The organism is Amycolatopsis sp. NBC_00438, assembly GCF_036026695.1.
GTDB lineage: Bacteria > Actinomycetota > Actinomycetes > Mycobacteriales > Pseudonocardiaceae > Amycolatopsis.
Map to the genome: position 1 here is coordinate 4728591 of NZ_CP107923.1, position 230686 is coordinate 4959276.

Annotated in this window: 179 protein-coding genes and 3 pseudogenes (2 of these 182 only partly in view); 70 read left to right on the forward strand and 112 right to left on the reverse strand. The window is 71.3% G+C overall.

The features are described 5' to 3' along the window. From OG494_RS20800 to OG494_RS20885, 18 genes are all read right to left on the reverse strand, one after another. Positions 1-151: the start of a cytochrome P450 gene (locus OG494_RS20800; protein WP_328458178.1), read on the reverse strand. It extends 1058 nt beyond the left edge of the window; the window shows 151 of its 1209 coding nt (coding positions 1-151); the start codon lies at positions 149-151; its stop codon lies beyond the left edge, outside the window. A 1-nt stretch (position 152) separates the two neighbouring features. Beyond that, positions 153-6899 carry an SDR family NAD(P)-dependent oxidoreductase gene (locus OG494_RS20805; protein WP_328458180.1) on the reverse strand — a complete coding sequence of 2249 codons (6747 nt, stop codon included), beginning with the start codon at positions 6897-6899 and terminating at the stop codon, positions 153-155. Positions 6900-7002: 103 nt separating this feature from the next. Continuing rightward, entirely contained in the window at positions 7003-8214 is a 1212-nt protein-coding gene (locus OG494_RS20810; protein ID WP_328458182.1) for a cytochrome P450, read from the reverse strand. Beyond that, complete coding sequence (fabD, locus tag OG494_RS20815; RefSeq protein ID WP_328458184.1) at positions 8211-10424, reverse strand: ACP S-malonyltransferase; 2214 nt, start codon at positions 10422-10424, stop codon at positions 8211-8213. The genes OG494_RS20810 and fabD overlap by 4 nt, the downstream gene beginning before the upstream one ends. Beyond that, positions 10421-32899 (reverse strand): SDR family NAD(P)-dependent oxidoreductase, encoded by a 22479-nt coding sequence (locus tag OG494_RS20820; RefSeq protein ID WP_328458186.1) that lies wholly within the window; start codon positions 32897-32899, stop codon positions 10421-10423. Before OG494_RS20820 ends, fabD begins: the two co-directional genes overlap by 4 nt. After that, complete coding sequence (locus tag OG494_RS20825) at positions 32896-41961, reverse strand: SDR family NAD(P)-dependent oxidoreductase (protein ID WP_328458188.1); 9066 nt, start codon at positions 41959-41961, stop codon at positions 32896-32898. The genes OG494_RS20820 and OG494_RS20825 overlap by 4 nt, the downstream gene beginning before the upstream one ends. Positions 41962-41985: 24 nt before the next feature. Continuing rightward, on the reverse strand, positions 41986-43956 hold the full coding sequence (gene asnB / locus OG494_RS20830; protein ID WP_328458190.1) for an asparagine synthase (glutamine-hydrolyzing): 1971 nt from the start codon (positions 43954-43956) through the stop codon (positions 41986-41988). Between the two features lie 5 nt (positions 43957-43961). Continuing rightward, the gene (locus tag OG494_RS20835; protein ID WP_247051087.1) at positions 43962-44228 is read right to left on the reverse strand and encodes an acyl carrier protein; all 267 of its coding nucleotides are present in this window, start codon (positions 44226-44228) and stop codon (positions 43962-43964) included. Then, complete coding sequence (locus OG494_RS20840) at positions 44221-45786, reverse strand: alpha/beta fold hydrolase (RefSeq protein ID WP_328458195.1); 1566 nt, start codon at positions 45784-45786, stop codon at positions 44221-44223. The genes OG494_RS20835 and OG494_RS20840 overlap by 8 nt, the downstream gene beginning before the upstream one ends. 33 nt (positions 45787-45819) lie before the next feature. Continuing rightward, complete coding sequence (locus OG494_RS20845) at positions 45820-46479, reverse strand: nitroreductase family protein (protein WP_328458197.1); 660 nt, start codon at positions 46477-46479, stop codon at positions 45820-45822. Further along, entirely contained in the window at positions 46476-47252 is a 777-nt protein-coding gene (locus OG494_RS20850; protein ID WP_328458199.1) for an AfsR/SARP family transcriptional regulator, read from the reverse strand. The genes OG494_RS20845 and OG494_RS20850 overlap by 4 nt, the downstream gene beginning before the upstream one ends. 28 nt (positions 47253-47280) lie before the next feature. Further along, complete coding sequence (locus tag OG494_RS20855) at positions 47281-47487, reverse strand: acyl-CoA carboxylase epsilon subunit (protein WP_328458201.1); 207 nt, start codon at positions 47485-47487, stop codon at positions 47281-47283. Next, positions 47484-49076, reverse strand: coding sequence for an acyl-CoA carboxylase subunit beta (locus OG494_RS20860; protein ID WP_328458203.1), 1593 nt, complete (start codon positions 49074-49076; stop codon positions 47484-47486). Before OG494_RS20860 ends, OG494_RS20855 begins: the two co-directional genes overlap by 4 nt. Positions 49077-49296: 220 nt before the next feature. Next, positions 49297-49494 carry a hypothetical protein gene (locus OG494_RS20865; protein WP_328458204.1) on the reverse strand — a complete coding sequence of 66 codons (198 nt, stop codon included), beginning with the start codon at positions 49492-49494 and terminating at the stop codon, positions 49297-49299. Positions 49495-49553: 59 nt separating this feature from the next. After that, on the reverse strand, positions 49554-50651 hold the full coding sequence (locus OG494_RS20870; RefSeq protein WP_328458206.1) for a hypothetical protein: 1098 nt from the start codon (positions 50649-50651) through the stop codon (positions 49554-49556). A 195-nt stretch (positions 50652-50846) separates the two neighbouring features. Further along, positions 50847-53888 (reverse strand): AfsR/SARP family transcriptional regulator, encoded by a 3042-nt coding sequence (locus tag OG494_RS20875; protein ID WP_328458208.1) that lies wholly within the window; start codon positions 53886-53888, stop codon positions 50847-50849. A gap of 331 nt (positions 53889-54219) precedes the next feature. Further along, positions 54220-54681 carry a hypothetical protein gene (locus tag OG494_RS20880; protein ID WP_328458210.1) on the reverse strand — a complete coding sequence of 154 codons (462 nt, stop codon included), beginning with the start codon at positions 54679-54681 and terminating at the stop codon, positions 54220-54222. 112 nt (positions 54682-54793) lie between these two features. Continuing rightward, entirely contained in the window at positions 54794-55384 is a 591-nt protein-coding gene (locus OG494_RS20885; RefSeq protein ID WP_328458212.1) for a TetR/AcrR family transcriptional regulator, read from the reverse strand. 88 nt (positions 55385-55472) lie between these two features. Between OG494_RS20885 and OG494_RS20890 the strand changes: the two genes are divergently transcribed. Both OG494_RS20890 and OG494_RS48405 read left to right on the forward strand, forming a co-directional pair. Continuing rightward, positions 55473-56150, forward strand: coding sequence for a nitroreductase (locus tag OG494_RS20890; RefSeq protein ID WP_328458214.1), 678 nt, complete (start codon positions 55473-55475; stop codon positions 56148-56150). A 119-nt stretch (positions 56151-56269) separates the two neighbouring features. Continuing rightward, entirely contained in the window at positions 56270-56398 is a 129-nt protein-coding gene (locus OG494_RS48405) for an effector-associated constant component EACC1 (protein WP_442874444.1), read from the forward strand. Between the two features lie 4 nt (positions 56399-56402). Here OG494_RS48405 and OG494_RS20895 read toward each other — a convergent pair whose 3' ends face one another. Further along, positions 56403-57362, reverse strand: coding sequence for a helix-turn-helix transcriptional regulator (locus tag OG494_RS20895; RefSeq protein ID WP_328458216.1), 960 nt, complete (start codon positions 57360-57362; stop codon positions 56403-56405). Between the two features lie 63 nt (positions 57363-57425). On the opposite strand from OG494_RS20895, the gene OG494_RS20900 reads away from it, so the two are divergent. Continuing rightward, a complete protein-coding gene (locus OG494_RS20900) occupies positions 57426-58568 on the forward strand; it encodes an epoxide hydrolase family protein (RefSeq protein WP_328458217.1) in 1143 nt (380 codons plus the stop codon). 152 nt (positions 58569-58720) lie between these two features. Here OG494_RS20900 and OG494_RS20905 read toward each other — a convergent pair whose 3' ends face one another. Continuing rightward, the gene (locus OG494_RS20905) at positions 58721-59056 is read right to left on the reverse strand and encodes an IS3 family transposase (RefSeq protein WP_328458219.1); all 336 of its coding nucleotides are present in this window, start codon (positions 59054-59056) and stop codon (positions 58721-58723) included. 379 nt (positions 59057-59435) lie between these two features. Between OG494_RS20905 and OG494_RS20910 the strand changes: the two genes are divergently transcribed. The 3 genes from OG494_RS20910 to OG494_RS20920 are packed head-to-tail and all read left to right on the forward strand — an operon-like array spanning position 59436 to position 62112. After that, positions 59436-60053 (forward strand): TetR/AcrR family transcriptional regulator, encoded by a 618-nt coding sequence (locus OG494_RS20910; RefSeq protein WP_328458221.1) that lies wholly within the window; start codon positions 59436-59438, stop codon positions 60051-60053. A gap of 13 nt (positions 60054-60066) precedes the next feature. Continuing rightward, positions 60067-61125, forward strand: coding sequence for an SDR family oxidoreductase (locus OG494_RS20915; protein ID WP_328458223.1), 1059 nt, complete (start codon positions 60067-60069; stop codon positions 61123-61125). 51 nt (positions 61126-61176) lie between these two features. Continuing rightward, positions 61177-62112, forward strand: a complete 936-nt coding sequence (locus tag OG494_RS20920) for an NADP-dependent oxidoreductase (protein WP_328458982.1) — start codon at positions 61177-61179, stop codon at positions 62110-62112. A 729-nt stretch (positions 62113-62841) separates the two neighbouring features. Here the strand turns inward: OG494_RS20920 and OG494_RS20925 are convergent. Beyond that, complete coding sequence (locus OG494_RS20925; protein ID WP_328458225.1) at positions 62842-63312, reverse strand: MarR family winged helix-turn-helix transcriptional regulator; 471 nt, start codon at positions 63310-63312, stop codon at positions 62842-62844. Positions 63313-63390: 78 nt separating this feature from the next. Here OG494_RS20925 and OG494_RS20930 point away from each other — a divergent pair, with 78 nt between their 5' ends. Next, a complete protein-coding gene (locus OG494_RS20930) occupies positions 63391-63942 on the forward strand; it encodes an NADPH-dependent FMN reductase (RefSeq protein WP_328458227.1) in 552 nt (183 codons plus the stop codon). After that, the gene (locus tag OG494_RS20935; RefSeq protein ID WP_328458228.1) at positions 63939-64922 is read left to right on the forward strand and encodes an amidohydrolase family protein; all 984 of its coding nucleotides are present in this window, start codon (positions 63939-63941) and stop codon (positions 64920-64922) included. Before OG494_RS20930 ends, OG494_RS20935 begins: the two co-directional genes overlap by 4 nt. A gap of 27 nt (positions 64923-64949) precedes the next feature. Here the strand turns inward: OG494_RS20935 and OG494_RS20940 are convergent. Both OG494_RS20940 and OG494_RS20945 read right to left on the reverse strand, forming a co-directional pair. Continuing rightward, a pseudogene (locus OG494_RS20940) lies at positions 64950-65066 on the reverse strand (NADP-dependent oxidoreductase); the annotation flags it as partial. A 485-nt stretch (positions 65067-65551) separates the two neighbouring features. Next, positions 65552-69148, reverse strand: a complete 3597-nt coding sequence (locus tag OG494_RS20945; RefSeq protein WP_328458230.1) for an NACHT and WD repeat domain-containing protein — start codon at positions 69146-69148, stop codon at positions 65552-65554. A 964-nt stretch (positions 69149-70112) separates the two neighbouring features. Here OG494_RS20945 and OG494_RS20950 point away from each other — a divergent pair. From OG494_RS20950 to OG494_RS20960, 3 genes are all read left to right on the forward strand, one after another. Continuing rightward, positions 70113-71060 (forward strand): DUF3592 domain-containing protein, encoded by a 948-nt coding sequence (locus OG494_RS20950; RefSeq protein WP_328458232.1) that lies wholly within the window; start codon positions 70113-70115, stop codon positions 71058-71060. Positions 71061-72039: 979 nt separating this feature from the next. Next, the gene (locus tag OG494_RS20955) at positions 72040-72585 is read left to right on the forward strand and encodes a hypothetical protein (RefSeq protein ID WP_328458233.1); all 546 of its coding nucleotides are present in this window, start codon (positions 72040-72042) and stop codon (positions 72583-72585) included. A 577-nt stretch (positions 72586-73162) separates the two neighbouring features. Beyond that, positions 73163-73777: a TetR/AcrR family transcriptional regulator gene (locus OG494_RS20960; RefSeq protein ID WP_328458235.1), complete on the forward strand. Its 615-nt coding sequence runs from the start codon at positions 73163-73165 to the stop codon at positions 73775-73777. Here the strand turns inward: OG494_RS20960 and OG494_RS20965 are convergent. Together OG494_RS20965 and OG494_RS20970 are read right to left on the reverse strand one after the other, a co-directional pair. Further along, complete coding sequence (locus tag OG494_RS20965) at positions 73774-74115, reverse strand: UBP-type zinc finger domain-containing protein (protein WP_328458237.1); 342 nt, start codon at positions 74113-74115, stop codon at positions 73774-73776. The genes OG494_RS20960 and OG494_RS20965 overlap by 4 nt on opposite strands. 66 nt (positions 74116-74181) lie before the next feature. Beyond that, complete coding sequence (locus OG494_RS20970; RefSeq protein ID WP_328458239.1) at positions 74182-75138, reverse strand: helix-turn-helix transcriptional regulator; 957 nt, start codon at positions 75136-75138, stop codon at positions 74182-74184. Positions 75139-75249: 111 nt separating this feature from the next. On the opposite strand from OG494_RS20970, the gene OG494_RS20975 reads away from it, so the two are divergent. Continuing rightward, on the forward strand, positions 75250-75708 hold the full coding sequence (locus tag OG494_RS20975) for a nucleoside deaminase (RefSeq protein ID WP_328458240.1): 459 nt from the start codon (positions 75250-75252) through the stop codon (positions 75706-75708). Between the two features lie 23 nt (positions 75709-75731). Further along, positions 75732-76694, forward strand: coding sequence for an isopenicillin N synthase family dioxygenase (locus OG494_RS20980; protein ID WP_328458241.1), 963 nt, complete (start codon positions 75732-75734; stop codon positions 76692-76694). On the opposite strand, the gene OG494_RS20985 is transcribed toward OG494_RS20980, so the two are convergent. The 3 genes from OG494_RS20985 to OG494_RS20995 all read right to left on the reverse strand — a co-directional run bounded on the left by OG494_RS20985 (position 76691) and on the right by OG494_RS20995 (position 78581). Continuing rightward, a complete protein-coding gene (locus OG494_RS20985; protein WP_328458243.1) occupies positions 76691-77095 on the reverse strand; it encodes a dihydrofolate reductase family protein in 405 nt (134 codons plus the stop codon). The genes OG494_RS20980 and OG494_RS20985 overlap by 4 nt on opposite strands. Next, positions 77095-77244: a hypothetical protein gene (locus OG494_RS20990; RefSeq protein ID WP_328458245.1), complete on the reverse strand. Its 150-nt coding sequence runs from the start codon at positions 77242-77244 to the stop codon at positions 77095-77097. The genes OG494_RS20985 and OG494_RS20990 overlap by 1 nt, the downstream gene beginning before the upstream one ends. Before the next feature lie 65 nt (positions 77245-77309). Then, positions 77310-78581 (reverse strand): GGDEF domain-containing protein, encoded by a 1272-nt coding sequence (locus OG494_RS20995; protein ID WP_328458247.1) that lies wholly within the window; start codon positions 78579-78581, stop codon positions 77310-77312. 239 nt (positions 78582-78820) lie between these two features. Here OG494_RS20995 and OG494_RS21000 point away from each other — a divergent pair, with 239 nt between their 5' ends. Further along, entirely contained in the window at positions 78821-79780 is a 960-nt protein-coding gene (locus OG494_RS21000) for a chitinase (RefSeq protein WP_328458249.1), read from the forward strand. A gap of 168 nt (positions 79781-79948) precedes the next feature. Here the strand turns inward: OG494_RS21000 and OG494_RS21005 are convergent, their stop codons facing one another. The 11 genes from OG494_RS21005 to OG494_RS21055 all read right to left on the reverse strand — a co-directional run bounded on the left by OG494_RS21005 (position 79949) and on the right by OG494_RS21055 (position 92798). After that, positions 79949-80449 (reverse strand): hypothetical protein, encoded by a 501-nt coding sequence (locus OG494_RS21005; RefSeq protein WP_328458251.1) that lies wholly within the window; start codon positions 80447-80449, stop codon positions 79949-79951. Between the two features lie 138 nt (positions 80450-80587). Continuing rightward, complete coding sequence (murJ, locus tag OG494_RS21010) at positions 80588-82369, reverse strand: murein biosynthesis integral membrane protein MurJ (protein ID WP_328458253.1); 1782 nt, start codon at positions 82367-82369, stop codon at positions 80588-80590. 96 nt (positions 82370-82465) lie between these two features. Further along, positions 82466-82723, reverse strand: a complete 258-nt coding sequence (locus OG494_RS21015) for a hypothetical protein (RefSeq protein ID WP_442874445.1) — start codon at positions 82721-82723, stop codon at positions 82466-82468. Positions 82724-82905: 182 nt separating this feature from the next. Continuing rightward, positions 82906-83508 carry a TetR/AcrR family transcriptional regulator gene (locus OG494_RS21020; protein ID WP_328458255.1) on the reverse strand — a complete coding sequence of 201 codons (603 nt, stop codon included), beginning with the start codon at positions 83506-83508 and terminating at the stop codon, positions 82906-82908. A gap of 2 nt (positions 83509-83510) precedes the next feature. Further along, on the reverse strand, positions 83511-84344 hold the full coding sequence (locus tag OG494_RS21025) for an SDR family oxidoreductase (RefSeq protein WP_328458257.1): 834 nt from the start codon (positions 84342-84344) through the stop codon (positions 83511-83513). 60 nt (positions 84345-84404) lie between these two features. Further along, positions 84405-85571: an acyl-CoA dehydrogenase family protein gene (locus tag OG494_RS21030; RefSeq protein WP_328458259.1), complete on the reverse strand. Its 1167-nt coding sequence runs from the start codon at positions 85569-85571 to the stop codon at positions 84405-84407. Then, positions 85568-87532 carry an ATP-binding protein gene (locus tag OG494_RS21035; protein WP_328458261.1) on the reverse strand — a complete coding sequence of 655 codons (1965 nt, stop codon included), beginning with the start codon at positions 87530-87532 and terminating at the stop codon, positions 85568-85570. The genes OG494_RS21030 and OG494_RS21035 overlap by 4 nt, the downstream gene beginning before the upstream one ends. Before the next feature lie 7 nt (positions 87533-87539). Next, positions 87540-89138, reverse strand: a complete 1599-nt coding sequence (locus OG494_RS21040; protein ID WP_328458263.1) for an acyl-CoA carboxylase subunit beta — start codon at positions 89136-89138, stop codon at positions 87540-87542. Continuing rightward, positions 89135-90283 carry an acyl-CoA dehydrogenase family protein gene (locus OG494_RS21045; protein ID WP_328458265.1) on the reverse strand — a complete coding sequence of 383 codons (1149 nt, stop codon included), beginning with the start codon at positions 90281-90283 and terminating at the stop codon, positions 89135-89137. The genes OG494_RS21040 and OG494_RS21045 overlap by 4 nt, the downstream gene beginning before the upstream one ends. Next, complete coding sequence (locus tag OG494_RS21050; RefSeq protein ID WP_328458267.1) at positions 90280-91977, reverse strand: acyclic terpene utilization AtuA family protein; 1698 nt, start codon at positions 91975-91977, stop codon at positions 90280-90282. The genes OG494_RS21045 and OG494_RS21050 overlap by 4 nt, the downstream gene beginning before the upstream one ends. Beyond that, positions 91974-92798 (reverse strand): TIGR03084 family metal-binding protein, encoded by an 825-nt coding sequence (locus OG494_RS21055; RefSeq protein WP_328458269.1) that lies wholly within the window; start codon positions 92796-92798, stop codon positions 91974-91976. The genes OG494_RS21050 and OG494_RS21055 overlap by 4 nt, the downstream gene beginning before the upstream one ends. 140 nt (positions 92799-92938) lie before the next feature. Between OG494_RS21055 and OG494_RS21060 the strand changes: the two genes are divergently transcribed. From OG494_RS21060 to OG494_RS21090, 7 genes are all read left to right on the forward strand, one after another. Then, on the forward strand, positions 92939-93769 hold the full coding sequence (locus OG494_RS21060; RefSeq protein WP_328458271.1) for an enoyl-CoA hydratase-related protein: 831 nt from the start codon (positions 92939-92941) through the stop codon (positions 93767-93769). Next, positions 93766-94365, forward strand: a complete 600-nt coding sequence (locus OG494_RS21065; protein ID WP_328458272.1) for an acetoacetate decarboxylase family protein — start codon at positions 93766-93768, stop codon at positions 94363-94365. The genes OG494_RS21060 and OG494_RS21065 overlap by 4 nt, the downstream gene beginning before the upstream one ends. Before the next feature lie 289 nt (positions 94366-94654). Next, positions 94655-97642, forward strand: coding sequence for a ribonucleoside-diphosphate reductase subunit alpha (locus OG494_RS21070; protein WP_328458274.1), 2988 nt, complete (start codon positions 94655-94657; stop codon positions 97640-97642). A 79-nt stretch (positions 97643-97721) separates the two neighbouring features. Further along, positions 97722-98795 carry a ribonucleotide-diphosphate reductase subunit beta gene (locus OG494_RS21075; RefSeq protein ID WP_328458276.1) on the forward strand — a complete coding sequence of 358 codons (1074 nt, stop codon included), beginning with the start codon at positions 97722-97724 and terminating at the stop codon, positions 98793-98795. Positions 98796-98943: 148 nt separating this feature from the next. Continuing rightward, on the forward strand, positions 98944-100404 hold the full coding sequence (locus OG494_RS21080) for a cytochrome P450 (RefSeq protein WP_328458984.1): 1461 nt from the start codon (positions 98944-98946) through the stop codon (positions 100402-100404). Between the two features lie 238 nt (positions 100405-100642). Then, on the forward strand, positions 100643-102460 hold the full coding sequence (locus OG494_RS21085; RefSeq protein WP_328458278.1) for a diguanylate cyclase domain-containing protein: 1818 nt from the start codon (positions 100643-100645) through the stop codon (positions 102458-102460). Positions 102461-102597: 137 nt separating this feature from the next. Then, positions 102598-103059, forward strand: coding sequence for a peroxiredoxin (locus OG494_RS21090; protein ID WP_328458280.1), 462 nt, complete (start codon positions 102598-102600; stop codon positions 103057-103059). A gap of 319 nt (positions 103060-103378) precedes the next feature. Here the strand turns inward: OG494_RS21090 and OG494_RS21095 are convergent, their stop codons facing one another. The 5 genes from OG494_RS21095 to OG494_RS21115 form a co-directional block, all read right to left on the reverse strand. Beyond that, on the reverse strand, positions 103379-103912 hold the full coding sequence (locus OG494_RS21095) for a GNAT family N-acetyltransferase (protein WP_328458281.1): 534 nt from the start codon (positions 103910-103912) through the stop codon (positions 103379-103381). Then, on the reverse strand, positions 103873-104505 hold the full coding sequence (locus OG494_RS21100; RefSeq protein ID WP_328458985.1) for a GNAT family N-acetyltransferase: 633 nt from the start codon (positions 104503-104505) through the stop codon (positions 103873-103875). The genes OG494_RS21095 and OG494_RS21100 overlap by 40 nt, the downstream gene beginning before the upstream one ends. Next, positions 104501-105670 carry an LCP family protein gene (locus tag OG494_RS21105; protein WP_442874446.1) on the reverse strand — a complete coding sequence of 390 codons (1170 nt, stop codon included), beginning with the start codon at positions 105668-105670 and terminating at the stop codon, positions 104501-104503. The genes OG494_RS21100 and OG494_RS21105 overlap by 5 nt, the downstream gene beginning before the upstream one ends. 135 nt (positions 105671-105805) lie before the next feature. Beyond that, positions 105806-107059, reverse strand: coding sequence for a cyclopropane-fatty-acyl-phospholipid synthase family protein (locus tag OG494_RS21110; protein ID WP_328458284.1), 1254 nt, complete (start codon positions 107057-107059; stop codon positions 105806-105808). Positions 107060-107154: 95 nt separating this feature from the next. Then, on the reverse strand, positions 107155-107847 hold the full coding sequence (locus OG494_RS21115) for an alpha/beta hydrolase (protein WP_328458286.1): 693 nt from the start codon (positions 107845-107847) through the stop codon (positions 107155-107157). A gap of 130 nt (positions 107848-107977) precedes the next feature. Between OG494_RS21115 and OG494_RS21120 the strand changes: the two genes are divergently transcribed. After that, entirely contained in the window at positions 107978-108706 is a 729-nt protein-coding gene (locus OG494_RS21120) for an SIS domain-containing protein (protein WP_328458288.1), read from the forward strand. Positions 108707-108877: 171 nt separating this feature from the next. On the opposite strand, the gene OG494_RS21125 is transcribed toward OG494_RS21120, so the two are convergent. Together OG494_RS21125 and OG494_RS21130 are read right to left on the reverse strand one after the other, a co-directional pair. After that, the gene (locus tag OG494_RS21125; RefSeq protein WP_328458290.1) at positions 108878-110749 is read right to left on the reverse strand and encodes an ABC transporter ATP-binding protein; all 1872 of its coding nucleotides are present in this window, start codon (positions 110747-110749) and stop codon (positions 108878-108880) included. A gap of 97 nt (positions 110750-110846) precedes the next feature. Further along, positions 110847-111290 (reverse strand): MarR family winged helix-turn-helix transcriptional regulator, encoded by a 444-nt coding sequence (locus OG494_RS21130; RefSeq protein WP_328458292.1) that lies wholly within the window; start codon positions 111288-111290, stop codon positions 110847-110849. A 72-nt stretch (positions 111291-111362) separates the two neighbouring features. On the opposite strand from OG494_RS21130, the gene OG494_RS21135 reads away from it, so the two are divergent. Together OG494_RS21135 and OG494_RS21140 are read left to right on the forward strand one after the other, a co-directional pair. Then, on the forward strand, positions 111363-112214 hold the full coding sequence (locus tag OG494_RS21135; RefSeq protein WP_328458294.1) for an LLM class flavin-dependent oxidoreductase: 852 nt from the start codon (positions 111363-111365) through the stop codon (positions 112212-112214). Positions 112215-112286: 72 nt separating this feature from the next. Continuing rightward, positions 112287-113612 carry a glycosyltransferase 87 family protein gene (locus OG494_RS21140; protein WP_328458986.1) on the forward strand — a complete coding sequence of 442 codons (1326 nt, stop codon included), beginning with the start codon at positions 112287-112289 and terminating at the stop codon, positions 113610-113612. Here the strand turns inward: OG494_RS21140 and OG494_RS21145 are convergent. The 5 genes from OG494_RS21145 to OG494_RS21165 form a co-directional block, all read right to left on the reverse strand. Further along, complete coding sequence (locus OG494_RS21145) at positions 113599-113808, reverse strand: helix-turn-helix domain-containing protein (RefSeq protein WP_003071237.1); 210 nt, start codon at positions 113806-113808, stop codon at positions 113599-113601. The two genes, OG494_RS21140 and OG494_RS21145, sit on opposite strands and share 14 nt — an antisense overlap. 178 nt (positions 113809-113986) lie before the next feature. Then, positions 113987-115615 (reverse strand): ABC-F family ATP-binding cassette domain-containing protein, encoded by a 1629-nt coding sequence (locus OG494_RS21150; RefSeq protein ID WP_328458296.1) that lies wholly within the window; start codon positions 115613-115615, stop codon positions 113987-113989. 147 nt (positions 115616-115762) lie between these two features. After that, positions 115763-116413 carry an acVLRF1 family peptidyl-tRNA hydrolase gene (locus OG494_RS21155; RefSeq protein WP_328458298.1) on the reverse strand — a complete coding sequence of 217 codons (651 nt, stop codon included), beginning with the start codon at positions 116411-116413 and terminating at the stop codon, positions 115763-115765. Positions 116414-116500: 87 nt separating this feature from the next. Continuing rightward, positions 116501-119380, reverse strand: a complete 2880-nt coding sequence (locus tag OG494_RS21160) for a S8 family serine peptidase (protein ID WP_328458300.1) — start codon at positions 119378-119380, stop codon at positions 116501-116503. Positions 119381-119731: 351 nt separating this feature from the next. Further along, the gene (locus OG494_RS21165; RefSeq protein WP_328458302.1) at positions 119732-121300 is read right to left on the reverse strand and encodes a deoxyguanosinetriphosphate triphosphohydrolase family protein; all 1569 of its coding nucleotides are present in this window, start codon (positions 121298-121300) and stop codon (positions 119732-119734) included. Between the two features lie 101 nt (positions 121301-121401). Here OG494_RS21165 and OG494_RS21170 point away from each other — a divergent pair, with 101 nt between their 5' ends. Continuing rightward, positions 121402-121770 carry a PASTA domain-containing protein gene (locus OG494_RS21170; RefSeq protein WP_328458303.1) on the forward strand — a complete coding sequence of 123 codons (369 nt, stop codon included), beginning with the start codon at positions 121402-121404 and terminating at the stop codon, positions 121768-121770. 131 nt (positions 121771-121901) lie between these two features. On the opposite strand, the gene OG494_RS21175 is transcribed toward OG494_RS21170, so the two are convergent. Together OG494_RS21175 and OG494_RS21180 are read right to left on the reverse strand one after the other, a co-directional pair. Next, complete coding sequence (locus OG494_RS21175; protein ID WP_328458305.1) at positions 121902-122537, reverse strand: SRPBCC family protein; 636 nt, start codon at positions 122535-122537, stop codon at positions 121902-121904. Continuing rightward, complete coding sequence (locus tag OG494_RS21180; RefSeq protein WP_328458307.1) at positions 122534-122887, reverse strand: ArsR/SmtB family transcription factor; 354 nt, start codon at positions 122885-122887, stop codon at positions 122534-122536. The genes OG494_RS21175 and OG494_RS21180 overlap by 4 nt, the downstream gene beginning before the upstream one ends. Positions 122888-123025: 138 nt before the next feature. Between OG494_RS21180 and OG494_RS21185 the strand changes: the two genes are divergently transcribed. Continuing rightward, positions 123026-124687, forward strand: coding sequence for a GGDEF domain-containing protein (locus tag OG494_RS21185; protein WP_328458309.1), 1662 nt, complete (start codon positions 123026-123028; stop codon positions 124685-124687). Positions 124688-124689: 2 nt separating this feature from the next. Here OG494_RS21185 and OG494_RS21190 read toward each other — a convergent pair whose 3' ends face one another. The 5 genes from OG494_RS21190 to OG494_RS21210 are packed head-to-tail and all read right to left on the reverse strand — an operon-like array spanning position 124690 to position 128813. Continuing rightward, the gene (locus OG494_RS21190) at positions 124690-125175 is read right to left on the reverse strand and encodes a hypothetical protein (protein WP_328458311.1); all 486 of its coding nucleotides are present in this window, start codon (positions 125173-125175) and stop codon (positions 124690-124692) included. 17 nt (positions 125176-125192) lie between these two features. Then, positions 125193-126353: a sulfotransferase family protein gene (locus OG494_RS21195; protein WP_328458313.1), complete on the reverse strand. Its 1161-nt coding sequence runs from the start codon at positions 126351-126353 to the stop codon at positions 125193-125195. Positions 126354-126361: 8 nt separating this feature from the next. Then, positions 126362-127144, reverse strand: coding sequence for an SDR family oxidoreductase (locus tag OG494_RS21200; protein WP_328458315.1), 783 nt, complete (start codon positions 127142-127144; stop codon positions 126362-126364). A gap of 2 nt (positions 127145-127146) precedes the next feature. Further along, entirely contained in the window at positions 127147-128337 is a 1191-nt protein-coding gene (locus OG494_RS21205; protein ID WP_328458316.1) for a hypothetical protein, read from the reverse strand. Continuing rightward, positions 128334-128813 carry a nuclear transport factor 2 family protein gene (locus OG494_RS21210; protein WP_328458319.1) on the reverse strand — a complete coding sequence of 160 codons (480 nt, stop codon included), beginning with the start codon at positions 128811-128813 and terminating at the stop codon, positions 128334-128336. Before OG494_RS21210 ends, OG494_RS21205 begins: the two co-directional genes overlap by 4 nt. Before the next feature lie 39 nt (positions 128814-128852). Here OG494_RS21210 and cysD point away from each other — a divergent pair, with 39 nt between their 5' ends. Continuing rightward, on the forward strand, positions 128853-129785 hold the full coding sequence (gene cysD / locus OG494_RS21215; protein ID WP_328458321.1) for a sulfate adenylyltransferase subunit CysD: 933 nt from the start codon (positions 128853-128855) through the stop codon (positions 129783-129785). Next, complete coding sequence (gene cysC / locus OG494_RS21220; RefSeq protein ID WP_328458323.1) at positions 129785-131596, forward strand: adenylyl-sulfate kinase; 1812 nt, start codon at positions 129785-129787, stop codon at positions 131594-131596. The genes cysD and cysC overlap by 1 nt, the downstream gene beginning before the upstream one ends. 37 nt (positions 131597-131633) lie before the next feature. On the opposite strand, the gene OG494_RS21225 is transcribed toward cysC, so the two are convergent. The 3 genes from OG494_RS21225 to OG494_RS21235 form a co-directional block, all read right to left on the reverse strand. After that, complete coding sequence (locus OG494_RS21225) at positions 131634-132287, reverse strand: response regulator transcription factor (protein WP_328458325.1); 654 nt, start codon at positions 132285-132287, stop codon at positions 131634-131636. Then, a complete protein-coding gene (locus OG494_RS21230) occupies positions 132284-133501 on the reverse strand; it encodes a sensor histidine kinase (RefSeq protein ID WP_328458327.1) in 1218 nt (405 codons plus the stop codon). The genes OG494_RS21225 and OG494_RS21230 overlap by 4 nt, the downstream gene beginning before the upstream one ends. 124 nt (positions 133502-133625) lie before the next feature. Beyond that, the gene (locus OG494_RS21235; RefSeq protein WP_328458329.1) at positions 133626-134165 is read right to left on the reverse strand and encodes a snapalysin family zinc-dependent metalloprotease; all 540 of its coding nucleotides are present in this window, start codon (positions 134163-134165) and stop codon (positions 133626-133628) included. Between the two features lie 184 nt (positions 134166-134349). Here OG494_RS21235 and OG494_RS21240 point away from each other — a divergent pair, with 184 nt between their 5' ends. Continuing rightward, entirely contained in the window at positions 134350-136293 is a 1944-nt protein-coding gene (locus tag OG494_RS21240; RefSeq protein WP_328458330.1) for an ABC1 kinase family protein, read from the forward strand. Here OG494_RS21240 and lepB read toward each other — a convergent pair. Beyond that, entirely contained in the window at positions 136217-136999 is a 783-nt protein-coding gene (lepB, locus tag OG494_RS21245; RefSeq protein ID WP_328458332.1) for a signal peptidase I, read from the reverse strand. The two genes, OG494_RS21240 and lepB, sit on opposite strands and share 77 nt — an antisense overlap. Before the next feature lie 29 nt (positions 137000-137028). After that, entirely contained in the window at positions 137029-137361 is a 333-nt protein-coding gene (locus OG494_RS21250; RefSeq protein WP_328458334.1) for a YnfA family protein, read from the reverse strand. Positions 137362-137379: 18 nt separating this feature from the next. On the opposite strand from OG494_RS21250, the gene OG494_RS21255 reads away from it, so the two are divergent. Continuing rightward, complete coding sequence (locus OG494_RS21255) at positions 137380-138204, forward strand: DUF4184 family protein (protein ID WP_328458336.1); 825 nt, start codon at positions 137380-137382, stop codon at positions 138202-138204. Here the strand turns inward: OG494_RS21255 and OG494_RS21260 are convergent. From OG494_RS21260 to OG494_RS21290, 7 genes are read right to left on the reverse strand one after another with little or no spacing between them, the layout of a single operon-like run. Further along, the gene (locus OG494_RS21260; protein WP_328458338.1) at positions 138194-138589 is read right to left on the reverse strand and encodes a metal-sulfur cluster assembly factor; all 396 of its coding nucleotides are present in this window, start codon (positions 138587-138589) and stop codon (positions 138194-138196) included. The two genes, OG494_RS21255 and OG494_RS21260, sit on opposite strands and share 11 nt — an antisense overlap. Continuing rightward, the gene (gene sufU / locus OG494_RS21265) at positions 138586-139035 is read right to left on the reverse strand and encodes a Fe-S cluster assembly sulfur transfer protein SufU (protein WP_328458340.1); all 450 of its coding nucleotides are present in this window, start codon (positions 139033-139035) and stop codon (positions 138586-138588) included. The genes OG494_RS21260 and sufU overlap by 4 nt, the downstream gene beginning before the upstream one ends. Then, positions 139032-140333, reverse strand: a complete 1302-nt coding sequence (locus tag OG494_RS21270; RefSeq protein WP_328458342.1) for a cysteine desulfurase — start codon at positions 140331-140333, stop codon at positions 139032-139034. Before OG494_RS21270 ends, sufU begins: the two co-directional genes overlap by 4 nt. 50 nt (positions 140334-140383) lie before the next feature. Further along, a complete protein-coding gene (sufC, locus tag OG494_RS21275; RefSeq protein WP_247049213.1) occupies positions 140384-141154 on the reverse strand; it encodes a Fe-S cluster assembly ATPase SufC in 771 nt (256 codons plus the stop codon). Positions 141155-141187: 33 nt separating this feature from the next. Further along, the gene (gene sufD / locus OG494_RS21280) at positions 141188-142360 is read right to left on the reverse strand and encodes a Fe-S cluster assembly protein SufD (protein ID WP_326954674.1); all 1173 of its coding nucleotides are present in this window, start codon (positions 142358-142360) and stop codon (positions 141188-141190) included. A 2-nt stretch (positions 142361-142362) separates the two neighbouring features. After that, positions 142363-143811 carry a Fe-S cluster assembly protein SufB gene (sufB, locus tag OG494_RS21285; RefSeq protein WP_247049211.1) on the reverse strand — a complete coding sequence of 483 codons (1449 nt, stop codon included), beginning with the start codon at positions 143809-143811 and terminating at the stop codon, positions 142363-142365. Then, complete coding sequence (locus OG494_RS21290) at positions 143808-144644, reverse strand: helix-turn-helix transcriptional regulator (protein WP_442874447.1); 837 nt, start codon at positions 144642-144644, stop codon at positions 143808-143810. Before OG494_RS21290 ends, sufB begins: the two co-directional genes overlap by 4 nt. Positions 144645-144787: 143 nt before the next feature. Between OG494_RS21290 and mptB the strand changes: the two genes are divergently transcribed. The 5 genes from mptB to OG494_RS21315 all read left to right on the forward strand — a co-directional run bounded on the left by mptB (position 144788) and on the right by OG494_RS21315 (position 150300). Beyond that, positions 144788-146419 carry a polyprenol phosphomannose-dependent alpha 1,6 mannosyltransferase MptB gene (mptB, locus tag OG494_RS21295; RefSeq protein ID WP_328458349.1) on the forward strand — a complete coding sequence of 544 codons (1632 nt, stop codon included), beginning with the start codon at positions 144788-144790 and terminating at the stop codon, positions 146417-146419. Positions 146420-146425: 6 nt separating this feature from the next. Next, positions 146426-147352, forward strand: a complete 927-nt coding sequence (locus OG494_RS21300) for an ABC transporter ATP-binding protein (protein WP_328458351.1) — start codon at positions 146426-146428, stop codon at positions 147350-147352. Between the two features lie 53 nt (positions 147353-147405). Next, on the forward strand, positions 147406-148131 hold the full coding sequence (locus OG494_RS21305; RefSeq protein WP_328458988.1) for an ABC transporter permease: 726 nt from the start codon (positions 147406-147408) through the stop codon (positions 148129-148131). A 230-nt stretch (positions 148132-148361) separates the two neighbouring features. Further along, positions 148362-149333, forward strand: a complete 972-nt coding sequence (locus OG494_RS21310) for a COX15/CtaA family protein (protein ID WP_328458353.1) — start codon at positions 148362-148364, stop codon at positions 149331-149333. Positions 149334-149382: 49 nt separating this feature from the next. Further along, positions 149383-150300 (forward strand): acyl-CoA desaturase, encoded by a 918-nt coding sequence (locus OG494_RS21315; protein WP_328458355.1) that lies wholly within the window; start codon positions 149383-149385, stop codon positions 150298-150300. Between the two features lie 228 nt (positions 150301-150528). On the opposite strand, the gene OG494_RS21320 is transcribed toward OG494_RS21315, so the two are convergent. Together OG494_RS21320 and OG494_RS21325 are read right to left on the reverse strand one after the other, a co-directional pair. Then, complete coding sequence (locus tag OG494_RS21320; protein WP_328458357.1) at positions 150529-150906, reverse strand: hypothetical protein; 378 nt, start codon at positions 150904-150906, stop codon at positions 150529-150531. A gap of 59 nt (positions 150907-150965) precedes the next feature. Continuing rightward, complete coding sequence (locus OG494_RS21325) at positions 150966-151700, reverse strand: hypothetical protein (protein ID WP_328458359.1); 735 nt, start codon at positions 151698-151700, stop codon at positions 150966-150968. 193 nt (positions 151701-151893) lie between these two features. On the opposite strand from OG494_RS21325, the gene OG494_RS21330 reads away from it, so the two are divergent. Then, positions 151894-152079, forward strand: coding sequence for a hypothetical protein (locus OG494_RS21330; protein ID WP_328458360.1), 186 nt, complete (start codon positions 151894-151896; stop codon positions 152077-152079). 15 nt (positions 152080-152094) lie between these two features. Here the strand turns inward: OG494_RS21330 and OG494_RS21335 are convergent, their stop codons facing one another. Then, a complete protein-coding gene (locus OG494_RS21335; RefSeq protein WP_328458362.1) occupies positions 152095-152958 on the reverse strand; it encodes an ATP-grasp domain-containing protein in 864 nt (287 codons plus the stop codon). Continuing rightward, positions 152955-153260: a hypothetical protein gene (locus OG494_RS21340; RefSeq protein ID WP_328458364.1), complete on the reverse strand. Its 306-nt coding sequence runs from the start codon at positions 153258-153260 to the stop codon at positions 152955-152957. Before OG494_RS21340 ends, OG494_RS21335 begins: the two co-directional genes overlap by 4 nt. A 95-nt stretch (positions 153261-153355) precedes the next feature. On the opposite strand from OG494_RS21340, the gene OG494_RS21345 reads away from it, so the two are divergent. Beyond that, entirely contained in the window at positions 153356-154327 is a 972-nt protein-coding gene (locus tag OG494_RS21345; RefSeq protein ID WP_328458366.1) for a quinone oxidoreductase family protein, read from the forward strand. A gap of 93 nt (positions 154328-154420) precedes the next feature. Here the strand turns inward: OG494_RS21345 and OG494_RS21350 are convergent, their stop codons facing one another. From OG494_RS21350 to OG494_RS21385, 8 genes are all read right to left on the reverse strand, one after another. Further along, the gene (locus tag OG494_RS21350; RefSeq protein ID WP_328458368.1) at positions 154421-154984 is read right to left on the reverse strand and encodes an FKBP-type peptidyl-prolyl cis-trans isomerase; all 564 of its coding nucleotides are present in this window, start codon (positions 154982-154984) and stop codon (positions 154421-154423) included. Positions 154985-154994: 10 nt separating this feature from the next. Then, positions 154995-157247 carry a HelD family protein gene (locus tag OG494_RS21355; RefSeq protein ID WP_328458370.1) on the reverse strand — a complete coding sequence of 751 codons (2253 nt, stop codon included), beginning with the start codon at positions 157245-157247 and terminating at the stop codon, positions 154995-154997. A 56-nt stretch (positions 157248-157303) separates the two neighbouring features. Continuing rightward, positions 157304-158140 (reverse strand): hypothetical protein, encoded by an 837-nt coding sequence (locus tag OG494_RS21360; protein WP_328458371.1) that lies wholly within the window; start codon positions 158138-158140, stop codon positions 157304-157306. After that, entirely contained in the window at positions 158137-158625 is a 489-nt protein-coding gene (locus tag OG494_RS21365; RefSeq protein ID WP_328458373.1) for a hypothetical protein, read from the reverse strand. The genes OG494_RS21360 and OG494_RS21365 overlap by 4 nt, the downstream gene beginning before the upstream one ends. Before the next feature lie 11 nt (positions 158626-158636). Then, positions 158637-159356 carry a hypothetical protein gene (locus tag OG494_RS21370; protein ID WP_328458375.1) on the reverse strand — a complete coding sequence of 240 codons (720 nt, stop codon included), beginning with the start codon at positions 159354-159356 and terminating at the stop codon, positions 158637-158639. A 200-nt stretch (positions 159357-159556) separates the two neighbouring features. Continuing rightward, positions 159557-159928 (reverse strand): hypothetical protein, encoded by a 372-nt coding sequence (locus tag OG494_RS21375; protein WP_328458377.1) that lies wholly within the window; start codon positions 159926-159928, stop codon positions 159557-159559. Positions 159929-160016: 88 nt separating this feature from the next. Next, complete coding sequence (locus OG494_RS21380) at positions 160017-160610, reverse strand: hypothetical protein (protein ID WP_328458379.1); 594 nt, start codon at positions 160608-160610, stop codon at positions 160017-160019. A gap of 5 nt (positions 160611-160615) precedes the next feature. Then, positions 160616-161596: a heme o synthase gene (locus tag OG494_RS21385; RefSeq protein WP_328458381.1), complete on the reverse strand. Its 981-nt coding sequence runs from the start codon at positions 161594-161596 to the stop codon at positions 160616-160618. A 293-nt stretch (positions 161597-161889) separates the two neighbouring features. Between OG494_RS21385 and tkt the strand changes: the two genes are divergently transcribed. The 6 genes from tkt to pgl are packed head-to-tail and all read left to right on the forward strand — an operon-like array spanning position 161890 to position 170131. After that, positions 161890-163989, forward strand: coding sequence for a transketolase (tkt, locus tag OG494_RS21390; RefSeq protein ID WP_328458383.1), 2100 nt, complete (start codon positions 161890-161892; stop codon positions 163987-163989). Between the two features lie 11 nt (positions 163990-164000). Beyond that, on the forward strand, positions 164001-165113 hold the full coding sequence (tal, locus tag OG494_RS21395) for a transaldolase (protein WP_328458385.1): 1113 nt from the start codon (positions 164001-164003) through the stop codon (positions 165111-165113). A gap of 8 nt (positions 165114-165121) precedes the next feature. After that, positions 165122-166759 (forward strand): glucose-6-phosphate isomerase, encoded by a 1638-nt coding sequence (locus tag OG494_RS21400; RefSeq protein ID WP_328458386.1) that lies wholly within the window; start codon positions 165122-165124, stop codon positions 166757-166759. After that, entirely contained in the window at positions 166756-168279 is a 1524-nt protein-coding gene (gene zwf / locus OG494_RS21405; protein ID WP_328458387.1) for a glucose-6-phosphate dehydrogenase, read from the forward strand. Before OG494_RS21400 ends, zwf begins: the two co-directional genes overlap by 4 nt. Next, positions 168276-169355 (forward strand): glucose-6-phosphate dehydrogenase assembly protein OpcA, encoded by a 1080-nt coding sequence (gene opcA / locus OG494_RS21410; RefSeq protein ID WP_328458389.1) that lies wholly within the window; start codon positions 168276-168278, stop codon positions 169353-169355. Before zwf ends, opcA begins: the two co-directional genes overlap by 4 nt. Further along, a complete protein-coding gene (pgl, locus tag OG494_RS21415) occupies positions 169352-170131 on the forward strand; it encodes a 6-phosphogluconolactonase (protein WP_328458391.1) in 780 nt (259 codons plus the stop codon). The genes opcA and pgl overlap by 4 nt, the downstream gene beginning before the upstream one ends. Before the next feature lie 78 nt (positions 170132-170209). On the opposite strand, the gene OG494_RS21420 is transcribed toward pgl, so the two are convergent. Next, on the reverse strand, positions 170210-170998 hold the full coding sequence (locus OG494_RS21420; protein ID WP_328458393.1) for a hypothetical protein: 789 nt from the start codon (positions 170996-170998) through the stop codon (positions 170210-170212). A gap of 136 nt (positions 170999-171134) precedes the next feature. Between OG494_RS21420 and OG494_RS21425 the strand changes: the two genes are divergently transcribed. Further along, positions 171135-174173, forward strand: a complete 3039-nt coding sequence (locus tag OG494_RS21425) for an AfsR/SARP family transcriptional regulator (RefSeq protein WP_328458395.1) — start codon at positions 171135-171137, stop codon at positions 174171-174173. Between the two features lie 49 nt (positions 174174-174222). Here OG494_RS21425 and OG494_RS21430 read toward each other — a convergent pair whose 3' ends face one another. Then, complete coding sequence (locus tag OG494_RS21430) at positions 174223-174918, reverse strand: NUDIX hydrolase (RefSeq protein ID WP_328458397.1); 696 nt, start codon at positions 174916-174918, stop codon at positions 174223-174225. Positions 174919-175187: 269 nt separating this feature from the next. Between OG494_RS21430 and OG494_RS21435 the strand changes: the two genes are divergently transcribed. From OG494_RS21435 to OG494_RS21465, 7 genes are all read left to right on the forward strand, one after another. Next, positions 175188-175346 (forward strand): hypothetical protein, encoded by a 159-nt coding sequence (locus OG494_RS21435; protein ID WP_328458399.1) that lies wholly within the window; start codon positions 175188-175190, stop codon positions 175344-175346. 130 nt (positions 175347-175476) lie between these two features. After that, on the forward strand, positions 175477-176301 hold the full coding sequence (locus tag OG494_RS21440; protein ID WP_328458401.1) for a hypothetical protein: 825 nt from the start codon (positions 175477-175479) through the stop codon (positions 176299-176301). 19 nt (positions 176302-176320) lie between these two features. After that, entirely contained in the window at positions 176321-177085 is a 765-nt protein-coding gene (locus OG494_RS21445) for a hypothetical protein (protein WP_328458404.1), read from the forward strand. Then, positions 177085-177789 (forward strand): hypothetical protein, encoded by a 705-nt coding sequence (locus OG494_RS21450; RefSeq protein WP_328458406.1) that lies wholly within the window; start codon positions 177085-177087, stop codon positions 177787-177789. The genes OG494_RS21445 and OG494_RS21450 overlap by 1 nt, the downstream gene beginning before the upstream one ends. Beyond that, entirely contained in the window at positions 177786-178610 is an 825-nt protein-coding gene (locus OG494_RS21455) for a hypothetical protein (protein ID WP_328458408.1), read from the forward strand. The genes OG494_RS21450 and OG494_RS21455 overlap by 4 nt, the downstream gene beginning before the upstream one ends. Positions 178611-178612: 2 nt before the next feature. Beyond that, complete coding sequence (locus OG494_RS21460) at positions 178613-179782, forward strand: OmpA family protein (RefSeq protein ID WP_328458410.1); 1170 nt, start codon at positions 178613-178615, stop codon at positions 179780-179782. A 194-nt stretch (positions 179783-179976) separates the two neighbouring features. Continuing rightward, a complete protein-coding gene (locus OG494_RS21465; RefSeq protein WP_328458412.1) occupies positions 179977-181725 on the forward strand; it encodes a 5'-methylthioadenosine/S-adenosylhomocysteine nucleosidase family protein in 1749 nt (582 codons plus the stop codon). Between the two features lie 229 nt (positions 181726-181954). On the opposite strand, the gene OG494_RS21470 is transcribed toward OG494_RS21465, so the two are convergent. Further along, a complete protein-coding gene (locus OG494_RS21470) occupies positions 181955-182515 on the reverse strand; it encodes a TetR/AcrR family transcriptional regulator (RefSeq protein ID WP_328458414.1) in 561 nt (186 codons plus the stop codon). Positions 182516-182640: 125 nt separating this feature from the next. Between OG494_RS21470 and OG494_RS21475 the strand changes: the two genes are divergently transcribed. Both OG494_RS21475 and OG494_RS21480 read left to right on the forward strand, forming a co-directional pair. Continuing rightward, entirely contained in the window at positions 182641-183750 is a 1110-nt protein-coding gene (locus OG494_RS21475; RefSeq protein ID WP_328458415.1) for an FAD-dependent oxidoreductase, read from the forward strand. Between the two features lie 290 nt (positions 183751-184040). Beyond that, on the forward strand, positions 184041-185240 hold the full coding sequence (locus OG494_RS21480; protein WP_328458417.1) for a sensor histidine kinase: 1200 nt from the start codon (positions 184041-184043) through the stop codon (positions 185238-185240). Positions 185241-185873: 633 nt separating this feature from the next. Here the strand turns inward: OG494_RS21480 and OG494_RS21485 are convergent. The 6 genes from OG494_RS21485 to OG494_RS21510 form a co-directional block, all read right to left on the reverse strand. Continuing rightward, a complete protein-coding gene (locus tag OG494_RS21485; protein ID WP_323330437.1) occupies positions 185874-186218 on the reverse strand; it encodes an RNA polymerase-binding protein RbpA in 345 nt (114 codons plus the stop codon). Between the two features lie 109 nt (positions 186219-186327). Next, the gene (gene secG, locus OG494_RS21490) at positions 186328-186558 is read right to left on the reverse strand and encodes a preprotein translocase subunit SecG (protein ID WP_323330438.1); all 231 of its coding nucleotides are present in this window, start codon (positions 186556-186558) and stop codon (positions 186328-186330) included. A gap of 126 nt (positions 186559-186684) precedes the next feature. Then, positions 186685-187470: a triose-phosphate isomerase gene (gene tpiA / locus OG494_RS21495; RefSeq protein ID WP_328458418.1), complete on the reverse strand. Its 786-nt coding sequence runs from the start codon at positions 187468-187470 to the stop codon at positions 186685-186687. Further along, complete coding sequence (locus OG494_RS21500; RefSeq protein WP_328458419.1) at positions 187470-188684, reverse strand: phosphoglycerate kinase; 1215 nt, start codon at positions 188682-188684, stop codon at positions 187470-187472. Before OG494_RS21500 ends, tpiA begins: the two co-directional genes overlap by 1 nt. A gap of 5 nt (positions 188685-188689) precedes the next feature. Beyond that, on the reverse strand, positions 188690-189691 hold the full coding sequence (gene gap, locus OG494_RS21505) for a type I glyceraldehyde-3-phosphate dehydrogenase (RefSeq protein WP_328458421.1): 1002 nt from the start codon (positions 189689-189691) through the stop codon (positions 188690-188692). 383 nt (positions 189692-190074) lie between these two features. Beyond that, positions 190075-191256: a winged helix DNA-binding domain-containing protein gene (locus OG494_RS21510; RefSeq protein ID WP_328458422.1), complete on the reverse strand. Its 1182-nt coding sequence runs from the start codon at positions 191254-191256 to the stop codon at positions 190075-190077. Between the two features lie 73 nt (positions 191257-191329). On the opposite strand from OG494_RS21510, the gene OG494_RS21515 reads away from it, so the two are divergent. Continuing rightward, a complete protein-coding gene (locus OG494_RS21515) occupies positions 191330-191974 on the forward strand; it encodes a LysE family translocator (protein ID WP_328458424.1) in 645 nt (214 codons plus the stop codon). Between the two features lie 54 nt (positions 191975-192028). Here OG494_RS21515 and OG494_RS21520 read toward each other — a convergent pair whose 3' ends face one another. Genes OG494_RS21520 through OG494_RS21540 form a run of 5 tightly spaced genes read right to left on the reverse strand, consistent with a single transcriptional unit; the run spans position 192029 to position 199932 of the window. Next, entirely contained in the window at positions 192029-192358 is a 330-nt protein-coding gene (locus tag OG494_RS21520; protein ID WP_328458426.1) for an ArsR/SmtB family transcription factor, read from the reverse strand. After that, positions 192355-193146, reverse strand: a complete 792-nt coding sequence (locus OG494_RS21525) for a TIGR03620 family F420-dependent LLM class oxidoreductase (protein ID WP_328458428.1) — start codon at positions 193144-193146, stop codon at positions 192355-192357. The genes OG494_RS21520 and OG494_RS21525 overlap by 4 nt, the downstream gene beginning before the upstream one ends. A gap of 37 nt (positions 193147-193183) precedes the next feature. Further along, entirely contained in the window at positions 193184-197647 is a 4464-nt protein-coding gene (locus OG494_RS21530) for a hypothetical protein (RefSeq protein ID WP_328458430.1), read from the reverse strand. A gap of 9 nt (positions 197648-197656) precedes the next feature. After that, a complete protein-coding gene (locus tag OG494_RS21535; RefSeq protein WP_247049175.1) occupies positions 197657-198457 on the reverse strand; it encodes a hypothetical protein in 801 nt (266 codons plus the stop codon). After that, entirely contained in the window at positions 198457-199932 is a 1476-nt protein-coding gene (locus tag OG494_RS21540) for a hypothetical protein (RefSeq protein ID WP_328458432.1), read from the reverse strand. Before OG494_RS21540 ends, OG494_RS21535 begins: the two co-directional genes overlap by 1 nt. A gap of 62 nt (positions 199933-199994) precedes the next feature. On the opposite strand from OG494_RS21540, the gene OG494_RS21545 reads away from it, so the two are divergent. The 3 genes and pseudogenes from OG494_RS21545 to OG494_RS21555 form a co-directional block, all read left to right on the forward strand. Then, a complete protein-coding gene (locus OG494_RS21545) occupies positions 199995-200429 on the forward strand; it encodes a PPOX class F420-dependent oxidoreductase (RefSeq protein WP_328458434.1) in 435 nt (144 codons plus the stop codon). A gap of 53 nt (positions 200430-200482) precedes the next feature. Beyond that, on the forward strand, positions 200483-201427 hold the full coding sequence (hemF, locus tag OG494_RS21550) for an oxygen-dependent coproporphyrinogen oxidase (protein ID WP_328458436.1): 945 nt from the start codon (positions 200483-200485) through the stop codon (positions 201425-201427). Between the two features lie 268 nt (positions 201428-201695). Then, positions 201696-203759 (forward strand): annotated as a pseudogene (locus tag OG494_RS21555) (PQQ-dependent sugar dehydrogenase); the annotation flags it as partial. 58 nt (positions 203760-203817) lie between these two features. On the opposite strand, the gene OG494_RS21560 reads toward OG494_RS21555, so the two are convergent. Further along, positions 203818-204192 carry a hypothetical protein gene (locus tag OG494_RS21560; protein WP_328458440.1) on the reverse strand — a complete coding sequence of 125 codons (375 nt, stop codon included), beginning with the start codon at positions 204190-204192 and terminating at the stop codon, positions 203818-203820. Between the two features lie 104 nt (positions 204193-204296). Here OG494_RS21560 and OG494_RS21565 point away from each other — a divergent pair, with 104 nt between their 5' ends. Continuing rightward, on the forward strand, positions 204297-205424 hold the full coding sequence (locus OG494_RS21565; protein WP_328458442.1) for a hypothetical protein: 1128 nt from the start codon (positions 204297-204299) through the stop codon (positions 205422-205424). Here the strand turns inward: OG494_RS21565 and OG494_RS21570 are convergent. Continuing rightward, the gene (locus OG494_RS21570) at positions 205399-206007 is read right to left on the reverse strand and encodes a TetR/AcrR family transcriptional regulator (protein ID WP_328458444.1); all 609 of its coding nucleotides are present in this window, start codon (positions 206005-206007) and stop codon (positions 205399-205401) included. The genes OG494_RS21565 and OG494_RS21570 overlap by 26 nt on opposite strands. 82 nt (positions 206008-206089) lie before the next feature. Here OG494_RS21570 and OG494_RS21575 point away from each other — a divergent pair, with 82 nt between their 5' ends. Next, positions 206090-206977: a sterol desaturase family protein gene (locus OG494_RS21575; RefSeq protein ID WP_328458446.1), complete on the forward strand. Its 888-nt coding sequence runs from the start codon at positions 206090-206092 to the stop codon at positions 206975-206977. On the opposite strand, the gene OG494_RS21580 is transcribed toward OG494_RS21575, so the two are convergent. Continuing rightward, entirely contained in the window at positions 206971-207894 is a 924-nt protein-coding gene (locus OG494_RS21580) for a helix-turn-helix transcriptional regulator (protein ID WP_328458448.1), read from the reverse strand. The two genes, OG494_RS21575 and OG494_RS21580, sit on opposite strands and share 7 nt — an antisense overlap. Before the next feature lie 177 nt (positions 207895-208071). Here OG494_RS21580 and OG494_RS21585 point away from each other — a divergent pair, with 177 nt between their 5' ends. Continuing rightward, positions 208072-209502, forward strand: a complete 1431-nt coding sequence (locus OG494_RS21585; RefSeq protein ID WP_328458450.1) for an MFS transporter — start codon at positions 208072-208074, stop codon at positions 209500-209502. Positions 209503-209573: 71 nt separating this feature from the next. Here the strand turns inward: OG494_RS21585 and OG494_RS21590 are convergent, their stop codons facing one another. Further along, positions 209574-210617 (reverse strand): glucosyl-3-phosphoglycerate synthase, encoded by a 1044-nt coding sequence (locus OG494_RS21590; RefSeq protein ID WP_328458452.1) that lies wholly within the window; start codon positions 210615-210617, stop codon positions 209574-209576. Between the two features lie 183 nt (positions 210618-210800). On the opposite strand from OG494_RS21590, the gene OG494_RS21595 reads away from it, so the two are divergent. Then, positions 210801-211007: a hypothetical protein gene (locus tag OG494_RS21595; protein WP_328458454.1), complete on the forward strand. Its 207-nt coding sequence runs from the start codon at positions 210801-210803 to the stop codon at positions 211005-211007. Beyond that, a complete protein-coding gene (locus tag OG494_RS21600; RefSeq protein WP_328458456.1) occupies positions 211004-211861 on the forward strand; it encodes a hypothetical protein in 858 nt (285 codons plus the stop codon). Before OG494_RS21595 ends, OG494_RS21600 begins: the two co-directional genes overlap by 4 nt. On the opposite strand, the gene whiA is transcribed toward OG494_RS21600, so the two are convergent. The 4 genes from whiA to uvrC are packed head-to-tail and all read right to left on the reverse strand — an operon-like array spanning position 211824 to position 216685. After that, entirely contained in the window at positions 211824-212819 is a 996-nt protein-coding gene (whiA, locus tag OG494_RS21605) for a DNA-binding protein WhiA (protein ID WP_247049167.1), read from the reverse strand. The two genes, OG494_RS21600 and whiA, sit on opposite strands and share 38 nt — an antisense overlap. Then, positions 212819-213811 (reverse strand): gluconeogenesis factor YvcK family protein, encoded by a 993-nt coding sequence (locus OG494_RS21610; RefSeq protein ID WP_328458459.1) that lies wholly within the window; start codon positions 213809-213811, stop codon positions 212819-212821. The genes whiA and OG494_RS21610 overlap by 1 nt, the downstream gene beginning before the upstream one ends. A 1-nt stretch (position 213812) precedes the next feature. After that, complete coding sequence (rapZ, locus tag OG494_RS21615; RefSeq protein WP_003101350.1) at positions 213813-214670, reverse strand: RNase adapter RapZ; 858 nt, start codon at positions 214668-214670, stop codon at positions 213813-213815. A 41-nt stretch (positions 214671-214711) separates the two neighbouring features. Continuing rightward, positions 214712-216685, reverse strand: a complete 1974-nt coding sequence (uvrC, locus tag OG494_RS21620; RefSeq protein ID WP_328458461.1) for an excinuclease ABC subunit UvrC — start codon at positions 216683-216685, stop codon at positions 214712-214714. A gap of 166 nt (positions 216686-216851) precedes the next feature. On the opposite strand from uvrC, the gene OG494_RS21625 reads away from it, so the two are divergent. The 3 genes and pseudogenes from OG494_RS21625 to OG494_RS48410 form a co-directional block, all read left to right on the forward strand. Continuing rightward, complete coding sequence (locus OG494_RS21625; protein WP_328458463.1) at positions 216852-217574, forward strand: S1 family peptidase; 723 nt, start codon at positions 216852-216854, stop codon at positions 217572-217574. A 73-nt stretch (positions 217575-217647) separates the two neighbouring features. Next, positions 217648-218424 carry an exodeoxyribonuclease III gene (locus tag OG494_RS21630; RefSeq protein ID WP_328458465.1) on the forward strand — a complete coding sequence of 259 codons (777 nt, stop codon included), beginning with the start codon at positions 217648-217650 and terminating at the stop codon, positions 218422-218424. A gap of 67 nt (positions 218425-218491) precedes the next feature. After that, a pseudogene (locus OG494_RS48410) lies at positions 218492-218815 on the forward strand (SecDF P1 head subdomain-containing protein); the annotation flags it as partial. A gap of 17 nt (positions 218816-218832) precedes the next feature. On the opposite strand, the gene OG494_RS21635 reads toward OG494_RS48410, so the two are convergent. The 5 genes from OG494_RS21635 to rpe form a co-directional block, all read right to left on the reverse strand. Continuing rightward, entirely contained in the window at positions 218833-219228 is a 396-nt protein-coding gene (locus OG494_RS21635) for a PH domain-containing protein (protein WP_328458989.1), read from the reverse strand. 53 nt (positions 219229-219281) lie between these two features. Next, complete coding sequence (gene ribH, locus OG494_RS21640) at positions 219282-219788, reverse strand: 6,7-dimethyl-8-ribityllumazine synthase (RefSeq protein WP_328458467.1); 507 nt, start codon at positions 219786-219788, stop codon at positions 219282-219284. After that, positions 219785-221113 carry a bifunctional 3,4-dihydroxy-2-butanone-4-phosphate synthase/GTP cyclohydrolase II gene (locus tag OG494_RS21645; RefSeq protein ID WP_328458469.1) on the reverse strand — a complete coding sequence of 443 codons (1329 nt, stop codon included), beginning with the start codon at positions 221111-221113 and terminating at the stop codon, positions 219785-219787. The genes ribH and OG494_RS21645 overlap by 4 nt, the downstream gene beginning before the upstream one ends. Beyond that, positions 221110-221742, reverse strand: a complete 633-nt coding sequence (locus OG494_RS21650) for a riboflavin synthase (protein WP_328458471.1) — start codon at positions 221740-221742, stop codon at positions 221110-221112. The genes OG494_RS21645 and OG494_RS21650 overlap by 4 nt, the downstream gene beginning before the upstream one ends. A gap of 88 nt (positions 221743-221830) precedes the next feature. After that, positions 221831-222502 carry a ribulose-phosphate 3-epimerase gene (gene rpe, locus OG494_RS21655; RefSeq protein ID WP_328458990.1) on the reverse strand — a complete coding sequence of 224 codons (672 nt, stop codon included), beginning with the start codon at positions 222500-222502 and terminating at the stop codon, positions 221831-221833. 121 nt (positions 222503-222623) lie between these two features. Here rpe and OG494_RS21660 point away from each other — a divergent pair, with 121 nt between their 5' ends. The 5 genes from OG494_RS21660 to OG494_RS21680 all read left to right on the forward strand — a co-directional run bounded on the left by OG494_RS21660 (position 222624) and on the right by OG494_RS21680 (position 228473). Further along, on the forward strand, positions 222624-223823 hold the full coding sequence (locus OG494_RS21660) for a sensor histidine kinase (protein WP_328458473.1): 1200 nt from the start codon (positions 222624-222626) through the stop codon (positions 223821-223823). Continuing rightward, positions 223820-224479, forward strand: coding sequence for a response regulator transcription factor (locus tag OG494_RS21665; protein ID WP_328458475.1), 660 nt, complete (start codon positions 223820-223822; stop codon positions 224477-224479). The genes OG494_RS21660 and OG494_RS21665 overlap by 4 nt, the downstream gene beginning before the upstream one ends. A 156-nt stretch (positions 224480-224635) precedes the next feature. After that, on the forward strand, positions 224636-226027 hold the full coding sequence (gene phoA / locus OG494_RS21670) for an alkaline phosphatase (protein ID WP_328458477.1): 1392 nt from the start codon (positions 224636-224638) through the stop codon (positions 226025-226027). Positions 226028-226204: 177 nt separating this feature from the next. Beyond that, positions 226205-227314, forward strand: coding sequence for a serine hydrolase domain-containing protein (locus OG494_RS21675; protein WP_328458479.1), 1110 nt, complete (start codon positions 226205-226207; stop codon positions 227312-227314). 34 nt (positions 227315-227348) lie between these two features. After that, on the forward strand, positions 227349-228473 hold the full coding sequence (locus OG494_RS21680; protein WP_328458481.1) for a serine hydrolase domain-containing protein: 1125 nt from the start codon (positions 227349-227351) through the stop codon (positions 228471-228473). A gap of 93 nt (positions 228474-228566) precedes the next feature. On the opposite strand, the gene OG494_RS21685 is transcribed toward OG494_RS21680, so the two are convergent. The 3 genes in view from OG494_RS21685 to fmt are tightly spaced (each overlapping or abutting the next) and all read right to left on the reverse strand, a layout consistent with a single transcriptional unit that may run on beyond the window. After that, the gene (locus tag OG494_RS21685) at positions 228567-229064 is read right to left on the reverse strand and encodes a flavoprotein (protein ID WP_328458483.1); all 498 of its coding nucleotides are present in this window, start codon (positions 229062-229064) and stop codon (positions 228567-228569) included. Beyond that, entirely contained in the window at positions 229061-230485 is a 1425-nt protein-coding gene (locus tag OG494_RS21690; protein WP_328458485.1) for an RsmB/NOP family class I SAM-dependent RNA methyltransferase, read from the reverse strand. Before OG494_RS21690 ends, OG494_RS21685 begins: the two co-directional genes overlap by 4 nt. Next, positions 230482-230686, reverse strand: the 3' portion of a protein-coding gene (gene fmt / locus OG494_RS21695; protein ID WP_328458487.1) for a methionyl-tRNA formyltransferase. 722 nt of this gene lie beyond the right edge of the window; 205 of the gene's 927 nt are visible here — the last part of the coding sequence; the start codon falls outside the window, past its right edge; its stop codon occupies positions 230482-230484. Before fmt ends, OG494_RS21690 begins: the two co-directional genes overlap by 4 nt.

Genomic DNA, 230686 nt, shown 5'->3' on the forward strand with positions numbered 1-230686 from the left:
TCGGCTTGCTCAGCAGCTGCACGTTCTCGGGGTGGCCGTACACGTGCCACATCCGGGTCTCGGGGTCGTAGCCGACGGCCTTCTCGGGCTCGATGCCGCGCAGCCAGTACTGGCGCTCGTCGACCCCCCACTCGTCGAATCGGGTGATCACGTCAGGCTTCCTTTCCGTAGAGGGTGTCGCACAGCCGCAGCACCTTCTCCAGCGACTCGGGTGCCGTCATCACGTCGGTGTGGTTGGTGGTGGCGACCTCGGTGACGAAGAAGTCGTCGATCTGCTCCTCCCACTCGCGCCAGTACTCGACGCCGTCCAGCCCCGGCAGGTCCGGGTTGGCGAAGAGCACCATGTACTCCTCGAAGTCGCCGAAGAACCGGCCACCGCGGTTGCGGACGTAGTAGCAGCGCACGGCATCCCGCCGCGGGAGCGGATCGACGACGTGGTCGCCGGTGTGCAGCACCTCGAAGAACCGCGCCAGCTGGGTGACCTGGGTGCGCAGCTGCGTCTCGGTCTTGGTGATCCCGGTGGCCAAGGCGGCCTTCAGCAGCGAGTCGAGGAACTCCGGGTACTCCAGGCCGGGGTCCACCTCGTCGCGGTGCAGGATCGGGGTGCGGCCGTCGTTGGCGTCCAGGCGGTTGTTGCCGAGGACGATGTTGACCGCGCGGAAGGCGCAGACCTTGGCGATGACGTCCGGTTCGGCCCGGCCGCCCTGCATGATCGTGTTGACGCGGTTGGTCGCGGCGGCGTCCAGGGTGTCGAGCATGACGAGCGTGGTCACTTCGGCGCCCTGCAGCTGGAGCTGCCGGACGACCTCGTACGCCAGCAGGCCGCCCAGGGAGAACCCGCCGACGTCGTAGGGTCCGTCCGGTTGCACCGCGCGGATGAGGGCCGCGTAGTGCTCGGCCATCGGCACCTGGCCGCTGAGGATCTCGCCGTCGCCGAGCCAGCCCTTCGGCTGGATGCCGTAGAACGGCCGGCCGCTGTGCTCGGCCAGGGCCCGGTAGGACTCGACTCCCCCGTTGCCGTGGTGGATCCAGAAGACCGGCCGGCCCTCGCCGCCGCGGTTCATCCGGATCAGCTCGGGGACCTCCGCCGTCGTGGCGGGTGCGGCCGACGCGCCGACGCGGCCGATGATGTCGTTCAACGTCTCGCACTCGGCGATGACGTCCAGGGTCATCGTGTCGTCGAGGTGCTTTTTCACCGAGGACAGGAACTGGGCCATGAAGATCGAGTCGAAGCCGTAGCGCCGCAAGGGCACGTCCGGGTCGAGCTGTGCGGGGTCGATCTCCAGGACCTCGGCCATCAGCTCGGCGACGCGGCCGGCGCTGTTCCCCGCGACCTTGTCCACAGTGGACTTCACGGCGGGCGGGGTGTCCCGCCGCGGTTGGCGGACGGCGCCGTCGCTCTCGGCGACGATCACCTGCTGGCCGAGGTCGTTGGCCCCGTCGGCGGCGGGGAACGCGCCGCGGAAGCCCGTTTCGGTGAGCAGCCGCTGCCAGGCGGCCGGGGCCAGCGTGGGCGTGCCGGGCACGCGCGGTGCCGGGTCGTCGTAACGCCACCAGCCGTCGAGGAGGCCGAAGGTGAGGTGGCTGAACAGGCTGCCACCGCTCAGTTCGTTGAGCAGCAGGATTCCGTTGGCGCGCAAGGTCGCCTTCGTGTTCCGCAGCGTGGTGCGGATGTCGCGGGTGGCGTGCAGGACGTTGGTGGCGATGGCGACGTCGAAGCCGCCGGCCGGGATCGGCTGTCCCGCCAGGGGTGCCTCGACGTCGAAGAGCCGGGTGTCGAGGAAGGGCGCGGCGAACTCGCGCCGGGCGTGCAGCAGGAACGCCTTGGAGATGTCGGTGTAGCAGTAGGTTTCGAGGTGGTCGGCCCACGGCTCGAGGTGCCGGAAGACCGTTTCGGTGGTGCCCCCGGTGCCCGCGCCGATCTCCAGGACACGCAGCTTCGCCCCGGGGTCGTCGGCGACGCGGCGTCGCACGTAGTCGACGAGCGTCCCGGCCAGGACCTCGTTGAAGTGGTCGGCGACCGGGTTGGCCTTGTAGACGCCTTCGACGAGGTCCATCGACGACGCCGGGAACAGCACGTCGGTGGCCGGGCGGCGGCCGGTGAGGATGTCGGCCAGTGCGCGCAGCGTGGTGTCGACGAGCGTCGTCTGGGCCCGGGTGGACGCCTCGGCCAGCCAGCCGTCGCGGTGCCGGTCCCAGTCGGCGGTGTCGGTATGCGCGGCCGGTGCGGCCGAGTAGCGGCCGTCGTCGTGGTGCAGGTGGCCGGTGCCGGTCAGCACGTCGAGGGTGTGCCGGAACCAGCGGTCGTACTCGTCGGTGATCTTCCCGTGCACCCGCCATTCTTCGGCGGTAGCCGCGCGGTCGTCGTCGAACAGGCCGAGTGAGCGCAGCACGCGCCACAGGACCGGCACCAGGGCGGCGTCCAGCTTCTTGTCGTGCCCGTCGATCTTCTCGCGGAGCCGGGCGACCTCGTCCGTGCGATCCGGCCGGCTGGCACGCAGGGCCGTGATCAACGCCGGGGTCCGGGCTTCGAGCTGCTCGACCACGTCGTCGTCGGACGCCTGGGTCGCCTTCAGCAGCGCCAGCTGGGAATGCCGGGAACCCAGGAGCGTGTCGTAGGTGGCCATGCCTTCGGCCGGTTCGATCGACTCCACGCCGGCCCGGGCCATCCGCTCGCGGTGGGCGTCGTCGGCGACCACACCCACCCCGCCCCAGTAACCCCAGTTGACGACCTTCACCGGGCAGTCGAGCCGGGTGCCGAGGTGCTCGGCGTAAGCGTCGGCGAAGGTGCAGCCGGCGGCGTAGTTGGCCTGGCCGGGCGAGGTGAGGAACGACTGCAGCGAGGAGAAGAACACGACGAAGTCGAGCGGCTCGCCGGCGAAGGCGTCGGCGAGGTTGACGGCGACGTCGGCCTTCGCCGCGTAGGTGGCGGTGAAGCGCTCTTCGTCCATGCGGGCCAGGCTCTGGTCGCCGAGCACGATGGCGGAGTGCAGCACGCCGCGGACCGGGCCGTGGCGGCGGACGATCTCGTCGCGGGCGCGGCGCAACGCCGCCGGGTCGGTGGCGTCGGCCTGGATGTAGTCGGGCTTGGGACCGTGCGCCGCGAGCCGGTCGCGGCGGGCTTCGATGTCGGCGTCCAAGGGGCGCCGGCCGATCCACACCACGCGCACCTTGTGGCGGCGCAGCAGGTGCTCGGTCCAGACGGTGCCGATGCCGCCGGCCCCGCCGATGGCCACGACGACGTCGTCGGGCTGCAGGTTCGCGTGCGCGGGCTCCGCCGGGACGGGCGCCGCCAGCTCCAGCAGGCGCTGCCGGTACCACTCGCCGTCGCGGTACGCGAGCAGCGCGCCCTGCGGGTCGGGCGGCAGGGTCAGGACGTCGTCCCACGGCACGGGTGCGCCGGCGGGGACGTCCACGACACGCACGGGCCAGTGCGGGTATTCCTGGGCCAGCGAGCCGAAGAGGCCGTGCAGCCCGGCGGCGGCCGGGTCGACGTCGGGGTCGCCGGGCAGCAGGCGGGCCTGCCGGGTGACGACGGTCCAGCCGGTCTCGCCGGTGGCCGCCTTGATCAGCCGGAACGCCGTCCGGACCTCGGGCGCCAGCAGCACGACGTGGTCGAACCCGGCGGGCGAATCGCCGGCGTCCAGCACCGTGGCGTCCGGGTAGTGGCGGCGGAACCCGTCCTGGTCGTCCGAGGTTCCGCCGACGAGGGCGACGCGGGCGGCGGGCCACTGCGGCACGCACTCGACGGCCACCGCGTCCCACACCGGCGTCATCAGGCGGGTTTCGGCGTTCGCGGCCGGCGGCAGGGTTCGTGTGCTGAACCCCAGCAGGCGCACGCAGACGCGGCCTTCGGCGTCGCACACGTCGACGTCCAGCCGGCGTACGTCGCCGCCGCGGTCGTCGGGGTGGCTGCGGATGACGACCCAGCCGTCCGCGGGGGTCGGGGCGTGCACCTGGACCTCGCGCACCGCGAAGGGCAGTGCGAGCCGGGCCGCCGGGCCGTCGTCTTCGCCCAGCCAGACGCCCAGGACGGCCTGGAGCGCGCCGTCGAGCAGGCTGGGGTTGAGCACGAGCGGCGACTCGGCCTCGCGCGGCAGGCTCAGCCGGGCCACGGCGATGCCGTCGTCGTAGTGCAGGGAGCGGACCGCGCGCAGGGCCGGGCCGTAGTCCATGCCGATGTTTTCGTACGTCCGGTAGAACTCGGCCACGTCCAGGCTGTTCCGGCAACCATCGCGGAGTTGTTCCACCGCAACGGTTTCCGCGGTCAGCGCGGCGACCTCACCGGTGCCTTGGGCGTAGACCGCCGCGTCGCCGTCGACGTGCACCGCGAACGCGCGTCGCCCGGCCGGGTCCTTCGGGTCGAGCCGGACCTCGACGCGGCGCGGTTCGGTGACCTCGATCGGCCGCAGCCAGCGGACGTCGCTGATCCGGACGCCGGTCTCGGCGCCGAGCGCGTCGCGCGCCAGTTCCAGGTAGGCGACGGCGGGCAGCACCGGGACGCCGCGCAGGCAGTGGTCGCGCAGGTAGTACTCGCTGCCGTCCAGGACCCGCTCGCGGGGAGGGGCGGGGGTGCGGGCGGCTCGGTCGGCGATCCAGAAGCGGCGCAGGTTGAACGGGTACGTCGGCAGCGGGATGCGCCGCGGCGGGGTGTCGCCGTGCAGGCGCCGCCAGTCGAAGTCGAACCCGGCGGCCCACAGCTCCAGCAGGCGCGGCAGCTTGCCCTTGGCGACCCAGGTGTCCATCGCGGCGGCGATGTCCTCGTCGCCGGCGAGCACCCGCCACAGCGCGTTCGGCTGCGGGCGGCCGCGGTGCAGGTCGCCGCGCGGCTCCCCGGCGACGAACGCCCGCAGCGCGACGCGCAGGTCGTCCATCGTCCCGACGGTGAACGCCAGCCGTTCCGGCATCGCGACCCGGCCGACCTGCAGCGTGTAGGCCACGCTCGCCAGGTCGTCGTCGCCGCGGCCGTCGGCCCAGGCGAGCAGCTGCCGCGCGCGGGTCACCAGCGTCTCGGGTTCGCGCGCCGACAGCACGATGGCGAACGGCCCCGCCGCCTCGGCGGCCGGTGCGGGCGGGCGGTACTCCTCCAGCACGACGTGCGCGTTCGCGCCACCGAAGCCGAACGAGCTGACGCCGGCCCGCCGGGGCAGCTCCGCGCCGTCGGCGGCGACCGGCGCGGCCCAGGGCTGCCGTTCGCGGACCAGGAAGAACGGGCTGCCGGTCAGCTCGAGGTACGGGTTGACGGTGTCGCAGTGCAGGCTCTCGACCAGCGTGCGGTGACGCAGCTGCAGCAGCACCTTGAGCACGCCGGCCACCCCGGCCGACAGCTCGGTGTGCCCGATGTTGGTCTTGACCGAGCCGATCCCGCAGTGGGCGCCGGTGACGTCGGCGCCGTCGTAGAGGTCGTGGAAGGCGTCCTTGAGGCCGTTGACCTCGACGGGGTCGCCGAGTTTCGTGCCGGTGCCGTGCGTCTCGATGTAGCCGACCGTGCGCGGGTCGACGCCGGCGCGGCGGTAGGCGTCGCGGATCACCGACGCCTGGGCCTTCGGGTTCGGCGCGGTCAGCGAGTTCGCGCGGCCGCCGTGATTGACGGCGGTCGCGCGGATGACGCCGTGGATGTGGTCGCCGTCGCGTTCGGCCGCCGAGAGCTTCTTCAGCACCAGCATGCCGACGCCCTCACCGCGGGCGTAGCCGTCGGCGTCGGCGGAGAACGTCTTGCTCCGGCCGTCCTCGCTGAGCATGCCGGCCCGGCCGAAGCTGATGTGGCCGTCCGGGACCAGCACGGTGTTGACGCCGCCCGCGACGGCGAGCGAGCACTCCTCCCGGTCCAGCGCGGACACCGCCCGGTGCAGCGCGACCAGGGAGCTGGAGCAGGCCGTCTCGACCGGTTCGCTCGGGCCGTGGACGTCGAGGAAGAAGCTCATCCGGTTCGGGCCGATGGACGGCACCGTGGCGGTGGCCGCGACGCCGTCGCCGCCACGGGCGTGGGCGTCGATCAGGCGGTGGTAGCCGGTGGTCGCGGTGCCCACGATGATGCCGAGATCGGTGCCGGCCAGGGCGTCCGCCGCGTACCCGGCGTCCTCCAGGGCTTTCCACGTGTGGAGCATCAGCAGCCGGTGCTGGGGGTCCATCAGCTGCGCTTCGCGGGGGGCGATGCCGAAGAACTCGGGGTCGAAGTCGGCGACGCCGTCCATGAACCCGCCCCACTTGACGGTGGTGCGGCCGGCCTCGTCGAACGGGTCGCCGTACAGCGCGCGCCAGTCCCAGCGATCGGCCGGCACTTCGCTGACGCAGTCGCGCCCGTCGGAGAGGTTGCGCCAGAACGCGTCGAGGTCGTCGGCCTGCGGGAACCGGCCGCTCATCCCGATGATCGCGACCGGGTCCCCGGTCCGCGGCCGCTCGACCGGGACCGGAACGACCGGCTCGGGGTCCTTGCGCACGACCGGCGCCGGAGCCACGGGACGCACGCCGAGGCGGTCCGCGAGGCCCGCTTCGTGGTCGACGGCGATGTGGCCGGCCAGCGCGCGCAGGGTGGGGTGCTCGAACACCACCGTGGGCTTGAGGTCGAGGCCCAGCGCGTCGTTGACCATGCTCACGAGGTGGCTGATGACGACCGAGTCGAGCCCGTACTCGCTCAGCTCGACGTCGGCGTCCAGGTCGTCGGCGCTCACCTTGAGCAGCTGCCGGACCTGGTCCGCGAGCACGTCGCAGACCCGGTCCCGCAGCACGTCCCGGTCGATCCCGGCCGGCTGCCCGGCGGGCTCGGCCGGCTTCCCGGCCGGCGCGGCGCGCTTGGCCGTCTTCAGCTGCTTGGCCAGGCGCACCGCCTCGGCCTTGTCGATCTCTCCCCGGCTGACCAGCTCGTACAGCTCGGTCACCGAACCGACGCGGTGGCTCATGTCAGGCTCCGTTCGCGTTCGTCGCGCTATCGATGGTCACGAATGCCGTTCCCACTCCGGTCCCGCACGCGCGAGCCGGGCGGTAATCCGGACAAATCACCACTCACGACGAGACGGCGAGGGGCAGCGTGAAGGCGTTGAGCATCTGCGAGCTGCGGATGAACCGCGGCGGCTCGTCCGGGATGGTGGTGATCGTCGGGAACCGGTCGAAGAGGATGTCCAGCGCGATCCGGCCCTCGAGCCGGGCCAGGCCGGCCCCGATGCAGTAGTGGATGCCACGAGAGAACGTCAGGTGCGGGTTCGGGTCGCGGCCCGGGCGGAACTCCGTGGGGTCGTCGAAGACCAGCGGGTCGCGGTTGGCGGCGCCGAGCCAGACCATCACGAGCTGGTCGGCCGGGATCGTCACGCCGCCGACCTCGGCCTCGGCCGTGGTCGCCCGGGACGTCACGGCGAACGGAGGGAGGTAGCGCAGCGACTCCTCCATCACGTCGGGCAGGCGCGAGCGGTCCGCGCGGACGCGGGCGAACTCGTCCGGGTGCGCGTCCAGGCAGAGGATCGTGTTGCCGAGCAGCATGGTCGTGGTCACGTGCCCGGCCAGCAGCAGGACGTCGGCCAGCGTCGCGATCTCCTTGTCGCTGAGCTGCTCCCCCTCGACCTCGGCGTGCACCAGCCCGCTCAGCAGGTCCTCGCGCGGGTGCTTGCGGCGGTCCTCGATGTGCTCGGCCAGGTACTCGCCGAACTCCTTGCGCTGCTGCAGGGTCGTCTCGGTGACCTCTTCCTGGCCCTCGAACCGGCCGACGATCGAGACGTCCTCGGTGGACGTCGACGGGATCAGCGACTCGGCCCAGCGGCGGAACAGGTCGCGGTCGCCCGCCGGGATGCCGAGCAGCTCGGCGATCACGATGACCGGCAGCGGGTAGGCCAGCGCGCTGACCAGCTCCAGCCGGTCGGTCACCTTCGCCTCGTCGAGCAGGTCGTGGGTCAAGCCGGCGATCCGCGGTTCGAGGTCGGCGAGGACCTTGGGGGTGAAGGCGTGGTTGACGAGCCGGCGCAGCCGGGTGTGGCGCGGCGGGTCGAGGTAGAGCAGCTCCCCGGCCGACGCCTCCTCGATGTCGGCGCCGATCTCCGCGGCCATCAGCCGCATCATGTTGGAGGAGAACAGTTTCGGGTTGCTCAGCACCTTCGACGCCTCGGCGTGGCCGTAGACGTTCCACATGCCGCTTTCGGCGTCGAAGGTGACCGGCTGGTCCGCCGTGGTGCCGCGCAGCCAGAACTGCTGTTCGTGGACGCCCCAGGTGTCGAACTCGGTGATCATGTCGTCTGTCCTTTCGCTACTCGTGAGAACGCCGCGAGGTGCTGGGCGGCACCGTCCAGCAGCAGCAGGCCGATCTCGTCGACGTGCCGGTTCCGCCAGGACTCGTGCGGGGTGCCTTTCACCCACTGGTTGAAGGAACCCAGGGCCGGTCCGGTGTGGACCTGGTAGTTGACCTTGTCTTCGCGGCTGCCTTCCAGCGCGATCCGCGCGCTGTAACCGAAGTAGCGCCGGAAGATCAGCGCCATCTTCTGCTTCGGCTGCTTTTCCGCGCGCTCCACCAGTTCCGCGCGGCCGCTCGCGCGCAGGTGCGCCACGACGTCGGCCCAGACGTCGTCCAGGGGCTTGCGGAAGTAGGTGCGCTCCAGCTGCGCCCGGGTCTTCGCGGGCAGGTCGTCGATGCCGTCGTGGTGGCTGTAGAGCGCGTGGAGCTTGTTGCCGCGCGACGGGAAGAACACGCCCTTGCGCAGCACCTGGACCCGGCTGCCGAGCTCGAACATGTCACCGGCCGGCGCGTAATCGGTGTCCTGCACGTCGATGTCCTGCAGCATGTCCTTGACCGTGTCGCTGGTCGCGGCCTCGACGGTGCACTGGTTGACCGAGCCGGTGAGGACGTAGTCGGCGCCGAGCACGAACGCGGCCGCGACGGCGGCGGGCGTGCCGATCCCGCCGGCCAGGCCCATGCAGATCGGCTCGGCGTAGCCGTGTTCGGCCTGCGCCCGGCGGCGCAGTTCGAGCAGCGAGGGCAGCAGCACGGTCGGGATGCCACCGTCGGTGTGCCCGCCGGAGTCGGCCTCGACGGTGACGTCGTGGCTCATCGGCACCCGCCGGGCCAGCTCGGCCTGCTCGGCCGTGATCGCGCCGTCCGCGCGGAGCCGATCCAGGACCGCGTCCGGCGGCGGGGCCAGGAACGCCGCCGCGACCTCGGGACGGGACACCTTCGCCAGCACCCGGTGCCCGCACACCGGCTCGCCACCGGGTCCGCGTCGCAGGCCGGTGACGCGGTAGCGCACGAGCGCGGGCGTCATCTGGATGAACGCCGACGCCTCGACCAGCCGGACGCCGTGCCGCAGCAGGACGTCGACGACGGCCTCCTCGGCGGCGGGGTCGTCGTGGTTCGCGATGAAGTTGACGCCGTAGGGCTGATCCTCGGCCAGGGCGGCCTGGATCTCCTTGATCCCGCGCTCGATTTCGGCCGGTTCGCTGCCGCCGGTGCCGAGGAAGCCGAGCATCCCGGCGCGCCCCAGCCGGGTGACCAGGTCCGGCGACGCGATCCCGCGGTACATCCCGCCGGCGACGTAGGCGAAACGGAGGCCGTGCCGCGCGCGGAAGGCGGCGCTGCCGAGGTCCTGGGGCCGGAGCACCGACGTCCGGGACGCGGCCCGCGTCTGCTCGACGAGCTTGGTCAGCACCGTGCCGCCCAGCTCGACGAAGTCCGTGACGCCCGCGTCGAGCAGGTGCCGCACGGTTTCGGTCCAGCGCACCGGCTGCACGATCTGGTCGGCCAGCACCCCGGCCGTGGTCCCGGGCGCGTACGGCCGCGCCGTGGCGTTGGCGATCACCGGCACGTCCGGCGTGCCGAGGTCGAAGGCGTCGAGGAAGCGGCGGAACTCCTGCTGGGCCGGGCGCATCAGCGCGGAGTGGAAGCCGCCGGACACGCGCAGCCGGACCCAGCGGACGCCGCGGTCCTGCAGGAATGTGCCGAGCTCGTCGATCGACTCGGCGTCGCCCGAGACGACGCACTGCTGCGGTGAGTTGTCGTTCGCCACGGACAGGGTGCAGAACTCGCCTTCGCGCACCAGCGCCGTGACCTGGTCGCGGTCGAGGCCGGTGACGGCGATCATCCCGCCGCCGTCGGCGCGGGCCATCAGCTCGCCCCGGCGCCGGACGAGCCGCAGGCCCGTCGCGAAGTCGAACGCGCCGGCCGCGTGCAGCGCGCAGTACTCACCGAGGCTGTGCCCGGCGTAGAACGCGGGCACTTCGGGATGCTGCTCGCGCCACTGTCGGTGAGCCAGCGCCCCGACGACGAACAGCGCCGGCTGGGTGAACTCCGTGCGGTTCAGCTCGCGCCGGGGGTCCTCGAGGCACAGCTCGCGGATCGAGTAGCCGAGCAGGTCCGAGGCCTGGTCGGCCTGCTCCGGGTAGGCGTCGAACAGCTCGCGGCCCATGCCCTTCACCTGGGCGCCCTGGCCGGGGAAGATCACCGCTTTCACGTCAGGCTCCGTTCGAAGTCGGCCAGGCTGATAGCGCCGTCACCGGCCGCCTCCATCAGCTGGGCCAGGAACTCGTCACCGGGATCGACCGGCTCGGGATCGAGGGACCGGACGCGGAACCCGCGCAGCCGCGCGCAGATCTCGCCGTCGTCGTCGCACAGGTCGACGTCGAGGACGTACTCGCCGGGCACCGCGCCGCCTTCGCTGAACCGGACCACGGCCCACGCCGAGGCGGGCAACGGCCGCAGCACGCGGACCTCGTCGACCGACCGCGGCAGCGTGGCGGGCACGGCTTCGGCGCCGTCGGCGGCGAACAGGCCCAGGGTGGCCTGGAACGCCGCGTCGAGCAGGCTCGGGTGCAGCACGAACGTCTCCGCGCCGGCCTCGGCGGGCAGCCGCAGCCGCGCCACCGCGAGCCGCGCGCCGCTGTGCAGCCGCTCGACCGTCCGCAGCGCGGGGCCGTACCCGAGGTCGAGCCGCTCGAACCGCGCGTAACACTCCGCCGCGTCGAGCACGCTCCCACCGGTTTCTTCGAGCAGCGCCTGGATGTCGTGCCGCGGCGGCGATTCCCCGTCTCCGTCGGTCAGCTCGCCGTGGCCGTGGACGACGGGTTCGCCGTCCGGGCCGGTGGTGAACACCCGGTAGGACAAGGTGCTGCCATCGGCCGACAGTCCGATGTGGACTTCGGTGGCGCGCTCAACCGGCAGCGGCCGGTCCCAGGTGGCGCTGACGACCGGCCGGGCGCCGACCGCCAGGTCCGCCGCGGCCCGGGCCATCTCCAGGTACGCCGCGCCCGGCAGCACCGGGACGCCGCGGACCCGGTGGTCGGCGAGGAAGAACTCGCGGCCGGTGAAGCGGGTGGTGTAGCGCGGGCCGGTCAGGTCCGAGGTGTTGGTGTGCACGAGCGGGTGCAGCTTCGGGGAACCTCCCGCCACCGGGGTGCTCGTGTCGAGCCAGTAGCGCTTCAGCCGGAACGGGTAGGTCGGCAGCGGGATCCGCCGCGGCGCGTCCGGGTGCCACCGGCTCCAGTCGACGTCGGCGCCGCGCACCCAGGCCCGGACCGTGGCCGTCGCCTCGGTGCTCTCGGGTGCCGCCGGGACGTCGTCGCGGACGACGCGGCCGGTGACGATCGAGCGGTCCGGTTCGCCGCGCAGCCAGGACTCCAGCCCGGTCGCGAGGTCCTCGACGGTGGCCGCGACGCAGCCGAGCCGCTCGGCGTGCGGCGTGCGCCCGATCTGCGACGTGTAGGCGATCGAGGTGAGGTCGGCGTCGGTGTAGGTGCCCTCGCGCAGGGCCTTGACCCAGTCCGCCACCAGGGTGCGCAGCACCTCCGGGTGGGTCGCGGACAGCACGACCGGCAGCGGCGCCGCGGGCGTCCGGTCCACGGGGGCCGGGACGTACTCCTCGAGCACGATGTGCGCGTTGGCGCCGCCGAAGGCGAACGAACTCACGCCGGCGCGGCGCGGCAGCTCGGCCCCGGCGTCGTCGACCGGCGCCTGCCACGGCTGCTGCTCGCGGACCAGGTAGAACGGCGTCCCGTCGAGCTTGACGTACGGGTTGACCGTGTCGCAGTGCAGGCTCCGCACCAGGGTCCTGTGCTTCATCTGCAGCAGCACCTTGATCATGCCCGCGACGCCGGCCGCGACCTCGAGGTGCCCGATGTTGGTCTTCACCGAGCCGATCCCGCAGTGCGCTCCGGCGACGTCCGCCCCGTCTGTGCCGTCTGTGCTGTCGTAGAGGTCGCGGAAGGCTTCCTTGAGGCCGTTGATCTCGACGGGGTCGCCGAGCTTCGTGCCGGTGCCGTGCGCCTCGATGTAGCCGACGGTGCGCGGGTCGACGCCGGCCTTGCGGTAGGCCGTGCGGATGACCGCGGCCTGGGCCTTCGGGTTCGGCGCGGTCAGCGAGTTCGCGCGGCCGCCGTGGTTTTCGGCGGTGCCGCGGATCAGGCCGTAGACGTGGTCGCCGTCCCGCTCGGCCGCCGAAAGCCGCTTCAGGACCAGCATCCCGACACCCTCGCCGCGGGCGTATCCGTCGGCGTCGGCGGAGAACGTCTTGCTCCGGCCGTCTTCGGCGAGCATGCCGGCCTTGCTCATGCTGATGTGCAGATCCTTGCTGAGCACGGTGTTGACGCCGCCGACGATGGCCATGTCGGACGTGCCGTCCTGCAGCGCGCCGACCGCGCGGTGGGTGGCGATGAGCGCGCTGGAGCAGGCGGTGTCGACCGGCTCGCTCGGGCCGTGGACGCCGAGGAAGTAGCTCATCCGGTTGGGCCCGAGGCAGGGCGCCGCCCCGGTGGCGTCGTACGGTTCGACGACCGGCGAGTACTTCGCGACCATCGTCGGGTAACCGGTGCTGGCGGTGCCGACGACAATGGCCATGTCACTGCCTTCGACGGACTCCGCCGCATAACCGGCGTCTTCGAGGGCCTTCCAGGCGTAGAGCAGCATCAGCCGCTGCTGCGGGTCCATCAGTTCGGCCTCGCGCGGCGAGATGTCGAAGAACAGCGGGTCGAAGTCGCCGACGCCGTCCATGAACCCGCCGAACTTGACGTTGCTGGTGTTGGGTTCGGTGATCGGGTCGCCGAAGCACTCGCGCCAGTCCCAGCGGTCGGCCGGGATCTCGCCGATGCAGTCCCGGCCTTCGGCGAGGTTGCGCCAGAACTCGGCGATGTCGTGGGCCATCGGGAACCGGCCGCTCATCCCGATCACGGCGATCGGCTCGGGGCCTTCCTGCGGCTTGATCTTCGGGACGGCGGGTGCCTTGACGACCGGCTCGGGCTTCGGCCCGGGTTCGGGCGCGACCCGCTCGGCGTGGTGCTCCCGGAGGTAGCCGGCCAGGCCGTTGAGCGTCGGGTACTCGAACAGCAGCGTCGGGTCGAGCGCCAGGCCGTACCGCGCGTTGATCTCCGAGATCAGCTCGGTGAGCGACAGGGAGTCGACGCCGTACTTGCTCAGCTCGCGGCCGCCCTCGATCCGCCCGGCCGGCAGGCGGAGGACGTTCGCCGTCAGCTCCGTCAGCTCGGCCAGCAGGTCCGGCCGCTCTTCCGGTTCGGGCGCGGGTTCGGGCGCGGGTTCCGGCTCTGGTGTCGGTGTCGCGCCGAAGACGTCGCCGTGGTTCTGCGTCAGGTACCCGGCCAGGCCGTCGAGGGTGGGGTACTCGATGAGCAGCGTCGGGACGAGGGTGAGGTCGAACTCCTCGTTGAGCAGGCCGACGTAGTCGACGAGGGAGATCGAGTCGAAGCCGTACTCGCTCAGGTCGACCCCGCCCTCGATCTCGTCGGCGGGGACGTCGAGCAGGCGCGACACGCGGTCGGCCAGCAGCGTCACCAGGCTGTCGGGCATGGTGGTCACCTCCGTTTCGTGGCGCAGCAGGGTCTGTCCGATCCGCGCCCGGTCGCCGTACATCACGAGGACGTGGGGTTCGCCGCTGCCGTAGGCCCGGTGCAGGGCCTCGACCCCGGCCGCCGCGGGCATCGGCAGGATGCCGACGGTCTCCCGCATCGACCGCTCGGTAGCGGCGTCGACGCGCATCCCGCCGTCGGCCCACAGCGGCCAGCCGACGCTGAGCGTCCGCCCGCGCCGCTCCCCCGCGGCGACCAGCGCTTCACGGTGCGCCGCGTACTCGTCGAGGAAGGCGTTGGCCGCGGCGTAGTCGGCCTGGCCCGGGTTCCCGGACGCCGACAGCGACGAGAAGCCGATGAAGAAGTCGAGGTCCAGCCCGGCGGTCGCCTCGTCGAGGTTGACGAACCCCGCGACCTTCGCGGCGAGGACGGCCCGCAGGTCGGCGGCGTCCTTCTTGACGAGGTAGCCGTCCCGCAGCACGCCGGCGCTGTGCAGGACACCGTCGAGGCGCCCGTACTCGGCCACGACGTCCTGGACGCACCGCTCGACGGCGGCCCGGTCCGTGACGTCCAGCTGCCGGTAGTTCCCGGGCCCGTGCGCCGAACGTCCACAAAGGATGATCGTGGGATCGGCCACGCTGTCGGCGATCTCCTGGGCGAACACCCGCCCGAGACCGCCGGCGCCGCCGGTGATCAGGTAGACGCCGCCGTCACGCCAGGGCCGGTTTGCGGAGGCCTCGGCAAGCTGCGTCCACTCCGGGATCTCACGCCGCCCGGCCACCTCGCGGGTGACGACCTCGTCGGCCTGGGCCTCCCGGCGCAGCCGGTCGGCAAGCCCATCCGGCCCGGCGACCACCAGCTGGGTGACGAGCTTCGGGTGCTCGTAGCGAGCGGTCCGCAGCAACCCGGCGAGCGCTTGGTCCACCGCGCCCTCCGGCACGACGACCTGGACCAGCACCCGCCCCTCCCGGCTCGCGACGGCGGCGTCCTGGAGGTGCGCGAGCAGCTGTTCGGCGCGCTGGCTGAACGCGGCGGCGAGATCGCCGCCACCGGGCAGGACGGTGCAGGTCGCCCCGAGATCACCCAGGTCGACGGGGTCGAGCCCGGCGAACAGCACGTCATGCCGCACGAACTCCGGCGCGGCGGCGATCGTCGCGGCCGGGAACCAAGCGGAACGGGCCAGCACCAGCTCCCCGGCCTCGATGGCCGGCTCATCCCCCACGACCTGGTCGTCGACGGGTGCGGGCTCCTTCTTCTCCGGCGCGGGCAGCTCGCGGAACGTGAAGCCCAGCAGCCGCACGCACACCTCGCCCGCCTCGTCGCACAGGTCGATGTCCAGCCGCCGGACGGTGCCCGGGCGGTCGTTGGCCGACGGGCGGATCACCGCCCAGCCCGCCACCGGGGTCGCGGCGTGCACGCGGACCTCCGTCAGCGCGAACGGCAGCGCCGCCGTCACCTCGTCCGCGCCCTCCGCCAGCGCGAGGCCGAGCGTCGACTGCAGCGCGGAGTCGAGCATCGCCGGATTGACGGTGAAGCCGTCGCCGGCCGCGGCGGGGCGCCGCAACCGCGCGACGATCAGGCCGTCGCCGATCTCCAGCCGCTCGATGCCGCGCATCGCCGGGCCGAGGCCCATCTCCGTGCCCTCGTACAGCGCGTAGCAGGCGGCCCGGTCGAGCGTGCGGCGCGTGCACTTCGCCCGCAGCGCGGCGATGTCCACCTTCGGCGGCGGCGCCGCGACGGTCGGTTCGACCCGCCCCTGGCCGTGCGTCTGCGTCTCACCGCCGGTGGTCGTCGTGATCCGGTACCCCAACCCGCCGTCCTGCGGGTCGAGGACGACCTCGGCGGTCGTCGGACCGGTGATCCGCGCCGGCCGCGTCCAGACGACGTTGCGCAACGCCACCCCGGTCCGGCCGAACCCTTCGGCCTCCGCGGCGGCTCGCGCCAGCTCCAGGTACGCGACGCCCGGCAGCACCGGCGTCCCGGACACCCGGTGGTGGTCCAGGAAGAACTCGCGCCCGGTCAGCTCGACGGCGTGACCGTCAAATCCCTTGTGGACGGTCGCGGGAGCATCGTCGATCCAGTACCGCTCCCCGCCGAACGGGTAGCCCGGCAGCGGCACCACCCGGAACCCGGCGCCGAACCACGCACCCAGCGACGAGACCTCGCCCCGCACGTACCGCGCGGCCACCTCGGCCGGCGTCAGACCGTCCACAGCGGACACTGCGGGCCGGTCGTCGGGCACCGAGCCGGTGACGACCGTGTCCGCCCGGCCGTCGCGCAGCCAGGCCCGCATGGCGTCGAGCCACGCGGCCCGGTCCGGCGCGACGCACGCCCAGCGCACGTTCTCCGGCCGGCGTCCGACGGCGAGGGTGTAGGCGGCATCGCCGAGGTCGAAGTCGTGCGATTCGGCGTGGGCCAGCACGCGTTCGACGTGGCTGCGCAACGCCGTCTCGTCCTGCGCGGACAGCACGACCAGCCACTCGTCCCTCGCCTCGTGCGTCGCCGCGGAACCCGGCGCCTCCTCGACGACGAGGTGCGCGTTGGTCCCGCTGGCGCCGAACGAACTCACGCCCGCACGGCGCGGCCCGGCCTCCGGCGACGGCCACTCGCGCAGCGACGTGGGCACGTAGAACGCGCTGTCCGCCAAGGGGATCGCCGGGTTGGCCCGGCCGAAGTGCAGCGACGGCGGCACCTGCCGGTGGTGCAGTGCGAGCAGCGCCTTGATCGTGCCGGCGACCCCCGCCGTGAACTGCGTGTGCCCGACGTTCGTCTTGATCGAACCCAGCGCGCACCCACCCGCGGGCGCGCCGGTGAACGCCTCCGAGAGCGCCCCGAACTCGATCGGGTCGCCGAGCGGGGTGCCGGTGCCGTGGGCCTCGATCAACTGGACGCCGCCGGGGCGCACACGCGCGTCGCGGTGGACCTGGCGGACCAGGTCCTCCTGGGCCTGGGCGCTCGGTGCGGTGATGCCGTTGGTGGCGCCGTCCTGGTTGACGCCGGAGGCGCTGATCACGCCGTAGACGTGGTCGCCGTCGCGGACCGCGTCGGACAGCCGCTTCAGGACCAGGACACCGGCGCCCTCGCCGGGCACCATGCCGTCGGCGGACGCGTCGAAGGTACGGCAGCGCCCGGTCGGCGAGAGCATCTTCGCGGTCGACGAGTACTCGTAGAGCCGCGGTGTCGCCTGGACGAACACGCCGCCGGCCAGGGCCATCGACACCGTGCCGAGCCGCAGGCTGTCGCACGCCAGGTGGATGGCGACGAGCGAGCTGGAGCACGCCGAGTCGACGGCGATCGCGGGCCCGGACAGGTCGAGCAGGTACGAGATCCGCGACGCGATGACCGAGGCCATGTTGCCCCACATGGTCTGCGGGGGCTTCTCGCCGCCGATCAGCTGGTGGTAGTCGCCCGGGTAGGCGCCGACGTAGACGCCGCAGGCGCGGTCGGTGAGCCGCTCCCCCGCGTACCCGGCGTCCTCCAGGGCGTGCCAGCACTCTTCGAGGAAGACGCGCTGCTGCGGGTCGGTGTGCACCGCCTCGGTGCCGGAGACGCTGAAGAACAGCGCGTCGAACCGGGCCGGGTCGTCGAGGAAACTGCCGTACTGGCGGCCCGCCTTCGGGCCCAGCTTCCCGGCGAGGTCCCAGCGGGTGACGTCGCCGACCAGGTCGTCGCCGGCGGCGAGGTGGTTCCACAGGCTCTCGGCGTCCGGGCTGTCGGCGAACCGGGCGGCCAGCCCGACGACGGCGATCGGCTCGTGGGCCTTCGGTCCGGCGGGCAGGGCGCTCTCCGGCGTCACGCCGCCGGCCCAGGCCGCGCGGCGCTGGAACGGGTACGTCGGCAACGGCGTCCGGCGGCCCGTGAACTCGGTGCCGAGCTTCCCGCCTTCGCTCCACCGCGCCCGGATGTCCTCGAGTTCGGAGGCGGCGGGGACGGTCCCGTCCGCCAGCCAGTTTTCCAGCTGCCGCACCAGAGTCTCGCAGTCGGTGGCCGCGAAGGCGACGCGCTGGGCGAAGTGGGCCCGGCCGTGCGCCAGGGTGTAGGCGACGTCGGCGAGCACCGCGTCCGGGTGCGCGGTCAGGTGCTCGGCCAGGTCTTCGACCAGCTGCCGGAGGGCTTCCGGCCGGGGCGCGGACAGCAGGAACAGCCGCTCACGGCCGTCGTCGTCGCGCGGTGTGGTCGCGGGCGGCTCCTCGACGACGAGGTGCGCGTTGGTGCCGCTGAAGCCGAACGAACTCGTCGCGGCGACCAGCTTGCCCCGGCCGTTCGGCTCCCACGGCGTCAGCTCGGTGGTGACGTGGAAGGGGCTGCCGTCGAGGCGGATCGCCGGGTTGGTCTCGTCGTGGTGCAGCGACGGCGGGAGCGTCCGGTGCCGCATGGCCAGGACGATCTTGAGCAGGCCCGCGACGCCCGCGGCCGACATGGTGTGGCCGATGTTCGTCTTCACCGTGCCGAGCGCGCAGCCGCGGGACCCTTCGGCCGCGCCGAACGCGCCGACCAGCGCCGCGGTCTCGATCGGGTCGCCCAGCTTGGTGCCGGTGCCGTGCGCCTCGACCAGGCCGATCTCGGCCGGGTCGATGCCGAACCGCTCGTGCACCTCGCGGATGAGCCGTTCCTGCGACGCCGCGCTGGGCGCGGTGATCCCGTTGGTCGCGCCGTCCTGGTTGATGCCGGAACCGCGGATGACGGCGTGGACGTGGTCGCCGTCGGCGAGCGCGTCGGAAAGCCGCCGGAGCACGACGACACCGACGCCCTCACCGGGGACGAAGCCGTCGGCGGCCGCGTCGAAGGTGTGGCAGCGGCCGGTCGGGGACAGCATCCCCGCGCGGCCGGCCGTCAGGTAGGTCTTCGGCGTGGTCTGCACGGCGACACCGCCGGCGACCGCGAGGTCCGTCTCGCCGCTCCACAGTCCCTGGCAGGCGAGGTGGATGGCGACCATCGAGCTGGAGCAGGCCGTGTCGACGGCGATCGCGGGCCCGCGCAGGTTCAGGTGGTAGGCGACCCGGGCGGGCACGATCGACGGCGCGTTGCCCCAGGCCGCCTGCGCGGGCGGGCGCTCGTCGAACCAGGCGGTGTAGTCGCCGCCGGTGCAGCCGACGTAGACGCCCGCGCGCTTGCCGTCGAGCGCGGCGCCGACGTAGCCGGCGTTCTCCAGCGCCGTCCACGCTTCTTCCAGGAACAGGCGTTGCTGGGGGTCGGTGTAGGCGGCCTCGCGGCCGGACATCTTGAAGAAGCGGGCGTCGAACTCGTCGATGCCGTCGAGGAAGCTGCCTTCCCGGCAGGCGACGTCCGTCCACTCGGGACCGGAGACGTCCCAGCGTTCGATCGGGCCGACCAGGTCGTCGCCGTCGGCGAGGTGCCGCCAGAGCGCGTCGAGGTCGGGTGACCGCGCGAACCGGCCGCTGATGCCGACGATGGCGATCGGGTCGTTCTCTTGTGCTTCCGGTTCCGGTTCCGGTTCCGGGCCGGACAGGGTGGGCCGGTGGCTTTCGGCGATGTGCGCGGCGAGCAGCTCGACGCTGCGGTGGTCGAAGATCACCGTGGTGAGCAGGTCGAGGCCGAGGGACTCGTTGAGCTGCTGGACGAACCCCGCGCCGACGATCGAGTCGAGGCCGTAGTCGGCGAACGCCCGGGCCGGGTCGATCGCGGTCTCGGCCATCCGCAGCGCGTCGGCGAGCTTCTCGAGGACCACGGTGGCGATCGACGTGCTTTCCCGCACCGGCGCCGGTTCTTCCGTCGGCGCGGGCGCCTCGACCACGCGCGGCCCGCGGGCGACGCCGTCGCTGTGGGCGACGACGAGCTGCTGCCCGAGCGGCTCGGCGTCGGCTGCCGGGTTCGCGACGCCGGTGAAGCCCTCCTGCGTCAGCACCGCGTCCCAGCCGGCCGGGGACAGCGCCGGGCTGCCGGGGACGCGCAGTTCGGCGTCGGTGTGCGTCCACCAGCCGTCGAGCAGGCCGAACGTCAGGTGGTTGACGAGGTAGAACCCGCTGATCTCGTTGAGCGCCAGCAGGCCGTTGCCGCGCAGCAGGGCCTTGACGCTGCGCAGCGTCGCGCGGACGTCGGCGGTGGTGTGCAGGACGTTGGCCGCGATGACGACGTCGAACGCGCCGGTGTCGAGGCCCTGCCCGTGCGGCGGCTCGGCGACGTCGAAGACCTGGTAGGTCAGGAAGTCGTGGTCGAAGGCGTCCTCGGCGCGGTGCAGGAAGGCACGCGAGACATCGGTGAAGCAGTACTCGGCGAGCGGCAGCCCGGCGCGGGTGAGCCGGTCGAGGACCACGCGGGTGGTCCCGCCGGTGCCGGCGCCGACCTCGAGCACGCGCAGCCGCGCACCGGGCTCGGCGGCGAGGCGCGCCCGCAGGAAGCCGGCGACGTGTTCGGCCAGGACGGCGTTGAAGTGATCGGCGACCCGGTTGTCCCGGTAGACGCCCTCGACCAGCGCGAAGGAGCCGTTCGGGAAGAGGACGTCGGTGGCGAGGACGTCGCCGCGCAGCACGGCGGGCAGGGCGGGCACGGTCCGGCCGAGCAGGTCGAGGGGCGTGCGCAGGTCGGGGTTGGCCGCGGCCCAGCGTTCCGCGTCGCGCCGCCACCCGGCGCGGCAGGTCTCGGCGTCCGGTCCCGGGATCCACTGTCCGGAGTCGTCGACCAGGCCGTGGTCGGTGAGCACCCGCAGCATCGGCGGCAGCCAGCCGGCGAACCGCTCGTCGGCGCCGGTGAGGGCGGCTTCCCGCAGCTCGGCGGCGACCCAGCGGGCCAGGGCGGCGTCGATCTCGGCGGGCACCGGACCGGCCTGGTAGGTGGCGAGCGCGTCGGGCAGCTCCGGCGCGGCGGGTTCGGCCGGGGTGGCCACCGCGTGCGGCTCGATCACCGCGGTCTCCCCGGTGAGCACACCTTCGACCGGCAGGGGCCGGCCGAGCCGCAGGAACCCGATCTGGTCGAGCGGCCCGGCGAGCAGCCCTTCGACGGCGGCCATCGCGGTCGCGGGCTCGATCGGCGCGAGACCGAGGGCGGCCATGCCGTCGAGGAGGTCGTCGGTGACGTTGCCCCAGTAACCCCAGTTGACGGTCTTCACGCGGCAGCCGAGGGCGTCGCGCAGGCCGTCGGCCGCCGCGTCCACGTAGGCGCAGGCCGCGGCGTAGTGCGCCTGCTCGGCGTTGCGGATGAAGCTGACCAGCGACGACACCAGCAGCACGAAGTCGAGGTCGTCCCCGGCGAAGACGTCGGCGAAGTGCACGCACGGGTCCACTTTGGACTTGAGCGTCGCTTCGAGAGCCGGCTCGCTCAGCTGCGCCAGCGGGGTGTGGCTGAACGTCATGGCCAGGTGGACGACGCCGTCGATCCGGCCGTGGCGACGGAGGACTTCGGCACGGACGTCGCGCAGCTCGGCCGGATCGGCGACGTCGGCCCGCAGGTACTCCGCGTTGCTCCCCTGGCGCCGAGCGCGGATCCCGTCGTCCTCGGGACGACGGCCGACCCAGACGAGCCGGGCGTCGTAGGTGCGGGCCAGGTATTCGCTGAGCACGACGCCGAGGTCCCCGGCGCCACCGGTGAGGACGTACACCCCGCCGCGGCGGAACGCGGCGGTCGTGGCGGCCTGCTCGACCGGCACCAGCCGACGACGCAGCCACTGGCCGCCGGTGCGCCGGAAGGGATGGGCGCGGCGGTCGGCGGGCAGCCCGAACACCTCCGCCGCCGGGAACGGCTCGTCCGCCGCGAGGTCGACGGCCCTGACGCGCCACCGCGGCTGCTCCTTGGCGAGCCCGCCGACGAGCCCGTGCAGCCCGGCCTGGGCGGGGTCCCGGGTGAACGCGTCGTGGGTGACGAGGGTCAGCTCGAAGTCGCGGTCGCCGTGGGTCGCTTGCAGCTGATTGAGGACGCGGAACAGCTGCCGGGTCGCGCGGCGGTGTTCTTCGATGCGCTCGGCCGCGGTACCTCCGGCACGGCTCGGCACCTTCACGACGACCCGGTCGATCCCGCCGTCGTCCTCGGTGGACACTGCGGTCCCGGACGCCCGGATCGCCTCGGCGTCGGCGGCGGACAGCCCGATCGCGAGCACGGCGCCCCCGGCGGAGACATCGGCGGGCCGGTGCGGCTCCCAGACCGGGCAGACGGTGAGGTCCCCGGCGGGAAGGTCACCACCCGCGGCGGAAACAGCGGCGGGCGATGCCGGAACGGCAGGCGCGGCGGCAGCCTTGCGCACCACAGGAACCGATGCCCCGGCAGGTACAGCCCGCCTCGCTTGCGCCGCGACCGGCCCCGCCGCTGCGAAGGGCGAAGCAACCTCCGCCTGGGTCGCAGAACCTGCCGGCCCAGCCTGCGCAGCAACCGTCGCCGACCCAGTGCGCCCGGTCCGCACCGCAGGCGCGGCCCCGGTGCGCTTCCCGTTCCCCGGCAGCACATCCGTGTACCAGTACCGCTCCCGGGCGAACGGGTACGTCGGCAACCCGACCCGGCGCGGGCGCGGACCGCCGGTGTGCAGGCGGGACCAGTCCACGTCCACGCCGCCCACCCAGGCCTCGACGAGCGGGGCCAGCTTGCCGCGCGCGCCCCAGCGGACCAGGGTTTCCTGGAAGTCGTCGTCCTCGGCCAGCGCCGCCAGCGTGCCCGACAATCCCGTGCCCGCGAACGTGTCCCGGGGCAGTTCCACGCCGCGGACGTAAGCGTCCAAAGCGGACACCAGCGCCTCGACCGAATCCGTCACCGTGGCGAAGCGGGCCGGCATCGGCTCGCGGCCGACCTGGAGGGTGTAGGCGATGTCGGCCAGGTCGGCGTCGGTCTGTGAAGCCAGGTCGTCGCGCAGGCGGGCCGCGGACTCGCGCAGCCGGTCCTCGTCCAGCGCCGACAGCACCACGGCCTGCGCCGCGGCCGGTTCTTGCGCGCGTTCGGGCACGATGTACTCCTCCACGAGCAGGTGGGCGTTGGCGCCGCCGGCGCCGAACGCCGAGACCACCCCGGCGCGCGGCACACCGCCGTCGCGGGGCCACGGCGCGGCGTCGCGCTGCAGCACGAACGGCGTGGCGCCGAAGTCGATCTCCGGGTTGACCTGCCCGGCGTGCAGCGACGGCGCGAACGTGCCGTGCCGCATCTGCAGCAGCACCTTGCTCAGCCCGGCGATCCCGGCCGCCGCTTCCAGGTGGCCGATGTTCGACTTGACCGAGCCGAGCGCGCAGAACTCTCGGGCGTCGGTGAACTCGCCGAACGCCGAGGTCAGGCCGGCGATCTCGATCGGGTCGCCGAGCGGGGTGCCGGTGCCGTGCGCCTCGACGTAGCCGATGCGCCGCGGGTCCACCCCGGACTTGCGGTAGACCTGCCGGATCACCGCGCCCTGCGCCCGCGGGTTCGGCACGGTGAAGCCGTGGGTGTGGCCGCCGTGGTTGACGGCGCTGCCCCGGATGACACCGAGGATGCGGTCGCCGTCGGCCTCCGCGTCGGCGAGCGGGCGCAGCAGCACGGTGCCGACGCCTTCGCCGGGCACGTAGCCGTCGCCGCCCTCGCCGAAGCTGCGGCACCGGCCGTCGCTCGACGCGAACTGGGTCTGCCCGATCATCAGGTACTTGCTCGGGTGCAGCGACAGGTTGACGCCGCCGGCCAGCGCGACGCCGCATTCGCCGCGCCGCAGCGCGGCACAGGCGAGGTGGATCGCGGACAGCGCGGAGGCGCACATGGTGTCGACAGCGATGCTCGGGCCACTCGCGTCGAAGAAGTACGAGACGCGGTTCGCGATCGACGAGAGACTCCCCGGCACCACGATCGGTTCCCCGCGCACCGCTTGTTCGGCGCCGAAGAGCTGGTACTCGGTGTACATCGCGCCGGCGAACACCCCGACGTCACCCGCGTCTTCGCCGACGCGCGCCCGAGCGGCGGCCCGCAGGGAATCCCGCGTGTGGCCGGCGTCCTGCAGCGTCTCGTAGGCGGACTCCAGGAACAGCCGTTCCTGGGGGTCCATTGTGGACGCGGCGCCGGGCGAGATGCCGAAGAACAGCGGATCGAACTCGTCGACGCCGTCGAGGAAGCCGCCCCACTTGGCGTAGGTCTTGCCGGGGGCGCCGCGGCGCGGGTCGTAGTAGCGGTCGTGGTCCCAGCGGTCGCCGGGGATCTCGGTGACGGAGTCGGTGCCGGCCAGGAGGTTGGCCCAGAACTCGCTCAGGTCCCGCGCGCCCGGATAGCGCCCGGCCATGCCGATGATGGCGATGGGCGGTTCTTCGTCCGGCCGGGCCGCGGGCACGGGTTCGGCGACCGGGGCCGGTGCCGATTCCACGACCTGCGTCGAGGCGACTTCCGGCCCCTCGGACTCCTGCGCCGCGGCGAAGCCGACCAGGGCGGCGAGCGCGTCCGGCTGGGTCTCGGCGAAGTGCCGCGCCAGCCCGTCGATCGTGCGGACCTCGAAGAACAGCGTGCTGCCGACGTTGTCGAGGTCCTTGCGCACCGCCTCGGTCAGCTGGACCACCAGGATCGAGTCGATGCCGTACCGGTCGAACGTCACGTCGGCGCGCACCGAGGCGACCGGCAGCTGGAGCACGTCCGCGACGAGCGCGCGGAAGTGGTCACGCGCCCGCTCCAGCAGTTCGGTCTCCCGGTCCGGGCTCGCCGTGGCAGGAGCGGGAGCGGGAGCAGGTGTGACGGCGACCGGGACGGGTTCGTCGGCGACCGGCGAGAAGGCGGGCCCACCAACCGGGACCGGCTGCCGCACCACACCATCGCTCTCGGCCACGAACACCTGCTGCCCGAGATCGTCCGCGCCCTCCGCGGCGATGAACGCCGGATGGAAGCCCGTCTCCTCCAGGGCGCGCAACCAGTCGCGCGGGGTCAGGCCGGGCGAGCCGGAGATGCGCAGCGCCGGGTCGTTGTAACGCCACCAGCCGTCCAGCAAGCCGAACGTGAGGTGGCTGAAGAACACGTTGTCGCTCAGTTCGTTGAGCAGCAGGACGCCGTTCGCGCGCAGGGCCGCCTTCGTGTTCGTCAGCGTGGCGCGGATGTTGCGCGTCGCGTGCAGCACGTTCGTCGCGACCGCGACGTCGAAGCCGCCGAACCCCTCTTCCAGGGGCTTCTCGATGTCGACGATCCGCGGGTCGAGATAAGGCGCGATCGACCCGTACGCCCGGCGCGCGTGCAGCAGGAACGCCTTGGAAAGGTCGGTGTAGCAATAGGTTTCGATGTTGTCCCGCCACGGCGCCAGCCGCCGGAACAGGACCGCGCTCGTGCCGCCCGTGCCCGCGCCGATCTCCAGGATCCGCAGCCGCGCCGCGGGATCCGCCGCCACCCGGGCGCGGACGTGCTCGACCAGCGTGTCCGCGAGGACGTCGTTGAAGTAGTCCGCCACCGGGTTGTTCCGGTAGACGGCCTCGACCAGTTCGAGGGAGGACTTCGGGAACATGACGTCGGTCGCGGGACGGCGGCCGGTCAGGATGTCGGGCAGCGCGCGCACGGTCGTGTCGACCAGCACCGCCTGGGGACGCTTGCCCTCGCTCGCCAGCCACGGCGCCCGGTCGGCGTCCCAGCGGCGCCACGCCTCGGCGAGATCGACCGGGGCCGGGGAGGCGGCCTCGTAGCGGCCCTCGGCCGAGCGCAGCAGGCCGGTGCGGACGAAGACGTCCAGGGTGTGCGACAGCCAGCGCGAGTACCGCGGCTCGATCCCGCCGGCCGCGAGCAGCTCGGCGGCCGTGCCCGGACGGCCGAACAGGCCCAGGTCACGCAGCAGCGCCCAGGTGATCCGGACGAGCGCGGCCTCCATGGACCGCCCGTGGCCGTCGGCGGCGACGCGCACGCGCTCGATGTCCGCGCTCCGGTCGGGCCGCGCCGCGAGCAGATCGGCGACCGGCGAGGCGGAACCACCCGGCAACGCCGTGAGCGCGCTGTCCTCGTAGAACGCGGCGATGCTGCGGGCGTCGGCCGCCTTCAGCAGCGCCAGCCGGTCGAACGGCGACGTCAGCAGGCGGTCGAACGCGGCCATGCCCTCCGCCGGTTCGATCGAGCCGAGGCCGAGGCGCGCCATCCGCTGCCGGTAGCCGTCTTCGGCGACGATGCCGACGCCGCCCCAGTAACCCCAGTTCATCACCTTCACCGGGCAGCCGAGCCGCTCGGTGAGCTGGTCGGCGTAGGCGTCGGCGAAGGCGCAGCCCGCCGCGTAGTTGGCCTGACCGGGCGCGGTGAAGAACGCCTGCATCGACGAGAAGAACGCGACGAACTCCAGGGGCTGGTCCGCGAAGACCGCGGCCAGGTTGACGGCGATGTCCGCCTTGGCCGCGTAGGTCGTGCGGAAGCGCTCCTCGTCCATCCGCGCGACGCTCTGGTCGCCCAGCACGATCGCGGTGTGCAGCACGCCGTGCACCGGCCCGTGCCGCTCGACGATCTGCGCGCACGCCCGGCGCAGATCGTCCACATCGGACGCGTCGGCGCGGACGTAGTCCGGCTTCGGCCCGAACGCGGCGAGCCGCTCCTGGTTCGCGGCGATCTCCGCGTCGAGCGGACGGCGGCCGACCCAGACGACCTGGGTGCCGTGGCGGCGCAGCAGGTGCTCGGTCCACACGGTGCCGATGCCGCCCGCACCACCGATGGCGACGACAACGCCACCGGGCGCCGGCGGTGTGTCGTACGGCGTGTCGGCGACTTCCAGCAGCCGCGGCCGGAACCACTCGCCGTGCCGCCGGGCGACGACGACGCCGTGCGGGCCGGCGGGCGGGTTCGCCACCGCGTCCCACGGCACCGGCTCGCCCGCGGCGACGTCGACGATCCGCACCTGCCAGTGCGGGTACTCCTTCGCGACGGAGCCGAGCAGGCCGTGCACGCCGGCGTGCGTGGCGTCGAGGGTCCGGTCGCCCGGCACCCGGCACGCCTGCCGGGTGACCGCGGTGAAGCCGATCTCGCGGCCGTCCGCACCGCCGTCGAGGAGGGCCTTGACCAGCCGGAACACGCTCAGGACGCCGTCGCCGGACGGCAGCCAGAAGACGTGGTCGACGTCGGCGGGGAGGTCTCCGTCGAGCAGGGTCGCGCCGGGGAACGCGGCCAGGAACGTCTCGCGGTCGGCCGCGCCGCCCCCGGCGAGGACCAGGCGGGAGCCGACTGCGGGCTCTCCGGCACCGGAGACCGCGTCCCACACCGGGGCGAGCAGCGCCGTGCGCAGCGACGACGTCTCGGCGACGCGGCGGAAGGCGAGCCCACGCAGGCGGACCGCGACTCTGCCGGCGTCGTCGCAGACGTCGATGTCCACTGTGGTCACTTCGGCGCCGTCGGTGGCGCGCCGGACGTGGGCCCACATCGTCTCGGCGGTGGGTGTGAGGATGTCGACGGCGTCGACCGCGAACGGCAGCGCGGGCCGGCCGTCGCGCTCGGCCAGCGCACCGGTCGGGTCGCCGAACAGGCCGACGACCGCTTGGACCGCGCTGTCGAGCAACGCCGGGTGCACGGCCAGGTCGGCGCCACGGGCGGCGGCGGGCACGACGAGCTTGGCCAGCACTTCGCCGTCGCCGACGGCGAGCCCGTCGAGGGCCCGCAACCGGGCGCCGTGGCGGATGCCGACGGCGTCGAGCGCGGCGCGGCACTGCTCCGCGGTGAGCGACCGGGCGGTGCACCGCGCGCGAACGGCGTCGAGCGGTACGGTGCCGGCGGGTTCCGGCTCGGTGTAGCGGCCCTGGGCGTGGACGTCGGTGGCGTCACGCCGGATGCGGAAGGTGTCACCGGCACGCTCGACGGTGAGATCGGCGCCGGCGACGTCCACGGGGAAGGGTGCGCTCCAGACGAGATCGCGCAGACCGGCCGGGGTGAACGCGGCGCCCGGCGTCACGGCGCGCCGCGCGAACTCCAGGGAGAGGACAGCGGGGAGAACGGCTTGGCCGTTGACGTGGTGGTCGGCGAGGAAGAACTCCTCCCCGGTGAGCCGGACCCGGTACGCCGAGGGCACGAGGTCCGCCGGGGGTCGTGGCCGAGCCTCGGACGGCACGGCTGCAGGCCAGTAGCTCTGGCGCTCGTAGGGGTACGTCGGTGCCGGGACCACGTGACGCGCGGCTACCGGGAAGGCCTCGGTGACCTGGGCGATCGCACCGCGGACGAACGCCGTGGCCAGGTCGCGGGGCGTCGACGGGCTCACCGCGTCCGGCCGGGCGTCGGCGGGCACCTCGCCCGTGAGCGCGTCGGTGGCCGTCCCGGCCAGCCAGGCGCGCAGGCGGTCCGCGAGCGCCGCGGTGCCGTCGGCGACCACCGCGAGCCGGTGCGGCAGGGCGGCGCGGCCGGCGGCGAGGCTGTACGCCAGTTCCGCCGCGGCGACGCCCGGCTCGCGGTCCAGGTGTGCGACCAGCCGCTCGGCCACCGTCCGGAGGGCCTCCGGCGACCGTGCGGACAGCAGGAAGGCCTGCTCCCCCGGCACGTCGGCAACCGGCGTGCGCGGGTACTCCTCCAGCACGACGTGGGCGTTGGTGCCGCTCGCGCCGAAGGAGCTGACGGCCGCGCGTCGCGGTCCGTGTGCGGGCGCGGGCGCGGGCCACGACGTCGTAGCGGTCGGGACCGTGAAAGCGCTGCCCGCCAAGGGGGTCCGCGTGTTGGCGGCGTCGAAGTGCAGTGACGCCGGGATCGTGCGGTGGCGCAGGGAAAGGACCGTCTTCACCACCCCCGCGACGCCCGCGGCGAACTGGGTGTGCCCGATGTTCGTCTTGATCGAGCCGAGCGCGATGCTGCCCGGACGCGCGTCGGCGAACACGCGGGACAGCGCGCGGAACTCGATCGGGTCGCCCAGCTGGGTGCCGGTGCCGTGCGCCTCGACGAGCTGGACGCCGTCGAGGCCCGCGTGGACCTCGCGCAGCAGCCGTTCCTGGGACGCCGCGCTCGGGGCGGTGATGCCGTTGGTCGTGCCGTCCTGGTTGACGCCCGACGCGCGGACGAGCGCGTGGATGTGGTCGCCGTCGCGCTCGGCGTCGGCCAGCCGCTTGAGCACCAGCGCGCCCGCGCCTTCACCCGGGACGAACCCGTCGGCACCGGCGTCGAAGCTGCGGCAGCGGCCCGACGGTGACAGCATGCCGGCGCGCGTCGCGGAGGCGTACAGCCGCGGCGTCGTCTGCACGAACACGCCGCCGGCGATGGCGACGTCGGCCGTGCCCGCCTTCAGGTCGCGGCAGGCCAGGTCCAGCGCGACGAGCGAGCTGGAGCACGACGTGTCGACGGTGAGCGCCGGGCCGGTGAAGTCGAGCAGGTACGCGATCCGCGACGCGACGACCGAGCCCATCGTGCCCCACAGCGCCTGCGCCGGGGCGGTCTGATCGAGGTGCTCGCCGTAGTCCCCGGCGTAACACCCGACGTACACGCCGGTGCGGCCGCCGAGCCGGCGCTCCCCCGTGTAACCGGCGTCTTCCAGGGCGTTCCAGCACTGTTCGAGGAAGATCCGCTGCTGCGGGTCCATCGCCGTCGCCTCGACGCCGGAGATGCCGAAGAACGCCGGGTCGAAGCGGTCGATGTCGCGCAGGAAGCTGCCGGTGCGGCAGGTGACGTCGTCGGCGAGCGGCCAGCGCGTGACGGGCTCGACGAGGTCGGTGCCCGCGGTGAGGTGGTCCCACAGCGCCTCGGGGGTTTCCGCGTCGCCGTAGCGCGCGGCGAGGCCGACGATGGCGATCGCGTCGTCGTCCCGCGCCGCCGCCGCGGCGGGTTTCGCGACGGGGCGGGCACCGGCGAGGAACGCGCCGAGGCGGTCGGCCGTGCCGTGGTCGAAGAGGTCCGTGGTGTCGAGGTCGGTGCCGAGGGTCTCGTTGAGCCGGTGCACGAGGCTGACGCCGAGGATCGAGTCGAGGCCGTAGTCGGCGAACGGCCGGTGCCGCTCGATGTCGGCTGCCGGCATCTGCAGGATGTCGGCGAGTTCGGCCAGCAGGACGCTCTCGGCGTCGACGTGCTCCTCGCGCGGGGTCGCCACCACCTCGGCGGGCTCGAACCAGAACTCCGGCCCGGCGAACGGGTAACCGGGCAGGTGCACCAGAGCCGCGGCACTGTCCATTTCGGACCAGTCGAGGGGGGTGCCCTTGGTCCAGAACGCGGCCAGCTCGCCCCAGGCGCCGTCGGCGACCCACTGCTCGACCAGCGCGCGCACCTCGGGCTTGCCGGCCAGCGCGGCCAGGGTTTCCTTGCTCGCCCGGACTTTCCCGCGCCACCACGGGCCGTCCGCGAGCTCGGACAGGTACGCGCCCAGTTGCTCGCGCCACTCGGCCGCGTTTCGGGCCACGAAGCAGAGACGCTCGTCCATGGCCTCGCGGCCGTGCTGCAGTGTCGCCGCGATGGCGGCGAGGTCCGGCGTCTCCTGCGCGTCGAGCCAGGCGGCCAGGTCGGCGGCGCGGGCGCGCAGGTCGGCGTCGGTCCGCGCGGACAGCGGGAGCAGCACCGGGTTGCGCAACGGCGTCGGCGTCGCGGCGCGCGGGTACTCGGCGACGAGCACGTGCGCGTTCGCGCCACCCGCGCCGAACGACGAGATCCCGGCGACCCGGCGGCCGGTGGAGGGCCAGGCGCCGCCCTCGCGGGCCAGCGTGAACGGCGTCGCGGCGAAGTCGATGTCCGGGTTGGTCCGCTCGGCGTGCAGGGTGGGCGCCAGCTCGCCGTGTTCCAGCTGCAGCACCACCTTGGTCAGCCCGGCGATGCCGGCCGCCGCCTCCAGGTGGCCGATGTTGGACTTGACCGAGCCGAGGGCGCAGTCCGCCGGGGTGTCCGCGAACGCCTCGGTCAGGCCGTCGACCTCGACGGGGTCACCGAGGCGGGTGCCGGTGCCGTGGGCCTCGATGTAGCCGACGTCGGCCGGCGTCAGCCCGGCGTTGTCGAGGGCTTCACGGACGACGGCGGCCTGGGCGCGCGGGTTGGGGACGGTGTAGCCGTTGGTGCGGCCGCCGTGGTTGACGGCCGAGCCGACGATGACGGCGTGGATCGGGTCGCCGTCGGCTTCGGCCGCGGCGAGGGGTTTGAGCAGCACCGCGCCGACGCCTTCGCCGGGGACGAAGCCCTCACCGCCGTCGCCGAAGCTGCGGCAGCGGCCGTCGGCGGCGAGCATCCGCGCCCGGGACAGCTCGACGTAGGTCGACGGGTGCAGGTACAGGTTCACGCCGCCGGCGATGGCGAGCTCGCACGCGCCGTGGCGCAGCTGCTCGCAGGCCTGGTGGATCGCGGTCAGCGAGGCCGAGCACATCGTGTCGACGGGCAGGCTCGGGCCGCGCAGGTCCAGCAGGTAGGAAACGCGGTTGGCGAGCGAGGCGAACGACGTCCGCGGCGCGCGGCGGGGCCCGCTCACGGCGGGCGGGTCGTTGCGGTCGAAGCCGGTCTTGGTGACGCCGGCGAAGACCCCGACGCGGCCCTGGTGCCGGCCGGCGAGCCGCTCCCGGGTGTAGCCGGCGTCCTCGAGCGCGGACCAGACGGTCTCGAGGAAGAGCCGTTCCTGCGGATCGATGTCGGCGGCGTCGCGCGGGGCGATGCCGAAGAAGGCCGCGTCGAAGCGGGCGAAGCCGTCGAGGAAGCCGCCCCACTTGCTGTAGCTGGCGCCCTCTTCGACGGCGCGTTGCCGGTCGGGCTCGAAGAAGCCGTCGAGGGGCCAGCGGTCGATCTCGCGGACGCTGTCGCGGCCGGTGCGGAGGTTCTGCCAGAAGGCGTCGAGGGTGGGCGCGTCGGGGTAGCGGCCGCTGATCCCGATGATGGCGATGGGTTCGCCCGCCGCCTCCGGTCGTGAGTGGTAAGTAGGGTTAGAACCCGACTTACCACTCACGACAAGCCGCGGCAGAGCGCCCGTCTCGCTCGCCGGGGCGGCTGGCACGGGGGCGTCGTCGAGCCAGCGGGTGCAGCCCTCCGGGTAGCGCTCCGCCAGGTGGCCGGCCAGGGCCGCGAGGGTCGGGTACTGGTACAGCAGCGTCTTCGGCAGCGCGCCGAACCACTCGGTGAAGCGGCGGTTCAACCGGGTCACCGTGAGGGAGTCGATGCCGTAGCCGTCCAGCGGCGCTTCGGCGTCCAGGCGAGCTGCGTCGAGGCGCATCGTCTCGGCGATCAGGTCCTTCAGCCGCGTGAGGACGCGGGCTCGGAGGTCGTCCTGGCCGGTCATGTGGTTCCCTTCCCCGGTGATCACGACGTGGGCGGCACCGAGCGCGAGCGCTCCGTGCAGCGCGGTGAGCGCGGCCCCGGTCTCCAGCGGCGGGCCGAAACGCTCGGCCAGCTCGGGCAGTTCCTCTTCCGGCACGCGCATCCCGCCGTCGCGCCACAGCGGCCAGCCCAGCGACACGCCGACGCCGGGCCCGGCACGCCGCGCCAGGTAGGCGTCGAGGAAGCCGTTGGCCGCCGCGTAGCCGGCCTGGCCGGCGTTGCCGAGCGTCCCGGCCGCCGCGGAGAACGCCGCGAAGAAGTCCAGCGGCAGGTCGCGGGTCGCCTCGTCCAGGGCGACCAGGCCCGCGACCTTCGGCGCCAGCACCGCCTGGAAGTCCTGGTAGGAGCCCTGGATCAGGTAGCCGTCACGCAGGACGCCCGCCGCGTGCACGACGCCGTCGAGCCGCCCGTACGTCCGCACGACGTCCTCGACGACCGCGCGCACCGCGGCCGCGTCCGTGACGTCCACGCTGCGGTACTCCCCCGGCCCGGCCGGCGACCGTCCACATCGGACCAGGACGGCGTCCGGCGGGAGGTCCGCGGCGAGCAGCCGGCCGATTCCGCCCGCGCCGCCGGTCATCAGGTAGACCCCGCCGGGCTTCCAGGCGCGGCCGGCACCCGGCGCGACGGACTCCCAGTCCGCGACGAAGCGCCCTTCGGAGGTGACCCGCACGTGCTCCCCCGGACCGGCCAAGGCGCTCAGGTCCGGCGGCTCGTCCGTGAACTCGACCAGCTGCACGCGCAGCGCCGGATCCTCCTGGACGGCGGTGCGCAGCAAGCCGATCAGGCCCGGGAACACCGAACCCGCACGGCAGGCGACCTGGACGACGCACGGTCGTCCGTCCCCTGTGGACAGCAGCCGTTTCAGCTCACCGAACAGCCGGATCGCCGCTCGCTCGTAGGCGACGGCCGGGCTGTCGCCGTCGCTTTCCACGGCGGCGATCGACACACCCGGAAGCCGAACGGGCAGGTCGCACGTCATGACGAGCCGTCGTGCGCCGGCGGGCAGCGCGGTCGGGCCGGCCGGTTCGCGGCGCCAGGTGGGCACGCGCAGGGTCATGAGGTCGCTCCCTTCACGAGACGCGGGGCATCGAGCACATCGGGGCTCTCCTGGTCGGCCAGCACGGCTTCCAGCAACGCGGCGCGCGCGTCGACGTCGAAAGCGGCGCGCGGTCCGGGCTGTTCCGGCGCACCGGGCACCCAGTAGCGCTCACGCGCGAACGGGTAGGTGGGCAGCCGCAGGATCCGCCGTCCGGCCGGGTGCAGGTCCTCCCAGACGACCGTCCGGCCTTCGCACCACAACGCGGTGACGCGGTCGAGGCCGGCTCCCGTGACCTCCGGGTCCGGCGTGCGGTCGCGGCGCACCGCGGCCCCGCGGGCCCGGCGCAGGCTGCCGGTGTGCGGCCCGGGCCGTCCGGCGAGGAAGGCGTCGAGCCCGGCGACGACGTCTTCGGCGCTCGAGGCGGCGAAGCCCAGCCGGTGTTCCATCTCCTCCCGGCCCACCTGCAGCGTGAAGGCCAGGTCCGCCAGGGAAGGCTCGTGGCCGGCGACGAAGTCGCGCAACGCGATCACGCGCTCCCGCAACCGGTCGGCGTCCCGGGCGGACACCACGATCGCCTGCGGACCGGCAGCCGGAGCCGGCTCGGGACGCGCCGGCGGGGCTTCCACGACGACGTGCGCGTTGACGCCGCCGAAGCCGAAGCTGCTCACCCCGGCGCGCAACGGCAGTTCCCGCCCGGCGGCGTCGGTGACGGGCTCCCAGCGGCGCAGCTCGCGCACCACCTCGAAACCGTCGAGCGCGAGGTGCGGGTTCAGCTCGGCGCAGTGCAGCACCGGCAGCAGTTCGCGGTGCCGCAGCTGCTGCAGCACCTTCAGCAGGCCCGCCAGGCCGGCCGCCGCCTCCGCGTGGCCCATGTTCGCCTTCACCGAGCCCAGCGCGCGGGTCCGGCCGGGCGACGCACCGAGGTTCCGGTAGGCCCGGGCGAGCGCGTCGACCTCGACGGGGTCGCCCAGCGCGGTGCCGGTGCCGTGCGCTTCGACGTAGCCGACGCTGTCCGGGTCGACGCCTCGCATGGCCGCCTGGACGACGTCGGCCTGCGCGGCGGCGTTCGGCGCGGTGAGCGACGCGGCGTGACCGCCGTGGTTCTCCGCGCTGCCGAGGATCACGCCGTGGACGACGTCGCCGTCGCGGAGCGCGGCGGACAGCGGCTTCAGCAACACCGCCGCGGCGCCTTCGGAACGGACGTAGCCGTCGGCATCGGCCGAGAAGGACTTGCAGCGGCCGTCGGGGCTGAGCATCCCGGCGGTCTGCGTGGCGGCGAACGTGTCCACGCTCAGCAGGAGGTTCACGCCACCCGCGATGGCCATCTCGCAGCGCCCGGACCGCAGGTTCTCCACCGCGCGGTGCACGGCGACGAGCGAGCTGGAGCAGGCGGTGTCGATCGGCTCGCTCGGGCCGTGGACGTCGAGCAGGAACGAGACGCGGTTGGCGAGCACGGCGTGCGAGTTGCCGGTGGCGGTGTAGCCCTCGGGCGCGACGCCGCCGGCGTTGAGCAGGTGGTGGTAGTCGTGGCCGGAGACGCCGAGGAAGACGCCGGTGCTGCCGGGGAGCCGGACCGGCGGGTAGCCGCCGTCTTCGAGAGCGGTCCAGACGGTCTCCAAGGCCAGCCGCTGCTGCGGGTCCATCAGCTCGGCTTCCAGCCGCGAGACGGCGAAGAAGTCCGCGTCGAACCGGTCGACGCCGTCGAGGAGGCCGGCGAACTTCGGGAAGTCCGCGGCCGCGACGACCTCGGCGTAGCGGTTGTCGAAGCGGTCACCCGGGTAGCGCGAGACCAGGTCGGTGCCGGCTCGCAGCCGGTCCCAGAAGGTGTCGGGGTCGTCGGCGCCGGGGAAGCGGCCGGCGATGCCGATGATCGCGACGGCATCGGCGGGCGCGGCTGCGGGCGGCGAACCGGGTGCGGCGGGGGCGGCCGGCTGGGCAGGCGCGGCCGGGGCGGGCGCGGTGGCGGGTGCCGCGATCTCCGCGGGAACGGGCGCGGCGAGCGGCAAAATCGCGGGCGCCGTTGTCGTGGCGGGGGCGGCGGCCGTGAACTCCGCCGGTTCCCCGACCTGCTCGGCCAGCGCCTCGACAAGGCCGCGGATGTTGGGGAACTCGAAGAACACCGACGGGCGCAGGTCGATCCCGAGCCGGCCGCCCAGCTCCGTGGCCAGCGCGGCGAGCGTGATCGACTCGAAGCCGAAGGCCGGGAAGTGCGTGTCGAGGTCGATCTCGGCCGGGTCCGCCTTGAGCAGCTCGGCGACGGTGTCCCGGACCGTGCCGGTCAGGCCCGGCTGCCCGGCGGCCGGGGCGTCGTCCGGGCCGGTGCCGAAGTCGGCGCCGGTGAGGCGGCCCAGCCCGCGGCCGGTCTCGTCGAGCAGGCGGACGTCGAAGACGGCGTCCCCGGTGCGCTCCAGCAGCACCGCGCGGGTGCGGTCGAGGTCCCGGCCGGTCAGCGAGCCGAGGCGCCGGATGGTGACGTCGGCGTCGGCGGACAGGTGCTGCACACCCTGGACGAGCCCGGCGAACACCCAGGCCGGGATCCGGACCCGCCGCTTCCCCGGGTCCTGGCAGGTCTCGGGCGCCGCGACCCGGACAAGGAGCTTGCCGTCGATCTCGGCGACGCCCTCGACCGCCTTCGCGTACGGCCGAGGGTCGACGCCGAGTTCGGCGAGCCGCGCGTAGAAGCCGTCCTGGTCGAGCGAAAGTGGCGCGGTCACCGCGGATTCGTCGACCTCGGCAGCGGGGACGAGGTCGGCGCTGAACACCAACACGCCCGCCGAAGTACGGAGTTCCGCGCGGTGTCCGGCGCCCAGCCGCCAGTCGAGCCGCTCCTCGGCCGACGGCGCGGGCACTTCGCCCCAGCGGGCGTCCCGGATCGCCCACTCGCCGTCGAGGCCGGCCACCTCGGCGAAGGCGAGCACGCCGTCCAGCAGCGCGACGGTGGCGTAGCGGCGGTCGCGCCGGACCGAGTAGGTGTAGTCGAGGAGTTCGTCGCCGCGCAGCGCCAGCCGGTAGCGGATGCCGGACAGATCGGACCGGTTCACCCCGACCCACGGGTGCTCCCGCCGCGCGAAGGCGAGAGGGTTCAGCACGCTCGGCGCGTCGTCGAAGGCCGGGTACCAGCAGCGCACCTTGTCGAACGGGTACCCGGGCAGCGACAGCTTGGCCGGGCGCGCGGGCCAGAGGACGTCCCAGTCGACGTCCGCCCCGGCGGCCCAGGCCGCGGCGAGCACCGGCAGGTCGGCGTCGGCGAGGGCGCGCGTCACGACGTCCGGGTCCGGGGTCTCGGACACGGCCATCGTGCTGGGGGTGAACCAGAGGCCGGCGGGCACGGTGCCGGTCCAGTCCACTTCGGACAGTTCGGCGAGCCGGGTCTCCGCGTCCTCGGCGACGAACGCGAGGCGGCACGGCAGCTCGTTCTTGCCCGTCTGCAAGGTGAACGCGAGCGCGTCCAGGCCGGGGCGCTCGGCGCGGACGTAGGCGTGCGCGTCGCGCAGCACCCGGCCCAGGGCCTGCGGGGTGGTCGCGGAGAACACGAGCAGCCGAGGCCGGCCCGTGTCCGGCACCGGGGCCACGCCGTCGTGTTCCTCGACGACGAGGTGCACGTTCGCACCGCCGGCGCCGATCGACGTGACCCCCGCGCGGCGCGGCACGGACTGGCCGTTCAGCACTGGGCGCGACCACTCGGCGCGCTCGCGCTGGACGACGAACGGCGTGTCGTCGAAGTCGATCGCCGGGCTGAGCGTCTCGGAGTGCAGCGACTCGACGATCGTGCGGTGCTTCAGCTGCAACAGCACCTTCGTCAGGCCGGCGATCCCCGAGCCGGACAGCAGGTGCGCGACGTTCGACTTGACCGAGCCCAGCGCGCAGAACCCGCGGTCGGCGGTGTCGCGGCGGAACGCGCTCGTCGCGCCGCGGATCTCGATCGGGTCGCCCAGCGACGTCGCCGAGCCGTGGCCTTCGAGGTAGCTGATCGTGCGGGCGTCGACACCCGCGTCGTCCAGGGCCTTCTCGATGGCGCGGCCCTGCTGGGTGGGGCTGGGCACGGTGAAGCCGTTGCGGACGCCCGCGTTGGTCATGCCGCTGCCGCGGATGACGCCGTAGACGTGGTCGCCGTCGGTGACCGCCTCCGGCAGCGGCTTGAGCACGACCATGCCGACGCCCTCGCCGAGGACGGTGCCGTCGGTGCCGATGCCGTAGCTGCGCAGGAGGTCGGCGGACTTGCTGGTGAAGTGCGCCTGCGACGTCGCGATCAGGTCGTAGGGGTGCAGCATCAGGTTGACGCCGCCGACGACGGCCATCCGGCAGTCGCCCGCGCGCAGCATCCGCACGGCCTGGTGCACGCAGGTCGACGACGACGCGCACATGGTGTCCAGGAACATCGACGGGCCGGTGAAGCCGTAGAAGTAGGACAGCATGTTGGCGAAGACGCCGAGCTCGCTGCCGCTCGTGGCGGTGCCGCGGGTGAGCATGTTTTCGAAGCCGTAGAGCGAGTAGCTGTTGTTCATCGAGCCGACGAGCACGCCGACGTCACCCTGGTAGCGGCGCTGGATCGTCTCGCGGGAGTAGCCGGCGTCCTCCAGCGCGGTGACGCCGGACTGCAGCAGCAGCCGGACTTCCGGGGACAGCAGTTCGGCCTGGCGCTGGGAGATCGAGAAGTAGCGGGGGTCGAAGGCGTCGATGTCGCGCAGGAACGTCCCGGCCTTGACGACGGTCTTGCCGGGGACGTCGCGCTCGTCGAAGTAGAGGTCGCGGTGGCGCCAGCGGTCGGCGGGGACGGGCTCGAAGCTGTGGCGTCCTTCGCTGAGCAGGTCCCAGAACTCGGCCAGGGTGTCGGCGCCCGGGTAGCGGCCGGCCATGCCGATCACGGCGATGTCGTGGGTGTCCTCGCGGGGTCGCTCGACGATGCGCACGGGAGCCGGCGCCTCGGACGTTTCGACGACCGCCGGGGTTTCCGGCTCCGCGGTCTCCGGGGTGCCGAACATTTCCCGGAGGCGGTCGCGGTGCTCGCCGATCAGGTAGCCGGCGACGCCGCGGAGGTCGACGTACTCGAAGAAGAGCGTCTTGGGCAGCGAGCCGAAGTCGTCTTCCAGGCGGCTGGTGACGTCGACGACGATGAGCGAGTCGATGCCGTAGCGCTCCAGCTTCTGATCGGCCCGGATGTGGTCCAGTTCCTGCCCGGTCAGCTCGGCGAAGAGCCGGCGGAGGTGGTCCTCGGTCTTCGCGGTCAAGGTGCGGTCGTCGATTTCGGCGGCCTTCTTCCGGAAGGTCGGACGCTCGTCGCGGGTCAGGCCCGCGTAGCGGCGGAGCTTGCCGGCGTCGCCGTAGAGGACGGCGCGCTGCGGCGGGGCGTCGACCTGCAGCGCGCGGTCCAGCGCGGCCAGCCCGGCGGCGGTCGGCAGCGGGACGGTGCCGGTCGTCTTCCGCAGGTACGCCTCGGTCGCTTTGTCGACGCTCATGCCGCCCTCGGCCCACAGCGGCCAGTCGACGACGCGGACCGCGTAGTCCTCGGCTCGGGCGGCGAAGGCGTCGAGGAAGGCGTTCGCCGCGCCGTAGGCCGTCTGGGCCGCGCTGCCGAAGGCGCCGGCGACCGAGCCGAAGAGGGCCAGGACGCCGGCACCGTGCTCGCGGCACACGGCGTCGAGGTGCACGGTCCCGGCGAGTTTGGGCGCGAGCACGGGCGTGGTGGCTTCGAGCGACGTCGCGACGAGGTAACCGTCGGCGAGGACGCCGGCGGCGTGGAAGACGCCGTCGATCCGGCCGTGCTCGGACTCTATGGCCGCGGCGGCCCGGCGTACGTCGGCGGCGTCGGTGACGTCGACCTGCCGGTAGTCCGGCAGTTCGGGCCGCGCGCGGCGGCCGCTGAGTACGACGGTCGCGTTGTAGCGTTCGCGCAGGTGTTTGGCGAGCAGTGTCCCGACGCCGCCCGCGCCGCCGGTGATCCAGTAGACGCCTTGGTCGCGCAGCAACGACTCACCCGCGGTGGCGGCCAGTTCGACGGTCTCCCGCACGAGCCGCCGGCCGGACCGGTCGTAAGCGACCTCGATGTCGGGGGTGGCGGCTTCGGTGCGGACGATCGTCTCGAACCGCGCGGCGTCGGCGGGCCCGTCGACGAGGACGAGCTTGCCGCGAATGGCGGGGTTCTCCTTGTGCACCGACTTGAGGACCGCGCCGAGCGGGGCGTACACCGGGTCCTCAGGCGCACCGGGGGCGATGACGAGCACGGTCCGGGTGGCGCTGCCGGGCCGGTCCAGGAGGTCGCGGAGGTGCTGGTAGCAGGAGTCGAACACCGCTTGCGCGGCCTCGGCCTGGTTCCGCGTGGTGCTGCCGGCCAGCGGGAGGATCTCCGCGTCCAGTCGCCGCGCGGCGGCTCCGCTGTCGGCGAGCACCGCGTCGAGCACGACGAGCGGACCTGTCCGGCCGGTCTCGACCGGCGGCGCGGGCTGCCACACCTGTCGCACTTCGATGAGGTCGCCTTCGGTGGCCGAGGCGGCATCAGCGACCGCGGGGGCCGTCGAGCCGGCCAGAGGGCGAGGCGTGTAGCCGCGCAAGCGGGCGCACTGCACGCCGTCCTCGTTGTACACATCCACGTCCACTTTGGACTCCGTGCCGCGCAGGACCGCCTGCGTGGTGCGACCGACCGGCCCGAGCAGGGTCAGCTCCGTCAGGGCGAACGGCACACTCGCCGCCGCGGGGGTGCGCCAGTCCGATGACCCCAGGGCCAGGGCCGCCTGCAGGGCGCTGTCCAGCACCACCGGGTGCAGCAACCAGCCCGACGCCGCCTGGGCGGGCACCCGGATCCGGGCCAGGACGCCATCGGCGCCACCGGACACCGACTCGAGACCGCGCAACGCCGGTCCGTGCTCGACGCCGCTCGCGCGCAACGCCGCGTAACCGCGGTCGACGTCCAGATCCGCGGGGAACCGGGCGGCCAGGTCACCGGCCGGAGCGCCGCCGGGGGTCCCCGGAACGAGGCGGCCGGAGACGTACCGCTCCCCGGCCTCGTCGAGCACCGCGAAGTCGAAGCCGTCGCCGGCAGGCATCAGCCGCAGCCGGACGTCCAGGCGTGCGCCCGTCACCGCCAGCGGACGGATCCAGCCCACGTTGCGCACGCTGGGGACCTCGACCGGCGAGGCCGCCAGCACCAGCCCGAGGACGGCCACGCCCGGCACCACCGGAACGCCGTTGACCACGTGGTCGCGGATGACGTCCTGACCGGCGTGGAACGTCAGCGGGTAGGTCCACCCGCCGTCCTCCTCGACGCCCCCGCCCAGCGACGGGTGGCCTGCCTCCAGGGGCCGGAACCAGAACGGCGTGCGCGCGAAGGCGTACCCCGGCAGGTGCACCCGGCGGCCGGTCGCGGGCCACGCCGACCAGTCGACCGGCAGGCCGTGCGCCCAGGCGCGGGCGAACTTCTCCAGCCGGCCCTGCGCGAGCCAAGCCGCCGCCAGCTCGGTCACGTCGGACTCGTCGAGACCACCGGTCAGCTCCGCGGCCGAGCCGCCGAGAACGCAGTCGTCCGGCACGGACCCCGCCGCGACGCTCTCCAGCTGCCCGGCCCAGGTTTCGAGGTCGTGAGCGCGGAACACCACCCGGGCGGGCATCGGCACCCGGCCGTGCCGGAGGGTGTGGGCGATGTCGGCCACCGACGTGACGTCACCCGACGCCAGCCGCGCCCGGGCCCACGCCGCGAGTCCGGCGCACGTCTCGCGCAGCCGTTCGCCGTCCATCGCCGACACCGGGAGCCATTCGTCCTCTTCGGACAGAGGGGCCGGCTCGACAGGCGGCGGAGACTCCAGCAGCGCGTGCGCATTGGTGCCGGCGAAGCCGAACGAACTGACGCCCGCCCGCAACGGCGACCCGTCGGGCGTCGTCCACTCCGACAGCTCGTCGACGACGTGGAACGGGCTGCCCGTCAGCGTGATCAGGGGGTTCAGGCGCTCGAAGCCGACCGTCGCGGGCAGGGCCCGGTGCCGCATCGCGGCGATCACCTTGAGGATCCCGGCGACGCCCGCGGCGCCTTCGAGGTGCCCGATGTTCGTCTTGACCGAACCGATGCCGCAGTGCTGGTCGGAGCTCGTGTCCCCCAGTTCCGCAAACGCTTTCTTCAGGCCGCGGACCTCGATCGGGTCACCGACAGGGGTACCCGTGCCGTGCGCCTCGACGTAGCTCACCGACGCCGGCTCGATCCCGGCGCGGCGGTAGGTGTCGGCGATCAGCTGGGCCTGCGCGTCCGGGTTGGTCACCGTCAGCGAGCTGGTGCGGCCGCCGTGGTTGGTGCCGACGCCCTTGATGATCGCGTGCACCGCGTCGCCGTCGCGCAGCGCGTCCTCGGCACGCTTCAGCAGCAGGACGCCGCCGCCCTCGCCGCGCACGTAGCCGTTCGCACCGGCGTCGAACGCCTTGGCCCGGCCGGCCGGGGAGAGCATGCCCGCCTTGCTGAACGCGATGAAGTGCCGCGGTGACCAGATCAGGTTGACCCCGCCGGCGAGCGCCTGGTCGCAGTCGCCCGACGTCAGCGCCTGCACCGCCTGCTGCACCGACACCAGCGAACTCGCGCAGGCCGTGTCGTTGACGACGCTCGGGCCGCGGAAGTCGAAGTGGTGCGAGACGCGGTTGGCGATCACCGCGTAGGCCGCGCCGGTCGGGTAGTAGGCGTCGATAGTGTCGAGCTCCTGCTCGATCAGCTCGGCGTAGTCCCAGTGGCACACGCCCATGAAGACGCCGGTGCGCGAGCCGGCGAGCCGGTCGGCGCGGTAGCCGGCGTCCTCGACGGCGTGCCAGCTCAGCTCCAGGGCCATCCGCTGCTGCGGGTCCATCAGCCGGGCCTCGCGCGGCGACACCTGGAAGAAGTCCGCGTCGAAGCACTCGGCGTCGGTGATGAACCCGCCCCAGACGCTGCTGGTCTTGTCGCCGTCGCGGCGCGGGTCGCCCGCGTGGTCGGCGGCGCGCCAGCGCTGTTCGGGCACCTCGCTGATCAGCGAGCGCCCTTGCGCGAGGTTCGCCCAGAACTCGTCGCTCGTGCGGGCGCCCGGCAGGCGCAGCGCCTGGCCGACGACGGCGATGTCCGTGCTGTGTGCCATGGGATTCCTCGTCTTCCGTGCCGGTCAGGCCGGCAGAACGCTGGTCCGGCGGTCGACCACGCGCAGTCCGGCGCGCAGCGGCCCGCGCTCCAGGGCCTGCCCGCGGACGAACCAGTGGTGCAGCCAGAACAGCGACGCCAGCAGGGTGAACGCCTGGTTCTCCTTGGTCCCGATGCGTTCGGCGGGGCCGTCGAAGACCCGGTCGACGAGCGCGCGGGCGAACCGCGTGTCGAGGACGCCGATCGCGTCGAGCGTGGCCTGGTCGGTCAGGGTGTCGCGGTAGTCCGGCCAGGCGCGCACGAACGCGGCGCTGTCGGTGGCGCGGTAGGGGAACTTGCCCTTGGCGACGACCCGTTCCGGCAGCACGTCCGCGTAGGCGCGCTTGAGGAGGTACTTCTCGTCGAACGGGTCGCCGAAGCGGTGGTTGACCGACGCGGCCAGCCGCACGACCGCCGGGTCGAGGAACGGGCAGCGGTTCTCGACGCCGTGCCCGAGCGTCATCCGGTCGCCCTGGGTGGAGAGCAGGTAGCCGGCCAGCAGGGTGCGGAACTCCAGCCACTGCGCCTTCTGCACCGCGCCGAGATCCGCGTAGCCCGGCTCGTCGGCGACCAGCCGCTGGGCCGCGTCGAACGGCGCGCTCGCGTCACGCAGCAGCCGCGCGGCGAAGCGCCCGTTCTGGAAGCGCATCTGGTGGGAGAACAGGCCGGGCAGGTGTTCCTCGGTGAACTGCCGGTACAGCCCCAGCATCCGCTTCGGCGCGCCCTCGCCGGAAAAGTGCGGCAGGTACGGGTAGATCCGCGCGATCCGCTCGAGCCGGGTCTGCTCGTCGAGGTCGTGCCACGCGTCCAGCAGCAGCGCGTCCTTGAAGATGCCGTAGCCGAGGAACGCCTCGTCGGCGCCCTCGCCGCTGAGCACCACCTTGATCCCGGCCGCCTGCACCTGCTCGGCCAGCAGGTACATCGGGACGAACGCGGTGCGGAACGCGGGCACCTCGGCGTGCTTCACCGCGGCCGGGAACGCCTGGACGACGTCCTCGTCGCGGACGCGCACGGCGTGGTGGCGGGTGCCCAGCTCGCCGGTGAGCGCGGCCTGCTCGGCCGACTCGTCGACGACGGCGTCCTCGAACTCCAGGGAGAACGTCCGCAGCGGCGCGGCCTGCCGGCCCGCGGCGAGGTGCGCGATGATCGAGGAGTCGAGCCCGCCCGAGACGTAGACGCCGACCTCGACGTCGCTGCGCAGCCGGACGTCGACCGCGGCCGCCAGCTCGGCGCGGACCAGCTCGATCGCGTCCTCTTCGGACTCCGGCGCCGGCCCGGGCTCCAGGTCGAGGGTGGCCCAGCGGCCGCGTTCGACGTCGTCGCCGCGCAGGCACAGGTACTCCCCCATCGGCACCTGCTCGATGTCGCGGTAGCCGCTCTGCGCGGGCAGCGGCGTCCAGGTGGCGAAGATCGACGCGAGGTGCTCGGGGTCGAAGGAGAACCGGAACCCGGGGTAGGCCAGGAACGCCTTCATCTCGGAGGCGAACAGCCACGCGCCTTCGTGACGCGCCACGAACAGCGGCCGCTTGCCGTAGCGGTCACGCACCAGGGTGAGTTCGTCGGCCACCGAGTCGTAGACGGCGAAGGCGAAGGCGCCGTTGAAGCGCGACAGGCAGTCGCGACCCCAGGTCAGCCAGGCCTGCAGCACGACCTCGGTGTCGGAGTCGGTGCGGAACCGCGCGCCGAGCCGCTGCAGCTCGCGGCGCAGTTCGCGGTAGTTGTAAAGCTCGCCGTTGTAGCAGAGCCACCAGCGGCCGTCGGCGCTGCCGACGGGCTGGGAGCCGCTCGCGAGGTCGATGATGCTCAGCCGGACCGTGCCCATCACGAGCCGGTCGTCGAGGTAGCAGCCGGCCTCGTCCGGGCCGCGGTGCTCGATCTGGCGGAGCAGGCCCGCGATCAGGGCACGGTCGTCCCCGGGCGGGCGCTCGCCGCCGTAGACACCAGCGATTCCGCACATGCCGGTTACCGGCCGTCCGCGCTCGGGACGGCGCTCGCCTCGACGAACTCGACGATCGCGCGCAGCGACACGAGCACCGAGTCGAGCATGTCCTCGCCCAGTTCGACGCCGTAGCGCTCGTGGACGTGGTTCATCAGCGAGATGTAGCCGAACGAGTCGAGCACCCCGGCCTTGAAGAGATCGGTGTCCCCGGTGATCTCGTCGCCGAACCGGAACAGCGCCTCGTCCTCCAGGTAGCTCTGCAGCTCGGCGGTCAACGTCGCGTCAGGCATGGGGTGCTCCCTCGATCAGATCGGCCAGTTCGGCCCAGTGCTCGCGGATGAAGAAGTGGTCGCCGGGCAGCCGGTGGCGCTCCAGCGGCTCGGTGGTTTCGCGCTGCCACGCGCCGATCTCGGCGTCGCTGAACGGCTCGCGGTCGCCGGTGACCACGGTGATCGGCACGTCCAGCGGCGGCTCGTCGTCGTGGACGTACCGGCCGAGGACGGTGAAGTCCGCGCGCAGCACGCGCTCGTAGTGCGCCATCAGGTCCTCGAACTGCCGCAGCTGCGCGGGCACGCCGCCGAGCTCGTCGAGGTGCGCCCAGAACGCGTCGCCGGTGAGGCGCCAGGTGTCGCGTTCGCGGCTCGGCACCGCCGGCCCGCACTCCCCCGACACGACGAGCCGCACCGGCTCGGGCAGGCCCTCGGCCCGCAGCCGCCGGCACAGCCGGAACGCCAGCCGCGCGCCGAGGCTGTGGCCGTAGAGCGCGTACGGCTCGCCGACGTTGTCCCGCAGCTGGTCCATCAGGTCGGCGACAACGGCGTCGGCGTCGGCCAGCAGCGGCTGCGCCACCCGCCGGCCGCGGCCCGGCCGTTCGAGCGCCACGACGTCCAGGTCGCGGGTGTGCTCAGCCAGCGCGCGGTAGGCGTTTTCGTCGCCCCCGGCGTAGGCCACGGTGAACACGCGACGCGGTTTCTCCGGCGCCGCGACGGGTGTGTCGATCTGCCGGACCATCCGGGTCAGCACTCCTTCCCCGCCGATTTCGCGGAAGTTCCCGGCCGGAAGCCGGCGCAGCACCGCGCGGACGCTGTCCGCCCAGCGCACGGTCCCGGCGATCTGGTCGCTGAGCGTCCGGGCGACGTCGCCGTCGCGGTACGGGCGCGCGGTCACGTTGGCGATCACCGTCTTGGCCAGCGGCGCGAACCGGAACCCGCGCAGGAAGGCGGCGAACTCGTCCCGGGCCGCACGCATGTACCGCGAGTGGAACGCGGCCGAGACACGCAGCGCCGCCACCCGGAACCCGCGCCCCGACAGCGTTTCCCGCGCCCGGTCGATGTCCGCCGCCGGTCCGGACAGGACGTTCTGCGCCGGGGTGTTGCGGTTCGCGACGTCCAATGTGGACAGGTTTTCCAACACGAGCACCTCGGTGAGGTCCGCCTCGGACGGCCCGACCACGGCCAGCATCGCGCCGTCGCGTTCGGTGGCCATCAGCGCCGCCCGCTGGGCGACGAGCTTCAGGCCCGTCTCGAAGTCGAACGCGCCCGCGGCGAGCAGGGCGTTGTACTCGCCGAGGCTGTGCCCGAGCAGGACGTCGGCCGCCTGTTCGCCGCGGTCCACACTGTCCCAATAGGACAGTGCGTTGACGACGTAGAGCGCGGGCTGGGTGTAGCGGGTGTCGTCGAGGCGGCCGTCGGGGTCGTCGAGGCACAGCCGGGCGATGTCGTAACCGAGGACGTCGCGGGCCAGGGCGACGTGCTCGGGGTAGCGGTCGAACAAGCCCGCTCCCATCCCCTTGGCCTGGGTTCCCTGGCCGGGGAAGAGCGCGACGCTCGTGCGGTGGGCGACCGGCATGACTGCGTCCTCCTGCTCGGATCAGGACAGGGCTCAGGAGAGGGGGTTGCCCCAGGTGTCGAGGAACGCGACCGACTCCAGGGGCTGGCGGGCCGGCCGCCGGAAGTCCGTGGTGGTCGTGTACGCGACGGGCAGCAGGCCGACCTGGGTGACGTCCGCCGGCAGGCCGAGGATCTCCGCGGCTTCGGCTTCGCGCTGCAGGTGCAACGTCGTCAGCACCGTCCCGAGGCCCCGCGAGCGCAGCGCGAGCTGGAAGCTCCACACCGCGGGGTAGATGCCGCCGTAGAACGACGTCGCCTCGACGTGCCCCGACGGCCGATCGCCCTGCACGCACGGAACGACGAACACCGGGACCCGGTCGATCACGTCGATCAGGTGCTGCACCGAGCCGACCATCCGGCGCACGGCCGGCACCGCGGCCGCCGCGCCGAGCTGGGCGCGGACCCCGGCCAGGTAGTCGCGGCCGACGTCGCGGAACAGCCCGCCCAGCCGCGCGCGCCGCTCGGCGTCCCGGACGACCAGCCAGCGCCAGGACTGCTGGTTGCCCGGCGACGGCGCGTACGTACTGAGCCGCAGGCACGTCTCCAGCACGGCCGGCTCGACCGGCCGGTCCAGGTCGAGCTTGCGGCGGACCGCGCGAGTGGTGCTCAGGACGTGGTCGACACTCGCGGTGTCGACGGTCGCCGTGGTCATCGGCCCTCCAGCGCGGGGGTGCGGGTCTGGCCGGTCAGCACGATCTGGTGCAGCCGGCGCAGCTCGTCCGACGGGTCGAGCCCGAGCTCCTCGTTCAGCACGCGGCAGGTGTGCCGGTACGCGCTGAGCGCGTCGGCGCGGCGGCCGGCCCGGTTGAGCGCGGAGACGAGCTGGTGGTGGAAGCGCTCGCGCAGCGGGTAGCGGCGGATCAGGGCCTGCAACTCCGGGATCACCTCGGGCAGGTGCTCCTGCTCGAGGTCGGCCTGCACGCGCAGCTCCAGCGCGGCTTCGCGCAGGCCCTCCAGCCGGACGGCCTCGGCGTCCAGCGACGGTCCCTGGCGCACGTCGGCGAGCGCGGCCCCGTGCCACATGGCGAGGGCCTCGTCCATCTTGCGCGACGCCTCGGCGGCGTGACCGGCGTCGAGCACCGCGCGGCCGTCCCGCACGACCTGCTCGAAGCGGCGGGCGTCGATGGACCCGGGGTCGAGGGCCAGCAGGTAGCCGTTGTTGACCGTGGCGAGCACCTTGGTGCCGCAGCCGACGTGCTCGGCCAGCTGCTTGCGCAGGTGGTAGACGTAGGTCTGGATGGTCCCCACGGCCGACTTCGGCGGCCGCAGCGGCCAGAGCTCGTGGATGATGCGGTCGATGCCGACGGCGCTCGGGCTCTCCAGCGCCAGCAGGGCGAGGACCTGCCTGATCTTGGTGGACGTCGTGCGGACCTCCCCGCGCGGGCTTTCCACGCGCAGGGGTCCGAGCAAGCTGAGTTCCAGCATGGGAATCTCCTCGGTCTCCTCGGCCGGGCTACCGGCGCGAAACGGGGCGGCGGGGTGCTCGTCCCGAGCTCCACATGCCCGGCGGCCGGTACGCACGGTCGTCGGGTCCCCAGGGCGCGGCGGCCCGCACCGGGGGCGGCGGCGGTTCCCGGCGCAGCGCCGTGAGCACCGCGACCAGGGCCGCCAGCTCCGCGTCGTCGGGCGCGCCCCGCGTGACCACCACGGGCGGGGTCACGTCGGCGGGTTCCCGTGCTTGCGCTGCGGCAGCTGCGCGTGTTTCGAGCGCAGCGTCCCCAGCGCGTCGATCAGGATCCGCCGGGTGTCGGCCGGGTCGATCACGTCGTCGACCAGTCCGCGCTCGGCCGCGTAGTAGCCGTGCATCAGGTTCGTCCGGTACTCCTCGATCAGCTTGGCCCGCACCGCGTCCGGGTCCAGGGCCGCGTTGATCTCCTTGCGGAACACCACGTTCGCCGCACCTTCGGCGCCCATCACCGCGATTTCGTTGGTGGGCCAGGCGAAGGACAGGTCGCAGCCGATCGAGCGGGAGTCCATCACGATGTAGGCCCCGCCGTACGCCTTGCGCAGGACGACCTGCACGCGGGGCACCGAGGCGTTGCAGTAGGCGTAGAGCAGCTTCGCGCCGTGCCGGATGATGCCGCCGTGCTCCTGGTCGCTGCCGGGCAGGAACCCCGGCACGTCGACCAAGGTGACGAGCGGGATGCTGAAGGCGTCGCACATCTGCACGAACCGCGCGGCCTTCTCCGACGCCGGGATGTCCAGCACCCCGGCCAGCACCGCGGGCTGGTTGGCGACGACGCCGACCACGTGCCCGTCCAGCCGGGCCAGGCCGCAGAGCACGTTGCGCGCCCAGGACGCGTGCACCTCGAACAGCTCGCCGTCGTCCACGACCTCTTCGACGACCGCGCGCATGTCGTAGGCCTGCGCGACGTCGGCGGGCACGAGGTCCAGCAGCCGCTCGCAGCGCCGGTCGGGCGCGTCGGACGGCTCGACCGACGGTGCCAGCTCGCGGTTGTTGGCCGGCAGCAACGAGATCAGGTAACGGACGTCTTCGAGGCACTCTTCCTCGGTGTCGTGGACGAACCCGCTCGCGCCGGACACGGTCGCGTGCACCGCGGCCCCGCCGAGCTGCTCGTGGGTGATCTCCTCGCCGGTCACCGAGCGCACGACGTCCGGGCCGGTGATGTACATCTGCGCGATGCCGCGCACCATGAACACGAAGTCCGTCAACGCCGGCGAGTAGGTCGCGCCGCCCGCGCACGGGCCGAGCATCACGCTGATCTGCGGGATCACCCCGGAGAACCGGACGTTGCGCTCGAAGATCCCGCCGTACCCGGCCAGCGCCGTGACGCCTTCCTGGATGCGGGCGCCGGCGCCGTCGGACAGCGAGACCAGCGGGGCGCCCGCCGCACCGGCCATGTCCATCAGCTTCTGGATCTTCGCCGCGTGCGCCTCCCCCAGCGAGCCGCCGAAGATCCGGAAGTCGTGGGCGTAGGCGAAGACCGTGCGGCCGAACACCGTGCCCCAGCCGGTGACCACGCCGTCGGTCGCGGGGCGGCGGTGCTCGAGCCCGAACCCGGACGAGCGGTGGTGCCGGAACCGCTCGATCTCGTGGAACGAGCCGGCGTCGAACAGCAGCGCCAGCCGGTCCCGCACGGTCAGCTTGCCCTTGGCGCGCTGGACGCGGGTCGCGTCCGGGGACGGGCCGTCCTCGGCGCGCCGCCGGGCGGTGTTCAGCTCGCCGACCAGGGCGCGCAAGTCCCGGGGTACCGCCGGAGGTGTCGTGGGTCCGTCGATCGTCGTCATCGGCGAGCCCCCGGGAAAACGCTTTCCCAACCCCTCGGGACTGCACCCGTTCGCGAGCACCGCATCGCGGTCACTTGGTCGTCCACCGTCGTTCTCCTCGGCCGGAAGAAACACCCCGCACCGGACACAGCTCACCTGCACCGGCAATTCGGAAAATGGGAAATTCGGAATTGTTCTGCGCGCGGCCGGCTGTCCGCCGGCGCGCGAGGTCACCCGGGACCTAGCGGTTCGGCCCCTCGCCGGACCCGCCGCCGGCCGACACCACCGCGTCGGTCACGGAGTGCCCGGCGGGCGCATTTCCCGGGTGCGCCTGGCTCACACCGAAGCCCGCCGCGACGATGGCGAGCGCCAGGAGAACCGTCCGGGGCCCCCGTGCCTTCGTGTCCCCCGACGTCGCGTCATCCGATCCGTTCCGCATGGTCACCACTCCTTCTTGTCATCCACAAGCCGTTCACGAGCCATCGACAAGAATGACGATCACAGGTCCGGTTCCCGATTCCGTCCGTCCTCGATACCGCTCGCCTCCCCTGCCTCGGTATTCCGGACATAGCGGGCGGGAACGGCGGTATCGCCGCAGGTCAGCTCGCGCCGGCGAGCGGCGTCGAGGCGCTCTTCGACGATCTCGGGCGTCGCCCCCTCGGCCAGCACGCGCACTCCGGCGCTCGGCGGGCGGAGGTACTCCGCGCCGGCGAACCACCTCGGCTCCGGCGGGCGGACCGGCACCCCGGCCAGCGCGCGGCACAGCTCGGTCTGCACGTCGAACCCGGTCGTCACCTCGATCAGCCGGGCGATCCCGCGGGTCCCGAAGCCCGGGCGCGCGCGCACGATCCGCGGGCCGCGCCCGGACAGCACGACCGACGTCTCGGCGGGCCCGAACTCGTAGCCGACCAGGTCGAGCATGGCCGTGACGGTGGCCCGGACCTCCCTCGCCTCGGCTTCGCCGACCGTCGCCGGGAACAGGTACCGCACGCCGTGCGCCACGGCCCGCTGCGCGGTGACGCCCACGACGCGGTGCATGCCGTCGTGCGTCAACGTCGTCACCACGACCTCGGGCCCGGGCACGAACTCCCCCACGGCGAACGGCCCGGGGTGATCGTGGCGACGCGCCCACCCGGCCAGCGCCGCACCGGAGCGGACCACGGTCTCCTCGTCGCCCGAGCGGAGCACCGCGGGCAGGCCGGTCTCCGCGACCGCCCCGGGCACCTCGTCCGCGGTGGCGACCACCCGGGTCCGCACCATCGGGTGCCGGCTCGGCGCGAGCACCGCTTCCAGCCGGCGGTCGTCGGCCAGGACGTGCGCGGCCTCGGCGAACTCGGGGCACACGCGGGTGGCCGGGAAGCCGTCGCCGTCCAGCACGTGGGTGATGCCGCACCGCAGCACCACCTGGGCGACGGCACCGGCCACGGCGGTCTCGTCCCGCGCGTCCACCAGCGTCAGCCGGTCGGCGGCGAAGGGCGCGAACAGGGCGCGCTGGCCGACGTCGACGACCAGCCGGAGGTCGAGACCGCTGCGCACGGCCTTCCGCGCGAACGCGAGCGAGGGGAAGCAGAGCAGCAACCGCGAGGCCGGGCTCATGGCCCCACGTCCTCGTCACGGCCCGGAGCACCGACCTGACCGTCCACCCACCGCCGTCTCATCGCGACTCCCCGCACTTCGATGACCTGCGGTCCGCCGAAGTCGTCCCGCGGCCACGACACCTCGTGACATGGCTGTACCTCCTGCCACACTGCCCGCGCCGGATACCGATTCGTTCCCGCCGGCGCGCGGACGTCAGGAGCGGGCTCTGGGCGGGACCCCGGCGGTCCGGAAGATCTCGCCGGCCCGCTCGAGGCAGTCCGTGGCCTGGTCCGCGGCGCCTCGCGCGGCGTGGACGTCGGACAGGCCGACCAGCGCGCGGGCCTCTTCGATCCGGTAGCCGATCCCGGCGGCCAGCGCGTGGGCGCGCTCGTGCAGCACGAGCGCCTCGGCGTAGTCGCCTTCGAGCCGGCGCAGGCGGCCGATCAGGTTGTCGATGACGACCCGCCGGATCGGCGTCCAGTGCGCCTTCTGGTGCGCCAGCCCGAGGTCGACGAACCGCCGGGCCTGCTCGACCCGGCCGAGCCGGTACCCGGCCAGGGCCGACAGCGCGTACACCAGTGCGACATCGCCGGGCGCGCCGAAGTCCTCGCCCAGTTCACGAGCGACCCGCAGCTGCTCGTCGGCCTCTTCGACCGCACCCGTCCCGAGGTGGGCGAGCGACAGGTCGATGAGCGCGACGAGCTCGTTCTCCCGGGCCCCGAGCTCGCGGTTCAGCGTCAGGGCCCGCTTCGCCGTGTCGACCGCTTCGGCGTAGCGGCCCCACTGTTCGTACAGGGAGCTGAGGTTGACCAGCGACTCCGCCTCGGCCCGGCCGGCGCCGAGCTCCCGCTTGATCCGGATGGACTCCTGCAGCAGCGGGAGCGCCTCGTCGAACCGGCCGCAGGTGCACAGCAGCAGGCCGAGCATGCCGGTGTCCTTCGCGACACCACGCCGGTCGCCCAGGTCCGACGCGATGGCCAGCGCCTCCGACGCCGCTTCGATCCCTTCGGCGAACTTGCCGAGCTTCCAGTTCGCCACCGCGGAGTTCGACAGGCTCAGGCGCAGCAGTTCGGCGTCGCCGAGCCGGCGCGAGGAGACCACGGACACCTGCGCCATTTCGACGAACTCCGCGAACAGCCCGTCCGCGTCCAGCTGGAAGACGACGTTGCGGGCGAGCCGGGCGACGTGCCGGTCGAACCCCCGGCCGTGCGCGAGCGCGACGGCTTCCCGCAGGGTCGCCTGCTCCCGGTCGAGCCACTTGCGCGCCGCTTCGCGGGTCGGCAGGTGCGGCAGCGCGGGATCGCTTTCCCCGGTACCGGCCGGCAACCGCGCGCGACCGGGGAACAGCAGGTCGCAGACGTGGTCGGTGACGTCGACGAAGTAGTCGAGCAGCCGCTCGTAGCCGGCCGCGACCTGGCCGGCGTCGGTGCCCGCGCACTCGACCTGGTCGAGCTGGTTGACGAAGCTGCGCACCAGGTCGTGGAAGGTGTAGTAGCCGATCTCGTGCTGCTGCAGCATGTGCGCGTCCAGCAGCACCTCGAGCACGGCCTCCGCGGTGTGGGGGGACAGGCCCAGCAGCGCCGCCGACGAATAGACATCGATGTCACGTCCGGGGTGCACCCCCAGCATGCGGAACGCGGTGCGGTGGCGCGGCCCGAGCCCTTCGTAGGAGATCCGCAACGTGAGGTCCACCCCGCGCTCGCCGGACTTGAGCTCGTCCAGGCGGCGCGACTCGTCGCTCATCCGGTCCACGAGGTAGCCGATCGGCCACCGCGGGCGGTTGCCGAGCCTGCTCAGCGCGATCCGCATCGCCAGCGGCAGGTGCCCGCACAGCGCGACGAGCTCGGCCGCCGCGTCGGCCTCGGCTTCCACGCGCCGGGTGCCCAGCACCCGGGCGGCCATCGCGACGCCGTCCTCGGTCGTCATCGTGCCGAGCGAGAGCCAGTGCGCGCCGTCCAGGTCGATCAGCCGCGTCCGGCTCGTGACGAGCACGAGCGAGCCGGGGCCGAGCGGCAGCAGCGGCCAGACCTGGGCGACGTCGAAAGCGTTGTCCAGCAGGACGATCAGCCGGCTCTCCGCGGTCATCGTGCGCCAGAGCCTGGCCCGCGCCTCGGCGTCGTCGGGCAGCTGGTCGGCCTCCACGCCGAGCATGCCCAGCAGGGCCTCGGCGGCGTTGCGGGGCGACAGCGGCTGCCCGCCGGAGGTGTACCCGCGGAGGTTGACGTACAGCTGCCCGTCCGGGTAGCGCTCGGCGAGCAGGTGCGCGGCGCGCACGGCCAGCGACGTCTTCCCGACGCCGCCCATGCCGTCGATCGCGACGATCCGCGGCCCGCGGTCGGCGGGCGCGTCGAGCCGGCTCAGCAGGCCGTCCAGCTCGGGCTTGCGGCCGGTGAAGTCCGCGAGGTCGTAGGGCAGCGTCCGGGCGACAACGGCGGCCGGCGGCTCCGCGGCTCGCGCGGGCTCGGGCGCTTCCCGGGGTGGTTCGAGGGCGGGATCGTTGCGCAGCAGGCGTTCGTACAGGTCCGACAGGTCGCTGCCCGGGTAGATCCCCAGCTCCTCCGACAGCAGCGCGCCGACCTTCCGGTACTCCTCCAGCGCGTCCGCCTGCCGGCCCGAGCGGTACAGGGCGAGCATCAGCTGGGCCCGCAGCTTCTCCCGCAGCGGGTGGGCCGCGACGTGCTCCCGCAGCTCGCTGACCAGCTCCCGGGACTCACCGCGCGAGAGGCGCAGGTCGGTCAGCTGCTCGACGGCGTCCAGGTACCGTTCCTGCAGCGCGACGTCCGCGGCCTTGATCGCGGGCCCGCCGCTGCCGGCGAGCACGGACCCGCGCCGCAGCGCGAGCGCGCCCTGCAGGTGCGTGGCGGCTTCGTCCCAATTGCGGTCCGACGACGCCCGCCGGGCCTTCTCCAGCAGGTTCAGGAAGACGTTCAGGTCGACCTGCTCCGCGGGCAGGACGGCGCGGTAGCCCGGGCCCTCGGTCACGATGACCTCGCCGCCGGCCGGGATGACCTGGCGCAGCCGGGCGACGGCCTTGCGCACCTGGTGCGTCGCGGTGGCGGGCGGGTCGTCGTCCCAGACGGAGTCGACCAGCTGGGAGATGCTGAGCACCTGCCCGGACTCGAGCAGCAGGGCGACCATCACGCGCTCCTGGACGGCCCCGCCGAGGTGGATCCGGCGCGTGCCGGACCAGCACTCCAGCGAGCCCAGGACGTTGATGCGCAGCCCCGTCTCCTGGCGCGAAGGCGAGCCGCCCATCAGAAGTCGACACCTGTCGCCACGCAGCCACCTCTCCCATCCGGTCACCCCGAGCGGCCGCGGACGGGCATGTGGTGCGCCCACGCGCGAATCCCCATCGCCGCGACACCGGCTCCGGGTGAGAAAGAGGCCGCTCCCGCCAAGCCGCAGTCCTCGTACCCGGACGAACGTACCCGAATTCTCGCACGCCGGTCCCTGCGCAAAACCCGAGACTTCGTCTCCCCTTGTGGATCATCTTCCCACAGGGAATCGCGAAAAAGGAGGCAGTGAACACGAGACTGACGGGCAACCCGCGCGAGCACGCCCGCCGGTCGGCCGCACGGTCAGGACGTCATTCGCAGGCACCGCTTCCCCGGCCCGGCAGCACCTTCACGCCCACCACACGGGCGGTGGGTTTCGCAACCGTCGCGAGTATGGTCGCCGCCGGACTGTCCGAACGGACAACGCGGATCGTGCTTCCCGCCGCGGAGGCCCGTGCGCGACTCCGGCAGAAAATCGACAGGTTCACGCGGCGGCCGTGCGGGCTTTCGGTTTCCCTGTTGCGGCCGCAGACCCAGCACCGTGCAGCGAATATCGGGCCCATCCCGCTCTCGTTGCACAGCACCGAACCGGGCGCGCGACGCACCTCCTCCGGGCTCGGCCGCCGAGCGAAGAGACTGTAGGACTTCAGCTCGTCCGGTTCCAAAGCCGGGTACGTCAGCCGTCCCGAAACGTGAGCCGGTCGCCGGAAGAGGTGCTGCGCGGTGGATTCGATCGCCTGGGGACCATCGGACGTGCCGGACGTGATCGGCAAGGTCTTCGCGCGGTCTCCTGTGGCCGGGCCGTGTGGGCGAACGACCGGTCAGCGGCATGAGCGAATGCCGGGCAGGCCCGCCTGACACCGCCGGGCAGCCCCGTAGCGCGGTCTACTTTCCGGGGCGACGCGGCGCGTGGTCGAGCAGTGTTTCGGCGGCCTTGCGGGCGTGACGGCCGTAGTCGGGGTCGTTGAGCACCATCGCGCGGCTGGCGGCGCCGTCGGAGAGGGTGACGAGCTGCTCGGCCAGCGGTTCCGGCTCGGCGATGCCGAGTTCGTCCAGCAGGCCGGTCACCAGGGTGAGCATGAGGAGTTTCTGCTTGCGTGCGAAGGCGTGCACGCGGTCGGCGGGGTCTGGGTGCTCGACCGCGGCGTGGATGAACGGGCAGCCGTGGACGGTTCCGTCCGGCCACGGTCGCACCGCGAACATCGCGAGGAGCCGGTCGCGCGGGGGCAGGTCGTCGCGGCTGAGGGTTTCGAGCAGCGAGTAGCCGGACCGCAGGAGGTGGTCCAGCTGGGCCAGGACGAGGTCCTGCTTGGTGGGGAAGTGGGCGTACAGGGTCCGCTTGGACACCGGGGCGTGGGCGGCGATGTCCTCCATCGTGGTCGCGGTGATGCCGCGCGCCGCGAACAGGCTGATCGCGGCGGTCACCACGCGATCCCGGCCGCCCCGGCCGGCTCGGCGTGCAGGTTCCTCGCTCATGCCACCAAGTATACGGCAGCGTTTACATGACGCGGGGTGTCCGCTACGGTCATCCAGGTAAACGGCTGCGTTTACTTGAGGAGGAAGTATGGGCACAGTGACGAGCGGGATGGCGGAGCAGCTCATCCGCGCCCGGCGTGCGACCCGGGCGTTCCTGCCCGACCCCGTCCCGGACGAGACGATCGAAGCCGTCTTCCACCTGGCCGGCGCCGCGCCGTCGAACTCCAACGCGCAGCCCTGGCAGGTCGAGGTGGTCAGCGGAGCCGCGCGGGACAACCTCGCCGGAGCACTCGTGGCCGCGGGCCGGGCGGGCCGGCAAACCGTCGATTTCCCCTACAGCGACGACATTTACTCGCCGGTGCACCAAGGGCGGCGCGCTGCGTTCGGTGCCGCGGTCTACGACGCGCTCGGTATCGGCCGCGACGACCGCGAGCTACGTGCCGCGTACGACACCAAGAGCCTCAGCTTCTACGACGCGCCCCACGTCGCCCTGCTGTACGCGCCGGAGTCCGGCGACGCGCGGTTGACCGCCGACGTCGGCATGTACGCGCAGACGCTGCTGCTGGCCATGGCTGCCTACGGGGTGGCCAGTTGCCCTCAGGCACTGCTGAGTTTCTACGCCGACACGGTGCGCGAGACGCTCGGCGTCACCGGCGGGAAGCTGTTGTTCGGTATCGCGTTCGGCTACGCCGACCCGACGGCGTCGATCAACTCCGTCACCGTCGGCCGCGAGCCGTTGGAGAAGACGACACGCTTCCACCGCTGAGGGAGACTGCCGCGGTCACAGGGGTCGACGCATTCGCTCGCCGTGTGGGTGACCCGCACCGGGCCGACGCCCTGGATGCACGTCTCCGGACTGCCCTCCTACCGCGACGCCCTTTCGAGGTGATCAACACGGTCGTCGCCAACGGATTGGCGCTCTCAAGCCTCGTCGTTGCGGTCGCCGGCTGGCGAACCCAGCGCAAACCGTTGCCACCCACCGTAACGCTCGAACCGCCATCGCACTCGCGCTGAAGATTCACGTGGATGCGTCGCCCGCCGCGCGGCGCAACCTCGTCGCGAGGCGCTCGAACGCCACCGCGAGCTCGTCTCCGTCGATCACCTCGATGTCGACGTCGAGCTGGGTCATCCACAACGCGAGCCGGTCCGGGTCGTCGGAACCCACCTCGACTTGGCACGTGAACTCGTCGACCACCTCGATGTCGACCGGGATGTGGATCTTCGCGGCGACCGTGGCGGCGGGAGCGTGCATGAGTACCCGGGCGCGGTAGTTCCAGGCTCCCTTGCTGATACGTCCGACGACGAACTCGACGACACTGTCGCGCGGCATCACCCGCGGCCGGAACCGCGCACCCGTCGGTGCGTGCGGAACCATGCGGTCAACCCGGAAGACCCGCCAGTCGTCACGGTCGAGATCCCACGCGAGCAGATACCAGAGCGCTCCCCAGCTGACCAGCCGTTGCGGTTCGGTGTGGCGCGCCTCTTTGTCGCCCCCGCGCTTCGTGTACCCGAACCGGAGCCGTTCGTGGCCGCGGATCGCGGAGGCGACCGCGCCGAGAACCGAGAGATCCAGCGGCGGCCCCGCCCCTGGCACAACGCTCGTCGCCTCGCGTACCGCCTCCACGCGCCGACGCAGACGCGAGGGCAGCACCTGCTCCAGCTTCGCGAGCGCGGTGAGCGATGTCTCTTCGACTCCGAGCCGTTGGGTCGCGACCGCACCCAGTCCGACCGCGACGGCGACGGCCTCGTCGTCGTCGAGCAGCAGCGGGGGCATCGCCGTCCCGGCGGCCAGCCGGTACCCGCCCGCGACGCCGCGGCGCGCGTCCACGGGATACCCGAGCGACCGCAGCTTGCCGATGTCGGCGCGCACAGTCCTGGTGCTCACGTCGAGCCGGCCGGCGAGCTCGGTGCTCGTCCAGTCGCGCTTGAGCTGGAGCAACGACAGCAGTTCGAGCAGACGGGCCGAGGTCTCCAACATGTTCTCGATCGTGCCAGCTATTGCGGAAGCCAACCTGCCGCATTGTCTGCGAACGTCACCGTCATGACCGAGAACAACACCCTCACCCCGTTCCGCATCGACATCCCGCAGACGGGTATCGACGACCTGCGCAACCGGCTGGCACACACGCGCTGGCCGATCCCCACGCCGGGCCGGGACGATCGCACCGACTTCAGCCGCGGCATCCCGCTGGTGTACCTGAAGGAGCTCGCCGAGTACTGGCGCGACGGATTCGACTGGCGCGCGCAGCAGGAGAAGCTCAACGAGCACGAACAGTTCACGACGGTCGTCGACGGCCAGACGTTCCACGTCGTCCACGTTCGATCGGCGAACCCGCAGGCCACCCCGCTGGTCCTGAACCACGGCTGGCCGGGATCGTTCGTCGACTACCAGCGACTCATCCCGCTGCTGACCGACGAGTTCCACGTGGTCATCCCGTCGCTGCCCGGCTTCGGGTTCTCCACCCCGCTGTCAGGAACCGGCTGGGAGCTGGCGCGCACGACGGACGCTTACGCCGAGATCATGACGCGGCTCGGCTACGAGCGGTTCGCAGCGCACGGCACCGACGTCGGTGCGGGCACCACCGGCCGCCTCGCGGCACTCCACCCGGAGCGTGTCATCGGCACACACATCGGCTGCGACCCCCGGCTGCTCGGGTTGCTCGGCGTCAAGTTCCCTTTCCCCGAGGGCCTGTCCGATGACGAGATCGCCCAGATCGAAGCAGTGCGCACCGAGGACGCGGCCGATCACGGGTACCTCCTGATGCAGGACCACCGCCCCGACACGATCGGCGCGGCACTCACCGACTCGCCGGTCGCCCAGCTCGCGTGGATCGCCGAGAAGTTCAAGACCAGGACCGGCGGCGCCTACCGGACGCCGGACGAGTCGGTCGACCGCGACCAGCTCCTCACGAACATCAGCCTGTACTGGTTCACCCGCAGCGGCGCGTCGAGCGCGCAGTTCTACTACGAGTCCGAGCACTCCGGACTCGACTTGGTCATGGCCTCCGGCGTGCCGTCCGGATGGGCCGTGTTCGACACCCACCCTCTCGTGCGCCGCGCGATGGACCCGTGGAAATCGATCGGCCACTGGAGCGAGTTCACCCAGGGCGGTCACTTCCCCGCGATGGAGGAGCCGAAGCTGCTCGCGCACGACATCCACACTTTCTTCCGCGGCATTTCCTGAGTCTCACGGCTCCACCACGGAAACACTCGAACGTGTGACCAGCCGCATGCACGGAAACCGGCTGGCCGAAGATCGCTTTGTGTGCGGCAATCCGGGTGGGCCGGCCGCGTCGGTCGGTCAGTTGTATTGGCGGGCACGATCGGAGTGGAAGATCACCCCGGATTCCGGCCGACGCTGGGCGACGGCGTTGCCGAGCGCCTCGGCGATGAGGTCGGTGCGCAGATGATCAGCGGTGGACCACGCTTGCGGGAATGCCGCCTGCCGCGGTGGCGCAGTTCGGCGTGCAGCCGGGGTGTTCCGTAGGTGTCGTTCGACTCGTCGTGGATCGCGACGATCTGTTCGGTCAGTTCGGTGTCCTGGCGCGCGCGGTGGGATGGCTCGGCACAGCGGTGGGTGCAGTAGGCGGCTCGGGAGACCTTCAGCAGGGTGCACGCGCGCTTGACGTTGCCGCCCTTGGCAGCGTTCTCCGCCTCGATGAACGGGTACACGTTCACCGGATCTCCTTCGCGAAGAAAGCTGTCGCACCGTCGCGCCGGTATCCGCCGACAACGCGGCCGGTACCCGGCCTCAAGCCGCGAATACACGCAGCATCTCCACCTGCTCGGCGAATGGCCTTCGACCCGGGCTGCGCTTGAGCACCGTCGGCGTCCGTCATGCCGGCGCGTGCGCACGTCGCGGCAGCGTGGTGGCGGCATCAGCGAGTGTTCGCCCTCGTGGAGGAAGAGGGAGCCAGGACAGCTCCCGTGCTCCCGAAGGGGGCACTGTTTGACAACGCGTTTTCGACAGCCTACTTTCGAAAGTACGTTTTCGATACATGCCCGGCGCGTGAACTCCCAGTGATCGACGCCGGGCTCGGGGAGTTCAGCCATGAGCAAGCAGACGCCGCCAACGCCGGCAGCAAGGTCGGTGCGGCGCAAGCGACTGACCGCCGAGCGGGAACGCGAGATCCTGGACGCGACGTTCGAGCTGGTCGCCGAGGTCGGCTACGACCACGCCACGGTCGACGAGGTCGCGCGGCGCACCCGGTCCAGTACCGCCACGCTGTACCGGCAGTGGGACAACAAACCCACCTTGGTGATCACCGCGCTCCGCACACGCAAGTACCCTCCGTTGCCCCCGATCGACACCGGCGAACTGCGCGGGGACCTGGTCGCACTGGCCCGGCACATGCCCCCACCTCATCCCGCAGGCACCCCCACGCTGGGGATCTGGCAGGCGGTGATGTCCGACCCGGCACTGGCCCAGGCCCTGCGCGACGTCCTGCTCGCCCCCTACCTCAAGGCGCTGCACACGATTTTGGAGCGGCACGTCGAGCGTGGGGCGATCCGGCCGGACAACCCGGCGCTGGAGCACGCCGAGATGTTCCTGCTCGGCAGCTTCTTCATCGAGAAGCTCTTCAACGGCGAAGAAGCCACCGCGCAGCAGCTGATCGCCGTGATGGATGCCCTGCTGCTCCCTGCTCTCACCGCCGACACGACACGTTGAAAGGCACACATCGATGACCAGCGGTTCCAGCGACACCATCCTCGTCACCGGAGGCTCCGGGTTTCTGGGCGGTCGCATCATCGCCCAGGCCCTGGCCGCGGGCTACCGCGTGCGCACCACGGTGCGCTCCCCGGATCGCGAACCCCGGGTCCGGCGGAACCTCGAGGCCATGGGCGTTACCGCGGGTGAAGCACTCACCTTCGTCACGGCCGACCTCACCGGCGACGCGGGCTGGACCGACGCCGTGGCCGGCTGCCGGTACGTCCTGCACGTCGCCTCTCCGTTCCCCGCCGGGGAGCCCGAGCACGAGGACGAGCTGATCGTGCCCGCGCGGGAAGGCACGCTGCGGGTGCTGCGCGCTGCGCGTGACGCCCGGGTGCGGCGGGTGGTCGTCACGTCCTCGTTCGCCGCGATCGGCTACGGCCACCCCGAGACCGATCGCGCGTTCACCGAAGAGGACTGGACGGACACGACCGGGCCGATCGCCCCGTACATCAAATCCAAGGCCGTGGCCGAACGCGCGGCGTGGGAGTTCGTCGAGCACGAGGGCAACGGCCTGGAGCTGGCCGTGGTCAACCCGGTCGGCATCTTCGGACCGGTCGTCGGCGCCGATTCCTCCTCCTCGATCGGCATGATCAGCCAGCTGTTCACCGGCGCCATGCCCGGCACCCCTCGCCTGTACTTCGCGGTGGTCGACGTCCGGGACGCCGCCGACCTGCACCTGCGCGCGATGACCAGCCCCAAGGCCGCCGGGCAGCGGTTCATCGCCGCCGCGGGCGATGCGGTGTCCCTGCACGAAATCGCCCTGGCCATCCGCGACCGGCTCGGCGACGCGGCGAACGCGGTGCCCGCCACCGAACTGCCGGACGACGTGGTCCGCGCCGCGGCCGAGAACACCCCGGCGTTGCAGGGCATGCTGCCCAACCTCGGCGTGATCCGCCACGTCTCCAACGAGAAGGCCCGCACGGTACTCGAGTGGCAACCGCGCTCCGCCGCGGACGCCGTCGTCGCGACCGCGGAAAGCCTGCTCGCCCTCGGTCTGCTCCCCACCCGGCACACGCCCGCGCGGTAGCGGCTCTCAACCTGATATGTCCTTAGTGGAGGTTCGATGCAAGCGATGGTGATGTCCGGCTACGGCACACCGGACGTGCTGAACAGGTCCGAGGTCGCCCTTCCCGAACCCGGGCCCGGCCAGATCCGGCTGGCCGTCCGGCTGGCCGGCGTCGGCCCGACCGACCTGGCGATTCGAGCCGGCCACCTGCGGCACGCGTTCCCGATGGCCGATCCCGCGATCCTCGGCTTCGAGGCGGCAGGTGTCGTCGACGCGGTCGGCCCAGGGGTGGACGACGTCGCGCCGGGCGACGACGTCGCCGCGTCCTTACCCGGCCTGGGCGGTTATGCCGAGTACGTGGTGGCGGACTACTGGGTCCGTAAGCCCGAGGCGGTCACCTGGGCCGACGCCGCCGCGGTTCCCGCCTCAGGCGAGGCCGCCGTGCGTGTCCTGCGCCTGCTCGGGGTCACCGCAGGCGAGACGCTGCTGATCCTCGGCGGCGCCGGTGCGGTCGGGACCATCGCCACACAACTGGCCGTCGCGGCCGGCGTCACCGTGATCTCGGCTGTACGCGAACAGGATTTCGCCGTGACCGGGCAGTGGGGTGCGACTCCGATCGATTACGCACGGCCGCTCGGCGACAGCGTGACCGCGGTGGACGCCGTGTTCGACGCGGCCGGCCGCTCCGACCTCGAGACCGCGGTCCGCCTGGCGGGTGGCCCGGAACGCGTGATCACCCTGTCCGATCCACGCGGCCCGCAGATCGGCGTCACCCTCTCCAGCTCCGTCCCCGACGGCATCCGATCAGCGTTGAGCGAGGTGATGACCCGGCTCGGCGAGCAGCGCCTGACGCTTCGGCCGCATACGATCCGGCCGCTGGCCGAGGCCGCCGCCGTGCATGCAGGACTGGAATCCGGTGCCCTGCACACAAAGGTTCTCCTCGCCACGAGCGAGACGGGCCGTACGCCGTTGGAGGCTTTGCGCTCGACCGACCGCGAAGGACGTTGACGGCTCCCGACATAGCATCAGTCCAGGCGCCGGCGTACTCGTCGGACGTCAGCCGGTGCGGGCCTCGGAACATCGACTCGCCACCGTCATCGCGACTGGACGCGGTCGACATGCCATCAGATCGTTTCGGAGCCCCCAACCATGACCATGTCCGCCCCTGCATGGTGATCACCGACGTCGGGTCACACCGGCTTGGCTGGGTGATCGGCAGCCAATGCGAGCGTTACGTGCGTACCCGCGAATTCATCGACATGGTGGTGGGCCGCGGGCCCGTCCTGGTCGATGGGGTGGACGGCAGCCTCCATGACTGCAGGCTCCTGGCTTGTCCCCGTCGAGCCCGCATGCCGTCGAAACACGGATCACCCAAGCACGCCTTCGGATCGATCGCGACGATATTCCGCGACGCACCGCCGTCCAGGACGTTGCCGCGATGTAGGTCCGTGCTCCGCTGCCACGTTCGCTCGGAGATCCGCGCGCCGATGGCCGTTCGGTCTGTCTGCGGCCGATTCGTGTGAAGGCCTCGCCGCATCGGCCGCGCAGGGTTCGCGGCCAGTGCGCGGGCGGGGGCACGGCGTGCAGGCAGGCAACTCGCGCCACCGCCGCGGCAACGACTCCGGGTGGCAGGTCCTCAGCCTCGCGTTCGGTGTCAGCAGGCAGAGGTGTCCTGGCGGTGCTTTCTTTACCGTGGGCGGTGATGAGACGTGCCCGACCGCGGCGGCGGGCTTCCGGCTATTCGGCTTGGTCGTCGACGCGGGTCAGCACCTTGTCCGCGATCCGGCGCAGCGTGCGCAGCTCCGCCGGGGTCAGGGGGTCGGCGAACAGCTCCCGCACCCGCTCGACGTGCCCGGGCGCGACCGACTCCAGGTGCGCGAAGCCCGCGTCCGTCAGGATCGCCTGCGTGTACCGGCCGTTGCCCGGGTCCGGTTCCCGACATGCGAAGCCGCGCTTCTCCAGGCGGCCGATCAGGTGGGACAGCCGCGACAGCTCCGTGTTCGCCAAGGCCGCCAGCTCGCTCATCCGCGCCCGGCGATCCGGCTGCTCCGACAGGTGCGCGAGCACGTAGTACTCGAGGAAGCTCAGCCGCGCGTCACGCTGCAGCTGCGCTTCCAGGGACGCCGGCAGCCGCTGGGCGAGCCGCATGAAAGCGCGCCATGCCGACAGCTCGTCACTCGTGAGCCAGCGCTGCTCGGGTTCCGCCACCACCACAGTCTAGCTGACTTGAAAATTCACGTCATCGTGCTAGCGTCTGACTTGAATATTCAAGCGAAAGGACTTCCCGTGAAGATCGCGATCATCCTCGGCAGCACCCGTCCCGGCCGGAAGGGCGAAGCCGTGGCGAGATGGGTGCTGGCCAAGGCCAAGGAACGGCCGGACGCCGACTACGAGCTCATCGACCTGCTCGACCACCCGCTCCCGCACCTGGACGAGGCCGTGTCCGCCAGCCGGGGCGTCTACACCAACGACCACACCAAGGCCTGGTCCGCCACGATCGCCGCCTACGACGGGTTCGTCTTCGTCACCCCCGAGTACAACCACTCCACCTCGGGCGTCCTGAAGAACGCCATCGACTACCTCTACGCCGAGTGGAACAACAAGGCCGCCGCCTTCGTCTCCTACGGCGCGCTCGGCGGCGCCCGCGCCATCGAGCACCTGCGGGCGATCTGCAGTGAGCTGCAGCTGGCCCACGTGCGCCAGCAGCTGTCGTTCTCGCTCTTCACCGACTTCGAGAACTTCGCCGAGTTCGCCCCGTCCCCGATGCACGACGACGCCGCGTCGGTGCTGTTCGACCAGCTCGAATCCTGGGCCGGCGCGCTCAAGACCATCCGGTGAGGCTCTACGGGCTCGAGGAGCACTTCGCCACGGCCGACGTCGTCGCGGCGTGGCGGCGGCACGACCCCGCGCTCGCCGCGCCGATGATGAGCCGGGCGGTCGCCAGTACCGCGTTGCTCGACCTCGGCGAAGACCGCGTCGCCGCGATGGACGACGCCGGGATCGACACCGCCGTGCTGTCGCTCACGACGCCCGGCTTGCAGGACCTCGACCCCGCCGAGGCCGTCGCCCTGCAACGTCCCACCAACGACGTCCTCGCCGACGCCGTCGGCCGGTATCCCGAGCGGTTCCGGGGGTTCGCGGCCCTCGCGACGTCCACGCCCTCGGCGGCGGCCGACGAGCTGCGGCGGGCCGTCGCGGACCTCGGGTTCGACGGGGCGCTGGTGAACGCGAACTCCCGCGGCCAGGCCCTCGACGAGCCGCGCTTCTGGGACATCTTCGAGGCCGCCGAGGACCTGCGCGCCCCGGTGTACCTGCACCCGAGCGTGCCGGTCCCGGCGGTCACCGGGGCCTACTACCGGCGCTTCGGCGGCCCGGTGGACGAGCTGCTGGCCACCGGGACGTTCGGCTGGCACTACGACGCCGGGCTGACCGCGCTCCGGCTGATCGTCGCCGGGGTCTTCGACCGGTTCCCGGGGCTGCAGCTGATCCTGGGGCACTGGGGCGAGGTCGTGCTGTTCTACCTCGACCGCGTGGCGGCCCTGGACGCGGTGACCACGCTGGAGCGACCGATCGCGGAGTACTTCCGCACGAACGTCTTCATCACCCCGGGCGGCATCGCCAGCCACCGGTACCTGCGGTGGAGCCTGGAGACCGTGGGCGCGGACCGGATCATGTACGCCTCGGACCACCCGTTCAACCGCGAGCACAGCGGTTCCGCCCGGCGGTTCGTGGCGACCGCCCCGATCAGCGACGCCGACCGGGCGCGGATCGCCCACGAGAACTGGGAAGACCTGATCGCGGGCATCCGGCGCCAATGAGTCCACGGCCGGTCTTCCCTTGCGAACGAAACGACATCGCGGCGACGCGGATCCGAACTTCACCGGCACCGGGCGTGAGCTGCTCCACGTCTTCGCAGCGCAGGACGTCGGGGCGCCGTACTCGGGGAAACGCACTGCCTTCACTGCTATGAACAGAGTGCACTGTTCGTCCGCGCCGCCTGGCCGGGTCATCGTCGGGGATCCAGGCCTGGCCGACTTGCAGGTCGGCGAGGTAGAGGCTGACGCGGGGCAGGTGAAGACCTCGCCGGTCGCAGGTCCCCGGCGACCTCGCGCTGGAGCCGGCGCACCGCGACGCGTCGCTTCTCGGCCACAGGGCCACACCTTGTGCGGGTAGTCGCCGGCCCGACCGGCGATGCAACAAACTCAGCCCGTGGCGCCGGCGCCTGCGGCCTACCATCGCATCGAGCTCGCCCAAGCGCATCTACTGGGTACGGGTGCATCCTGCCCGTCGTACGGTGGGGTGGCAGCCCGTTCGAGCCCGGCAGGGGTCGGGGAATCGCGCTTCGACGGGAGGTGTCGAAGTTCCGTCCAGCGCTCAGCTTTGCGTGCGGGCGCCCGCTTGTCTGGACCGGCGTGGCCGAACATGGTCTGCGAACGGCTGGCCGCACCTACGTAGTCTTGGATTCCTCTGGCAACATCCAGCGGTGGCGAAGTGCCGGCGCGAGGGGTGGCAGGGTGCATCGTCTGGCGTCGGCAATGAGATCTGGCAGAGGAAGCACCCCTGGCCAATATCTGACTCTGTCGACGCCGGCCGTGATGAGCTGGCCTTTCCGGCCACACGCCAGCATGCTGATACCGAGGCTGCGGTCGCCTGGGAGCAGCTCGTACAGCAGCCGTCCGTCTGGGGCCCACACCCACATGGTGTGATCCCATCCGCCGCCGGCGATGACCAATCCCGCGTCGGTAACCGCGAGACCACTGATCCTGCCACCGCGGGGGACGTCGAGCATCGGCAAGGGAGCCCCGTCTCGGCTCCAGCGGCGAACGCCGCCGTCCCCGGCTGCAGTGAACAGGACACCGTCTGGGGCGAAGGCCAGGTGTTCAACCGGTTTGGTGTGACCTGTGAGTAAATGTTGTAGGACGCCGTCGCGGTCCCAGAGGCGAGCGGTGTTGCCAGCCGCCGCAGCCGCCAGCCGACCGTCTTCGGCGAACGCGAAAGCGAGAGTTTCTTCGTTGTCTTTCGCCTTTTCGAGCACATGGACCTCACCCGCGGTGTTCCAGATCCGGAGTGCTCCGCTGGTGGTGGCGGTGATGAGCCGGCCGTCCGGCGCGAAGCTCATTCGGCCCACTGTTGATTCGTGCGCGTCGAGGGTGTTCAGCAAATTGCCGTCACAGTCCCAGACCCACACCGTGCGGTCGAATACGGCGGCGAGGCGCCCGTCGGGCGCGAATGCCAAGTGCCTTGCTTTTTGGTTCTGATCTCCGGTGAGCGTGTGGATCAGGGCACCGTCGGCAGTCCTGATTTTCACGTTCGTGCCATCGGCATCGGCGCGGCGATGTCCCGGGCCGACTGCCCACCGCCCGGAACCGATGCGGAGAACGCTGACCGTATCCGTCATTAGCCCGGCATCCGATACGACGAGTTCTTTGAACTGAGCAGCACCTTCACCTCGGGGCAGCAATCGCGCAAGCCGACTGATGTCCCAGATGTGCACCGTGCTGGATGTGGCCGTCAACAACCAGCCATGCGCGCTGAAGTCAAGGACAGTCATGTGAGTCGTTCCCGCCATCTTGATGCGAGCGACCATGCCCTCGGGATCGCACAACCGCACCTCGCCCATTATGACTGTGGCCAGCAGCTCATCTGGTCCGCACACCAGCGAAAAGACCCCCATCATATCGGGATCGGTCGATTCGGTGACCGTGTTGCACGGGTCGTTCGGTCTGCAGGTGGTCACGCGGCCGTTGCCGCCGACTGTGAACAAGTGACCTGGTTCGGAGAAGGCGAGATCACGCACCGGCCCGGCAACCGTGACGAGGATGCCCTCTGCTGAGTCGTCAGACGACAGGGGGGCGCCGTCTGGCTGCCAGCCCCGCACCGCGCCGTTTCGGTAGCCGGCAGCGATCCACCCATTGCTGCTTACCGCCAGCGCGGTGACCAACGACTCCTTGGCAGGTTGGAGGCAGCGCTGTTCTGGGCCGCTGCTGCCCCAGGTCCGAATCTCCCCGTTCTCACCGGTGGTGACCAGCAGGGCGTCGGGCGTGAACACGACAGCTGTCTGCTCTCCGTCACTGGTTAATCGGCGGATCAGCCTTCCATCGGGGTCCCACAGGCATAGCGCGTGCTGGCCTGCGGCCGCAAGCCGGCCGTCGGCGGCGAATACCAGGCTGGTGACTCGGCGCAGGGTGCCGTCGAGGTGGTGGATCCTCTTCCCGTCGGCGCCCCACACGGTGACACGTCCCGCCGTGTCCCCGGAGGCGAGTCGGCCGTCCGGCGCGAACGTGAGCGCACTGACCGGCTCCCGATCTTCGGTCAAGTCGTGCAGCAGGGTGCCATCCGCGGACCAGATCCGTATCGTGCCTTGTTCGTCCGCTGTGGCGACGCGACCGTCTTGTGCGACGCGGGCACAGCACACGTTCTCGGTGTGTCCGGTGAGGACGTGCCGCAGGCCGGTGGCCAGCGACTGGTAGAGCGCGGTGCTCGCGGTCGAGGTCGGGGTCAATTCGGTGCACGCGGCCAGCGACAGGCTTATCGCGGTCGCCGGGTCGTGGTCGAGGATCTCCAGAGCATGTTCGGCTGCCACGTTCGCGCGGCGCTGAAGGTCGGTCTCGTCGTTATCCGTGCAGGCGGCTGCGAACTCAGCGAGCGGCTCGGGCAGCGCCACTGCGGTGTTCGAGTTCAAGTCGGCGAGTCGCGCGCCGGGGACCAGGTAGCTCGTGGACCGCCCGGCGTTCACCCACGCTTTCGCAAGCGCCAGCAGCTCGGTGATCCACTGCAGCGTGCCACGGTGTGTCTTGATGTGGTCGGCCAGTGGTCGCCACTGGCGCAGCAATGCCTCGTGCGTAACGTCGTAGAGAACGCGACCGTCGGTATTGGTGTCGCTCGTGAGCAGGTGTGCCTGGACGAACGCGACCACGACATCGCGCTGCGCTGCGGCCAGCGCGTCGTCCCACACCGGTCGGCGGGTGGGTTCCTCGCCCTGCAGGTCCACGAACAGCAGCAAGGTGGTCAGCGTCGTGTCCAGATCGTGCCCGGACGCGGCCACAGCCGTCTCCGCGCGTCCGGCGACCGCCCCTCCCACCTTGCCGGCATTCAGATAGTCGGCCCAGCTGATGTATCGGTCGCGGCCGAGGCCGTCGTACAGCGCGCTGAGAAGCGAGCTGAGCAGCGGCAGCGCGTCACCGCGGCCGGTGTCGCGCACGATCTCCTCCACCAGGCCAGGCTCGAACGTCGTATCGGTCAGGTCGGCGGGTCCGTCCACGACCTGGCGGATCTGCTGAGGTCCGAGCGCGTTCACCATGATCAGATCGGTGAATACGCCGGCGCCGGGGCCTTCCTGGAACCGGCCGATCCATTCCGACCGCACCGTGGCGACCACATGCAGCCTCTGATCGTGCGTCACCAGCGCGTACAGCAGAGCCAGAAACAGATTTCGCTCCTTCTCGGTGTGCTTGACCGCCGCTTCTTCAAACTGATCGACGACCAGCAGCACGCGCGGCCGGGTCCCTCTCGCCGCCCGCAAAGCCTTCAATACGGGTTCTGGTCCCGGTGCGGGACCGCCGTCCTGCACCGCCGCCAACACGGTTTCCGCCGCCCCGCGAACCTCCGTGCCCAACAGTTGCGTGAGTTCGTCAACGCCGGATGTGCCCGGGGTGATCGGTCCCAGAACCGTCCACCGGCTACCGAGCGTCGGCAGCAGCCCGGGCAACACGAGGGAGGACTTGCCGCTGCCCGACGGGCCCACGACCGGCGCGAATCGAAGGGAGGGCGCAGAGCCGTCCTGCACCCGTCGGACCAGGTCACGCCGGTCGTCCGTACGTCCGAAGAACACCGGCGCCCGGTCACCGTCGTAAGCGGCCAAGCCCGGATACGGGTTCTCGCCTGTCCACTCGGGTGCCGGTAACCGCGCACGGCGCCACAGCCATCCGGCACGCACGCTGACCGCCGCGACCACGGCCGCGCCGATGAGCCACGACCACTTCACCACCGGCTGAGCCCACCCCGGCCACCGGTCCGGGCTCGCGGTCACCAGGTTGGTGAGCACTCCAATCCCGATCCCAAGCAGAAACACCCCAAGCCCAGACGGCTGCGGCGCACGTCGACGCCGAGTCCTCGACCACCACATTCGCATCACTCCTCATGCCCGGTAGGAAGCATTCGTTTCACAACAGCCGGAGCACATTTCGGCCTGCTCGTCGGTAACCAGAGGGCGGTCGCCCTCATCCTCGGGGTGGACGCGGCGAGCCTCCTGCAGGTTGCCGACGACTGGCCGTTCGCGCGTGCGGGCCGCTCGGGCACCGCCCACCCGGTCGCCCGACCGTGTCGGTGCCATAACACGACCTTGGTTCGCTGTAGACCCGATCGGACAACTTGGCGACCACGCACGCGGCCACCGAAACCTCGTCCTGGAGCTGCGGCGTCTGCTGGCACTCCTGGGCTCGCCGCACGGGTTCGTTGGTCACGTACCGAATTTCGACCTGCGTGGACAACGCGCTGATCGGTTCGCCGACCGCTGACCACTTCGGGAAGCGCTGAGTCAGCACGCACGGCGCTGCGGACGCCGAACTGACCTGCCTGGACCTGCACAGGGGGTCTGGTCGTCGAGTGCGGGATCGCCCCGCCGGGCATCTTGCCGAGCGAACGGGAGGTAGCTGCGGGACGCAGGCGAGCCCGTCCGCTCGTCGGCATGACCGGACGTGAGCGCACGATCAGCAGCACCTGCGGCAGAACCCCAACTTGTCCGCGAGCCGGCGAAGACCGACGTCGCGTTCTTCGGGTTCTTCGGGTTCTTCGCGCAACGAAGCGGCGAGTGTTCTCGCGGCCGGCCCCGAAGACGTTGGCTTCATGGGGAAAGGATACGAATCCCGTCGTTTCCCCGAATGTGCGAACGGTGTCGGCGAAATGTGACGCCTGCTCACTTGCACGCACGGGAAGGCCGCCGGGTTGCCTCGTCGTCGTATGCCGTTTCTCGCAGCGTCCGCGCAGGTCAACGGCCCTACGATCACTCCATGCGGACATTCTGGGTGGTCATCGTCGTCGTCTTTTCGGTCCTCTCCGGGCTCGGCGCCGCGGCCACCGTGTACTCGCTCTTCTCCGGCGACGACGATCTGCTGGGCAACGTGACCCTCCTGATCGGTGCCCTCGCGCTCACCGCCGTCGGCTGGTACGGGTTGCGGGTTCTGGACCGCAGTGCGCTGGCCGCCGCCGGGGACTTCGGCCGGTGGCTGCCCGCGGCGGATCCCGCCGACGGTGACCACCCGGAACTGAATGCCCGCCTGCGCCGGGCTTCCCGCCGCGCGACGGGCTTCGCCGTGGGCTGGGCGGTGGTGCTCGCGGCCGGGTTCACCGGCGTCGCCTTGGCCGGTGCGGCCGCCGACGATCTGCTCGCCACCGGCTTCCACGAGCCCGGTGTGGTCGTCAGCGTGCTCCACAGCGCCAAGGGCACGTCGTACATCCGGGTGAGCCACGGCGACCGGACCGACGCGATCGTCTGGGATTCGGGCCGCGATTACCACGTCGGCGAGCAGGTGATCGTCGTCTACGACCCGGCCGACCCGGCGCACGTGCGCACCATCGACGAGCAGAACGAAGACCAGGTCCAGCTCGGCTTCGGCGTGGTCCCGATGCTGGCGGCCCTGTTCGGCCTGCCGTTCTCGATCGGGGCGGCGGCCGGCTGGCGGCGCCGGCTCCGGGTCGTCGAGCGCACCGGGTGGCGGCGGGCCGACGTGAGCGACGTGCCGGAAGGGAGGTTTCTGTACGCGGGATTCCGCGACGGGACGGCGATCGAGCTGCGCCGCACTTCGGCGTTCCTCGCCCTGTCACCGACGGCCGGCTTGAAGAACCGGCAGGGCTGGGTCGGCGGCTGGGGCAGGTCGATGGTCGTGGGGTTCGAGAACGGCCCGCCCGTCGTGGCGGTCCGCGCGATCCGGGAGCGGGTCAGCCGATCTCGCCGGTGAGGTAGCGCTGCACAGTCCGCGCCACCGCCGCTACCAGCGTCTCGACCTCCGCCGCGGCCATGGGTTCGTACTGCGCTATGACGGGAAACACCGGCGTCTACAACGGCATGCCCTGACGGACCTCCGCCAGCACAGCTTCGAGGGCAACCCCACCCCCGCTCGACAAACACCTCTGGTCGCACAAATGGCTCAACCCGCGTGACGCGACCCGGGTGGGTATCCGCAGGAACACCCACCCGGGTCGCGTCACGGTCCGTTCTTCTGGCGAGCCGCACTGATTCGCGACCCTCGTCCGGCACCCGTACGCCCGTCGCAGACAGCGCGCGGTGCGCCTGCGGAGTTACGACTGGCTGAGGCCGATGGACGCCGAAATGGGGCGCACATTCGAGCACGACGCTGTCGACTGACCGGGGTAGCTTCCCGCGGGCTGCCAGCTGCCGTAGGCGTATCGGGTACTCGTGCACTTGGCCACCGCCCGATAGCTGCCAGGCCCTTTCGTGCACTTCGCGTAGGTCGTGTACAGACCCGAAATCCCCCAGCTGCAGCCCGACGGCCACGGTTCAGCGGACGCAGGCCCCGCTCCCACAACCACACCCGAGATGGCCAACCCGACGACCGCCGAGATCGTCAACATCTTCTTCATCCGCACTCCCTCGCCTCGTGCTCGTCCCATGCGACATCGACACACCTGACTGGGAGCGTCGGTTGAGCCGCGCTGTACCGATCACCCGATCAGGGCAACGGTGCCGACGTAACCCGGTAGATCACGGACACCGAGGCACCCGCGGTATCCCGGCCCCGCCAGGCCGGTGTGCTGGCGACGCTCGACGAGGCACTGGCCGCCCTCCACTCGCGAGACAACCCGTCGCGATGAGCCTCGACGACCCCAGCGTCCCGCGCGCCGGCAAACCCGCAGCGCCACCGTCCGACTTGCTGACGGCGAAGATTCTCCTCGAGCGCCTTGGCATCACCCCGGTCGGTGTACTGGCGTTTCCCGGAGAAGAAATGGGGAGATATCGACACGCCATCGGCTTCCGAGTTCATGTTGCTCGCCAACGAGGTTCAAGCGCACACCGTCCGCCGCCGTGGCTCACGTGACGGGCAGTCGGCGAAGGCGAACTTCATCGATGCCTCGAGGCACATCTACGTGGTTGCGGAAGCTGACAGGTACGTCACGGCACAGAGGAATCCCACCTCGAAACTCAGAAAGCCTCGACGTCACAAGAGTTTGCGGCGCGCCCTCACTCACCGCCAGCTCCTGGAGATCAACACGACGGCAGTGTCGACCGGTACGGATCCCGCGTTGGACAGCGAACAGCCCGTCTCGCCGACTCTTGCCGCCGGTCTGCTCGCGCATGCCCGGGCGCGTCCGGGAGCAGGGGTCCGCGAGGCAGCGTCGTTCACGGGACATACCTCGACGGGCTACCAGACGAGCAGCACGATGACCTACGTCGCGGCCACCGTCGACGAGCTGGCGGTCGTGGTCGCCACGCTGACCGGAGAGCCACATCCGCTCGCGACCTGACGGCACACGGGCCCGCCGACGGCTCGGACCGTAGGTGACCGGCCGTCGGCGTAGATGGCGTTCATGGCCGGCAACGCAGCTTCGTCGTCGACGACGTCCGTCGTCGATCGGCGGCCTCATGCAAGCCCTCCAGGCCAGGATCGGACACCGTTCACACCGGCCCGCGCCTGTCCTGAACTGCGGATATCCACCGATGAAGCGCGGCATGGCGCAACCACGCCAGCGTCGTCCGGTTACCTCCGGGGCTGGCTGGTGATCACGTCGGCCGAAAACTCCGCACCGACGTAGTAGGCCTCGGACGGGACGCGGTGGTGCGGGGCGCACTTCCCCTGCGGCCGCACCACCGCGGTATCGACCCTACCAGAGTCTCGAACACACGTTCGACCCAGGCCGGGGTTCGAGGCCGGCCCCAGGCGTCGTGGGCGACCGTCAGGGCGCTGGCCTGACCGGCATGACGTCCCCATTTTGGGGACGCATCACTGATTCTCTCGACAAAGCGCCCGCTTATCATTGAGCTGCCCGGGGTGCACCCGCCGAGTCCGTCACCCGTGGGTGCGGCGTCTGAGAGGATCACCCGATGACGATGTCCCTGTCGGCCGAACTGTGGCCCGACGTGCAGCCCGAGACCGCGAGACGGCTGATGCTGGCCGGGGTCGAGGCGTTCGCCGAGCGCGGGTACCACGCCACGACGACGCGGGACATCGCCGGTGCGGCCGGGATGAGCCCCGCCGCGCTCTACGTGCACTTCCCGTCGAAGGCCGCGCTGCTGTTCGCGATCAGCCGTTACGGCCACGAGCAGACGCTCGCGCTGGTCGAGAACGTCGTCGCGAAGGTGTCCGACCCCGTCGAGCGGATCCGGCTGATCGTCGAGGACTTCGTCGCCTGGCACGCGCGGCGCCACACCGTGGCCCGGGTCGTGCAGTACGAGCTGCAGGCGCTGCCCGAAGAGGAGTTCAAGGTGGTCGCCGAGCTGCGGCGCGGCATCGAGCGGATCGTGCGCGAGGTGATCACCGAAGGCGCCCGCGTCGGCGCGTTCACCGTGTCGGACCCGCACGTCGCGGCCCGGGCGGTGCTGTCGCTCGGGGTCGACGTCGCCCGCTGGTACAGCGAGCGGGCGCGACAGACCCCGGCCGCGCTCGGCAAGGAGTACGGCGGCCTGGTGCTGCGGATGCTCGGAGTGCCGGCGGCCTAGGCGTTGAGGTGCTGCTGCCAGTCGGCGGGCAGCCGGTCGGTGGGCCCGGGAACGGGCTGCTCCGCCGGGTGCGAGTCGGGACCGGTCAGCTCCGGTCCGTCGCTGACCGTTTCGGTCTCGAAGTTCCAGAACCAGGACTCCCCCGGCTCGAAGCTCTGGATGTAGGGGTGCCCGGACACCTTGAAGTGCGCGGTCGCGTGCTGGGCCGGCGAGGTGTCGCAGCAGCCGACGTGCCCGCACTGCGCACACCGGCGCAGATGCACCCACCACCCACCGGCGGCGTCGCACTCGAGGCAGCCCGCACCACTGGGGGCGACCGACGGATCGATTCCAGGCACCGAACTCACAGTCACCCTCCGGTTCGTGAAGACCACTCGAAGCGAGCCTACCCGGGACGGCGGTCCTCAGCCGACGGCGCGCGCGAAGCGATCGGCGACCATCCGAAGCCGCTCCACCAACCCCTCCGGTGCCTCCTCCACGACGAAGTCGTACCCCCACTGCGCCAGGTGATACGGCACCACGTCCAGGTTGTTCGCCCCCGTGCGGACCCGGCAGCTGTGGTCGTCGATCGGCTCCACCACGCCGCTCGTGGGCGAGATGCGGGTCGACACCACCGACGCCGGGGCGGCCACCCGCACCACCAGCTGGTGCGGGTACGGCGTGGTCGAGATCGAGCGCGACACGTACGCCGCGAGGTCGTCGGGCGGTGGCTCGCGCGGGGTGAAGCGGAAGCTCGCCGCCGGCTCGCCGGTGATCCGGTCGACGCGGAAGGTGCGCCAGTCCTGCTTGCCGAGGTCGAACGCGACCAGGTACCAGCGGCGTCCCGTGTGGACCAGGCGCAGCGGCTCGACCGACCGCTCGGTCGCCGCCCCGGTGCGGTCGCCGTAGCCGAAGCGCAGGCGCTCGTGGTCCCGGCAGGCCGAGGCGATCACGGTGAGCACCCCGGCGTCGACGGTCGGGCCGCTGCCCGCCAGCGAGACCGTGGCCGCCTGCAGGGCGCTGACCCGCGGCCGCAGCCGGGCGGGCAGCACCTGCTCCAGCTTCGCCAGCGCCCGCACGGACGTCTCCTCGATGCCGCTGACCGTGCCGCTCGCGGCCGTGCGCAGGCCCACCGCGACCGCGACGGCCTCGTCGTCGTCCAGCAGCAACGGCGGCAGCGCGGCCCCGGCGCCGAGCCGGTAGCCCCCGGCGACGCCCGGGGTCGCGTGCACCGGGTAGCCGATCGAGCGGAGCCGTTCGACGTCGCGGCGGATCGTGCGGACGTCGACGTCCAGGCGCGACGCGAGGTCCGAGCCGGGCCAGTCCCGCCGGGCCTGCAGCAGCGAAAGCAGCCTGAGCAGTCGCTCCGAAGTGCCGTACATGACACGCAGTGTGCCAGACATCGAGGACAGTTCCGGTCCTCGATCGGCCGGATGGTGCAGTCGGGTGGTCAAACACTTGCCAGGCACGGCTCCGGGCGGTGAGAGTGGCGCATGCCGATTGACCCTGCCGCCCTGCTCGCCGTCGCCCGTGAGGAAGCCGTACTGGGCCGCGACGAGGGCGGCGTGCCGATCGGGGCCGCGCTGTTCGACTCCACCGGCACCCTGCTGGGCCGCGGGCACAACCGGCGCGTGCAGGACGGCGACCCGTCGATGCACGCCGAGACCGCGGCGTTCCGCAACGCCGGCCGCCGCCCCCACTACCGCGACACGATCATGGTCACCACGCTCTCGCCGTGCTGGTACTGCTCCGGGCTCGTCCGTCAGTTCGGTATCGGGCGCGTAATCATCGGCGAAACCGAAACCTTCCACGGCGGGCACGACTGGCTGGCCGGCCTCGGCGTGGAGATCACCCTGCTCGACGACCCCGCTTGCACCGCGCTGATGACGGAGTTCATCGCCGCGCGCCCGGACCTGTGGTTCGAGGACATCGGGGTCGAGAAGTCCACATAGGACAGTTCTTGCGAGGAGCTCGTATGCCGTCATCCGTTCCGCTCGTGGACCTTTCGCCGTGGTTCACGGGCACGTCCGAGGGCCGGGCCGACGTGGCCGAACAGGTCGACCGGGCGCTGCGGCAGTCCGGCTTCCTGCTGGTCACCGGGCACGGCGTCCCGGACGACCTGCGCGACCGGGCCCGCGAGCAGGCACGCCGGTTCTTCGCGCTGCCCGAGGACGTCAAGCAGCGCTACGCCGTCACCGTCGGCGGCCGCGGCTGGCTGCCGCCGGGCGTCGAGGCCAACGGTTACGCCGAGGGCACCGAAACCCCGCCCGACCTCAAGGAGTCCTACTCGGCGGGCGCCGATCTCGGCGTCGGCGTCGCCGAGGTCGACGGGTTCTGGTTCCAGCCCAACGTCTGGCCGGCCGAGGTGCCGGGGCTGGCCGAGACGGCCACCGAGTACATGCGCCGCATGCGGGCGCTGTCGGATCACCTGCTGGAGATCTTCGCCGCGGCGCTCGGCCTGGCGGAGAGCCACTTCACGCGGCACACCGCGCACCCGACGTACACGTTCAACATCAACTGGTACCCGCCGATGACCCACGTCGGCGAGCCCGAGCCCGACCAGTTCCGGATCGGCCCGCACACCGACTTCGGCACGGTGACGGTGCTCGACCGCCAGGCGGGCGTGGGCGGACTGCAGGTCTTCAGCGACGGCGGCGAGTGGGAGGACGCGCCGTATCACCCGGACGCGTTCACGGTGAACATCGGCGACCTGATGGCCCGCTGGACGGGCGACCGCTGGCGCTCGACCCGCCACCGCGTCCTGCCCCCGGCGCCGACGGCACCGGAGGAGGACCTGGTGTCCCTGGTCTTCTTCTACGAGACCGACCACGACGCGCGGATCACTTCGCTCGCGCCCCCGCTGGGCAAGCGGATCTACCCGGAGGTCATCGCGGCGGACTACCTGAAGGAGAAGCTCGACGCGATCACCATGGGCTAACCGGCCGGCGCGTAGATCAGTTCGAGGACCCCCGACGGGAAGGCCGTGCTCTTCACCAGGCGCAGGTTCAGGGGCTCGGCCAGCTCCGGGAACAGGGGCGCGCCCCGGCCCGTGGCGGCGGGGAGCACCCACAGGCGGTACTCGTCGACCACGCCGAGCTTGATCAGCGAGTGCAGGAACGCGGTGCCGCCGGCGGCGACCAGGTCCTTGCCCGGCTCGGCCTTGAGCTTGGCGATCTCCGCCGCCGTGTCACCGCTCGCGATCCGGGTCTCGGGCCAGTCGTCGGCGGACTCCAGGGTGCGGGAGAACACCACCTTGGGGATCTCGTTCATGGCCTTGGCGGACGGGTGGTCCGAGGTGGGCCAGAACCCGGCCATGGCCTCGTAGGTGACGCGGCCCATCAGGAAGGCCCGGCCTCCCACAGCCCGTCGACGAAGTACTTCTCCTGCTCGGGATCGTCGACGCCCGTCATGACGTCCCGGATCCCGTTGTCCGCGTCGGCGCTCTTGCCGTCGACCGAACAGTAGAACCCCAAGATCAGCTTCCGCATCAGGTGCCTCCTCGCGCGTGTTCTCGTGCGGGACGGTAGGCAGAACCGGCCGGGTGGGGTCCCCGCTAAGCGGGATCCGCGCAGATCGTCCGGTTGCGCCCCGCGGCCTTCGCGCGCAGCAGCGCCGCCTCCGCGGCCCGGAGCGCGTCCGCCAGCACCCCGTCGGCCGCACAGTCCGCGACGCCGATCGACACCGTCACGCCGACGAACTGCGGCCCGTCGCCCGACGCCTTCAGCGCCACCAGCGTCGAGGCGATCCGCAGCCGGATGCGCTCGGCGATCGCCATCGCGTCGAAGCGGCCGGTGCCGGGCAGCAGGACCGCGAACTCCTCGCCGCCGGAGCGGCCCACGAGGTCCGCGGCGCGGACCTCGTCGCGCAGGGTGTCGGCGACCGCGCGCAGCACGGCGTCGCCGATCCGGGCGCCGTAGCGGTCGTTGAGCTGGCGGAAGTGGTCCAGGTCGAGCAGCAGCAGGGCCTGGCCGGGGCCGTGCCGGCCGAGGCGCGTCACCTCGGCGTCGGCCGCGCCGCGCCACGACGCGGCGGTCAGCACACCGGTGCCGGGATCGAGGGTGACGTGTTCGCGGCGGCCGCGGCCCAGTCCCCCGCGGTGCAGCACGACGGTGGCGCCGGCCAGCAACGGCACGAACCAGGGCGCGGCGAGGGCGGCCCAGCCGAACATGACGCCGAACGCCGTCATCGCGGCGTCGAAGGCGTGGCCCGGGGCGGCTTCGCGGGGCGGGCGGGGGCCGTCGGCGGCGGTCACGAGCGCGGCGTTCACCGCGAGGAACGCCAGCCCGGCGAGCAGGAGCAGGGCGACGGTGCGGGCGTCGAGGACCGCGGCGAGCGGCTTGACCCCGGTCGCGGTGAGGAACGCCCCGGCGACGAGTCCCGCGAGCGCGGTCGACGCGGCGCCGAAAACTTGGCGGTACACGGGTCTTCTGCGGACCCGGAACCACTGGTGCAGCGCGGAGAGCACGACCAGCGCGACGGCGAGCCCCGGCCGGAGCACGACGACTCCGGCGAAGACCCACGGCGTGTCGACGCCGGGCCCGAGCAGCGTGTCTTCGCGGTGGCGTTCCACCGGCCGGGACAGCTCGGCGGTGACCAGCAGCCCGCCCGCGAGCAGCGCGAACGGCGTCAGCATCGAGGCGAGCGGCGGGAACCGGACGGCGGCGAGGGCCACGGCGGCGACGGCGAGCACGTCCACCACGACGACAAAACAGACCTGGCCGCGGCGGGGCAGGCGCCACAACGCCCAGCGTTGCAGGGGCACGGCGAGCAGGGACCGGCCGGGGCGGCGTCCCCCGCCGGCTGCGACCGTGGAATCCCCCACCATTTCGGCAAACTAGCCGGAATGCCGCGCCCTGTCACTCCGCCTTCAGGGGAATCTCACCTCGTCGCGAATCCTGGGACGCTCAGGAGCCGTGCGCGCACCGTGCGTCATGTTTCCGACCGAAGAAGGGTTGACACGCCACATTGGTCTAGTCCACTGTGTGGTGGCACACAGCGCTCCTCCCGGGATGATCCCGCCGCCTCAAACCGGAGGTGCTCCATCCTGTCAGTTTGGAGGACCCCATGAAATCAGTGCGCCGTCTGGTGACCCTCGCGGTCGCCGCCGGAGCCGCGATGGCGACGGCGGTCGGCCTCGCCCCGCAGGCGATGGCCGCGGTCGACCCGGTGCTCGCTTCCCCGTACCTGTACCAGTGGGGCGGCCAGACCAGCCCCACCGCGGCGATGTCCGCGACCGGGGTGAAAGCGTTTACCCTCGCCTTCGTCCTGTCCGACGGGACGTGCAACCCGAAGTGGGACGGCAGCCGTTCGCTGACCGGCTCGGACAAGACGCTGATCCAGAACATCCGCAACGCGGGCGGGGACGTCATCCCCTCCTTCGGCGGCTGGTCCGGCACCAAGCTCGGCTCGAAGTGCACGTCGGCTTCGGCACTGGCGGGGGCGTACCAGAAGGTCATCGACGCCTACGGGCTCAAGGCGATCGACCTGGACATCGAGAACACCGACGAGTTCCAGAACAACACGGTGCAGGACCGCATCCTCAACGCGGTCAAGCTGACCAAGCAGGCCAACCCGAACCTGAAGGTCGTCATCACCATCGGCACCACGACGACCGGCCCCGACAGCTACGGCAAGCGCCTGATCAACCAGGCCAAGGCGATCGGCGCCCCGGTCGACGTCTGGTCGGTCATGCCGTTCGACTTCTCCAGCGGCGGCGACATGGCCGCCATGACGAAGTCCGCGGTCGACGGGCTGAAGAACCAGCTCAAGACGACGTTCGGCTACTCGGACGACACCGCGTACCGGCACAGCGGCCTTTCCTCGATGAACGGCAAGACCGACAACGCGGGCGAGACCGTCACGATCGCGAACTTCAACTCCATCCGCGGTTACGCGACGAGCCACCACCTGGGCCGCTTCACGTTCTGGGCCACCAACCGCGACTGCAGCGGCGGCGGCGAGTGCAGCGGGATCACGCAGGACAAGTACGCGTTCACCAAGATCGTCGCCGGGTACGCCGGCTGACACAGCGCCCGTAGTGGGGCAGTCGAAGGCCCTCTCACCGGCATCGGGGTCGGTGAGAGGGCCTTCGCGGTTTCCCGATCAGCGGGAAGGGCGCCACATCCGGTTTCCGGTGAGCGGGAACCGGATTCCGGCACACCGCCGCACCATCCGCCACCCGCCGCTCCGGCCTCAGCGCGTGTGACCGCCGCGGTGGTCACCGCCGCCGTAGTTCGCGTATCCCGGGTACACCGTGCTCAAGTCCACTGTGGTCGGTGGCGGCACGGTCGTGGTCGGCGGCGGGATCTCCACCGTCGAAACCGAAGGTGACGGCGTCGGCGGCGGCGTCTGGCGCGCCTGCATGACCACCGGGGACGGCGTCGTCGTCCGCGTGGGCACCGCGAGCGCGCTCGACGACGGGCCGCCCGTGGCCGGCTGCAGCTGCGGGAACGGTGTGGACCCCGGGACGGGGTCGGCCTGGGTCACCAGCGCGAGCGCCAGCCCGCCCAGCACCACGGCCACCGCCGACGCCAGCGCGATCCGGCCCGCCGCGCCGCGCGGCTCGGCGTCGGGCCCGCGGCGGGCCGCCACCTCGGCCGAGCGCGAGCCCGGTTTCCGCGGCCGGACCCCCGCCTGCCGCAGCAGTTCGTCGACCGAGACCCGGTCCCGCCGTCTGCGCGCACTGCGCGTCATGAACGACCTCCCACCCCTTCGCTGATTCCGGGGATATTAGGAAGCGGGGCCGGAATTGTAAACGTGCTGATCGCCGCGGTCTCGTTATCGTTTCGAGACATCCGGAACGCGGCTCCGGCCGTAGTCGTCACCAAGGGTTCAGCGACGCAGCAGCCCCGCCACCCGGCGGGTCACGGGCATGAACTCGGGCAGCTTCACCAACGCCAGGAGGCCGAACGGCACGGCGATCCCGAGCAGGCCCTGGATCGGCAGCTTCACCCACGCCGCGGGGATCACGCCGAGCGAACCGGGCACGGCGTACCCGGCGAGCACCGCGGCCAGCACCCCCAGCCCGCTCACGCCCAGGGTGATCAGGCCGACCCGCAGCGACCGGCGGCTGCGCAGGTGCCCGAGCCGCACCCACAGCCAGACCTGGCCGAGCACGGCGCCGACCACGAACCCCGCGCCGTTGACCAGCATGACGCCGTAGACGACGTGTTCGCCGTCGAGCAGGCCGCGGCAGAGGAACAGCAGCGGGATCTTGACCGCGGTCATCACGAGCATGATGAGCGTCGGCGTGCGGGCGTCCTTCATCGCGTAGAACACCCGCAGCTGCAGCATCACCAGCGCGTACGGCAGCAGCCCGACCGCGGAGACGGCGAGGGTCTGGCCGAGCCGCTCGGCGTCGTCGAGGGTGCCGCGGCCCCAGGTGAAGATCGCGACGCCGATCGGCGTGCCGACGACGGCCAGCGCGGCGGAGATCGGCACGAAGAGCACCGTGGAGATGCGGGAGGCGAGCGAGAGGTCGCCGACGAGCCGCGCCAGGTCGCCGTCCGCGGCAGCCCGGCTCATCCGCGGCATGAGAGCGGTCAGCAGCGAGACACCGAGGATGCCGTACGGCAGCTGGAAGAGCAGCGACGCGTAGCTGTAGGCGGTGACGCCGCCGCCGGTGCCGCCGGTCAGCACCCGGGTCGTGACGACAAAACCGACGTGGCTCACCACGACGTACCCGAGGATCCACGCGGCGAGCCCGCCGAACTCCTTCATCCGCGGGTCGAAGCCCCAGCGCCAGCGGAACCGGAAGCCGGTGCGCAGCAAGGCCGGGATGAGCACCATCGCTTGCACGACGATGCCGAGCGTGGTGCCGAGGCCGAGCACGAGCAGTTTCGGGTCGCCCATCCGGACCGGGTCGAGCGTCAGCTCCCCCGGCATCAGCGCGAACACGACCAGCGTGACGGTGACGACGACGTTGTTCAGCACCGGCGCCCAGGCGGGCGGCCCGAACACGTTCTGGGCGTTGAGGATGGCCGACATCAGCGCGAAGAGACCGTAGAACAGGATCTGCGGCAGCAGGAGGTAGGCCAGCGCGGTGGTGAGTCCCGGGTTGGCATCCGCTGACGATTTGTCGACGTAGAGCGCGGTGAACAGCGGCGCGATGGCCACCGCGACGGCCGTCCCGACGGTGAGCAGCACCAGCGCCATCGTGAGCAGCCGCTGGGTGTAGGCCCGGCCGCCGTCGGCGTCGTCCTGGGAGCGGACCAGCAGCGGCACCACGACACTGGCCAGCACGCCGCCGAAGAGCAGCTCGAACACGATGTTCGGCAGGGTGTTGGCGACGGTGAAGGAGTCGTTGACGATCCCGGTCCCGACCACGGCCGCGAGCAGCAGCTTGGCGACGAAGCCGGTGATCCGGCTGACGGTCGAGGCGATCGCCATCCGCCCGCTCGAGCGGGCCAGCGAGGAGCCGGCGCCTTCACCGCGGCCGGCCGACACGGGCGAGGCCGGTGGCCTCGCGACGATCTGCGTGGCGAACTCGTCGTACGGCCGCCGGGAGACGTCGGGGTCGCGGCTCGGCCAGTGGGGGCCGCGAAAGTCACTGGGGAGGAAGACGGTCGCTTCCTCGTCCCCCGGCTTCGTGGCCGGGGGGTCCTGATCCGCCATGGCACCACACTGCCAGGTCAGGGCCCTGGCCGGGTACGGCGGTGGTCACCGAACGTGCGAGCGAACCCGCGACGCTCCGTGATCGCCCGCGCGGGCTCAGGCCGCGAGCGTGATCTCCAGCGCGGCGCGCCCGGCGTCGGTCAGCTCGGCCGGGACGCGGCCGACGGCGCCGTCGGCGGCGGGACGCACGTAGCCGCCGTGGGCCAGCGCGTGCGCGGTCATCTGATCGCAACAGGCGAATCCGTCCACGAAGAGGTCCGGTTCGCAGCTGCACGACATCTCAGCGCGTCCGGCTGCCACCGCCCTCAGCATCGCCATCGCGCGGTGGGTGAGCTCGACTCCTGAACCGGACACCGGACTGCCTTTCTGCTCCGTGAACCTACTACTACGAGTCATCGTCCATTGGGCCAATTGTGTTAGCTACGGCACTAGGACGTTTACTAGACCTTCGAGGTTCCGGCCATTCGGCGAAGCGGGGCTCAAGCGCGGTCGACGGTGCGGAAAGTGGCCTGGACCAGTGCGTCGGCCGCTACGGGTCAGCCGGCGGCTTCAGCCATGCGGAGTTCCAGGGTCCGGGCCCACTCCCGCACGATCTGACGCCGCCGCCGGGTGTCGTCGGTCAGCAGGTTCGCCAGGCCGAGACCGCGGGCGAGATCGAGAGTGGCCTGGACCAGCTCGCGCACCCCCGCCCGGGACTCGTCGACGCCCAGCAGCTCGACGGTCACCCGGTGCGCCTCCCGCCCGACCCGGGCCTCCAGCGGCACCAGGACGTCCCGCAAGGCCTCGTCCGTGGCCGCGACCGCCCACAGCTGCAGGGCGGCCCGGAACAGCGGCCCGGTGTAGAGGTTCAGCACCATCTCGACGACCCGCTCGATGCGCGACGACCCGCTCGGCAGATCCGCGGCCTGCGCGCGCAGTTCATCGATCTGCGCCTCGCCCAGGAGGTCGACCGCCGCCGCGACGAGGTCCTCGCGGGTCGGGAAGTGGTGTTGCGCGGCGCCCCGGGAGACGCCGGCGCGTTCGGCGATCACGGCGACCGTGACCCCGTGCCAGCCGCGCTCGCCGAAGCTGTCGAGCGCGGCCTCGATGAGCCGCCGCCGGGTGGTGCGGCTGCGTTCCTGCTGGGGTTCGCGGAGCATGGTCAGGCCGGGTCGACCCAGAAGTCGAGCTGGAGGTCGTCCTCGGAGCCCCCGATCCGGTACTTCGCGAAGTCGGTCACGCCCTCGGCACGCAGGACGTCGTCGTCGAGGAAGAAGTTCCCGGTCGCCTCACGGCTCGGCTTGGTGAGGATCGCGTACGCGGCGTCGGCCATGATCTCCGGCGTCCGGCTGCGGTCGGCCAGCTCGGCGCCGACGACGTTGCGGATCGCCGCCGTGTCGATCGTCGTGCGCGGCCAGAGCGAGTTGACGGCGACACCGTCCGCGCGCAGTTCCGCGGCGAGGCCGACCGTCACCAGGCTCATCGAGTACTTCGCGATGCTGTAGGCGAGGTGCCCGGCGGTGAACCACCTCTCGTCGAGGCTGATCGGCGGCGACAGCGTCAGGATGTGCGCGTTGGCCGCGGCCCGCAGGTGCGGGATGGCCAGCTTCGACAGCAGGAACGTGCCGCGCGCGTTGATGTCCTGCATCAGGTCGTAGCGCTTCATGCTGACCTGCTCGGTCGGCGTCAGGTCGATCGCGCTGGCGTTGTTCACGACGATGTCGATGCCGCCGAACTGCTCCACCGTCTTCGCCACCGCCGCCGCGACCCCGTCGTCGTCGCGGACGTCGCCGAGGATCGGCAGCGCGTGGCCGCCGGCCTTCTCGATGGCTTCCGCGGCGGTGTAGATCGTGCCGGGCAGCTTCGGGTGCGGCTCGGCGGTCTTGGCGAGCAGCGCGACGTTGGCGCCGTCCTTCGCGGCTCGCAGCGCTATCGCCTCACCGATGCCCCGGCTCCCACCGGACATGATGATGGTCTTGCCGTCCAGTCCAGCCATGTAAAACCTCCGTGAGGCGACGCATCTTTCCTAGCGAAAGTGAGGCTTCGAGATCGGTAGTCAGTAGGACTTGGGCAGGCCGAGGCTGTGCTGGCCGACGAAGTTGAGCACCATCTCGCGGCTGACCGGGGCGATCCGGCCCAGCCGGACGGCGGTGACCAGCGTGCCGAGGCCGTACTCGGTGGCCAGGCCGTTGCCGCCATGGGTCTGCACGGCCTGGTCGGTCGCGCGGATGGCGACCTCGGCGGCGGCGTACTTGGCCATGTTGGCCGACTCCCCCGCGCCGAAGTCGTCGCCGGAGTCGTAGAGCGACGCGGCCTTCTGCGTCATCAGCTTGGCCAGTTCCAGCTCGATCTTGATCTCCGACAGCGGGTGCGCGAGGCCCTGGTGGGCACCGATCGGGGTACCCCAGACCTGCCGCTGGTTGGCGTAGGAGACGGCCTTGGCCAGCGCGTACCGGGCGATGCCGAGCGAGAACGACGCGCCCATGATGCGTTCCGGGTTGAGGCCGGCGAACAGCTGCGCGATCGCCGCGTCCTCCTCGCCGACGAGCGCCTCGGCCGGGAGCTTGACGTCGTCGAGGAACAGCGAGAACTGGTCCTCCGGCGCGACGATGTCCATCGGGATCTTGGTGTACTCGAACCCGGCGGTGCCCGTCGGCAGGATGAACAGGGCAGGCTTGAGCCGGCCGGTCTTCGAGTCCTCCATGCGGCCGACGACGAGCACCGCGTCCGCCTCGTCGACGCCGGAGATGTAGACCTTGCGTCCACTGAGGACCCAGCCGTCGCCGTCGCGCTTGGCGGTGGTGGTGATCTTGTGCGAGTTCGACCCGGCGTCCGGCTCGGTGATGGCGAAGACCATCCGCTTGGTGCCGTCGGCGATGCCCGGCAGCCACTGCTTCTTCTGCTCTTCGGTGCCGAAGCGGGAGATCACGGTGCCGCAGATCGCCGGCGAGACGACCATGAGCAGCAACGGCGAACCCGCGGCGGCCAGTTCTTCGAGCACCGCGGCGAGGTCGGCGATGCCCGCGCCTCCGCCGCCGTACTCCTCGGGAATGTTGACGCCGAGGTAACCCAGCCGGCCGGCCTCGTCCCACAGCTCGTGGGTCTTCTCGCCGGCGCGGGCCTTCTTGGCGTAGTACTCGTGGCCGTACTTGGTGCCGAGCTCGGCGACGGCCTTGCGGAGCGCGATCCGCTCTTCGGGCTCGATGAAGTTCATCGCGTTCATGCTTCTTCTCCCACCACAGCTTCTCCGACCACAGCCAGAATTGTGCCGACTTCGACCTGCTGCCCGACGGTCACCGGCAGCTCGGTCACCACGCCGTCCGCGGGCGCCGCGATCCGGTGTTCCATCTTCATCGCCTCGAGCCACAGCAGCGGATCGCCCGCCTTCACCGGGTCCCCGGCCTGCACGGCGAGCCGGACGACGGTGCCCGGCATCGGCGCGACCAGCGACCCCGCGGCCAGCGCGGCGTCCGGGTCGGAAAATCGCGGTGCCGCCGTCAGCGCGACCGAACCGAGCGCGGAGTCCACATAGGACACGCCATCATGGCGCGCGACGTCGAAGGTGCGCCGCACGCCGGCGACGTCCAGGACGACCCGGCCGGACTCGGCAGTGACAAGCTCCGCTTCGTACCCGTCGGCGTTCAGGCCGTCCCGGGTCAATGAGTAGACGACATCGTACTCGCGATCGCCGATCGAGAAGACCTTGCGCTGTCCCGAAGATCGGACGTTGCGCCAGCCGCTCGGCAGACGTCCCTGCGTCCGCGCCCCGGCCCGGTTCGTCGCGGCCTCGGCCAGTGCCGCGGCCAGAGCCGACAGCCGTTCGGTGTCCACAGTGGCCAGCGGCGCGGCCAGGGTGTCGAGACCGTGGCGGTCGAAGAAGGCCGTGTCGGTCTCCCCGGCCAGGAAGGCGTCGTGACGCAGGATGGTGACCAGCAGGTCGCGGTTGGTGACCACGCCGTGGATCTTGGTCGCCGCCAGGGCCTTGGCGAGCCGCCGGGCGGCCTCGGCGCGGGTCGGCGCCCAGGTGATCACCTTGGCCAGCATCGGGTCGTAATGCACGCCGACCACCGAGCCGCTGAGGAACCCGGAGTCCAGCCGCAGCCCAGGACCGTGGGTGAACGAGCGGTCCACATCGGGCACTTCGAACGTGTGCAGCGTGCCGCTCTGCGGCTGCCAGTTCGCGCCCGGGTCTTCGGCGTAGAGCCGGACCTCGATGGAGTGCCCGACGGTCGGCGGCGGGTCGGCGGGCAGCCGTTCCCCGTCGGCGACGCGCAGCTGCAGCGCCACCAGGTCGAGACCGGTGACGTTCTCGGTGACCGGGTGCTCCACCTGCAGCCGGGTGTTCATCTCGAGGAAGTAGAACCGCCCGTCCGGCCCGGCGAGGAACTCGACCGTGCCCGCGCCGACGTAGTCGATCGCCTGGGCCGCCTTGCGCGCGGCGTCGAACAGCTCCGCGCGCATGGCCTCGTCGACGAACGGCGACGGCGCTTCCTCGACGACCTTCTGGTGCCGGCGCTGGATCGAGCACTCCCGCTCCCCCACCGCCCACACCGTGCCGTGCCGGTCGGCCATGACCTGTACCTCGATGTGCCGCCCGGTCTCCAGGTACCGCTCGCAGAACACCGTCGGGTCGCCGAACGCGGACGCGGCCTCCGCGCTCGCACCTTCCACCGCCTCGGCCAGCTCGTCGAGGGACCGGACCACGCGCATGCCGCGGCCACCACCCCCGGCGGACGCCTTGACCAGCAACGGAAGATCAGCCTCAGTCACCGAAGCCGGGTCCAGTTCGGACAGCACCGGCACGCCGGCGGCGGCCATCAGCCGCTTCGACTCCACTTTGGAGCCCATCGTCTCGATGGCCTCCGGCGGCGGGCCGACCCAGGTCAGCCCGGCCTCGAGGACGGCACGCGCGAACGCGGCGTTCTCGGACAGGAAGCCGTAACCGGGGTGGACGGCGTCGGCGCCGGTGTCCGCGGCGGCCTTGACCAGCAGTTCGGCCCGCAGGTACGTCTCGGACGGCGCGTTGCCGGGCAGCCGGACGGCCGCGTCGGCTTCCAGCGCATGGGGCGCGGCGGCATCGGCGTCGGAGAACACGGCGACCGTGCCGATCCCGGCGTCGCGGCAGCTCGAGAAGACGCGGCGGGCGATCTCGCCGCGGTTGGCGACCAGCAGGTTCTGGATCATCGCTCACTCACATCCGGAAGACGCCGAATCCTTCGGCGCCCTTCACTGGTCCATTGTGGATCGCGGACAGGCTCAGCCCCAGCACGGTGCGGGTGTCGCGCGGGTCGATGATGCCGTCGTCGTAGAGCATGCCGGAGAGGAACATCGGCATCGACTCGGCTTCGATCTGGCCTTCCACCATGGCTCGCATGGCCTTGTCGTTTTCCTCGCTGTACTCCTGGCCACGCGCCTCGGTGGCCGCGCGGGCCACGATGGACAGCACGCCGGCCAGCTGCGCCGGGCCCATCACCGCGGACTTCGCGCTCGGCCAGGCGAACAGGAAGCGGGGATCGTAGGCGCGGCCGCACATCCCGTAGTGCCCGGCGCCGTAGGACGCTCCCATGAGGACGGACAGGTGCGGCACTTTCGAGTTCGACACGGCGTTGATCATCATCGCGCCGTGCTTGATGATGCCGCTCTGCTCGTACTCCTTGCCGACCATGTAACCGGTCGTGTTGTGCAGGAAGACGAGCGGTGTGTGGATCTGGTTGGCCAGCTGGATGAACTGCGCGGCCTTCTGCGACTCCTCGCCGAACAGCACGCCCTGCGCGTTGGCCAGCACGCCGACCGGGTAACCGTGGATGCTCGCCCAGCCTGTCACGAGAGAAGAGCCGTACAGCGGCTTGAACTCGTCGAAGTCGGAGCCGTCGACGACGCGGGCGATGACCTCGCGCGGGTCGAACGGCACCTTGAGGTCGGTCGGCACGATGCCGAGCAGGTCCTCGGTGTCGTACACCGGCTCGGCGTAGTCCGGCTTCGGCGTCGGCCCCTGCTTCGTCCAGTTGAGCCGTTTGATGATGCTACGGCCCAGGCGGATCGCGTCCTGCTCGTCGACAGCGAGGTAGTCGGCCAAGCCCGACGTCCGCGCGTGCATCTCGGCGCCGCCGAGCGACTCGTCGTCGGACTCCTCGCCGGTGGCCATCTTGACCAGCGGCGGGCCGCCGAGGAACACCTTCGCGCGTTCCTTGACCATCACGACGTAGTCCGACATGCCGGGCAGGTACGCGCCGCCGGCGGTCGAGTTGCCGAACACCAGCGCGACCGTCGGGCAGCCCGCGGCGGAAGCCCGCGTGATGTCCCGGAAGATCCGGCCGCCGGGGATGAAGATCTCCTTCTGCGTCGGCAGGTCCGCGCCGCCGGACTCGACGAGGTTGATCGACGGCAGCCGGTTCTGCGCGGCGATGTCGGAGGCCCGGAAGCTCTTCTTGGTCGTCCACGGGTTGCTCGCGCCGCCCTTGACCGTCGGGTCGCTGGCCGAGACCAGGCACTCGACGCCTTCGACGACGCCGATGCCGGTCACCAGGCTCGCGCCGACGCGGTAGTCGGTGCCCCAGGCCGCCAACGGCGAAAGCTCCAGGAACGGCGAGTCCTCGTCGAGCAGCAGCTCGATCCGCTCGCGGGCGAGCAGCTTGCCACGCTTGCGGTGCCGTTCGACGTACTTCTCGCCGCCGCCGGCGACGGCCTTGGCCTGCTCGGTGTCGATCTCGGCGAGCTTTTCGAGCATCGCCTCGCGGTTCGCGCCGAACTCGGCGGCCCGCACGTCCACTGTGGACCTCAGGGTCGTCATGAGGTGTATCCCAATCGCTTCGCGGCCAGGCCGGTGAGGATCTCGTTGGTGCCGCCGCCGATGCCGAGGATCCGGACGTCGCGGTAGTGCCGCTCCACCTCGGCCTCGCGCATGTAGCCGAGCCCGCCGTGCAGCTGGACGGCCTCGTTGACCACCCATTCGGCGGCCTCGACGGCGGTGTTCTTGGCGAAACAGGCCTCGGCGATGACCTCCTCGCCCGACACGTGCCGGATCGCGGCCTGCCGGGCGTAGGTGCGCGCTACGTCGGTCTTGCGCGCCATCTCGGTCAGCTTGTGCTGTACGAGCTGCCGCGAGATCAACGGCCGGCCGAACGTCTCGCGCAGCCGGCACCAGTCGAGCGTCAGGTCGAGCGCGCGCTGGGCGTGGGAATAAGCTTGCACGGCGAGCGACAACCGTTCGGTGACGAACTGGGTGGCGACCTGGGCGAATCCGCTGTTCTCGGCGCCGACGAGGTTCTCCACCGGCACCCGGACGTCCACGTAGGACAGTTCGGCGGTGTCGGAGCAGAGCCAGCCCATCTTCTCGAGCTTGCGGGAGACGGTGAACCCGGGCGTGCCGCGCTCGACGACGATCAGCGACAGCCCGTGGGCGCCTTCGCCGCCAGTGCGCACGACCGTCGTCACGAAGTCGGCGCGGCAGCCGGAGGTGATGTAGGTCTTGGCGCCGTTGATGACGTACTCGTCGCCTTCGCGCACCGCCGTCGTCCGGATCCCGGCGACGTCGGAGCCGCCGTCCGGTTCGGTGACGGCCAGCGAGCCGATCTTGTCGCCGGCCAGGGTCGGCCGGACCCACCGCTCGATCTGCACGGGATCGGCGGCCTCGGCGATGTGCGGCACGGCGATGCCGCAGGTGAACAGCGACGCGAAGAGGCCGCCGGAGCCACCCGCGTAGTGCATCTCCTCGGCGACGACGAGCGCGTCGAGGTAGTTGCCGTCACCGCCGCCGATCTCCTCGGGGAACGCGACGCCCAGCAGGCCCAGGTCGCCGGCCTTGCGGTGCAGGTCGCGCGGCAGTTCGCCGGCGCGCTCCCAGTCGTCGAGGTGCGGCAGGACCTCCTGCTCGACGAACCGGCGCACGGTCTTTCGGAGTTCGGCCCGCTCGGGCGTCCGGAAGGGATCGGTCACAGGAGCACCTCGGGGATGTCGATTTCACGAGACCGCAGCCACTCGCCGAAAGCTTTGGCCTGCGGGTCGAACCGCGCCTGCGAGGCGACGCCTTCCCCGAGGATGCCCTCGACGACGAAGTTCATCGCGCGCAGGTTCGGCAGCAGGTAGCGCGTCACCGGCAGGTCGGCGGTCTCGGGCAGCAGCAACTTGAACTCCGCGACGGTCAGCCGGTGCGCGAGCCACCGCCAGGCCTCGTCGGACCGCACCCACACGCCGAGGTTGGCGTTGCCGCCCTTGTCGCCGCTGCGCGCGCCGATGACACTGCCCAGCGGCGCCCGCAGCACCGGCCCGTGGTCCAGCGGTTCGGGCAGCGCGGGCTCATCCACATCGGACAGCTCCACAGTGGACGCGGATGGCGCTATGTCGACACGCATCCCGTCCGGCAGCACCGCGACGTGCGGCACCGTCCCGGCGTCCACATAGGCCGCGGTGTAGACGCCGTACGGCGAGGCGTCCGACGGCGGGGCCGTGACGTGGAAGCCGGGGTAGCTGGCCAGCGCGAGTTCGACCGCCGCGCCGGTGAAAGCGCGGCCGGCGACCTTCGGGTCGGCGTCCTTGACCGCGACGTGCAGCAGCGCGCTCGCGGTCTGCTCGGTGTCGGCGTCGGCGTGGTCGGTGCGGGCCAGTGTCCACTTGACCTCGGCGGGCGGCCGGTCCTTCAGGGCGCCTTCGAGTTGTTCCTTCACCAGCGCGGCTTTCGCGTCGATGTCGAGTCCGGTGAGGACGAACGTCGTCTCGTTGCGGAACCCGCCGAGGGTGTTGAGCGCGACCTTCAGCGTCGGCGGCGGCGCTTCACCGCGGACGCCGGAGATCCGCACGCGGTCGGGTCCGTCCTGGCTCACCGACAGCGTGTCGAAGCGGGTGGTGACGTCCGGCCCGGCGTAGCGGGCGCCGGTGATCTCGTAGAGCAGCTGGGCGGTGACCGTGCCGGTGGTCACCACGCCCCCGGTGCCCGGGTGCTTGGTGATCACGCTGGAACCGTCGGCTTCGATCTCGGCGATCGGGAAGCCCGGCAACCCCAGGGAATGCTCGGTGAAGAAGGCGTAGTTGCCGCCGGTGGCCTGGGCGCCGCACTCGATGACGTGCCCGGCCACGACGGCGCCGGCGAGCGCGTCGTAGTCGTCGCGGGCCCAGCCGAAGTGCGCCGCGGCCGGGCCGACGATCACCGAGGCGTCGGTGACCCGGCCGGTGACGACGACGTCGGCCCCCGCGTTCAGGCATTCCGCGATGCCCCACGCGCCGAGATAAGCGTTGGCGGTCAAGGGTTTCCCGAGACCCAGCTCGTACGCGCGGGCGACCAGGTCGTCGCCTTCGACGTGCGCGATCTTGACGTCGATGCCGAGTTTGTCGACCAGCTCGCGCAGCGCGTCGGCCAGCCCGGACGGGTTGAGGCCCCCCGCGTTGGCGACGATCTTGACGCCGTTTTCCTTCGCCAGTTCGAGGTTCTCCTCCATCTGGCGGAGGAATGTCTTGGCGTACCCGCGGTTCGTGTCCTTCATCCGGTCGCGGCCGAGGATGAGCATGGTCAGCTCGGCCAGGTAGTCGCCGGTGAGGACGTCGAGCGGGCCGCCGGTGAGCATCTCGCGCACGGCGGAGAAACGGTCGCCGTAGAACCCGGACGCGTTGCCGATCCGCAAGGCGGTCTCTGTCATTGCCGCCTCCGGGGGAAAGAGTCCGTCGGCGGGGCGAACTGCCCCGCTTCCCGGCCGGACCCCGGAGGTCCCGCAAAGGCTTGCGCGACGGTCAGCCACTCCTCGACGTCGGGCCCCTGCGCCACGAGGTCGGTATCGGCCGGGTGCCGCCGCTGGGTGATGACCAAGCAGAAGTCCACGGCGCCGCCGGTGAGCTTCTGCGCGGCGTCCTCGGGCCCGAACGTCCAGGTGGTGCCGTCCGGCGCGGCCAGCTCGACGCGGAACTCCTCGGCCGGCGGCGCGAGCGAGTTGAGCAGGTAGGCGAAGTCGCGGGTCCGCGTGCCGAAACGCGCGATGTGCCAGAGCCGCGCGGTGGGCTCGCGGCGCAGGCCCAGTGCGTCGTAGACGTCCTGGCCGTGCGCCCAGGTCTCCATCAGCCGGGCCGTGACCATGGAGGCCGCGCTCATCGGCGGGCCGTACCAGGGCAGTTTCTGCCCGTCCGGCACCGCGGCGAGCGCCTCGGCCAGCCGCGCCCGCCCGGCGCGCCAGCGTTCGAGCAGTTCGCCGGGGGGCAGCTCGGCGCCTTCGGCCGCGGCTTCGTCGACGTAGTGTTCGCCGGCGGTGAGCAGGCTTTCGACCTCGGCCTGCCAGTCCTCCGGGTGGGCCGCGGCGATCAGGGCCTTCTCGTCGGTCCAGGCGAGGTGCGCGATCTGGTGCGCGATGGTCCACCCCGCAGCCGGTGTTTCCCGCGCCCAGTCGGACGCGGGCAGGTCCGCCACCACGTCGTCGAGTGCCTGTGATTCAGCGTCGAGATCCCCGAGGATCACGCCGAGGTCCGCCATCGCCGCCTCCTTGCGTACTGGGGCCCAGCCTGGCACCGGTGTCCAGAAAAATCAAGCACGCCTGATTGTTTCGGACCGGACGCTGCGGAAACACTATTGACATCTTGCCAGTAGTGCCGGTCTGCCTTAGTTTCATCGCCATGGCCGAGACCACCTACGCCGTCGCGGACCGGATCGCCACGGTGACGTTGAACCGCCCCGAGGCGCGCAACGGCTACACGATCCGGATGGCCGACGAGCTCGGCGCGGCGATGGACCGCGCCGACCGCGACGAGGACGTCCGCGTGGTGGTGCTGACCGGCGCGGGCCAGGACTTCTGCGTCGGCGCCGACCTGTCGCAGGGCGGGTTCGACTTCGACCCGGCGACCGGCCCGGACGCGGCCTGGCAGGAACCCGCCGGCCGCTGCTCGAAGCGGATCTTCACGATGAACAAGCCGGTGATCGCGGCCCTGCAGGGCGCGGCCGTCGGCGCCGGCAGCACGATCACGCTCCCCTGCGACTACCGCCTCGCCTCCGAGGACTCGCGGTTCGGCTTCGTCTTCACCCGCCGCGGCATCTACCCCGAAGGCGCGTCGGCGTGGTTCCTCCCCCGGCTCGTCGGCATGGGCACCGCGCTCGACTGGATGATCAGCGGCCGCGTCTTCCCCGCGGCCGAAGCTCTCGCAAAGGGACTGGTGCACCAGGTTTTCCCGACCGGGACGGTGCTCGACGAGGCCTACAAGCTGGCGCGCGAGCTGATCGCGAACACCGCACCGGTGTCCGTCGCGGTCACCCGCCAGCTGCTTTACCGGATGGCGAGCGCCGACTCGCCGTTCCCGGTGCACGAACTCGACTCGCGCCTGATCGGCGGCCTGGGCACGAACGCGGACGCCGTCGAAGGGGTCATGTCGTTCCTGCAGAAGCGGCCACCGTCGTGGGGCCTGCGCGTCGACAAGGACCTGCCCGACTACCTCCCCTGGCTGGACGCATGACCACCTACCCACCGCAGCCCTGGAACCTGGTCGCCGACGCGCGGGTGTCGGTCTGGCGCGTGCCGGCCGCGGACCTGCCGGCGCTCGCCGCGGAACCCGTGGTGATCGCCGGGCACGTGTCGGTGTTCACGGCGTGGATCGACTACACCCCGCCCGGGCAGCTCGCCTACCACGAGCTGCTGGCCGCGGTGGCGGTCAAGGGACGCCGGGTATCGTGCTCGATCACCGGGATCTGGGTCGACAGCGAGGTGTCCCTGGCCGGCGGCCGCGAACTGTGGGCGATCCCGAAGGACCTGGCGACCCTGGACTTCACGGGCGGCCGCACCTTCACGGCGACCGCGGCCACGGCGGACGACTGGATCGCGACGGCGGCCTTCAAACGCCGCACCGGATTGCCGCTGCGCCTGCCGACGACGTTCGACGTGGTCCAGGAACGCGACGGCCTGCTGCGCACCCCGGTCGGCGCGAAGATCAGCCCGCGCCCGGCGTCGGCGGACTGGAGTTTCAACCCGAGCGGCCCGCTGGGCTACCTGGCTTCACGACGCCCGGTGACGAGCCTCGAACTCCCCGCGTCCGACCTCCGCTTCGGCGCCTGAAGCCTTCTTCCGGAGTGCCCGACTCTGCGGCCGAGCGGCGCCGAATCCCCTGTTTCGCGGCCTGAGCAGCACCTCTCGGTGATCGCGTAACCCGCGAGGGTGAGACCGCGACACGCCACCCATTGGGGCACGTGCAGGCTCCAACCCCTACATGTAGTCTCTGATGACCGGCAGGGCCCAGCGACGGGGAGACCGCTGCAGAGATCTGCCGGGCAGCTTTGAAGAACCTGCAGCGCACGGCCTTGTGCGGCCGTGTGGCGATCCAACGCGCCCAATTCTGGAGACACGCATGTCAGTCGAAACCGGGCAGCGGCCGCCCGCCGCCGCCGACACACTCACCGCGATCCGGGTCATCCGGCGGGACGGCAGCGTGTCGCCGTTCGACGCCGGGAAGATCTCGGTCGCGCTGACGAAGGCGTTCCTCGCGGTCGAGGGCGGCGACGCCGCCGCGTCCTCCCGCGTGCACCACGTCGTCGCGGAGCTGACCCAGCAGGTGGAGACGACCCTGCTGCGCCACGCCGGTCCCGAGACCGCGCTGCACATCGAGCAGATCCAGGACATCGTCGAGCTCGCGCTGATGCGCGGCGAGCACCACAAGGTCGCCCGCGCCTACGTCCTCTACCGCGAGGAGCACAGCAAGGCCCGCAAGGCGACCGAGCCCACGACGCCCGCCGAGGCCACGCTGAGCGTCAAGGGCGTCGACGGCGTGCTGCGTCCGCTCGACTGGGCCCGCGTGTCCCACGTCGTGGGCGAAGCCGTCTCCGGGCTCGACGACGTCACCGCGGAGCCGGTGCTGGCCGAGGCCAAGCGCAACCTCTACGACGGCATCAGCGCCGACGAGCTCGCCCTGGCCCAGATCATGGCCGCCCGCGTGCTGGTCGAGCAGGAGCCGAACTACTCCTACGTCAGCGCCCGGCTGCTGCTGGACAAGCTGCGCGGCGAGGCCCTGAGCTACCTGGCCGGCCGCCCGCGCCTGGCCAGCCAGGACGAGATGGCCGGCGAGTACCCCGCGTACTTCCGCAACTACCTGCGCCGCGCGGTCGAGCTGGAACTGGTCGACGGCGAGCTGCTGTCCTTCGACCTGGACAAGATCACCGCGGCGATCGAGGCCAAGCGCGACCTCGACTTCGGCTTCCTCGGCCTGCAGACCCTGTACGACCGGTACTTCCAGCACCACAACGGCACCCGTTTCGAGCTGCCGCAGGCGTTCTTCATGCGCGTCGCGATGGGCCTGGCGATCCGCGAGGACGACCGCGAAGCCCGCGCGATCGAGTTTTACGAGCTGCTCTCGACGTTCCACTTCATGGCCTCGACGCCGACGCTGTTCAACTCGGGCACCACCCGCGCGCAGCTGTCGTCCTGCTTCCTGACCACGGTGGACGACGACCTGGACTCGATCTTCCAGGCGTACAAGAACAACGCGCTGCTGGCCAAGTACTCGGGCGGCCTCGGCAACGACTGGACCCCGGTCCGCGGCCTCGGCGCGCACATCAAGGGCACCAACGGCCAGTCGCAGGGTGTCGTGCCGTTCCTCAAGATCGCCAACGACACCGCCGTCGCGGTGAACCAGGGCGGCAAGCGCAAGGGCGCGGCCTGCGCCTACCTCGAGACCTGGCACGTGGACATCGAGGAGTTCCTCGACCTGCGCAAGAACACCGGTGACGACCGTCGCCGCACGCACGACATGAACACCGCCAACTGGGTGCCGGACGAGTTCCTGCGCCGCGTCGAGGCCGACGCGCAGTGGACCCTGTTCTCGCCGAACGAGACCCCGGACCTGCACGACCTCTACGGCAACGCGTTCTCGCAGCGCTACGCCGAGTACGAGGCGATGGCCGAGCGCGGCGAGATCAAGGTGTTCCGCAAGATCCGCGCGGTGGAGCTGTGGCGCCGCATGCTGACCATGCTGTTCGAGACCGGCCACCCGTGGATCACGTTCAAGGACCCGTGCAACCTGCGCTCGCCGCAGCAGCACGTCGGCGTCGTGCACTCGTCCAACCTGTGCACCGAGATCACGCTGAACACGAACGTCGAAGAGGTCGCGGTCTGCAACCTCGGTTCGGTCAACCTGCTCAAGCACGTCACCCCCGAGGGCCTGGACACGAAGCGCCTCGAGAAGACCGTGCGCACCGCCGTCCGCATGCTGGACAACGTGATCGACATCAACTTCTACACGATCCCGGAGGCGCGCCGCTCCAACCTGCGTCACCGCCCGGTGGGCCTGGGCATCATGGGCTTCCAGGACGCGCTGTTCGAGATCGGCGTCCCGTTCGCCTCCGACGAGGCGGTGACCTTCGCCGACGTCTCCATGGAGCACCTCTCCTACTACGCGATCTCGGCGTCGACCGACCTCGCCGAGGAGCGCGGCCAGTACCAGTCGTTCGAGGGATCGCTGTGGAGCAAGGGCATCCTGCCGATCGACTCGCTGCAGCTGCTCATCGACGCCCGCCGCGGTGACGGCCTCGACGTCGACACCTCCACGACGCTGGACTGGGCGCCGCTGCGCGAGCGCGTCAAGACCGTCGGCATGCGCAACTCCAACGTGATGGCGATCGCGCCGACCGCGACGATCTCCAACATCTCCGGTGTCGGCCAGTCGATCGAGCCGCTGTTCCAGAACCTGTTCGTCAAGTCGAACATGTCCGGCGACTTCACCGTCGTCAACCCGCACCTGGTCAAGAGCCTCAAGGCCCGCGGCCTGTGGGACGAGGTCATGGTCAGCGACCTCAAGTACTTCGACGGCAGCCTCGGCCGGATCGACCGGGTGCCGGACGACCTGAAGGCGCTGTACGCGACCGCGTTCGAGATCGAGTCGAAGTGGATCGTCGACGCCGGTTCGGTGCGCCAGAAGTGGATCGACCAGGCGCAGTCGCTGAACCTGTACATCGCGGCGCCGAGCGGCCGCAAGCTCGACGAGCTGTACCGCTACGCGTGGCACAAGGGCCTCAAGACCACGTACTACCTGCGGGCGCAGTCCGCGACGCACGTGGAGAAGAGCACCCTGCGCGGCACCGACGGCAAGCTGAACGCCGTCTCTTCCGGCACGGCCACCGCCACGGCAACCGCGGCTCCCGCGGCGGCCCCGGCAGCTCCGGCGTCCACCCCGGCCCCGGCTCCCTCGCCGTCGCCGGCGGCGGCCGTCCCGGCGGTGCCGGTGACCGCACCGGCCGCCAAGCCGGAGCCGAAGGAGATGCCGAAGGTGGAGGACGTCGACTTCGTCGCCACCGAAGGCGCCGCCTGCCGCATCGACGACCCCGACTGCGAAGCCTGCCAGTAAGCCCGCCCCGGCTCGTGAGTGTTCAGGGCGGTTCTAACCGCCCTGAACACTCACGAGCCCACCTGCCTAAGTGAGCGATATGACCAACGTGGAGACGACCGGCGTCACCGGCCTCGGTGAGATCGAGGTCGGGGCGGCCCGGATCAACGTCGACGACAAGCGCATGATCAACGCGCGCGCCGACGTCAACCAGCTGCTGCCGATGAAGTACCGGTGGGCGTGGGACAAGTACCTGGCCGGCTGCAACAACCACTGGATGCCGACCGAGGTCGCCATGCAGGCCGACATCGCGCTGTGGAAGTCGGCCGACGGCCTCACCGAGGACGAGCGGCAGATGCTCAAGCGCAACCTCGGCTTCTTCGCGACCGCGGAGTCCTTGGTGGCCAACAACATCGTGCTCGCGGTGTACCGGCAGATCACCAACCCCGAGTGCCGCCAGTACCTGCTGCGCCAGGCGTTCGAGGAAGCCGTGCACACGCACACCTTCCAGTACATCTGCGAGAGCCTCGGCCTGGTCGAGGGCGAGCTGTTCAACATGTACCGCGAGGTTCCGTCCATTTCGGACAAGGACGCGTGGGCGCTGAAGTACACGCAGCACCTCGAGGACCCGGACTTCGAGACCGGGACGCCGGAGGCCGACACGGCGTTCCTGCGTGACCTCGTCGCGTTCTACGTGATCTTCGAGGGCATGTGGTTCTACACCGGCTTCGCGCAGATCCTCTCGCTCGGCCGCCGGAACAAGATGGTCGGCATCGCCGAGCAGTACCAGTACATCCTGCGCGACGAGTCGATCCACCTGAACTTCGGCATCGACTGCATCAACCAGATCAAGATCGAGAACCCGCACCTGTGGACCGAAGAGTTCCAGGAAGAGGTGCGCGGGATGCTGAAGGACGCGTGCGAGCTGGAGGTCGCGTACGCGCGTGACACCATGCCGCGCGGCATGCTCGGCCTGTCGGCGCAGCTGTGCGAGCAGTACATGCACTTCATCACCGACCGGCGCGCGCAGCAGATCGGCCTCCAGCCGATCTTCGGCGAGACCGAGAACCCGTTCCCGTGGATGTCCGAGGCGATGGACCTGAAGAAGGAGAAGAACTTCTTCGAGACCCGCGTCATCGAGTACCAGTCGGGCGGCGCCCTCGACTGGGACTGACCACAGCTCCAAATCCGTGAAGGCCACCTTGAGGGACTCTGAGTCCCTCAAGGTGGCCTTCACGGACCACCCGAAAAGAGGACACCCCGACCTGTTGTCAGGTGGTCAACAAGGGTGCATCGTGGGGGTAACCGATCTCGACGGGGAGATGGTCACCTTGACGAGCACTGTGGGCCGGGCCGCCGAAACCTTGCGCGAACGCGTGCCACCACTGACCTCGCTGCCCCTCCCCCGCGCCGTCGACCAGCGGTGGCTGCGGTCGCGCTGGCCCGTCCAGGAGCTCGCGACGCCGCCCGCCGGCAGCGGCCTCAAGCCCGTGCTCGGCGACGAAGGCCCGCCCGTGGTCGGGCACATGCTCGAGATGATGCGCTTCGGGCCCGCCTTCGGCCTCCGCCGCCACGAGCTCTACGGCCCGGTGTCGTGGACCGGCGGGTTCGGCCGCCGGATCGTCGCGCTGTCCGGGCCGGAGGCGACGCAGATCGCGCTCGTCAACAAGGACAAGGCGTTCTCGCAGGAGGGCTGGAAGTTCTTCATCGAGAAGTTCTTCGAGCGCGGCCTGATGCTGATGGACTTCGGCGAGCACCACCTGCACCGCCGGATCATGCAGGAGGCCTTCACCCGGGCGCGGCTCACCGGCTACGTCAACGAGATGGGCCCGGCTCTGCGCGAAGGCGTCGCGGGCTGGGGAGCGAGCGAGCGGCCGCGGCTGTACTGGTCCCTCAAGCAGCTGACCCTCGACGTCGCGACGCGCGTGTTCATGGGCATGCGCAGCGGCGCCGACGCGCACCGCATCAACCGCGCGTTCGTCAGCTCCGTGCGGGCCGGCACCGCGCTCGTGCGCGTCCCGGTACCCGGCGGCCGCTGGGCGGCCGGACTGCACGGACGGAAGGTCCTGGAGCGCTACTTCGGCGAAACCCTGCCCGCCAAGCGGGCCGCCGACGGCGACGACCTGTTCGCCGCGCTCTGCCACGCCACCACCGAGGACGGCGACCGGTTCACCGACACCGACATCGTCAACCACATGATCTTCCTGATGATGGCCGCGCACGACACGACGACCATCACCAGCAGCGCCATGGCCTACTACCTCGCCAAACACCCGGAGTGGCAGGAGCGGGCACGCGAGGAGTCCCTGGCCCTCGGCGACGACGTCCTCGACATCGACGCCATCGACAGGCTCGAGACGCTGGACCTCGTGATGAAGGAGGCGCTGCGGCTGGTCGCGCCGGTGCCGTCGCTGACCCGCCAGACCGTCAAGGACACCGAAGTCCTCGGGCACTACATCCCGGAAGGCACCCTCGTCGGCGTCTCGCCGACGGTCAACCACTTCGCACCGGAGTGCTGGACCGACCCGTTCCGCTTCGACCCCGAGCGCTTCGCCGAGCCGCGGCGCGAGGACAAGTCGCACCGGATGGCGTGGATGCCCTTCGGCGGCGGCGCGCACAAGTGCATCGGGCTCCACTTCGGCAGTCTCGAGGTCAAGTTGCTGATGCACGAAATGCTGCGCGCGTACCGCTGGTCGGTTCCGGAGAGTTACACCGCGCGCTGGGACTACGTGTCCCTGCCGGTGCCGGCGGACGGTCTCCCGGTGCGGTTGGCCCCTCGCTGATTCGCCACCCGTCCGTGGCTCGATACACATGGTGACACGATGTCACCAATCGTGGAGGTCTGTTCACTCGTTCAGCCGGTAGACACCCCGTTACACACGTGATGGCGTGGCATCGGCCGCGGCCGACAGGGACCCCGTGCGGGTTCCTGGACATCGGCACCGTGCCTGAACTGGCCAGACCTGTGCGTGAAGAAGGTGGAGTGTGTCTGAGCCCGGTGCCGCGCCAGGGTTGGTGGACGTGGCCCGCAGGTGGGCGGCGACGCTCGCTGACACCAAAGGAGTAACGCTTCCCCCGGAAGAGCTCGAACAGCTCTTGCTCGGGGTCGCGACGGACGCGGTCGACCACGTCAGCTCGGGACACGACGGGGCGCTGCTGCGGTTCAGCGCGCTCTACGCCGCGTCGCCGATGGGGATCGCGCTGGCCGGTCCGGACGGCGGGATCGTCGAGGCGAACCTCGCGCTGGGACAGTTGCTCGGCTGCCCGCCGGACCGGTTGCGCGGCCGGCACATCACCGAGCTCGGCTCGACCGACCACGACGTCTCCCGGCTCAAGGCCGGGCTGGAGCACGTGAACTCGGGGCTCGAGCGCTTCCGCGAGCGGATGCTGCTCGACCACGTCGAAGACGGCCGGCTCTGGACGGACGTCACGCTCGCCCGGCTGCCCGGCGACCGGCCCGACTCGGTGTACCCGGTGCTGATGGTGTCCGACGCGAACGAGCTGCACCTGCTGCAGGAACGGCTGGTGCACCAGAACATCCACGACCCGCTGACCGGGCTGCCGAACGCGTCGTCGTTCACCACCAAGCTCGAAGCGGCGCTCGGCGCCGGCGCCCGCGACGACATCGCGCTGATCTACCTCGACGTCGACGGCTTCAAGGTCGTCAACGACGGGCTCGGCGCCGGAGTCGGCGACCAGGTGCTGCGCGGGGTCGCGGGCAAGCTGTCCGCCGTGTTCACCGGCCACCACGACGGCTTCGTCGCGCGGCTGTCCGGCGACGGCTTCGCGGTGCTGCTGCGCGGCAAGCTCTCCCCCGCCGGGGTCGTGCAGCTGGTCGAACGCGCGCTGGAGGACCTCAACGAGCCGATCTACCTCGGCGGCCACGGCATCGGCGTGAGCGCCAGCGCCGGCATCGTGGTGCGCGCGGCCGTCGAAGACGGCGCCGCGGAGCTGCTGCGGGCCGCGGAGATCGCGCTGCACCGGGCCAAGGAGGCCGGCAAGGCGCAGTGGATGCTGTTCGACCCGGAGCTGGACGCCCGCGACCGCGGCCGCTACCAGCTGGGCGCGGTGATCGCCGGGGCGCTGGAAAACGGCGAGTTCTCGCTGGTCTACCAGCCGACGGTGAAGCTCGCCGCCCCCGACCGGATCGCCGCGGTCAACGCCGGCCTGCGCTGGAACCACCCGGAGAAGGGCGAGCTCGGCTCCGAGGAGTTCTACCCGCTCGCCCAGACCACCGGGATGACGATCCCGCTCGGCCGCTGGCTGCTCGCCGAGTCCCTGGCCGCGACGGCCCGCTGGCGGACCCGCCTCGGCGACGCCGCCCCGGACGTCTGCGTCCGGCTGCCCACGCGGCTGGCCATCGACCCGGACCTGGTGCTGCTGGTCCGCGAGCAGCTCGACAAGCACGAGCTGCCGGCGACGGCGTTGCGCCTGTGCACCGATCGCGACTCGGTCCTCGACCCGCGCGGGGAAGTGCTGGACTCGTTCGCCGTGCTGGCCGACCTGGGCACGCAGCTGGTGCTGACCATCTCGGGGTCGGCGGACCTGGAGCTGATCCCCCAGCACGGCCTGCCGGTGGAGCACGTGATCCTGTCCGGCCCGGTGATCGACGCCCTGGACGCCGAGGAGCCGGCGGAGTCCGACATCCGGCACCTGACCCAGCTGGTCACCCGCGCCCGCGAGCTGCGGTTGAAGGTGGGCGCCGAGGGCGTCCGCACGCACGACCAGGCGGCGCGGCTGCGCCAGCTCGGCGTGCTGGCGGCCCGCGGCCCGTTCGCCAACGACTCGGCCACCGGCGACGAGGTCGACGAGCTGATCGCGCGGCACCCGGCCGGCTGACCCGGATCCACCGACGCTTGATCGCGGCGGAGCCGGCACGACCTTGGGCGGCAGGTGACGCGCGGGACCAAGCCGGTCGCACGTCGGCTCCGAAGGACGGGCAGGATGGGTTCTGCCGCCGACGAGAAGGGACCTCCATGGACGCCGGAGACCTCGCCCCCGATTTCACGCTCCCCGACGACCAGGGCCAGGAGCGCACGCTCTCGGACTTCCTGGCCACCGGCCCGGTGGTGCTGTTCTTCTACCCGGCCGCGATGACCGGCGGCTGCACCGCGGAAAGCTGCCACTTCCGCGACCTCGCCGCGGAGTTCGCCGAGGTCGGCGCGCACCGCGTCGGGATCAGCCCGGACGGGGTCACCAAGCAGCGCCAGTTCTCCGCGGCCAACGACTTCGACTACCCGCTGCTGTCCGATGTGGAGGGCGAGGTCGCCAAGCAGTTCGGCGTGTGGCGCAAGCTCCTGCCCCTGCACGCGAAGCGCGCGACCTTCGTGATCGGCGAGGACCGCCGGATCCTCGAGAAGATCAAGAGCGAGCTGAACTTCACCGTCCACGCCGACCAGGCGCTGAAGGTGCTGCGGGAGCGCAACAAGGTCGCCTAGGACGGCGTGCGCGCGGACGAGCCGAGCAGCACCGGCTTCTCGGCGTCCGCCGAACCGGCTTCAGCGTGGTACACCACCGGAGTCAGGCCATCGGTGCCACCGAACTCGAGCCGCTCACCTGTGGGTGATCGGATGGGACCGGAGTTCCACGCGGGGTCATGCCGTCCGTGCCACAGGGAGTGAAAACGCGGCCTCGCTACAGCACCGCGCAAGGTCTCCCAGGACGGCGTGCGCGCGGACGAGCCGAGCAGCGCCGGCTTCTCGGCATCCGCCGAACCGGCTTCACCGGCCGCGCCGCCGGCACGATGATCGCGAGGATCTAGGCCGGGGCGCTCAGCCGCCACACGTGGTTCGTGCCGGTGCACGACGGCGCCAGCGGCTTCTCCGCCGGCTCCTCGCGCACCTTCGTGAACCCGAGCCGGGCCGGCACCGCGCCGCTGCGGGCGTTCCGCTCGTCGTGCATGATCTCGACGTAGCCGGCGCCGAGGCGGAACGCCTCCGCCGTCAGCAGCGCGACGGACCGGGTCATCAGGCCGCGGCCGGTCCACTCCCGGGCCAGCCAGTAGCCGATCTCGACGCCGCCGTCGCGGGTCATCACGCCGACGCCGCCCGCCACTTCGCCGTCGACGCCGACCGCGTACTCGTACGCTTCGCCGTTCTCCCAGCGCTTCGCCGTCAGCCGGAGGAACTCCGAGGAGTCGTCCGACGTGTACCCGGCCGCCACCCAGATCAGGAACGGCCGGAGGTGCTCGACGGAGCCGGTGACGAGTGTCGTCAGGAGGTCGCGGTCGCCGGGGTGCCAGCGGGTCAGTGTCAGGTCACCGTCGCGGTAGGTCTCGGCCGGGGTCTCCATGCGCGAAGTCTCCTTCCTCGGGTCGGTCGAGCCGCCACACCAGGGCGGTGCCGGTGCACGCCGGCGCCCGGTCCGGGTCTGCGGTTTCCTTGCGGGCGGGCGAAAAACCCAGCCGGGCCGGGACCCGCGCCGCTGCGGACGTTCAGCTCGTCGTGCTTGATCTCCACGTACCCCGCGCCGCGGCGGAACGCGTCGGCGATGAGCGACGCGGCCGCGCGGGTGATCAGGCCGCGGCCGGTCCGGCCGTGGACGAGCCAGTAACCGAGCTCGACCCCGCCGTCGCGGGTCAGCACGCCGATCCCGCCCGCCAGCTCGGCACCGACCCGCACCGCGTACTCGTACGCCCGGCCGGTTTCCCAGTTGCCGTGGGTGAGACGGAGGTACGCCGCCGCGTCGTCGGCCGTGTACCCGCCGGCCGCCCAGGGCAGCCAGTCGGCGAGGTGCGCACCGGACCCGAGACGGCGGCAGCCAGCGCCGCGCCGTCCGCGAAGCGCCAGCGCGCCAGCGCGAACTCCTCGCGGGTCAGTACCTCGGCCGGGGTCTCCATCGATCCATGGTGCCCCGGCGAAGCCTTGCCGCGCGCGGCAATTAATTGACGATGACGCTGTCGGGTACCTCGGTGTCGTTCTTCAGCGCGTCGAACAGCTGCTTCGACTTGTTCTTGTCCCAGTTCTCCGCCGAGCCGCTCGTCACCGGGACCGTCGTGGTCACCACGCCGCCGGAGGCGATGCCGCGCATCGCGATGGCCAGGCCGGCGAGGTTGTGCACGTGGTCGCCGGAGTCCATGGTCAGCGCGTCCGGCGCCGCGGACAGCAGCGGGAAGAAGTCGAACGGGTTGAGCAGCGTGCCCGGGCTGGCGATCTGGCTGACCAGCGCGCCGATGAACTTGCGCTGGTTGGCGACGCGGTCGAGGTCCGAGCGCGGGGTCGCGTCGCTGTGCCGCATCCGGACGAAGCCCAGCGCCTCGCGGCCGTCGAGGGTCTGGGGACAGCCGGCCTTGATGCTGATGCCGGTCACCGTGTCGTTCATGTCCTTGTCGATGCACATCTCGACGCCGCCGATCGCTTCGACGATCTTCGCGAAGCCGCCGAAGCCGATCTCCGCGTAGTGGTCGATGTGCAGGCCGGTGGCGCCTTCGACGGTCTGCGCGAGCAGCTTCGGCCCGCCGAGCGAGAACGCCGCGTTGATCTTGTTGGTGCCGTGGCCCGGGATCTTCACCTGGGAGTCGCGCGGCAGCGACAGCAGCGTCGGCTTGGTGGAGTTGTCCGGCAGGTGCGCGACCATGATCGTGTCGGTGCGCTGCCCGCCCGCGGCCGCGACGTCGCCGGTGGCGAGGTTCTCCTCGTCGGCCGCGGTGAGGCCTTCGCGGCTGTCCGAGCCGACGATCAGCCAGTTGGTGCCGGCCGCGGCGACCGGGCGGCCCTCGTAGTCGGCGAGGGCGTCGACGCGCTTGATGGAGAACTCGAGGTAGACCCAGATGCCGGCGAGGAACACGACGAACACCAGCAGCAACGTCATCAGGATCCGGCCGAGGCCCCAGCGGCGACGCCGGCGCGGCGGCCGGGACGGCGGGTAGTCGTCACCCCGGGCCGGCGGTGGCTGGCGCGGCGGGGGCTGCGGCGGCACGTAGTCCTGCTCGCGGTGGCCCATCGGGCGGGTGCGCTCGTCGTACGGGCTCTGACCCCGCCCGGGCAGCGGCATCATCTGCGCGCGCTGGTGGTCCCGGGGCCGGCCGGCGGGCGGCCGGGGCGGGGGCATCCGGCGTCCGCCGTCATCGCCACGGTACGTCATCGCCCATCACCCAATCCCGATTCGGACAAACTGTCTTCGTCAGTGAACCGCACGTCCTCGAAAGGAGGACGTGCGGTACCGGGTCGGGGTTGCTGCCGCGGGTTACTTGTCGGTCACCTCGTAGCCGAACTGGTGGACCTTGAGGTAGCCGGAGCGGAACCCGGCCTCGGAATAGGCCAGGTAGAACTCCCACATCCGGCGGAAGACGTCGTCGAACCCGAACCCGGCGATGTCGGTCCAGCGGTGCAGGAACCGTTCGCGCCACAACCGTAGCGTGTGCGCGTAGTCCTGGCCGAACTCGCGCATCCCGGCCAGCTTGAGCCGGGTGTTCGCGACCAGGCCGTCCTCGATCGAGCGAACGGACGGGATGATGCCGCCGGGGAAGATGTACTTGTGGATCCAGGTGTAGGCGCGCGACGACGCCATCATCCGGTCGTGGTCCATCGTGATGGCCTGCAGCCCGAACCTGCCGCCGGGGCGCAGCCGCTCGCCGATGGTCGAGTAGAACGCCGGCCAGTAGGAGGCGCCCACGGCCTCGATCATCTCGACGCTCACCACGGCGTCGAACTGCCCGCTCGACTCGCGGTAGTCGCACAGCTTCACCTCGACGCGGTCGCCGAAGCCGGCCGCGACGATGCGCTCGGTGGCCAGCGCGCGCTGTTCCTCCGAAATGGTGAGCGAGGTGACGGTGGCGCCGCGCGCGGCGGCGCGGATCGCGAGTTCACCCCATCCGGTACCGATCTCGAGGACTTCGCTGCCCGCGCGGACGCCGGCGTAGTCCAGCACGCTGTCGATCTTGCGGTGCTGGGCGGCCGTGAGGTCGTCGGCCGGGCCGAACAGAGCCGAGGAGTACATCATCGACTCGTCGAGGAACGCGCCGAACAGGTCGTTCGACAGGTCGTAGTGCCGGTGGATGTTGGCCCGCGCGCCCTCGAGGCTGTTCTCCTCGGACGGCGGCTGGGTGCGTTCGGCGATCTTCCGGAACTTCTGCAGCACCGGCGGCACGAGCGTGGCCATCCGCGCCGCGAACGGCGTCAGCACCTCGGCCAGGTCGGACGCGACCCAGTCACCCGCCATGTAGGACTCGCCGAAGCCGATCTTGGCGTCGACGCCGAGGCGGTGGAAGAAGGCCTCCGGGCGCAGGATCCGCATCTCGGGTGCTTCCGGGCCGCCGTTGCCCAGGACCGTCCCGTCCGGGAACGTCACCCGGACGTCGAGCGGGCGGACCGCGCGGCGGAACAGGCTCGCGGCGATCCGCGCGCGCAGTGCGGAATGCGGCGGGGCGGCCAGCCCCGGCCACCGGTTTTCGTCGGGGACGTCCTGAGTCGACGCGCGGTCGACACTCGAGGTGGTCACGGGTTCTCCCTCCGGCCGGCCTGGTGCGCCGGTGCTCGATCCTAATTGCCGCACCCCCACGGCGCCCTTCGTCGAATGCCCTGTCCGGGGTGGTGTCACACGGGTATTCGGAGCCGTCGGTGCCCCGGCGCGGCCCACGCCCCCGTGAGTGTGTCGTCGGGGCTCCCGGCGATTAATTCCATTGTGAAAGCACTGGCCAGCCGGGTCCAGACGGAAGAGCGGCGAAGCATCGCGTGGCCCTCGTTGGCGATCTCGAACCGGGCAACTCGGGCAGCGACGCCCTCGGCGCGTTCGGCGAAGGCGTGCGACTCGGCCGGGCTGGTCATCCGGTCGCGGGTGCCGTGCACGACGAGCACCGAGCGCCCGGCGACGGCCTCGACCGGCTCACCCCGCGGCGTCCAGGGGGCCAGGGCGCAGACCCCGCGCACGGCCGGGTCGTCGGCCACCCGCAGCGCCACCCGGCCGCCCATCGAGTGCCCGACCAGCACCACCGGCAGGCCGGGGTGGTCGGCGTGGATGCGGTCGAGGGCCCAGCGGGCGTCCTGGATCGGGTCCATGGCGGGCGCGTTCCAGCCGTAGCGGCGGTTGCGCAGCAGCCGCACCTCGACGCCGTGCTCGCGGCCGGCCCGGCGCAGGGCGCGCGCGATGGGCACCATCCGCAGGTAGGCGAGCTTCCAGGGCGGGACGCCGCCCGTGCTGTGCTCCGCGCCCCCGTGCAGCACGAGCACGACCGCTTCGGTCCGCCCGTGCGCCGGCCACACGGCCACCGCCGGTTCTGCCTCGCTCAACCCACGCCTCCCACTGTTCGGGACCACCACCCCGCACCCGGACGAACCTGGAACGGCCACCCGGCTATTCCACCGCGCACCACCATCTTCGCGGTAGATTCGGCGCCCGATCACCGACGGAAGGGTGGGTGTGGTGAGCGCCACGGACATCTCGGGCAGTGTCGCCAAGCAGCTGGCGGACGTCGAGCAGGCCAACGCCGAGGCGGTGTCGGCGGCGGCCGACCTGGTGCTGGGGGTGATCAGGGCCGACGCACTGGTCTATACCGCCGGCGCCGGGCACTCGCTCGCGGCCGTCGCCGAGACGTTCTACCGGGCCGGCGGGCTGGCGTGCGTGTACCCGCTGTACCACCCGGAGCTGCTCCCGCTGCACGGCGCGGTGCACAGCACGTCGACCGAGCGCCGCACCGGCCTCGCCGAGGAGGTCCTCGCCGAGCGCGGGCCGGGCCCGGCCGACGTGCTGGTCGTGTTCTCGACGTCCGGCTCGAACCCGTACCCGGTCGAGCTGTGCATCGGCGCGCGCGAGCGCGGCGCGGCCGTCATCGCCATCACGTCGCGGGCCTGCGTGGCCGCGGCGCCGCGGCGGTCGTCGAGCACGCTGGTCGAGCAGGGCACCGTCGTGCTGGACTCGCTGGTGATCCCGGGCGACGCGAGCTACCCGCCGGACGCGCCGCGCACCGCGCCGCTGTCCACTGTGGTCAACGCGTTCCTGTGGAACCTCGTGCTGGCCCAGGTCTACGACCGCGGCACCGCCGAGGGCCTCGACGTCCCGCTGTGGCGCAGCTCCAACGTCGAAGGCGGCGACGAGGCCAACAAGTCCCTGCTGGCCAAGTACAGCGAGCTGGTCCCCCAGCTCCGCTAGCCCGCAACGTACCCGGAGGGTCGGCTCGCGTACCCGGACAGTCGGTTCGCGTACCTGGACCGTCGGCTCGCGTACCCAGACGGTCGGTTCGTGAGCCGACCCTCCAGGTACGCGAGCCGACTCCCTGGGTACGCGAACCGACTCCCTGGGTACGCGAACCGACTCTCCAGGTCAGGCCACGGCGGGTTCCTGGTCGGTGAACTGGGTGGCGTGGAGGGTCGCGTAGCGGCCGTTCGCGGCCAGGAGCTCGTCGTGCGTGCCGCGCTCGACGATCTCGCCGTGCTCGAGGACCAGGATCTGGTCGGCGGCGCGGACCGTCGAGAGGCGGTGCGCGATGACCAGGGACGTGCGGCCCGCCAGGGCGTGCGCCAGGGCTTCGCCGACCGCGGCCTCGGACTCGGAGTCCAGGTGCGCGGTCGCTTCGTCCAGCACGACGACCTTGGGCTGCGCCAGCAGCAGCCGCGCGATGGTCAGCCGCTGACGCTCACCGCCGGAAAGCCGGTACCCGCGCTCCCCCACCGTGGTCTCGAGACCGTCCGGTAGGGAGTGGACCAGCTCGCCGAGCCGGGCGCGGTCGAGGGCTTCCCAGATCTCGTCGTCGGTGACGTCCGGGTGTGCGTAGGCCAGGTTCGCGCGGATCGTCTCGTGGAACAGGTGCCCGTCCTGCGTCACGACGCCGACAGTTTGCCGCAGCGAAGCGAAACTCAGGTCCCGGACGTCCACATCGGACACCCGCACGGTGCCCGAGTCGACGTCGTAGAGCCGCGGCAGCAGCGACGCGATCGTCGACTTCCCCGCGCCGGAAGACCCGACCAGCGCGACCATCTGGCCCGCCTCGGCGCGGAACGAGATCCCGTGCAGCACCTCTTCGCCGCCGCGGTGGTCGAGCGTCGCGACGTCTTCCAGCGACGCCAGCGAGTACCGGTCCGCGGCCGGGTAGCCGAAGCGGACGTCGGAGAACTCGACCGAGACGCCTTCCGACGGCGGCAACGCGACGGCGTCCGGCTTCTCCTTGATCATCGGGTCGAGGTCGAGCACCTCGAAGACACGCTCGAACGAGACCAGCGCGGTCATCACGTCGACGCGGACGTTGGCCAGCGCGGTCAGCGGCGCGTAGAGCCGGGTCAGCAGCAGCGCCAGTGCGACGACGGTGCCCGGCGCGAGCTGGCCGGTCAGCGCGAGGTACCCGCCGAGGCCGTAGACCAGCGCCTGCGCGAGCGCCGAGACGAGCGTCAGGCTGGTCATGAACCAGCGGGTCAGCATCGCGGTCCGGATGCCGATGTCGCGCACCCGCCCGGCGCGCACGCCGAAGTCGTCGGCCTCCTGCACCGGGTGACCGAAGAGCTTGACGAGCGTGGCGCCCGGCGCGGAGAACCGTTCGGTCATCTGCGTCGTCATGCCGGCGTTCAGGTTCGCGGCTTCCCGCTGCAGCCCGGCCATCCGGCGGCCGAGCCGGCGCGCCGGCAGCACGAAGATCGGCAGCAGCACCAGCGCGAGCAGCGTGACCTGCCAGGACAGCGTGAGCATGACGGCCAGCGAGAGCGCCAGCTGGATCGTGTTGGTGACCAGGCCGGACAGCGTCGCGGTGAACGTCCGCTGCGCGCCGATGACGTCGTTGTTGAGCCGCGAGACCAGCGCGCCCGTGCGGGTGCGGGTGAAGAACGCGATCGGCATCCGCTGCACGTGCTCGAACACCGCGCGGCGCAGGTCGTAGATGATGCCTTCACCGATGCGCGCGGACTGCCACCGCTCGACGAGGCCGAGGCCGGCGTCGGCGACCGCGAGCCCGGCGATCACGATCGCCAGCCAGATCACGACGGACAGGTCGTGGCCGCCGACGATCGCGTCGACCACCTTGCCCGCCAGGACCGGCGTCGACACGGCCAGGACCGCCGAGATGACGGTGAGCACGAGGAAGATCAGCAGCGCCCGCCAGTGCGGCCGGGCGAAGCGGGCGACGCGCTTGAACGTGCCGCGGGTCAGCGCCTTCGGCACGTCGTTGGCGCGCATCGCCAAGCTGAGCAGCGCCCAGGTGTTGTCCACGGGAGACCCCCAGTTCCAAAACCTCTATATTAGCTGAGGTTTTCTTCGGATATGACCTGGACAACGCGGCCGCCGTCCGTTTGCTTCCCGATCGCGTTCACTCGCCGCGAACGACCCGGTGCAGCGCCGTCCGCAGCTGCTCCGCGCCGTCGCCCAGCGGGGCCAGCAGGAGCGCCTCGGCCTCGCGCGTCGCTTCTTCGCCGGCCTGCCGCACCCGCTCCCCCTCGTCAGTCAACCGGACGAGGCGCTTGCGCCGGTCACCGGGCGCGACCTCGCGCCGGACCAGGTCTTTCGCCTCCAGTTCGTCGACGAGCGCGACCATCGTCGTCCGGTCGATGCCGAGCCGGGCCGCGCCGTCCTGCTGCGACTGCGCCGGCCCGTCACCGAACAGCGCGAGCAGCGCCAGCTGCCGCCCGGTGACGCCGAGCGGCCCGTACAACGGCTCGGCCAGTTCGGCCAGCTGCTGCTGGGCGTGTTTCAGCAGGTAGCCGAGCCGACGGCCGACGGCGGCCGGCGGCCCGGTCTCGAGGTCGCTGGACATGCGAGAACCTTACCCCTACGCTGATCGTCAGTTTTGCTGATGATTTGTTTAACTGATAATCAGGAGTACATCATGACCACCGTGGGTCTCAAGCCACCCCAGCAGCACATCGACGTCGCCGGGCTGCGCGAGATCTGGGCGATCGCCGACGACGCCGGGTTCGACGGCTGCTGGGTGTTCGACCACCTCGCCCCGATGGGCCCGGACCGCACCGGCGACATCTTCGACGGCTGGACCCTGCTGGCCGCGATGGCCGAGGCGACGAGCCGCGTGCGCATCGGCTGCCTGGTCTCCGGCAACACCAACCGGCACCCGGGCACGTTCGCGAAGCTGGCCACGACCGTCGACCACCTCTCCGGCGGCCGGCTCGACGTCGGCCTCGGCGCGGGCGGCGACGTCCTGACCGACACGATGATGGGCACCCCGACACCGCCGGCGGTCGAACGCGTCGAACGCCTCGCCGAAGCCTGCGAAATCCTCCGTCTGTTGTGGACCCGGCCGGTGACCGGCTTCGCCGGGAAGCACTACACCCTCACCGGCGCGCTCAGCGATCCGAAGCCCGTGCAGCAAAAGCCGCCGCTGTGGCTCGGCAGCAGCGGCGAAAAGCGCGGCCTCCGGGTGGTCGCCGAACACGCCGACGTCTGGCTCAACGCGGCGCTTCCCGGCACGCACATCGTCGAACTGCAACGGCTTTCGTCGGTTCTCGACCGCCATTGCGACGATGTCGGCCGTGATCCGGCGGCCATCCGGCGGGCCGTGCAGTTCCGGCTGCCGTCCGATGCGGACAGTGCGCTGCGGCTCGCGCAGAGCTACCTCTCGGCCGGGTTCACCGAACTCGTCCTGATGCCGGCCGGGCACGACGACGTCGTGCGCGCGTCCGAAGCGGCCGCGAAACTGCTCCCCCGCCTGCGAGACCTCGACTGAAGCGGGCCGCGTGCCCCTCGGTAGCCTGACCAGGTGGAAACGGAGGTGGGCCGGGCGCCCCGGCAGGGGCGAGTGGTGCGGTTCTTCACGGCACCGGCCCAGTCCCCCGGCACCGGCCCGCTGAAGTGGGATCTGGGCTTCTACCTGGCCTGCCTGGCCTTCGCGCTGCCGACCGCGCTCGTCTCCGAGTTCTACGGCTACCGCGTCTGGGGCAACTTCGCGACGGCCGCGTACGGCTTCGGCGCCCTGCACAGCGGCTGGCTGCTGCTGTCCGCACGCAAGGGCCGTACGCCGCGTGGCCTACCCGGTTCCCGCTGGTGCGGGATCGCCGCCGTCGCGCTGTTGGCCATGATCCTTCCGTTGGCAGTCCTCGTGATTCGCCGACTGACCGGAGTGGACTGGCTGATCACGCCGATCTCGTGGGCCGCCCAGCCCGAGGTCTGGGTGATCGAGCGGTCCGCGGATCTGCTGCTGCACCACGGAACCCCGTACGTCGACGTCACCGCGCTCGGTCGCGCGCCGGTGGTGAACGACTACACGCCCTACGGCCCGGTGATGACGGTCTTCGGCCTGCCACGGGCACTGTTCGGCGGCACGCCGCTGACCGACGCCCTCACCGACGCCCGCTGGATGTTCGCACTCGCGGCCTGCGCGTGTGTGCTGGGCACGCTGAAACTGCTGAAGTGGCCGGAAGTCCCGGTCGGCGCCGCGCAGATCGCGCTGGCCTGCCCGCTGACCGCGCTCACCTGGGCCGTCGCCGGCCCGGATCTCGCGATCGTCGGACTCCTGGTGCTCGCGTGCGCACTCGCTGCCACCGGGCGGGGCGCCTGGGCGGGACTCGTGCTCGCGCTGGTCGTCAGCGCCAAGCTGATCGTCGCACCCGCGGCCGCGGTCCTGGCCGTGTTCGTGCTGGTACGCGGGAGAAAACGACTCGATTGGCCCGCGCTCGCGCGGTTCGCCACCGCGCTGGTGGCGACGACGGCCGTGCTGCACCTGCCCGTGTACCTGGTGGACCCGGCGGCGTTCGTGGAGCACGTCTTCCGGTTCCCGCTCGGGATGGGGGTGGTGCGCTCACCCGCGGCGAGCCCGCTGCCGGGCCACCTGATCGCCGGACTCGGGACGATCGGCCAGATAGCGGCGTTCACGCTGGTCGGCGCCGCGGCCGTGGCGATGCTGGTCTGGCTGGTGCGCCGGCCCCCCGCGAACGGCTCCGGCGCACTGCTGCGCATCGCCGTCGGACTCGGCGCGTTGATCCTGCTGACCCCGGCCACCCGCTACGGCTATCTGGTGTATCCCCTGGTCCTGCTCGGGGCGTACCTGACGTTCCGCGTGGCCGAAGGTGCTGCGGCAGTTCCCACTGCGCCCCCCGCGCAGCAGTCCTCGCCTACTTCTTCTTGACCCTGGTGGCCCCACCGCGCCCCCGCAGCTGGACCCCGGACTCCGAGAGCACCCGGTGGACGAACCCGTAGGACCGCCCCGTCGACTCCGCGAGCGCCCGGATGCTCGAGCCCTTCTCGTATTTCTTCTTGAGGTCAGCGGCCAGCTTGTCGCGCGTGTTGCCGGTGATCCGCGCGCCTTTCTTGAGATCAGCCACGTCGATCGCCTTCCCGCCGAGAGTGTTCTGGGCCACATATCGGCCCCTGCCGGGGCAATGATCGAACACTGAGCGCCGGAATGCCAGACGACAGCCGTAAAACGACCGAAACTGCGATCACATTGGGCCATTCCAGTGCCTCACCGGCAGTGATCTTGCACCCGAATGGACGCACGGCTCACGCAAGCTGGACAAGTTCCAGATAGTCGGCCGACCAATGGTCCTCGGTGCCGTCGGGCAGCAGGATGACCCGCTCCGGCTCCAGGGCCTCGACGGCGCCCGGGTCGTGCGTCACCAGGATCACGGCGCCGGAGAAGCTCCGCAAAGCGTCCAGGACCTGGGCGCGGCTGGCCGGGTCGAGGTTGTTCGTCGGCTCGTCGAGCAGCAACACGTTGGCAGCGCTGGAGACCAGGCCGGCCAGGGCGAGCCGGGTCTTCTCACCGCCGGAAAGCGTGCCGGCGGGCTGGTCGAGTTGTTCGCCGGTGAAGAGGAACGAACCGAGCAGGTTCCGCAACTCCTGCGCGCCGGTGTCCGGAGCGAGATGTCGGATGTTTTCCCACACCGACGCATCATGATCAAGAGTTTCGTGTTCCTGTGCGTAATAGCCCAAACGCATTCCGTGACCCGGGACGACCCCGCCGGTATCCGAAGTTTCCATTCCGCCGAGGAGCCGGAGCAAAGTGGTCTTTCCGGCACCGTTCAGCCCGAGCACGACCACCTTGGACCCGCGGTCGACGGCGAGGTCGACGCCGGTGAAGATTTCGAGCGAGCCGTAGGACTTCGACAGCCCCTCCGCGGTGAGCGGCGTGCGGCCGCAGGGCGCGGGGTCCGGGAACTTGATCCGGGCGACCTTGTCGGCGTGCCGGGTCTCGTCGAGCGCGGACAGCATCTGCTCCGCGCGGCGCGCCATGTTCTTGGCCGCCACGGCCTTCGTCGCCTTAGCGCCGAGCTTCGCGGCCTGCTGCTGCAGCGCCGACGCCTTCTTCTCGGCGTTGGCGCGCTCGCGGCGACGGCGCTTCTCGTCGGTGGCGCGCGCGTCCAGGTACCGCTGCCAGCCCATGTTGTACAGGTCGAGCTCGCTGCGGGTGGCGTCGAGGAACCACACCTTGTTGACGACGTCGGCGAGCAGCTCGACGTCGTGGCTGATCACGACCAGGCCGCCGTCGTGCTGCTTGAGGAACGAACGCAGCCAGGTGATCGAGTCGGCGTCGAGGTGGTTGGTCGGCTCGTCGAGCAGCAGGATCGTCTCGGACTTGCCGCCGGCGCCCGCCTCGGCCGCGGCGAACAGGATCCGCGCCAGCTCGACGCGGCGGCGCTGGCCACCCGAGAGCGTCCCCAGCGTCTGGGAGAGCACGCGGTCGGCCAGGCCGAGGTTCGAGCAGATGCGGGCGGCTTCGCTCTCGGCGGCGTACCCGCCCTGCGAGGAGAAGCGCTCCTCGAGCCGGGCGTAGCGGTTGATCGCCTTGTCGCGCTGCGCGTCGTCGACCAGCTCCGCCATCGCGGTCTGGGCCTTCTCCATGTCGCGCATCAGCTTGTCGAGGCCGCGCGCGGACAGCACGCGGTCCTTCGCGGTGATCGACAGGTCGCCTTCGCGCGGGTCCTGCGGCAGGTAGCCGAGCTCGCCGGTGCGGCGGACCTCGCCCGCGTGCGCCTCGCCTTCACCTGCGAGGACCTTCAGCGAGGTGGTCTTGCCCGCGCCGTTGCGGCCGACGAGGCCGATCCGGTCGCCGGGCTGGATGCGGACGGTGACGCCGTCGAGCAGGATGCGCGAACCCGCGCGCAGCTCAAGGCCGGTGGCCGTGATCAAGGGAAACTCCCGGTAAAAGGGGGTGATTGGAGGGCAGCGTCAAGCGGACCGGTCAGGTCTGACCGGTGCGACGGCTCACTCCAGAAGGATCTCCACGCAACCAGTGTACGGGGCGGCGTCCACGGGTTTCTCCCGACGTGTGCGGACTCACCCGTCGCGCAGCGTGATCTCCACTTCGAGGGCCCGCGCGGCGGCTTCTTCCAGAACGCTGCGCCGCGGTTCGCCGAGTTCCAGCACGCGCGGTTCCGCGCGGGCGAACAGCGGCGCCAGCCGGCGGTCCTCGCGCAGCTCGTCGAGGGCCCGCCGGTCGCCGCCGAGCACGACGGCGTCCACTTCGGACAGTCGCGGGAGGAGCACCTCGACCGCGTCCTGCGCGGCCGCCTGCAGTGCGTGGCGGGCCTGGCCTTCGCGACGCCGGGCGAAGCGCTGCTGCGACCAGCCGCCGGCCGCGGACCGGCCGCGGACGAGGTGGCGGCCGGTGCGGGAGACCTCGATCCGGCCGTCGAAGGCGATGCCGACGCTGTGACTGCCGAGCCGCACCAGCAGGAGCGCGATCCGCCGCGGCACCAGCGCGTGCGCGACGAGGCCTTCGACCGACGGCGCGTCGAGGAGTCCGAAAGGGACGGTCGCGATCGCCGTGGTGCCGTCGCCCGCGACCACCCGGACCTCGGCGGGCGTGGCTTCGGTCGTCACGACGCCGTCGTGCCGCTGCGTGAACCGGGCGAACCAGCCGGCCAGCCGGTCCGGCGGGACCGTCACCGCGCGGCCCCCGCCTGCGACTTCCCGTGCCTTCGCCACAACACCGCACGCTACGGCAAAAGCCGTGAAGGCCTCCTTACCGGCTCTTATGGCCGGTAAGGAGGCCTTCACGGCTTTAGTGCGAACTTACTGCGGGTGCACCGGCCCGTTGTTCGTCACGCTGTGCACGTTCGACGGCCGGCCGGCCGCCGCGGGCTGCACGAACCCGTTGATGTGCAGGGCGACCGAGCGGATCGAGCCGACGTCGCCGCCGGCCGCGTCGACCACCCCGAACGTCCAGGTGCCGTCGACGACGGCCCCGGCCAGGCCGCCGAGGGCGTTGGTCGGCTTGTACGAGCCGGTGAACGGCGCGTTGGCCGAGGTCACCGTGCTGAACGCGACCGCCGCGTCGTCGGCGAACACGACCTTGCACAGGTTCTTGCCCGAACCGCCGTTGCGCTGGAACACCGTGGCCTTGGCCCCGGACGGCGAGGTCAGCGAGCCGACCAGGTCACCGACGTAGGAGTGGTTCAGGCCGACCGCCGTCGAGAGCGGGTCGGTGCTGCAGGTGGTGCCGTCCACCGAGAACGACACCTTCGCCGCGCGGCCGACCCCGGTGACCGGGATGGTCACCGAAGCGCCGACCGGGCTGTTGTCCGGGATCGCCACCGGCGCGCCGGTGTAGGCGAAGTCCTGCGCGACCGGCGACGGGGTGCCGACCGGGAGCGAGAACGTCGACGTCGTCGGCGAGTGCGCACCGGCGAAGGTGACCTTGGCGTTCAGCACCACGGGCACGCCGAGCTGCTGGCTCGCCGGGACGGTGATGGTGAAGTCGTTGACGCCGGTCTGTCCCGGGCTGATGGTGCCGTAGGACTTCGAGCGCGGCGCGACGGTCACGCCCGGGGTCGGGCTGGTGAGCACGACGCTGGTGGAGACGGCGGCGCCGTCACCGTCGTTGGTCACCGGCAGCGTCACCTTGGCGGTGTCGCCCGGGTCGAGCGAGGAGCCGCCGTCGGCCGGGGTGACCGTCGGCTGCTTGGCCACGGCGAGCGGCTGCGGGCTGGCCCCGGTGTAGGCGAGCACCTTGTCGGCGAGGATGACGCCCGAGCCGGTCACGTTGTCGCGGCCCGGGGTCTCGATGTCGACGGCGGTGTTGATCAGCGCCTCGCGGACCTCCGACGGCGGCAGGCCGGGGTTGCCCGAGAGCACCAGCGCCGCGATGGCCCCGGCGTGCGGCGCGGCGGCCGACGTGCCGAAGAACGGGCTGAAGCCGGTCACGCTGGTCTGCACGCCGTCGGCCGCGGTGATCTCCGGCTTGTTCCGGACCTCACCACCGGTCGAGGAGACGTTGCCCGGGGTGATCGGGGTGCCGTCGGCCTCGTAGAACACGCGCCGCGGGCCGTCGGAGCTGAACCGCTCGGCCTTGGAGGTGCTGCTGAACGAGCCCGGGAACGGACCGGCCGGGTTGGCCGGGTCACCCGGCTCGAGGGGCCGGCCGAACGCCGCGGCCGCCGGGGTGGCGGCCACGCTGAAGGCGTCGCGCGCGGCCGAGTGGCCGACCGTCACGCCCGGGGTGTTGTAGGCCTTGAGGCCGTCCGCGGAGTCCTTGAACCGCCCGCGCAGCGCGGACAGCGACAGGTAGCGGCCCGCACCGGAGAACTTGACGACGGCCAGACGCAGGCCCGTGCCGCCGAACGCCGGCGTCTGCAGGATCTCGAACGGGTCCTGGGTGCCGTCCTGGACGTCCTGGCTGAAGTCCACGACCGCGCCCGCCGAGTTCAGCAGGTAGAGGTCGTAGTCGTTCGACGACGCGCCGAGCGGGTCCGACCAGTGCAGCGTCACCGGCACGCCGGCCGAGGACGCGTCCGAGACGGGCTCGTAGATCTGGTTGCCCGCGGCGCCGGCGAAGTTGTGCGCGACACCGGCGAACTTGCCGACCGACTTGCCGGAGTCGACGAAGTCGCCTTCCCAGTGCCCGGCGGTGCCGTCGAGGACGTTGCCCTCGTTGCCCGCCGAGGAGAAGTACAGCGCGCCGTCAGCGGTCACGTCGTTCACGGCCTGGGCGATGATCCAGTCCTGGAACGGGGATTCCTTGAAGTAGATGACGTCGTCGACGATGACGTCGCAGTGCGACTCGAAGCGGAGCTTGCGGATGTTGTCCGCGAAGCTGGCGTCGGAGTTGAACGCCGACGCGAAGCCGAGCGCGGCGTTGGGCGCGAGGTCGTGGATGATCTCGAGCATCGCGGTGCCCTCGTCGCCGTCGCCCTCCTGCCCAGCGATGACGTCGACGTTCGGCGGCAGCTCACCCTTGGCCTGCGAAGTGGCCAGGGAGTCGATGCCGTCCGACAGGGCGCACGCCTTGACGCCGACGCCGGTGACGCCGAACTGCTGGCGGGCGATGTCGGCGTTGTGCGCGCGGTCGCCCTGGCTGGTCAGCGTGGCGGCCGCGGCGGCGCTGCGCTGCTGGGTCTTGCTCGTGAGGGCCTTCTGCAGCTCGCCCGAGATGCGGGCGGCCTTCTGCTGCTTGGTCTCGGCGGCCTTGCCCGGCGTCGTCGCGGGGGTGGCCAGTTCGCGGGCGGTCATCGCGCCGTCGGCCTGCTCGACGCGCTTGACGTCGCCGCGGGCGGCGATCGCGCTGACGGCGGCCAGCGGCACCTCGGCCCGGACGCTCCCGTAGCGGTCGGACACCGCGCGGATGCCCGCCCCGGCCTTGGTGAGCCCGGAAATCAGGTCCGGCGAGACCTTGGTCGCGCGGATGTCGACCAGCACCGTCCCGGTCTTCGAGACGGCGGCCTCGGACTGCAGTGCGTTCAGCTGCTTGCCCACGCCCTTCTCGGCGACGAGCAGCTTGCTGTCTACTTTGGACTCAGCCGCGGTCTTCCCGGCCTTGACGGCCTGCAGGGCGGCGATCTGCTGCTGCGCGGTGGCGCTGAACGTGTCCGGAGTGGACGCGGTGGCGGCGCCCGCGGCGGGCGGCGACACCAGGCCGAGCGCGGCGAGCAACGCCGCCGCCCCGGCCGTGAGCACTGTGGATCTCGATCTCGTGGAACGGGTACGACGCACGTGCGCCCTCCGATTGTCTCCAGGCGCGTGCCCCGACTCACGCTGACCGACGCCGGTGATCACCGGCAGGACCCAGCTAAGTACTGTGAGTTCTCTGTAAGCATCAGCCGTTCGAGTGACATCGGATGGGTATTTTCCTGAATGGACCGTAAGTCGTAGGCCGTTCAGCGGAACCGCTCAACTGTTACAGGACGAACGAAACGGACCAGCCGCGTCAAGCGATACCACTGCACGGGATCGTCGCGATCGGACAAGAATCGGACAGGGCCCTCCGGGACGACCGGATCGCGACCTACCTACAGCAGCGGCCGCCCGTCACAGGACGAACGAATCCGACCACGGCTGCGCCGACCGCCCGGACAAAGCGTCCAAAAGGGTCACCGCCTGCTTGTCCGTCAACGACGCCACGAAATCCACCACCGCCCGGCCCCGCGCCAGGTTGCGCACCGCGTCCGTGCCGGACACCGGCTCCCCCGTCGCGCCGACCAGCAATTCCGGCGCCGTGCGGGCCAGGTCCGAGTACTCGGCGCGGGCCAGCTCGACCAGGTCGTGCAGGCGGCGCGGGAGGCGGGAGACCTCGTCGCGGTCCAGCAGCCACGCGTCGAGCGCGTCGACCAGGCTCGCGACCACGCCGGCCTGGCCGCGCTGGTGCAGCGCGAGGTCCGGGCGCAGCAGCACGAACCGGCGGTGCACGAACTTCAGCACCTGGACCTCGTGCCATTGGGCCGTCGCGAGCGTCACATGGCCGGCGCGGGTGGACGGCGACGCGACCACGAACACGCCGTCGACCAGGCGGGCGGTCCAATTGGCCGAAAACGCCGCCGTCGCCTGTTCGGCCTCGATCGAGCCATCGAAGGCGCCGGCCAGGAGCCCGTCGACGAGTTCCGCGCGCACCCGCGCGACCGCCGCGGCGAAGGCGTCGTCGTCGACGATCCACGCGTCCTTGGCGTGCATGCGGCGGCGCAGGCGTTCCAGGGACCGGCCCGGGCGGCGCAGTTCCGCGTACAGCGTCTCGTCGTCGAGCCCGGCCAGTTCCTCGGCGTGCAGGAGCCACTCCCCCAGCTCCGCGGCGACCGGCGCGTGCTGCAGGACGCCGATGCGGTGGAAGTCCTGCAGGTCGTGGATGGCGTAGGCGATGTCGTCGGCGGTGTCCATCACGGACGCCTCGACGGTCTGCTGCCAGCTCTCGACCCGCCCGGCGAAGGCCGCGCGCGCCTGCTCGAAGTCGTCGAGCTCGGTGGCGTAGGCGGAGAACTTGGCCGCGCCGGTGCCCGGGTGGTCGTCCGGCTCGGCGGCGCCGCGCGGCGGGACGGCCATCTCCGACGGGTGCGGCGCGGGGTGGTGCAGCCGCAGCCACGGGTACTTGAGGACCGCGGCGCGCACGGCGGTGGTGAGGTCCAGCCCGATCGCCGACGGCCCGCGGACGTCGGTCGTGGTGATGATGCGGAACGACTGCGCGTTGCCTTCGAAGCCGTCGGCGAGGCCGAAGCGGTGCCGCGCGATGCGGTCGAGCGTCTGCTCGCCGAGGTGCCCGAACGGCGGGTGCCCGAGGTCGTGCGCGAGTGCGGCGGCCTCGGCGACGTCCGGGTCGCAGCCGCCCAGCTTCGCGGCCAGATCGGCTTCGGGCCCGGTGGTGATCCGCTCGGCGATGGCGCGCGCGACCTGCGCGACCTTCAGGCTGTGGGTGAGCCGGTTGTGCAGCAGCCCGGCCCCGCCGGCGCTGACCACCTGCGTCACGCCGCCGAGCCGCGCGAAGAACGGCGACGCGGCGATCCGGTCGCGGTCGATCCGGAACGGGCTGCTCGCCAGGTCGGTGAACCCGCCGGCGTTGGCCACCGGGTCCCGTCGAGCCGCGCGGGGGTCCGTTTCGGTGCCGTGATCCATGCGCCCGACCTTATCCGGCGCCCCCGGAATCACCCGATCGATGGGCAACACCGCGTGTTCACGGACCGACTGACGGGGTATCCACCCACCGAGGAGCTGCCATGATCAGTCCGATTCGCGTCACCGCCGCCGCTGTCGCCGTGGTGCTGGGCGCCGGGCTCGCCGCCTGCGGCGCCGGCCCCACGAGTGGCCCCGGGGCGAGCACCACGTCCACTGCCGCCGCGCCCGCCACCACCCGCGCCGCGTCGATCAAGGTCCCGGACGTCTCCGGCATGAACCACCAGGACGCCCAGAACGCGATGCAGAAGGCCGGCCTCTACAACCTGCGCGAGGTCGACGGCACCGGCCAGGGCCGCGCGCTGCTGGTCGACCGCAACTGGGTCCAGACCGGCCAGGACCCGGCGCCGGGCACCGAAGTCCAGCCCGACGCGGTGATCACCCTGACCGCGGTCAAGACCAGCGAACGCTGACCGTGTCGTCCATCCGCGTACGCGTGTCGTCCGGCTGAGTACGCGTGTCGTCCATCGGGCACGTACCGGAACGGCGAACACGCGTACCCAGGCGGACGACACGCGTACCTGGACGGACGACACGGCGTCGGTCAGGCCTCCGGCGGGGTCGTGTACGCCGCCAGGGTGCGGTCGGCCGCCGCACGCGCGTTGACCGGGTCCGCGCCCGCCGCGACGTCGGCCTGGTACCAGGCTTCGCTCGACGCCGTCATGAACTCGACGCCCGACGGCGACATCATCCAGGCCATCGCCGCTTCCGGGTCGACGGCCTGACCCGGCTCGGCCAGGTGCAGGACCAGGCCGACCAGCATCCCGTCCCAGCCGATGCCGACCGCGCCCGGGCCGAACTCGTCCCAGCGGTCGTCGACGTGCGCGACGTGCTCCAGCTCGAACCGGGTGCCCGTGCCCTCCGGCGTCAGCCGCACCTCGATCCAGCTGACGGTGTCGCCGAACTCCCACGTCGCGGCGAAGCTGTGCGGCGGCTCGCAGCGCTCGACCGTACCGCCCGCGTTGCCCTCCAGCTGGTAGTGGCCGCCGAGCTTCAGCTCGCCGGTGACCGGCAGGAACCAGCGCGGGATGCGCTCGGCGTTCGTGCAGGCGTCCCACAGGTCCTCGACGTCGGTGTCGTAGACCTGGCTGATGGTCAGGACGCGGGCGTCCTTCGCGTCGATCACCCGGTCGCCGAGCGTCCGGCGGACGGCGCTGATCTGGTGGCTGGAGTCGATCACGGAGAGTCTCCTTCTGGTTCGGCGAGGCGCCGGGCGCGCTTGCCGCGGGCGATTTCGGTGGCCAGCGCGTCGAGGTGCGGGGTCCAGTACCGGCGGAACCGGTCGAGCCAGACGTCGACGTCGCGCAGGGGTTCGTGCCCGACCGCGTACAGCCGGCGCGTCCCTTCCTGGCGCACGAGCGCGAAGCCGTTGTCCCGCAGCACTTTCAGGTGCTGGGACACCGCGGGCTGCGAGATGCCGAACTCGGCCCGGATCACCTCGGTCACCGCGCCGGCGGCCCGTTCGCCGTCGGCCAGCAGCTCGAGGATGCGGCGGCGGACCGGGTCGCCGAGGACGTCGAACGCGTGCACCCCGGCCAAACTACAAGTGGCCACTTATATAAGTCAAGCGTGATCCAGTAACCCGATGTGAGTAACCCGGGTGCCGCTGCGATGAACATCAGTCGACATGGGTTTCGTTTCGGCGCGTGACCGGCGAGCATCGAGGACGTGAAGTCGCCACGCGCGGTCCGCTTCGCTTTCCAGCCGCTGTACAGCCTCCTCACGGGAGGCGTCGTGGCTCACGAAGCGCTGGCCAGGCCGGGCCACGGGACCGTCGCGGAGCTGCTGACGCAGGCCCGTCGCGAGGGCCGGCTCGCCGAGGTGGACCTCGGCCTCGCGATCGCCGCCGTCCGGCAGGACGAGACGTCGCTCCCGCTGCACCTCAACCTCTCCGCCCGCACCCTCGGCGCGCCACCGGCGATGTTCGACGACCTCCTGGCCGAGCTCGGCGACGCCGGGCGTCGCACCCGTGACGTCGTCCTCGAGATCGGCCCGCCGTTCTCGCCGCTGCCGGCCGAGCGCGCGCTGAGCGGCATGCGGGCGCTCACCGACCTCGGCTTCCGGCTCGCGCTCGACGGCCTCGGCCGCGGCGACCTGCCGCTGAGCCTGCTGATCGACGCGCCGGTCGACCTGGTCAAGCTGGACCGCACGGTGCTGCGCGGGCTGCCGGACGACCCGGCGTCGGTCGCCGTCGCCGAGGCGGTGCTGCACTACACCACCCGCACCGGCACCCGCCTGGTCGCGACCGGCCTGGAGACCGACGCCCAGCTCGACGCGGTCCGCGGGCTCGGCATCCGGATCGCCCAGGGCAACCTGCTGGCCCCGCCGACCGCCGCCGGCCCGGCGCCGGCGCTGCTCTCCCGTGCGCCCGCCGTCGCCGCCCCGGGCCCGGCCCAGTGCGTCGGCGACTTCCTGCGGCCGGCCACGACGCTGCCGGAAACCGCGACGTGCGACGAGGTCCGCGAGGTGCTCGCGGCCGCGGACGCGCCGTCGGGCGTCATCGGCGTCGACGAGCTGAACCGGCCCCGCTGGTCGGTCGACCGGACACGGTTCCTGGTCGCCGTCACCGGGCCGTACGGCCACGCGCTGCACGCGAAGCGCCCGGCCGCGCGGCTGGCCGACAGCCCGCACACGATCGAAGCCCGCGCCGGGGCGATGGAGTTCCTCGAACTGGTCACCGACGCCGACTGGGGCCGCACCGGCGACGACGTCGTCGTGGTCGACGACGTCGGCCGCTGCCTCGGCGTGGTCCTGGTGACCGAGGTGGTCCGCGGCGTGGCCGAGGCGAAGGTCGAGGCCGCGGCGGCGCTGAACCCGCTGACCCGGCTGCCGGGCAGCGACACGGTCGCCCGCGACGTCGCCCGCCGGATCACCATCGGCGAGGCGTTCGTGGCCGCGTGGCTGGACATCGACTCGTTCAAGACGGTCAACGACACGGCCGGGTTCGCCGCGGGCGACGACCTGATCCGCGAACTGGGCGCGGCGCTCACGTCCCTGGCGGGCGGGCTGCGCCGGATGCGGGTCAGCCACGTCGGCGGCGACGACTTCCTGGTGGTCTGCGACGTCGACGAGATCGCGACGGTGGCGGGCGCGCTCCTCGACCGCCCCTGGTCGGCGGACGGCCTCCCGGTGACGGTCTCGCTGGCGACGCTGGTGTGCGGCAGCGGGTCGATCCGGTCATACCAGGAGGCTTCCCGGCTGCTGGCGCCGTTGAAGAAGCGCGCGAAGTCGGTGCCCGGGTCGAGCTGGGTGCTCAGCCGCCCGGGCGCGGAGCGCGTGGAAGTGTTGCGCGGCATCGGGACCCGCGGACTGCAGGCCGCGGCCGGCTGACGTCAGAACGTCGACAGGCGCCGGTTCGCCTTGTCGATGAACTTGCGCAGCGCTTCGGCCGCTTCATCGCTCCGCTCGATCGCCTCGCTCATCATGTTCGAGTCCGCGGTGATCGCCCGTGACCTGCTGATGACGTCGTCCGCGTCGCGGACCAGTTCCCCGTCGATGTCCGGGTCGGCGAGGAGCCGGACGAGGTAGTAGGCGCTCTGCGCCTCGGCGCGCAGGTGGTGCGTCTCCTGCCGCACCGCTTCGCGTTGTTCGCCCTTCACACCCTCGAGCCGCTTCTTGGCCCGATCGAACTCCGCCCGCCTGAGCGTGGCGGCCACGGACGCGTACGCGGCGACGGCGTTCGTGAACTCCTCGCGGCGCTTCTCGCTCCGGGCTTCCGCGGCGGTCCGCCGCAACGTCAGCCGCTGGAACAGGTAGGTCAGGCCGGAACCGAGGAGAGTTCCGGCCACGGCGACGATGGCCGTCCAGATCGAAGACACACGACGTAGTCTCCCACTCACGAGCCGTACGTACGCGAGTAATCCGCGAAACGCTCGTCGACCTCTTCGGCCGTCAGCCCGAAGTCCGCCAGGCTGTACTTGTGCACCGGCTTCGCCGACCCCGTCCGGCTCGCCTCGTGCACCGACGTCATCGCGGACCGCGCCTCAGGACTCAGCGACAGTCCGAAGTGGTCGTACACAGTGGACACCGTCCCGATCGGATCCGCCACGAAATCCTCGTACGCCACATCGTAGAACTGCGCCGAGTCATACCGGGAACGCGCCGCGTGGAACTCGTCCGCGCCGCGGGCCCACAGGTCGAGCTGCGAGCGCCCGATCACCTCGCCACGAAACTTCGAGGACCAGCCGTCCGCCGCTTTCTCCGCCAGGCTGCACATCGAGCCCATGATCGTGCGCGGCGCGCGGTGGGTCTGGATCACCAGCGCGTCCGGGTACGCCGCCATCAGGGCGTCCAGCGCGAAGAGGTGACTCGGGTTCTTCAGCACCCAGCGCTTCCCCGCGTCCGGCAGCCCGATCAGCTGCAGGTTGCGCCGGTGCCGGGCGTAGGCGTCCGTCCAGTCCTGCTTCGCCAGCCAGCGCGAGTAGCGCGGCAGGTGCGCGAGGCACTCGAACGACACTGACCGCATCGACTGCCGCAGCAGCTGCCAGCACTCCTCCACCTGGTCGGCGGACATGTGGTGCACGCCCATGAACTCCGGGTGCTCGACGTGGTGGCGTTCGTAGCCGGCCTGGATCCCCTGGAAAATCGGGTTTTCCGCCCACGTCGCGCGCGGCGGCCGCGGCTGCGGGACCTCGGCGAGCCACACCTCGAGACCCTGGTGCGCGGGGTCCTCGACGAGCAGCCGGTGCAGCGCCGTCGTGCCGGTGCGGGGCAGGCCGGTCACGAAGATCGGCCGCTCGATCGCCACGGAAGCCGACGCCGGGTGCTGCTTCCAGCCCGTTTCGCTGAGCAGGCGCGCGACGAGCGCGCCGCGCAGCATCGCGCGGTGCACCTTGTTCCCGAACGGCGTCAGGTCCTCGTCGGCCTCGAACGACTCCAGCAGCACACGCAGGCCCTCGACGTACTCGTCGCCGCCGTAGTCGTCGAGCCCGGTGAGCTTCGACGCCGAGGCGTGCAGGTCGTCGAACGTGCCCAGGTCGGCCCGGCCGGGGAGCATGGATCCTCCTAGTGGTGGTACTCGCCGCCGTTGACGTCGAGGCACTGCCCGGTGATCGCGCGCGCCATCGGCGACGCGAGGAACACCACGGCGTCGGCGATCTCGTCGGGTTCCGGCAGCTTGCGCAGGTCGATGGTCGACGCCGTCTCGGCGTAGACCTCCTCCGACGTGATCCCGCGTTCCTTGGCCAGGTAGGTGAAGTACCACTTGAGGTTCGGCGCCCAGATGTACCCGGGCGCGACCGTGTTGACACGGATGCCGTCCGGCCCGAGTTCGCTCGCCAGGCTCTGGGACAGCGACAGCAGCGACGACTTCGCCATCTTGTACGCGCCGAACGTGCGCCGCGAATGCCGCAGCACCGCCGAGTTGATCATCACCAGCGAGCCCTTGCTCTCCTTGAGCGCGGGCAGGAACAGCCGCGTCAGCCGGAGCACCGAGATCGCCGCGGTCTCGAAACCCGCGCGGACGGCGTCGAAGTCCACAGTGGCCAGATCGGTCAGCGGCGGGACGGCGAAGGCGTTGTGCACCACCGCGTCCACCCGGCCGAACGCCTCGACGGCCTCGCTCACCAGGTTCGCGGCGGAGTCGGCGTCGTCGATGTCGGTGCGGACCGCGACGGCCCGGCGGCCGAGGTCGGTGACCTCCTTCGCGACTTCGGTGAGCCGCGACTCGGTGCGCGCGGCGAGCACGACGTCCGCGCCCGCCATCGCGCTGCGCACGGCGATCGACCGGCCGAGGCCCGGGCCGATACCCGAAACGACGACCACTTTGTCCCGCAACAGGTTTTCCATGCTCACCCCAGCATCCGGGCGGCGACGGCGTCCTGCCGGGCCGCGATCCTCGCCGCCCACTCTTCGGGCGTCACCCGCGCTTCCGCGTGATACGGCAGCCGGTCCGGCAGGTCGTCCACCTTGACGACCTCGACGACCGGGCCGTCGTCCGGGCCGAGGTCCCGCGCGATCCGCTGCCAGCGGATCTGGACGTACCCGCGGTCGTGCCCGGTGCGCTCCAGCCAGTTCGCCAGGCCGGGGTCGCGTTCGCTGATGACGAACCGGATCTTGCCGTCCGGGTCGACCCGCGCCTGGTCGGCGGTGAGGCTCGTCTGGTGGTTGATGTAGTCGAGCGAGACGTACCAGAGGCTGCCGAGCTGGATGCCCTGGTACGGCGCGTCGGCGCAGCGGGGCACGGTGACGATCATCGCCTCTTCGTCGCCCAGCTCGTAGTGCCCGGCCGAGGAGAACTGCGTGGTCAGCCCGCCCGGCGTCGAACGCGGCTCGGTCATGGTGTTCACCGGCAGGTCGTCGTAGAACCACTTCGGGAAGGCCAGGAACGTCTTGAGCCGGCTCAGCAGGATCTTGCCGGTGACGCCGTAGCGTTTGGCCAGCGCCGGCCGGTCCGGCACCGGCGGCGCCTGCCCGGCGGTGTCGACGCACTGGATGCGGATCTCGCCACGGCGTTCGGTCGCCCAGTCGCTGTGGACCTCGCGCACGACGAGCATCGACGAGCCTTTGCCCAGGGTGAAGTAGTTCGGCCCGGGGTTCTCGCGCGCCGGGCCGAACCGCAGCTCGAACCGGCCGTCTTCGCCGATTTTGATGGCCCGGTCGTCGAACGCGGCGAGGCTGTCGGGCACCACGACCGGCGAGTAGTCGCCGTTGAGGATCTGGAAGCTCAGGTCGGCGGTGGTCCCCCGGACCCCGGTGACCAGGTACTCGCGGTCGTCGCGGATGTTCGCGTTGAAGTAGAGCGTGTCCGGGTTGTCCAGCCCCATCTTCGTGTACGGGCCGGTGGACGCGGTGAAGTACGGGAAGTCGCGCTGGTAGGCCCAGGCCATCTGCAGTGACGCGCGGATGCTCCCCGCGAGGTAGTCGTAGCCCTCCAGGAGGTCCTGCTCGGTCTTCACATGCGGCGCACCGGCGAGCAGGTTTTCGGCCTCGACGATCGCCTCGGCGAACGGCCGCGTCAGCGAGAACTCGTTCTCGATCATGCGGGCACGGCCCAGCGATTGGCGAGCAGCCGGAAGCCCGCGTCGCCCTCCCAGGAGGTCATCGACTCGTACGTCCGCGTGTAGCCGATGTGCGTCATCCGCCAGGCGCCGTCGGTGTCGCGGCGGTAGGTGTCCTCGTAGAACGCGGCGCCGTCGATGATCACCTTGTGGTCGGGCACGATCACCTTGTCGGTGAAGGACCACCACCCGGTCGCGGTGTCGCCGTCGACGTCGATCTCGGGCTGACCTGCGTGGTGCACGGTGATGATGCCGTTGCCGAGGCTCTTGGTGAGGAACTCGAGGATCGCGTCGCGGCCGGCGAGCCGATGCCCTTCCCGGCCCGTGGCGCGGGTCCCGTAGTCGGCCGTGGCGTCGACGGTGAAGGTGTCGGCCACCTCGTCCCACAGCTTCAGGTCGACGCCGCGCAGGTAGCGGTACTTCAGCCGGCGGATCTCTTCGAGTACGACCAGGTCCATCGTCACAGGGTCCCGCACCGCTTGACCGATGACAAGAACATGTTCTACTTTTTTCGGGTGTCCGTGACCTCGTACGAGCTGTCGCACCTGGCCGCGCTCGAAGCGGAGGCCGTGCACGTCTTCCGCGAAGTCGCGGCGACCTTCGAGCACCCCGTCCTGCTCTTTTCCGGCGGCAAGGACTCGGTGGTGATGCTGCACGCCGCCGCGAAGGCGTTCTGGCCGGCGCCGCTGCCGTTCCCGGTGCTGCACGTCGACACCGGCCACAACTTCGACGAGGTGCTGCGGTTCCGCGACGAGACCGTCGCCTCCCTCGGCGTGCGGCTGCACGTCGCGAGTGTCCAGGACGACCTCGACGCCGGGCGCGTCGTCGAGGAGACCGGCCCGCGGGCCAGCCGCAACCGCCTGCAGACGGCCACGCTGCTGCGCGCGATCCGCGAAGGCGGCTTCGACGCCGTGTTCGGCGGCGCCCGCCGGGACGAGGAGAAGGCCCGGGCCAAGGAGCGGGTGTTCAGCTTCCGCGACGAGCACGGCCAGTGGGACCCGCGGGCGCAGCGGCCCGAGCTGTGGAACCTCTACAACGGGCGGCACCGGCGCGGCGAGCACATCCGCGTCTTCCCGCTGTCGAACTGGACCGAGCTGGACATCTGGCAGTACATCCGCGACGAGCGGATCGCGCTGCCGCCGTTGTACTACGCGCATCGCCGCGAGGTCGTCCAGCGCGACGGCATGTTGCTCGCGGCGACGCGTTTCCTGTCGCTTGTGGACGGTGAGGCACCGTACGAGGCGACCGTGCGCTTCCGGACCGTCGGCGACGCGACGTGCACCGGCTGCGTCGAATCGTCGGCGGCGACCCCGTCCGAAGTGGTCGCCGAGGTGGCCGCGACGCGGATCACCGAGCGCGGCGCCACCCGCGCGGACGACCGGATTTCCGAGGCCGGCATGGAAGACCGCAAGCGGGAAGGCTATTTCTGATGCAGCTGCTGCGGATCGCCACGGCGGGCAGTGTCGACGACGGCAAGTCCACGCTGATCGGCCGGCTGCTGTTCGACTCGAAGGCGATCTTCACCGACCAGCTCGCCGCCCTCGAACGCACGAGCCGCGAGCGCGGCGAGGACTACCCGGACCTCGCGCTGCTCACCGACGGCCTGCGCGCCGAGCGCGAGCAGGGCATCACCATCGACGTCGCGCACCGCTACTTCGCCACGCCCAAGCGGAAGTTCATCATCGCGGACACGCCGGGGCACCTGCAGTACACCCGCAACATGGTGACCGGCGCGTCCACCGCCGACCTGGCACTGGTGCTCGTCGACGCGCGCAAGGGCGTCCTCGAGCAGTCCCGGCGGCACGCGTTCCTCGCGTCGCTGCTCGGGATCGGGCACCTCGTGGTGTGCGTCAACAAGATGGACCTCGTCGGCTGGTCACAGGAGCGGTTCGACGAGATCCGCGAGGACTTCCGGCGGTTCGCGATGAAGCTCGACGTCGCCGACCTGACGTTCGTGCCGGTCTCGGCGCTGCACGGCGACAACGTCGTCCACCGTAGCGCGAGCATGCCTTGGTACGAAGGGACTTCGCTGCTGCACCAGCTGGAAGAGGTGCACGTCGCCTCCGACCGCAACCTGATCGACGCGCGGTTCCCGGTGCAGTACGTGATCCGGCGCTCGGACTTCCGCGGTTACGCGGGCACCGTCGCCGGTGGCGTGTTCAAGCCGGGTGACGAAGTCGTGGCGCTGCCGTCCGGGTTCACCACCGAGGTGCGCGCGGTGTGGGGCCCGGGCGGAACGCCCCTCGACGAGGCGTTCACCGGGCAGGCCGTGACGGTCGAGCTGGCCGACGACCTCGACCTCGGCCGCGGCGCGATGCTGTGCCGCCCGGGCAACCGCGCGGAGTCGGCCCGCGAGGTCGACGCGCTGGTCTGCTGGTTCTCCGAGCGGGCCGAGCTGACGCCGGGCGCGACCTACGTCGTCCGGCACACGACCACCGAGACGCGCGGGTCCGTGGAGCGGCTGGACTACCGCCTCGACGTCACCACGCTGCACCGCGACGAGACGGCGGAGTCGTTGGGGCTCAACGACATCGGCCGGATCCGGCTGCGCACCCGCGCGCCACTGCTGTTCGACCCCTACCGCCGCAACCGGGCCACCGGCGGGTTCCTGCTGGTCGACGAGCACACCGGCGACACGGTCGCGGCCGGGATGATCACCGGTGCGGCGGCGTCCCCGGTCGTCTGGCACACCACGGCGGTGCGCCGCGAGGACCGGCCGACCCACGGCGCCACGGTGTGGCTGACCGGGCTGTCGGCGTCGGGCAAGTCGTCGGTGGCGGTGGAGCTGGAACGCCGGCTGGTCGCGGCGGGCCGTCCGGCTTACCTGCTGGACGGCGACAACCTGCGCCACGGGCTCAACGCGGGTCTCGGGTTCAGCCCGGCGGACCGCGCGGAGAACGTCCGGCGCGTCGCGGAGGTCGCCAAGCTGTTCGCGGACGCGGGTGTCGTCGCGATCGCGTCGCTGATCAGCCCGTACGAAGCCGACCGGCGGCTGGCCCGGGAGGCGCACGGCGACCTGCCGTTCGTCGAGGTCTTCGTCGACACGCCGCTGGAGATGTGCGAGGCGCGCGACCCGAAGGGGATGTACGCGAAGGCGCGCGCCGGGGAGATCACGGGGTTCACCGGCATCGACGCACCGTACGAGCGTCCGGTGTCCCCTGACCTGGTGCTGCGTCCCGGCGACGGCGACCCGGCCACGATGGCGGCGGCGATCCAGGCGTTGCTCGACGACGTCGGCTGACCGCTGCCCGTCCGGGCATCACTTCCGGCGGCACGGGCTAGCCGGCGGGCGTGACGAACCCGGAGTCGTACGCCCGGACCACCGCCTGGGTCCGGTCCCGCGCCCCCAGCTTGGCCAGCACGTTGCCCACGTGGGTCTTCACCGTCTGGACACCCAGGTACAGCTCGGTCGCGATCTCCACATTGGACAGTCCGGCGGCCATCAGGCGCAGCACTTCGCGCTCCCGTTCGGTCAGCCCGGCACTCGCCAGCCCGTCGCCCGCCGGCGACGGCGAGTGCTGGGCGGCCAGCCGCCGGATCGCCGCCGGGAACAGCAGCGACTCGCCCGTCACCACGGTCCGGATCGCCGCGACGATCTCCTCCGGGCGGGCCCGCTTGAGCAGGAACCCGCTGGCGCCGGCGACAAGCGCGTCGTAGACGTAGTCGTCGTTCTCGAAGGTGGTCACCACGATCACCTTCGGTGGATTATCCACAGTGGACATCAGGTGCGCGGTGGCGCGGATCCCGTCCACCGCGGGCATCCGCACGTCCATCAGGACGACGTCGGGGCGCAGCCGCGACACCAGCCCGGGCACCTCGGCACCGTCGGCGGCCTCGCCCAGCACGGCGAGGCCGTCCTCGCTGTCGATGATGGCCTTCAGCCCGGCACGGATCAGCGGTTCGTCGTCGACCAGCAGCACCCCGACGTTCATCGCCCGCTCCCCCACGGCACCCGCACCACGACCTCCCACCGCTCACCGGCCCGCCCTGCCGTCAGTTCACCGCCGAGCACCGCCGCCCGTTCGGCCATCCCGCGCAGCCCCCGGCGGCCCGCCCGCGGCGTCCCGCTGCCGAGCGGGTTGCCGACCCGGGCGACAAGGCCGTTCGCCGCGACGTCGACGTCCATCGTGACCGGGACCTTACCGGCGTGCCGGACGGCGTTGGTCAGGCATTCCTGCAGGATCCGGTAGACCTCGCGCGACACCACCGGCGGCACGGCGGCCAGGTCGCCACGGACGTCCGCGGTGACCTCGGTACCGGCCAGCCGCGTCGCCTCGAGAAGGTCCGGCAGGTCGGCCAGCGAGGGTTGGGGCGTGCGGCCCGCGGCTTCCTCACGCAGCAGGCCGAGCACGTGGTCGAGGTCGTCGAGCGCGGTGCGGGCGGAGTCCTCGATGGCGGTCAGCGCGCGTTCGGTGAACTCCGGATCGGCGCGCAGCGTCCGCCGGGCGGCGCCGGCCTGGATCGAGACGACGCTCAGCGCGTGCCCCACCGAGTCGTGCAGCTCCCGCGCCAGCCGGTTGCGCTCGGCGAGCTGCCCGGTCCGCCGTTCCAGCTGCGCGATCCGATCGGCGGCGGTCATCCCGAGCAGCCGTCCCGCGACCCGCCGCAGGAGCCCGCCGATCACCCACACGGCGTAGATCAGCACCACCACGGCGATCGCGAAAGCGACCGGGATCCACACAGAGGCCCACCCCTTCGGGACGGTGACCTCGGCCTCGCCTTGGATCAGCTTGCCGGTGAACACGGCGCTGACGGACAGCCCGAAGGCGACGGGCGCGGCGAGGCTGACCAGGCTGACCCCGCACCCGACGAGCACGTGCAGCGCGAACATCACGGCAGCCCGGACGCGCCCCTGCCGAGTGCGCGGTTTCGCGGGCGCGCCGGGCGCCGGGTTGTCGAGCAGTTCGCGGACGGCGGTGGACTCGAGGACGTGCACGGCGGGCAGGAACGCCGTCCCGGCCACGACGAGCAGCGTGACCAGCCCGCCGATCAGACTGGCCCGTTCCAGCGTCGCCGCGAAGGGCAGCAGCGACGGCACGGCGACGGAGGCGAACAGCAGGTAGGGCACGCTGATGGCCCCGCCGAGGACGAGGTACACCCAGCGGCGGTAGGTAGCCCTGCTCACCAGCGGCCGGAGTACACGCACGAGCCGATCTTCGCAGTTCGCGGGCTCGGATGCTTCCCTCTCGAGATGGAGGCAATTCCGTGAAGGCCACCCTGAGGGACTCTGAGTCCCTCATGGTGGCCTTCACGGAATTGCGGGATCCCGGTTAGTAGGCGACCTGGCGGGTCTCCGCAGCACGAGCCGCGAAGCCGTTCGTCCAGAGGGACTGGACCTTCGCCGCCTCCGCCGCCGACGGCTTCGCGTTCTTGCACGCCGTGCCGGGGCCGTGGCCGGACATCAGCTCGGTGCACGGGCCGGTGTAGTGGTCCGGCAGGCCGAGGTTGTGGCCCAGCTCGTGCGCCGCGATGCGCGTCGGGTCGAAACCCTCGGCGACCTGGCTGGTGTCGAGGTAGATGTCGCCGCGGCCGTGGCCGTTCGTGTTGGTGTACGAGCCGCCGCTGTGGATCTCGTGGAACACGACCGTCGCGCCGCTGCTGCGCTTGACCAGCTTGACGTCGGTGACCACGGCGTTCCAGTTGGCCGCGCCCTGGTCGATCTGGGCGAGGTAGTCGGGCGCGCCGGACGAGGTGTAGTACACCGTCGTGACCGCGGCGGGCGCGGCGGTGGCGGTGGTGAGCCCGGCGCCCAGGGGCACCGCGACCGCGGCGGCCAGCACCAGGACCCGGCCGAGCAGACGTCCGTTCATCGTGTCTCCCTTTGTCCGATTAGAGAACACTTCACCGTAGTTCGCGCGGTCAGGTTAGAAGTCCACCGCAACTCCGGACCACGGCCGAAAGTAGCTCCCTCGCGGGAGGGAGCCGGTTCCCGCCGCCGCGTGAGCCCGCCGGCCGGGCCGCCGTGGTCTGCTCGGCCACGGCGAAAGGGAACCGATGACCATCTTGCTGGGCCTGCTGACCCTCCCCGTGTACGTCCTGGTGCTGTGGCCGCTCGTCGCCGCGTCGCGCCGGGTGCTCGGCGTGCGCATCGGCGCGGTCCGCGCACTGTGCGGCGCGGGGTTCGGCTGGCTCGTCGCCGGCGGCGTCGCCCAGGCGTTCCCGAAGTCGTTGCCGAGCCACGGCGCCGCGTTCCTCGGGCTGCTGATCCCGTTGGCGGGCAGCGCTTTCCTCGCGACGCTCGTCTTCCTCTTCCTCGCCGAGATGGCGTTCCCCGGCGGCCTCGGGCTGGGTCGCCTCCGCGCCGCGTACACCAGGGTTTCGCGCGCCCGGCGGTATTCGCAGATCAGCCGGATCGCGATCAAGCACGGCCTCGGCCGCTACCTCGCGGGCCGCCGTGAACCCGGCCTCGCGCCGGGACGGCAGGCCAAGCTCGCCCGCTCCCTGCGCCGCGCGCTCGAGGAAGGCGGCGTGACGTTCGTGAAGCTCGGCCAGCTCCTGTCGACCCGTTCGGACCTGCTGCCCCCGGTCTTCGTCGAGGAGCTCGGCAAGCTCCAGGACCAGGTCGCGCCCGCCCGCGCCGACGCCGTTTGGGCGGTGCTGGAGGCCGAACTCGGCGGCTCGCCCGACGACGTCTTCGCCGAGTTCGACCCGGAACCGCTTGCGGCGGCGTCGGTCGCGCAGGTCTACAAAGCACGGTTGCGCGGCGGCGAGGACGTCGTCGTGAAGGTCCAGCGGCCCGGCGTGCGGGAACAGGCCGAACGCGACGTCGACATCGTCCGCCGCGTCGCGGCCGCCCTGGAGGAGCGGGCGGACTGGGCACGCTCGCTGGGGGTCGCCGAACTCGCCGACGGGTTCGCCGCGGCCCTGGCCGAAGAGCTGGACTTCACCATCGAGGCCCGCAACATCGCCGCGGTGGCCGCCACTTCCGGCCCGGACGTCGCCCTGCCGACCGTCCACAAAGCACTGTCCACGGAGCGCGTGCTCGTCATGTCCCGGCTGAGCGGCAAGCCCCTGGAAACGGCGCCGGCGGGTGACCGCGAACGGCTCGCGCGATCCCTCCTGCGCTGCCTGCTCGACCAGGTGATGATCGGCGGGGTCTTCCACGCCGACCCGCACCCGGGCAACCTCATGCTGCTGGCCGACGGCCGCCTCGGCCTGCTCGACTTCGGCTCGGTCGGCCGCCTCGACGCCGGGCTGCGCGGCGGCCTGCAGAACCTCGTGCTGGCCCTGGATCGCGGCGACCCGGCGGCCCTGCGTGACGCGCTCCTCGAGATCGTCGACCGCACCGGCGACATCGACGAGCAGCGCCTCGAACGCGCCCTCGGCGCCCTGGTCGCCCGGCACTTCGGGCCCGGCCGCACGCCGGACCTCGACCTGTTCACCGGTCTGTTCCGGGTGGTCGCGGACTTCCGGCTGAGCGTCCCGCCGCCGGTGGCCGCGGTGTTCCGGGCGCTGGCCACGGTCGAGGGCACGCTGTCGGCGCTGTCGCCCGGCTTCGACGTCGTGGCCGAGTCCCGCGCGTTCGCCGTCGAGCAGGTCGGCGCCGGACTCCGCCCGGGCTCGCTGGGCCGCACCGCGGTCACCGAGTTGACGGCGCTGCTCCCGGTCCTGCGCCGCATCCCCCGCCGCGTCGACCGGATCGGCGCCGCGCTGGAAGAGGGCCGGCTGTCGGTGAACGTCCGCCTGTTCTCCGACGAGCGCGACCGCGACGTCGTCACCGGCCTGGTCCACGAGGTCCTGCTGGCCTTCGTCGGCGCGGCAACGGGGTTGATGGCGGTGTTCCTGCTGACCGGCTCGACCGGCCCGCGGCTCCTGCCGGAGCTGACGCTGAACCAGGCCTTCGGTTACAACCTGCTGGTGATCAGTGCGTTGGTGGGGCTACGACTGCTTTTCGTCGTCTTCCGGCGCTCCGGGCAGCGCTCACGATCACGCCGATGAGCCCGGCGAGGAACGCCGCGATGCCTCCGGCGATCCACCACCGCAACCCGGCCAACGTGGAGTCGCCGAACGGCGCCCCCGGCAGGCCGGCGTCCGTGAACGCGGTCGTCGGAGTCAGCGATGCCGGGGTGACCACCGTGCCGGTGGCGACCACGAACCCGCCGATCCCGGACACCCGGACGACACCGCGGAAGCGTGAGTCGAAGGCGTTGCCGCGGTTGTCCCCGGCGACGAAGACCGTGCCTTCGGGCACCCGGGTCGTGAAGGCGAAGGTCGCGGTGCCGTCCGAGGCGTACTCGCCCTTGCTGAGGTACGACTCCGTGACCGGCTTCCCGTTGACCGTCAAGTGTCCGTCGGCGCAGCAGGCGACGGTGTCCCCGGCGATCCCGGCCACCCGGAAGACGGTGACACCGGGCTGGTCGGCCTGGGCGAACGCACCGCTGTCGAAGACGACCACGTCGCCGCGGTGGACCTCTTCACCGTCCAGCGCGCGGGCGACGATGCGATCGCCCGGGTTCAGCGCCGGGCTCATCGCCCCGCCGCTCGGAATCGTGAACTGGCGGTAGTCGGACACCATCCGGCCCACGCCGTACGCGCCGGCGCCCACGCCGAGCACGGCCACGGCGATCATCACCAGCAGGACGGGAGAAACGCGGCGACGCTTCGGCGGGGCGGGCGGCGCAGCGGGGAACGCGGGTTCGGTCACCAAGATCTATCGGGACACAGTGGACAGTGTTACCCCGCCCGCGGCGCGTACATGATCACCGCGACCCCCGCGAGGCACAGCAGTGCGCCGATGACGTCGTAGCGGTCCGGGCGATAGCCGTCCGCCACCATGCCCCAGGCCAGTGAGCCCGCCACGAACACCCCGCCGTACGCGGCGAGGATGCGGCCGAACTGGGCGTCCGGCTGGAGCGTCGCCACGAAGCCGTACACGCCCAGCGCGACGATGCCGCCGCCGATCCAGATCAGGCCTCGTTGCTCGCGGACGCCCTGCCAGATCAGCCAGGCGCCGCCGATTTCGAAGACGGCCGCCGCGAGGAACAGCAGGATCGACCGGAAGACCACACCGGGATACTAACTCCCGTGCCGTTCACGCTGAGTCACCCGGCCGCCGTGCTACCGCTGGTGCGCGGCCCGCTGGTGCAGTCCGCGCTCGTCGCCGGTTCCGTCGCGCCGGACGTCTTCTGGTTCGTGCCGCGGCTTCCCGGCGTCGGCCTCACCAAGACCCACGAGCTGACCTCGGTCCTCTGGCTCGACCCGCTCCTCGCGCTGGTGATCCTCGCGCTCTTCCAGGTCGTCCTGAGACGACCGCTGCTGGCCTTGGCCCCGAAGTCCCTGGCCGAACGGCTCCCCCGCCACCCCTTCAGCTGGAAGCGGCCGGGCCGGATCGCCCTGTCGCTGGTTCTCGGCGCCGCGACGCACGTCGGCTGGGACGCCTTCACCCACGAGAACGACGGGTTCGCCTTCCTGCGGACCCCGCTCGTCACCGGCGTCGACGTCGGCCGGCTGATCCAGCTGGTCAGCACGATCGCCGGGGCCGCGATCCTCGCGTGGTGGCTGGTCCGCTGGTACCGCGGCGCCCCTGCCGAACCCGCCCCGCCGGCCATCCGGCGCCGCACAGCGGTCACCGCCTTCCTGGCCGCCGGAACGCTCACCGGCGTGCTCGCGGAAGTGCTGCCGTTCCTGGCCCACCACGACCCGATGACCCGCGCGGGCGTCGTCGGCAACGCGACGTACCTGCTGGTCACCGGCGCCGGCAGCGGGTTCCTCGCCGCGCTCGTCCTCTACGCGCTGGCCTGGCACGCGCGGTATAGGTCGTTATACACAGCCGAAAGCCGTGAAGGCCACCTTGAGGGACATGGAGTCCCTCAAGGTGGCCTTCACGGACAAAAACGGGTCAGACGGTGAAGCCGAGGGCGCGCAGCTGCTCGCGGCCGTCCTCGGTGATCTTCTCCGGGCCCCACGGCGGCATCCAGACCCAGTTGATCCGGAAGTCCTTGACGAGGCCGCCGGACGTCAGCGCGGCCGACGTCTGGTCCTCGATGACGTCGGTCAGCGGGCAGGCCGCCGACGTGAGCGTCATGTCGATCGTCGCGGTGTTGTCCGGCTCGACGCGGATGTCGTAGACGAGACCGAGGTCGACGACGTTGATGCCGAGCTCCGGGTCGACGACGTCGCGCATGGCCTCCTCGACGTCCTCGAGCTTCGCGAGCTCGATGTCCTGCGTCGCGGTGGTCTCGGCGTCGAGGTCGGCGGCGGTGCGTCCCTCACGGGTGGCGGTCTCTTCGGTCATGCTTTCTCAGCTCCACTGGTGGTCCGGGCGACGGCGTCCTTGAAGGCCATCCAGCCGAGGAGGGCGCACTTGACCCTGGCCGGGTACTTGGCGACGCCCGCGAAGGCGATGCCGTCCTCCAGCACTTCCTCGTCCGGTTCGACCTTTCCCTTGCCCTGCATCAGTTCGACGAAGGCGTCCATGGTGGTGAACGCTTCCTCGAGGGTGTGCCCCACGACCAGGTCCGTCATGACCGACGTCGAGGCCTGGCTGATCGAGCAGCCCTGGCCGTCGTAGGAGACGTCGGCGACCTTCCCGTCGTCGAGCTTGACCCGCAGCGTCACCTCGTCGCCGCAGGTCGGGTTGACCTGGAACGACTCGGCGTCGAACGGGTCCCGCAGGCCGCGGCCGTGCGGGCGCTTGTAGTGGTCCAGGATGATCTCCTGGTACATGCTTTCCAGGTTCACTGTGTCACCTCTTGGGCCACCCCGAAGAACTTCTGGGCCTCGCGAACACCCGCTACCAGGGCGTCCACTTCGGACAGCGTGTTGTACAGGTAGAACGACGCCCGCACGGTCGCCTGCGCGCCGCATGCCCGGTGCAGCGGCCACGCGCAGTGGTGGCCGACGCGCACGGCGATGCCGAGGCTGTCGAGCACCTGGCCGGCGTCGTGCGGGTGCACGCCGTCGATCACGAACGACACGGTGGCGCCGCGGTCCTTCAGGTCGGTGGGCCCGACGATCCGGACGCCGGGGATGGCGCCGATGCCGTCGAGCGCGGCCGCGGCGAGCTCGTGCTCGTGCGCCGCGATCCGGTCCATGCCGATGGCCGAGAGGTAGTCGACGGCCGCGCCGAGGCCGATGGCCTGCGACGTCATCGGCACGCCCGCCTCGAACCGCTGCGGCGGCGGCGCGAAGGTGGAGCCCTCCATGCGGACCATCTCGATCATCGATCCGCCGGTGAGGAACGGCGGCATCGCCGAGAGCAGCTCGGTGCGTCCGTAAAGGACACCGATGCCGGACGGGCCGAGCATCTTGTGGCCGGAGAACACCGCGAAGTCGACACCCAGCGCGTGGAAGTCCACCCCGAAGTGCGGCACCGACTGGCAAGCGTCGAGCACCGTGAGCGCGCCGACGGCCTTGGCCTTCTCGACGAGCAGCGAGACCGGGTTGACCGTGCCGAGCACGTTCGACTGGTGCGCGAACGCGACCACCTTCGTGCGAGGCGTGATCAGTTCGTCCACATCGGACAGGTCGAGCCGGCCGGCCGCAGTCACCTTGAACCACTTCAGCGTGGCCCCGGTGCGCTGGCACAACTGCTGCCAGGGCACGAGGTTCGCGTGGTGCTCCATCTCGGTGATGACGATCTCGTCGCCCGGGCCGACCACGAAGCGCGAAGCTTCGGGGCCGGCCGTGGCGGCGTTGCTCATCGAGTACGCGACGAGGTTGATGCCCTCGGTCGCGTTCTTGGTGAACACCAGCTCCTCGGGGTCGGCGCCGACGAACTCCGCGACCTTCGCGCGGGCGGACTCGTAGGCGTCGGTGGCCTCTTCGGACAGCTGGTGCGCACCGCGGTGGACGGCGGAGTTCGACGTGAAGATGTAGTCGCGTTCCGCGTCGAAGACCGGCGTCGGGCGTTGCGAGGTCGCCCCGGAGTCCAGGTACACCAAGGGTTTCCCGTCGCGGACAGTACGCGACAGGATCGGGAAGTCGGCCCGCAACGCGGCGACGTCCAAGGGAACAGAGCTAGCCGAGGTGGTGGTCATCGGGCCGGCTCCTCTCTTTCTTTCTCGGTGTAGTCCTGGGGTGGGGAACGTCAGAGCGCGGCCGGCTCGGGCTTGCCGGCGTACTTGACGTAGCCGTGCTCCTCCAGCTCGTCGGCCAGCTCCTTGCCGCCCGACTCGACGATCTGGCCGCCGGCGAAGACGTGCACGAAGTCCGGCGTGATGTGCCGCAGGATCCGGGTGTAGTGCGTGATCAGCATGACGCCGACCTCGCTCGAAGCCTTGTAGGCGTTGACGCCCTCGGAGACGACGCGCAGGGCGTCGACGTCGAGACCGGAGTCGGTCTCGTCGAGGATGGCGAACTTCGGCTTGAGCAGCGCCAGCTGCAGGATCTCGTGGCGCTTCTTCTCGCCGCCGGAGAAGCCCTCGTTGACCGAGCGCTCGGCGAACTCCTGCGAGATCTCGAGCTTGCCCATCTCCTCCTTGACCTCCTTGACCCACAGGCGAAGCTTGGGAGCCTCGCCGCGGACCGCGGTGGCCGCGGTGCGGAGGAAGTTGGACATCGAGACGCCGGGCACCTCGACCGGGTACTGCATGGCCAGGAACAGGCCGGCGCGGGCGCGCTCGTCGACGCTCATCTCGAGGACGTTCTCGCCGTCGAGCAGCACCTCGCCGGAGGTCACCTGGTACTTCGGGTGACCGGCGATCGCGTAGGACAGGGTGGACTTGCCGGAGCCGTTGGGGCCCATGATCGCGTGGGTCTCGCCCGACTTGATCGTCAGGTTCACACCCTTGAGGATCTCCTTGGCGCCTTCGTCGGTGTTGACCGAGGCGTGCAGGTCCTTGATTTCCAGGGTAGCCATTCTTCGTTTCCTAAAAGTCTGCGGTGGACGGCGTCAGGCGCCAACGGCTTCGAGCTCGGCCTCGATCGCGGCTTCGAGGCGCTCGCGCACCTCGGGGACGTCGATCTTCACCAGGATCTCGTGGAAGAACCCGCGCACGACCAGCCGGCGGGCGGCTTCTTCGGCGATCCCGCGCGACTGCAGGTAGAACAACTGCTCGTCGTCGAACCTTCCCGTCGCGCTCGCGTGGCCGGCGCCTTCGATCTCGCCGGTCTCGATCTCCAGGTTCGGCACGGAGTCCGCGCGCGCACCCGGTGTGAGCACCAGGTTGCGGTTGAACTCGTAGGTGTCGGTGGCCTCGGCCGCGGCGCGGATCAGCACGTCGCCGATCCAGACCGTGTGCGCGCCCTCGCCCTGCAGCGCGCCCTTGTAGCCCACCCGCGACTTGCAGTTGGGCACCGCGTGGTCGACGAAGAGGCGGTGCTCCTGGTGCTGGCCGCCGTCGGCGAAGTAGACGCCGAGCATGTCGACGTCGCCGCCCTTGTCGGCGAAGGTCGCCGTCGGCGAGACGCGGACCAGGTCACCGCCGAGGGTGATCACGGTGTGCCGCAGCGCGGCGTCGCGGCCCAGCTTCAGGTGCTGCTCGGAGACGTGCACCGCGTCGTCGGCCCAGTCCTGGACGCTGACCACGGTGACCTTGGCGCCGTCGCCGATGACGAACTCGACGTTGTCGGCGTAGGTGCCGGAGCCGACGTGGTCGAGCACGACGACGGCTTCGGCGAACGCCTCGGCGCGGACCTGCAGGTGCCCGTAGGCGACCTTGCCCTCGCCCGGGCCGTGGATGCGCAGCACCGACGGCTTGGACGCCTTGGTCTCCTTGGGCACCGTCACGACGGTGGCCTTGGTGAACGAGGAGTAGGCCTGCGCGGCGATGCGGTCGCTCGGCACGCCGGCCTGGCCGAGGCGCGCGTCGTCGCGGCCGACGGTCTCGATGGTCAGCTCGGGGGCGGCGTCGAGGTCGAGGGTGATCTCGCCGGTGGCGGGCGCGCTGCCGTCGTGCAGGCCGCGCAGCCGCTTCATCGGCGTGAAGCGCCAGTTCTCCTCACGGCCGCCCGGGACCTCGAAGGCCTCGACGTCGTAGGAGGTGAAGCGCTCCGCGCGGGAGGCCGCCGGAATGACGGCCCCCTCGCGAAGAGCTTCGGAAACGTTGTTCTCGGTAACCGACATGACTAGCCGACGGACCCTTCCATCTGGAGCTCGATCAGGCGGTTCAGCTCGAGCGCGTACTCCATCGGCAGCTCACGCGCGATGGGCTCGACGAACCCGCGCACGATCATCGCCATCGCCTCGGCCTCGTCGAGGCCGCGCGACATCAGGTAGAACAGCTGCTCTTCGCTGACCTTGGACACCGTGGCCTCGTGGCCCATGGACACCTCGTCGTTGCGGATGTCCACGTACGGGTAGGTGTCCGAGCGCGAGATCGTGTCGACCAGCAGGGCGTCACAGACCACGCTGGAGCGCGAGTGGTGCGCCCGCTTCGCGACGCGGACCAGGCCGCGGTACGACGTGCGGCCGCCGCCGCGCGCCACCGACTTCGACACGATCGTCGAGGAGGTGTACGGCGCGAGGTGCTCCATCTTGGCGCCCGCGTCCTGGTGCTGGCCTTCGCCCGCGAACGCGACCGAGAGGACCTCACCCTTGGCGTGCTCGCCCATGAGGAAGACCGACGGGTACTTCATGGTCACCTTGGAACCGATGTTGCCGTCGATCCATTCCATGGTCGCGCCCTCTTCGCACTTGGCGCGCTTGGTGACCAGGTTGTAGACGTTGTTCGACCAGTTCTGGATGGTCGTGTAACGGCAGCGGGCGCCCTTCTTGACGATGATCTCCACGACCGCCGAGTGCAGCGAGTCGGACTGGTAGATCGGCGCCGTGCAGCCCTCGACGTAGTGCACGTAGGCGTCTTCGTCGACGATGATCAGGGTGCGCTCGAACTGGCCCATGTTCTCGGTGTTGATCCGGAAGTAGGCCTGCAGCGGGATGTCCACCTTGACGCCCTTGGGCACGTAGATGAACGAACCGCCGGACCACACCGCCGTGTTCAGCGCGGAGAACTTGTTGTCGCCGGCCGGGATGACCGAGCCGAAGTACTCCTCGAACAGCTCCGGGTGCGTCTTGAGCGCGGTGTCCGTGTCCAGGAACAGGACACCCTGCTTCTCGAGGTCCTCGCGGATCGAGTGGTAGACGACCTCGGACTCGTACTGGGCCGCGACACCGGCGACGAGGCGCTGCTTCTCCGCCTCGGGGATGCCCAGCCTGTCGTACGTGTTCTTGATGTCCTCGGGCAGCTCTTCCCAGCTCGTGGCCTGCTTCTCGCTGGAGCGCACGAAGTACTTGATGTTCTCGAAGTCGATCCCGGAGAGGTCCGCGCCCCAGTTGGGCATCGGCTTCTTCTCGAAGAGCTTGAGCGCCTTGAGTCGTGCTTCGCGCATCCACTCCGGTTCGGACTTCTTCCCGGAGATGTCGGTGACGACATCCTCGTTCAGCCCGCGACGGGCGCTGGCGCCCGCTACGTCGGAGTCGGCCCAGCCGAACGCGTACTTGCCCAGGGACTCGATGGTCTCTTCCTGGCTCAAGGGCGCGGTGGTGGGAGTGCGCTGCTCGGCAGCGGCAGTCATGCGGGTTTCCCTCCATTCGGGATCCGTGCTGTGCGCCCAGAGGGCACCGTGCTGACCGGCTCGGGATGGGCCGGCTGACCCGCCGAAGCGGGTACGTGGGTGGTGCACACGGAATCACCGCGTGCGATGGTCGCCAGCCGCTGGACGTGGGTGCCCAGCAGCTTCGCGAACGCCTCGGTTTCGGCCTCGCACAGCTGCGGGAACTCCGCGGCGACGTGGGCGACCGGACAATGGTGCTGGCAAAGCTGCGCGCCGACGTTCTGTCGGAGGCCAGGCCCTTCTTGCGAAGAACTCAGTGTGCCGACCTGACGGGTCGACGCAGCGTAGCCCTCCCTGGTCAGCGCGGTCGCCAAGGCCTCCGCGCGCGCCGCCGGATCACTCGATCCGGTGATCGCGGAGCGGTGGGGCTCGACCAGCGAAGCGACGCGACGCTCGGCGAAGGCGCGTACGGCGTCTTCGCCCGCGTGCTCGGCGAGGAAGCGGATGGCCGAGACGGCCAGGTCGTCGTAGGCGTGCCCGAAGCGGGCGCGGCCGGACTCGGTCAGCAGGAAGAGCTTCGCGGGACGACCCCGGCCCCGGGGGCCGCGGCGCGGCGCGTCCCGCGACTCGGCTTCGCCGTCCGCGAGAAGCGCGTCCAGGTGCCGGCGGACGGCCGCCGGGCTGATCCCGAGCTGCTCGGCGACGACCACGGCGGTCATGGGACCCTGTTCCAGGAGCAGCCGGGCGACCTCACTGCGGGTCTTGCCCTCGGCGCTGACCTGCGACGGGACGGCGTTCACCACGGTGCGGGGCGTGTCGCCACCCACCTGGTCCGCTGCCGCCGTCTTTTTCACAACACAAGTGTGTCTTATTTCCCTGCGGACGGCAAAGGCGGGGTCTTCGGCAGTGACCCGACTCACGCCGCACCGGCGGCGATACCCTGACTCCCGTGGCTGTGGGCGAACTGGGTGAACATCCTGCACGGGAGGACCGGCGAGTGGCGGACATCGTCACCGGGAGTGCACATCCGGTGACCCTGTCGCCCGTCGAGCCCCGGGTGCCGCTCCCCCTGGAGGGCGACGAGCGGCGCGCGCTGAACGTCGTCCGCCGGTTCGGCACGGTCGGGTCGCTCTTCCTCGCGCTGGGCTCCCTCGGCGCCGGCGCCGCGCCGGTGATCAACCCGGTGCAGGAGATCCCGGTGCTGCGGCTGTTCACGCGCATCCCCACCGTGTCCCTGGCCATCGCCATCTCCGGCATGGGCATCCTGGTGCTCAGCTGGCTGATGCTCGGCAAGTTCGCCCGCCCCGACCGCGCGCGGCTCGCGTCGCAGGGCCAGCTCGCCCGCACCATCGCGCTGTGGGTGCTGCCGCTGCTGGTGATCCCGCCGCTGTTCTCCCGCGACGTCTACAGCTACCTCGCGCAGAGCGAGATCGTGCACCGCGGGATGGACCCCTACACCCTCGGCCCGGCGCAGGCCCTCGGCGTCGCCGACCCGTTCACCGCGGGTGTGTCGAACATGTGGCGCGAGACGCCGGCGCCGTACGGGCCGCTGGTGCTGCGCCTCGGCGGCTGGCTCGCGCCGATCTCCGGCCAGAGCATCGCGATGGGCGTGCTCCTGCAGCGCGTGCTGGCCCTGGCCGGCGTGGTCCTCATCGTCTGGGCCCTGCCGCGGCTGGCCCGCCGCTTCGGCGTCCAGCCCGCGACCGCGCTGTGGCTGGGCGCGCTCAACCCGCTGCTGATCTTCCACTTCGTCGCCGGCGCCCACAACGACGCGCTCGCCATCGGCCTGATGCTCGCCGGGCTGGAGGTGGGCATCCGGCGGCTGCCGATCCGGGTCAAGGGCGACACTCCCCCGCCGCTGGCGCGCGGCGAACTGCTCTACATCGGGCTCGGGGTCGCGATCATCACGCTCGGCGTGGCGGTGAAGGTGCCCGCGGTGTTCGCCCTGCCGTTCTTCGCCGTGATGGTCGCGCGCCGCTGGCACGGCCGGCTGAAAGACCTGTTCCTGGCCGGCGCGCCGATGGCGGCGTGGTTCGGCGTCGTGCTGGCCGTCGTCTGCTTCGGCTCCGGGCTCGGTTTCGGCTGGGTCGGCGCGACGTTCAACACACCGGGCCTCGTCCGCGCCTGGATCTCCCCCACCGCCGAGCTCGCGAACCTCTCCGGCGTCCTCGGCATCGCGCTCGGGCTGGGCAACCACACCAACGCGCTGGTGCCGATCCTCGGCGCGCTCGGCTACCTCGTCGCCGTCGCCATCACCGTCAAGTTCCTCTGGGACAGCTTCAAGTGGCGCTACCGGCCGATCATCGGCCTCGGCGTCTCGCTGGGCGCGGTGATGATCCTGCAGATCAACCTGCAGCCCTGGTACGTGCTGTGGGCGGTGATCCCGCTCGCCGCGGCCGCCGGGACGTCCCGGTTCCGGGTGGCCGCGACGGTGCTGTCCGCCGCCCTGCCCTTCCTGCTCCCGCCCACCGGCAGCACCTTCGACGGCCGCCCGTACGTGCTGCCGTTCGCCTACGTCGCGGCGATCGTCGTGTGCGGCGCGGGGATGCTCGTCGTGCGGCGTCTCGCGCCCGTCCTGCTCTCCAGGCCGTCCCCGCGGCTGCCCGCGCAGGCCGACGCCGTATCGTGACGCGATGTGAGTGCCCCCGCCGTCGAGATCACCGGGCTGGTGAAAAGCTACGGCTCCACCTGCGCGGTCGACGGTCTCGACCTGCACATGGAGCGCGGCGGCCTGCTCGCCCTGCTCGGCCCGAACGGGGCCGGCAAGACCACCACCGTCGAAATCTGCGAAGGCTTCCTGCGGCCTGACGCCGGCTCGGTGCGCGTGCTCGGCCTCGACCCGCACCGCGAGTCCGCCGCCCTGCGCCCCCGGCTCGGGATCATGCCCCAGGGTGGCGGCGCCTACCCGGGCGTGCGCGCCGACGAGATGCTCAAGCTCGTGGCCTCGTGCGCCGCGTCGCCGCTGGATCCCGCCTGGCTGCTGGACATCCTCGGCCTGGCTCCGGTGCGCCGGACGCCGTTCAAGCGCCTTTCGGGCGGGCAGCAGCAGCGGCTGTCGCTGGCCTGCGCCCTGGTCGGGCGGCCCGAGCTGTTGTTCCTCGACGAGCCGACCGCGGGCATGGACCCGCAGGCCCGGCGCCTGGTCTGGGACCTGCTGGGCGCGTTGCGCGCCGACGGCGTCTCAGTGCTGCTGACGACCCACCTGATGGAAGAGGCCGAAGCGCTGGCCGACACCGTGGTGATCGTGGACCACGGCAAGGTCGTCGTCTCCGGCGCGCCGCACACCCTGACGATCGACGAGAGCGGCACCGCGGGCCTGCGGTTCAAGGCCCGCACCCGGCTCGACACCAAGCTGCTGGCCGCCGCGCTGCCGGAGGGCTACGACGTGCGCGAGTCGGCGCCGGGGACCTACGTCGTGGTCGGCTCGGTCGACCCGCAGGTCGTGTCGACGGTCACCGCGTGGTGCGCCCAGCAGGGCGTGCTGCCGGAGGAGCTGCAGGTCGGCCGGCGGACGCTCGAAGAGGTCTTCCTGGAGCTGACCGGACGGGAGCTGCGGGCGTGAACTTCGAGGCCGGCACCTTCACCCCCGCCCCCGGGCGCGGGTCGCTCGGGCGGATGCTGCGGACGCACGCGCGCGTCGAGGCGAGCCTGACGCTGCGCCACGGCGAGCAGGTGCTGCTGACCCTGCTCATCCCGCTGGCCCTGCTGATCGGCTTGTCGCTGCTGGACATCCTGCCCGCGTCCCAGCTCGGCTCGACGTCCAAAGTGGACTGGATCACGCCCCGGATCCTGGCGCTGGCGGTGATGTCGTCGGCGTTCACCGGCCAGGCGATCGCGCTGGGCTTCGACCGGCGTTACGGCGTCCTGAAGCGGCTTTCGGCGACGGCGTTGCCGCGCTGGCTGCTGGTCGCGGGACGGCTCATCGCCGCGCTGGTGGTGGTCGCGCTGCAGTCCGTGGTGATCGGCGTCGTGGCGGCGTTCCTCGGCTGGTCGCCTTCGGTTTCCGGGCTTGCTTCGGCGGTCCTGCTGCTGGTGCTCGGGACGCTGGCGTTCGGCGCGCTGGGCGTGCTCCTGGGTGGGGCGTTGCGCGCGGAAGCCGTGCTGGCGCTGGCCAACATCGTCTGGTTCGTGCTGCTGCTGGCGGGCGGCATCCTGCTGGCGCCGTCTGCGCTGCCTTCGGGCCTCGCGGTGGTCGTCGAACTGCTGCCGTCGGGAGCTTTGGCCGAGGGCATGCGCGCGGCTCTGGTGGACGGTTCGTTCGCGCCGGGGCCGATGGCGGTCCTGGTGGTCTGGGCGGTGGCCGCGGGCGCGCTGGCTTCGCGGACCACGAAGCTCACCTGACGCCCACTTGTCCACACGACTTGGGCGATGTGGACAACTTCGGGCAGCCGGGCTCCACGAGCCGGAAATGTCGGTGACCGGCGATAGACTGAGCCTGGGCTCGTCCCCCCGGGAAGGGTGGGGGCCGCGTCCCGGGCCGGACGTGACCTTGGTCCCTTGCGGTCGCCGCCCGGTTCTGGGCACCGGGACCTGCCGAAAGCCGGATTTCCGGGCGCTCTACCATCGATGCCGTGCCGTTCACCAGCCTTGTCGCCCGCCTGCCGTACCCCTCCGCCGCGATCCAGCGGGCCGTCGGGATCGCCGCGGTCCTGGCGCAGGCGCTGATCGGCGTCACCGGCTCGATCGTGCGCGTCACCGGGTCCGGCCTCGGCTGCCCGACCTGGCCGCAGTGCGTCGCCGGCAGCCTCGTGCCGAAGCACGACTCCGGCATCGACGCGCTCAACCAGTGGATCGAGTTCGGCAACCGGATGCTGACCGGCGTCGTCATCGCCGTCGCCGCGATCGCCGTCCTCACCGCATGGCGCGTCCAGATCGACCACCCGTCGCGCAAGCGCCTGGTGAAGCTCGCCTGGACGATGCCCGGCGGCGTCGTGCTGCAGGCCGTCGTCGGCGGGATGACCGTGCTGGCGAAGCTCGAGTGGTGGACCGTCGCGATCCACTTCCTCGCCACCACTCCCCTGGTCTGGCTGGCCGTGCTGCTGCTGCGCGCGTTCCGCGAGGGCGACGAGCCCGCGCGGTCGCTCGTCCCCGCGTCGGGCCGCAAGCTCCTGGTCGTGCTCGCCGTCGTGATGTGGCTCGTGCTCGCGGCCGGCACCACGGTCACCGGCGCCGGCCCGCACAGCGGCGACATCAACACCCACCGCCTGGCCGTCTCGGTCGAGACGCTCGCCCAGGTCCACGGCGGACTGCTCATCGCCTACCTGCTGCTGCTGGCGGTGTTCGGGCTGCAGCTGATGCGCACCGGCGCGCCGAAGAGCCTGTGGCAGCGCTACACGTGGGTCTGGGTGATCGCGCTCGCGCAGGGCGGGCTCGGGTCGCTGCAGTACGCGCTGGGCGTGCCGGAGGCGATGGTGTCGTTCCACGTGCTCGGCGCGATGACGGTGATCGTCGCGACGGCGTCCCTGTGGACGGGCAGCCGTGACCGCGGTCCGGTCGTCTCGCTGACGGCCGCGCCGAAGGAACCGGAACTCGCCACCGCCTGAGCAACAGTCGGCCACGCCGCTGTAACTCGGGCAGGCTACGGTTCGCGCCATGACGACGCGCTCCGCGCCCAAGCCACTCATCTCCCACAGCCGCGGCACCGGCGAGATGATCGTGCTCAAGACTTTCCTGCTGGTGCCGTTCGCGGCGCTGCTCGTGGCCGTCCCGCTGGTGTGGGGCTGGGGCATGACCTGGATCGATCTGATCCTCGCCGCGGTGTTCTACGTCTTCGCGACGCTGGGCGTGACCGTCGGCTTCCACCGCTACTTCACGCACGGCGCGTTCAAGGCGAACCGGCCGCTGCGGATCATGCTGGCCGTCGCGGGCAGCATGGCGGTGCAGGGCTCGGTGATCTTCTGGGTCGCGAGCCACCGGCGTCACCACGCCTTCGCCGACCGCGAAGGCGACCCGCACTCGCCGTGGCTGTTCGGCACGTCGCCGTCGGCGCTGCTGCGCGGTTTCTGGCACGCGCACATGGGCTGGATGTTCGGCCGCGAGGTGACCAACGCCGACCGCTTCGCCCCGGACCTGGTGGCGGACGCGGACCTGCGCGTGGTCAACCGCTTCTTCTGGCTGTGGATCACGCTCAGCCTGGCCCTCCCCGCGGCCCTCGGTGGCCTGCTGACGTGGTCGTGGTGGGGCGCGGTGACGGCGTTCTTCTGGGCCGGCCTGGTCCGCATCGCCTTCCTGCACCACGTTTCGTGGTCGGTGAACTCGATCTGCCACCTGATCGGCGAGCGCCCGTTCGCCAGCCGCGACAAGGCCGCGAACTTCTGGCCGCTGGCGCTCCTGTCGATGGGCGAGTCGTGGCACAACTCCCACCACGCGGATCCGACGTGCGCGCGGCACGGGGTGCTGCGGGGTCAGGTGGACGTGTCGGCTCGGGTGATCTGGGGATTCGAGAAGCTCGGCTGGGCGACCGACGTGCGGTGGCCGCGGGTGGACCGGCTGGCCGCGAAGCGCGTCTGAAACCTGAAGAAGATAGCAGTGCCGCCGCGCGAAAAGGCACAGGGGTTACGCCGAAAGGCCTATTGACGCACGGTAGTTTTCCTTCACCGCAAGTGAAGAGTAAAAGGGAGTTCCGCGTGAAGCACCACGGTGGCGAGGGCAACGGCAGCGGCGGCGGGAACACCGGCAACTGAGCCGCTCCGTCCTCGAAGAGGCGAGCCCGCGCTTCGGCGCGGACTCGTCCCGGATTCACTTCCTCGGCCACCTGAAGGCGATCCCGTAGCTCTCCCGCGGGTGGCAGTACCCGTTGAAGGTGTGCTCCACGAACCCGTCACCGACGTCGAGCAGGCGCGAATCCCCGGTGGGCGGCTGGCGCAGTCGTTCGAGTTCGGTCTGTTCCGCGTACCACCAGCAGGCTTCCGGCAGGCAGTCCTGGTCGAAGTTCAGACGGATGGTGAGACCGGCAACCGGTTCGCCGTCCTCGATCCGGCCTTGGTTCACCCCGTGGTGATCGATGTCGACGTTGATCCACCGCCGTTCCTCGTCGAGCCGCCCGTCGACGGCCTCGGAGGCGAAGCTGTACGGCTCGTTCAGCCGTAGCTTCCGCCGGAAGCGCAGCCTGGCCACCATCGGATCGTCCGGGTGCGCACCGGAGGACGCCACGAGCCGGCACGCCCACAACGCTTTCACCGGGATGTCGGCGAGCTCTCCGTTCTCCCGATCATCGCGTGCACGTCGTAGCCGTCGACACCGTCCCGGCGGGCGATGACGTGGCGCTCCGTGATCCGGCGCAGTGCGGTCCGCCGGTGCATGATCACCGTGACGATCGCGCGCTCCAGGAAGACCGGCTGCGCCCCCTCGGACGGCGGGCGGCAGCCGGAGGAATCCCCGCCGTCGGCCGTGCGCCCGACCTCCACATAGCGCAGCCACGCTTCGCCCTCGACGTGCTCGAGCTTTCGCCCTACGCAATCGCACAGCATTCCGAGCGCGCGGCTCCACGCCTGGTGCATCGGCGTTTCCGTGGTGGGTGGCGGATCCCCGAAAACGCCGGGAATCCGGGCCAACTGCCGGAAACGGTCGCGAAGCGTCGATTTCCACTCCCCGCCACCGGGCACCGGCGGCAGCCGGAACGCGGCCAGCAGGACAAAATGATCACGCGGTTCCAACGCCGAGCCCAGCCGGCCGACCTCGTCGACGATCAGTCCCCAGATCGCCCGCGCACGCAGTTCCGGCGTACCGGCAGGCAGTGACGCGGTCGGGCCGATCAGGCAGCCGAGCACCGAGCCGTACCCACCCGACGGGGATTCGATCGTCCGCCGGAGAAACTGGATCAGCTCCCCGTCTCGGCGTTTCGCCAGCAAGCGCAGCGCGACCTTCGCGGGCACCTCCTCGACGCGTTCGCGATCCGACCGGCTCCTCACCACAGCCCTCCACCTCGGAAAAGTCCGACAAAGATCGACAACCCGCGAAAAGCCACGACAACGGCGAAACCGGGAAAACGGTGATCAAATGAGAAGAAATACCTCCCCGCCACAAAAGATCATTTCCGCTCCCGACCGCCTCAGGGCACCCTGAAAACAGGCGTACTAGTACACCATAGACAGGGGTAGCACAGTGGGCAAAGAGATCGAAGGGGGATCTTCACCTCACCGGCGCGATTCCCGGGGCGCGCGAAAAATGATCAAAACCGGCCTCGCCGGAATCGGCGGGCTCTATGTGATCACCGGGTCGATCGCGGTGACCACGATCGGGGCGGTCGTCGCGGTTGCCTTGGCCGTGGCGCACCGAGGCGTCCGGTGACCGCCCCTTCGCCGGCTACGCCAGCTGCTGCCGCACCGCCGAAGCGAACCTCATCGCTGCGCCCGGGTCCGTCTGGCGGAAGCCCAGCGAAGGCTCCGTCAGTTCCAGCTCCAGCAGCAACGGCTTGCCGTCCGCGCCGCGGACCAGGTCCACCCGGGCGTACAGCAGCTCCGCTCGCAGGATGCCCAGCAGCGCCGACGCCGCGTCCAGGACGTCCTCCGCCAGGGCGACCGCGTCGGCGGGTGGCTCGGCTTTCGCCAGCTGCTCCGTCAGGTACAGCCCGGATTCGTCCATTGTGGACCCGAGCATCGCGCTCTTGGCGAAGGCGTGCGAGTAGATGCCGCCGAAGTACGACAGGGCCAGCTCGCCCTCGGTGTCCACACTGGACTGGTACGGCTGGATCAGCGCCGTGTGCCCGTCTGCGTGCAAGGAAGCCACGTGAGACGAAGCGTCGGCGCCCGCGTCGAAGCGGGCCGCGCCGCGGGAACCCGCGCCGACCGACGGCTTGACCACGTACGCCGACTTGGGGAACTTGGCCGACGAACCCGGCTCCACCAGGGTGGTCGGGACCACCGCCACACCCGCGTCCAGCAGCTCCGCCAGGTACGACTTGTCCGTGTTCCAGCGCACCACGGCCGCCGGGTTGTACAGCGCGGGCACCGACTCGCACCAGTCGAGGAACTCGCTGCGGCGCTCCGGGTAGTCCCAGGTGGCGCGCAGGATCACGGCGTCGGCCGCGGCGAAGTCGACGCGGGAGTCGTCCCAGGCCGCCCAGGACACGTCGAAGCCCAGTTCGGTCAGCGCCGCCGGGACGGCGTGCTCGTCGCCGTCGCCTTCGGGCAGTTCCGCGCAGCCGACGAGGATCGCGGTGCGGCTCACCGGCCGGCCATCTTGCGGCGGTGCGCGGCGCCGATCTTGGTGGCCTTCACCGTCTCCGCGTCCCAGGAAGCGGCCTCGAGGTCCTCGACGGCCTCGACCAGGGCCTCGCCCGTCGCGACGGCCGGCACGATGACGTCGCCGAGCGCGCCGTCGGCTCCGACCAGCACGACCCGGGCACCGGCGCCGCCGATGTTCTCCACGACCGCGCGGGACGGCTTGCCGTGCGCCTTCACGAACTTGCGCGCCGCGGTCAGCTGGGCCGACGTGGGCGCGACCGTTTCTTCCGAATCCGAATCAGCCACGTCCCGAACCATAACCAACCGGGGACCGGAACGCGGAACAGCGTGGCGTCGGCCATAGTTGTGCCCGGTAGAAGCCCGACTCCCGAGGAGGACGCATGCCCACCGCAGTGCAGGTGACGAAGACCGGCGGCCCGGAAGTGCTCGAACCGGCCGAAGTGGACGTCGCGGCCCCGCAGGCCGGCGAGCTGCTGGTGGACGTCGCGGCGGCCGGGGTGAACTACATCGACACCTACCAGCGCCAGGGCGTCTACAAGATGGAGCTGCCGTTCGTGCCGGGTCTGGAGGGCGCGGGCACGGTCGCCGAGGTCGGCCCGGACGTCGCCGGGTTCGCGGTCGGCGACCGGGTGGCCTGGCAGGGCTCGCTCGGCAGCTACGCGGCGCGCAAGGTCCTCCCGGCGTCGATCGCGGTGAAGGTGCCCGAAGGCGTTTCGCTCGAGACGGCCGCGGCGACCATGCTGCAGGGCGTCACGGCGCACTACCTGGTCGCGTCGACGTTCGAGGTGAAGCCGGGCCACGACGTGCTGGTGCACGCGGCCGCCGGCGGGGTCGGCCTGTTGCTGGTGCAGCTGGCGAAGGCGCGCGGCGCCCGGGTCTTCGGCACCGTCTCGACCGACGAGAAGGCGGAGCTGGCGCGCGGCGCGGGCGCCGACGAGGTGATCCGCTACGACCGCGAGGACTTCGCGAAGCGGGTCCGAGAGCTGACCGACGGCGAAGGCGTCGACGTCGTGTACGACGGTGTCGGCAAGGACACCTTCGACGCGAGCCTGGCGAGCCTGAAGATCCGCGGCCTGCTGGCGCTGTTCGGCGCGGCGAGCGGCCCGGTGCCGGCGTTCGACCCCCAGCGCCTCAACGCGGGCGGCTCGCTCTACCTGACCCGCCCGACCTCGGTCCACTACGCCCGCACGCGCGAGGAGCTGGACTGGCGCGCGAAGGAGCTGTTCGACGCGGTCCTGGCGGGCGACCTGGACATCCGCATCGGCGGCACGTACCCGCTGGCCGACGCACGCCGCGCCCACGAAGACCTTCAGGGCCGCCGGACGACGGGCAAACTGCTGCTCATCCCGTGACCCCAAGCGGCCCGATGTGGCGTTGGGTGCGTCTGACGCACCCAACGCCACACCGGGGCGCTGTGGACTCAGCCCGGACGGCCGGAACCGAGCCTAGGAGGCCGGGACCGAGACCGCGTCCGTGACGAAGACCAGGGTCTCGTTCGGCTGAATGCCCCGGCCGCCCTGGCCGTAGCCGAGGTCCGGCGGGATGATCAGCAGGCGGCGGGCGCCCTGCTTGATGCCGACCAGGCCCTGGTCCCAGCCCGGGATGACGTCGCCGGCGCCCAGGTTCAGGTCGAACGGCTCGCCGCGGTCGAACGAGCTGTCCAGCTTCTGCTTGTTCGACCACGTCACCAGCGTGTAGTTCATCTTCAGGGCCTGCCCGGCCTTCGCGCCGTTGCCGGTGCCCTCGGACAGGTCCTTCGTGATCAGCTTCTTCGGCGGGTCGCAGTCGTCCGGGATGGTGATCGTCGGCGCTTCGCCGAACTTGCCCGTCGTCTTGATGTCGTCCGCGGTGCACTCGCGGCCCTTGCTCTGGGGCGCCTGCGCGGCCGACGACGACGACGGGACGGTCGGCCCCGCCGGGGCGGCCGTCTGGGTCTTGGTGTCCTGGCCGCACGCGGCCAGCGACAGCGCCGCCGCGGCAACGACCACGATCTTCCCGATTTTCTGCATGCCGGGGAGACTAGCCAAGCACGGAGAGTGCCGGTACTTCGTCACCGGTCCGGACCACACCGAGTCGCCGGGTCGCCCGCGTCAGGGCCACATACAGGTCGTTGAGCCCGCGCGGCGAGCCCGCGACGACCTCGTCCGGCGCGATCAGCACCACCGCGTCGAACTCCAGGCCCTTGGACCGCTCGACCGTCAGCACGCTCAGCCGCTCGTCGAAGGCGCCGAGCACGGCCGAGACCTCGTCGAACCGGCTCGCGGGCACCAGCACCGCGACGGTGCCACCGTCCACTGCGGACAGTTCCGCGGCCACCAGGCCGGGTAGTTCCGCCGCGAGGTCGGCCGGGTGCGCCGACCACGGCGGGACGCCGCTCTCCCGCACCGACGACGGCGCGGCCAGGGCCGGATCGACCTCGGCCAGCACCCGCGCCGCGACCGCCATGATCTCGACGGGCGTGCGGTAGTTGACGGTCAGCTGCTCGAGCCGCCACCGGTCCTCGACGTACGGCGAAAGCACCTCGCCCCACGACCGCGCACCACCCGCGGCACCGGTCTGCGCGACGTCTCCGACGAGCGTCATCGAGCGGTTCGGCGAGCGCCGCATGAGCAGTCGCCAGTCCATCGCGGACAGTTCCTGGGCCTCGTCGACGATCACGTGCCCGAACGTCCAGGTCCGGTCCTGCGCCGCGCGCTGGGCGGCGGTCAGCTCGCTGCGCTCCACCTGGCGCTCGGCGAACAGCTCGGCGTCCAGGACGTCCGAGACGCGCAGCAGCTCCTCGTCGATGATCTCCTCGTCCTGCTCGAGGATGTCGAGCACGCCCTCGGCGTACGCGCGGTCCTCGCGCTCACGGCGTTTCCGCTCGACGCGGGCCTCGGTGTCGTCGACGCCGATCAGCTCGGCCAGCTCGTCGAGCAGCGGGACGTCGGCGGGCGTCCACTTCGCGTCGCGGCTGCTCTCCAGCAGCGCGCGGTCGGTGTCGGGCAGGTGCTTCCGGGCGGCGCTGTCGAGGCGTTCGCGGTCGGCGAACAGGTCGTCGAGCACCCCTTCCGGCGTCAGGACCGGCCACAGCTCGTTCAGCGCGGCGACGATGTGCTCGTCCGCGGCCAGCTCCGCGCGGATGTCCTGCAGGTCCTGACCGTCCAGGAGGTCCTCCCCCAGCTTCCGCGAAGCCTGGCGGGTCAGGGCGTCGAGGACGTCGGAGACGAACAGGCGCCGCGCCGGGTTGTGCGGGCGCCGCGAGCGCCGGGCGCGGGTGCGGGCCTCGGTGCAGGTCTTGCGGTCGAGCTTGAGGACGTCGTGCTCGTACTCGATCTCCAGCACCGGGTCGGGGACGCGCTGGCGGTCGCGCACGGCGTTCGCGAGGACGTCGGCCATGACCAGCCGGCCCTTGATCTCGGCGGTCTCGCGCCGCTCGGCGCCGTCGGCGTCCAGGCCCGGGTAGAGCTGCCCGACGGTGGCGAGCAGCACACCCGTCTCGCCCAGCGACGGCAGCACCTGGCCGATGTAGCGCAGGAACGTGCTGTTCGGCCCGACGACGAGCACGCCGCGGGTCGTGAGCTGCTGGCGGTGGGTGTAGAGCAGGTACGCGGCGCGGTGCAGCGCCACGGCGGTCTTGCCGGTGCCCGGGCCGCCCTGCACGACCATGACCCCGCCGAGCGGGGCGCGGATGATCCGGTCCTGCTCGGCCTGGATGGTCGCGACGATGTCGCTCATCTCACCCGTGCGACGCTGCTCCAGCGCGGCGAGCAGCGCGGCTTCGCCGGCGAGCCCGAGATCCTGCCCCTGATCGGCGGCGGCGAGGTCGAGGATCTCGTCGTCGAAGCCGGTGACCTTGCGGGTCAGCGACCGCAGGTGCCGCCGCCGGCGTACCCCGTCGGGTGACGCGGCGGTGGCGAGGTAGAAGGGCCGCGCGACGGGCGCGCGCCAGTCGACGAGCAGCGGCTGGTAGTCGTCGTCCTCGTCGAACAGCCCGAGGCGGCCGATGTAGGTGGTCTCCTCGGTGCTGCCGGGCACGAAGTCGAGCCGCCCGAAGGCGAGGCCCTGCTCGACGGAACCGAGCTGGGCGAGCCGGTCGGTGTAGAGGGTGGTCGCGACGTCGCGTTCGGTGCGGGCCTGCGGGGTGCCGCCGGTCAGCCGCAGCGTCTCGTCGAGGCGCCGCTGGGCGTCGACGCGTTCGGCGTCGAGCTTGGTGTAGAGGGTGGTGACGTACGCCTGCTCACGAGCGAGCTCGGCGGCGTGTGTGTCGTCCGGCGAGACGGACAAGAGCATCCTGCTTTCGCCTCAAGGAAAAGGGCCAGCCAAGTTTAACGGCGACCACGGCGGGATCATTCCGGCCTGAGGTCGCAGTAGGGGTAGACCTCCGTACGGGAGTCATCGGCGGTGGCGGGGGCCCCGACGGGCGGGACGACCCACGTCTCCCGTTCTCCTGGCGAGCAGGAGGGGCTCGGCGGGAACTGCCGCTCGCCGCCGAGGTCGTTGCCGTGGACGTCGCGGAAGACGATCGGCAGATCGGCCGTGCCCTGGTCGCCCCCCACGATCCGGCCGGTGCGATCACGGAAGACCACGGCGGTGTCGCGGCTGGTCAGTGCCCGGCAGTTCGTGGACGTCTCGCGGTAATGGACATCGACGCTGACGGGGTTGTCCGGATAGAAGCGCAGAGTCCGGAGGTAGGTGGCGCCGACCGTCCCGAGGCTGCCCACGGCGGCGTGCGGCAGCCAGGCGTTCGGGCCCACGACGGCCTCGGCTCCGGCCACGGGGATTTCCCGCCGGTAGGCACCCGTTCCGGCGCCGATCCGCTGACCGGGCAGGAGCAGGGGAATCTCGACGCTCAGCTCGCCGGTCGTCAGTTCGGGAAGCTCGTGGCGCGCGGCGTCGAACAGCCGGAACCGCACCGGAATCCGGCGGGCGACCTCGGTGCTGGTGTTCTCCACGACGGCCCCGAGACTGACCAGACCGGACGGGCCTTGGCTGAATCCCTGCTCGACGACCTTGATCCCGCCCGGCGTTGACGCCGGTGTGCTCGCGGGGGCCCGGGCGGGGATGTCACAGCTGTCGTCCGAGGCGGATCCGCCGGTCCAGGGCAGCTTGCCATCCGCCGAGACGACGATGGCGGCGAGGACAACGACAACACCGAGTAGCGCCAGGAGACCTTTCCTGCTCATCCGTAGAACCGCTTCCTCAGGGCGCTGACCTTCGCCAGGTAGTCCTGGATCAGGATGGTCACAGCCTCCTTGGCGCGCGCCGCGAACTGTTCTTCGGCCAGCTCCCGGACCGTGCCGGGCACGATCTCCACCGATATCTCCTGCATGCCCACGCAGGTCAGGGCGATCCTGCCGTCGCTCGACTTCCCGCCGGCCTCGATCTTCGACCGTTCGCCGAGGAACTCGTGGTCCCGTTCGTCGCTCGGCGTGATATCGAGGGCGGACTCGTCGATCGCCGCTCGGTACTGCCGCAGCCAGCCCGCGTAAACTAGGCGTGCCAGCGCACCCAGTGAGCGCTCCAGCCCACGTTCGTCGGCGAACTCGTAGACGCTTTCGCCGAATGTGATCGTGATGTCCGTCCGATTGCGCAGCTCGGCCTCGATGTCGGCGCCGGGCGCCCGGACCCGTACCCGGATGCCGTCGAGCCGGTCGGCGAGTCTTCCCATGATCACATTCCTCAGTTCGAATCGCCGAGGCCGGCGTTGCCGGTGATCTCGCCGTCCGGAACCGAGACGAGAGCCGGACGAGCGGAGACGAAATACGAGCCGTGGCTGCCGAGCAGTTCCGTGACGTCGGCGACCTTTTCGGCAATCGTCGCTTCTGTCTTCTGGACCGCCTGCGTCAGCTGGTCGATCGCGGTCTTCATCGATCGGGTGATCTGCAAAGCCGTCTCCCCGCCTCCCTTGGGCGGATCCGGGACGTTGTCCGGCGGCAACACCGCCCCGACTTGTGCTGCCGCACCGATCACTTGCAACGTCAGCGGGGCGGCAACACCGTCCGTCGCCACGGTGAGGATGGCGGCGGCAGTGGCGCCGATCGAAGACAACACGGTGAAGGTCACGTTCCACGTGTTCTTGTCACAGCACTTGTTGTCGAACACGTCCATCGTGGCGTGCGCGATCTTGTCGATGTCGTCCCGGGTCTTAGCCCACATCGCCTGGTGGGCCTCCAGCGCGGCTTTGAGGATCGCGGTGAGGATGAACTGGTTGGCCGAGATCGCCGGGAACGGGTCTAGGAACTTCTGCTTGAAGAGCATCGCGGCCTGCCCCGACCAGTCCTGGAGGTAGTCGCTTGCCGTGTGCATCTTTTCCAGGGTCGGATTGGCCAGGTAGGGATTCTTGTCGATCGGGTCCTGGTCGATGTGGCCGCCGGACAAGTCGTGCATCGCGGCGGACAAGCCGTCGATCGTCGGCTGGTAACGGGCGGGTCGGGAATGCGCGAGAACGGCTTGAACAGGGGTTCGATCACCTGCTGGTAGTAGCCGTCGACACCCTGCCGGGCGTATTCCGGCTCGGTCTCGTGCTCGTCGAGAGCCCGTTTGATCGCCAAGAACTTGATCTCGCTCGCGTGGGCCATCAGTTCCTCGAAGCTCACGCGTCACCGCCCCGGTGTGGGCTCGCCACGTTCCGCGATCAGCTTGTGCAGCTGGTCCGCGGCGGCCCGGTCGTTCGACGAGTACATCTCGACGGCTTTGGCCAGCGCTGCCGCGGTGTCGTTCAGACTGGACTGGGTGTCCGTCATGAACTTCGCCGCGGCGCCGTGCAACTCGACCCAGGCCGCGTGCACCGGCCCCAGAGCGTCACCGCCGAAATGGTCCGGCCGCGTCATCACGCTGTCCAGACCGGACCGCGCTTGGCCGTATTTCGCGATGACATCACCGTAGACGGCGGATACCGATGGCAGATCGTCCTTGGCGACGACAAGCATCCGATAGAGGTCGACCGCGAGGTCGACACCGTGATCAGGCATTCACCCTCCCCGAGTTAAGCGCCCAACCGGGGAAGTTTCTCACAGTATGCGGCGAGACACTGAGAGTTTCGGAAAGGACGGTCCGGGGTCAGCCGCTGACGAGGTCACAGTAGGGGTAGACCTCGGTACCCGCCCCCGAGGTGAACGGGAACTCCCGGTCCCCCGGCGCACACGACACTCGATCAGCCGGCAGTTGCTCGGCGCCCACGATCCGGCCGGCTGCGTCGCGGTGCAGGACCGCGGCGCCCCGGCTGGTCAGCGCGCGGCAGTTCGCCGAGTGGTAGCGGACGCCGCCTGGGACGACCGTGGCGGTCACCGGGGTGAAGCCGCCCAGGGACTCCGGCGACAGCCAGGTGACCGAGCCGACAGCGCCGACCGCGGCGACACCGATGCGGGCTCCCGGCGTGAGCAGCGGCACCACGACGGGCCCGACCGGGATCCGGTACGCGACCTGGGTGCTCGTGTTCTCCAGCACAGTGCCGGACGACGACGTCTCGGCGACGTGGATCCCGCCACCACCCGGGGCCGCGTCGGGCGCCGAAGAGACCGCCGTGACGTGCGAAGGAATCGCGCAGCCGGTGCCCAGCAGCGTGTTCTGGTCCAGCGACACCTTGCGGCCGCCGATGTAGAGCAACGCCGCGAACAGGACGATCACGACCAGCGCGACGCCTGCGCGCCTCAACAGGATCAGAAGGGGAGGCCGAGCGTCGGCAGGCCGATGGCCGAGTCGACCGCCAGCGCCACGAACACGATCATCAGGTACGTGTTCGAGCGGTGGAACAGCGCCATCGGCTTGGTCTCCTCGCCGCGGCGGACCGCGGCCTGGAGGCTGTGCGCGTAGAAGAGGAACCAGCCGCCCGCGAGGATCGCGAACGTGCCGTAGAGCCACGACGTCACCGGGAGCAGCAGCAGCGTCCAGGCCACCATCACCCACGAGTAGATGACGATCTGCTTGGCGACGTGCTGGGCGGTGGCCACCACCGGGAGCATCGGGACGCCCGCGCGCTCGTAGTCGTCGCGGTACTTCATGCCCAGCGCCCAGGTGTGCGGCGGGGTCCAGAAGAAGATGACGCCGAACATCACGAACGCCGGCCACTGCACGGTGCCGGTGACGGCCGCCCAGCCGATGACGACCGGCATGCAGCCGGCCGCACCGCCCCAGACGACGTTCTGCGACGTGCGCCGCTTCAGGCCGAGCGTGTAGACGAAGATGTAGAAGAGGATCGTCGCGATCGCGAGGATCGCCGACAGCAGGTTCACCGTGAAGTAGAGCACCACGGCCGAGGCGACGCCCATCACCAAGCCGAAGATCAGCGCGCCGCGCCGCGGCACCGAGTCCTTCACCAGGGGACGCCGCTTCGTGCGGTTCATCACCTTGTCGATGTCCGCGTCGATCACGCAGTTGAGCGCGTTCGCGCTGCCCGCGGCCATCGTCCCGCCGACCAGCGTGGCGAGGACCAGCCACGGCGAGGGGATCTGACGGCCGGCCAGGAACATCGCCGGGATGGTGGTCACCAGGAGGAGCTCGATCACCCGCGGCTTCGCCAGCGCGGCGTAGGCGCCGACGACCTGGCGGATGCTTCGCCGGCCACCGTGCGGTCGTTCACCGGTCGGGTGCACGGCGCTGGTGTCCTCACTGCGTCCGTGCGCAGCGTTCACCAACGACATTTCACTCCCTGTGTCAGGTCGGGGCGGGCCCGATGCCGGAGGCGTGTGGTGCCGCTGAAAACCGCCGGTCTGAACCCTCGAACGATGTTAGACGTGGTGAATCCCGTGGGTGATCGCGGGTCCTCGACGGGCTCAAGCACTAGGCTGGCCGGGTCGGGCCGCGATTGCCCCTGCGCAGGGTCGCGAGCAGGAATATCGTCCCTTCGGGATCGATTGAGATAGATGACCCCGCGCACGGGTAACCGGAACGAGGAAGACCAGCCGCAACCATCATGACCGGGAGTTGGAGTTCAGTGTCCGATACCGCCCCTACCAGCGAGAACAACCCACTCCTGCGGCGTAACGTGCCCGCCGACTGGACCGACACCGACACCCGCGCCGTGGACACCGTCCGGGTACTCGCCGCGGACGCGGTCGAGAACTGTGGCAGCGGCCACCCCGGTACCGCGATGAGCCTGGCGCCGCTGGCCTACACGCTCTTCCAGCGCACGCTGCGTCACGACCCGAACGACCAGAACTGGCCGGGCCGCGACCGGTTCGTGCTGTCGGCCGGGCACAGCAGCCTGACCCTCTACATCCAGCTGTACCTCGCCGGCTACGGCCTCGAGCTCGAGGACCTCAAGCAGCTGCGCAAGTGGGGCTCGAAGACCCCGGGTCACCCGGAGTACCGCCACACCGACGGCGTCGAGACCACCACCGGCCCGCTCGGGCAGGGCCTGGCGAACGCCGTGGGCATGGCGATGGCCGCCCGCCGCGAGCGCGGCCTGCTGGACCCGGACGCCGCTCCCGGCGAGAGCATCTTCGACCACTTCATCTACTCCATCGCCTCCGACGGCGACATCGAAGAGGGCGTCACCGCCGAGGCGTCGTCCATCGCGGGCCGCCAGGAGCTGGGCAACCTGATCGTCTTCTGGGACGACAACAAGATCTCCATCGAGGACGACACGAACATCGCCCTTTCGGAGGACACGGTCGCGCGGTACGAGGCCTACGGCTGGCACACCCAGTTCGTCGAAGGCGGCGAGGACGTCGTCGCCCTCGAAGAGGCGATCAAGAACGCCAAGGCCGAGACCAGCCGCCCGTCGTTCATCGCGGTGCGGACCGTCATCGGCTACCCCGCGCCGAAGAAGATGGGCACCGGCAAGGCGCACGGCGCCGCGCTGGGCGCCGAAGAGGTCGCCGAGGTCAAGAAGATCCTGGGCTTCGACCCGGAGCAGTCGTTCCAGGTCGAGGACGACGTCATCAAGCACACCCGCCAGGCGCTCGAGCGCGGCAAGACCGCGCACGCCGAGTGGGCCGAGAAGTTCGCCGCGTGGGGCGAGGCCAACCCGGAGCGCAAGAAGATCGCGGACCGGATGTCCACCCGCACGCTGCCCGAGGGCTTCGCCGACAACCTGCCGAAGTGGGAGCCGGACGCCAAGGGCGTCGCCACCCGCAAGGCCTCCGGTGAGGTGCTCAACGCGCTCGCCGAGCCGCTGCCGGAGCTGTGGGGCGGGTCCGCGGACCTCGCCGAGAGCAACAACACCACGATGAAGGGCGCCGACTCGTTCGGCCCGGAGAAGGCTTCCACGGACATGTGGAAGACCAGCCCGTACGGCCGGACGCTGCACTTCGGCATCCGCGAGCACGCCATGGGCTCGATCCTCAACGGGATCGCGCTGCACGGCGGCACCCGCCCGTACGGCGCGACGTTCCTCATCTTCTCCGACTACATGCGCCCGCCGGTCCGGCTGGCCGCGCTGATGAAGGCGCCGGTCACCTACGTGTGGACGCACGACTCGATCGGCCTCGGCGAGGACGGGCCGACGCACCAGCCGATCGAGCAGCTCTCCGCGCTGCGCGCGATCCCGGGCCTCAACGTCGTCCGCCCGGCGGACGCCAACGAGACCGCCTACGCGTGGAAGGCCGTGCTGGAGGACATCCACCACCCGTCCGGCCTGGCGCTCACCCGCCAGAACGTGCCGGTGCTCGAGGGCACCAGCGCGGAAGGCGTCGCCAAGGGCGGGTACGTCCTGGCGGACTCCGACGGCACCCCGGACGTTGTGCTGATCGGCACCGGTTCCGAGGTCCAGCTCGCCGTCGAGGCGAAGAAGGTCCTCGATGCCGACGGCGTCAAGGCGCGCGTCGTCTCGATGCCGTGCGTCGAGTGGTTCGACGCGCAGGACGCGGCCTACCGCGAATCCGTCATCCCGGCCGGCGTGAAGGCCCGCGTGTCCGTCGAGGCGGGCATCGCCCAGTCGTGGCACCGCTTCACCGGTGACGCCGGGGTGAACGTTTCGATCGAGCACTTCGGCGCCTCCGCCGATGCCGCCACACTGTTCCGTGAGTTCGGTTTCACCACGGAAGCAGTCGTCGACGCCGCCCGCCGCTCGATCGCCAACACCAAGAACTGAAGGGGACATAGATGAGCAACGACAAGCTCGCGCAGCTGTCCGAGGCCGGTGTTTCGATCTGGCTGGACGACCTCTCGCGCGAACGCCTGAACACCGGCAACCTCGCCGCGCTGATCCGCGACAAGCACGTCGTCGGCGTGACGACCAACCCGACGATCTTCGCCAACGCGATGTCGAAGGGGGACGCCTACGACGAGCGGACGAAGGAACTCGCCGCCCAGGGCGCCGACGTCGAGGCGACCATCCGCGACCTGACCACGACCGACGTGCGCAACGCCGCGGACCTCTTCCGCGACGTCTACACCGCCACGAACGGCGTCGACGGCCGCGTCTCGATCGAGGTCGACCCGCGCCTGGCCAAGGACACCGACAAGACGGTGGCCGAGGCCCAGGACCTGTGGAAGACCGTCGACCGGCCGAACACGCTGATCAAGATCCCGGCTACCGAAGAGGGCCTGCCGGCGATCACGGCCACGCTCGCCGAGGGCATCAGCGTCAACGTCACGCTGATCTTCTCCGTCGAGCGCTACAAGAAGGTCATCGAGGCCTACTTCGCCGGGCTGGAGCAGGCGAAGGCCAACGGCCACGACCTGCGCGGCATCCACTCGGTCGCGTCGTTCTTCGTGTCCCGCGTGGACACCGAGATCGACAAGCGGCTCGACGCCATCGGCACCGACGAGGCCAAGGCCCTGCGCGGCAAGGCCGCCGTCGCCAACGCCCGGCTCGCCTACGCGGCCTTCGAGGAGCTCTCGGCCACGGACCGCTGGAAGGCCCTCGCGGCCGACGGCGCGCACGCGCAGCGCCCGCTGTGGGCCTCGACCGGCGTCAAGAACCCGGACTACTCCCCCACCCTCTACGTCGACGACCTGGTGGTGAAGGACACCGTCAACACCATGCCGGAGAAGACGATGGACGCCGTCGCCGAGCACTCCGAGCTCAAGGGTGACCAGGTGTCCGGCCGCGGCGCCGAGGCGCAGGAGGTCTTCGACAAGCTCGAAGCCGTCGGCATCGACATCACCGACGTGTTCCTGGTGCTGGAGAACGAAGGCGTCGAGAAGTTCGAGAAGTCCTGGACCGAACTGCTCGAGACCGTCAACGGCCAGCTGGAAAAGGCGAAGGGCTGAAGCACGACATGACGACAGGGGAAAAGACCGGCGTCGAGATCGTGGACGCCGAACTGGCGGAGCGCGCCGCGCCGCTGGCCGACCGGCTGGTCGCCGACCAGGCCGCGTCGAAGCTGGCCGCGAAGGACGCCACGCTCTGGGGGCCGGACGCCGAATCCGAGGCGTCGATCCGGCTGTCCTGGACGACGCTGCACAAGTCGTCCCGGCCGCTGATCGGCGAGATCGAGGCCCTGCGGACCGAACTGCGGTCCGAGGGCGTCGACCGGGTGGTGCTCGCCGGCATGGGCGGCTCGTCGCTGGCGCCGGAGGTCATCACCGGCACCGACGACGTCGCGCTGACCGTGCTCGACACCACCGACCCGGGTCAGGTCGCCGACGCGCTCGCCGGCGACCTCGAGCGCACGGTGATCGTCGTGTCGTCGAAGTCGGGCGGCACCGTCGAGACCGACAGCCACCGGCGGATCTTCGCGAAGGCGTTCACCGACGCGGGCATCGACGCAGGCCGGCGGATCGTGGTCGTCACCGACCCGGGCTCGCCGTTCCAGGCACTGTCCGAAAAGGAGGGTTACCGCAAGACCTTCCTCGCCGACCCGCACGTCGGCGGCCGCTACTCCGCGCTGACGGCGTTCGGGCTCGTCCCGGCCGGCCTCGCCGGCGCGGACGTCGCCCGCCTGCTCGACCAGGCCGCTTCGGTCGCCGAAGAGCTCGCCTCGGACTCGGTGGACAACCCGGGGGTCAAGCTGGCCGCCGCGTGGGCCGCCGCGCACGACGCCGGCGCCGAGAAGGTCGTGCTGGCCGACTCCGGTTCCGGCATCAAGGGTTTCCCGGACTGGGCCGAGCAGCTGATCGCGGAGTCCACCGGCAAGCAGGGCACCGGGTTGCTGCCGGTCGCGGTCGAAGGCACCGAAGCGCCCGGCTTCGCCGACGCGAAGGCCGACGCCACCGCCGTCGCCATCGGCGCCCCGAAGGGCGCGGCGAAGATCGCCGTCACCGGCTCGCTCGGCGCGCAGCTGCTGCTCTGGGAGTTCGCCACGGCACTGGCCGGGCGGCTGCTCGGGATCAACCCGTTCGACCAGCCCGACGTGGAAGCGGCCAAGAAGGCGACCCGCGCGCTGCTGGACGACCCGGAGAAGCTCAAGGGCGGCGAGACGGCGTCCACTGTGGACGGACCGGTCGAGATCTTCGGCAGCGAAGGCGTTTCGACGGACGGGAAGCTCGTGGACGTGCTCCGCGCGTTCTTCGGCTCCGCGCCGGAAGCCGGCTACATCGCCGTGCAGGCCTACCTGGACCGCCTCGACGACGCGTCGACGCAGCTGCTGCGCGGCGAGATCGCGAAGAGCACCGGGCTGCAGACGACGTTCGGCTGGGGCCCGCGGTTCCTGCACTCCACCGGGCAGTACCACAAGGGCGGCCACCAGAACGGCGTGTTCCTGCAGCTCACCGGCGCGGTGGAGCGGGATCTCGACGTGCCGGACCGGCCGTACACGCTGGGGCAGCTGCAGCACGCCCAGGCGCTGGGTGACGGCCAGGTGCTCGCCGAGCACGGCCGCCCGGTGCTGCGCCTGCACCTGACCGACCGGGCCGCGGGTCTCGCGGCCGTCGTCCGCGCGGTTCAGGAGGTCGTTGTGCAGGAGGGTGAAGCATGACCTGGAGCAACCCGCTGCGCGACGAGCGGGACAAGCGGCTGCCGCGCATCGCCGGGCCGTCCAGCCTGGTGATCTTCGGGGTCACCGGCGACCTGGCGCGCAAGAAGCTGATGCCCGCCATCTACGACCTGGCCAACCGCGGGCTGCTGCCCGCCGGCTTCTCGCTCGTCGGGTTCGCCCGCCGCGACTGGGAGCACCAGGACTTCGGCGAGCTCGTGCACGACTCGGTCAAGGCGCACGCGCGCACGCCGTTCAAGGAGTCGGTCTGGAACCGGCTCGCCGAAGGCATCCGGTTCGTGCAGGGCACGTTCGACGACGACGACGCCTTCGACCGGCTCGCGCAGACGGTCCAGGACCTCGACAAGGAACGCGGCACCGGCGGCAACACGGCGTTCTACCTGTCGATCCCGCCCGGCGCGTTCCCGGTGGTGACCAAGCAGCTGGCCCGTTCCGGGCTGGCCAACGCGGACGAGAACACCTGGCGCCGCGTCGTCATCGAGAAGCCGTTCGGCCACGACCTGAAGAGCGCCGAAGAGCTCAACGCGATCGTCAACGACGTCTTCCCCGAGGAGTCGGTGTTCCGCATCGACCACTACCTCGGCAAGGAGACGGTGCAGAACATCCTGGCGCTGCGCTTCGCGAACCAGCTGTTCGAGCCGATCTGGAACGCCAACTACGTCGACCACGTGCAGATCACCATGGCCGAGGACATCGGCCTCGGCGGCCGCGCGGGGTACTACGACGGCATCGGCGCCGCGCGCGACGTCATCCAGAACCACCTGCTGCAGCTGCTCGCCTTCACCGCGATGGAGGAGCCGCTGTCGTTCGAGCCGCGGGCCCTGCGCGCGGAGAAGATCAAGGTGCTCTCGGGCACCAGCGCGATCGGGCCGCTGAGCAAGACCACCGCGCGCGGCCAGTACGCGGGCGGCTGGCAGGGCGGCACGAAGGTGCCCGGTCTGCTGCAGGAAGAGGGCTTCGCGAAGGACTCGAAGACCGAGACCTACGCCGCGGTGACGCTCGAAGTGCAGAGCCGCCGGTGGGCCGGGGTGCCGTTCTACCTGCGCACCGGCAAGCGGCTCGGCCGCCGCGTCACCGAGATCGCCGTGGTGTTCAAGCGGGCGCCGCACCTGCCGTTCGACTCGACCTCGACCGAGGAGCTGGGGCAGAACGCCCTGGTCATCCGGGTGCAGCCGGACGAGGGCATCACGCTGCGGTTCGGCTCGAAGGTGCCGGGGACCACGATGGAGGTCCGCGACGTCACGATGGACTTCGGCTACGGGCACGCGTTCACCGAGTCCTCCCCCGAGGCCTACGAGCGCCTGATCCTCGACGTCCTGCTCGGCGAGCCGTCGCTGTTCCCGGTCAACGAAGAGGTCGAGCTGTCCTGGAAGATCCTCGACCCGGTCATCGAGCACTGGGCCAAGGAGGGTTCGCCGGAGCAGTACCCGCCGGGCACCTGGGGCCCGCCGTCCGCCGACGAAATGCTGGAGCGCACCGGCCGCAAATGGAGGCGCCCGTGATCATCGACCTGCCGTCCACCACGACTTCGGCGCTCAACAAGAAGCTGGTGGAGATCCGCGAACAGGGCGGGCAAGTCGCGCTCGGCCGGGTGCTGACGCTGGTCATCGTGGCCGACGACGACAGCCACCTCGAAGCGGCGATCGAAGCGGCCAACGGCGCGAGCCGCGAGCACCCGTCGCGGGTGATCGTGGTCGCCAAGGGCGCGCGCACCGCGTCGCCACGCATCGACGGCCAGATCCGCGTCGGCGGCGACGCCGGCGCGAGCGAGGTCATCGTGCTGCGGCTCTACGGCCCGCTGGCCTCCCAAGGCCAGAGCGCGGTCGTCCCGCTGCTGCTGCCGGACGCGCCGATCGTCTGCTGGTGGCCCGGCGCCGGCCCGAAGGACCCGGACAAGGACCCGCTCGGCGAGCTGGCCCAGCGCCGGATCACCGACTCGGCCGCGGAGAAGAGCCCCGTCAAGGCGCTCACCACGCGGGCGAAGGCGTACGCCGCCGGCGACACCGACCTGGCCTGGACGCGGCTGACGCACTGGCGCGCCCAGCTCGTCTCGGCGCTGGACCTGCCGCCGTACGAGAAGATCACCGCCGCGACGGTGACCGGCGAGGCCGAGTCGCCCTCGACCGAGCTGCTGGCCGCGTGGCTGGCCGAGTACCTGAAGGTGCCGGTCAAGCGCGTCAAGAGCTCGGGCGCGGCCGGGATCATCTCGGTGACCCTGGAGCGGCGTTCGGGCGCGGTGGAGCTGCACCGGCCCGACGGGCGCGTCGGCACGCTGACCCAGCCGGGCCAGCCGACCCGGCGGATCGCCCTGCAGCGGCGCAGCACGCAGGACTGCCTGGTCGAGGAGCTGCGACGGCTCGACCCGGACGAGGTCTACGAGGCGGCATTGCACGGCCTGGGCAAGATCACGTCCGGCACGAACGGCAAGACGGGCGCGCCGGCCAAGCCGGACGTCACGTCCCCGGCCGCCGCAGGCGCTGCCGCCGCTCCTGCTTCTCCGGACGCCGCTCCTGCTGCGGCTTCCGGTAAGCCGGCGAAGGCCAAGGCGGGTGCCAACGGCAAGAAGAGCACTTCATGAGCAAGACCGAGGTCGTCGTCTTCGCGAACCAGGACCTGCTGGCCGCCGCGGCGGCGGCCCGGCTGATCACGCGGCTGGTGGACGTCCAGGCGGCCAAGGGTTCGGCGTCGCTCGTGCTCACCGGCGGCGGCACCGGCATCGCGGTGCTGTCCGAGCTGCGCGCGTCGTCGGCCCGGGACGCGATCGACTGGTCGCGCCTGGACGTCTACTGGGGTGACGAGCGGTTCGTCCCGGCCGATTCGGACGAGCGGAACGAGAAGCAGGCCCGCGAGGCCCTGCTGGACCACGTCCCGCTCGACCCGAAGCGAGTCCACGCGGTAGCGGCCTCGGACGGCGAGTTCGGCGACGACCCGGACGCCGCGGCTCTGGCGTACGCCGAGGTCCTGGCCGCGAACGCGGGCCCGGACGACCACGGCGACGTCCCGTCGTTCGACATCATGCTGCTCGGCCTGGGCGGCGAAGGCCACACAGCGTCGGTGTTCCCGGAATCCCCGGCGGTGTACGAGAAGGAGCGTTCGGTGGTGGCGGTGCGCAACTGCCCCAAACCACCCCCGACGCGCGTTTCGCTGACACTGCCGGCCATCCGCCGAGCCCAGGACGTCTGGCTGATGACGGCGGGCGAGGCCAAGGCCGACGCGGTGGCGCTGGCGCTGTCGGGAGCGGGCGAAGTCCAGCTCCCGGTAGCGGGGGCCAGAGGACACCGCCGCACGCTGTGGCTCCTCGACCGCACGGCGGCGAGCAAACTCACGAAGGTGCACCAACCGCCGACGGCTTGATCATCGGAGGGTCTGTGAAGGCTTCTCTGCCAGCTCTTGGTGCTGGCGGAGAAGCCTTCACGGCTTTCCGGGCCCGACCTATGCAGCGTCAGCCACTCCCGCCAACAGGGTTGCGACCGTGCTGTGATCCGTGTGGCCCCTGGCACCTTCCAACAGCTGCCACAGCCGTCCCAGGCACTCCTCCGCCGATACCCACAGCGGAGCAGGCGGATAGGTGTCGGGAAGTTCGACGGTGCCTGTCGTGGAGTGCACCACCACGACCGCGGTCACCTTGTGGTGCGAGGGCAGGGCCGCTCGCCAACTCCGGACGGTCTCCGTCAACGCGGATGTCGACTGCCCGATGTACACCCCGTCGCAGTGGACCCGGCCGTCGGACGTGGTGCGGTAACGGCCGTCCGGCCAGCAGACCGACTCGACGAGCACCAGGGAATGCCCGCGACTGATCGTGTGCGGCACCGGCGGAAGGGACGTGCCGGGCGGGCGAGTGGCCAGAAAGATCCGCACGCCGGGCGCCTCGATGCCGCTCAGGAGCGCACTGGTCCGCTCGGCTGCACCTCGGGCGCTGCCGCCAATCGGACGCAGGGGTCGTCGTTGACTGTCGCTGATCCCGGCCAGCGTCCCGTGGCAGGCACGGCGGAAGAGCGTCGGCGGCACCGCCATTCTGGCCCGCCGCCGCCGGCCGAACTGCCAGACCAGCCAAAATACTAACGGCGGCGCGCCTATCAAGATCACAAAGGCTGCCGTTCGCCACCATTGTGAGCCGTGTTCGGGCAGGATTCGGACCACGAGCCAAACAGTGACCATCCAGGCAGTAACCCGAATGGTGGTCGCGCCGACTACATGCCTGTGTTCCGGATTTTTGAGCATCGTTGTCTCCAGTGCTGCACTCGGTCGCCGGGCAGGGCGATCCGAGTATCGAACCGGCGGCTACCGATGATCTTCCGTTTTTCTTCTGAGCCGCCTGCAACATCGGAAGAACCAACGACGAAATGAGGTGCTGGGGGTGATCTACAAACTGCTCGGCGAACTCGACGTACGCCACGAAGGCAGAGGACTGGACCTGCCGACCGGATATGCCCTGACGTTGCTGGGTGCACTCTTGCTGAACGCGAACCGCCAGATGTCCCATGCCGATCTCCTCAAGGCAGCCTGGGGAAGCACAGCAGTCGGAATCACTCAGCTGCACAAGCAGATCGCCACGTTGCGCACGTTGCTCAACCGGATCGACCGGCGCGACGACCTCGTGACACATCGCGGTTTCGGGTACGAGATGCGGATGCCAGAATCGGAATCCGATCTCCTCGTCTTCGAGCGGCTGATCAAGGAAGCCGACGCTGCTCAAACCGATCGGCGAGCCGAAGACGAACTGAAATCCCTCCGGGAGGCACTCGGGCTCTGGCGGGGGACACGGCCGTTGGCCAACGTTTCCACCACTACTTTTCAGGAGCGGATAAACGCTCTCCAGCAACGCCGCAAACGCGCTCTGATCCGCGCGGCGGAGCTGGACCTCGGTCGTCGTGACTACGCCCGGATGCTCGACGTGCTGTCCTCCGCGGCCAGTGAGTTCCGCACCGACTCTCGGATGCACGAATTGCTGATGATCACCCTTCACCGGCATGGTCAAGCCACCGAAGCCTACGAAGCCTACGAACGACATGCCAAGGCCCTGGCGGAGCAGACCGGCGCCGAACCAGCCGCGGAACTGCGAGACCTGAACTACGCCATCGCCCGTGGCGACGACGAATGGGTAGCGGCGGCCGAAACCAGGATCACGGGGTGGTTCGGCACGGCCGCCGTCGTGGGGGCACGGCCGGACCCCGCGCCCGTGCCCCGGCAGCTGCCACCCGATCTCCCGGACCTCGTAGGCCGGGAAGACCTGATCGCCGAGGCGACCTGGTTACTGGGCCGAGCCCCGCAGCGGGCGGCGCCGGTGCTGGTGATTTCGGGTCCTGGCGGCATCGGCAAGACCGCACTGGCGCGGCGGATCGCACACCTGTCGAGCGATCACTACCCCGACGGTCAGCTGTACGCCCAGCTCGGTGCCGCAGCCGATCGGAAGATCGACACGGCGGAGGTACTGGCTCAGCTACTCCGGGCGTTCCACGTCCCGGTGGTGCCTGATACCCGTGAGGAGCGGATCGCAGCCTATCGGACGATGCTGTCGGACCGCCGGGTGCTGGTGGTCCTCGATGACGCAGCGAACGAAGCCCAGATCCGCGACCTCGTCCCGGCGAACCCGGCGTGCGGAGTACTGGTCACTTCGCGGCGGCGCCTGCCCGGGATCTCCGGTGTGCACCACGTGCCACCGCTGGCACCATTGCGGCAGGACACCGCTCGAGAGCTGTTCCTCAAGACCGTGGCCCGAGCCGGCATCGACCTGACCCGAGAAACCAAGGCCGTCGAGGCCGTCGTCGCGCTGTGCGGCGGGCTCCCCCTGGCCCTGCGGATCGCGGCGTCCCTGCGGGTCCACGAACACCCACGCCCGACGGCGGAACTCGCTCGTCGCCTGGCCGCCCAGGGCACGGCCGCGCTGCGGTACGGAGATCTCAACGTCGCGCGCACTATCGGCGCGGGGCTCGACCGGCTGGGCACTGCCGCGCAACGGCTCTTCCTGGGTTTGGGCCTCGTCCCCCTGCCTCGGGCTGGCCTGTGGACCGCTGCCGCGGTGCTCGACGACGAAGGCGATCCGGGCACGGCGTTGTCCGAACTGGCCGCGAGCACCATGATCGACGTGGTCGAAGCCGATGTGCGCTACCAGTTCCACGAGTTGACGCGGGACTACGCACATCGACGCGCGCTCACCGAGTACCCCGGTGCCGCCGAGCAGGTCGCGACGTGCACTCGGGTTTATCGCGCACTCCTCAGCTTGACCCGCCGGGCACACGCCACACTGTACGGCGGCGATTTCGAGGTGGTACACAGCACCGAACCACCGTGGACGGCACCGGCGGACGCCGAAGCGGAGGTCGACGACGACCCATTGGCGTGGTTCGACAAGGAGCGGCTGAACATTCGCGCCGCCGTCGACCACTGCGCCGCTCTGGGCCTCACCGAGCTGTGCTGGGACCTTGCCGTTTCCGCACATGAGTTTTACACGATCGGGGCACACTTCGACGACTGGCACGCCACGCACACGACCGCGCTTCACGTTTGTCGGCAAGCAGGCGACTCACGAGGCGAAGGAATCGTGCTGGCCTGCCTCGGTCAACCGGCTCTGGTGGCGAGCCGGCGAGCCTCCGGCACACCTACTGTAGCCGAACTGCACCACTCGGTGACGTTGCTGGCCGCCGCCGGTGACCGGCACGGCCAGGCCATCGCGTTGCGGACCCTCGCGAACGCCTTGCGCCGAGGCGGCCAGTTGACCCGGCCCCTCGCCCTGTTCGACGAGGCTTTGGGCCACTACGAGGCGAGCGGCGACGCGATCGGGCGATGGCAAGCACTGCGGTTCATCGGCCAGACCCGGCTCGACATGGGTCAGCCGGCGAAGGCGCTCGAGGTCCTGAACGAGGCGAAATCCCTGGCCTGCGAACTCGGCACGCCACGACCACTCGCCCAGACCGAGTACTGGATCGGCCAAAGCCTCGTGGCCGCCGGCGACCTAGACGGCGCACGGACGGCGTTCCTGGCGATCCTGCGGGAGTATTGTGATGCGAGCGGAATCGGGCGGGGGTACGCCTTGCAGGGGCTCGCTCAAACGGCCGTCCGGGCGGGTTCCGCCGAAGAGGCCCGACGGTACCTCGATGAGGCGATGGCGGTGGCGGCGACCTGCGCCGACGCACTGCTGGACGGCCGTACCCGGATGTCGGCCGCGGAGTTCCTCGGCAGCCGGGGGCAGCGCGAACAGCAAATGACCGAACTGCGCAACGCCATCACCCGGTTCGCCGAGTGCGGCGCCGTTCACCTGCAAGCCGCCGCCTTGCACGCACTCGGCAACGCACTGACCCCCTACGACCCCGGCGCCGCCAAACGTATCCGCTCCCGGATCGCCGAGCTGTACGCCGCCCTCGACGTGCCCTTCGAAGACCAGATCTTCCGGTCCTGAACTCTTTTGCGTGCAACGCCTGCTGCGGAGAGAGGAGCCACAGCAGGTTTCAGCGCGCCGAATCGCCGCGAAGAATCGGCGGGGTGAGGATCTTCGCCTTTCCGCGCCGGTAAAGCGCCGCCGGCCGCCCGATATCGGCCACCCGCTGTTCGCCGGTCGGCTCGACGAATCCGGCCGTGTGCAGGACCTTCCGGCTGAAGTTGCGCTGATCCAAGGACGATCCCCACACCACTTCGTACACAGTGCGCAACTCCGCCATCGTGAACGTGGTTCCGCAGAACACTGTCGCGAGTGTCGTGAGCTCCAGCCGGGTCCGGGCCTGATCGACCGCATCCTGGGTGATCCGCGGGTGGTCGAACGCCAGGTCGCCGATCACCTGGTCGACTGGTGCCCACGCGGCCGCCGCCGCGTCCGAGCCGGCAGTGGGGATCGGCAGGTCCGGCGCGATCGCCAGGTAGGCGACGCTGACCACGCGCCCGCGCGGGTCCCGCTCGGGCGCACCATAGGTGGCGAGCTGCTCCAGGTGCAACGCTCCCCCGTCAAGGCCGGTCTCTTCGGCGAGCTCGCGCTCCGCGGCGGCGCGGAGATCTTCGCCGCTTCTCAGGAAGCCACCAGGCAGCGCCGGGCGCCCCTGGAAGGGTTTGTTGGCGCGTTCGATCACCAGCATCTGGAGGCTTCGTTCGCGCACGGTCAGGATGACCAGGTCGACGGCGAGCCGCAGAGTCTCGTGTACACGTTCCGGCATCCCTGAAATCTAGCTTACTGTCGCCTTGACATAAACCCGAGGGTCGACTTATTGTCAACATGACAGGAACGCCTCTCCCGCCTGGCTTACGACCGGCGGACAACCAGGCGTCGCACTCCGTCGGCCGGCGCCGGCCGACGGCCCTGTCGTGACCAACTGGTCCGGGTACCGCCGGGGCCGGCCGCCCCACCTGCTGCCGCCGGCCGGACAGCGGCAGGACCGCGGCATCCGTTTCCCGTTCACTTGGAACTGTCCGGAAAGGAAAGATCATGTCCGTCAGCCTGCGCTACAAGGTGACCGCCGCGGTGGTGGCCGCTGCCACCGCCCTGACCACCTTCTTCACCTGCTCGGCGGGGATCGCGGCCGCCGAGGACCACTTCTGCACGGCCGGGACGAACTGGGACAACAGCATCCAGGCCTGCCGGTAGAAGTCGGTAGGAATCCGGAAGGAAGCCGCTGAATCCTGAATGCGGCGACCACCGTTGCGTCCTGACGCGGCGGCGGGGCCACTCGGCTCCGCCGCCGCCCCGAACCAGCCCGAGCAGGAAGGAGGCTCCCGTGACCGACTCGGACGTCAGTATCCGTCGATCAACGATCGAGCGCATCCCGTTGTTCCGCCGCGGTTTCCGGCCTGAGCCGCGACGACATCTCCCTCGATGGGTACGCCGGCTCCTGCTCGGCATCGCCGCCGCGGCAATGTTCGCGGCGGTATTGGTCTCGTGCAACGAGTCCCGGAAGCCGGCCAGCCTGGCGGCTTCCACCCTGCAAGGGCCGCGGCTGGTCACCGGGCGGATCTGTATCGAAGAAGCGGTGGACGTCTCCAGTTCCATGGAGCCTTTCACCGCCCCTCGGGAGGTCGCAGAACGCGAACTGTTCACTTTCGCCCGGCGGGAACTCCGGCCGGACGATCAGCTCGCCGAAGCTTTCTTCGCCGGCTCCGGGGAGATGGCGCTCCGACCGGCAGCCCTGTCCACCCTGTCCGCTCCCGCCGGGATTCCGGCCGGGATCGACTACAACGGGACGAATCTCCTGCCCGCGGTCGACAAGCTCGACGCGGCACGCAACGGGCAGCAGTGCGCGGCCCGGGCGCTGGTGGTCATCACCGACGGTGTGCTCGGCGACGAGGCCGTCGCGCTCGGCCGGCACCTCCGGGAGAGCGGGTACACCCGGGTGTTCGCGGTGATTCCGACGGAAACGGGATGGGGCCGACCGGACCAGCTCTCCGGGAGCGAACTGGCTTCCGTTTCCGTGTACCACTTCACCGGCTCCGGCCTGTCCGGACGGATCGCGTCGATCGTCGCCGACGCCAAGCCACTCGACGTGGTCTTCGGCGACATCATCAGCTCTTTGACCGGCCAGACACTGTCCGAAAAGGATAATTGAGCGAGCGAGGGGAACCACTATGAAGCTGGGCAAGAAGCGCAATCCGGGATCACGATCCGACCGGAGCGACCGTCCGCTCCGATACGGGCCGATGGCACGAACGTCGGATTGGCTGTGCGCCGGCCGCGACGGCCGGGCCGGTCTGCCCGAGGTCGTCCAGCCCGCGATCCCCCCGTCACCCGAGGCGGGTGGCGAGAACGCCGCGCCGTGGACGACGCCGCGAACGGTGTTCCTCGGCCAGCTCGGCCGGGGCCGCGCAGAAGCGGAATGGCTCCTGTACCAAAAGGACGTGGCCGAAAGCCAGGTCCGGCTGACTCGTGTGCGTGCCAACCGCGGGACGGCAGCCCGGGACCTCGCTGCCGCGGAACAACGGCTCGCGGACCTTGCCGAGCCGACCGAAGAGGAGCTTCGCACCCGGACGAGCGGCGAGGAACGTACGGACGGGTCGGTGCTGGTCGCGCGTCGGCGGCGCGACCACACCGACCGCCGGGTGCGTCTCGAACAGGAGGTCGCCCGGATCCGCGGCACGCTGACCGAATGTGACATCGAGATCGCCGAACTGCGTGAACGGATCAGGGTCAGGTTCGAACGTGCGCGTACCGGCGCCGACCTCATCGGCGCGTACGTCCAGCGCCGGTGCGCCGCCTATCTCACCCGGCTCGTCCGGAAACACCCCGAAGGCAAGCAGGTCGGTGCTCTCGTCCGCTCAGGCTGGCACGACCGCCCCCGCTGGTCCACCTGGGACAGTCCACCCGAGCTCGCCGACCCCGCCGGAGGTGCGTGATGGCATTCCCCCTGATCGGCTGGTGGAGACGGCGGAAGCAGCCGGACACCACAACGTTCACCCGGGCGACCACCGGCGAGCTGGACATCGTCATGGCTCCGCCGTACGTGCTCTCCGAGTCTGAAATGGACGGCGCTCACGGGCGAGTGGACGAGATGATCGAGCGGCTCAAGCCGGACGCGCTGGACGCGGGATCGCGCGAGGTCCTCAACAACCTGATCAACGCTTGGACCGATCAGTCGCTAGCCCGGCTGAAGGCCGACCGGGACGAACGGCAGGCCGTGGGAGACATCCTCGTCGGGTTGGCCGAAGAAGAGGTGACCCGGCGCAAGCCACGCTACGACGCCGACCTCGCGAAAGCACTGCACATGCGCAACGCTTTGGACATCACCTTTTCCGAACTGGCAACGCAAAAGACCGGCGAGCTCAGAGATGCCTGGCCACAGCGCCTCGATCACGGACACCTCGAGCCGACCCTGGGTCCGCTCGGGCCTGCTAGCACCGTTCCGCCGTCAACTGTGGACGACGAAGGCGACCGGGACGGCAGCAGTGCCGTGAGCGACGAGGACGACCGCACCGATGAGGCCGATCCTCCGGAGTTCCGGCCTTACACCATTCCCCCACCACCGTTGATCAAGCCCCCGCAAACGCGCAATGGCGACCACGACCCCGGGAAGCCCGCCTACCGTGAGGAGCCCCAGTGAAAGCCTCCCCCCAGGACCGCCTACCCGCGGAATACGGACACCCGGCGGAGGTGGCAGGCATTCCGCTGACGGAGCTTGCCCACTTCCTGCTGCTCCTGCTCATCGCCGGCGCCGACTTCGCGGTGTTCCGGCAGGTGCTGTCAATCATCATGTCGAAGCAACCTGCCGAGGTCGTCCTGGCCGCGACGATCGGCGTCACCGTGTGCTCGCTCATGCTCGCGCACGTCGTCGGCCGGTTGCTGCGCGACAAGGCCGCGCAGTACCGGCCCGTGCCGACCCGCTACGTACTGGGCTTGAGCCTCGGTTGGCTGGTACTCGGGGTTGCGGCCTTCTTCGTGCGCATCCTGGTCGCCGAGGCGGACACCGCCGCGAAGAGCAAGACGGCCGCGGCAACCGCATGGGCCGAGCAGACCTCCGGTGCTCTCTTGTTCGCCGCCTTTTACGTGGCCTCGGGGCTGGTGGCCGCGGTCGGTGCCTACTTCACGCACAACCCACTTCGCACGCACTATCGCAAAGCATCGGCCGGATTCCGCCACGCGAACCGAAAGCTCACCCGCTCGCAGCCGCCTTACCAGCGCGCCTTGGGCGTGCTGAAGCTCCACAAAGACAGCCGTGTACGCGAGGAGATGAACTATCTAGCGGCGAAAGCCGAGCGTCACGCCTTCGCCGACGACCTCAAACGCTATGCGGCGGTCGCAATCGCCGCACATCTGCAGAACCCGTCGGCGACCGACGGCATGACCCTGCCGGACCGCATTCCCTTCCCCAGGCCGCCCGCCGCAGGCGGCTCCGAACCCGATGACGAAATCGAAACGAGGTAACCGTGCCCGTGAAACTCAAGTGGATCACACGTCCGCTGGCCGTCCTGCTGACCTTGCCGGCCTGCGCGCTGATGGCAGCCTGCGGGCCCGACCTCCAGCCCTGCCCGACTTCCCCGGTACCGGGTGGGCTGGCCGTGGCGGTCGGCGATCGGGCGAACTCGCCCAAGCCGGCCTGGCCTGCCGAACTCGACGCGGAACTTCAGACCCTGACCCAGACCGCCGGACCGGGGGTCCAGGACCGTGGGGTAACCCTGGTCCGGGCCGATGGCCGGCCGGCGATCGGCTGTGTCCTCTCCTATGGCGGTGATGAGGAAAACCCCGAGGCGACGGCGCACGCCAAGAACGTGTTCCTCGAATCCGTTCAGGACGAAGCCGTCAACCTGGCCGCCGCGGCGCCCGAGGCGAACCCGCTCGAGGCAATCAGCCACGCCGCCGCGGCGGCCGGTCCGGGCGGGACGGTGGCCCTGATCGACTCCGGCCTGCAAACGGTGGCGCCCCTCGACTTCCGAGCCGACCACCTGCTCGACAAGAACACCGACTGGCTTGTCTCCGCCTTGGTTCAGAAACACGCGCTGCCCGATCTCAGCGGCCGGAAGGTCATCCTGAGCGGGATCGGCTACACCGCACCGCCGCAGGCCGAGCTGTCGGTGGGCGACCGTGCTCACCTGATCGAGCTGTGGCAGAAGATCGCACGTGCGGCCGGGGCCCGCGAGGTCGTCATCGTGGCGAAGCCGGACACCACACCGCCGGACGCAGGACTGCCTGATGTGGGCGAAATCCCGATCCAGCCACCGGGCAACCCTGTTCCGGACTGCAACCAGGATGCCGTCCTCCCCGATGACGGCGCGGTGGGCTTCGTCCCCGGGCACACGGAATTCCGTCACGAGAAGCAGGCGACTGCCACCTTGCAGACCATCTCCGACTGGTTGAAGGGCCATTCGTCGGCCAAGGGGAAAATAACCGGATCCATCGCGCACTACGGCTCCGACGATGGCCTCTCCAAGCGCCGGGCGGACCGGGTGCGTTCCGTCCTGGTCGGGCTCGGCGCCCGGCCGGATCAGCTGTCTGCCGCCGGCGAGGGCTGGGGACCGTTCCCCAGCAAGACCGCCGGGGGCAGCCCGGAGTTCGACCCGCTGAACCGCCGCGTGGTCATCTCGTTCACCTGCGTTTGAAGGGTTGATCCTTGAGACAGAACCCGGGACGGGCGTGCCGGAACACGGAGTCCGGCACGCCCCAGCTGACGTTGCAGGAGTGCCGGCGTGCCGCACGAGAGCTGCGCAAGACACCAGACGGCCGCCGCGCATGCCAGGCCTTGCGGCCGCGTACGGTCGGCGGCTGGGCACGCGACCGCGCGCCGCTCACTCTGATGCTGTATGCAGCGGCACGCGACAACCGGCTCATCTGGCAAGGAACGGACGGGTTCGCCCTGCTCGAACCGCCCCTCGTCCGCCCGCGCGCACCACGCTGGTGGGGTCTGCGACACGCGCTGGCCGACCGGGCGGACCGGAACTGGAGCACAGTCGTACTTTCCGCACCACCGTTGCTGGCCTTTCTGTGCGTGCTGGCGTTGCTCCCGTTCCGGGCGCTCTGGTGGACGGCGATCATCCTGCTGTTCATAGTGGTCATCTACGTGGCGGCCTTCCTGACGGTCGCCTTGCTGAGACCGCTGTTCTCCCGGCGTCCGCGGGGCCCGGCCCCGGTCCAGTTGCAGTTGCTGTCCGGGGAACACTGGACGATGACCCTGTTCCACCAGGTGAATCCAGCGCGGATCGACGAGCTGTTCGACCGGGTGCGGGAGCGGTTGCGCGAGCTCTTGATCGCCGAGACCGCAACGTTCGGCAGGCTGACGGGAACCGAGGTGACAGAGGCACGGGTCTCGAAGTCTCTGGTCTGCCGGCACGACGGCATCACAACGTCCACGGCACGAGAACGCATTGCCGCCCGGCACGGAGGCCCGGCCGGTCACGATGGCTTCTCGATTTCCCCGTTCGAGGCACACCCGGACGACGCCGAACGCACCCCGGGCAGGCCCATCGCTTTCGTGCGGCTGTACTTCTTCGGCCTCACAGCCGTCTTGCTGATGCTCGCACAGACACTTTCGTCCGAGGAACGCGGCGCGTGTGCACAGGTCACCTGCACCCGCGCGGCAAGCAGCTACTGGGACGCCCTGACTTGGATCGGGTACGAGGTCGTCTGGCGACAGCCTCCGCACACCGACCCAGTGACCGGCTGGGCGGTCGTGCTCGGCTGGGTGCTCACGCCCCTGCTGCCGCTGACCGTCCTCGTTTCTTTGACCGCCGCGCTTCGCCACTGGCGGTACCTCGACGCCATTCGCCCGGACAAGGGAGGCACCCACGTGCACACTCGCCTGCTGATCGTCACCGTCACCGAGACCGAACGCGACGCCGTGATCACCGCTTTCGAAGACTACGTCCGCGCCGACGCCACCCCTAGCTTCACCCACAAGGTTCCGAAGATTCGGCTGGGGGAGATCGCCGGCACGGAAATCTTCCTGATCCAGGCCGCGATCGCCGGCGCGATCGGTGCCGCGACCGTCTCCTCGGTCGTCGCCGACGCCATCCGGGACCTGAAGCCGCACTGCGCGATCATCGCCGGGATCTGCTATGGGCTCAAGCCGGCTGAACAGAAGCTCGGCGACGTCCTGGTCTCTTCGGTCATCCGCGATCTCGACTACGGCAAGTTCGAAGAGGTGGCGGGAAACCTGCGGCTTCGAGACCGTGGCGAACGAGTGGCTCCCTCGCCCGCACTGCACCTGGCAAGTCTCGCCGCGCAGCGGGGGTGGCAGCTCGAGTCGGGGATCCGGGTCCGGTTCGGCGAGATGCTGTCGTGGAACAAGGTGATCAACTCCGGGCTCGTGGTGGAGGCTCTGCGCGAGCGCTACCCGGATGCCATCGGCGGCGACATGGAGGGGTCGGCGTTCCACGCCGCCGTGCGGTGGGCCGGTATCGAAGGCATCGTGATCAAGTCGATCTGTGACTGGGCCGAAAGCAAGTCGGACGAGTTCCACGAGACGGCGGCGGCCAACTCGGCCAGGTTCGTGCTGCACCTCGTGAAGATCGGTGCGCTGGGCAGCGCACGACGCGCCCCGGCTTGACGCCGCCTCTGCGCCGGCTCGTGGCACGTCCGGCCACGCCCGGCTTCAGGTGGTCACAGCATAAAGCTCGTCCTAGTGGCTCCGGCTGGTCAGACTGGCTTTCCTGCCCGATTCTGTCGCCAGCGGTCGTCCTGTTCACGACGACGCAATTACATGGTGTTCACGTCCTGCCCGCGCGATGTTGCGCGGATACTTGACCGGCCCCAGTTCGCCACGACGGGGCTGGCCCTCACTCCGTGCGCCAGCCGCGCTCCAGGCGGGCGAAGATCTCCTCCGCCGCCCGTTGGGGGTTCTCGTGGCCCGCGATCAGTTCCCGCGACGCCAGCGCGAAGCGGGCCAGCGCCGCGCACGCCACGTCGTTCTCCGGGGCGCCCGACTCCTCCGCGATCGCGCGGGCCAGTGCCGTCTCGTGGCGCATCCACATTCGCCTGCCGTACTCGCGCAGGGCCGGGGTGCTCTCCGTGAGCCTGATGAACGCGTCACCCGGGGAGGCTGCGACGTCGACCAGGATGTGCTTGCGCAGCGCGTCCACGATCGTGTGCCGCGGCGGCCGGCCGCGGACCGCGTCGACCAGCGCCGCCTCGATGTCGGCCTCCTGGTCGAACACCAAGGCTTCCTTGCTGGGGAAGTGCTTGAAGAGCGTCGTCACGGAGACGTCGGCGGCGTCCGCGACCTCCTTCACCCCGACCTGGTCGAAGCCGCGCTCGAGGAACAGTTCGAGCGCGGCGTCGGCCAGCGCCTTGCGGGTCTGCGCCTTCTTGCGCTCACGGCGCCCGATCACTTCCGTCATGCCCTCAGTCTACGTGATGGTGAACTCACTTCAAAAGTGTAGTGATTGCACTTTTGTAGTGAATCTGGTTTCCTGGGTTCATCGCCGCCGAAGAGACCGGCGGCCCGAACTTCCAGGGGGAAGCCATGAACACCACTGCCACCACCAAGATCGCGATCGTCGGCGCCGGCCTCGGCGGACTCGCCTGCGCCCGCGTCCTTCAGCTCCACGGGCACGCCGTCACCGTCTTCGAACAGGAGGCCTCGGCCGACGCACGACCACAGGGCGGCACCCTCGACATGCACGGCGACACCGGCCAGGTCGCCCTGCGCACGGCCGGCCTGCACGAAACGTGGCGCGCGCTCGCCCGGCCCGAAGGCCAGCAGATGCGCGCGGTCGACCCGCACACCACCGACGTCCTCATGGACGAGGTCCCCGCCGAGGACGACGAGTCCAAGCCCGAGATCGACCGCGGCCAGCTCCGCGGCCTCCTGCTCGACTCCCTCTCCCCCGGCACCGTCCAGTGGGACCGCACCACCGACGACGTCACCCCGCTGCCGGACGGCACCGCCCGGCTGCGCTTCACCGACGGCACCACCGAGAACTTCGACCTGGTCGTCGGCGCCGATGGGGCGTGGTCCCGCGTCCGCCGCGCCCTGACCGGGGTCCGGCCGGAGTACAGCGGCGTCGCGTTCGTCGAGTTCGGGCTCGACGACGCCGACCGCCGGCACGCCGCGTTGACCGGCCAGGGCACGATGGTGGCCAAGATCGACGGGAACGCGATCTTCGCCCAGCGCAACAGCAACGGTCACATCCGTGGCTACGCCGTGTTCCACGCGCCGGAGGACTGGCACGCCGGCCTCGACTTCGCCGACACCGGCGCCGTGCGCGAGGCACTGCTGGAGCGCTACGTCGGCTGGCACCCGGAGCTGCTCGGGTTCCTGCGCGACAACGACGGCGCGTTCACGCACCGGCCGCTGTACGTCCTGCCGGTGCCGCACGCCTGGACGTCCATCCCCGGCGTCACGCTGCTCGGCGACGCCGCGCACCTGATGCCGCCGCTCGGCGTCGGCGCGAACCTAGCGATGCTGGACGGCACCGACCTCGCGACCGCGCTGGCGACGGCGCCGACCGTCGGTGAAGCCGTCCGGATCTACGAGGCGCGCATGCTGCCGCGGTCGATCGAGACCGCGGCCGCGTGCCAGCAAGGTCTCATCGACCTGTTGAGTGACGATCCGTGGGAGCAGGCGGCCTGACGACCTATGCCGGGCGCCCACGGAGAGGTAACGTGATTCCCACGATGTGGTCATCCCGGTGCACGCTAGGCAGTGACAGATCCACTGTCAGTAGTGTATCGGCGACGCCATCGCCCGAACGGCGCAATCAAATGCGGAATCCGGACGTCAATCCGCCAACGGCGCGTGAAACTTACCGTCTTCCCACGCAACCTCGTTAGCATCCGCACATTTGTTCTCTGCTGCGCGTCCCGATCGGGCCCTGAGCACCTCTCACCATCAAGTCCACAAGACGAATGGGGTCGCCAGCGATGAGTACAGAGGGACTCTCGATTCCAGGCATCTCGATCGCCGGCTCGGGGCCATCGGCCGCCGAGCGGGTGCGAAGGCGTGGTCTGAGCGCGTTCGGCTCGGTCCCCCGCCCCGCTGTGGTCATGTTCGCCATCGAGGCGGCCGCGGTCATCCTGGCCGTGCTCGACGTCTGGCTGGTGATCCCCGAGAAGGCCCAGCCCTACTCGATCTACCTGTCCGGCGCGGCCTGCCTCGCCGTGGTGTTCCGCCGCAAGTTCCCGTTCCTCGCCGTGCTCGTCGCCGTCCCCGGCTTCCTGGCCGGCTGGGCGCAGCTGGCGAGCATGATCACGCTCGGCATGCTCGCCACCCGACGTCAGCTGCACTGGCAGACCTGGGTCGGCGCCGCGCTGGTGTGGACCTGCCGGTTCGTGCAGTGGCCGCTGGACGACTTCGTCCAGCTGAGCTGGCGCGAGCACATCCTCGACGGCATCTACGGCGTCCTCGTCGCCGGCATGCCGATCGCGATCGGCATGCTCATCGGCGCCCGCACCGAGGTCGCGAACAAGCTCGCCGAACTGGCCACGAGCCGGGACCGCGAGCGCCGCTTCCACGCCGACGCCGTCCGCGCCGAGGAGCGCGCCCGGCTGGCGCGGGAGATGCACGACGTCGTCTCGCACCAGATCACGCTGATCGCGATGCAGGCCGGCGCGCTGCAGGCCCAGACCACCGACGAGCGGTCGCTGGAAACCGCGCAGGTCATCCGCGGCCTGAGCAAGCGGACGCTGGAGGAACTGCGGTCGCTGGTCAGCGTGCTGCGCGCGGGTTCGGAGGACGACGGCCCCCGCCCGGGCATCAACGAGCTGGACCGGCTGATCCGCACGTCCGACGTCCCGGTGCACCTGACGGTGGAGCACCTGCCGGACGCGCTGCCCAACCAGGTTTCCGCGGCGGCGTACCGGACGGTGCAGGAGTGCCTGACCAACGTCCACAAGCACGCGCCGGGCGCGACCGCGACCATCCGCATCCAGGGTGAGCACGGAGCGCTCAAGATCGAGGTCCGCAACGAGCGCGCCCGCCGGGCCGGCGAAGGTCTACCCTCGGGCGGCCACGGTCTGACGGGGCTGGCCGAGCGGGCTCGTCTGCTGGGCGGCAGCTTCGAGACGTCGGGCACGGAGGACGGTGGCTTCCGGGTCCGGGCGCGGTATCCGCTGAGCCACTGAGGTTTTGTGCATTGGGGCGCCGCCCCCGGTTTCCAGCCTACGGGCGGGCACCGACGATTCCGGCTTCGCGAACGCCGCGAGCGGCGGATTCAGGACGTTGAAGTCCCGGATTCGCCGCTCGCGGCTCTTGCGCTCCGGAGTTGTCGGTGCCCGCCCGTAGCGTTGAATCGGGGGCTGCTCAGGTGCGCGGCGGGTCGACATGTGTACCCGGACGGCCGGTTTCGCGTACTTGGACGAGCGGCTTGCGTACCTGGACGGACGACTCGCGCACCTGCACAGTCGGTTCCCGTACCTGGGGCGTCGGCTCACGTACCTGGATGGCCGGCTCGCGTACCTGGACGGACGACTCGCGTATCCAGATGGACGACTCGCGCACCTGCACAGTCAGTTCCCGTACCTGCGTGGCCGGCTCACGTACCTGCATGACCGGTTCGTCAACCCAGACGGACGGCTCGCGTGCCTGGAGAGTCGGCTCGCGTGCCTGGAGAGTCGGCTCGCGTGCCTGGAGGGTCGACACGGCGGTAGGGCGTCGAGCGTGCGGACTGCGGGCGCGGGCGGGCGGTGGTGTGGGTGGGCGCGCGAGAAGCCACCTCGAGGGGTTTGCTCCCTCGGGGTGGCTTCCGGCGGTGACGCTTAGATGATCTCCCGGCGCTGGCGCAGACGCTCGAGGGCCTCGGCGAGGATGGCCTCGCCGTCGGCGTCGCTGCGCCGCTCCTTCACGTACGCCAGGTGGGTCTTGTAGGGCTCGGTCCGGGGTGCGGCCGGCGGGTTCTTCTCGTCCTGCCCGCCGGGAAGCCCGCAGCGGGGGCAGTCCCACTCGTCGGGGATCTCCGCCTCCATCGCGAACGACGGACGGGCTTCGTGCCCGTTGGCGCACCAGTAGCCGACTCGGCGCCGCGGCGCCGACTCACCTCGTTCCGATTCGCCCGTAGGTCCGGCACCCACTCGGGTGCCCCGAATCGCGTTACCGCCAACCATGAATCCTCACACCTATGGAATCGGCGGCGCGCCCCCCAATAGGCACGCCGAATCGCTGCGCACCCCGCTGGTGGGACCCGGTCTCGATCGCCGGCGGGAGCGCCGGACGTCACACCTTGAGCAGCAGGCCCAGCCCGATGATGCTGATCAGCCACACCGCGCCCAGCAACAGGGTGATCCGGTCGAGGTTCTTCTCGGCCACGCTCGACCCGGCCAGACTCGACTGCATCCCGCCACCGAACAGCGACGAAAGGCCACCGCCGCGCCCGCGGTGCAGAAGAACCGCCACCACGAGGAACACGCTGGAGACGATCAACAGGATTTGCAGGAACAGCTTCATGTCATCCTCTGGGCTCTAGGAGAATGCAGGGGCACGGCATGGTCTTTTCGACCACCACCGTACCCCTGGACTCGTCCACTGCTGTGTGACGGACCGGATACACAGGTTACCCGGTCGTGGCCTCGATCAGGGCAGCGGCCCGCCCGCGGCGAGTGCGCAGAGTTTCGTGAACTCGTCGCCGTCGAGGCTCGCTCCGCCGACCAGGGCACCGTCGACGTTCTCGCAGGCCACCAGGTCACTGATGTTGTTCGCCTTCGCCGAGCCCCCGTAAAGCACCCGGACGGACGAAGCGACCTCGTCGCCGTACTTCTCCTGGAGGGTCGCGCGGATGGCCTTGCAGACTTCTTCGGCGTCCGCGGGGGTGGCGACCTTGCCGGTGCCGATGGCCCAGACCGGCTCGTACGCGACGACCACGGCGCCGACCTGCTCGGCCTTGAGGCCCTTCAGGCCCTCGACCAGCTGCGTCGTGGTGTGGTGGATGTGCTCGCCGGCCTCGCGGACCTCGAGCTTCTCCCCGATGCAGAGGATCGGCGTGATGCCGTGCTTGAGCGCGGCCTTGACCTTCTTGTTGACCAGCTCGTCGGTCTCGGCGTGGTACTCGCGCCGCTCCGAGTGCCCGACGGTGACGAACTTGCAGCCCAGCTTGGCCAGCATCACGCCCGACACCTCACCGGTGTAGGCGCCGGAGTCGTGCGCGGAGATGTCCTGCGCGCCGTACGTCATCGACAGCTTGTCGCCGTCGACCAGGGTCTGCACGCTGCGGATGTCGGTGAACGGCGGCAGCACCGCCACGTCGACCTTCGCGTAGTACTTCTCCGGCAGCGCGAAGGCGATCTTCTGCACCAGCGCGATCGCCTCGAGGTGGTTCTGGTTCATCTTCCAGTTGCCGGCGATGAACGGCTTGCGTGCCACTAGTTCTTCTCCTCCAGGGCGGTCACGCCCGGCAGTTCCTTGCCTTCGAGGTACTCGAGCGAGGCCCCGCCACCGGTGGAGATGTGCGAGAAGCCGTCTTCGGGCAGGCCGAGCTGGCGCACCGCGGCCGCGGAGTCGCCGCCGCCGACGACGGTGAAGGCGTCGCTCTTGACCAGGGCTTCGGCGACGGCGCGGGTGCCGCCGGCGAACGCCTCGAACTCGAACACGCCCATCGGGCCGTTCCAGAACACGGTCTTGGCGTCGGCCAGCTTGCTCGCGAACAGCTCGCGCGTCTTCGGGCCGATGTCCAGGCCTTCGCGGTCGGCCGGGATGGCCGTGGCCGCGACGACCTCGTGCTCGGCGTCGGCCGAGAACCCGGTCGCGGCGAGGACGTCGACCGGCAGGACCAGTTCGACGCCGCGCTTCTCGGCCTCGGCGAGGAAGCCCTTCACCTGGTCGAGCTGGTCGGCCTGCAGCAGCGACTTGCCGACCTCGTAGCCCTGGGCCTTGAGGAAGGTGTACGCCATGCCGCCGCCGACGAGCAGCCGGTCGACCTTGGTCAGCAGGTTCGCGATGACGCCGAGCTTGTCGGACACCTTCGCGCCGCCGAGCACGACCACGTACGGCCGCTGGACGTCGTCGGTGAGCTTCTCCAGCACGTCCAGCTCGGCCAGCACGAGGCCGCCCGCGTACGCCGGGAGCACCGAGGCGACCTCGTAGACCGAGGCCTGCTTGCGGTGCACGACGCCGAAACCGTCGGAGACGAACGCGCCGCCCGGGACGAGCGCGCCCAGCTCGGCGGCCAGCTCGGAGCGGTCCACGGCGTCCTTGCTGGTCTCGCGCGCGTCGAAGCGCACGTTCTCCAGCAGCACGACGCCGCCGTCGGCGAGGCCGGCGGTGAGCGCCTTGGCGGACTCGCCGACCAGGTCACCGGCCAGCGTGGCCTCGGCGCCGAGCAGCTCGGAGAGCCGCTTCGCCACCGGGGCCAGCGTGTACTTGGGGTCCGGTTCGCCCTTGGGGCGGCCGAGGTGCGCGGTGACGACGACTTTCGCGCCCGCGTCGGCGAGCTTCTTGATCGTCGGCAGCGCCGCGCGGACGCGGCCGTCGTCGGTGATGCGATCCCCGTCGAGCGGGACGTTCAGGTCGGAACGCACGAGTACGTACCGGCCCTGAACGCCCTCGCCCAGCAGGTCGTCGAGGTTCTTGACGGTCATCCGGCTCAGAGCTTCGAGCCGACGAGCTTGATCAGGTCCGCGAGGCGGTTGGAGTAGCCCCACTCGTTGTCGTACCAGCCGACGACCTTGACCTGGTTGCCGATGACCTTGGTCAGCGGCGAGTCGTAGATGCAGGACGCCGGGTCGGTGACGATGTCCGAGGACACGATCGGGTCGACCGAGTAGCGCAGGATGCCGGCGAGGGGGCCCTCGGCGGCGGCCTTGTAGGCGGCGTTGATCTCCTCGACCGTGGCGGTCTTCTTCAGGGTCACCGTGAGGTCGGTGGCCGAGCCGGTCGGCACCGGGACGCGCAGCGCGAAGCCGTCCAGCTTGCCCAGCAGCTCCGGCAGCACCAGGCCGATCGCCTTCGCGGCACCGGTCGAGGCGGGCACCACGTTCAGCGCGGCGGCGCGGGCGCGGCGGAGGTCCTTGTGCGGGCCGTCCTGCAGGTTCTGGTCCTGCGTGTACGCGTGGATCGTGGTCATCAGGCCCTGCTCGATGCCGAACGAGTCGTTGAGGACCTTCGCCAGCGGGCCGAGGCAGTTGGTGGTGCACGAGGCGTTGGAGATGATGTTCTGCGAGCCGTCGTACTTGTCGTCGTTGACGCCGAGCACCACGGTCAGGTCCTCGCCCTTGGCGGGCGCGGAGATGATGACCTTCTTGGCCCCGCCGGCGATGTGCGCCTTGGCGGCGTCGGCGTTGGTGAAGAAGCCGGTGGACTCGACCACGACGTCCACGCCCAGGTCGCCCCAGGGCAGGTTGGCCGGGTCGCGCTCGGCGAGGGCCTTGATGGTCTTGCCGTCCACAACGATGCCTTCGTCGCTGACGCTGACCTCACCCGGGTAGCGCCCCAGGATCGAGTCGTACTTCAGCAAGTGGGCCATGGTGGCGACGTCGCCGAGGTCGTTGAAGGCGACGACCTCGATGTCGTGGCCGCTGGCCTGCACGGCGCGGAAGAAGTTGCGGCCGATGCGGCCGAAGCCGTTGACACCTACGCGAACGGTCACTGCTGCCACTCCTCTGAGGATCGGCCGGAGTCCCGGCCGTGACTTGCGGGCTCGCGGCCACCCTAGCGTGCGGGCATGCGCGTCCCTGACTGCCCTGACGAGACTTCCACCACTTGGCGAACGGGTCAAGAATCGATTAAGAAGCCTAGGGGAATCCGGGTGATCGGTTCACCTGATCTTCACCTGGACCACGGTGGACCGGGACGGCGCGTGGTCCGGCGGTTCGGGCAGGCCGCACGCGGTGCGGGCCGCGGCCCGGCTGGTACTGGCCGGTAGCCGGCGCGGACGACTGGATCGTTCAAGCCACCACCGCGATCGGCGGCGGCTCCGACAGGCCGGCGCACTCCCGGGTGACGGGCTCGATTCAGAGCCGCGACGCGCGTTCACTCCGCCAGCTCCCGCTCCAGCGGCGTGCGGAACCGGGGGATCACCCGGACCACGCCGAACCACTTCGCGCAGCGGTCCGCCGCCGCCTCGACCGCCGCTTTCTCCTCCGCGCCGATGTCCTCCAGCAGCCGGAACACCACTTCGCCCGACTCGCGCTGGGCCCAGCCGCCGACGATGCGGCCGTTCGCCCAGACCGTCGGGCCCACGTTGCCGAACCGGTCGAACAGTGCCGCCTTGTGCTCGCCGAGGAACCAGCCGCGCTCCTGCCAGCCCATCGGGGTCGGGTCGAGGCACGGGAGGAACGCCGCCCACACCGGCGGCTCGGGCACCGGCTCGAGGTCGTCGGCCAGCGCCACCCCCGCCGCGCCGTCCAGGTCGACCTCCACCGTGTCCAGCCCGGCCAGGGCCTTCCTCGTCTGCCCGAGCGTCCAGCCGGCCCACCAGCGCAGGTCCGTCAGCGGGGCCGGGCCGTACGCGCGCAGCCAGCGCCGCGCCAGCTCGACGCGGGCCGCCTCCGCCTCCCAGACCGTGAGGGCGGCACCCACCCAGTCCTCCAGCGGGTGCCAGACGTACTGGGTGCTGAGCCAGGTGCCGCGCGGGCGGCCGCGGACGATCCGGCCGTCCACCGCCAGCTGGAACAGCACCCGGCTGGTGACGTTGCCGATCGCCTCGTACGGCTTGCCCTTCGACATCTGCAGCCGCTGCCGCAGCCGGGGTTCGGCCTCGCTCAGCTGCTGCGCGGTCGCCGAGCCGAGGCCCCGCAACGCGGCTTCGACCGCCGTTTCGACGTCGACGAGCCACTTTCCCGGCTCCGGCACGTTTTCCGGGTACCCCTGCTGCCCGAGGTGCTGCTCCAGCAGCTTCCGCTGTTTCGCCGCGATGTCCGCCGAGCAGCCGGCCTGCACGAGAGCCGCGGTCTCCAGGCCGGTGACGAACACCGTGCGGCGCATGCCGAGCAGCCGCAGCACCGTGCGGTCGTCGTACAGCGCGCGCTCGACCTCGGCGATCGCGGGCCCGTCGAGCCGGGCGGCCGCCGAGAGGTGGACGGTCGCCGGGTCGGTGGCGTGCAGGGCGACTACGCCCGCGACGGCGTCTTCGACCGTCGCCGCGGGCGCGGCCAGGTGGTGGCGGACGCCGAGGCGGGCCCGGCGCTGGGCGGTGGAAATCTTCGGAGGCACCCCGAAGTCCTACCATCCGGCACCGACGAAAACGCGTGGTCACCCCGTGACCTCGGGCGCTAGCCTCGCGGGCATGGTCTCCAGCGCGCACCTCGCGGCCTTCGCCGCGCTGACGTTCCTGATGGTCGTGGTCCCCGGGCCGAGTGTGCTGTTCACGATCAGCCGCGCGCTGACCGTCGGGCGGCGCGACGCGCTCCTCACCGTCGCCGGCAATTCGGTCGGGGTGTACACGCAGGTCGTCGCGGTCGCGTTCGGCCTCGGCGCGCTCGTGACGACGTCGGCCGCGGCGTTCACCACGATCAAGGTCGCCGGCGCGGTCTACCTGGTGTACCTGGGGATCCAGGCGGTGCGCCACCGCCGGCGGCTCACCGACGCGATGGCCGCGCGGGTCGGCGCGACGCCGGGCCGGGTGGTCACCGTGCTGCGCGACGGCTTCGTCGTCGGCTTCGCGAACCCGAAGTCGATCGTCTTCCTGGCGGCGCTGCTCCCCCAGTTCGTCGACCCGGCCGCCGGGTCGGTGCCGGCCCAGATGCTGGTGCTGGGCCTGTGCCTGCCCGCCATCGCGCTGGCCACCGACAGCGCGTGGGCGCTGGTCGCGGGCACGGCGCGGGCGTGGTTCGCCCGCTCGCCGCGCCGGCTGGAAGCCCTCGGCGGCACCGGTGGCCTGGTGATGATCGGCCTCGGCACGACGCTGGCGTTCACCGGCCGCAGCGACTGACCCGCAAGTCCGTGAAGGCCTCCTTCAGGGACTCAGAGTCCCTGAAGGAGGCCTTCACGGCTTTGCCGCCGGGTCGCGCAGCACCAGGTCCAGGAGACCGGGGAACGCGGCGTCGAATTCGGGGCGGCGCAAGCGGTTCAGGCGTCGTGGGCCTTCGTCGCGTTGTTCGATCAGGCCCGTCGCGCGCAGCACGCCGAAGTGGTGGCTGAGCGTCGCCTTCGCCACCGGGAGGTCGAACGTGCCGCACGCCTTAGTCCACTCCGGTACGGCCGCGAGCTCGCGCAGGATGCTGCGGCGCACCGGGTCGGCGACGGCGGAGAGGGCGTCCTGCAGCGCGACGTCGCCGGGGAGCACGTGGGTCAGGCCGCGAGCCCGCGCGGTCACCGCAGGGCCTCGGCCAGGCCGGCGCGCCACTCGTCAGGCAGCCCGTCCAGCTGGACGACGACCTGGTCCGCGCCCGCGTCCCGGTACTCCCTCAGCCGCGCCACGACGGCGTCGAAGTCACCCCACACGGTGACGCCGTCGACCAGCCGGTCCGACAGGTCCGCGACGTCGGCGTCGGTGAAGCCCATCCGGCGGAAGTTGTTCGCGTAGCCGGGAACGCCGGACAGGAACCGCAGCGAACCGCCCCGGACGACCTCCCGCGCCGCGGCGGCGTCGGTCTCGGCGACGACGGTGAGCAGCACCGCCAGCTGCGCGTCCGCGCCGAGGATCTCCCGCGCCGACGCGACGTAGTCGGTGGTCACCAGGAACGGGTACGCGCCCGCCGCGCGGGCCCGCGACAGCTCCAGCATCTTCGGCCCCAGCGCCGACAGCATGCGCGCCGACGCGGGCACGACGTCGTCGATCTCGTCGAGGTAGTCGTTCAGCGCGGCCAGCGGACGCGGGCCGTGCGCCCCGCCCAGCCCGGCGACGAACCGGCCGGCGGGCAGGTCCAGGTAGGCCCGGGCCACCTCGGCGGCCGGCACCCGGTCGATCGAGAGGATCCCGCTGGCCACCGGGATCCGCCGGGTCCCGTGGACGACCTCGGCGATCAGCGGCAGCGAGTTCCCCTGCCCGCCGGGCAGCCACAGCGTGTCGTAGCCCAGCTCTTCCAGTTCGACGGCGGTCGCGACGGCGGCCTCCGGCTCGGCGGTGTTCAGCGCGGCGCCCAGCGCCCCCAGCTTCGTCATGCGCGGGTGAACCTCCGGCCGCCGCCCGATGTTCCCGTCACGCCGTCTGTTCGTCCTCAGCGGAATCCACCGTGTTTTCGACGCGGGTGAACATCCGCGTCGCCGAGAGCCGCGCGACGCCGTCCGGGTCGCCGAGGTCGTCGAGGGAGTTGCGGATCGTCGAGTCGACCGACAGGTACTTCCGGCCCGCGCGCAGGTCGGCGTCGTTGCGCAGCCGGACGATCAGCGGGAACTCCGCGAGCGCGCCCGCGTCGAACAGGCCCGTCGTGTAGATCAGCTGGACGCCCAGCGCCTCGGCGACCGCCCGCTGCAGTTCCAGCAGGTACCCGGCGGACGCGCGGCCGATCGGGTTGTCCAGGAACAGCACGCCGGAGTGGCGGTTGCGGACCTTGCCGCGGTTGTTGGCGCGCAACGCCGCGAGGGTGCAGTAGAGGATGATCGCCGCGGTCAGCTGCTGGCCGCCCGAGAACACGTCGCGGATCTCCGAGACGCGCTGGCGTTCGGTCCGCAGCACCGAGTCCGGCTTGAGCATGTCGACGCGGAAGCCCTTGGGCGCCGCGGCCCGGACGCCGCGCAGCACCAGGGAAAGCCCGTCGCGCTTGACGTCGCGGCCGTCCGCGGTCTTGCCCACCGCGGCCTCGTCGACGACCTCGCCGAGCTTCTCGGTGAGCGCGTTGTCCTCCAGCTCGGTGAACCGGATGCGCAGGAACTCCTGCCCGGACCAGTCGCCGAGGCCGTCGGGCAGCCGCGAGACGCGCTGGGCCGAGCGCAGCTGCCGGAGCGCGCCGTCGACCATGCCCTGCAGGCGGGTGATGATGCCGCCGCGGTGCCGGTCGATCTGGGCGAGGTCGTCGGTGAGCGAGCGCAGCCGCGGCCGCAGCGCCTCCGCCCACTCGGCGGCGTGCGCCGGGAGCTGGTCGCGCTTGACCGAGATGACCTGCTGCCGCACCGGCGTGCTCAGCTTCTCGAAGCGCTTCTCCGTCGCGTACTGGGCCAGCTGGTCCGCGGCCTCGCGCACCCGCCGGTCACCCGCGTCGGCGGCGTCCTGGGCTTCACCCAACGTCGCGTTCAGCCGCGTGTGCTGGGCCCGCGCGGTGTCGACGTCGCCGTCGTAGGCGGCCGCGTCCTTGTCGGTGACCAGGTGGGCGAGGGAGTCGGCGAGCAGCGAGAACCCGGACGCGGAGTTGCGCGCGGAGTCCAGGGTCTCCTCGGCCGCCGCCCGGCGTTCCTGCAGCTCCTCCCACTTCCGCGCGGCCACGGACATCTCCAGGCCGGCGGCGTCGATCAGCTCCAGGCCGTGCTCGATGTCGCGCGGCTTGTCGCCGGTGACGCCGTTCTGCAGCGGCAGCACGTCCAGCTCGGCACGCCGCGTCGAGACGAGCCCGATGGCCTCGGTCCGCTCGTCTTCCAGGCCGTCGACGACGCGGCGGGCGCGCGCGAGGGCCGCCGCGCGGGCGGACGCGTCGGAGCCGTCGGGCGTCTCCAGCAGCTCGGCGGCGGTCGCGCGGACGGCCTCGTCCAGGGACTCCACGGCCGAGCCCGCGGCCGCTTCGGCCGACTCGGCCTGCTCAAGCTCGGCCCGCAGGTCACTGCCGACCTCGACCTTCGCGTACGACTCGGACGCCGACAGGTAGGTCCGGCGCAGGGCGTCGACCGGCTCGGCGGGCGGCCCGTCCGCAGTGCCGTCGACGTCGGCCGCGCCCGGGACCTCGGCGAGTTCGGCGCGGGCGGTGGTCGCGGTCCGGCGGTGGCCGTCGGCCGTGCGCTGCTCCTCTCCCGCCTGCTCCCGCAGCCGCGCGGCCTTGCCCGCGGCGTCGGAGGCCTGCAGGTCGGCGCGCTCGGCGACCTCGGTGGCGCGCTCGACGTCCTCGGTCCACTCCGCGATCCGGGCACTCCTCGTGCCCAGCTCGCCGAGCTTCCGCGCCCGCTCCTCGGTCTCGGCCGCCGCGGCCCGCAGCTCCGGGACACGCTCGCGCAGCGACGCCGTCTTTTCGCTCAACCGCGCGAATTCCGCGTCGGCCTGCGCCAGGGCCGTGCGCGCGGACTCGCGCGCGGTCCGGGCCGCCTGGGCCTGTTCGGCGAGCGTCGCGACGGCGCCGGGCGGGTAGTCCTCGCGCCAGGTGGTGAGCTTCCAGGTGAGGGCGCCGTCGGCGGCCAGCTTGGCGGACAAGGCTTCCAGCCGCCGCTGCCGCTCGGTGTTGCGCCGCGCCACGGCTTCGCGCTCGGCGTCCGCGGCCTCTTCGTCGTACATCGCGGGGTTCGGCGGGACGAGGAACTCGACGCCGGGCGCGGCGGGTGCCTCGGCCAGCAGCGCCTCGGTGGTGCCGACGGCGATGATCGCGCTCGGCAGCAGCCGCCGCGACGTCAGTACCTCGCGGGCCCGGTCCGCGTGGGCGACGTCGTTGAGCAGGACGCCGGAAACCAGCTGCGGCAGGCTTTCCAGCACTTCGGCGCGCCGCCCGGCGTCCAGTTTGGACAGATAGCGCCAGCCGGACCACGCGGTGATCCCGGCTTCCTCCAGGGCGTCCAGCGCGGCTTGGACGTCCTGCGGGGGCGGCAGCAGCCCGCCGGAGCCGAGCGCGGTCAGGGCCCGCTCGTCGGCGGACTCCTCCATCCGCAGCGCTGTCTGCTCCTTCTCGACGGCCGCGCTCGCTTCGCGCAACCGCTCCAGCAGCACCGGAAGATCGCTTTCGAGGGCGACGTCGTCCGCGCCGAGCAGCTCGACCAGCCGGCCCTCGGCGGCGAGCGCGTCGGTGCGGCGGTGGGCCCGGTCGAGGTCCTCGGTGGCGCGCTCGAAGCGGTCCAGGGTGGTGCCGGCGAGCTGGTGCGCTTCGTTCACGGTCCGTTGCGCCGCTTGGAGATCCGCCGCGACGCGGTCGAGCTCCTGCTCGCGCCGGGCCAGTTCGGCGGTCGCCGCCTCGGCCGCGGACCGTGCCGCCCGGGACGCGTCGGCGACGTCGGCGTCCGAGGGCAGCAGCCCGCCGCGGACGGCGTTCTGGACCTCTTCGCGCAGCTCGGTGATCCGCGTGGTCAGGCCGCGGGCCTCGGCCCGCCGCCCGGCCGCGAGGTTCGCGGCCTCGTCGCGTTCGGTCTGTGCCTTCTCCGCCTCCGCGCGCAACGCGCCCGCGTGGGCCTCGGCCTTGTCGGCCTGGCGCTGGGCGTCCTGCGCCAGGGACTGCAGGCCCCGGGCCAGCGCGGCCGCGGCGGTGTTGCGCGCCTGCAGGGCCGGGCGGGCCTTCTCCTCGCGGTTGCCGACGAGCTCGCGCAGGTCCTTCGCCTTGCGGGCGGCATTGAGCTGGTTGAGCACGGTCGCCGTCTCACGCCAGGCTTCGGCCGCTGTCTTCGCTTCGGCCATCTCGGCGTCGACGCGCTTGCGGGCCTCCTGGGCCTCGTCCAGGCGCAGCACCGCGACCAGCCGCCGCAGCTCCGTGACGCCGGCCGCGAGTCGCCGGTGGTCGCCTTCGGCCAGCTTCTCCGCGGTCTTGACCTCGGCGACGTGGTCCTCGAGCCCGGACAGCCGCGCGTTCTCCAGCTCGTTGCGCGCGACGACCCGGCCGGCCAGCTCGGCCATGTCGGCCCGCGCGGCTTCGGCGATCTTCCGGGACGCGGCCGCGACGCCTTCCTCGGCGGCCAGCGGCCCGAGCAGATCGAGGGCGCCGGCGACAAAATCGCGTTCCGACAACAGGTCCCCGCGCTGAGCGAGGTTGTGCGAGTAGGTCGAGACGACCTCCGCGAGGTCCTTCGGCTCGTCCTCGGAGACGACGGCGCGCAGCAGGAACTCGACGAACGCCTCGTCGGTGCCGAACGCGAACGCGTCCGCCGCTTCACCTTCGCCCGCGTTCATCGCGCGCTGGTAGCGGAACAGCTCGGTGTCGAGGCCGAGGGTGTCGAGCCGGCCGGTCCACTCGTGGTGGCGCCGGGTCCACGACAGCTCCAGCTCGGGCTCGGCCAGCTGGGCCGCGGCGAGCTTGTCGTGGAAACCGGACATGGTGAGCAGCCGGCCGTCCTGCGTCATCGGCAGGGAGTCGAGCGCCAGCGCCGAGGTCGGGCGGAAGCAGTACCAGGAGTCGGCCAGGTTCTCCGAGTCCGAGGAGACGACGTGCCCGCGCCATTCGGAGACCTTGCCGGTGATGATCCGGTGGCCGGTCTCGACGTGCAGCCACTCCAGCACGACGTGCGAGACGTCCTTGGCGGCGACGAACTTCTCGAGCACCTTCGTGCTCGTGGTGCCGACGACCTGGCGGCGGCCGGGCAGCATCACCGAGAAGATCAGCTTGATGAGGACGGACTTGCCGCCGCCGTTCTCCAGGAACAGCACGCTCGCCGGGGACGGACGGCGCAGCTCGGCCGGCCCGGTGGCGTGGATGCCGGCGCTGAACAGCGCGTCCTGCTGGGGCGCGGTGATCTTGGCGCCGACGCCGCTGAAGTCGAGCACGACGTCCTGGTAGCGGGCACCCGCCGGACCCACGGAATGCAGGCGGACCCGCGAAAGCTCGTACATCTACTCCCCTTAGAGCGTGTCCGACGACGTCGCGCGCAGCGTGCCGCCGTCGTTCGCGACGGCCACGACGTCCAGCGCGAGCAGGTCGTCGAAGGCGGCGTCGGCGGCGAGTTCGCGGACCTGGATCTGGTAGCGCGGTGTGGTGCGGTAGGTGCCGCCCTGTTCGTCGCTCACCGGGACCAGGAAACCCTGGTCGGCGAGGAAGCGCAGGGCGCGCGAGACCATGCCGCGGGTGGTGTCGGCGGCGAGGCGGCCGTCCTTGGTGGCCGCCGCGGCCGGACGCCTCGTGTACGCCCGCCAAGCCTGCTCCAGCTCGGGCGCGTCGGCCAGCGGGTCGTTGTTGGCCTCGGCCTGGGCGGCGCGTTCGTCGAGCATGCGGGCGGCTTCGCGGACCATCGCGTCGACCTGTTCGACGCTGACGCGGCCGATGTAGGTGTCGTTGGCGAGGTCGTCCGGGCGGGGGTAGCCGAGCGCGGCGGCGGCGAGGTGGATCAGGCCGTGCAGCACCTTCTCGGTGTCGCGGCGCTCGCGGATCTTGGCCTGGCGGGCGTAGGAGTCCATCTTGATCTCGAACACGGACTCGTCGGTGGCCGCGAGGACCGCGCCGGCCTGCTGGTTGACCTCCAGGACCATCAGCCCGAGCCCGGAGGCGACGGCGTGGGTGAGCGCCTTGAACGCGTTGTCCTCGCCGTAGCGGCGCACGAGGTCGCCGTAGACGACGTCGCGGGCGGGCAGCTGCTTGGGCCGCATGCCGAACGCGACCAGGCGGGCCGCGGCTTCGGCGTCCACGCTGCTGTGGGACAGCGCCATTACGCGACTTCCTCTTCTTCGTCGGCACGCTCTACGGCGGCGGTGGACAGGAGCAGGTCGGCGCCGCCGAAATCCGGGTCGTCGAGCAGCGTGCCGTCGTCGACGGCGAGCAGCACCGAGCGGTCCCCCTGGCGCCGCGCGGCGCCGACCCCGGGACTGTAGGCGTGCACCGCGCGCAGCGCGACCAGGGCCGCGAGCCCGGGCTGGCGGCTGCGGCGGGCCTCGTCGAGCAGGCCGGAGAGCCGTCGTGGCACCTCGGGCAGGTCGAGCAGTTCGTCGGCGCGGCGCCAGACGTCGTCGCCGAACTTGTCGGTGACGTCGGCGGGCATCAGCTCGGGCTCCGGGATCTCGCCGACCAGCTGGTCACGCTCGGGCGCAGGGCGCAGGAGCAGCGAGACCAGCGCCGACAGCGACGGGACGACCGGCGCGGCGATGCCGGCGACGGCGTGGAAGAAGCGCTCGGCCGGGGTGACGGCGTCGGCCAGCGGCAGCCCGAGGGTGGGCACCAGGAGCTGGCCGAACAGGTCGAGCGTCGCGCGCTGCGGCGGGCCGGAGAACTGCTGGCGGTCCTGCTCGGCGCGGAACACCGCGCCCGCGTCGGCCAGCCGGGACTGCAGGCGGGTGTGCCGGCGGATGCAGTCGCCGACGATGTCGACGAGCTCGGCGGCACGGCGCTTGCGGTCGAGGTCCTCGGTCTCGTCGCGGGCGGTGGTGATGTTCTTGAGGATCGCGTTCTCGGCGCGGAAGCGGGCTTCGATGTGGCTCAGCGCGCTGTCGAGCAGCTCCGGGACCTCGCGCTCCCAGTCGACCGACCGGACGTCGCGGCGGGTCGCGTCGAGCTTCGCGCGCAGCACCTCGCCGTACTGGACGGTCCGGTAGCGGGCCTGCTCGGCGGCCAGTTTCGCGTCGGCCAGCCGGCCCCGCGCGATCAGGTTCTCGAGCTTGACCTCGGCCGCGATCTGCGCCGACTCGACGTCGGTGTCGAGGGCGCCGACGAGCACGTTGATCGCCTCGTCGGTGGCGCGCAGGTAGACCTCGCCGTCCCGGGCGGCCAGCTCGACCAGCAGCTTGAAGTCAAACTGGCGGCGCTGGTAGCCACCCGGTCCCATCGAGCCGTAGACGCGCCGGAAGCCGCGGTCGGTGGTGCCGACGTTGATCAGGTTGTCCAGGACCCACTTCGCGACGCGGACGTGTTCCTCCGGCATCCGCGACGGCGCCTGCGCGGCGATGAACGGCAGCAGCCGGTCGATGACCTCGTCGTGGCCGGCGCCGGTGTCGAAGTCCATCGCGATGGTGACCTGGTCGATCGTGTGCAGCGCGATCTCGGCCATCTGGTAGATCGTGGCGTCGGCCCAGTCGAGCTTCGCCTTCCGCGCGTCGAGGTCGTGCAACGGCGCGGTGCAGGCGAGCGCCTTGAGGCGGCGCGTCAGCCCTTCGTCGGCCAGGCCCTGGCCCCCGGTCTCGTCGTCTCGCACAGCAGGCCAGGCTAGTCGGCCACCCTCTGCACACGCGCGGGTGACGGGCTAACGTCGCTCTCATGCGTGAGATGAGCCGTGACGAGTGGTGGCAGTTCGCGTCCGAGGGCACCCGGACGGGCATGCTCGGCCTGGTCAGGAAGGACGGCTCACCGATCGTGACGCCGATCTGGTTCCTGCTGAACGAGGGCCCGGACGGTGACGAGCTGATCTTCACCACCGGCACCGGGACGCTGAAGGGCAAGGCCATCGCGCGCGACGGGCGGATCTCGCTGGCCGTCGACGACCAGCGGCCGCCGTTCTCCTACGTGCAGTTCACCGCCGAGGCGCGGCTGACCCAGGACGACGACATGCTGGCCTGGGCGACGCGGCTGGGCAGCCGGTACATGGGCGCCGAGCAGGGCGAGGCGTACGGCAAGCGCAACGCCGTCCCCGAGGAGTCACTCGTCCGGGCGAAAATCACGAAGGTGATCGCCCGGGCGGACATCGCCGGCTGAACCCGCCGCCCACCTGCGGATCGCTGCTAATCTCGCGGTGGGGGTGGGGGTTCATGCTTTCAGGTGGGGACAGCAGGCGCGAAGCCGTGACGGCGATGGTGAACGCCGGGCAGCGGGAACTGGTCGCCGAGCTCGAGCGGCTGGACGGCGGGGCCCGCTTCGGCCGGTCCGGCTGGGAGCGGCCCGGCGGGGGCGGCGGGCAGGCGCGGCTGCTGGAGAACGGTGACGTCTTCGAGCGGGCCGGCGTCGACTGCTCCGCGGTGTACGGCGAGCGGCTGCCCGAAGCGGTCGCCCACCAGCACGGGCTGGACCCGGACAGCGGCTTCTTCGCGACCGGGCTGTCGGTGGTGATCCATCCGCGCAACCCGTACGTGCCGGCGTTTCACGCCGATTTCCGGTACTTCGAGTCCGGCGGCACGTGGTGGTTCGACGGCGGCGCGGACCTGACGCCGTGCTACGGCTTCGCGGACGACGCGGCGCACTTCCACCGCACGCTCAAGACGTACTGCGACACCTTCGACCCGGCGTTCCACGCGCAGGCCAAGCGCGCCTGCGACGAGTACTTCACGCTGCCGCACCGCGACGAGACGCGCGGCGTCGGCGGCATCTTCTTCGACCACCTGCACCCCGAGGGCCCGCACGGCTGGCACCGCGCGGCCGCCTTCGCCGCGGCGGGCATCGCCACGATCGCGCCCGCGTACCTGCCGATCGTGCGGCGCCGCAAGGACCTCCCCCACGGCGACCGCGAGCGGCAGTGGCAGCTCTACCGCCGCGGCCGGTACGTGGAGTTCACCCTGGCGCACGACCGCGGCACCCGGTTCGGGCTGCAGACCGGCGGCTACGTCGAGGCGATCCTGATGGCGCTGCCGCCGCTGGCGCGCTGGGAGTTCGAGCTGACGCCGGAGCCGGGCAGCCCCGAGGCGGCGCTCACGGAGTTCCTGGTGCCGCGGGACTGGGCGGGCGAAGAGGCGGTCCCGGAGACCCGGATCGCGGGCTGACACCCGGCGACGGCACGAGATCGGTGTGACCGCGGGGTCCCGAGGTTGCCGTGCCGAAGGGCGACGCGCCCGATGTGGCGTCGGGTGCGTCCGGCGAGGCCCGCGCAACCCCTCGGTACTGGGCCGTCCGGGCGCATCCGCCCCGCTGAGCGGGAAGCCGGGTTTCACCGTGGGTGAGCGCGGGTGTCCGGTATTGACACGACCCGCTCGGACGGTGTGTGATCCCTCCATAGATAGGAAACTTTCCTAACTATTTCTGGAGGTCCCCGTGGCACCCCGCCTCCCTTGGCGCGTGGCTGTGGCCGGTACCGCCGTCGCGGCGCTCGGCTTCAGCGCGTTCACCCCCCTTGCTTCAGCGGCCACCACCGCGGCGACGGACTACGAGTCCGAGAACGCCGTGATCTCCCAGGGCGTCGTCGAGTCGAACCACGCCGGCTACTCCGGCACCGGGTTCGTCAACTTCGACAACGTCGCCGGCAGCTACGTCGAGTACTCGGTGAACGCCGCGCAGGCGGGCACGCACACGCTGACCTTCCGCTACGCCAACGGAACCGCCGACAACCGGCCGGTGAAGCTGATCGTCGACGGCGGCGACAAGGGCACCGTCGACTTCCCCGCGACCGGCGCCTGGACGACGTGGCAGACCGTCACCGCGACCGTGCAGCTGACCGCCGGGGTCACCAAGGTCCGCACCACCGCGACCACCGCGAACGGCGGGCCGAACGCGGACAAGCTCACCGACACGTTCACCGCGCCGAGCGACAGCGAACCGCCGTCGCCGCCGTCGAACCTGGCCGCCACGAACATCCTGCCGACCGCCGCGACGTTCTCCTGGACGGCCGCGACCGACAACGTCGGCATCGTGCGCTACGAGATCAACCGCGGCGGCAACATCCTCAAGACCGTCGGCGGCACCACGACTTCGGCGACCGTGGACAACCTGACGCCCAACACCGCCTACGACATCTCGGTCGGCGCGTACGACGCCGCGGGCAACCCGTCGCAGCAGAGCAACGTCGTCGCCTTCACCACCCCGCCGAGCGACGACACGACACCGCCGAGCGTGCCCGGCAGCCTGCGCTCGACCGGCGTCACGGCGAACAGCGTTTCCTTGGCGTGGAACGCTTCCACGGACAACGGTGGCACGATCACCGCCTACGACGTCTTCCAGGGCGCCACGAAGGTCGCGTCCACGACGTCGCTCACCTCGACGGTGACGAACCTGAGCCCGAACACGTCCTACACCTTCACGGTCAAGGCGCGGGACCCGAACGGGAACAGCTCCGCCGCAAGCAACGCGGTGACCGTGAAGACGAGCGCGCCGGGTGGTGCCGGGGGCATCCCGGAGTACGACAAGGACATCACGAAGGTCGACCTCGGCTGGGCGGTGGACTTCCTGCCGAACGGCAACGCGCTGGTGACCGAGCGGGACCGGTTCGAAATCCTGCTCGTGACGCCGGCCGGCCAGAAGACCACGCTGGGCACGGTGCCGGGCGCGGTGACCACCACCGGCGAAGGCGGCGTGCTGGGCCTGGCGATCTCGCCGAACTGGGCGAGCGACCACGCGATCTACGTCTACCACACGGCTTCCGGCGACAACCGGATCGTGAAGATGACCTACGACGGCACCAAGCTGTCCTCGACGTCGACGCCGGTGCTGACCGGGATCGCGAAGAACCGCTACCACAACGGCGGCCGGATCAAGTTCGGCCCGGACGGCAAGCTCTACGCCACCGTGGGCGACGCGAAGAACAGCGACAACGCGCAGAACAAGAGCTCGCTCAACGGGAAGATCCTGCGGCTGAACGCCGACGGGTCGGCGCCGAGCGACAACCCGTTCTACGCCACCGGGGGCAACGCGCGCTACGTCTACAGTTACGGCCACCGCAACCCGCAGGGCCTGGCCTGGGACTCGCGCGGCCAGCTGTGGGCGGCGGAGTTCGGCGAGAGCAGCCTGGACGAGCTCAACCTGATCCAGAAGGGCGGCAACTTCGGCTGGCCCAGCTGCGAGGGCACGCAGGGCAGCTGCAGCGGCTTCATCGCGCCGAAGAAGACCTGGCCGACGTCGCAGGCCGGGCCGTCCGGTGTGGAGATCGTCAACGACTGGATCTACATCGCCGGCGTCACCGGTGAGCAGCTGTTCGCGACGCAGATCAACGCGGCGGGCACCGGCGTCGGCACGGTGTCGACGCTGTTCTCCGGCCGCTGGGGCCGGCTGCGCTCGGTGACGAAGACACCGGACGGCGGGCTCTGGCTGACGTCCACGAACAACGACAAGAACGGCGGCACGCCGAGCGTCCTGGACAACGTGATCGTCCGGCTGAAGTTCCCCGCCGCCCACTGACCGCGGCTGGGGTGACCGGAGCGGCGCCGGTCACCCCAGCCGCGCTTCACACCGGCTCGGCGGTGACCCGCTCGAGGTGGGCGTCCACGTCGAAGCCGTGTTCCTCCAGCCGGCGCCGGGCGAGCAGGCGTTCGTCGGCGGTGAACAGCGCTTCGTACTCCGGACGGAGCATCGTCGCCTCGGAGCTGCGGGCGAGCTGGTTCTTCTCCCAGAGCAAGGCGAACCCGCCCGCGGTCCCGGCACCGCGCAGCAGCCGGCGGGCGGCCTCGACACCGCCGTGCTCGCGGACCATCCGTTCGAATTGGAGCGGCCGATAGCCGTAGTCGGTGGCGAGAACCCGGCAGCCGTCGAGCAGGTCATCCGTGAACCGCCGGGCCAGCCGCCGGTCGGCGACGGGAACGGTTTCGGGCAAGTCGGACATACCACACCTCTCGACGGGACACTATCTTCTTCAGTCGCGCGAGAGCCCCGTTTCGCTACGTCGCGACGGCGAAAACTGTCGGTCCCTTCTGCAAAGGTGACCCCATGCGCACCGTGGTCGACGCCGAGGTTCACGTCCACTATGGACAGATCTACGTGCAGAGTGAGGGAGGCGACCCGTTCGAAGGCGACCTGACGGCGTGTTTCACCGGGCAGCGCAACGGGTTGTGCGGCGCCGCGTTCCCCGGCACGTTGTTCCTGATCACCGGCCTGCACACCGGAAACGTCGGGTTCACCGCCCGAGTCCACGAGACCGAGCCACCCGACGCGGGCTGGGAGGACGTCGTCGAAGCGCCGTTCCGCCCGGACGGCGTGACCCGCCTCGTCACCTGGGGCGGCGAAAACTCCTGGGACCTCGAACTGTCACCGGGCAATTACCGCGTGCGCTACAGCGGATCCCGGATGGACGCGGGGCACGACCGCGACACCCGGCTCGACGGCGAACCCCCGCTGGACCGCTACCTGCTCCAGTTCTGGCCCGCCGCGCCGGCGCCTGACATCGTCGTCCGGCAACGCAGCGCGATCGCCGCGTACTGGCACGGTTTCGCCCGGGAGCTGCCCACGACCGAGGAGTACACGGCGGCAGTGGCACGCGTGCGGGAGGCACGTGAGCGGGAGGCGGCGGAGGCCCTCGCCGAGGCCCAGCACGAGCGGCTGCTGCGGGAGTGGGGCGGTGCACTGCCGTCCGAACACATCCTGAACCTGCCACACACGCTGCGTGAACTGGCCAAACAGGACCGCGGGTTCATCGCGGACGCGACCGGCGCCGCGCCGGACGTCCAGCACGCGCTGGCGCGCCGGCTGGCCCGTCACGCGTTCGCGCTGGCCGGCTTGGACGGCGTCGTCTGGATCGCCGAAGGGTTGCGCGCGCTCGACGAAGGCCGCGCGCTGCCGCCGCCGTTCGACGAGCGGAGGGCGGCGTGGGATCGCCTGCTGTCGGATCCCGAGGTGCCGCGCACCCTGGTCCGCACCCCCGACGGGCGGCACGACAACGCGCTTCGGCAGGCCATGGCGTTCCCGGCGATCTTCGGCGCGGCGAAACCGGACCCGCTCGAAGCGTTGGGTGAGGCGCTGTCGGCGGCCTCGGTGACCCACGGCAGCGACAGCGCGGCGCTGTTCGCCTGGGCGCGAGCGGCCCTCGCCGAGCTCACCAGCCGAACAGGCGGTCCATGATCCGGGCGCAGCGGCCGGTCATCGCGGCCGCGTCCTCGTCCGGGCGGTCGATCCACCAGCTGATCAGCGAGTCGACCACCCCGGTCCAGACCTGGGCGACAGCCTCGATGTCGACGGGGTCGGGCAGCCCGCGCGACGTCATCAGCTGGGTCGCGCCGAGGAGGGCGAAGGCGTCCAGGCGGTGCCGGTAGTCGGCGGCCGCCGTGGCGATGTCGCCGCTGTTCGGCACCGTCGCGTCACGCAGGAGGCGCCACGCGTAGCGGTCGTGGTCGAAGGTCGTGAAGATCGCCGAAAGCACCTTCAGCGGCATCCGGTCGGGTTCACCACCCGACGCCATGGTCGTCGCGACCCCCTCGGTCAGCCGGTCGCCCGCGCGGTGCAGGCAGGCGAGGTACAGACCATCTTTCGAGCCGAAGTACTGGTACAGCAACGGTTTCGTGACGCCGACCCGGCGCGCGATCTCGACCATCGACGCGCCCGCGTACCCCGCCCGGCCGAACTCCTCGGTCCCGGCGACGACGAGCTGCGCTTCGCGCTCCTCGCGGGGCATCCCCTTGGTCCCGACCGGTCTTGACTCCGTCACGTCCGAGACCCTACCGTGCGTAAAGTGACCCGAGGGTAAGTTACCGTCGGGTCAGATCAGAGAGTCCGTTCTAGGAGGCGACGTGGCCGAGTTCCTGGCGCACCTGCGCGACCCCGTGCTGTTCGCGATCCCGGTGTTCCTGCTGTTCGTGACGATCGAGATCGTCGCCGTGCACGTGCTCGGCCACGACGACAACGTGCTCGGCTACAGCCCCGCCGACACCCGCACGAGCATGCTGATGGGCACCGTCTCGGTCGGCGTCAACGCGCTGTTCCGGCTGGTGATGCTGGTCGTCTTCGCGGTGCTGTTCGAGCTGGCGCCGGTCAAGTTCGACCCGCGCGACTGGTGGACGTGGGTGCTCATGCTGCTCGGCCAGGAGCTGGTGTTCTACGCCTACCACCGGGCGAGCCACCGCGTCCGGCTGCTGTGGGCCGGGCACCAGGTGCACCACTCGAGCGAGCACTACAACTTCTCGACGGCGCTGCGCCAGAAGTGGACGCCGTACTTCCAGCTGCCGTTCTGGTCGGTGCTGGCGCTGTGCGGCATCCCGCCGTGGCTGATCCTGACCGGCCTGTCGATCGACCTCGTCTACCAGTTCTTCGTGCACACCGAGAAGATCGGCAAACTGCCGCGCTGGTTCGAGTACGTCTTCAACACGCCGTCGCACCACCGCGTCCACCACGGCAGCGACGCCGAATACCTGGACGCCAACTACGGCGGGATCTTCATCATCTGGGACCGGATGTTCCGCAGCTTCGTCCCGGAGGGCAAGCGCCCCACGTACGGGCTGACGAAGAACATCGGCACGTACAACCTGCTGAAGGTCGGCTTCCACGAGTACGGCTCGATCCTGCGCGACCTGCGCGGCGCCCGGACCTGGCGTGAGCGCGCGGGTTTCGTGTTCGGCCCGCCCGGTTGGCAGCCCGCCGAAGCCGCTCTTCGGTCAGCGCCGGTCGGCCTGCGTCACTGAAGCATCGGGACGACGTGTCCCGGGGCCGCCGGCGCCGTCGCGCTGCCCAGGAGCCGCAACGCCGTCTCGGACGGCGAGCCGGGCTCGGCGGTGTAGGCGATCAGGCGCTGGCCCGACGTCCCCGGGATGACGAGGTTCTCGAAGCTGAGCTCGACCGTCCCCACCAGGGGATGGCGCAGGACCTTCACCCCGGAGGTGCAGGTGCGCACCGGGTGCCGGGCCCAGCGGGCCGCGAACTCGTCGGAGTTCATGGAGAGCCGGCCGACGAGCTCGGCGAGCGCGCGGTCGTCGGGGTGGCGGCCGGCGGTCAGGCGCAGCGCGGCCACGGCGAGCTGGGCCTGTTCGTCCCAGTTCGGGTACAGGTCCCGGTACCGCTCGTCCAGGAACAGCATCCGGGTCAGGTTGGGGCGGGTCGCGGGACTGTCCGGGCTCTCCGCCGGCAGGTGCGCGGCGAGCAGCGCGTGGCCCAGCTGGTTCCAGGCGAGCACGTCGTTGCGCCGGTCCATGACGACGGCCGGCACGTGCGTCATCGCCCCCAGCAGCTGACGGGCCGACGCGCTGACGTGCGCCACCCGCGGTGGCGCGGGCCGGGACCGCCCGGCGGGGCGGGCGAGGGCCTTGAGGTGGGCCGTCTCGTCGTCGGTGAGACGCAGGGTGCGCGCGATGGCCTCCAGGGTGCTGTCGGAGGCGCCGGTGGAGCGGCCCTGCTCGAGGCGGGTGTAGTGGGTGATGCTCACGTGGGAGAGCGTCGCCAGCTCCTCGCGGCGCAGCCCGGTGACGCGGCGGCGGGTCGGGTGCGGCGCGATGCCGACATCCTCGGGGCGCAGCGCGGCGCGGCGCGACTTGAGGAAGTCCCCCAGTTCGGACGAGCCGTCCACAACATGCCTCCAGGTCGACCTCGGCTGGGCGGTGGTCACGTTCTCCTCCATGATGCCCGCGGGGGCCGGACGCCGGAAGCGCCGAGGGTGGTCGTGGAATGACCACCCTCGCCCTGACGGGGCACGGCGCGGTTCTGGCTGGGAGCCCGCGTGCCGACGAGCCTTTCCCGGGACCACGTGTGCCACGGAACCCCTGAGGGAAAAGGACTCGACGTCATGTCTGTCACTGATACGGACGCGGCCGGCGCGGCGCCCGCCGGGCTCACCCCGCGGCTGCGGCTGCGGCTGGTGCTGGTCCTGCTGCTCGCGACGCAGTTCATGCTCGCGGCGGACTTCGCCATCCTGAACGTGGCGCTGCCGGTGATCGGCGGGAGCCTCGGCTTCCCCTTGGGGCACCTGCAGTGGATCGCCACCGCGTTCGCGCTGTGCGCGGCGGGTTTCACGCTGTTCTTCGGCCGGGTCGCGGACCTGTTCGGCCGCCGCCGGCTGTTCCTCGGCGGTCTCGTCGTGCTGGCCGCGGCTTCGGTGCTGGGCGGGCTGGCGCGCAACCCGGAGATGCTGATCATCGCCCGCGTCTTCCAGGGCCTGGCCACCGCCGCCGTCACCCCGGCCGCGCTGTCGCTGATGACGGTCTCGTTCCCCGAAGGCCCGCTGCGGCGGAAGGCACTCGGCCTCAACGGCGCGCTGATGTCCAGCGGCTTCACCGCCGGCGCCGTCCTCGGCGGCGTGCTGACCGACCTGCTGTCGTGGCGCTGGGCGTTCTTCGTCAACGTGCCCGTCGCCCTCGCCGTGCTGGTCATCACCCCGGCGGTCGTCAAGGAGTCCCGGCCCGACGAGCGTCCCGGGCTGGACGTGCCCGGCGCCGTCACCGTGACGCTCGGCCTGCTGGCCGTCATCTTCGGCCTCACCCAGGCGAGCGAGCGGGGCTGGGCCTCGGCGAGCGTCCTGGGCTCGCTGGTGGGCGGGGTGGTGCTGCTGGTGGTGTTCTGCGCCGTCGAGCGCAGGGTGCCCGCGCCGCTGGTGCCGCTCGGCGTGCTCCGCAGGCGGTCGGTGGCCTGGGGCAACGTCGCCGGCCTGATCGCGTTCCTCACCGAGTGCTCCCTGATCTTCCCGCTGACCCTCTACCTGCAGGAGGTGCTCGGCTTCTCCCCGCTCGCCGCCGGCCTGTCCTTCGGCGTGCTCGGGCTGGGCACGGTCACGGGCGGCGTCTGCGCCCCCAAGGTCATCGGCAAGATCGGCAGCAAGCAGACGCTGATCGCCGGCGGCCTCCTGCAGGCCGTGTTCACCGCGGCCCTGCTCGGCCTCGGCGAGGACCGGTCGTGGCTGGCGCTGATGCTGATCGCCGGCTTCGCCGGCGGTGTCGGCAACATGCTCGTCATCGTGGGCTTCATGGTCACCGCCACCTCCGGGCTCGCCGACCACGAACAGGGCCTGGCCACCGGCCTCGCCACCATGACCCAGCAGGTCGGCATCACGATGGGCACGCCGATCATGAGCGTCGTCGTCACCACCGCCGTGGCCGGCACCGGAGCCACGGCCGTCCTCGGTGGCCTGAAGGCCGCGATCGCGGTGAACGCCGCCATCGTGGTCCTCGGTCTCCTCACCAGCGCCCTGTTCCTGCGCGGCGACCGGCCGCCCGCGCGGTAACGACAGCGAGCGGGCCCGTACCGCAAAGGTCCGAAGTGGACACCGTCGGTGTCCACTTCGGACCGAAACGGTTACGCGGTGTCCTGCAGGTCCAGCTCGTTCTCCGGGCGCAGCGTCACCGGCAGGCTCGCCAGGGGCGGGCGCTGCGGGGACGTCAGGTCCGTCAGCACCAGCTCCCGCTCGACGCCGCCGGAAGACGCGCCGCGCTGGAACTGCGCCAGCATCGTGGCCGGCGGGATGGCTGTCACCAAGCGGCCGTAGCGCTCCAGGCGGTCGAACAGCGTCTGCATGATCTGGCCCGACATGCGGCCCAGCGCCTGGGTGCTCTGGTGGCGGTGCACCCGGTGACCGAGGTCGACCTGGGCCAGGGAATCGAGCCCGCGCAGTTCGAGCAGGTCGATCAGGTGGCCGATCTCGACGCCGTAGTTCACGACGAACGGGATACTCTCCAGCACCTCGCGGCGGCCCGCGTACTCGCCCGCGAGGGGCTGGACGAAGCCGGACAGCTCGGGCCAGAACATGTTGATCAGCGGCCGCGCGACGAGCTCGGTGACCCGGCCGCCGCCTTCCGGCTCGCTGCCCGCCGCGCCGTTGAGCGGGCGGTGGTAGAAGCCCTTGACGTAGGCCACCGACGGGTCGGTGAGCAGCGGGCCGAGCAGCCCGGTGACGTAGTCGGTGGTGAAGTCGTAGAGGTCGCCGTCGACGAAGACCACGAGGTCGCCGGTCGTCGCCGCGACGCCCTTCCACAGGGCCTCGCCCTTGCCCGCCAGCCCGTCGAGGGCCGGGAACACGGCGTCCTGCGCGACGACCCGCGCGCCCGCCGCGGCGGCGACCTCGGCGGTGGCGTCGGTCGAGTGGCTGTCGACGACGAGGATCTCGTCGACGAGCCGGTGGTGTTCGTGGAGTTCTTCGCGGATCGCGGTGACGATCGCGCCGACCGTCGCCTCCTCGTCGCGCGCGGGGATGACCACCGAGACGGTCGTGCCGCGTTTGGCGTCGACCAGCTGCTCTGCCGTCCAGTCGTCGGCCCTGCTGCTGCGCCGGGCGAGCCAGGTGCCGACCTCCGGCGACACCTGCAGCTGCGCGCGGTCATTGCTGTTCCGGCTCGTGCGCATGCGTTCCCCTTCCCTCGTTCGGCGTACTCCCTCCCGACCGAGGTTCGACGCGCCGCGTTTCGGCGACCACTCCCCCGTGCTACCGCGGTGTTACGAGTTCGCCCGGACGACACCGATCCCGTTAACCGCACCGACGGAAAACCGGCTGACCAGCGCGGCCCCGCTCCCCTAGGCTCGCCGTCCATGAGCCGGTACCGCACGATCGACGGCCCGGGGTTCGCCGACACCTGGGTCGCCGGGTACCGCGCGACCTCGCACCCGATCGACCGGGCGCCACTCGAAGGGTTCGTGGCGACGGCGGCCGTCCTGGCCCGCCGCGGCGGTGGCGCGGCCGGACCGGACCGCTTGGCGGAGCTGGTGGCCGAGTACGGCCGCGCGAGGCCGGCGTGATCGAGCCGAACCGCCCGTTCCGCTGGGACCTGGTGCGCCCCGACCACCTCGGCTCCCTTCTGGACGGTGTGCCCGAGCCCGATCTGTGGTTCCTCGACGACCTCGTCGAGTGCGCCGCGAAGGTGCTCGCCCGGTCGGAGAACGGGGAGCTGTACTTCGTCGGCCGGTCCGGCGACTCCGTGTTCGACCTGCTCGGCGGTGCGCTGCCCGACCCGGCCCGGCTGCACCTGCTGCCGCTCTCCACCGGGCTGGTGGGCGGTCTGTGGGGCGGCCTCGCCGCGACCGAGGTCGCGCAGCTGCGGGCGAACCTCGCCGCGCACGGTCTCACGCCGGAGCTGCTGGCCCGCGGAGCGAAGCCGGTCGTCTTCGTCGACGTGGTGTCGTCCGGCCGGACGTTCGGGCAGCTGCTGGACATCCTGCGCGACTGGGCCGCCGACGAGCGGGCGGACTGGCCCGCGATCCGCCGCCGGCTCCGGATCGTCGGCCTGACCCGGCGCACGCACACCAGCCCGAACACCTGGCGGTGGCAGCAGCACACCGCATGGGCACGCGAGGTGACGATCCGGAACGTGTCCGTCGAGACCGCCTTGTTCGGCTACCTCGCGGACCACCAGCAGAAGCTCGCACGGTCGTTCGGGCGCTTCTCGTGGGCGGCCGGGGACGTGCGCTCCCCCGCCCGCGACCACCGCACCCGGCGAGCCCTCGCCGAAGCGGTCGCCCTCGTCGAAGCCGGCCGCTCACCGGCCGTGCGGGATCAGCTGGCTCGCGTGCTGACCCGCGAACCCGCGATCGCCGGACCCTGGCTGCGGGACCTCGTCAGGCGTCTTCCTCTTCCTCGAGCATCTCCGGGGTGACCGCGGACTCGGTGTCCGGGATGCTCAGGTCCTTCGCGCGCTTGTCCGCCATCGCCAGCAGGCGGCGGATGCGCCCGGCCACGGCGTCCTTCGTCATCTGCGGGTCCGACAGCTGGCCCAGCTCCTCCAGGGACGCCTGCCGGTTGGACAGCCGGAGCTTGCCCGCCGCCAGGAGGTGGTCCGGGGCCGTGTCGCCGAGGATCTCCAGGGCGCGCTCGACCCGGGCCGCCGCCGCGACGGCCGCGCGGGCCGAGCGGCGGAGGTTCGCGTCGTCGAAGTTGGCCAGGCGGTTCGCCGTCGCGCGCACCTCGCGGCGCATCCGGCGTTCCTCCCACTGCAGGACGCTCGTGTGCGCGCCCAAGCGCGTCAGCAGCGCGCCGATGGCGTCACCGTCGCGGACCACCACGCGGTCGGCGCCGCGGACCTCGCGCGACTTCGCCTGGATGCCCATCCGGCGCGCGGCGCCCACCAAAGCCAGCGCCGCCTCCGGGCCGGGGCACGTCACTTCCAGGGACGACGACCGGCCCGGTTCCGTCAGGGAGCCGTGGGCGAGGAACGCGCCCCGCCACGCCGCTTCCGCGTCGGCCACGCCGCCGGACACGACGGCCGCGGGCAGGCCGCGCACCGGGCGGCCGCGCTGGTCGATCAGCCCGGTCTGCCGGGCCAGCCCCTCGCCGTCCTTGACCACGCGCACCACGTACCGGGTGCCCTTGCGCAGCCCGCCGCTGGCGGTGATGACGTGGACGTCGGAATGGTGGCCGTAGAGCTCGTGGATCTCCTTGCGCAGCCGTCGCGCGACCGAGCCCGTGTCCAGCTCCGCTTCGACGACCACCCGGCCGGCCACGATGTGCAGCCCGCCGGCGAAGCGAAGCAGCGACGCGACCTCCGCCCGGCGCGGCCCGATCTTCGTGATCTCCAGCCGGCTCAGTTCGTCCTTCACCGCGGCGGTCATCGCCATTACTGCCCCTCCCTGCCTTTCGCTCCTCCCCCGTGCTCCCCGCCCCTGCCGAGACCGAGAGCCTCCCGCATACACCTCGCGAGCGCATCAGGATCATGCCGTCCCGCCACTTCCGGGTCGGCCACCGCCCCCAGGTGTGCCCGGCCGCCGAGCCGCTCCGCCGCGCGGCGGAGATTCGCCGGGTCGGGGACCGAATCGCGGTCCGCGATCACCGCGTCGACCCGCAGATCCGGCGCGTGCTCGGACAGGACGTCCAGGTGCCGCTCCGGGGAGAACCCCGCGGTTTCCCCCGGCTGGGGGACAAGGTTGAGCACGAGCACCTTCGTCGCGGTGGTCTTGACGAGCGCGTCGTGCAGCCCCGGCACGAGCAGATGCGGCAGCACGCTCGTGAACCAGGAGCCGGGACCGAGGAACACGACGTCGGCCGCCAGCACCGCGTCCACCGCTTCGGCGCACGCCTGCGGGGGCCGCCCCGGCCGGCCCGGCGCGTGCAGGCTGACGCGCTGCACCTGCCCCGGCGTCGACGCCACCGCGACCTGGCCGCGGATCGTGCGCAGCGCCGCCGGGTCCTCGCTGTCGAGGCCGCTGACCTCCCCCACGATCTCCAGCGGCTCCGGCGACATCGGCAGTACCCGGCCGGAGACGCCGATCAGCCGGCACGCCTCGTCGAGCGCCGCCACCGGGTCGCCGAGCACCTCGAACAGCCCGGCCAGCAGCAGGTTCCCCACCGCGTGCCCGGCCAGCGCGCCGTCCCCGCCGAAGCGGTGCTGGAACACCTCGGCCCAGAGCGTGCCGCCGTCTTCCGCGGCGAAGGCGGCGAACGCCTGCCGGAGGTCGCCCGGCGGCAGCAGCCCGAGTTCGCGCCGCAGCCGGCCGGACGAGCCGCCGTCGTCGGCCACGGTGACGATCGCGGTGACGTCGGGGGTCACCCGCCGCACCGCGGACAACGTGGCGTGCAGTCCGTGGCCGCCCCCGAGGGCGACCGCCCGCACGTTATTCACGACCAAGGTCGCGGTGCACCACCTTCACGGCCATTCCGTCCTCTTTGGACAGACGCTGGGCGAGCTCCACCGACAGCGCCACGCTGCGGTGCTTGCCACCGGTGCAGCCGACGGCGAGGGTCAGGTACCGCTTGCCCTCGCGCTTGTAGCCGGCGCCGATGAGCCGCAGCAGCTGGTGGTAGCGGTCGAGGAACTCCTCGGCGCCTTCCTGCGAGAGCACGTAGTTGCGGACCTCGCCGTCGAGGCCCGTGTGTTCGCGCAGCTCCGGGATCCAGAACGGGTTCGGCAGGAACCGGACGTCCATCACCAGGTCCGCGTCCATCGGCAGCCCGTACTTGTACCCGAACGACAGCACGGTGACGCGGGTCTGCGTGCTCGCCTCGGACCCGAACGCGTCCTCGATCTTGGCGCGCAGGTCGTGCACCGACAGCGACGACGTGTCGAGCACCAGGTCGGCCTCTTCGCGCAGCGGTTCCAGCAGCGTCCGCTCCGCCGTGATGCCGTCGGCGAGCCGGCCGTCACCCTGCATCGGGTGACCGCGCCGGACGGCCTCGAAGCGCCGCACCAGCACGGCGTCGGTCGCCTCCAGGAACAGCACGCGCGGCTTGTACCCCCGCGCGTCCAGGTCCTTGATCACCGAAGCCAGGTCGTCGGTGAACGCGCGCGAGCGCACGTCCATGACGACGGCAACCTTGGTGATCGCGCCGCGCGCCTGCGCGCCCAGCTCGACCATCGTGGCGATCAGCTCCGGGGGCAGGTTGTCCACGACGAACCAGCCCAGGTCCTCCAGGCACTTGGCCGCGGTGCTGCGGCCCGCCCCCGACAGCCCGGACACCACCGCGACCTCCATGCCGGAGCCGCGGACATCTTCTTGCGCACTCACTGTCTTTCCTACTCCCCTGTCTTCGTGCCCTGGCCCGCGCCGGACTCCCCGGCCAGCGCGGCGACCACGGCCTCCGCGGTGCGCCTGCCGAAGCCGGGCACCGCCTCGATCTCTTCGATCCGGGCCTGCTTGAGCTTCTTCACCGAACCGAAGTGCTTGATCAGCGCGGTGCGGCGAGCCTGCCCCAGCCCGGGCACACTGTCCAATTCGGACGCCTGCAGCCGCTTGGAGCGCTTCTCGCGGTGGTAGGTGATGGCGAAGCGATGGGCCTCGTCACGGAGCCGCTGCAGCAGGTACAGCCCCTCCGACGTCCGCGGCAGGATCACCGGATCGGGGTCGGCGGGCAGCCACACCTCTTCGAGCCGCTTCGCCAGCCCCACCACGGAAATGTCGGTGATGCCCAGTTCGGCCAGGACGTCCGCGGCCGCCGTGGCCTGCGGGCCCGCGCCGTCGACGACCAGCAGGTTCGGCGGGTAGGCGAACTTGCGCGGCCGGCCGGTCTCCGGGTCGAGGCCCGGTTTCGACGAGTCGATCGGCACGTCGGCGCCTTCGGCCGTTTCCTTGAGGTAGCGGTTGAACCGCCGCCGGACGACCTCGGCGATCGACGCCACGTCACCCTCTTCGGCCGCCTCGCGCAGCGCGAAGCGCCGGTACTCGGATTTGCGCGCCAGGCCGTCCTCGAAGACGACGAGCGACGCCACGACGTCACTGCCCTGGATGTGGCTGATGTCGATGCACTCGATGCGCAGCGGCGCGGTGTCGAGGGCCAGGAAGTCCTGCAGTTCGGTGAGCGCCGCCGACCGCGCGGTGAGGTCGCCCGCCCGGCGCAGCTTGTGCTGGGTGAACGCCTCCCCCGCGTTGCGCTCCACGGTCTCCGCCAGGGCCCTCTTGTCGCCGCGCTGCGGCACCCGCACCTGCACCCGCGAGCCGCGCAGCCCGGTGAGCCACTCCGCGAGCGCGTCGGCGTCCGCGGGCAGTTCCGGGACCAGGACCTCGCGCGGGACCGCGGGCCCGGCGTCGACGTTGTCGCCGGCGTCGAGCTCGGCCTGCTCGCCGTAGAACTGCGTGATGAAGTGGTCGACCAGCGCCGGGACGTCCATCTCCTCGGCCTTGTCGATGACCCAGCCGCGCTGGCCGCGGACCCGGCCGCCACGCACGTGGAAGACCTGGACGGCGGCTTCGAGGTCGTCGTGGGCGAACGCCACGACGTCGGCGTCCGTGCCGTCGCCGAACACCACGGCCTGCTTCTCCATCGCGCGCCGCAGCGCGCCGAGGTCGTCGCGCAACCGGGCCGCGCGCTCGAACTCGAGCTCCCCGGACGCGGCGGCCATCTCGGCTTCGAGGCGCTTGATCATGCCGTCGGTCTTGCCCGCCAGGAAGTCGCAGAAGTCCTCGACGATGTCGCGGTGCTCGTCGGCCGAGACCCGCCCGACGCACGGCGCCGAGCACTTCTCGATGTAGCCGAGCAGGCAGGGCCGGCCGATCTGGCCGTGGCGCCGGAACACCCCGGCCGAGCAGGTGCGCGCCGGGAACACCCGCAGCAGCAGGTCGAGCGTCTCGCGGATGGCCCACGCGTGCGAGTACGGCCCGAAGTACCGGACGCCCTTCTTGCGCGCCCCGCGGTAGACGAACAGCCGCGGGAACTCCTCGTTCAGCGTCACCGCGAGGACGGGGTAGCTCTTGTCGTCGCGGTAGCGGACGTTGAACCGCGGGTCGAACTCCTTGATCCAGTTGTACTCGAGCTGGAGCGCCTCGACCTCGGTGGTGACGACGGTCCACTCGACGCTCGCGGCGGTGGTGACCATCTGCCGGGTGCGGGGGTGCAGGCCGGAGAGGTCGGCGAAGTACGAGTTCAGTCTGCTGCGCAGGCTTTTCGCCTTGCCGACGTAGATGACCCGCCGGGCGTCGTCGCGGAACTTGTACACGCCGGGGGCATCCGGGATGCTCCCCGGCGAGGGACGGTAGGTGGTCGGGTCAGCCACGCCCCCAAGACTATGGCGCGGCACCGACAGTTCTCGCGGCCCCCCGCCTCGCCCGCCGGAAGTAGGGTGATCGCCGTCTTCCGACCTTCGTCGGTGTCCCCCTGTGTGACGCGGTGGTTACTTTCCGACCCAGCAGGATCGGGTCCCATCCGAAAGGATCACCACCGTGAGCTCTCTCCGTGTCCTAGGTGCCGCTTCGGCGGCCGCCGTCGCGCTGACCCTCGCCGGTGGCGCCGTCGCGTCGGCCGGCGTCCAGCCGAACATCGTCGGCGGCTCCACCGCCCCGGCGGTCTCCTGGGGCGCCCAGGTGTACGTCAACACGCCCGGTCGCGACTTCCAGGGCTTCAACTGCTCCGGCACGGTCATCGCGTCGCGCTGGGTGATGACCGCGGTGCACTGCCTCGACCAGGACGGCTCGGGCATGCACGTCAAGGTCGGCAGCAACACGCTGTTCTCCGGCACGCAGATCGCCGTCGACGGCAAGTACGAGTCCCCCAACGGCGACATCGCCCTGCTGCACCTGGCCTCGGCGACCAGTACCGGCCCGATCTCGCTGGGCAGCGCGGACCCGTCGACCGGCAGCAGCAACCAGCTCTACGGCTGGGGCCGCACCACGCCGACCGGCCCGCCGGCGTCGGCGCTGAAGGTGGCGAACGTCCAGGTGACCGGCCGCTCGTCGGACGCCTACGGCGGCCGCGCGATCCAGAGCGTCGGCGTCAACGGCTCGGCCTGGAAGGGCGACTCGGGCGGCCCCGAGGTGTCGAACGGCGTCCAGGTCGGCGTCGCCTCGACGGTGCAGAACCAGAGCGGGACCAACACGCGCGGCACGAACAACTACGCGAGCGTGGCGTCCAGCCGGTCCTGGATCCGGACGACCGCCGGCGTCTGAGGGTTCTTCCCGGAAGGGGCGGCGCTTTTCGTGCCGCCCCTTTCCTGTCGGTGGGATGTGGGAAACTCGCGGCATGCGGATCGCCACCTGGAACGTGAACTCCATCATCCCCCGCCTGCCCCGGGTGCTGGAGTTCCTCGAGCAGTCCGCGCCGGACGTGCTGTGCCTGCAGGAGCTGAAGAACACGACGGAGAAGTTCCCGGCCGCCGAGGTCGAGGCGCTCGGCTACGAGGTGGCCGCGTACGGGCTCGGGCGCTGGAACGGCGTCGGGATCGTCTCGCGGGTCGGGTTGTCCGACGTGGTGCGCGGGCTGCCGGACGAGCCTTCCTTCGAGGGCGCCGCCGAGGCGCGTGCGATCGGCGCGACGTGTGGTGGCGTGCGGGTGTGGTCGGTGTACGTGCCCAACGGGCGCGAGCCGGACAACCCGCACTACGCGTACAAGCTGGAGTGGCTGAAGACCCTGCGCTCCATGGCGGCCGCGGAGCTTTCGGCCGGGCCGTTCGCGATCCTGGGCGACTTCAACGTGGCCCCGGCGGACGCGGACGTCTGGGACATCGCGGTGTTCACGGAGTCGACGCACGTGACGCCCCCGGAGCGCGAGGCCCTGGCACGGCTGCGGAAGCTGGGCCTGACGGACGTCTTCCCGAGGCCGCTGAAGTACGACCACCCGTTCACGTACTGGGACTACCGGGCGGGCAACTTCCCGAACAACAAGGGCATGCGCATCGACCTGGTGTACGGGAACACGCCCTTCACGGACGCGGTCACGGACTCGTACGTGGACCGGAACATGCGGAAGGGCAAGGGCCCGTCGGACCACGCGCCGATCGTGGTGGACCTGAGTCTCTGACGCCCGCGTAACAACCGGGGTCCGTCCTGCCGACTCGGGCTCATGCGCTTCGCACTGACGCTCTCGGCTGTGCCCTGGTGATGATCGTGGCCGACGCTTCGCGGGTCGGCGGCGCGCCTCCTTCGCCGGCCGCGCGGCAGAACACCGATGCGGCGGAGCAGACGGCGGCCGTGCGGGCGATCGACGGCACTCCAGGCCGCGCCGATCCGCTGGCCGGACACACGGCTTCAAGTCCGAGGGCACGAAGATCTGGGCCGATTTCACGAGCAAGAACGTCAACCGGCAAGCCACGTTCGTCGTGGACAGCCAGGTAATCCCGGCGCCGGTCGTCCAAGTCGCGATCCTCGACGGCAGCACCCAGATCACCGGCACATTCACCGAACAGCAGGCCGGCCGGCTCTCCGGTCGTCAGCCGCCGGTGGCCGCGCGGTGCAGTTTGCGCAGCGCCCGCACCGCTTCCACCGCGCGGGCCCGGTCCACCGACTGGACCGCCATCACCGCGTGGTACTCGTCCTCCGGCAGTTCCAGGCGGGCCCACGACGCGCCGTCCGGGAAGCTCACCGACAGCACTTCGCTCCACGCGAACCGGCGGGTCATCAGCACGTTGCGGACCTCGATGCCCTCGGCGTCGGCCCGCACCCGGGCGATCGCGAACAGCATCACGCCCGCCGAGAGCAGGATGCCGATGCCGACCATCGCCGCCTGGTCGGAGCGCTGGAAGTGGACGCCGGTGTTGCCGTTGCGCAGCAGCACCGCCACCACGATGAACACCGCCAGCAGCGCCACCGCCAGCACGCTGCACATGATCAGCGCCCGGCGCGGCCGGATGACCAAGGTCGCCGATGAAGTAGCCACGCTCACACGAAACCCCGCTCGGTCCACGGCTGGCGCAGGGTCCGCAGCACGTGCGCGGTGTCCAGCGCCGCGACCGTCGCCTCGTAGCCCTTGTCCTCTTTCGAGCCGGGCCGGCCCGACCGGTCGAGGGCCTGCTCTTCGGTGTCGCACGTCAGGACGCCGTTGCCGACCGGGGTGCTCTCGTCGAGGGCCACCCGGGTCAGGCCCGCCGTCACCGCGTCGCACACGTACTCGAAGTGCGGGGTGCCGCCGCGGATGACGACGCCCAGCGCGACGACCGCGTCGTGGTTGCGGGCCAGGGCCTGCGCGACCACCGGGAGCTCGATCGCGCCCGCGACGCGGACGACCGTCGGCTCGTCTTCGAGCTCGGCCTCCTTGGCCGCGACCAGGGCCCGCTCCAGCAGGAGGTCGGCGATGGGCGCGTTCCACTTGGTGGTGACGATGCCCAGCTTCAGCGACTTGCAGTCGGAGAGGTCCAGCTTGAGGTCGGGACGGCCCTCGCCGCTCACTGTGCTCCTCCGTCGGGGTGTTCGGGACCGGCGCCGACCTGGTCGTAGTGCTCCAGCTGGGCCAGGTCGTGGCCCATCCGGTCGCGCTTGGTCCGCAGGTAGCGCAGGTTCTCCGGGTTCGGCGAGATCGGCAGCGGCACCCGCCCGGTGACGCGCAGGCCGTACCCCTCGAGACCGATCCGCTTGGCCGGGTTGTTCGACAGCAGCCGCATGGTCCGGACGCCGAGGTCGCAGAGGATCTGCGCGCCGGTGCCGTAGTCGCGGGCGTCGGCGGGCACGCCCAGCGCGAGGTTGGCGTCGACGGTGTCGGCGCCGTCGTCCTGCAGCTGGTAGGCCTGCAGCTTGTGCAGCAGGCCGATGCCGCGGCCCTCGTGGCCGCGGATGTAGAGCACCACGCCGCGCCCCTCGGCGGCGACCGCGGCGAGCGCGGCGTCGAGCTGGGGGCCGCAGTCGCAGCGCAGCGAGCCGAAGACGTCGCCGGTCAGGCACTCGGAGTGGACGCGGACCAGGATGTCCTGGCCGTCCCCGATCTCGCCGTAGACGAACGCGACGTGCTCGATGCCGTCGAGCAGCGAGTCGTAGCCGACCGCGCGGAACGTGCCCGCGGCCAGCGGGATACGCGCCTCGGCGACCCGTTCGACCTGCTTCTCGGTGCGACGGCGGTAGGCGATCAGGTCGGCGATGGTGATGATCGCCAGGTCGTGGTCGGCCGCGAAGACCTCGAGCTCGTCGCGGCGGGCCATGTCTCCCTCGTCCTTCTGCGACACGATCTCGCAGAGCACGCCGGCCGGGTTCAGCCCGGCCATCCGGGCCAGGTCGACCGACGCCTCGGTGTGCCCGGGACGGCGGAGCACGCCGCCCTCCTTCGCGCGCAGCGGGACGACGTGGCCGGGGCGCCGGAAGTCCTTCGCGGACGACGCCGGGTCGGCGAGCAGCCGGATGGTGTGCGCGCGGTCGGCGGCGGAGATGCCGGTGCTGATGCCGTCGGCCGCGTCCACCGTGACGCTGTACGCGGTGCCGCGCGCGTCCTGGTTCGTGTGGTACATCGGCGGCAGGTCCAGCCGGTCCGCCTCGGCTTCGGTCAGCGCGACGCAGACGTAGCCGGAGGTGTAGCGGACCATGAAGGCCAGCAGCTCCGGGGTCGCCTTTTCCGCCGCGAAGATGAGGTCGCCCTCGTTCTCGCGGTCTTCGTCGTCGACCACGACGACCGGACGGCCCGCCGCGACGTCCGCGACCGCCCGTTCGATGGCGTCGGCGTCGAACACCGCCCCGGTGCCGCACGGGGTCCAGCCCGCTTCGGGCTCTGCCGCACTCGTCTCGCTCATGACCGCTGCTCCTCCGTGCCGCCGTCCCGATTCTGCACCTGGTCGCGGATGTGCGCCTCGGCCAGCTTTTCGACGTACTTCGCGACCACGTCGACCTCCAGGTTGACCAGGTCGCCGGCCTCGCGGCCGCCGAGCGTGGTCACCTCGAGCGTGGTCGGGATCAGCGCGACCGCGAACTGGTCGCCGGTGATCGCGGCGACGGTCAGCGAAATGCCGTCCACCGCGATCGAGCCCTTCTCGACGACGTAGCGCGCCAGGTGCTCCGGCAGCGCGAAAGTCGTGACGCCGTTCTCGTCGCGCGAGAGGAACACGCCGGTCCCGTCGACGTGGCCCTGCATGATGTGCCCGCCGAGCCGGCCGCCGGCCGGGGTGGCGCGCTCCAGGTTGACGCGGTCGCCGACCGCGACCTTGGCCAGGCTGGAACGCTGCAGGGTCTCGTTGACGACGTCGACGGTGAACTCGCCGCCGGCGACGTCGACGACCGTCAGGCAGACGCCGCTGACCGCGATCGAGTCGCCGTGCCCGGCGTCACTCGTCACCAGCGGCCCGCGGACCCGCAGGCGCGCCGCGTTCGTCACCTGCTCGACCGCGACGACCTCGCCGATCTCCTCGACTATGCCGGTGAACACGTCCGCTGCCTCCTTGTAGCCGGGTCCCTCTCCATCCAACACCCGAGGCACCCGCGCGGCTTCTCCGCCCGCGCCTCGAACCGGAGATTCAGCCCGCTCGGACGCGCGCGGCCTGCTCGCGCAGGGCGGCGACGGCCTTCCCGGGGTCGCCGGCGCCGTAGACGGCGGACCCGGCGACGAAGCAGTCGACGCCCGCTTCGGCGGCCTGCTCGATGGTCTCGGCGTTGATCCCGCCGTCGATCTCGACGACCAGCTTCAGGTGCCCGGTGTCGACCAGCCGCCGCGCGGTGCGGACCTTCCCGAGGACGTCCGCGATGAACGACTGCCCGCCGAAGCCCGGCTCGACCGACATCACCAGCAGCGTGTCGTAGTGCTTGAGCACGTCGAGCCACGGCTCGAGCGCGGTGCCCGGCTTGACCGACAGGCCGGCCTTGGCGCCCGCGGCGCGCAGGTTCTTCGCCAGCGCGACGGGGTCCTTCGCGGCCTCGGCGTGCACGGTGACGTTGTAGGCGCCGGCCTCGGCGTACCCGATCGCCCAGCGGTCGGGGTCGTCGATCATCAGGTGGCAGTCGATCGGCACGTCGGTGCTCTTGAGCAGCGCCTTGACCACGGGCAGGCCCAGGGTCAGGTTGGGCACGAAGTGCGCGTCCATGACGTCCACGTGCACCCAGTCGGCGCGGTTGTCCCCGGTGCCGGCCACGGCGGCGATCTCCTCGCCGAGCCGGGCGAAGTCCGCGGAAAGGATGCTGGGAGCGATCAGGGGTCGGTCTGCCACGTCCCGAGTGTAGGAGGCCCGCGCTAACGGTCGCTAACCGGTTGTGACCAGAATCTGGCTCCCGAGAGGGAGGTCACCCCGCCCCCGGCCGCCCTACGCTCGCCGCATGTCCGGATTCCTCCTGTCCCTGACGCGGATCGGCAGCTACCGCAGCCTGCTCCACGCCGCCGCGGGCGCCGCCATCGCGGTGCCGGTGGCCCCGTTCGCCCTCGCCGTGGCGGTGTCCGTCGACGTCGACTCCCGGCTCCGCGCGCTCATCGCCCTGCTCGCCCTGGCCGTGCTGATGGGGCTGCTGGGCCTGCTGGGACCGGTGCGGCGCCTCGGCGTCGGCCTGGCCAACACCCTGCTCGGCACCGGCGTCCCGGCGCCCGAGCGGCACCCGGGTGCCGGGGCACGGCTGCGCTCGGGCCTGTGGCTCGCGCTGCACACCGCGGCCAGCGGCGTCCTGGTCACCGTGCTGGCCTTCCTGGGCCTCGGGATGCTCGTGCCCGCGGTGTGGCTGGCGGGTGGCCAGGACCGGATCTCGCTGTTCTGGTCGGACGTCCCGCTCGGGGCGTGGACGATCCTGTTCGGGGTGGTGGCGGTCGTCGCGGCGCTGGTGCTGACCGCGGCCGCCACCCTCGGTCTCCGCGTCGGCGCGGCCGCCCTGCTGGGGCCGTCCGCGGCCGAGCGCGCGGTGCTCGCCGAACGCCGCGCCGCCGTGCTCGCCCAGCGCAACCGGCTGGCCCGCGAGCTGCACGACTCGATCGGGCACACGCTGACGACGTCGACCCTGCACGCGGCGGCCGCCGCCGACCTGGTCGAGGCGGACCCGGCCCAGGCGCGGCGCGCCCTCGCCACGATCGAAGAATCCTCGCGCAGCGCCCTGGAAGACCTCGACCACGTCCTCGGCCTGCTGCGCGAAGAGCCGGCCGCGAAGGAGCCGACACGCACGTTGACCGAGGTGGACGTCCTCGCCGTTCGCGCCCGCGACGCCGGGCTCGACGTCCGGCTGACCGTGCGCGGCCCGGTCGCCGCGCTGCCCGCCGCCGTGTCTCGCGAGGGCTACCGGATCGTCCAGGAAGGCCTGACCAACGCCCTGCGGCACGCCGGGCCGGGCCGGGTGGACGTCCGCGTCGAGGCCGGGCCGGACCGGCTGGAGATCGCGATCGTCAACCCCCTGGACGGGGAACGCGCACGCTCGGGACGTCACGGGCTGGAGGGGCTCGCGGAGCGCGTCGAAGCACTGCGCGGCGAGCTCGACGCCGGCCCGGACGGCGAGCGGTGGCGGCTGAGCGCGACCATCCCGCTGCGGACGGGCGCGTGAGCCCGACCGTCCTGCTGGCCGACGACGAACCCCTGGTCCGCGCCGGCCTGCGGGCCCTGCTGGAGCAGCAGGGCCTGACGGTCGTCGGCGAGGCGGCCGACGGCGCCGAAGTGCTGCCCGCGGTGCGCCGGACCGGGCCGGACGTCGTGCTGATGGACGTCCGGATGCCCGGCACCGACGGCATCGAGGCGACCCGGCAGCTCCTCGGGGCGCTCGCCGAACCGCCGAAAGTCCTCGTCGTCACGACGTTCGACAACGACGACTACGTGCACGAAGCGCTGCTGGCCGGGGCCAGCGGGTTCCTGCTGAAGCGGGCACGCAAGGAGGAGATCGCGCACGCCGTGCGGACCGTCGCCGCCGGCGAGTCGCTGCTGTTCCCCGAGGCGATCCGGCGGCTGGTGAGCGCGCGGACGCCGGGCGGGGAGCACGCGCGGGCGGCGAAGAAGCTGACCCGGCGCGAAGCCGAGGTGCTGCGGCTGATCGCCACCGGACTGTCCAACCAGGACATCGCCGCCGCGCTCGTGATCAGCCTCGAGACCGTCAAGACCCACGTGGGCAACATCTTCGGGAAGCTCGGCGCGGGCAACCGCAGCCAGGCCGTGGTCATCGCCTACGAAGCGGGCGTCGTCCGGCCGGGACACCTCGCCGGTCAATAACCGACGTGCTCCCGGTCACCCACGGGAAGCCAGGTGTTCGGCCAGCCGCCACCTGACGCTCACCTCGCGTCCGTGCACGGCACACGTGCAACCGGACTAATAACCCGTGTCCGGAATCCGGACCTTTACTTCCCGAAGTCCCCGAAGAGGAGAAACATGGCTTCGCTGCTCACCGGCCGCCGCCGGTGGCTGGTCGCCGGCGCGCTCGGCGCCGCACTGGTCGCCGCCGCCCCGGTCGCCCTGGCCGCCACCGGCTCCGGCCCCGCCGACGCACGTTCGGCCGGCACCGGCGACCGCACCAACGACGTCCGCTCCGCGATCCAGGGCGGCAGCGCCCGCAACGTCATCCTGTTCATCGGTGACGGCATGGGCCAGTCGGAGATCACCGCCGCCCGCAACTACGAGCGCGGCGCCGCGGGCCGGCTCGCGATGGACGAGCTGCCCCTGACCGGCGACTACACGACCTACGCCGTCGAGCAGAACAACCCCGGCAAGCCGAACTACGTGACCGACTCGGCCGCGTCCGGCACCGGCTGGGCCACCGGCACCAAGTCCTACAACGGCGCGATCTCGGTCGACGCGTACGGCAACGACGTGCCGACGATCCTCGAGATCGCCAAGCGCAACGGCCTGCGCACCGGCGACGTCACGACCGCCGAGGTCCAGGACGCCACCCCGGCCGTGCTCGGCTCGCACGTCGTCAGCCGCGACTGCAAGGGCCCGGTCGAGACGACCGCGAAGTGCGCGAAGAACGCCAAGGAGAACGGCGGCCTCGGCTCGATCTCCGAGCAGCTGGTGCAGACCCGCCCCGACGTCCTGCTGGGCGGCGGTGCGACGTACTTCGACCAGAAGGTGACCGCCGGGAAGTTCAAGGGCAAGACCGTGCTGGAGCAGGCCAAGGCGGCCGGCTACAACGTCGTCAACACCGCGGCGGACCTGGCGGCGGCGAAGAAGGGCAAGCCGGTCCTCGGCCTGTTCGCCAAGAACAACATGCCGGTGAACTGGACCGGCCCGGCGGCCGTGCACGGCGGCACCGCGCCGGCCCGCTGCACCCCGAACGCGGCGCTGCCGAAGACCCAGCCGAAGCTGGCCGAGCAGACCCGCAAGGCGATCGAGCTGCTCGAGGACCGCCGCAGCGACAAGGGCTTCTTCCTGCAGGTCGAGGGCGCCAGCATCGACAAGCAGGACCACGCGGCCGACCCGTGCGGCCAGATCGGCGAGACGGTCGACTTCGACGCGGCGATCGCGGCGGGCACGGCGTACGCCCGCAGCCACCCCGACACCCTGGTACTGGTGACCGCCGACCACGGCCACAGCAGCCAGATCGTCGAGCCGACGGCCACCCCGGGCCTGACCGCGACGCTCGTCACCAACGAGGGCGCGAACATGACCCTCGCCTACGGCACCGCGGAAACGGGCGGCTCGCAGTCGCACACGGGCACCCAGGTGCGCATCGCGGGCCTCGGCCCGCAGGCGGCCAACATCGTCGGCCTGACCAACCAGACCGACCTGTTCGGCACGCTGAAGCGGGCCCTGCGCCTGCGCTGACCTGCGTAAAGCCGTGAAGGCCACCTTGAGGGACGCTATGTCCCTCAAGGTGGCCTTCACGGCTTTCGGGCTCCGGTGGTGGGGCAGGCCCCCGGATCGTTCGGGCGGTCAGCCCCAATGCCCCGTGGTGCCGGGCTCCCTAGGTTGGGGAGCACCACGACACCAGGGGGTTGTTTCATGCGGAAGTCCTTACGCGGCAGGCAGATCGTCGCCTGCGGCACGCTCGTCGCGCTCCTCGCGGCGACCACCGCGGCGCCGGCGCTCGCCGTTACGAGCCCGCTCCAGGGCGCGCTCGACACCCTGACCGCCCAGGACGGCGTCCCGGGCGCCGAAGCCGTCGTCCAGGACGGCTCCCGGACGCGGGTCACGCGCAGCGGCACCGGGGACGTCGCCACCGGGAAACCGTTCCCGCGCAACGGTTCCTTCCGCGTGGGCAGCGTCACGAAGTCGTTCGTCGCGACCGTCGTGCTCCAGCTCGCCGGCGAGGGCCGGGTGAAGCTGGACGCGCCGGTCGAGCGGTACCTGCCGGGCCTGCTGCCGGACCGGCGGATCACCGTGCGGCAGCTGCTGCAGCACACCAGCGGGCTGTACAACTACACCGACGACCTGGACCTGTCCGATCCGGAGGCACTGCGCCACCGCGGCGCGGACCCGGCCGAGCTGGTGGCGATGACGGTGAAGCACCCCGCGTTGTTCCCGCCCGGCACGAGCTGGTCGTACTCGAACACCAACTACATCGTCGCGGGGATGCTCGCCGAACGCGTGACCGGGCACGCGCTGGGCGACGAGATCGCCCACCGGATCACCCGCCCGCTGGGCCTGCGCGACACCTACCTCCCACGCCGCGGTGACGAGAAGCTGCCCGCGCCGCACGCCGTCGGTTACGTGCCGATCGACGGAAACCTGGTCGACTTCAGCGACTACGACGCCACGATCGCGGGGGCGGCGGGCGGGCTCGTGTCCACCCCGGCCGACCTCGACCGGTTCTACGGCGCCCTCCTCGGCGGGAAGCTGCTGCGTCCCGCCGAGCTGGCCGAGATGCGGCGCACGGTCCCGGCCGACCTCGGCGTCCCGGGCGCCCGCTACGGCCTGGGGCTGGGCAGCATCCCGCTGTCGTGCGGGGAGTTCTGGGGCCACGAAGGCGGGGTCCTCGGCTTCACGAACCTCGCCGGCGTCGGCCCGGGCGGCCGGCGCGCGACGGTCGTCCTCAACCAGAACCCGGCACCGGAAGCCGCGGAGGCGCACCTGCTCGCGGCGACGGACGCGGCGCTCTGCTCAGGCCGATAGGTCCAGGAACACCGAGACCCCAGGGGGTTGTTTCATGCGGAAGTCCCTACGCGGCAGGCAGATCGTCGCCTGCGGCACGCTCGTCGCGCTCCTCGCGGCGACCACCGCGGCGCCGGCGCTCGCCGGCACCACGAATCCGCTGCAGCGGGCGCTCGACCGCGTCACCGCCCAGGGTGGCGCGCCCGGCGCCGAAGCCGTCGTCACCGACCACGGGCGCGTCACCGAGACGCGCCGCGGGATCGGCGATCTGACCACGGGGAAGCCGTACCCGCACGACGCCGTGTTCCGCGTCGGCAGCGTCACCAAGACGTTCGTCGCGACGGTGGTGCTCCAGCTCGTCGCCGACGGGAAAGTGCGGCTCGACGAGCCGATCGAGCGTTACCTGCCCGGTCTCGTCGCCGGCAACGGGAACGACGGCCGGCAGATCACCGTGCGGAACCTGTTGCAGCACACCAGCGGGCTCTACAACTACACCGACGACGTGCTGACGGCGGACCCCGAGTCCCTGCGCCACCGCGGTGCCGAGCCCGGCGAACTGGTCGCGATCGCGCTGCAGCACCCGCCGTTGTTCGCACCCGGCAGTTCCTGGTCCTATTCGAACACCGACTACATCGTCGCCGGGATGCTTGTCGAAAAGGTGACCGGCCGCAGTCTCGCCACCGAGATCGACCGCCGGATCGCCCGGCCGCTCGGCTTGCGCGACACGTCGCTGCCCGGCCGCGGCGACGAACACCTGCCGGCGCCACACCCGCGCGGGTACCTGACGCTCGGCGGGCCCCCGACCGACTTCACCGACTTCGACCCGTCGGTCGCCGGCGCCGCGGGCGGGCTCGTGTCGACCGGCCGGGACCTGGACACGTTCTTCAGCGCGTTGCTGGCCGGCCGGCTGCTGCCCGCCGCGCAGCTCGCGCAGATGCGGCACACGGTCCCGGCACCGAGCGAGCCCGGCGCCGACTACGGCCTCGGCCTGATCCGCCGCACGCTGCCGGACGGCACGCCGTACTGGGGCCACGACGGCGGAATCTTCGGCTTCGCCACCCTGGCCGGCGCCCTCGACGGCGGCCGGGCCGCCGCCGTGTCGGTCAACGAGCTCCCCGCCCCCGACGGCGTGCAGCAGAACACCGAGACGGCGTTCGAGGTCGCCCTGGCCCGGCGGTAGCCGGAACTGTCGGTGCCACCCGGTAGCGTGGAAATCGGGGGCGGCGCCCCACAAGCTGTTCAGGGAAACGGCCTGCTCAGGGAGACGGCCTGTTCAGGGCAGCAGGTCCAGCACCTCGGTCCACGGCCGCCCGACGTCCAGGCGGTGCAGCGTCACCCCGGCCTCCGCGAGGGTGCCGAGGTGGCGCTGCCACGCCGGGTGGTGCACCCGGGTGTCCTGGATCTGGTAGGCCACGACGATCGTGATCCCGGGCGCGCCGAGGACGTCACCGAGCACGGTCAGCGCCTGGTTGTCCGCGATCCCGAGCGCCAGCTTCGCCACCGAGTTGGCCGACGCGGGCGCGAACAGGAACACCGACGGGTCCGGGTGCGGCCGGGGCTCCCCCGGCAGCCGGGACGCGCTGCGCACCGGCAGATCCGTCGCCGACTCGACGTCGGCGAGGGTGCCGGTCGACTCGAGCCAGCGCATCGCCGTCGGCGTCAAGGTGATCGCCGTCCGCCAGCCGCGGGCGGCGGCGGGCCGGGCCAGCTCGGCGGCGAACCGGACGTCCAGCCCGCCGCACGAGCCGGCGACCAGCCCGAGGTCCCTCACGGTTTGCGCAGCACGGCGCAGAACATCGCGTCGGTGCCGTGGCGGTGCGGCCACAGCTGCACGTACGGCCCGTCACCGAGCTCGGGCACGCCGGGGAAGAACTCCCGCGAGTCCAGCACTTCGGCCTTGAGGCGCCGCGCCGTCTCGCCCACCACGCCCTCGGTCTCCGCCAGGTGCGGCGAGCAGACGACGTAGGTGAGCGCGCCGCCGGGCCGCAGCAGGGCGTAGGCCGCGGTGATCAGCTCACCCTGCAGCTTCGTCAGGTCCGCGACGTCGGAGGGCTGACGCCGCCAGCGCGCCTCCGGCCGCCGTCGCAGCGCACCGAGGCCGCTGCAGGGCGCGTCGACCAGGATCCGGTCGTAGCCCGGTTCCAAGCCGCTTTCGCGCCCGTCGGCGACGTGCACCTTCACCGGCAGGCCGATCGTGGCCTTCTCGACCAGCTTCGCGCGGTGCGGCGCCTTCTCGACGGCGTCCACCCTCGCGCCGCTCAGCGCCGCGAGGGAGCCGAGCATGACCGCCTTGCCGCCGGGGCCGGCGCACAGGTCGAGCCAGCGCTCGTCCGAGCCCTCGACCGGCACCTTCGTCGCGGCGATCGCGCAGAGCTGGCTGCCCTCGTCCTGCACCGCGGCCAGCCGCTCGCGGATCGGCTCGGCGTCGGCCGGGTCGCCGGCGCCCGCGGGCAGGCGCACGCCGTAGGGCGAGTACGGCGCCGGGTCGCCGCCGGTGATCGCGGCCAGCTCGTCGGCGGTGATCTCGCCGGGGCGGGCGACCAGGTGCACCTCGGGCCGCGCGTCGTCGGCTTCGAGCGCGGCCTTGAGGCCGGCACCCTTGTCGCCCAGTGCTTCGGCGAACGACCGGGCGATCCACCGCGGGTGCGCGGTGCGCAGCGCGTACGCGCCGATCGGGTCGGTCGAGTCGTCCGGCGCCAGCTCGTCGAGCCAGGCGTTTTCGTCCTTTTCGGACACCTTGCGCATGATGGCGTTCGCGAAACCCGTGGCCCACGAACCGGCTTCGGCGCGCACGAGGTCCACAGTGGACGTCACCGCGGCGTGCTCCGGGATGCGCGTGCGCAGCAGCTGGTAGACGCCGAGGCGCAGCGCGTCCAGCACCGTGGGGTCGGTCTTGGCCAGCGGCCGCTCGGCGTTGGCCTCGATGACGGCGTCGAGCAGGCCCTGCGCCCGCGACGTGCCGTACGCCAGCTCGGTGGCCAGTGCCGCGTCCCGGCCGCTGATCCGCCGCTCGCGCAGCAGGTCCGGCAGGACGAGGTTGGCGTAGGCGTCCTTCTCGCGCACGGCGCGCAGGACGTCGAACGCGGCCTGGCGGGCGGCGTCCACCTCCGGCGGGCGGCGCGGGCTTTCCTTGCGCGGGGCCGGGTGGCTCCGCTGCGGCCGTGACGGCCGGCGTTCCCTGTTGTCGTTCACCGGAGGCGTTCTCCCTGCTCGATCCGTGTTCCGCGAGCCCAGTCGGTGGCCGCCATCCGTTTCTTGCCGGGTGCCTGGACTTCGCCGAGCCGCAACGGCTTCGTCGCCGTCCCGACCAGCACCCGTTTGCGCTCCAGCACGAGCTCGCCCGGCGGCGGGCCGGGTTCGTCGAGCACCGTGACCGGGCCGAGCTTCAGCCGT

Bases quoted from the DNA above. Each gene is read 5' to 3' on its own strand.
- OG494_RS20805 (WP_328458180.1), bottom strand. From the start codon at position 6,899: ATGAGCCACCGCGTCGGTTCGGTGACCGAGCTGTACGAGCTGGTCAGC.
- OG494_RS20810 (WP_328458182.1), bottom strand. From the start codon at position 8,214: ATGATCACCGAGTTCGACACCTGGGGCGTCCACGAACAGCAGTTCTGG.
- OG494_RS20820 (WP_328458186.1), bottom strand. From the start codon at position 32,899: ATGACCCTGCGCGTGCCCACCTGGCGCCGCGAACCGGCCGGCCCGACC.
- OG494_RS20825 (WP_328458188.1), bottom strand. From the start codon at position 41,961: ATGGCACACAGCACGGACATCGCCGTCGTCGGCCAGGCGCTGCGCCTG.
- asnB (WP_328458190.1), bottom strand. From the start codon at position 43,956: ATGTGCGGAATCGCTGGTGTCTACGGCGGCGAGCGCCCGCCCGGGGAC.
- OG494_RS20835 (WP_247051087.1), bottom strand. From the start codon at position 44,228: ATGCCTGACGCGACGTTGACCGCCGAGCTGCAGAGCTACCTGGAGGAC.
- OG494_RS20840 (WP_328458195.1), bottom strand. From the start codon at position 45,786: ATGCCGGTCGCCCACCGCACGAGCGTCGCGCTCTTCCCCGGCCAGGGA.
- OG494_RS20845 (WP_328458197.1), bottom strand. From the start codon at position 46,479: ATGACCACGGCGACCGTCGACACCGCGAGTGTCGACCACGTCCTGAGC.
- OG494_RS20850 (WP_328458199.1), bottom strand. From the start codon at position 47,252: ATGCTGGAACTCAGCTTGCTCGGACCCCTGCGCGTGGAAAGCCCGCGC.
- OG494_RS20860 (WP_328458203.1), bottom strand. From the start codon at position 49,076: ATGACGACGATCGACGGACCCACGACACCTCCGGCGGTACCCCGGGAC.
- OG494_RS20865 (WP_328458204.1), bottom strand. From the start codon at position 49,494: ATGCGGAACGGATCGGATGACGCGACGTCGGGGGACACGAAGGCACGG.
- OG494_RS20870 (WP_328458206.1), bottom strand. From the start codon at position 50,651: ATGAGCCCGGCCTCGCGGTTGCTGCTCTGCTTCCCCTCGCTCGCGTTC.
- OG494_RS20875 (WP_328458208.1), bottom strand. From the start codon at position 53,888: ATGGGCGGCTCGCCTTCGCGCCAGGAGACGGGGCTGCGCATCAACGTC.
- OG494_RS20885 (WP_328458212.1), bottom strand. From the start codon at position 55,384: ATGAGCGAGGAACCTGCACGCCGAGCCGGCCGGGGCGGCCGGGATCGC.
- OG494_RS20890 (WP_328458214.1), top strand. From the start codon at position 55,473: ATGGGCACAGTGACGAGCGGGATGGCGGAGCAGCTCATCCGCGCCCGG.
- OG494_RS20895 (WP_328458216.1), bottom strand. From the start codon at position 57,362: ATGTTGGAGACCTCGGCCCGTCTGCTCGAACTGCTGTCGTTGCTCCAG.
- OG494_RS20900 (WP_328458217.1), top strand. From the start codon at position 57,426: ATGACCGAGAACAACACCCTCACCCCGTTCCGCATCGACATCCCGCAG.
- OG494_RS20910 (WP_328458221.1), top strand. From the start codon at position 59,436: ATGAGCAAGCAGACGCCGCCAACGCCGGCAGCAAGGTCGGTGCGGCGC.
- OG494_RS20915 (WP_328458223.1), top strand. From the start codon at position 60,067: ATGACCAGCGGTTCCAGCGACACCATCCTCGTCACCGGAGGCTCCGGG.
- OG494_RS20920 (WP_328458982.1), top strand. From the start codon at position 61,177: ATGTCCGGCTACGGCACACCGGACGTGCTGAACAGGTCCGAGGTCGCC.
- OG494_RS20950 (WP_328458232.1), top strand. From the start codon at position 70,113: ATGCGGACATTCTGGGTGGTCATCGTCGTCGTCTTTTCGGTCCTCTCC.
- OG494_RS20960 (WP_328458235.1), top strand. From the start codon at position 73,163: ATGACGATGTCCCTGTCGGCCGAACTGTGGCCCGACGTGCAGCCCGAG.
- OG494_RS20970 (WP_328458239.1), bottom strand. From the start codon at position 75,138: ATGTACGGCACTTCGGAGCGACTGCTCAGGCTGCTTTCGCTGCTGCAG.
- OG494_RS20975 (WP_328458240.1), top strand. From the start codon at position 75,250: ATGCCGATTGACCCTGCCGCCCTGCTCGCCGTCGCCCGTGAGGAAGCC.
- OG494_RS20980 (WP_328458241.1), top strand. From the start codon at position 75,732: ATGCCGTCATCCGTTCCGCTCGTGGACCTTTCGCCGTGGTTCACGGGC.
- OG494_RS20985 (WP_328458243.1), bottom strand. From the start codon at position 77,095: ATGGGCCGCGTCACCTACGAGGCCATGGCCGGGTTCTGGCCCACCTCG.
- OG494_RS20990 (WP_328458245.1), bottom strand. From the start codon at position 77,244: ATGCGGAAGCTGATCTTGGGGTTCTACTGTTCGGTCGACGGCAAGAGC.
- OG494_RS20995 (WP_328458247.1), bottom strand. From the start codon at position 78,581: ATGGTGGGGGATTCCACGGTCGCAGCCGGCGGGGGACGCCGCCCCGGC.
- OG494_RS21000 (WP_328458249.1), top strand. From the start codon at position 78,821: ATGAAATCAGTGCGCCGTCTGGTGACCCTCGCGGTCGCCGCCGGAGCC.
- OG494_RS21005 (WP_328458251.1), bottom strand. From the start codon at position 80,449: ATGACGCGCAGTGCGCGCAGACGGCGGGACCGGGTCTCGGTCGACGAA.
- murJ (WP_328458253.1), bottom strand. From the start codon at position 82,369: ATGGCGGATCAGGACCCCCCGGCCACGAAGCCGGGGGACGAGGAAGCG.
- OG494_RS21020 (WP_328458255.1), bottom strand. From the start codon at position 83,508: ATGCTCCGCGAACCCCAGCAGGAACGCAGCCGCACCACCCGGCGGCGG.
- OG494_RS21025 (WP_328458257.1), bottom strand. From the start codon at position 84,344: ATGGCTGGACTGGACGGCAAGACCATCATCATGTCCGGTGGGAGCCGG.
- OG494_RS21030 (WP_328458259.1), bottom strand. From the start codon at position 85,571: ATGAACGCGATGAACTTCATCGAGCCCGAAGAGCGGATCGCGCTCCGC.
- OG494_RS21035 (WP_328458261.1), bottom strand. From the start codon at position 87,532: ATGATCCAGAACCTGCTGGTCGCCAACCGCGGCGAGATCGCCCGCCGC.
- OG494_RS21040 (WP_328458263.1), bottom strand. From the start codon at position 89,138: ATGACGACCCTGAGGTCCACAGTGGACGTGCGGGCCGCCGAGTTCGGC.
- OG494_RS21050 (WP_328458267.1), bottom strand. From the start codon at position 91,977: ATGACAGAGACCGCCTTGCGGATCGGCAACGCGTCCGGGTTCTACGGC.
- OG494_RS21055 (WP_328458269.1), bottom strand. From the start codon at position 92,798: ATGGCGGACCTCGGCGTGATCCTCGGGGATCTCGACGCTGAATCACAG.
- OG494_RS21060 (WP_328458271.1), top strand. From the start codon at position 92,939: ATGGCCGAGACCACCTACGCCGTCGCGGACCGGATCGCCACGGTGACG.
- OG494_RS21065 (WP_328458272.1), top strand. From the start codon at position 93,766: ATGACCACCTACCCACCGCAGCCCTGGAACCTGGTCGCCGACGCGCGG.
- OG494_RS21070 (WP_328458274.1), top strand. From the start codon at position 94,655: ATGTCAGTCGAAACCGGGCAGCGGCCGCCCGCCGCCGCCGACACACTC.
- OG494_RS21075 (WP_328458276.1), top strand. From the start codon at position 97,722: ATGACCAACGTGGAGACGACCGGCGTCACCGGCCTCGGTGAGATCGAG.
- OG494_RS21080 (WP_328458984.1), top strand. From the start codon at position 98,944: ATGGTCACCTTGACGAGCACTGTGGGCCGGGCCGCCGAAACCTTGCGC.
- OG494_RS21090 (WP_328458280.1), top strand. From the start codon at position 102,598: ATGGACGCCGGAGACCTCGCCCCCGATTTCACGCTCCCCGACGACCAG.
- OG494_RS21095 (WP_328458281.1), bottom strand. From the start codon at position 103,912: ATGGAGACCCCGGCCGAGACCTACCGCGACGGTGACCTGACACTGACC.
- OG494_RS21105 (WP_442874446.1), bottom strand. From the start codon at position 105,670: ATGCCCCCGCCCCGGCCGCCCGCCGGCCGGCCCCGGGACCACCAGCGC.
- OG494_RS21130 (WP_328458292.1), bottom strand. From the start codon at position 111,290: ATGTCCAGCGACCTCGAGACCGGGCCGCCGGCCGCCGTCGGCCGTCGG.
- OG494_RS21135 (WP_328458294.1), top strand. From the start codon at position 111,363: ATGACCACCGTGGGTCTCAAGCCACCCCAGCAGCACATCGACGTCGCC.
- OG494_RS21165 (WP_328458302.1), bottom strand. From the start codon at position 121,300: ATGGATCACGGCACCGAAACGGACCCCCGCGCGGCTCGACGGGACCCG.
- OG494_RS21170 (WP_328458303.1), top strand. From the start codon at position 121,402: ATGATCAGTCCGATTCGCGTCACCGCCGCCGCTGTCGCCGTGGTGCTG.
- OG494_RS21195 (WP_328458313.1), bottom strand. From the start codon at position 126,353: ATGCTCCCCGGCCGGGCCGACCTGGGCACGTTCGACGACCTGCACGCC.
- OG494_RS21200 (WP_328458315.1), bottom strand. From the start codon at position 127,144: ATGGAAAACCTGTTGCGGGACAAAGTGGTCGTCGTTTCGGGTATCGGC.
- OG494_RS21205 (WP_328458316.1), bottom strand. From the start codon at position 128,337: ATGATCGAGAACGAGTTCTCGCTGACGCGGCCGTTCGCCGAGGCGATC.
- OG494_RS21210 (WP_328458319.1), bottom strand. From the start codon at position 128,813: ATGGACCTGGTCGTACTCGAAGAGATCCGCCGGCTGAAGTACCGCTAC.
- cysD (WP_328458321.1), top strand. From the start codon at position 128,853: ATGTTCTACTTTTTTCGGGTGTCCGTGACCTCGTACGAGCTGTCGCAC.
- cysC (WP_328458323.1), top strand. From the start codon at position 129,785: ATGCAGCTGCTGCGGATCGCCACGGCGGGCAGTGTCGACGACGGCAAG.
- OG494_RS21225 (WP_328458325.1), bottom strand. From the start codon at position 132,287: ATGAACGTCGGGGTGCTGCTGGTCGACGACGAACCGCTGATCCGTGCC.
- OG494_RS21235 (WP_328458329.1), bottom strand. From the start codon at position 134,165: ATGAACGGACGTCTGCTCGGCCGGGTCCTGGTGCTGGCCGCCGCGGTC.
- OG494_RS21240 (WP_328458330.1), top strand. From the start codon at position 134,350: ATGACCATCTTGCTGGGCCTGCTGACCCTCCCCGTGTACGTCCTGGTG.
- OG494_RS21260 (WP_328458338.1), bottom strand. From the start codon at position 138,589: ATGACCGAAGAGACCGCCACCCGTGAGGGACGCACCGCCGCCGACCTC.
- OG494_RS21270 (WP_328458342.1), bottom strand. From the start codon at position 140,333: ATGACCACCACCTCGGCTAGCTCTGTTCCCTTGGACGTCGCCGCGTTG.
- sufC (WP_247049213.1), bottom strand. From the start codon at position 141,154: ATGGCTACCCTGGAAATCAAGGACCTGCACGCCTCGGTCAACACCGAC.
- sufD (WP_326954674.1), bottom strand. From the start codon at position 142,360: ATGTCGGTTACCGAGAACAACGTTTCCGAAGCTCTTCGCGAGGGGGCC.
- sufB (WP_247049211.1), bottom strand. From the start codon at position 143,811: ATGACTGCCGCTGCCGAGCAGCGCACTCCCACCACCGCGCCCTTGAGC.
- OG494_RS21305 (WP_328458988.1), top strand. From the start codon at position 147,406: ATGCTGCGGACGCACGCGCGCGTCGAGGCGAGCCTGACGCTGCGCCAC.
- OG494_RS21315 (WP_328458355.1), top strand. From the start codon at position 149,383: ATGACGACGCGCTCCGCGCCCAAGCCACTCATCTCCCACAGCCGCGGC.
- OG494_RS21345 (WP_328458366.1), top strand. From the start codon at position 153,356: ATGCCCACCGCAGTGCAGGTGACGAAGACCGGCGGCCCGGAAGTGCTC.
- OG494_RS21350 (WP_328458368.1), bottom strand. From the start codon at position 154,984: ATGCAGAAAATCGGGAAGATCGTGGTCGTTGCCGCGGCGGCGCTGTCG.
- OG494_RS21355 (WP_328458370.1), bottom strand. From the start codon at position 157,247: ATGCTCTTGTCCGTCTCGCCGGACGACACACACGCCGCCGAGCTCGCT.
- OG494_RS21360 (WP_328458371.1), bottom strand. From the start codon at position 158,140: ATGAGCAGGAAAGGTCTCCTGGCGCTACTCGGTGTTGTCGTTGTCCTC.
- OG494_RS21365 (WP_328458373.1), bottom strand. From the start codon at position 158,625: ATGGGAAGACTCGCCGACCGGCTCGACGGCATCCGGGTACGGGTCCGG.
- OG494_RS21375 (WP_328458377.1), bottom strand. From the start codon at position 159,928: ATGCCTGATCACGGTGTCGACCTCGCGGTCGACCTCTATCGGATGCTT.
- OG494_RS21385 (WP_328458381.1), bottom strand. From the start codon at position 161,596: ATGTCGTTGGTGAACGCTGCGCACGGACGCAGTGAGGACACCAGCGCC.
- tal (WP_328458385.1), top strand. From the start codon at position 164,001: ATGAGCAACGACAAGCTCGCGCAGCTGTCCGAGGCCGGTGTTTCGATC.
- OG494_RS21400 (WP_328458386.1), top strand. From the start codon at position 165,122: ATGACGACAGGGGAAAAGACCGGCGTCGAGATCGTGGACGCCGAACTG.
- zwf (WP_328458387.1), top strand. From the start codon at position 166,756: ATGACCTGGAGCAACCCGCTGCGCGACGAGCGGGACAAGCGGCTGCCG.
- pgl (WP_328458391.1), top strand. From the start codon at position 169,352: ATGAGCAAGACCGAGGTCGTCGTCTTCGCGAACCAGGACCTGCTGGCC.
- OG494_RS21420 (WP_328458393.1), bottom strand. From the start codon at position 170,998: ATGCTCAAAAATCCGGAACACAGGCATGTAGTCGGCGCGACCACCATT.
- OG494_RS21430 (WP_328458397.1), bottom strand. From the start codon at position 174,918: ATGCCGGAACGTGTACACGAGACTCTGCGGCTCGCCGTCGACCTGGTC.
- OG494_RS21435 (WP_328458399.1), top strand. From the start codon at position 175,188: ATGTCCGTCAGCCTGCGCTACAAGGTGACCGCCGCGGTGGTGGCCGCT.
- OG494_RS21445 (WP_328458404.1), top strand. From the start codon at position 176,321: ATGAAGCTGGGCAAGAAGCGCAATCCGGGATCACGATCCGACCGGAGC.
- OG494_RS21450 (WP_328458406.1), top strand. From the start codon at position 177,085: ATGGCATTCCCCCTGATCGGCTGGTGGAGACGGCGGAAGCAGCCGGAC.
- OG494_RS21465 (WP_328458412.1), top strand. From the start codon at position 179,977: ATGCTGTATGCAGCGGCACGCGACAACCGGCTCATCTGGCAAGGAACG.
- OG494_RS21470 (WP_328458414.1), bottom strand. From the start codon at position 182,515: ATGACGGAAGTGATCGGGCGCCGTGAGCGCAAGAAGGCGCAGACCCGC.
- OG494_RS21475 (WP_328458415.1), top strand. From the start codon at position 182,641: ATGAACACCACTGCCACCACCAAGATCGCGATCGTCGGCGCCGGCCTC.
- OG494_RS21480 (WP_328458417.1), top strand. From the start codon at position 184,041: ATGAGTACAGAGGGACTCTCGATTCCAGGCATCTCGATCGCCGGCTCG.
- OG494_RS21485 (WP_323330437.1), bottom strand. From the start codon at position 186,218: ATGGTTGGCGGTAACGCGATTCGGGGCACCCGAGTGGGTGCCGGACCT.
- secG (WP_323330438.1), bottom strand. From the start codon at position 186,558: ATGAAGCTGTTCCTGCAAATCCTGTTGATCGTCTCCAGCGTGTTCCTC.
- OG494_RS21500 (WP_328458419.1), bottom strand. From the start codon at position 188,684: ATGACCGTCAAGAACCTCGACGACCTGCTGGGCGAGGGCGTTCAGGGC.
- OG494_RS21515 (WP_328458424.1), top strand. From the start codon at position 191,330: ATGGTCTCCAGCGCGCACCTCGCGGCCTTCGCCGCGCTGACGTTCCTG.
- OG494_RS21525 (WP_328458428.1), bottom strand. From the start codon at position 193,146: ATGACGAAGCTGGGGGCGCTGGGCGCCGCGCTGAACACCGCCGAGCCG.
- OG494_RS21530 (WP_328458430.1), bottom strand. From the start codon at position 197,647: ATGTACGAGCTTTCGCGGGTCCGCCTGCATTCCGTGGGTCCGGCGGGT.
- OG494_RS21535 (WP_247049175.1), bottom strand. From the start codon at position 198,457: ATGGCGCTGTCCCACAGCAGCGTGGACGCCGAAGCCGCGGCCCGCCTG.
- OG494_RS21545 (WP_328458434.1), top strand. From the start codon at position 199,995: ATGCGTGAGATGAGCCGTGACGAGTGGTGGCAGTTCGCGTCCGAGGGC.
- hemF (WP_328458436.1), top strand. From the start codon at position 200,483: ATGCTTTCAGGTGGGGACAGCAGGCGCGAAGCCGTGACGGCGATGGTG.
- OG494_RS21560 (WP_328458440.1), bottom strand. From the start codon at position 204,192: ATGTCCGACTTGCCCGAAACCGTTCCCGTCGCCGACCGGCGGCTGGCC.
- OG494_RS21565 (WP_328458442.1), top strand. From the start codon at position 204,297: ATGCGCACCGTGGTCGACGCCGAGGTTCACGTCCACTATGGACAGATC.
- OG494_RS21585 (WP_328458450.1), top strand. From the start codon at position 208,072: ATGTCTGTCACTGATACGGACGCGGCCGGCGCGGCGCCCGCCGGGCTC.
- OG494_RS21590 (WP_328458452.1), bottom strand. From the start codon at position 210,617: ATGCGCACGAGCCGGAACAGCAATGACCGCGCGCAGCTGCAGGTGTCG.
- OG494_RS21595 (WP_328458454.1), top strand. From the start codon at position 210,801: ATGAGCCGGTACCGCACGATCGACGGCCCGGGGTTCGCCGACACCTGG.
- whiA (WP_247049167.1), bottom strand. From the start codon at position 212,819: ATGGCGATGACCGCCGCGGTGAAGGACGAACTGAGCCGGCTGGAGATC.
- rapZ (WP_003101350.1), bottom strand. From the start codon at position 214,670: ATGGAGGTCGCGGTGGTGTCCGGGCTGTCGGGGGCGGGCCGCAGCACC.
- OG494_RS21630 (WP_328458465.1), top strand. From the start codon at position 217,648: ATGCGGATCGCCACCTGGAACGTGAACTCCATCATCCCCCGCCTGCCC.
- OG494_RS21635 (WP_328458989.1), bottom strand. From the start codon at position 219,228: ATGTGCAGCGTGCTGGCGGTGGCGCTGCTGGCGGTGTTCATCGTGGTG.
- OG494_RS21645 (WP_328458469.1), bottom strand. From the start codon at position 221,113: ATGAGCGAGACGAGTGCGGCAGAGCCCGAAGCGGGCTGGACCCCGTGC.
- OG494_RS21660 (WP_328458473.1), top strand. From the start codon at position 222,624: ATGTCCGGATTCCTCCTGTCCCTGACGCGGATCGGCAGCTACCGCAGC.
- phoA (WP_328458477.1), top strand. From the start codon at position 224,636: ATGGCTTCGCTGCTCACCGGCCGCCGCCGGTGGCTGGTCGCCGGCGCG.
- OG494_RS21675 (WP_328458479.1), top strand. From the start codon at position 226,205: ATGCGGAAGTCCTTACGCGGCAGGCAGATCGTCGCCTGCGGCACGCTC.
- OG494_RS21680 (WP_328458481.1), top strand. From the start codon at position 227,349: ATGCGGAAGTCCCTACGCGGCAGGCAGATCGTCGCCTGCGGCACGCTC.